The sequence below is a fragment of the Stenotrophomonas sp. 89682_Sma genome (genome assembly GCF_056481405.1).
Window position 1 is genome coordinate 113,523 of sequence record NZ_CM151147.1, and the last position, 228,186, is coordinate 341,708.

Here is a 228,186-nt window from a genome sequence, read left to right on the forward strand (position 1 = left end):
GACGCGGCCGTCGTTCCTGGGCAGCAAAGCGGTCAACAAGCCGTTGCCGGTCACCCGCAAGGGCGCGCGCATGGGCCTGCATGCCAAGTCGCTGGTGGTCGACCGCCGCATCGGCGTGGTCGGCACCCACAACTTCGATCCGCGCAGCGAGAACTACAACACCGAAGGCGCGGTGATCATCGACGACCCGGTTTTTGCCGAGGAGCTGGCGCAGAGCATCCTGCGTGACACCCACCCGCAGAACTCCTGGACGGTGGCGCCGCGGGCCAAGCCACCGGTGCTGTCGGGGCTGAACTACAGCGTCGGCAAGGCTTCCGAAGCGCTGCCCATTCTCGATTTCTGGCCGTGGCGCTATGCCACCGACTACGAGTTCCAGCCCGGCCCCGAGTGCCCGCAGCCGCTGCCGCGGCAGGATCCTGATTTCCATCGCTGCTACGTCGCCGTCGGCGACTTCCCCGAAGTCAATGTCGGCCCGAAGTGGCTGCTGGTGCGCATGCTGACCGCATTCGGCGCCGGTCTCGTTCCCATCCTCTGAAGGTACCCGCATGGCCCAGGTCTTCCGCGAAGCCGTTTCCATCGAGCAGCTCAACGCGCTCAGCCGCAACACGGCGATTGAATCCCTGGGCATCGTCTTCAGCGCCGCCGGCGAGGACTGGCTGCAGGCCACCATGCCGGTGGATGAGCGCACCCGCCAGCCCTACGGCATCCTGCACGGCGGTGCCTCGGTGGTGCTGGCCGAGACCCTGGGCAGCAGCGCCGGCAACCTGTGCGTGGATACTGGCAAGCAGGTCTGCGTGGGCCTGGAGATCAACGCCAACCACGTGCGCGCCGTGCGCTCGGGCACGGTCACCGGCACCGCCCGCGCGCTGCACGTCGGCCGCAGCACCCAGCTGTGGGAGATCCGCATCGAGGACGAGCAGGGCCGCCTGGTATGCGTCTCGCGGCTGACCCTGGCGGTGGTGGCTGCCGGTCACGGCTGAGCCTCCCGGGGCTCGTTGACGGCGGCGGAACCCAGCGTTCCCCGCCGATTGCCCCGGTCGATGGCTGTTATGGCCTAAATCGGCTGGCAGCGATGACGGCCCTCCGGTATCGTGCGCGGATGACTTCCCCCACTCCGGCCCCCCGTGGCGGCGTGGCGCGTGTGTGCCGTTACCTGTACCGCGTACCGCTGCTGTTGGTCCACATCATCGTGTTCCTGCCGCTCATCCTGATCGGCATGCTTCCGCCGTGGGGCGAGCTGCGCGTGGGCGAGGCGACCTTCGGCGCCAAGGTGGTCAACTGGTGGCAGGGTGGGCTGATGTGGATCTTCGGCTTCCGCCTGGTGCAGATCGGCAGGCCGTTGCCCGGCGCCGTGCTGTTCGTCGCCAACCACGTCAGCTGGGTCGACATCTGCATCCTGCACAGCCAGCGCATGATGGGCTTCGTCGCCAAGCGCGAGATCGCCAGCTGGCCGCTGGTGGGTTGGCTCGCCGCGCGAGGCCAGACCATCTTCCACCAGCGGGGCAACACCGAATCGCTCGGCGGCGTGATGCAGGTGATGGCCGACCGCCTGCGCGAAGGCAAGGCCGTGGGCGTGTTCCCGGAAGGGCGGACCCGCGGCGGTCACGAAGTGGGCCCGTTCCACGCCCGCATCTTCCAGGCCGCGGTCGAGACCGGCGTGCCGGTGCAACCGGTGGCACTGGTGTACGGGGTGAAGGGCGACGCGCAGACCATCGTCGCGTTCGGCCCGAACGAAAGCTTCTTCGCCAATTTCCTGCGCCTGCTCGGCGAGCCGGCGCGGCGTGCGGAAGTGCACTTCCTGGCACCGATCGGTGCACAGGACCTGGAAGGCCGTCGGCGCATCGCGGAAACCTCGCGGGCGCGCATCGTGGCGGCCATGAGCGCCGGGTGAGGCTGCGGTGGCCCTGATCCCGCCACCTGTCCTGGACGCCGGCACGCCGACGCTGCATGCGGCTGACTACCAGCCACCGCGCTGGCTGCGCAATCCCCACCTGCAGTCGATGCTCAGCTCCAGCCGCATGCGCCTGCAGCGTGGCCTGCTGCTGCTGGCCGCTACCGGTGCGGTCAGCGAGGAGCTGATCCTGGATGGCGGCGATGGCGTTCGCCTGCAGGGCTGGCACAGCCATGTCGAAGGCCGCGAGCCGCAGGGCATGGCCCTGCTGCTGCATGGCTGGGAAGGCAGTGCCGAGTCCAGCTACATGCGCATGGCGGCCGCGCGCATGCTGGAGCAGGGCTTCGACGTGGTGCGGCTGAACTTCCGCGACCACGGCAACACCCATCACCTCAACCCCGGCATCTTCCACTCCAACCTGATCGACGAAGTGGTGCATGCCGCGGGCGACATAGCCCGGCGCTGGCCGCAGCTGCCGCTGGTGGCCGCCGGCTACTCGCTGGGCGGCAACTTCGTGCTGCGCCTGGCCCTGCGCGCGCCGGCCGCCGGCGTGCCGCTGCAGCGCGTGGCCTCGGTGTGCCCGGTGCTGGACCCGGCGCTGACCATGGAAAGCATCGAGAACGGCCCGGCGATGTACGACTGGTACTTCCGCCGCAAGTGGGCAGGTTCGCTGCGCCGCAAGCGCGATCTGTTCCCCGAGCTGAGCGACTGCGACGACCGCGTGCTGAAGCTGGACATCCGTGCGCTGACCGCCTGGCTGGTCGAGCGCCACACCAGCTTCGGTTCGCTGCAGGCCTATTTCGACGGCTACTCGATTGCCGGCGACCGCCTGTCCACCCTGCAGGTGCCGGCCGACATCCTGATGGCGCAGGATGACCCGGTGATCCCGTATGCCACCTTCAACAACTGGCAGCTGCCGCGCCAGGCGCACCTGGAAACCGCCTGTTGGGGTGGCCACTGCGGTTTCATCGAGAACTGGCGTGGCGACGGCTTCTCCGAGCGCTGGGTTGCGCAGCGCCTGCAGCGGGTCCTGCGGGCCTGAACCGGAGGCAGCGCGCAGCCCGCTACAATGCGGGTTTGCACTTGAACCGGACTGCCATGCAAGACCAGATCATCCAAGCGTTGCGCCAGAACCAGGCCGACCAGGCCGTGCAGCTGGCCCAGGCGTGGACCCATGACGAACCCGGCCAGGCCAACGCTCACCGCTGGCTGGCGCTTGCGCTGCAGCAGCAGGGCAACGCCGAGGAGGCGATGGAGGCCCTGCAGAAGGCGCTGCGGCTGGCCCCGGACGACGCCCAGCTGCACCTGCAGCATGCCGGCCTGCTGCTGGCACTGCGCCAGTTCGAGGGTGCCGACGAAGCACTGGTGCGCACCACCGGCCTCGATCCGAACTCGTTCTCCGCCTATCTGATGCAGGCGCACCTGGCGATCGGCCGCAATGACTTCGACGAAGCGCAGCGCATCTCGACCCTGGCCGCGCGCGTGGAGCCGGACCATCCGGAGCTGCTGACCATCGACGGCATGGTTGCACTGCGCCGCGGTGACGCCGACCGTGCACTGGCGCTGCTGTCGGCTGCCAGCAAGGCGCTGCCGGACGATACCCGCGTGCTGTACGCGCTGGGCTTTGCCTACCTGGGCAAGGACATGCTGGCGTTCGCCGAGCAGTCGTTCCGCCGTGTGCTGGAACTCAATCCGTCGCTGTCCTCGCTGCATGGCCTGGTGGTGCAGCTGGCACTGCGCCAGGGCAACGTGCCGGCCGCCGCCGAGGCCATGCAGGTGGCCCTGCAGCAGCCGGAGATGGACGTACCGTCGATGCGCCGCCTGGCGGGTGAGCTGTCGCTGCGCAATGGCCAGCCGCTGCAGGCCCTGGACTACCTGCTGCCGCTGCTGGAGACGCAGCCGGAAGACCGCCAGGTGCTGCAGCTGCTGCTGATGTCCTGGCAGCGCCTGGGCCGCGAGGACGAAGCGCGCGCACGCCTGGATGCGGTGCTGGACAGCAACGACCAGCTGCACGACGTGTGGCTGGCGCGACTGGCCATCGAGCAGGTGGGCAGCGAAAGCGCCGTGACCGCGGTCGAGCGCTGGATGGCGGCCATGCCCGCGCACCTGCCGGCCCTGGAGGCGCGCCTGCGCCTGCATGACATGGTCGGCGAACACGCTCAGGCCGAAGCAATCGCCGAACGCATCGTCAGCCTGGAACCGGGCCGCGTCAGTGGCGAGACCCGCCTGGTCGAAGGCCTGCTGCAGCGCGATCCGGCCGCCGCCGTGGCCCGCGTGCAGGCGCTGATCGAGCTGGCGCCGGAAGAGCATCGCGCCGACCTGCGGACGTGGATGGGCGAGATCCAGGACCGCGCCGGGCAGCCGCAGGACGCGCTGCGCACGTGGCTGTCGCTGCAGGCCGACCAGGCGCCGCACCGCTTGCCACTGCCGCCACAGGCCAAGTCCCCGCCGAGCTGGCCGGACAAGGGCACCATCGACGGCGATGCCAGCTCCGCGCCGATCTTCCTCTGGGGCGCACCGGGTTCGGGCGTTGAGCGCGTGGCAACCGGCCTGGCCGCTGCCAGCCCGGTGCTGCGCAGCGACCGCTACACCAACACGCCGCCCGATGATGCGTTCCAGAACTACAACACGCTGCAGGACCTGGCCTCGGGCGTGCTGACGCCGGAGCGGCTGGTGCAGCGCTGGCGTGAACAGCTGCCGGCACGTGGCCTGCAGAGCGACACCGTGATCGACTGGCTGCTGTGGTGGGACAACGCGCTGCTGTGGGCGCTGCGCCCGCAGCTGCCGCAGGGCCGCCTGGTGCTGGTGCTGCGCGACCCGCGCGACATGCTGCTGGACTGGGTGGCCTATGGTGCCGCCGCGCCGCTGGCGATGACGTCGTTGGCCGAAGCCAGTGAATGGCTGACCCGCGCGCTGAACCAGATCGCCACGCTGCATGAGGACGACCTGTACCCGCACGTGCTGCTGCGCATCGACCAGATCGGCAACGATCCGCAGGCGATGGCCGAACTGCTGGGTCGCCTGTTCGAGCGGCCGATGCCGCCGGCGGCACAGCTGGGCGCCCCGCGCCTGCCGGCCGGCCACTGGCGCAACTACCGCGACGTGATGAGCGCCGCCTTCGCCCAGCTCACCCCGGTTGCGGTGCGCCTGGGTTACCCGGAAGAGTGAGGAGAGTCCGATGCAGTTGACCAGCCACAGCCTGACCAACGGCGCACCGATCGATCGTGAGTTCGCCGCAGGCGACGCCAACGGTTTCGCCCCCGACCGCAACCCACACCTGGCCTGGACCGGGGCGCCGGCCGGCACCCGTTCGTTCCTGCTGGTATGCGTGGACCCGGACGTGCCGACCGTGCCGGAGACGGTCGGGCGCAATGACATGACGGTGCCGCGCGACCAGCCGCGCTGCGACTTCGTGCACTGGGTGATGGCCGATATCCCGGCCACGGTGCAGGAGATCGCCGCTGGCAGCTGCAGCGACGGCTTCGAGGTGAAGGGCAAGCCCGCACCCGCCGGCCCGGCCGGCAGCCGACAGGGCCTGAACGACTTCACCGGCTGGTTCGCGGGCAACCCGGACATGGCCGGTGACTACCTGGGCTACGACGGCCCGTACCCGCCGTTCAACGACGAGCGCGTGCACCGCTACTTCTTCCGCGTATTCGCGCTGGACGTGGCGTCGCTGCAGCTGCCGGCACGTTTCACCGCCGCCGACGCCTATCGCGCCATGCACGGCCACGTGCTGGCCGAAGCGGCATTGCATGGCACCTACACGTTGAATCCGGCGTTGGGTTGAGCTGCACACGGGTAGAGCCGGCCAGTGGCCGGCTCCGCCTGTAGCGTCGGGCCATGCTCGACGGTTTCCTTGATCATTTCACTGGCAACGGTGCCGGTTCGAACACTGCGGTGTCGCCCTGCGCGTTGCGCAGTACCAGCGCAACGCGCTCATCCAGCTCAAGCGTCGGTGCCGGTCTCCGGCTGCTCATCAGCGCTCCAGCACGTTCCTGCTGCACGACGATGTCGCCACGCATGCATCCGGCCACTGTCTGGATGCCGTTCTCCAGGATCAGCTGGTTGTCCTGCAGCCGGTACTGGCTGCTGACGTTGTTGCACAGGTTCAACTCGCTCATGTAACCGTGCCCGAAGCGCAGCGTATAGGGCGCGCGACCGCGGACGAACAACGCGTCGATGCGCCTGCCCTTTGCATCTGTGGCGCGGGTGAGCTGCCATGTGTGGGCTTCGAGCTGGGCGGTGGTGGGCGTGCTGGCAGCGGAGGCATCCGCGCACATGGCCAGCAGTGCAGCGGCCAAGAGGATGGGGACGTGCTTCATGCCGATCTCCCGATGCATCTGGGTAGCGCCGGCCGCTGGCCGGCAATATCCGCGTGTTGGCAGTGCTCCGCAGGGCAGCCGGCCAGCGGCCGGCTCTACCGACCATGAAGAAGGGCGGCCTTTCGGCCGCCCTTCAAGATGCAGCCGACTAACAGTCGGCTCTACATCACTTCTCGATGGCCGACTCGACCACCATGTCCAGCACGTACGCCTGCGACGGCGCATCGGCTGGCGGGTTCTTCACCTCGTAGCGCTTGACGCGCACCACGTTGCGCACGCCGTCTTCGTGGGTGTAGCCCTCGATGTTGCCGTAGAAGTTCTCGAACTTGCCCGGCTCACCCTGCTTCAGGCCCTTGTCGTCGAACTTCACTTCGCGCACCTGCAGGCACTGGTAGTCCGGGATCAGCGGGTGCGAGCACTTCGCGGTCTTCGCAGCCACTTCCAGGAACACGGTTTCGCCGGCGCCGCCATAGCGGGTTTCAGCAGTCGGTTCCGGGTTGAACACCAGCACGTCGCCCTTGGCAGTGGTCAGGGTCAGCTTGCCGTCGGCATCCTGCGTGGCCTTCAGCTCGCCCTGCAGGCGGCTCGACACGGCCTCGTCCAGCGCCATCAGCGCCTTGTCAGTGCAGGCCATCATGGTGGAAGCCATCGCGCCCACGGTCAGCTTGCCGTCGGCCAGGGTGTAGCTGCCGCCCATGTGGTTGCAGGCGTTGCTGACCGACAGGCGGCCGTCGGCGAAGTCCAGGGTGACCGGCTTGTCTTCACGGGCGAACAGCGCGTCGATGCGCTTGCCGTCGGCACCGGTGGCCTGCTGCAGCAGCCAGTGCTGGCTCTGCAGGCGCTGCGCATCCAGGTGCGCCAGCGTCTGCTGGTCTGCTGCCTTGGCCGCGGCCGGGGCCACGTCGTCGCCGCCGTTGCCGGCCGGGGCCGGGGTCTGGCTGCAGGCGGCCATCAGGGCCAGCGGGAGGAGCAGGGTGAGCTTGCGGTTCATGGTGATTCTCCTTGGGGAACCGTGGGGGAAACGGGGTGGGGCCGGCAACGGGGTTACCGTGCCCCGGTGCTGTTCAGCTGCCGGACGGCAACCACAGCAGCAGCGCTGCGCCCAGCGCGATGCGGTAAATGGCGAAGGCGGTGAACCTGTGCGACTTGATGTAGCCCATCAGCCACTTCACTACGACGAAGCCGGTGACGGCCGCGGCAAGGAAGGCCACGCCCACCTCGGTCCAGTTCTCGCTGTCCAGCTGCCCGGCCCTGGCCATCTCCAGGAAGGTGTAGGCGCTGGCGGCGAACATGGTCGGAATGCCGACCAGGAACACGAACTCTGCGGCGGCGGCGCGGCGGCTCAGGCCCAGCAGCATGGCCAGGAAGATGGCCGAGGCCGAGCGCGAGGTGCCGGGGAACACACCGGCCACCACCTGTGCCAAGCCCACACCGATCGCCACCGTCCAGGTCACTTGGTCGCGGTCGGGCAGGCGCGCGGTGTAGGCCTCCACCAGCAGCATCCAGACGCCACCGATGATCAGTGCCCAGGCCACCGGGCTGACCGTCTCCGGCAGTGACCAGCCGGCCTTGCGCACCACCAGACCGACCACTGCGGTGACCAGGAAGGCGGCGCCCAGCTTGAACACGTACTCACGGTTCTCGCGTTGGTTGAAACCGGTGGCCAGCTGCAGCAGGCGCTGGCGGAACACCAGCACCACGGCCACGATCGCGCCGGCCTGGATGACGATGTTGAAGAAGTCCGAGCGGGCCCCCAGCCAGTGCTGGGCGATGAGCAGATGGCCGGTGCTGGAGATCGGCAGGAATTCGGTCAAGCCTTCGAGGATGCCCAGCAGCAGGGCGGAGAGCAGGTCGGACATGGACGGTGCGTGCACGCGCGGCGGAAGGAAGAAGGTCGAGAGAATAGACGATCCCTGCTGCACCAAACGGGTGCGTCTGGTGAGCAGTGCACCCATTTGGTGCGCCCTGCTCTGCACCCGCACGGGGCGGTCTTTTTGAAATCAATGACTTGCGGCATCTGAAAAGTTGGCACGGTCATTGCTGTACCTCAGCAGGCATTCATCCCCATCCGAGGTCGTACCGATGTCCGTGGAAAACGTTGAGAAGCTGATCAAGGACAACCAGATCGAGTTCGTCGATCTGCGCTTTGTCGACATGCGTGGTGTCGAGCAGCACGTGACCTTCCCGGTCAGCATCATCGAGCCGTCGCTGTTCGAAGAAGGCAAGATGTTCGACGGCAGCTCGATCGCCGGCTGGAAGGGCATCAACGAGTCGGACATGGTGCTGCTGCCGGATACCGCCAGCGCCTACGTCGACCCGTTCTACGCCGATCCGACCATCGTGATCAGCTGCGACATCCTGGACCCGGCCACCATGCAGCCGTATGGCCGTTGCCCGCGCGGCATCGCCAAGCGCGCCGAGGCCTACCTCAAGTCCTCCGGCATCGCCGAAACCGCATTCTTCGGCCCGGAGCCGGAATTCTTCATCTTCGACTCGGTCCGTTTTGCCAATGAAATGGGCAACACCTTCTTCAAGGTCGATTCCGAAGAAGCCGCCTGGAACAGCGGCGCCAAGTACGACGGCGCCAACAGCGGCTACCGTCCGGGCGTGAAGGGCGGTTACTTCCCGGTTCCGCCGACCGACACCCTGCACGACCTGCGCGCCGAGATGTGCAAGACCCTGGAACAGGTCGGCATCGAAGTGGAAGTGCAGCACCACGAAGTGGCCACCGCCGGCCAGTGCGAGATCGGCACCAAGTTCAGCACCCTGGTGCAGAAGGCCGACGAACTGCTGCGCATGAAGTACGTCATCAAGAACGTCGCGCACCGCAACGGCAAGACCGTCACCTTCATGCCCAAGCCGATCGTCGGCGACAACGGCAGCGGCATGCACGTGCACCAGTCGCTGTCCAAGGGTGGCACCAACCTGTTCTCCGGTGACGGCTACGGCGGCCTGAGCCAGTTGGCGCTGTGGTACATCGGCGGCATCTTCAAGCACGCCAAGGCCATCAATGCCTTCGCCAACTCGGGCACCAACAGCTACAAGCGCCTGGTGCCGGGCTTCGAAGCGCCGGTGATGCTGGCCTACTCGGCCCGCAACCGTTCGGCGTCGTGCCGCATTCCGTGGGTGTCCAACCCGAAGGCACGCCGCATCGAAATGCGCTTCCCGGACCCGATCCAGTCCGGCTACCTGACCTTCACCGCGCTGATGATGGCTGGCCTGGACGGCATCAAGAACCAGATCGACCCGGGCGCACCGAGCGACAAGGACCTGTACGACCTGCCGCCGGAAGAAGAGAAGCTGATCCCGCAGGTCTGCTCCTCGCTGGACCAGGCGCTGGAAGCGCTGGACAAGGACCGCGAGTTCCTGAAGGCCGGTGGCGTGATGAGCGATGACTTCATCGACGGCTACATCGCGCTGAAGATGCAGGAAGTGACCAAGTTCCGCGCGGCCACCCACCCGCTGGAATACCAGCTGTACTACGCCAGCTGACCGGATGCGATGGCGGTGGGCTTCCCCCTCCCACCCGCCGCCATCGCTTCCGTTTTCGCGGCTGGGGAGCCGCAAGGCGGGCGCAGGCCCGCCGTTGTAGAGCGGACCGTTAGTCCGCTGCAATGGAACGCGGGCCATTGGCCCGCTTATCCAGGGGCAAGAGAAAGACCGGATACGCGACCAGGGCCGCCCTCCCTCCCGCGTCGGTCGTGCAAGGAGAGAGGCACGGCCGTCCCGGCCCTGTACGTGTCCGGTGCAACAGCCACGGCCATCACAGTGATGGCCGCTGGTTGCCTGATGCCAACGCGCGCTGGCGCGCTGGCCCCATCCACCATCGGGACATGCGCATGAAACTGATCTCCGCCATCATCCGGCCGTTCAAGCTCGACGAGGTCCGCGAGGCCCTGTCCGACGCAGGCGTGTCGGGCATCACCGTGACCGAAGTGAAAGGCTTCGGCCGCCAGAAGGGCCACACCGAGCTGTATCGCGGCGCCGAGTACGTCGTCGATTTTCTGCCCAAGATCAAGATCGAAACCGTGGTCACCGACGAACGTGCCGATGCGGTGATCGAAGCGATCCAATCGTCGGCAGGCACCGGCAAGATCGGTGACGGCAAGATCTTCGTCACCGCCGTCGAACAGGTCATCCGCATCCGCACCGGCGAAATCGGTGCCGACGCGCTGTAACCCCTTTCCGGAGACTCCCCCATGAAGATGCGCCTTCTCACCGGGTGGCAAGCCCGGTTCCATATCGTGTGCCTGTTGATGCTGCTGAGTGCGCTGGCCGCGGGTGCCTGGCCGGGCAATGCTCACGCCCAGGCGCAGGTGTCGCCGCTGCCGAGCGAAAGCGTGGCCGTTGAACCGCTGCAGGCACCGGTGGCGGCTGCACCGGCCAGCGCCGAGGCTGCGGCCCCCGCCTTCGACCACGGTGACGTGGCCTGGATGCTCACCTCCACCCTGCTGGTGCTGCTGATGGTGGTGCCCGGCCTGGCCCTGTTCTATGGTGGCCTGGTGCGTTCAAAGAACGTGCTGTCAGTGCTCAGCCAGATCCTGGTGGTGTTCTCGCTGGTGCTGCTGCTGTGGGTGGCCTACGGCTACAGCGCGGTGTTCAGCGCGGGCAATCCGTTCTTCGGCTCGTTCACCGAATTCGCCTTCCTCAAGGGCTTCACCCCCGAGTCGGTGGGCAACACGCCGATCAAGGGACTGCCGGACTATCTGTTCGTCGCCTTCCAGTCGACCTTCGCCGGCATCACCACCGCGCTGATCGTCGGTGCCTTCGCCGAACGCATCAAGTTCCGTGCCGTGCTGCTGTTCTCGGCGCTGTGGTTCACCCTCAGCTACATCCCGATGGCACATATCGTCTGGGGTGGCGGCTACCTGGGTGAGCTGGGCGCGATCGATTTCGCTGGCGGCACCGTTGTCCACATCAATGCGGGCGTCGCAGGCCTGGTCGCGGCGTGGTTCGTCGGCAAGCGCCTGGGCTATGGCCAGACCGCGCTGAAGCCGCACAACGTGCCGTTCACCTACATCGGAGCGATGCTGCTGTGGGTGGGCTGGTTCGGCTTCAATGCCGGCTCGGCGGCAGCGGCCGATACCGTGGCCTCGCTGGCCTTCCTCAACACCGTGCTGGCCACCGCCGCCGCCGTGCTCGGCTGGACGCTGGTGGAAGCAATCAGCAAGGGCAAGCCGTCGGCACTGGGCGCTGCTTCGGGTGCGGTGGCCGGTCTGGTCGGCATCACCCCGGCCTGCGGCACGGTCGGCCCGCTCGGCGCGATCGTGATTGGTTTCGTGGCCGGCGTGGTCTGCGTCTGGGGCGTGACCGGCCTCAAGCGCCTGCTGAAGGTGGACGACACCGCTGACGTGTTTGGTGTGCATGGTGTCGGCGGCATCGTCGGCGCGATTCTCACCGGTGTGTTCAGTGCACAGTCGCTGGGTGGTACCAAGGCGGATCTGGATATCGCCCATCAGGTCTGGGTGCAGGTGGTCAGCGTCGGCCTCACCGTGGTGTGGTCGGCGGTGGTGACCACGCTGATCCTGCTGGTGGTGCGCAGCGTGGTCGGTCTGCGCGTGACCGAGGAAGCCGAACGCACCGGTCTGGATGTGACCTCGCATGGTGAATCGGCCTACGAGGCCTGACCGGTTTCACGGTTTCAAGGGCGTCCCGCCACTGCTGCGCTGCACGCAGTGGCGGGCGTCAGGTACAGGTTTTCTTTGTGCCACCGGCATCAGTCGACGCAATGACGGAGCTCTGCTGGTTCCAGTGTAGATCCAGGGCTCTGCCCGCTGGCGGAATGCCCTCCGTCGGACATCACACTTTGCCTTGAAGGCTTGCGCCAGCGTGGTTCGCTGGCGCTTTTTCCTGCCACGTGATTCCCTTACAGTGCTGCCCCTTCCAGCCGCATCTTCGTCGGTCTGGCAGTCATCAGCAGGGAAAAGCATCGTGGAACAGGGACGTAAAGTACGCAGCCGGGTGTTGCAGTGGCGGTTGTCCGTGGGCGTGGCATTGGCCATCACTGGCCTCCAGGCGCCGGCATGGGCACAGACGGTGTCACCGGAGCAGGAACTGCTCCGGCAGCAGGAGCGCGAGCGCGTGCTGCGTGAACAGCAGGAATCCACACCGGATGTGCGCCTGCAGCCAGCCACCGAAGACCTCGGCCGCCTGCCGGTTGATGAGTCGCCCTGTTTCACCATCACCACCATCGCGCTGCAGGGCGAGCTTGCCGACCGCTTCCGCTGGGCGCTGGCGGCAGCCGATCCCCGCAGCAACCCCGCCACCGGGCGCTGCCTGGGTACGGCGGGCGTGGACATCGTGATGAAGCGCGTGCAGAACGCGATCATCGAGCGCGGCTACGTCACCACCCGCATCCTTGCCGCACCGCAGGACCTGAAGGCCGGCGTGCTGACGCTCACGGTCGTGCCAGGGCGCGTCAACGCCATCCGCTTCGCTGACGGAGAAGGCCGTACCCCCGCCCTCTGGAATGCGATGCCGGTGACGCGTGGCGAGGTGCTGAACCTGCGTGACATCGAGCAGGCGCTGGAGAACCTGCAGCGCGTGCCGACCGCCTCGGTGGACATACAGATCGCGCCACCGGCCGATGGCGCGGCCGCCAAACCCGGCGAAAGCGACTTGGTGATCAGCTGGAAGCAGGCGCGTCCGGTACGCGTCAACCTGACCCTGGACGATGCCGGCAGCCAGAGCACGGGCAAGATGCAGGCCGGTGCCACGGTGTCGGTGGACAACCCTGCGGGACTGAGCGATCTGTTCTACGTCAACGTGGGCAGATCGGTGTTCAACGGCAGCGAACGTGGCACCGACAGCTGGGCGGCGCACTACAGCGTACCGCTGGGCGGTTGGCTGCTGGGTGCCAACGCCAGCAAGTACGACTATGAGCAGACCGTTGCCGGTGCGTTCGAGAACTACGTCTACAGCGGCTCCAGCCGCAATGCGGAACTGCGGCTGACCCGCATGCTGTTCCGCAACGCGCATGCCAAGACCAGCATGTACGCGCGTGGCTGGTACCGCGAATCGGACAACTTCATCAACGATACCGAGATCGAAGTGCAGCGCCGGCGCATGGCCGGCTGGGAGCTGGGCCTGGGCCACCGTCACTTCATCGGCAAGGCGACACTGGATGTGAACCTGGCGTACCGCAAGGGTACCGGTGCCTTCAACGCGTTGCGTGCGCCGGAAGAGGCGTTTGGTGAAGGCACGGCGCATGGCCGCATCTATACCGCGGACGCGCAGCTGGTCCTGCCGCTGCAGTGGGGCAAGCAGAGCCTGCGCTACATCGGCAGCTGGCGTGCGCAGTGGAACCGCTCGCCATTGGTGCCGCAGGACCGGTTCTCCATTGGTGGCCGCTACACCGTGCGTGGCTTTGATGGCGAAATGTCGCTGACCGGTGAGCGTGGCTGGTTGCTGCGCAATGAAGTTGGCGTGCCCCTGGGCGGCGGCGTGGAGGCCTACGTTGCCGTTGATCACGGGCGTGTCGCCGGCCCGTCCTCGGCCCGATTGCTGGGCGACCGGCTCACTGGTACGGCCCTCGGGCTTCGCGGTGGCACCCGCCACATCAACTGGGATGCGTTCGTCGGCAGCCCGCTGTCCAAGCCGCGCGGCTTCCAGACCGCCTACACCACCTTCGGAATGAACCTGGGCGTCTCGTTCTGACGCCTGCACATGACCGGCCTGCGCAGTCCCCTGCGCGGCCAACACGATGCGGTACCGCGCAGCCTGCTGCGCATACAACCCAACAGCACCGAAAGGAATCAGCGCCGTGAACAAAGTCTACCGTCTGGTCTTCAACCGTACGCTCGGCGTCATGCAGGTCGCCTCCGAGCTGGTCAACGCTGCGCACGGCGGGGTAGACCACCGCGGCGGCAATACCGTCGGCACTCTGCGGCCGATCAGTTTCGCGCTCTGGCTGGTGCTGGGCTGGGTGGGATTGGTGCAGCCGCTGTCCGCGCAGCAGGCGCCGGCCGATCCCGGCCGTATTGCCGCCGACCCCGGCGCACCGGCAAACCAGCGCCCGACGGTGATCACCTCGGCCAACGGCACGCCGCAGGTGAACATCACCACGCCCAGCGCCGGCGGTGTGTCGCGCAACACCTACCAGCAGTTCGACGTCGGCCAGCAGGGTGTCATCCTCAACAACTCGCGCGGCGACGTGCAGACCCAGCTGGGTGGCTGGGTGCAGGGCAATCCGTGGCTGGCCACCGGTACCGCGCGTGTCATCCTCAACGAGGTCAACAGCAGCAACCCCAGCCACCTCAATGGCTACGTGGAGGTCGCGGGCGCGCGGGCGCAGGTGGTCATCGCCAACCCGGCCGGCATCCAGGTCAATGGCGCGGGCTTCCTCAACGCCAGCCGGGTGACCCTCACCACCGGCACGCCGATCGTCACCAATGGCGTGCTGGACGGGTATCGCGTGGAAGGCGGCAGCATCGGAGTCGGTGGTGCAGGCCTGGATACCAGTCGCGCCGACTACACCGACATCATCACCCGTTCGTTGCAGGTCAACGCCGGCATCTGGGCCAACCAGCTGCAGGCCAGCCTGGGAAGCAACGTGGTTAGTGCCGATCACAGCAGTGTCCAGGCGCAGAAGCCGGCTTCGGCGGCGCCCGTCTTCGCGCTGGACGTGGGCGCACTGGGCGGCATGTACGCGAATCGGATCTGGCTGGTCGGCAACGAACACGGCGTGGGCGTGCGCAACGCCGGCAAGATCGGCGCGCAGGCCGGTGAACTGGTAGTCACCGCCGATGGCCGGCTGGAGAATGTCGGCGCGATGCATGCGCAGCAGGACACCCGCATCGACGCCAGCGGCGGGATTGCCAATGCCGGCACGCTCAGTGCCGAGCGCGAGCTGCGCGTGCAGACCCCGGTAGACGTCGACAATAGTGGTGGCACGCTCAATGCGCGCCGCATCGAAGTGAACGCCGATGCGCTGCGCAATCGTGGCGGCAGCATTGAACAGCTCGGAACGCAGGCGCTGCAGCTGCAGGCGGCCGATGTCAGCAATCTGCAGGGCCGCATCGGCAACGTGGCCAGCGTCTCGCCGGGTACCGGCACCGGTACCCCGCCTGGCACCGGTACGCCCGGAACCGGGACGCCGGGTACGGGCAATCCGGGCACCGGCACGCCCGGCACGGGTACCCCGGGCACCGGCTCTCCGGGCACCGGCACCCCGCCGGTCACGCCGCTCCCGCCCCTGGCAACCGGCATGCTCAACATCGCCGGAACCCTGAGCAACGACGGTGGCCGCATTGAAGCCAGCGGTGACCTGCAGCTCAGCGCCCGCAACAGCCTCGACAACAGCGACGGTACGCTGGGCGCCAGTACCCTGCAGGTACAGGGACAGGCGCTGCGCAACATGCGCGGCACCCTGCAGGTCCAGGGTGCGGCCAGCGCGCAGGTGCAGCAGCTGGACAACAGCGCCGGCCGCATGACCTTCGCCCGTGGCTTCGAGTTGAAGGCGCAGTCGGTGATCAATCGTGGCGGCAGCCTTGCCCACGGTGGCAGCGCGGCGACGACCTGGACGATCGGTCAGCTCGACAACGGCGAGGGCAGCATCTCCAGCAATGCCACGCGCCTGGGTCTGGACATCGGCACCCTGGTCAACACGAAGGGCAACATCAACCACGCCGGCAGCGAAGGGCTACTGCTGCGAGCGGAGGTACTGGAGGGTGTACAGGGCAGCATCGCTACCGCAGGCGCGGCAGACCTGCTGCTGGGCCGTGCCGACCACCGCGGCGCGCAGCTGGTCGCCCGCCAGCTCGAGCTGACGGCACAGGACTTCGACAACCGTGGTGGCCGCGTGCTGTCCACCGGCCAGCAGGCCAGTACGCTCAGCGTGCGCAATCATCTGGACAACAGCGACGGTGGCCTGCTGGCCAGCAATGCCGACCTGCAGATCGACGCAGCATCCTTTGGCAATGCCGCAGGTACCGTGCAGCAGGCGGGTACCGGCAACCTGCGCATCACCACCGCCAACCTGCAGGGCCAGGGCGGCACCGTCCTCAGCAACGGTACCCTGCAGCTGCACGGCGATACCCTCAACCTGCGCAATGGCACCACCGCTGCACAGCGCATCGATGTGCGTGCCGGCGACCTGACCACCGCGGGCGGCACGCTGACCTCGACGGGCAGTGATGCATTGCGCCTGCAGGTCGCGCGCACCCTGGACAACAGCGGCGGCACCGTGGGTGCCAATGGTGCGCTGGACATCAACGGCGGCACCGTCATCAACGATGGCGGCAAGCTGATCGCCGCAGGCACCGGCACCAGCCGCATCCATGCCAGCCAGCGGCTGCAGAACCAACGCGGCCTGCTGTCCGGCAATGGCGACCTGGACATCACGGCCGATGGCCTGCTGAACGAGAGCGGCAGCATCGACCACGCCGGCACCGGCACGCTGAAGATCGACGCGACCTCCGTGCTGGGGACCGGTGGCAGCATTGCCAGCAACGGTCAGCTGCAGTTGAGCGGGCAGCAGCTGGACCTGCAGAAGGGCAGCACCCGCGCCCGTGACGTGAAGATCGACGCTGCCGGGCTGGACACCAGTGGCGGCAGCCTGCTGTCACTGGGCGAAAATGCGATGCAGCTACAGGTGCAGGGCCTGCTGCGCAACGACGGCGGCAGCATCAGTGCCAACGGCGCCCAGCAGATCCACGCGGGCGCGCTGTCCAACCGCAGTGGCGCGCTCAACTCGGCCGGTACCGCGGCGTCGCAGATCCGGGTCGACGGCACGCTCGACAACAGCGGCGGCAGCATTGCCAGCAATGCGGGCAACCTGCAGCTGCAGAGCGGCGCCCTGATGAACGCAGGTGGCACGCTCAGCCATGCAGGTACCGCCGGCCTGGTCATCGACACCGGGCGCCTGGACGGCGCGAAGGGACAGATCGCCACCGCCGGCGCACTGCAGCTCAACGCGGCCGAAGTCGATCACCAGGGCGCGTCGCTGACCGCCACGCAACTGGACATCACGGCAGCCGGGTGGAACAACCGGGGCGGACGCATCGTCGCCACTGGCACCGGCAGCAATACGCTGCGCGTGCAGGGCACGCTGGACAACGGCAATGGCGGCACCTTCGCCAGCAACGGCAACCTGGATATCCACGCGCGCACCTTCGGCAATGCCGGGGGAACCGTGCAGCAGGCCGGTTCCGGCAGCCTGGCCATCACCACGCAGGACCTGACCGGTGCCGGTGGCACCCTGCTCAGCAATGGTTCGCTGGACCTGCAGGGCGACAGCCTCGATCTGCGCGACGGCACCACGACGGCGCAACGCATCAGCATCGATGGTGACAGCGTGATCACGGCAGGTGGTCAGTTGAGCGCGCTGGGCGCCCAGCCCCTTCAGCTGCAGGCCCGCAGCCTGCTCGACAATACCGGCGGAACGCTGGGCAGCAATGGCGCCATCGACGTACGCGCAGGGCGCTTCGTCAACGACCATGGCAAGCTGATTGCGGCCGGTGAAGCGGCCTCTGCGATCCGGGCTGCACAGCTGGAGAACCGCAGCGGCTCGATCTCTGCCAACGGCAACCTGCACATCGAGGCGGAAACACTGTCGGGCCAGGGCGGCAGCATCGGTACTGCCCGCGCGCTGGATCTGCAGGGCGGGTCGCTGGACCTCCGCGGCGGTACCGTGGCGGCCGAGCAGCTCGACATCGTGGCCGGCAGCCTGGACAACAGTGCGGGTGCGCTGCGCGCTACGGGCATTGGAACGCTGGCGATGCAGATCAGCGGTCGCTTGGCCAACGACGCCGGCACCATTGCCAGCAACGGTGCCCAGCACATCGAAGCCAGTGAGCTCTCCAACCGTGGCGGCACGCTCAGTTCGGCCGGCAGCGCGTCCACTGAGCTCCGCATCGACGGCCTGTTCGACAACAGCAACGGCATGCTGGCCAGCAATGGTGCGGCGCTGAAGATCGACGCCGGCAGCATGGCCAACGTCAAGGGCACGCTCAGCCATGCCGGCAGCCAGGGCCTGCTGCTGCGCACCGGGCAACTGGATGGCCAGGGCGGCACCATCGCCAGTGCAGGGGGCATCACCCTGCAGGCGGGCAGCGTGGACCATCGCGGCGCCACCCTGCAGGCCGAGCGCATCGCGCTGGACGCACAGTCCTTCGACAACCGGGCCGGCAAGGTCATCGCGACCGGTGCAGAGGGCAGCCGGATCGACGTGGTCGGCAGCCTGGACAACGGCGGGGGTGGCCTGCTGGCCAGCAACGGCGACCTGGACATCCAGGCTGCGCAGTTCGGCAATGCCGGCGGCACCGTGCAGCTCGCCGGCGAAGGCGTGCTGTCGATCAACGCCGGAACGCTCAACGGTACGGGCGGCACGCTGGTCAGCAATGGCAGCCTGCTGCTCAAGGGCACCACCACCGACCTGCGCACGGGTGTGACCTCGGCCAAGCGGATCGAGGTGGATACCGGCACCCTGATCACCGCCGGCGGCACGCTCACCGCGACCGGCAGCGACATGCTGCGGCTGAGCGCGCGCGAACGCATCGACAACAGCGGTGGCACCGTATCCAGCAACGGTGGGCTGGACCTGCGCAGCGTCGCGCTGGTCAATGCTGGCGGTGCGCTGCAGTCCGCCGGTACGGCGGCCAGCCAGCTGAACATCGGCCAGAACCTCAACAACCGTGGCGGTCGCATCCTGGCCAACGGCGGGCTCGGCATCACCGCCGGCAGCATCGACAACCAGGGCGGCACGCTGCACAGCGCTGCACGCCTGGTGGCAAAGGCCGATGGCCTGCTCGACAACAGCAACAAGGGTGTCATCGCCAGCGGTGCGGGCATGCGCGTGTCAGCGGCTTCGCTGGACAACCGCACCGGCAGCATCGAGCAGGCGGGCGACAGCCTGTTGCAGATCGATGCCGACACGCTGCTGGGTCATGCCGGCCGCATCGTCAGCAATGGCGAGCTGCAACTGAAGGGCGAGACCATCGATCTCAGTGCGGGCACCACGGCCGCGCAGCAGGTCAGCGTCGAGGCCGGCCAGCTGGACAACACGGCGGGCACGCTGACCGCTACCGGCAACCAGGCGATGTCGCTGCAGGTACGCGGCGCGCTGGGCAATGACGGCGGCACCATCGCTGCCAACGGTGCGCAGCAGATCAGCGCCGGTTCGCTGTCGAATGCGGGCGGTACCTTAAGTTCGGCAGGTACGTCCGACAGCCGGATCACCGTCACCGGCCGTTTCAACAACGGCGGCGGCACCCTCGCCAGCAATGCCGGCAACCTGCGTGTCGATGCCGGGCAACTGGTCAATGCCGCGGGCAGCATCGTCCATGCAGGGAAGGGCGTATTGACCGTACAGGCCACCCAGCTGGACGGCGCCGGCGGCAGCATCGCCACGGCAGGCGGATTGCAGCTGGATGCGGTGACCGTGGACCATCGCGGCGCCACCCTCACTGCCGATCACTTCGCCCTCAACGCCGACCGCTTCGACAACCAGAACGGCAAGCTGCTGGCGACGGGCACGCAGGCCAGCACCGTGCAGGCCACCACGTCACTGGACAATGGCGGCAACGGCCTGATCGCCAGCAATGGTGACCTGACACTGACCAGTGCAGTGTTCGGCAATGCCGGCGGCACCGTGCAGCAGGCTGGCACCGGCATGCTGGCCATCAACACACACACCTTGAATGGCCAGGGCGGCAAGCTGCTCAGCAATGGCGCCCTGCAGTTGACCGGCGAAACCACCGACCTGCGTGACGGCACGCTGTCGGCTACCCGCATCGCCGTGGATACAGGCACGCTGCTCAACGCGGGCGGTTCGATCATCGCCTCTGGCAGCAATGCATTGAAGGTGTCCGCGCGCGACAGGCTGGACAACAGCGGTGGCACGCTTGCCGGCAATGGCACGCTGGATCTGCGCAGCGCTCAGCTGCTCAACAACCGGGGCACGATCCAGGCTGCCGGCGGCGGTATCAGCACCCTGGCGATCACCCACGCGCTGGAGAATCGCGGTGGCCGCATCCTGACCACAGGAGACGCCACCCTCACCGCAGGCGCGTTCGACAATCGCGGCGGCATCGTGCACAGCGATGGCAGCAGCGCATTGACCGTGCGCGTCGACGGCCTGCTCGACAACAGCGACAAGGGCACCCTGTCTGCCGGAGGCGCACTGCTGGCCGAGGCACAGTCCATCAACAACGATGGTGGCACCGTGGCTGCTGCTCAGGACATGCAGCTGACCAGCGCCGATGCGCTGCGCAACCAGGGCGGCCTGGTCCAGGCCGGCAAGCACCTGCAGGTCTCGGCCAGCGGCCTGAACAACAACAGTGGCCGGATCATCGCCAACGACCTGCAGCTGGATACCCGCGGCCAGGCGCTGGAAAACCGCAGCGGCATCATTGCCAGCCTTTCCGGAAACGCAGAGCTGCGCAGCGGTGCCCTGGACAACACAGGCGGCCTGCTGCAGTCGGCGGCAGCCCTCAGCATCAACACCGCCGGACAGCGGCTGATCAACGCCGGTTCCAACGGCAACGGCATTGTCAGCAGTGGCACGCTGCAGATCCGCAGCGGCGATCTGGACAACCGTGGTGGCGCGGTGTCCGCCAAGGCCGGTGCCGACGTGCAGGCCATCAACATCGACAACAGTGGCGGCGGCTCGCTGGTGAGTGCGGCCGACCTGCTGCTGCGCGCGCAGCAGCTGGCCAATACCGGTGGCAGTGTGACCGCCGGCGGCAATGCCGACATCGGCTTGCAGGGTGCGCTGCTCAACAGTGGCGGCCTGGTGGCCGCGACCGGCCGCCTCGACCTGCAGGCCGGCCATGTCGACAACCGCAATACGCTCAGCCCGGGCAATGGTCCTGCACTGGGGCTGCAGGGCAAGACCCTGCAGATGACCACCGGCAACCTGGACAACCAGAACGGCCAGGTGATTGCCGACAACCTCGTGCTGCAGGTGAACCAGCGCCTGGACAACAGCGGTGGCCTGGTGTCGGCGGCCCTGAGCTCCGACGTCCGCGCCGATACCCTGGTCAACAGCGGCGGCACCCTGGTGGCCGGCAGGCAGCAGACCCTCCGCACCCGCGAGATCATCGGTGACGGCCGGCTGATGTCGCAGGGTGACATGACCCTGGAGCTGGGACAGAGCCACACCAACCGTGGCGAGATGGTGGCCAACGGCACGCTGAGCCTGTCCATCCAGGGCAACCTGGACAACACCGGCAAGCTGGCCGGCGCCAACGTCAACATCAATGCGGGCAACATCACCAACGCCTCTACTGGCGAGATCAGCAGCATCGGCCTGACCCGCCTTGCAGCGGGCGGCGCACTGGTCAATTACGGCCTGCTGGACGGCAACGTCACCCATATTACCGCCGCGACCGTCGACAACATCGGCAGCGGCCGCATCTACGGTGACCGCGTCGCCATCCAGGCAAGTTCGCTCAACAACCTGGCAGCCAACATCGGCGGCGTGGACCGTGCAGGTACCATCGCCGCGCGCCAGCGCCTGGACCTCGGCGTCGGCACGCTGACCAACAGCGGCAAGAGCCTGATCTTCAGCGATGGCGACGCCGCCATCGGCGGTGCCCTGAACGGTCTGGGCGCGGTAGGCAGCGCGCAGAAGGTCGACAACATCGGCTCCACCATCGAGGTCAGCGGCAACCTGGACCTGTCCGCGCTGGCGGTGAACAACATCCGCGAGAACGTGGTCGTGGAGACGGTCACCACCGTGCATGCGCCGGTCCGGCTGGAGCAGCCCGGCTGGTTCAAGAACGCCAACAACAGCAACCGGGATTTCCGCGCCACCTCCAATTACCAGCCGTATGAGATCTACTATCTCAACCCGGCGGACATCCTCGAAGACACCCCCTATGTCACTCCGGATGGCCAGCAGATCCGCAAGGCGGTGATCCGGCTGTCCAGCAACACCAGCGCCTATGCGTTCGCCCGCGGTGGCGTGCATGGCGCACGCGCGTCACGTGAGCGCCTGAGCGTGCAGGACGGCACGGTCACGATCTACTACGTCAGCCGCGCCGACAACCGCAACAATCCCGATCAGCTCGGCGCAGGCGCGGAAGATCCCTTCCGCGATCTGTCCACCCGTGGTCCGGGGTCGCCGCCGATCGAGTACGTGACCGATACCCTTCGGTACAACAACGCCTATGGCACCTGCACCACGACCTGCGTGCAGATCATCACCTATCCGGACTATGACAATCCGGACGCGACGCTGATCAACATGCAGCGTCACCCGCAGGAGACTAGCGGCAACGAGAAGACCCGCATTGCCACCCGCACCACCGTGGAAGACGTTGTGGTTTCGGCAGGAAACAACGCCGTGATCAACGCGGGCGGCAACATGCGGATCAGCACCGATCGGCTGGAGAACCGTTTCGCCAACATCGCCGCGGGTCGCGACCTGGCCATCGTCGGCCTGAACCGCGATCAGTCCGAGGTGATCAATGCTGCCGAGCAGCTGACCCGTACCAGCACTTTCGACAACCAGTCCATCACCTACGGTGGCTCCTCCAGCCGCTGGAAGGCGGCACCGATCACCGAGAAGACCGGCGCGCTGGGTTCGTCGATAACCGCCGGTGGCAAGCTCACCATCGATGTCGGCAACCTGCGCAACGACAACAACGGGGGCAGCAACCCCAACGCCGGTGGTGGCAAGGGCACCGCGCAGCTGGATACCAACGGCCGCGGTGCAGGTGCGGTCGGCCCCGGCGCGGGCAGCGTGCAGGGGCCCGGCCAGAGCACAGGCCAGGGTGCCGGCAGCGTGGACGCACAGGGGCCGGGCACCGCTGGCGCGGCGCAGGGCGCCAACGGTGGCCATCAGCAGGCGGTCGCCCAGACCGACGGCGTGCGCGCGGACGCGGCGGGTGCCCAGGGCCCCGGCCAGGCCGGCAACGCCGGGGCGGGTGCTGGCACGGCGCAGGACATCAATGCCGCCCAGGCCGGGCAGGCCAATGCCAACGGCCCGGCGGCGGTGCGCGCCGGAGAGCATGCCGGCAGTGGTGGCAATGCCGCAGTGGATGGCAAGCAGGCCACGACGACAACCGGTGCTGATCCGCGCGTGGTGGTCACCACCAGCCCGAATGCCAGTGCACCCACCGCCAGCCTGTTCAATGTGGACGCCAACCGTGGCAACCACATCGTGGAAACCGACCCGCGCTTTGCCAGCTATCGCGATTGGCTCAGCTCGGATTACCTGCTGCAGCGGGCAGGCTTCGAGCCCTCGCAGACGCAGAAGCGCCTGGGCGACGGCTTCTACGAGCAGAAGCTGGTGCGCGAGCAGATCGGCGAACTCACCGGCCGTCGCTTCCTTACCGGGCACGCCAGCGACGAAGAGCAGTACCGCGCGCTGCTGGAGGCCGGCGCCACGGTCGCCAGCGAATGGGGCCTGCGTCCCGGCGTGGCGCTGACCGCCGAGCAGATGGCACGCCTGACCAGCGACATCGTCTGGCTGGTGGAAAAGGACGTCACCCTGGCCGATGGCTCGGTGGTGCGCGCGCTGGTGCCGCAGGTCTACCTGCGAGTGATGCCGGGCGACCTCGGCAACGACGGCGCCCTGCTGGCCGGCGCGGAGGTGGATGTCAAGCTGCGCGGCGACCTGGTCAACAGCGGCACGATTGCCGGCCGGCAGCTGGTCAGCATCGATGCCGGCAACATCCGCAACCTGTCCGGCGGCCAGATCAGCGGTGCGCAGGTGGGCCTGTCGGCGCGCCAGGACATCGACATCATCGGCAGTACCGTCAAGGCCACCGATGCCATTGCATTGAAGGCCGGTGGCAACATCACCGTGGCCTCGACCACCACGGAATGGAAGGACCAGGGCGACCGCCTGTCGCAGCAGAAGACCACGCTGGATCGCGTGGCCGGCCTGTATGTCACCAACCCCGGTGGCGATGGCGTGCTGTCGGTGGTGGCCGGCGGTGATATCGGCCTCAAGGCAGCGGAGATCCGCAATGCTGGTACCCACGGCATCACCCAGCTGGTTGCCGGTGGCAACCTGGAACTGGGTGCGCAGACGCTGGGCCAGAGCAGTGCGCTGAACCACGACAGCCGCAACCACACCAGCAACAGCCAGACCACGCATGCGGTGACGTCGATTGAGGGCGCTGGCGATGTGGTGCTGGCGGCGGGCAAGGACATCAACCTGGCCGCAACCCGCATCAAGACCGATGGCGGCATGGCCCTGCAGGCCGGTGGTGACATCAACAGCCAGGTGCTGATAGACAGCCGCAGCAGTGATTTCAGTGCCGGTGGCAAGCGCAGTTCGCTGCAGATCAGCCAGAGTGACGAGACCGCGCGTGGCAGCCAGTTGCAGGCTGGCGACAATGTAGTGCTGAGAGCGAACCGCGATATCAACCTGACTGCCACCCAGGTTGCCAGCTCGGATGGCACGCTGAGCGTGGCGGCCGGTCGCGACGTCAACCTGCTTTCGGCCAACGAAACGCATGACTTCAGCCTGGACAGCTACGACAAGAAAAAGAAAACCCTGTCGAGCACCACCACCACCCGCCATGCCGAGAGCAGCGACAGCTATGCCATCGGCACCGCGCTGCAGGGCAAGGCGGTCAACGTCAACGCGGGCCATGATCTGACCGCGGTCGGTGCGGTCATCGATGCCACCGGCAATGTGACTCTGGCTGCCGGCAACAATGTGCTGATCGCTTCCGCAGAGGATCAGCACAGCAGCGAGTCCAGCCAGAGCAGGAAGAAGTCCGGCTTCACTGGCGGCTTCTCCAACGGCACCGCGTCCATTGGCTACGGCAGCTCGAAGAACAGCAACAGCATGGCCGAGCAGTCGACCACCCCGGTCGGCTCTGCGATTGCTTCGCGCGACGGCAACGTGCTGATCAATGCCGGCAACCAGCTGACGATCGCCGCGTCCGACGTGGCCGCAGGCAAGGACCTGACCCTGGTCGGCAAGGACATCAACCTGCTCGCCCGCCAGGATACGGTGGATACCCAGGCCAGCCAGTCGAGCAAGTCCAGCGGGTTCTCGGTCGGCTTCACCTACGACCCGGCCAAGGCGTATCGCACCGCACGCGACAACGCCACCGACGGCATGGCCGACAGTGGCACGATGATGGGCCGGATCACGCGTACCGCTGAAGGCGTGGCGGCCGGCGTGTCGGCGGCGGTGCTGCCGGCGATCACGGCCGGCAGCCAGCGCTCGAACAGCAACCAGAGCCACTCCACCAGTGAGGCCCGGGTCAGCAACCTCAATGCGGGAGGCAATCTCACGTTGATCGCCAATGGCGGCTCGATCACCAGCCAGGGTGCGCAGATGTCGGCCGAGGGTGACGCCGCGCTGTTGGCCACCAAGGACATCGTGTTCGACGTGGCGCACAACACCGAGCGCAGCGGCAGCGACAGTCGTGGCAAGGGCTGGGGTATCGCCACCAACTCGGCCGGGTTGCCGTTCGGAACCAACAACTCACGCAGCGAAGGCGCCGGCCAGAGCGATACCATCACCGGTACCCAGCTGTCGGTGGGTGGCGGCGTGCGCATGGCCACCACGGAAGGCAATATCAGCCTGACCGCCGCCAACATCGCGGCCGAGAAGGACGTCAACATCCGTGCGGCAGGCGACCTGACGATCCGCAGTGGCCAGGACACGGTCAGCAATGCCAACCGTTCTGACAGCAAGGCCATCGGTACCGTGCAGATCTCCGATACCGAGAAGTTCTCGGGCTGGCATCGCGAGCAGCACCGTGACGACAGCGCGCAGGTCTCGCAGGTGGCCAGTACCGTTGGCAGCCTGGGAGGCAGCGTCAACCTCACCGCAGGTGGAAAGTACACGCAGACTGCCAGCAACGTGATCGCGGCCAAGGATGTGAACATCACTGCCGCCGAGATCGAACTGCTGACCGCCGACGAGAGTGGTCACTACTCGCAGAGCGACAAGGACCTGAAGATCGGTGCCTTCGCGCGGGTCAAATCGCCGTTGATCGATCTGCTCAACAACGTCGATGCCGCGCGCAAGTCCGACGGTCGCCTGCAGCAGATGCAGGGCCTGGCCGCCGGCGCCAATGCCTACCAGTCGGCCAGTGCGATCGCAGGCATGGCCAAGGGCGCTGGTGGTGGCACGCTGCTCAGTGCGGAAGCGGGAGTGGGCTTCAAGACTTCCAGCAGCAGTGCCGACGGCAGCAGCCAGGTCTCGCGTGGTTCCACCATCCAGGGCGGCGGCAACGTCAACCTGACCAGTACCGGTGGCGACATCCACGTGGTGCAGGGCAATCTTAGTGCAGGCCACACGCTCAGTCTGGATTCGGCCGGCGATATCCTGCTGGAAGCGGGCAAGGCGCATGTGGCCGACCGCAGCAAGAGCAGCAATGCCGGCGCCGAAGTCGGCGTGGGTGTTGCGGTGGGTGCGCAGACCGGCGTGTACGTCTATGCCGAAGCGAGTGTGGGCACCAGCAAGTCCAATGCCGAGAGCAGCACCTGGCAGAACACCACGCTGACCGGCAAGAACATCTCGATGAAGGCCGAGGGCGATACCACCCTTCGCGGCGCGACCGCCACCGCCGACCGCATCGACGTCAAGACCGGTGGCACGCTGACCATCGAATCGCTGCAGGACGTCGCCGAGAGCATGTCCAAGAACAGCCAGGTAGGTGGCCGCGTGCAGGTGTCGTTCGGCACCGCGTGGAATGCCGACGGCAACGTCAGTTCCGGCAAGGCCAGCGGCAGCTATCAGGGCGTCGGCCAGCAGAGCGGCCTGTTTGCCGGCAATGGCGGCTACCACGTCGATGCCGGCCACGTGAACCTGGTGGGTGGCGCGATCGCCAGCACCAGCGCGGCCAACAGTCAGTTGACCGCACAGACCCTGACCTTCACCGATTTGAAGAACGAAATGGACTACAAGGCCAGTTCGGGAAGCATCAGTGGCGGCGCTGGCGGGGCGGTTAACAACTGGACCCCGATACCGGGTACCACGACACCGCACGGCTCACCGGGCGTACCGATGAGCGAAAAGGGTAGTGACAGCAGCACCACCCATGCCACGTTGACCGAGGGCAACATCACGATCGGTGGTTCCCGGACCACGGCAGCTGAGCTGGGTATCAATATCGACGCCAGTGCGGCGCACCGCGCGCTGGATGCCCTGCCTGACACCAACAAGCTGCTAGCGGACCAGCAGGCGATGGCATCTGCGATGGGGACGGTGGCCAGTGTAGGTCAGCAGATTCGCGCCGACATCAACCGATCGATCGACGAAGCGAAATCCCGTAAGGAGACCGCGAAAGCCATTCTGTCCGACCCCGTCCGCAGTTCGGCGCTCAGTGCGGATGAAAAGACGGCGCTGGTGGCAATGGCACTTGAGTCGGACAGAGATATCGAACGCCTGCAGAAGGCAGGAATCCTGGTTTCCTCGATTGCCGGCGGCCTGGTTGCATCGACGGGAAGTGCCGGGGAAATTCTGGGGGCCACGTTGGCGCCCGCGATCTCATACCAGATCGGTCAGTATTTCAAGGAAAATCCGGCCAGGAATACTGTGGATGCTGGTAGTCGAGGAGAAGAAGGCAGCGCTGCTCACATCCTTGCGCACGCCCTGCTTGGCGCCGCAGTTGCGTCCAGTAGTGGTAGCAATGCCCTCGTGGGAGCAATCGCCGCGGGAGGTGCAGAGGCCGCAGCGCCGGCTGTCGCCAGACTTCTTTACGGCAAGGACAGTAAGGATCTGACCGCAAGCGAGCGGGAAGCCGTCAGTGCGGTTGTAGGCGCGGGCGGATCAATCATCGGGTCATTCAAGGGTGGATTGATTGGTGCCGCTGCCGGAAGCAGTGCAGCGAAGAATGCCGTGGACAACAACTGGAGTGAGGTCGGACACTACTCCACCATGGCCACGATTCTCTATCTGGCCAACTTCAACGAAGACGATGCTAAGGCTTTGGCTTTGGCAGCGTGGTCGCCGGATACCGACAAGCGCAATGCAATCACAACGGGCAATGTTCAGGCCGGAAACGATCCTTCCGGCTATCAGCAGAGTCATCATCTGCTGGATGGTGAGACTGATCCTGTAAAGGTCCTGGCCAAGCAGAAGGAACTGGGTGAGAAGGTCAGGGGCATACTGGTCGATCTCAAGTACTACCATGACAATCCAACAGCGAAAGCCAACATTCTTTCTGATCCGGAGAATCAGCGTATCCTGCATGCGTTCGGCGACTCTTTCGCGCACGTGAAACCAGACGGAACGCATTACACGGGTGTGGACGGCCATTTCTGGGACGGAACCAAACCTGACGAACCAAACAATCATCCCAAGGCGTACGCCGCGTTTGTTTCCAGTCTCTTTGAAATAGCATCATCGGTGAGTGGTTCGGGCGTTGGTGACAAGGCGCTCAATGATCTGACCTCCTCTGTTATTGCTGGAACATCCGAGAGCGCGCAGAAGAAGGCTCTTGCGGCGGCTGCCAACACGAAGGGAAGCAGTGACGCTGGCCTGGTGAATTCGCCCATTGCGGGGTGCGATATTTGGAATCGATGTGGAGGAAATACGGCGAATTCCGAGATTGATCGGATATACAAGGTCACCCGCCCGGGGCCCCCTGTCATTGATTGGTCAAGGCTGAATTTCCCTGCTGGGTGGAGGTGAGTTCGGATGCTGGTTCAAGTGCGTTTCGAGGTGTTCACATGTTGAAGAACGTGTATCTATCCATATGGTCGATATGCTTGATCGCATGGGCGCTTGTACTTCTGAATTTCACATTCAGCATCACCTTCACCGGCTGCGGCCAGATGCAGGGGGTGGCGCTCTATGCATGTGATCTGCTGCAGAACTCGATTCGCTACATCCTCATGTTTGGACTGGCTAGCCTGCCGGTCCTCACTCTCGCGGCGATTCTGCGTTTCATGCTGTACCGCGTTTGCGGGCGCCTTGAACTTTGTCTGATGGTTTCTTCATTGATTCTTTTTGGGCTTTCGGCGAGGCACTTCACTTCCTACTGAGCGTACGTCTTCCAGGAAGTGGTCACCCTCGGCGGCCGCAGGGGCCATTTGCACCCGTCATTGATTGGACCAGGTTCAATCAGTTCGGTAGGTAATGAACATGAGCGGCGCAATCAAGGTAACGAAGTGGTGGGTCAAGCTTCTGTCGAGCGTCAGTGCATTGACCTGGCTTTTCCTGCTCGTCCTTTGGGGAGCGGTCACCTTCAATCGGAACACTGACAATTCCCTCGGAATCTACGAGCTATCCGCTTTGCCGGGCGTAGAAGTGCTCTTCTGGGTCTGCTTCTTCGGGCAGCCCCTGTTGACCGTGGTGATGTTCATCCGGATGGCGTTGCGGCACCGTTTCGCGCTTTTCGAGCTCCCACTCGCGATCGTGGTCTGGGGCCTGTTCCTGTACAACCTGTCGTTCTTCCGAGGTTGAGCGGCACGCCGGCTGGCCGGGCGCTGGCCTGATCCGTCCCCGCTGTTCCCATGCGGACAGCGGGGCCATCGGTGGTGTCGTTCGGCGCGTGGGGTCGAACGACGGCCGCAGTCCATGGTTACAATCCGTCCATGATCAGCCCCCGCCTTCTGGTTTCCGCACTGCTGGCGCTGGCCTTGACGGCCTGCACCACCACCGCGCCCGTGCAGCACAACCCGCTCGCCACCTGGGTGCCGTCACCCAACCAGAACGCGCGCACGCCGGTCATCATCGTCATCCACCACACCGAGCAGAAGTCGGTGCAGCAGAGCCTGCATACGTTGCGCACGGCCAATAGCGGTGGGCCGGTCAGTGCGCACTATCTGGTCGGCGCTGATGGCCATCGTTACCAGCTGGTCGCCGATGAGCGCCGTGCCTGGCACGCCGGCGCCGGGCGCTGGGGCACCATCACCGATCTCAATTCGGCCTCGATCGGCATCGAGCTCGACAACGATGGCCGCAGCCCGTTCACCCCGGTGCAGATCGAGTCGCTGGTCGTGCTGCTGCGCGATCTCACCACCCGCCTGAACATCCCGCCGCGCCAGGTCATCGCCCACGCCGACCTGGCGCCGACGCGCAAGCAGGATCCGAGCCGCTTCTTCCCTTGGCAGCAGCTGGCCGAGGCCGGCTTCGGGGTGTGGCCGCGCGCCGCCGACGGCGCGGCACCGGAAGGCTTCGACGCGTGGAATGCGCTGGCCCGCTTCGGCTATCCACTGGACAACCGCGAAGCCACCGTCGCCGCCTTCCACCGCCGTTTCCGTGGCCGCGACGACCTGCCGAAGACGCTGGATGCCGAGGACGCCCGCATCCTGCATTCGCTGCTGCTGCAGACGCCGTGATCCGCCGCATGAACGCTTGACCCCGCGCTGGGTTGCCGCCCAGCGGCTGGCCCGCCACCATGACGGCATGATCGATTCCGCCACCTTCTTCAAGCGCAAGCACTGGACTCTGTTGGCAGCGGCCGTGCTCGCCGGCTGCTCCACCACCGCCCCCCGCACCGGATCCGAAGGGTCGACGGCCGTCACACCGCCTGCGGCCACCTACGCCAAGGCCACATGGAGCGCATTGCCCCCGGTCTCCGATACCGATCTGCAGGCCGGTTTCGTTGCCTGGCGCAGCAGCTGCACCCGCCTGAAGAACGATGCCGTCTGGGCCAAACCCTGCGCCACGGCCGCTGCAGTTTCAGACAAGGATCCGGCCGCGATCCGCCAGTTCCTGCAGCGCGACCTCGATGCCTACGCGCTGCGTGCCGGTGGCCATCAGGCCGACGGATTGATCACCGGCTACTACGAGCCGATCTACCCCGGCAGCCTCACCCGCACCGACAAGGCGACGGTGCCGGTCTACGGCACGCCCGATGATCTGGTGGTGGTGCAGCTGGACAGCCTCTACCCGGAACTGAAGGGCAAGCGCCTGCGTGGTCGTGTTGAGGGCAAGGTGCTCAAGCCCTACGACGATGCCGGCACCATCGCGGCCAGGGGCGCCAAAGCGCCGGTGCTGGCCTGGTTGACCGATCCGATGGACCTGCAGCTGCTGCAGATCCAGGGCTCCGGCCGCGTGCGCCTGGCCGATGGCAAGCAGGTGCGGCTGGCCTACGCCGAGCAGAACGGCCACCCCTATCGCGCCATCGGCCGTTGGCTGGTGGACCAGGGCCAGCTGAAGAAGGAAGACGTCACCATGGACGCGATCCGCGCCTGGGCCCGGGCCAATCCCGCGCGCGTGCCTGAACTGCTGCGCAGCAACCCCAGTTACGTGTTCTTCGTTCGCAATCCGGACAGCCCGGAAGGCCCGCGTGGTTCGCTGAATGTGCCGCTCACCGCCGGTTACAGCGTGGCAGTGGACCGCACCGTGGTGCCGCTGGGCAGCCTGCTGTGGCTGTCCACCACGCGCCCGGACGGCAGCCCGGTGGTGCGCCCGGTGGCCGCGCAGGACACCGGCGGCGCCATCGCCGGTGAAGTGCGCGCCGACCTGTACTGGGGCAGCGGCGATGCCGCCGGCAAGCTGGCTGGCGACATGAAGCAGAAGGGCAACATCTGGATGCTGTGGCCGAAGGGCGTGCCTCTGCCGAACTGATCCAGCAGGGGGCGGATCCCTTTCCAAAGGAAAGGGCTCTGACCCCCGGATGCCTGATAATGGCGCCATTCCGAACTTTCCGGCCGCGCCTGCGGCCAGGACCCCTGCAATGACCTACGCAAAGCACAACGCAAGATCCGGCGCGAAATCGGCCGCAAAGAAGTACTACAAGCACTGGGCCGAATCGGGCCTGGGCAAGGGCAACGTGCTGATGGAAGCCCGCGGCGAGAAGATCGTGCGGCAGGTGGAAATCTACGGTGCCAAGATGGTCTGGGCCGACGAGCATGCCCACAGCGACGACCGCTTCCTGCTGGCCGATCAGCCAGTGTCGTTCCTGGATTTCGACGAGGACGACGAAATCTCCGCGCGTGAATTCGAAGCCGCCTGGAAGAAGGCACGGGAAGCCACCGGTTACCCGGTGTAATCCCAGCCCCCGGCACCCGCCCTTGTAGCGCCGAGCCTTGCTCGACGCTACAAAAGCGGACATGTGAAATGTTATATGATTACATTTCGCCGTAGCCGCCCCTTCCCATGAAGACTCCCACCCTTGTGGCCGCCCTCGCGGTCGCACCGTTTGCCCCTGAAGCCTTCGCGCAGTCGGCCGACGCCGCGCTCACCCTCGGCAAGGTGCAGGTACACCAGCACGGCGAAGGCCAGCTCAGTGCGCACCAGGTGCTGACCTCGGTGGACGTCCTGGGTGCAGACCAGATCGAAAACCGCAACGTCTCGCACAGCTGGGAACTGCTCGGGCAGATGCCCGGCATCCAGCTCACCGAAACCCGGCAGGGCGCCGAATCGGGCAAGGTCAGCTTCCGCGCCTTCAACGGCGAGGGTTATCTCAATGCCATCAAGACGCTGATCGATGGCATCCCCAGCAACGTCAACAGCGGCAACCAGCGCTTCATCGACATGCTGTTCCCGCTGGACATCAGCTACATCGAAGTGGTGCGCGGTACCAACGATCCGCGCTATGGCCTGCACAGCATCGGCGGCAACGTGAACTTCGGCACGCGCCAGGGTGGCAGCTACACCGATGCGCGCCTGGCCTACGGCAGCTACAACACCCGTGATGCGCAGCTGGCGGTTGGCCGCGAAGCCAATGGCTTCGCGCAGAACTATTTTGTCGGCACCCAGGCCAGCGATGGCTATCGCGACCACGACACCTCGAAGAAGTACTCGCTGGGCGGCAAGTGGTTCTTCGGCACGCTGGACGAAGGGCTGCGCGTGGGCCTGACCGCGCGCGCCTACCACCATGAGGCCGACGAACCGGGCTTCATGACCGCCGAGGAACTGCGCACGCACCGCCGTGGCAGCGAGCTGCGCAACGGCAACGACGGTGATGACCGCGACATGCGCCAGCTTGCCGCGCACCTGGACATGAAGCTGTCCGACGCACTCACCTTCGGCACGCGGCTGTACTACAACCGCTACGAAGACGACCGCCGCGTGACCTTCAGCAACCTGCCCACCGGCAACCTGCCGCGCCAGCGCCGCGTGTGGGACGAGCGGCAGCATGGCCTGCTCAGCACGCTGACCTGGCAGGCAAGCCCCGCGCTTACTGTCGAGGGCGGCCTGAACTACGAGCAGCAGGACAACGGCTACCTCCGCGAGCGCTACGCCTACGCCGAACCCACCGATTTCAGCCAGCCGCCGGCGCGGGTGCAGAACAACGATCGGCACAGCTTCGACAACTGGGGTGCCTACGTGCAGGCCGTCTACCAGCCGGTCGAGGCCTGGAAGATCGTGCCGGCCTACCGCGTCGACCGTTTCAGTGGCCGCACGCACCTGATGAACGGCATCACCGCTCGGCTCCAGGACTACGGCAGCATCGGTCAGCCCAAGCTGAGCATCATCCACAGCCTGGGCCAGACCACCCACGTCTACGCGAACTGGGGCCGCACCTTCCAGGTACTGACCGGGTCCACCGCGCCGGCCTACCTCACCCCGGGGCAGGCACCGATGCAGCCGTCCACCAACACCGGCATGGAGCTGGGCCTGAAATTCCAGCCGTTTGCCGGCAGCCAGGCACGCCTGGCGGTGTGGCAGCAGGACGCGGAAAACGAGGTATCCAACATGCCGGCCACCGGCACCACGGTCACCCTGGGCAAGACCCGCCGGCGCGGCGTGGATGCGCAGCTGAGCCTGCAGCTGGGCGACGACTGGACGGTATGGGCGTCGCACGCCTACCAGGAAGCGAAGATCACCCGCGACGACCGCGATGCCAGCATTTCCCTGCAGGGCCGGGAAGTGGCCGCCACCCCGCGCCACATCAGCAATCTGGGCGTGGACTACCGTGCCACTGATGCGCTGCGGCTGGGGCTGCAGGCGCGTGCACAGGGCGATTACTACCTGGAAGAGCGCAACGTGGCCGGCAAGTTCGGAGGCTTCGCCGTGCTCGACCTCAGCGCGGCCTACCAGCTCACCCCGCGTTTCAGCGTGGACCTGCAGCTGAAGAACGTTACCGGCCGCGGGTACGCCTACGCCTGGTACGACAGCTTCTTCTGGGACAGCGCCCGCCCCATGTTCTCGCCGGCGCCGGGCCGCAGTGTATTCGTCGGCCTCAACATGAAGCTGTAACCGGCCACGCATCTGGTAGTGGTCGAGCTTGCTCGACCTGCGGCAGGGGTCAGAGCCCTTTCCTGACGGAAAGGGATCCGGCCCCGAACCCCGCGTTTTGCACTACATTGGTGCAATGTCCGACCCCGCACCCCCGCCGTCCCTCGATGCCCTCGGCACGCCGCTGGCCTGGGCCGGGGCCGACGGCCGCATCATCGGCTGCAACCCGGCCTTCGGCCGCTGGCTGGGCGTCAGTGGCCGCCGCCTGCTGGGCCAGCCATTGGCCGCGCTGGAGGTGCAGGGCGAGGCCCTGGCCCATTTCCTGGCCCGCGACGAGCGCGACAGCCTGCGCCTGAACCGGCTGGCGCTGGCGGTGCCCGGCGAGGCGCCGCGCTTCGCCGAGGGCTGGATGAGCCGCCGCGACGACGGAGGCTGGCTGCTGGAGGCACACCCGGTCGATGAATTCCCCGGGCTCGACCCGACCCAGGCCCTGCCCAGCGCGCTCAGCGCGGCACTGAAGGGCCTGGCCCACGAGCTGCGCAATCCGCTGGCCGGGCTGAAGGGCGCAGCCCAGCTGCTCGCCCGGCGTGCTGCCCAGCGCGATGCCAGCGAACGCGAGCTGATCGAGCTCATCGGCTCGGAAATCGAACGCCTCAACGGCCTGCTCGACCAGCTGTTGTCGCCGGCCCCGGCGGCCCCGCACGCTGAACTGAACATCCATGCCGCGCTGGAACGCGTGCTGCGCCTGGCCGAGAGCGAAGCCGGCTGGGCGGTACGCCTGCAGCGCGACTACGACCCCAGCATTCCCGAATTCTACGGCGACGCCGACCGCCTCACCCAGGCGGTGTGGAATCTGGTGCGTAATGCGATCCAGGCCGGTGCGGGCAACATCACCCTGCGCACCCGCGTGGAGCATGGCGTGCGCATCGCCGAACAGCTGCATACGCTGGCGCTGCGCCTGGAGATCGCTGACGATGGCCGCGGCGTGCCGGAGGAACTGGCCGAACACCTTTTCCTGCCGCTGGTCAGTGGCCGCGCCGAAGGCACCGGTCTGGGACTGGCGCTGGCCCAGCAGGTGGCGCGCGAGCACCGCGGCACGCTCACCTACCGCTCGCGCCCGGGCCATACCGTGTTCACCCTGCTGCTGCCGATCGCCAACGGCACCGCCCCTGCCGAAGAGGCCCCGCGCGATGCCTGATGCTTCCACCCCCGTACAGCGTATCTGGGTGGTCGACGACGACCGCGCTGTTCGCTTCGTGCTGTGTACCGCGCTGCGTGAGGCGGGTTACCAGGTCGTCGATTTTGATAGCGCCGCGCCCGCGTTGAAGGCGTTGAACGACGGCCCGCCGCCGGCGTTGCTGTTCACCGACGTGCGCATGCCCGGCGACGACGGCCTGGTGCTGCTGGACAAGCTCAAGGCCGCATTGCCGCAGCTGCCGGTGGTGGTGATGTCGGCCTATACCGATGTGGCCAGCACCGCCGGTGCGTTCCGTGGCGGCGCGCATGAGTTCCTGTCCAAGCCATTCGATCTGGACGATGCGGTGGCGCTGGCTCAGCGCGTGCTGCCGGCAGTGGCACCGGCGCTGGCCGCGCCCACGCCTGCGGCGGAAACGCACAGCGACCAGCCGCCGCAGCTGGTCGGCGATACGCCGCCGATGCGCGCGCTGTTCCGCGCCATCGGTCGCCTCGCACAGGCGCCGCTGGCGGTGCTGATCACCGGCGAGACCGGCACCGGCAAGGAGCTGGTGGCCAATGCGCTGCATCGCGAATCGCCGCGCGCGCACGGTCCGTTCGTTGCACTCAACACTGCCGCGATCCCGTCCGAGTTGCTGGAAAGCGAGCTGTTCGGCCACGAGGCCGGTGCGTTCACCGGGGCGCAGCGTCGTCATATCGGCCGTTTCGAGCAGGCCGACGGCGGCACGCTGTTCCTCGACGAGATCGGAGACATGCCGCTGCCGCTGCAGACCCGCCTGTTGCGCGTGCTGGCGCAGGGCGAGTTCTTCCGCGTCGGTGGCCGCGAGCTGATCCGCGTCGACGTGCGCGTGGTGGCCGCCACCCACCAGGATCTGGAGGGACTGGTCGCGCAGGGGAAGTTCCGCGCCGATCTGCTGCACCGCCTGGACGTGGTGCGCCTGCAGCTGCCGCCGCTGCGCGAGCGCCGCGAGGATATCGCGCAACTGGCCAGCACCTTCCTGGCCGCGGCCGCACGCAAGCTGGACACGCCACCGAAGCGCTTGACCGCCGCCGCCCTGCAGGCGCTGCGCGAACACGACTGGCCGGGTAATGTGCGCGAACTGGAGAATGTGTGCTGGCGGATGGCTGCGCTGGCCGCCGCCGACACCATCGGCGTGGCCGACGTCGATACCGCGCTCAATCGCGCGCGTGGCCGCCGCAGCCCCGCGCACGGTGCCGATCCGGGGCAGTGGGAAGCGCTGCTGGCCGAGTGGGCACGCCGGCAGCTGGCCGAAGGCGTGGAGGGCCTGCATGCGCAGGTGCGCGAGCGGGTCGACCATGCGCTGCTGGAGGCCGCGCTGCAGATCACCCATGGGCGCCGCGCAGAAGCCGCTGCCCGCCTCGGCCTTGGCCGCAATACCCTTACCCGCAAGCTGGGCGCCGGGCGCCGTCGCGGGGGCCATTGAACGGTCCCTGCACGCGATCCTCGCACCGGCTTGCCGAACCGTTGATCGTTCATGGACGATGCCGTCCGTAGTGTCACCTGCAAGGAGTCTTCGATGCGTCTGTCCTTTGCCATCCTGCCGTTGTCCGCCGCCGTGCTGCTGTCTGCCTGTGGCAGCGCACCGAAGAAGGCCGAGCCCACCCCGCCGCCGCCGACCGTGGTCAGTGCCGCCAAGCAGGCTGAGGCCAACCTGTCGCCGGCCTCGGCCAGCATTGTCAGTGGCCGCATCGCACTGATGGTGGAGCCCGGCGGTATCCACATCACCGGCCTGATCGGTGGCCTGCAGCCGCTGCAGCAGGCGGGCTTCCACATCCACGAGCGCGGCGACTGCAGTGCGGTGGATGCCAGCAGTGCCGGTAATCACTTCAACCCTGGTGGCGCTGCGCATGGCCGCGCCGGCACCGGCAAGCACCACCTGGGCGACATGGACAATCTGCGTGCCGACGCCCAGGGCCGCGCCAACGTCGATATCCACCTCAAGGGCGTTACCCTTGGCGGAGGCGCCGCCACCGATATCGCCGGACGTGCACTGGTCGTGCATGCCAACGCCGACGACTATCGCAGCCAGCCCGCCGGCAATGCCGGCGTCCGCATCGCCTGTGGCGTGATCCGGGTTGTCCGCTGATCACTGCAGGCATCATCCAGGGAGAGATTCCATGCGTCTGATCCACACTTCGCTGTTTGCCACCATTGCCACGCTGGGCCTGGCGGCCTGCGGCCAGCAGCCCGCCGCACCGCAGGCGGAAACCGCACCGGCGGCGCCGGCTGCCACCACTGAACCGGCGGCCGCACCGGCAGCGGCGGCCGCACCGGCCGTCGATGCTTCGGCCACCGCCGAGCTGGCACCGACCCAGGGCAACGAGGCCAAGGGCAGCGTCACCTTCAAGGTGGTCGACGGCAAGGTCCACGTGACCGGCCAGATCAGCGGCCTGAAGCCGGGCAGCGAGCACGGCTTCCACATCCACGAGAAGGGTGACTGCAGCGCGCCGGATGGCATGAGCGCCGGCGGCCACTTCAACCCGGGCCACCAGGATCACGGCAACGTCGCCACCGATCCGCACCACGGCGGCGACATGCCCAACATCAAGGCTGATGACAAGGGCGTGGCCACCATCGACGGCCCGGTGTCGAGCAACGTCAACATCGGCAAGGGTGATGACTTCGACATCATCGGCCGCGGCCTGATCGTCCACGCCGATGCGGATGACTACAAGACCCAGCCGACCGGCAATGCCGGCGCGCGCCTGGCGTGTGCAGTGATACAGAAGGCCCCGTAAGGCGCACGTGCCGCCTGTAGAGCCGAGCCCACGCTCGGCTGCTCTGCAGGCGGCCTGAGCCGAGCATGGGATCGGCTCTACAACAAAGCGTACAGGTAGCGCTGGGCCATGCCCGGCGGAATACGTCCGTCGATCAGCGCGCCAGCAGCTCGCGCGCGTCCTGCCCAGCCTCGCAATGCACGAACAGCACCGGCACGCCATGTGCTTCCAGCACGGCAGCCATCTGCCGCTGGCGCATCAGGAACTGCTCGTACATGCCCTTCAGGCGATCGCAGTCGTTGTTGCCGTGGTTGTAGTGCGCGCACCAGCCGGCCGGGTCGAACAGCGCCATGCGTGCCTCGCCATGGGTGTAACGCAGCAGCGGCTCGGGCGCGGCGTTGAGCCACTCGTCCTCGCCCGGCGCCATGATCGCGGTCTCGATCAGCGGCCACAGCGCGGCCAGGCCCTGGTTGTCGTACTGCATCGACATCATCGCGGCCAGGTCGTTCACGGTGAAATAGCGCGCGTGCTCGATGCGGGCACCGAAGGTGTTCTGCGCCATCAGCGCGGTATCGGCATGCGCCATGCCGTTGGCCAGCAGCGTTTCTTCCAGCGCGTTGGCCACTGCGTTGGTGGTGGCCACGTCGCTGCCGGTCAGCAGGAACGGCACCACGCGCAGGCCACCGCCCACCAGGCTGGCATCGGCCTGGAACGGCAGCGGTACGTCACCGTTGGCATCGGTACCGAACGCCAGCAGGCGCGGGCCCTGGTTGCGGCCCGGGGCACGCATCTGCAGTTCTTCCAGCCGGCGATGGATCGGCCAGCCCGGGCGCAGTACTTCGGCCGGGTCGAAATGGGCGGCGGCGAACACCAGGTCCAGCTCGGCCACCTGCGGCACCAGCTTGGAAAGGTCACGGCCGACGCGTTCGGCCAGTTCACCGGCCTGTTCGGCGCTGAGTACCGCCTGGCGGGGAATTTCGCCGCCAGCCAGTTCCAGGGCCAGCACGCCAAGGGCATTCATCGCGGGGTCGGGTTTGCTCATGGTTCCACGGTTGGCCCATCACAGGGCGGCAGCTACACTTGGCTCCATTATGCCTGCTCCGTCGTGCAGGCCATGTTGCAGACACCCTCATCCATGCCAGGTATCTCCATGCCCAACGCTCGTCCCGTCGCCATCCTCGGTGGCGTCCGCATTCCGTTCTGCCGCCAGAACACCGCGTATTCGGATGTCGGCAACCTCGGCATGTCGGTCCGTACGCTGGGCGCGCTGGTTGAACGGTTCGGCCTGCACGGCCAGCAGCTCGGTGAAGTGGCGATGGGTGCGGTGATCAAGCACTCCAGCGACTGGAACCTGGGCCGCGAAGCCACGCTGTCCTCCGGCCTGTCGCCGCTGACCCCGGGCATCACCCTGCAGCGCGCCTGCGGTACCTCGCTGGACAGCATCATCACCGTCGCCAACAAGATCGCGCTGGGCCAGATCGAATCGGGCATCGGCGGCGGTTCCGATACCACGTCCGACGTGCCGATCGTCTACGGCAAGAAGCTGCGTGCGCGCCTGCTGGCTGCCAACCGTGCCAAGAGCACCGGCGACAAGATCCGTGCGCTCACCGCCGGCTTCAAGTTCTCCGAACTGAAGCCCGAGTTCCCGGGCGTGGCCGAGCCGCGCACCGGCAAGAGCATGGGCGACCATTGCGAGGACATGGCCAAGGAATGGAACATCTCGCGCGACTCGCAGGACGAGTGGGCGGTGTCCTCGCACAAGAAGCTGGCTGCCGCTTATGAGCGCGGCTTCTTCAACGACCTGATCGCACCGTTCCGTGGCGTCGAGCGCGACAACATCCTGCGCCCGGATACCTCGCTGGAAAAGCTCGCCACGCTGAAGCCGGCCTTCGACAAGGTCTCCGGCCGTGGCACGCTCACCGCCGCCAACTCCACCCCGCTGACCGACGGCGCCGCCGCGGTGCTGCTGGCCAGTGAAGAGTGGGCGCGTGCACACGGCCATGAGCCGCAGGCCTATCTGCGCGACGCGCATGTCTCTGCGGTGGACTTCGTGCATGGCGAAGGCCTGCTGATGGCGCCGACCGTGGCCGTGCCGGAAATGCTCAAGCGCAACGGCCTGACCCTGCAGGACTTCGACATCTACGAGATCCACGAAGCCTTCGCTGCGCAGGTGCTGTGCACCCTGCGTGCGTGGGAGAGCGAGGATTACTGCCGCAACCGCCTGGGCCTGGACGCACCGTTGGGCCGCATCGACCCGGACAAGATCAACCTGCTGGGTTCGTCGCTGGCCACCGGCCACCCGTTCGCTGCCACCGGCGCCCGCGTGATCGCCACCGCGGCCAAGCAGCTGGCCGAACGCGGCGGTGGCCGCGCGCTGGTGTCGATCTGCACCGCTGGCGGCATGGGCGTGGTGGCGATCGTCGAACGCTGATCGCATCCACGCATGGCGTGGATCTACCTAAAAAAACGCCGCCCGATGGGCGGCGTTTTCGTTGTTGCTCGGATTGTTGCTCTGGTGGGTGCCAAGCTTGCTTGGCACGGTGCCAAGTTCACCGGTGGAAGCCGGCCAGCGGCCGGCACTACCAATCACGGCAACCGCGGATTACCGAATTCGTCGCGCTCTTCGTTGGCGTCATACACCGGCGGCTGCACCGCGATCGGCTGCTCTTCCACCGTGGCCCGCGACGGCACTTCAATGCCACGCACCAGCTCCACGCTGTCCTCGCCGCGCTGCAGGCGCAGCGCATTGGCCAGGCACTGCGCGGCCAGTGCGTGCTCGCCACGCTGCGCGAACAGTTCACCCAGTGCTTCCCATGCCGGTGCACCGGCGCCCGCGGCGATGGCTTCGTGCAGGAACGCATCGGCGGCATCCCACTGCTGCTGGCCCAGTGCCACGCGGCCCTGTGCCAGGCGCAGCGCGGCCGAGCTGTCGTGCACGTTGCGCCAGCGCGCCAGGTTGGCTTGTCGCGTGGCCAGGCGCTCGGCCGGCAGGCGGCCATACAGCGCCACCAGTTCGTCGTCCCAGCGATGGTCCAGGGCCTGCTCCAGCGCCAGCAGCGCCGGCTCGTCCCAGTTCAGTGCCACCGCGCGGCTGGCATAGGCACCCACCACGTCCGGGGTGGGGCGCAGTGCCTTCGGCGTGGCTTCCCACTGCGCGGCCAGCGCATTGACGTCAACCGCTTCCAGCAGCGCCTGTGCCGCCAGGCGTGCTTCCAGTTCGCTGTTCGATTCGGCCGGCAGCACCTTGCTCTGCCGCAGCGCACCCAGCTGGCCATAGGCCTCGTGTGCGCGGCCGGCCCGCGCCAGCGCTTCCGTGCGCAGCCACAGGCCACGCGGCGGCAGCGGCTGGATCGCGGCTACGTCCAATGCGTTGATCGCATCCACCGGCAGGTCGCGCGCCAACAGCTGTTCGGCGCGCAGCAGCGCCTGCAGCGTGGCATCGCTTTCGCCCAGGCGCTGCAGCAGTGCTTCACCGGCGGGGCCGTCGGCACGCGCCTGTGCGCTGCGCACGGCATTGGCCAGCGCCACCGCGCTCACTTCCGGATCCTTGGCAGCGCCATCCAGCAGTTTTTCGGCACGCTGCCACTGGCCATGTTCGTAGGCCTGCAGGCCGTCGATCAGGCGCACCCGGCCCTGCTTGCGGCGGTAGCGGCCCCAGGCCCGGAACGGTGCGGCAATCAGGCTCCACAGCAGCCACAGCACCAGCACCGCGATCACCGTCAGCAGGGCCACCTTCGGCAGGTTGCTGTGGTAATCGTAGCCGCCGTAGCGCAGGGTCACTTCGCCGAAGCGGTTGAGGTCATCGGCGCCGAGCCATTGCGCGGCAACCACGCCGATGGCCACGGCCAGCAACAGCACGACCAGGGATTGCAGGGGTTTCATGCGGGATTACCTCCGGTCGGTCTGGGTGCGCAGTTGCTGCAGGGTGCTGCCAAGAACGGCGTTGCTGGCCTGCAGCGGAAGCTCGCGCAAGGCCTTCAGTTCAGCACGTTGCGCGCGCAGGGCCGGTGAATCCGGCCAGCGTCGCTGTGCCCAGTGCTCCACGCGTGCCAACGCGGTATCGCGGCCGGCGCGGTCGCCGCGTTCGATCGCGGCGCGCGCCAGGGTCAGTTCCAGCTGCAGTGCATCGTCGGCGTTGCGGCGTTCGGCAGCGGTCAGCGGGCCGTTCTGGCGGCTCGGTGTGATGTCCACGAACGGGGCCAGCGTCGATTGCCACCACGGTTTTGCGGTGTCGGTCGCAGCGTTGCCGGGTACCTGCGAGGGCAGCCCCTGCAGTGCCCTGGCCAAGGCATCCAGGCGCTGCAGCGACTGCACGCGCGGGCCGGCGCCCAGCGCATCGAGCGCATCGCGCTCCTGCACCAGCGCCTGGCGCAGGTTCAGGCCCTCGCTGTCGGGCAGATCGGCCAGCGCGGTGGCCGCCTGCGCGTACAGACGGCGCGCGCCGTCCACGTCGTCGGCGTAGTTGAGGCGCTGCGCGGCCTGGGTCAGCAGCAGCTCGGCCTCATCGCGCTGTACCGCCTGCCGGCCCTGGTTGGCGCTGTCGGCCAGCTTGGCCAGGTTCTCTTCCAGCAGCGCACTGCGCTGCGAGAGGCCCAGCATCTCGTCGCGCAGCACGCGGTTGGTGGCTGCCGCATCCTGCAGGCGCTGGCTGGTCGCGCGCTGGTCACGGCGCAGCGCGTCCAGCGTGGCTTCCAGGCCTTGCAGCTGCACGGCGGTGGTCTGTGCCTGCGCGTGCTGTTCTTCCTGTTGCTGCTGCCAGAAGTACCAGCCGGCATAGCCGCCCGCACCCAGCACGACCACCCCGGCCAGCGGCAGCAGCCAGCGCACGGGTCGATGGGGTGGAGCAGCGGGCGGAGTGTCGTTCATCGGGCTTCCTTGTCGGCTGTGTTGCCAGTCGGTTCCGGCAGGCCGCGTTGTGCACAGCATCACTGTTGCCGACGGCAGCGGCAAGCGTGACCCACGTCCCTGTTCAGGTCGCTGCCGGGCCGGTGAGCGTGGCGTGTGCAGCGGCGACCAATTGTTCAGTCGTCGGCCCGGCACTGCGCACGACCCGGTGCAGGCCCAGGCCGCGAGCCTGTTCACCGAGCCGGTCGCTGGCGACCACGATGCTGGCGTGTGCCCGCAGACGCTGCTGCAGGGTGGCCGGAATCTGCCGCCAGAAATGCTGGAGCGCTTCGCCACTGCTGACCGCAAGCACCCAGGGGGACGCTGAACGCGCCAGCCGGGCCAGCGCACGGGGCGGCAGGCGCAGCAGGCGACGCTGATAGACGTCGGCGCGTTCGAGGATGGCGCCCGCCGCCTGCAGCTGCGCAGCAATCAGGCCGCGTCCACCGGGGGCGGTGACCAGGCCGATGCGCAGGCCCTGCACCTGCGCCAGGACCGGCAGGGCGAGCAGGCCTTCGCTGTCCATCCGCTGCGGCGCATGCACCTGGTCAATGCCCTGTGCCCGCAACGCGCGCGCGGTGCCTTCGCCCACCGTCAGCCAGGGGCTGCGCTGCGCCTTGGCCAGCGGCAGCAGCGCGGCGGCTGCGGCCACCGCAGCCGGGCTGGTGAACACCACCCGATCGCAGTTCAGCGCGCGTTGCAGCTGGCGCACCACTGGCGTGCCCTGCAGGCGTTGCAAGCGCCAGGGCGGCAGGGCCACGACATGCCCGCCCAGCCCAGCGACGGCGCGGCGCAGCGCCGCATTCTGGCCTCGTGGGCGCAGCGAAATGAAGGTCCAGCCCACCTCGGAACCGGCAGCGCCAGTGGGTATCGTATGGTCGGCCATTGCCTGCATTATGCGGGCCCTTCGTTGTCGTGGTCGCTGCTCCGATGTCCGTTGATGCCCTGACTTCCTCGTTGGCCGCCCTGCAGGACGTGCTGGACTGCATGCCGGCGGTCCGCGCCATGCAGATCCAGCTCGACGGCTATGCCGACGGCGTGCTGCGCATCACCGCGCCGCTGGCCGCCAACGTCAACGACAAGGGCAACGCCTTCGGTGGCAGCCTGGCCTCGGTGCTGACCCTGTCGGGCTGGGCACTGGTCAGCCTGCGCCTGCGCCTGGCCGGCCACGATGCCGAGGTCTACGTGGCCGACAGCAACCTGCGCTACCTGGCCCCGGTCTACGAAGACCTGCATGCCCATGCCGAAGCGGCCGAAGCCAGCGGCTGGGATGCCTTCCTGAATACCTTCCGCCAGCGCCGCAAGGCCCGCATCAGCATCATCGCCACCCAGCCCGGCGCCGATGGCAAGCCGGCCGCCGAGTTCAGCGGTCGCTTTGTTGCCTTCGCCAAAGGGTAGGATGGCAGGCTGACGTTCTGGGGAAACCACCGATGCGCCGCCTCATCCAGTTCCTGATCTGCTCCGTGCTGCTGGCCAGCGCCGCAGCCTCGGCCGACGACCTCAGCCGCAAGCAGCGAAAGCTGCTGGAAGAAACCCAGATCGCTTACGGGGCGACCATCCGCTGGGGCAGCATGGACGATGCCATCGGCTACCTCGACCCCAAGCAGCGCAAGGAAAAGCCGCCCACCGAGTTCGAGCTCAACCGCTACGCGCAGCTGCGCGTGTCGTCCTACCGCGAGCGCAGCAGCGCGGCGCTGGAAGGCGGCCTGGTCGAGCGCCGGGTCGAAATCGGGGTGATCAACCAGAACACCCAGGCCGAACGCACCGTGATGGTGGTCGAGCGCTGGCGCTGGGATCCGGAGGCCAAGCGCTGGTGGCAGACCGCCGGCCTGCCGGACCTGTGGAAGGGGCAGTGACGGGCCGCGTCCGGCTTGTGCGACAATCGGCGCCCGCTTAATCGACCCGTGACCTGAGTGAATTACGAAGAGTTGCTGGCCTTTGCAGGCCGAAACCCGATGCTGTCCGCGGCCCTGGTCGGCCTGACCGTGGCCATCATCGTCACCGAGATCCGCCGCCTGTTCCGGGGCTTCAAGGGCATCAAGCCCGCCGAACTGACCCAGCTGATGAACGCGGGCGGCACGGTGGTGGTCGACCTGTCGGCCAGCGGTGATTTCGAGAAGGGCCACATTGCCGGCAGCCGCAACGCCCAGGCCAGCGCCTTCGGCCCGGACAACAAGCTGGTGGCCAACGCCAAGCAGTCGCCGGTGGTGCTGGTGTGCCGCAGCGGCAACGCCTCGGAAACCGCCGCCAAGGCACTGAAGAAGGCAGGCTTCGAGAAGGTCTACGTGCTCGACGGCGGTATTCCCGCCTGGCAGCAGGCCGAGCTGCCGCTGGTCAAGGGCCGCAACTGATTGCCGCAGGTGGCGGATCCGGCCTTGTATGGGCCTGATGCCGCCCCCATCGCAGTAATTCGACCATCGTTTTCATTGCATTCATTGGAGTTACTGGAAATGTCCGAAGAGATCACCAACGGCGCCGCTGCGCCGGTCGATGCCGCCACCGGCCCCGCTTTCACCGTCGAGAAGATCTACGTCAAGGACGTCTCCTTCGAGTCGCCGAACGCTCCGACCATCTTCAATGACCAGGTGCAGCCGGAGCTGCAGCTGAACCTGAACCAGCAGGTGCAGCGCCTGGGTGAGAACGCCTTCGAAGTCGTGCTGGCCGTGACCCTGACCTGCCAGGCCGGTGAGCGCACCGCCTACGTGGCCGAAGTGAAGCAGGCCGGCGTGTTCGGCCTGGTCGGCCTGGACCCGCAGTCGATCGACGTGCTGCTTGGCACCCAGTGCCCGAACATCCTGTTCCCGTACGTGCGCCAGCTGGTCAGCGACCTGATCCAGGCCGGCGGCTTCCCGCCGTTCTTCCTGCAGCCGATCAACTTCGAAGGCCTGTACGCAGAAACCCTGCGCCAGCGCCAGGAGCAGGGCGACGCACCGTCGCTGGCTGACTCCGAGCCGGCCGGCAACGCCTGATTCCGGCCGCGACGTCACGGATGAGCACTCCCGCTGACAAGATCGCCGTGCTGGGCGCCGGTTCCTGGGGAACCGCGCTGGCCAGCCTGCTCGCACGGCACGGTCACCCGACCGTGCTGTGGGGGCGCGACGCTGCCGTGGTGGAAGCCATCGACCAGCGCCACGAGAACCCGCGTTACCTGCCGGGCATCCCGCTGCCGGACAGCCTGCGTGCCACCACCGACCTGGCGTCGGCGGTGGAGGGCGCGGCCTGGATCCTGGTGGTGACCCCCTCGCATGCCTTCGGCGAAACCGTGCGTGCGCTGGCGCCGCTGCGTCCGGCCGGTGCCGGCGTGGCCTGGGCCACCAAGGGCTTCGAACCCGGTTCGGGCCGCTTCCTGCATGAAGTGGCGCGCGAAGTGCTGGGCGAGGACGTGCCGCTGGCCGTCGTCACCGGACCGTCGTTCGCCAAGGAAGTGACCCAGGGCCTGCCGACCGCGATCACCGTGCACGGCGACGTGCCCGAGTTCGCGCAGACGGTGGCCGAGGCGATGCATGGCCCGGCGTTCCGCGCCTATACCGGCGACGACATGGTCGGTGCCGAGCTGGGTGGTGCGATGAAGAACGTGCTGGCCGTGGCCACTGGCGTGGCCGATGGCATGCAGCTGGGCCTCAACGCCCGTGCCGGCCTGATTACCCGTGGCCTCAACGAGATGCTGCGCCTGGCCGCTGCGATCGGCGCCAAGCCGGAAACGCTGATGGGCCTGGCGGGCTTGGGCGATCTGGTGCTGACCTGCACTGGCGACCTGTCGCGCAACCGCCGCCTGGGCCTGGCCCTGGGCCGTGGCCAGACGCTGCAGGACGCCGTGCGCGAAATCGGCCAGGTGGTCGAGTCGGTGCAGACCGCCGACGAAGTGATGCGACAGGCACGCCGCCATGGCATCGACCTGCCGATTTCCGACCGCGTGCGTGCCGTGCTGCACGGCGAGCAGACACCGGAAGAAGGCCTGCGCGCATTGCTGGCGCGGGAACAGAAACCGGAATACCCGGACACGCTGTTCAAGTGAATCGAAAACCCCGGCCACGCGCCGGGGTTTTTTTTCGGTAGCGCCGGGCCATGCCCGGCGGAAACCATCATCGCGCGCGCGGTGGCGTGTTGCCGTTGTCCATGTCCGAGAAAATCATCCACGGCCCATTCCCCTCACGCTTCAGCGTCAGTGTGAACTTGCCGGTATCGCCCACGTTGTTGCCGTAGCGGTACGCACCAATGATGTAGCCCGTGTTCCCATCCACCGAGTACGCCAGCGCACGCAGCCGCAACGGGCTGCCGCCCTGGCCGGCATACGCGGCTTCGATTGCACTGCGTCCGCGCACGGGGGGCTGATTGCTCTGCAGCACAAAGCCGTCCTCGGCGAACAGCGCAGCCAATGCCTTGGTATCACCGGTGCGCCATGCCTGCTCGTAGTCGCGCAGTACGCGATCCAGCGGTGCGGGCAGGGTGGTATCGGGCAGGCGCGCAGACGTCGTGCCTTCTCCGAACGCCATTGCCGGCGTTGCCAGCAGCAGGGCACTGCAGAAGATCATGGCGAGTCGTGTACGGCGCATGCGTCCGGCTCCAGGCGATGGCGGGAAGCTACGAGCGCATCCTAGCGCGGTGCTGGTTAGAATCACGCGGCCGCCGATTCGGCGGACGCAGCGCAGATCAGACAAGGACACGTGATGAAGATGCGAATCACAGGGATGGCGATGATGGCCGCGCTGCTGGCAGCCTGCGGGCAAGGACCGGAGAGGACTAGCGAGACTGCACCTGCTGCAGCGCCAGTGCCGACCACCGAAGCACCGGCCGCCACGGCCACCGTGGTCGAGAAGGAACCGTTCGTCGAAGACGGCGTGGATCCCTCGGTGTGGGACAACGAAGGCGAACCGGAGGACCCGAGCACTGGCGGCGAACTCACCTGCGCGGACAATCCGCTGGCGACCCACTTCTTTACTCTGGTGGGCGGCAACACCGTGGACGACTGCGGCCGCAAGGACCCGAAGGTACTGGCCGCGTTCGATGCGCTGATGAAGGGCACGCAGGATGCCGAATCCACCGACAAGGACATTCCGCCGCTGCGCAAGCGCCTGTTGAGCGGACCCAGCGGCCCTGGCGAGCTGATAGTGCTGCAGGGCGAGCCGTGGTGGTTCTACACCGCCTGCCAGGCCCACGACTGCCCCGGCACCGCGTTGGCGATGCTGTACTCGCCCGATCAGTCGAAGCTGGTCGGCCGTCTTACCGCGCGCTGCCGTGTGCGGTGGCTGGGCGAGCCGACGGCGGAACAACGTGCGCAGATCGAACAGCGCCAGCCACTGCAGGATGCCGCGTTGAAGGAAGACAGCGCGCTCTGCGAGTGATGTGGCGCGCTCCGCAGCGCCGGGCCGCGCACGGCGCTGCAGTGTGCGTTGTTCCCCGTATTACCCTTCCGGCCGCATGCGTGCGCTGACCTGTGCGGCCAGCGACAGGCTGGCCATCATCAGGCCCTCCATCACGCGGTCGCCCACGTACTCCTCGTCGGGTCCGTTCTGGCGCACGCGCTCGGCAGCCAGCAGCATTTCCAACGCCACGCGCAGGCCGGTCAATGCGCAATCCGCGTCGGCCAAGGCCATGCGGCGGCCGGGCATCTGATGACGTTCGGGCCAGGGCTGCCCGTCGGCGGCAGCGCCCTTGCCGATGCGGCCGAGCGTGGCGATGAAACCGTGCGAATCGTGCGGGTGCAGTGCTTCCGAGGGCGCGTCCGCGTTGGCGGGCACGTACTGCGCGCGCAGGCGGGAGGATTCGGGTGTGCTCATGGCAAGGGCTCCGTGCAGGACAGACGGTAACCGCCACATAGAGGTGGCGGGCGGAGACGTGGCTCGAAAACCGGGAGATCACGAACAAGACCGGCAGGCGCAAGGCCTCCACGCTCCGCCCGCCATAGCCGGCAGACGGAATGCCAGCCGGCGCCACGCGGGGTGACGCCGGCTGGCAAGCGCAAACAACGTTCGTGATCTAACGGGTTTTCGAGGCCCGGCCACCCATTTTCCGGCGGCCCACCATCTGTACCGCCGTCGCTGCGCAACGCCAATCAGAAGAGTTGCATTCAACGCTGGATCAAAGACGCTTTTGGCATTCTTGCATGCTGTTAAGCCGTCGCAGACGCAGGCGCCGCAACGTCCGTAGCGGCATGGGGAATATGCGACATGGGTCGAAGTTGATGACGTGGCGTACGGGTACCCCACCAGGCCGATGACGACAGTGCGGGGCGAAGGACGTAAATAGACTTCGACGCACTCCGGTCTGTCAGTGCTCTTCGCGTCTCTCGTACCAGGCTTGAGTACGGTTCACGATCCGCACCACAGACAACATGACCGGCACCTCGATCAGCACACCAACTACCGTCGCCAGCGCAGCCCCCGAATGCACGCCGAACAGCCCCACCGCGGTGGCAACCGCCAATTCGAAGAAGTTGCTGGCACCAATCAGTGCTGAAGGGCCGGCCACGCAATGCGCCACGCCCAAGCGACGATTGAGCAGGTAAGCCAGGCCGGAAGTGAAATAGACCTGGATCAGGATCGGCACCGCAATCAGTGCGATCACCAGCGGCTGCTTCACGATCTGCTGGCCCTGGAAGCCGAACAGCAGCACCAGTGTGAGCAGCAGCGCGCACAGCGAGACGGGCCCCAGCTTGCGAAGCACCCACTGCAACGCCGCGTCGCCACTACGCATCAGGATCCAGCGCCGCAGCAACGCAGCCAGCAGCACCGGCACCACGATGTAGAGGCCCACCGACAGCAGCAACGTATCCCACGGCACGGTGATCGCCGACAGGCCCAGCAGCAGTGCAACCACCGGCGCGTAGGCCACCACCATGATCGCGTCGTTCAACGCCACCTGGCTCAGGGTGAAGTTGGCATCACCGCGGCACAGGTTGCTCCACACGAACACCATCGCGGTGCAGGGTGCGGCCGCCAGCAGGATCAGCCCGGCGATGTAGCTGTCGATCTGCCCCGGCGGCAACCAGGCGGCGAAGGCATGGCGCAGGAACAGCCAGCCCAGCAGCGCCATCGAGAATGGCTTCACCGCCCAGTTGATGAACAGCGTTACGCCGATGCCCTTCCAGTGCTGCTGCAACTGGCGCATCGCGCGGAAGTCGACCTTCAGCAACATCGGGATGATCATCAGCCAGATCAGCGCGGCAACCGGCAGGTTGACCTTGGCGACTTCGGCGGACGCCAGCACCGCGAAAGCACCGGGTAGGAAGTGGCCCAGCAGCGTGCCGACCGCAATGCAAAGCGCGACCCAAAGCGTCAGGTGGCGTTCGAACAGATTCATGCGGGAAGTCACGGCATGCTGTCGGTCGGCTGCAACTGTCCAATTTGATCCAGCGCGTGCTGCAGCGCTTCGCGGTCGGACCACAATGAGTCAGGCAAGGCGAGCAATGCACGCAGTCGCGCCTTCACGATGGTATGAGCCAGCACGAAGGCTGCGGTCTTGTCGGCATCGCTGCCTGCCACGGCGGCCGGATCGGGCAGGCCCCAGTGGCTGCGGATGAAGTCACCGAACACCACAGGGCAGGCTTCCGCTGCGGCTGCATCACACACGGTGATCACCAGATCCATCGGTGCTGCATCCACGAACTCATCCCACGACTTGCTGCGCAGCCCTTCAGTGGGCATGCTTTCGGCGTGCAACTGGGCCAGCGCGAACGGATTGACCTGGCCGGTGGGCTGGCTGCCGGCACTGAAGGCGGCGAAGCGATCGCCGCCCCAGGCGCGCAGGGTGGCTTCGGCAAGCACGCTGCGGGCGCTGTTGCCGGTACAGAGGAAGAGGACATTGCGGGTCATGTGGCTTCCATGGTCAGTGAGTGGCTTGGACATGCAAAGCGCGCTGGCCGGGCAGAGACGAGTGAACTCGGCAGAGCTGCGGATCGCCTCCGCTATCTGCGCGCGATCGCATCCGGCATAGCCGTGCCGCGCGAACCACGTGCCTGCCGATGTTGTCAGCAGCACCAGTTCTCTGACCTGCATACGGCAGGCCACCTCTTCGGCCGCTGCCAGCAATGCGCGTCCAAGGCCGGTGCCGCGTCGGTCATCAGACACCACCAGGGAGCGGAGCAGCGCCGAGGCGCCGAATACCTGCAATCCAACGGCCCCCACGGGGACGCCGTCGAGGTCTGCGACGAGAAACACTACCTTGCTGCTTTCCAGATCGGCTACGGGCAACTGCGACTGCTGCAGAAGGTCCCGGATGGAGGGCAGGTCGTCGCGTGTGCCGGCACGAATCACGGGGTCTGGTTTCATCTCAGCACCTGCATGGCAGTTCGCTCACCGCGCACCGCTCGTCCGGCGAGCCCGCGCAGCAGTTGTGCGTCAGGTACTCGATCAAGCCGTTCATGGCATCGAAGTTGGCCCGATAGCAGACATGGCGGCCCTGGCTTTCGCTCTCCACCAGCCCGGCCTGCACCAGCTCCTTCAGGTGGAAGCTGAGCGTGGCTGGGGGCACCTGCAGGGCCGTGGCGATGTCGCCCGCCATGCGCCCTGCCGGGCCAGCCTCCACCAGCAGGCGGAAGGCGGCCAGGCGGGTGGCATGGCCGAGGGCGGTGAGGGCGGCGATTGCATTCAACGTTTCCATATTTCTAGAATAGTCGAATGAATAAACCAATCACAAGTGCCCATCTGCCGAACCTGGTGGACGGCTCGCTGCCCCAGCCCGATCACCACCAGCTCGCCGCGGCAGATCTGGGGCCGCCACGCATCCTCCTGCTCTACGGCTCGCTTCGGCCGCAGTCGTTCAGCCGCAAGCTGGCGCTTGAAGCCGAGCGATTGCTGCGCCATCTGGGGTGCGAAACCCGCCTGTTCGATCCGCATGCGCTGCCCATGCTGGACAGCGTGGACACGAGCCATCCCGAAGTGCAGCGCTTGCGTGCGTGGTCGCAGTGGTCGGAAGGCCAGGTCTGGGTCAGCCCCGAGCGGCATGGCACGGTCACCGGCGTGTTCAAGAACCAGATCGACTGGTTGCCGCTGGAAGATGGCAGCGTGCGGCCCACGCAGGGCAGGACGCTGGCGGTGATGCAGGTGAGCGGCGGTTCGCAGTCGTTCAACACGGTCAACACGCTGCGCGTACTTGGCCGTTGGATGCGCATGCTGACCATCCCCAACCAGTCATCGGTGGCCAAGGCCTGGCAGGAATTCGATGACGACGGGCGCATGAAACCCTCGCCGTACTACGACCGCGTGGTGGATGTGATGGAGGAGCTGGTGAAGTTCACGCTGCTGACGCGAGGGCGGTCGGACTACCTGGTGGACCGATACAGCGAGAGGAAGGGCGACGCGCATGCCGCGGTATTGGCGCGGGCCGCAGGGGCTGCGGCTTCCTGAATTCCAATCTGCCGACGAGCGTACTACTTGCTTGCGCGCCGCGCGCCCTTCTCGTCTTCGTCCTTCGCATCCCCGCGGCTCTGCGCGAATTCCGGGAACGTCTTCGCGATCGAATCCTTGTCCGGCAGGATGTAGAACACGCCGCCCTTCTCGAACATGGGTTGCACGATCTGCCCATAGAACGCGGGCGAGACGTTGATGCAGCCGTGGGTGACGCGGTTGTCGTCCGGTGTGGGCGATGCCAAGCGCTCGGCGCGCTTTTCCTTCGGGCTGCCCGGCGGCAGCGGATGCATTGAAACGGCGGAATCGTAGTCCACCCACAGCACGCGCCCGGCATCGTCGGAGGGGCCGTAGCCACCAATGAAGCGGCCGGCCGGCGTGGTGCGGTCGTGGCCGGGAATCGCGCTCAGTGCGAGCTTGGCGACGCCGGGTGCGGAATGATCGCCGATGGCCGAACCGAACAGCGCCGGTGCCGCGCCACGCAGCTTGCCGTCGCCGCTGAAGATCAGAACCTGCGCCGCCGCTTTGTCCATGACCGCAAACGGATAGCCCTGGTTGTCCTTGCTGGCGACCACCCAGCCGGCCAGTTCGATCACCGTTTCGGACACGCTCTGGTCAGGCGGAAGTTCATCAACGGCGGCCACCGGTGGTGCAGGTGCGTCCTTGTCCCTGGCGTTGGCTACGCCGCTGCACGCAACGACCAATGCCATGGCCAGTGCGGCATGCAGGGCGCGGCGTGCAGGGGAGGAGTAGGTACGAATGGGACGGCTCCTTGCAATGCAATCTTGGGTGGAAGGACGCCAGTGGCCGGCGAAGGCCACTGGTTCCCGATACAGAGGTACGAAATCAGATGCGATTCAAACAGTGAGGGAGCGATTACCCGCGCGGCTTGCGGCCCGCAGGTGCCCTTTCAAGCTGCTGCACGCGACCTTCGATCTGGTCCAGACGCTGGTTGGCCTGCTGTGCGGACTGGTTGGCGGACTCCGCACTCTGCGCAGCACCCTGCACCTTGACGTCGAGCTGATCGAGACGCGAGTTGATGGTTGCAAACTCGTTCTTGTAAGAGGCGCAGGCGCCAAGGCTGACGGTGGCGATAAGCGCTACAGCAAGTGCGCGGGCCGTCTTCATGTGTTGCGGGTTCAGGTTCATTGCATTCCCTCCTTCGTCTGGGGAAGCTGGAATATAGCGGCGTTTGTTCCCGTCGCTGACAAGCGCTTTCAGCTGGAATTTGAATACGTGGATGAGCTGTGAAGCCTGCCTGTGACCCAACATTAACAAGCGGGATCAGGCGAGCTGATCTACGTCGGCGCATCGCCTTGCGCCTGTTCACAATAGCCAATTCATCTGTATGAAGTCGATGTCACCATGCGTGACTTCTGCACGCTTGCACGCGGCGAAAACGCGGGCTGCGCCGACGGTGCCACGGGGTCGAACCGATACGGCGCGAGAGGAAGCGAATCTACGGGCATTGGCTTCGCTTCCGGCCAGATCAGCCTTTGGTCCGTCCTGGCCACGAGCGTTCCACGGGACGGGACGTTGGACTCTGGCTGTCGTGGACTTCCGCTGCGGTCAGTTCGAAGTGCCTGCGCACGTCCGCATATCGTTGCCAATGGACAGATCCGCGTGGACGCTTCCAGAGTGCGAAGCCGGCACCACGGAGAGCGTCAAGGTACGGCCGACCTGCGTTGCCAGGTCGTACATCACCAACGCCTCGTCTTCCGCACCGGCGCTGCATCCCAGCACGCCCCGGCTGTCCCAGGCTGCAGAGCGCCCAGCCATCTCAAATCCATCGGCGTGTCCAACGCCGTTGGATACCATCACGATCATCCCCAGTTCCCGCGCGACGGCTGCGTAGTGACGGTGGGCACGCTCCATTCCAGCCAGGTGTTTTGCAACACTCGCCACGTAGACCGTTGCTCCGGCTTCCTTCGCCTGCAGGGCGCTCTCCATCTGCAGCGACTCGAAGCAGATCGCGGGGACCAGGGTTTCTGCTCCGATGATGATGGGAAGCGGCGTGGATCCGGATCTGAAGTAGGCCAGTTCGTCGGCGTGGAGGATCTGCTTGGTGTAGACAGCGGGTACCTGGCTGCAGCGGAAGATGAACATGCCGATCTCCGGCCCCTCGTTGCCGCGATATGGCCCGCCGACTGCAACCAGCAGCTGGTGACGATCACTCAGTGACTGGAACACTCCCAGACGAGCATCATCTGCTGCCAGTGCCAGCTGCTCTGCCCTCAGTGGCTCATAGCCGGTGAGTGACATCTCCGGGAAGAAGATCGCCGCAGCACCACACGAGGCGGCCAGATCGATGAACTGGACATGCCGTTCGATGTTGCCCTCGATGTCGCCAGGGGCTGACCGCATCTGCGCAGCAACAATCTTCATTCCTGTCCTCTCAGTCCAGCTGCAGGCCGACGCGGGAGCGGCCTTGTGGATTGAATGAATCAAGTAGACGGGCAACCAAAGGTTTGTCGCCATCCGCAACCATAGGTTGAGCCAATTTCCTGCTTCCATTGGCGCAACTATGGTTGTCAAGCACTCATAGTCTCCCCCGCTGACCGGCAGGAACCCAGTTCCATCGAGGGAAGCGTATTCAGGTCCGATCTAGCGGAAAACCTATGCTTGCTCCCATTCAGCTTCATTCCCTGCGTTGACGTTGATTCCAGTGCCGCGTTGGGTTCCTGTCCAATACGCCCATTCAGAGGGAACCGTTGTCATGTCCGGCCGTTGGGGTTGCAGCCGTAGCGGTTGCGTCCTTGAAGCCCTTTGCTTGGAGATCGGCACGAAGGCTCTTCAAAGCTGTTGCAGGGACAGCCAACCACAGCAGATCCCTTGCCCGGGTCACAGCCACGTACCCGATTCGCCCGTCCTCGGTGGAACCTCCGCCTAGCAGTGCAGATACATGCGGTTTCGTTGCCATGTAGAGGACGGCATCCAGGCTTTCGCCTTTGACCTGGTGCACGGTACTGATTTTGACCCGCAAGGGCTGATCGGCACCTAGGTCAGGCGGGCTCATTAGCGGTGAGCCGGGCAAACTCCTCTTCGAGAGCCGAGCACCGAGCGTGGACGATGTGTGGTTGAGACCGTGGGCTGTGCTCAGATTGGTCATCAGGACCCTTATACGTTGCAACAGTGCCGGCTGCCAATCGCTAACAGCGGGCAGCGCCGCGCTGGGCAGGCCCGAGACCGGATCTCGCGTAAAAGCCCAAATGACACGACGAAGTGCTCGTTCCTCTGGGTACCTGGCAGGCTGAGTCAGGCGAGCAACGATGCCCTTGGGCGCGTTGTCGGTCAAACCCATGATGGCAGTTGCCACGAGTCTGAATGCTGTTGAGTAGTCGGAGTGGATATCGCGCGCCATCGCTGCCTGGGCAAGGATCTTGGTCGTTCCCACGCCAGGCGCACCCTCATGCCCAGCCAGCTCGTTGGCCCACTTGCGTGCGCGGCAGAGCACGGCGGAGCGTGCTGGGTCCAACCCAGCGGAGACCAGTGTTGCCTGGAAGGCCGCCATGACCTTCTTCGTATCGGCAGTCGTGTACGGAACGAAGTAGGCCCCGTGGAGCGTAGGTGGCGCTGTCCTATCCGGATCGTCCGTACGCGCCGAGATTGCGTTGGCGAGATCGAGTACGGCCGGCACGGACCGATAGTTCCGCGTCAGGGCGGCCGCAGAAACACCGGGTTTGCTGTGGTAGCTGGACAGGAACGAGCCGGTCGCGCCCATGAACTCGTAGATGCCTTGATTGGGATCCCCAATAAGGGAAATCTGAGAGCCTGCTTGGCTGAGCCTCTCAATGATCACCTGGTGCAGAATGCCGATATCCTGGGCTTCATCAATGAGGATGTGGGGATAGCGACGCGCAAGGACTCGGAGGATCTCGGGTTGTTCGCGGAGGGTAAGGTCGACCCAGTAGCGCGCCAGCTCGTGGGTGTAAGCCCCCAGTTTTCCCAATGCTGCGGCAACCTTTGGGCCATTGTTGATCCTCGCCAGCATGCCGGAGTTCTGATAGAAGAAGCCCGTTGCAGCTCCAGAAGGGCCTATGACAACGCGATGGATATGCCCTTGGGGCACTGGGTAGCTATCGGTTCTCGGCGATTCCACCCAGAAGCGATAGTCCTTACCTAAAAGGAATGACTCGCTCCCTGATAGCAAGAACGGGGTCGTGGTACACCCCATCGTCCGATGGGCGTGGGGTCGCAGAATATTTGTCGTAATGAACCCGTCCAATGTGTCGATCTCGACACGCTGGTGGGACGGGATCTTGAGCGATCCCATTGCGAGTGCCTGGTACTCGCGCCTGAAGGTCTCCACGGCGATGTTCGAGAAGGACAGGAGCGCAACCCGGCCCCGGTGATCACCGAGGCATTGACGTATGTGGGCCAGCCTACGTACAGCCGTGAAGGTCTTCCCACTTCCCGCGCAAGCAATGACCGACATCGGATGCAATGGTGCCGTGATGATCTCACCCTGTTCAACTGAAGGAGTAGTATCCGTGCTCATTCGTCTTCAGCCTTCTTCGGGCCAGGCTGACAAGCGTGCTCGACTGCAGCCTGGATATACTCCGGAACAGTGAATTCTTCCTTTTTCGCCTTGGCGATCAGGTACGCCAAAGCTTGTGCAAAGCGCCCCTTCTGGACGTTTCCGTTCTTCCTCTCGAACATCCCGCTGAACAGTACGCGAGCCTTCTCTGCATCTCCCGTAGCGGCGTCTACCTTCTTCTCCAGGTTCGCAGAAATCTTCGGGTGTAGCTCCTTAAGCGCCGCAAGCATGATCTTGCGATTGCTGGCGTACAAGGCCAAGTCATACTCAAGCGTCTTCAGCCCATGGAAGATCTTGAGATATGAATCCGCGAACCTGAGCATATTCAAGGTGTTGGCGGACGCCTGCACCTTGTCGCCGATCGAAGGGTAGACAGGGGCCGCCTTCTTCTTTCCACTTGAGGTCCCATCTTCCGGCGCATGGTCGTCTGCTTCTGCGCTGCCATCGCCCTTTTCCTCTTCCTCTTCATCCTCTTCACTCGGACCTGTTGGGTCCGCATCCGTAAGTACGGAGACAGGAATCTTCAGCGCCTTCTCGCCGAACAGTGGAATGAATGAGTCGAAGTTGAGACCTTCAACGCTGATGAGGCTTACCCCATGCTTACGTAGATCGTGACCGCACTTCTCGGCGAGCACACTGACAAGGACCAATTCCGCAGCACCCTCGACCAGGATTGCGCGGCGCGCAAAGAAAAGCTCAGCCCGAGTGACGTCCAAATAGCGCTCAAGCTTCTCACGCTTTCCGACAGAAAACTTGATGTCTCGGGGAAAGAAAGTCTCCACCTTGATTCCGGTGTCAACAAGACAGGTGAGACTGTCGAGGTTGGCGATGCTGGCAAAGTTGGGTGAGTGGCTGGTAACGAACAGCTGGACAGGCTTCTCTTTGTCCACTGCCTTGATGGTCTCAAAGTATCCCAGGAGCACAGCCTGCAATTGGGGATGCAGATGTGCCTCGGGCTCCTCAATGATCAGGCCTCGATAGCTAGCTTGCGGGTTCTTGGTCAGCTCGCTGAGAACGACCGCCATGAAGATCAGATTGTTGAATCCGAGCCCATTTTGCTCAAGCTCGAACAGATCTACGGTAAGAGAGAGACGCGAAGCCAGGCGTTGGAAATCGCTGACGCTAACCCCCAGCTCGAGCAGCTGGGACAGCTGTGGCCCCAACATCTCGGAGTGGCGAGTCGTTATCGCCTTATGGGTGCTCACAATCGGCGCTTTCGTCTTGAGCTCATCATCCAGCAGCTTCAGTGCCTTATTGATCTCGATCTTGCCATCGTCATCAACGAGCAGCTGAAACAGTCGGGACAGCTGGCTTGTGCGGCCGGGCCTAAGAGCCTGAGAAGCATCGCGCAGGGGCTGTAGATAGACGCCACGAAGGTTTTCCATCATGTCCGCTGTCAAGCCGACATCATCATGGTCTCCGCACCAGCGCTTCGCTCTAAGTCGCCCCGTCTTATCCGCCTCGGAGAAGCTGATGGTGATATGCGCCTCCATCTGCCCGTCCTTGGCAGGCTTCAGGGCAGTCATGAAGTCAGCTTCATCATCGGGGCTCAACCCTCGGAAGATGTACTTGAACACGATGTTGCCGCTAGGCGATCCTGTCTTCGGCCGATGAATATCGTCTGAGTCCAACCGCGGGTAAGGTTCATCGTGCCCGGCAAGGAGAGACCTCAGCGCATCGACAATGGCGGTCTTGCCCGCGTTATTCGCACCAACCAGGACGTTCAGTCCACTTTGGAAGTGCAGTACAGCGTTGTTGATCTTGCGAAAGTTCGAGATAGACAGCTCTGCCAAATACACCCTGATGTCTCCTTGTGCTCATGGCGGCGTAGCCGCCTCCTGTCCCAAACTGCAGCACGACGATGGCCGGCTGACAGCCCCTATCTACCTGGGCAGATTCTACTCAATTCAGGGAAATTGGACGTTCCGGCAACCCTCGTACGCCCATCGCCTTTTGGTTCCCCGGTCCCTCAGGCAAGTAAGGGGCGACGTCGGATCCATCCCCCAGCGAAGGCAGGGGGTACCACTGGTAGCAGTGCCTTTCAGCGCACCGACGCGCGATGAAGTGGCAGGCCCTATTCGGTCAATGCGGTGATTGCGCTTGTACATGGTGGCGGAGTTTGATTGGCGAAGGCCCTCATGAAGGACAACAGTTTGTTATCGCAATTCGTAACACTGATGTCCCCGGATCGCCAATTCTTTCGGGAACGACCTGGCGTAGCCTTCTCTTCCAGCAGCGCTGTCCATCTGCTGCCTTGAGTCAATCAACTTCTCATATCTGGAAACTGGGCTGTAGCCACCAATCCGAATTTGCAGTGTTCTCGGAATTTCAAAGCCTGTCATTCAGGGCCCGCTCTCATGGCTGACGGATGCGCGCCTTGTCGCCGCCGTCAGCAACGCTGGCCGGGTAGCGCGCCGGATGGCCGCCGACGGCCTGCAGGGCTGGCCACACCGCAAGCGTCGCGGGCGGCACGCAACTCCGGCCAGGACACCGCCGGGGGTGGTCAATCTGCTTGAACGCGATTTTCTCGCGCTGGAGCCGGAAACCAAGTGGGGGACAGATATTACCGAGATCGAGACCCAGCAGGGCAAGCTGTATCTGGGGATCGTGCTGGATCTGTACGACCAGCGCATCATGGGCTCGTCAATACACGATCGACAGGATCGCCAGATGGTGACCCGGGCTGTGCAGATAGCGGTGCGGCAGCGTCAAGGAAGCGATGAGGTAATCCTGCATTCGGATCGAGGCAGCCAGTTCCGCAGCCGCGACTACCAGGGGCATCTAGCGGCTAACGGGCTGATCTGCTCGATGAGCGCTGTGGGTCATTGTGGCGACAACGCGACCTGCGAAGCCCTCTTTGGGCCACTCAAGCGTGAGCGGATCTATCGAACGAACTGCGCCACAAAGTATGCAGCACGAGCGGATGCGTTTGACTACATAGAGCGACGCCATAACCCAAGGATGCGACGAAGGGTCGCCAGGCAGGACCAGAAGGTTGCAGCTCTTTTAGAACCGTCCGTGATATCGGGGTAGAACCCCGCGGTTGAACAACCCGCTCGGCTGCGCAGGGAAGTGATGTCTTCTTCTGGCCTTCTTCAGCGGCACGGGAAGGGATCACCGGAAGCTCGGAAGGCCGGAGAGCGCATGGCCTTTGTAATAACAACTGCGGTCCGGGCGCACTCTCTAGCGATCTCTGCCGAAATGGCGAATCTCTTCAGAACTTCACTTGCTACGCCCCGCTCGCGCATGCCGCTTTTAAGCAGGGTCATGGACAGGGCCATAATTCTGCTCGCCATGTTCCGACCCGCAAGAAGGTCCTGGCCAGGTTGCCTCTGAAGATCTAGGTAGACGCTGAATGACGGCGCACGGTGGATAGAACTTTTTCGTTTAGAAACCAACAATAGGCTAAGGAACTGCTGGCTAGGGAACACACGCGTATTGGCCTTGCAGAGCGCGTGGAGCACGACTTCGAATTTCCTCGCCTGAGCCCCCCAGTCCTCTAGATCAAACGCGATCTCACCGTCCACCTCATGGCCTGGAAACAATGAAGTCGATGAGGCCGGAACTGGTTCGGTCAAAATTCCGATAATGTCAACAGATTTGATGGCGGATAGGTTGAGTAGCGTTCTGAAAGTGGTGGTAGTTCGTCTGAAGCGAATTGCATCCCTCCAGAACCTGTTATGAACGATCTTCAGCCTATCCAATGTCCCATCTTGAAGGAGCCCATCAAAGAAACGTTGATAGTTCTCCGCAGGAATAACCACATCAGGGTTGGTTGCGGTCCAGCGTACGACGTCCTCGATCGAGGCGTTGGCCCAGGACTGAAGTGCGCTCGGCCTCTCGTGCGTGGTTGCGCGCGCTAGGCTGCAACCGCAATAGGCGCACGAGGCCGCGTTGCCCCTTCGCAACTGTTGACTGTTGCCACATTCTTGGCAGCGATCAATGATTCTGACTGAGTGCAAGGAGCAATGCGAGTAGTGAAGGAAGTTCCAGATGAGCCTCTCACTTAGACCGTTACTCTCGCCAGCCTCCAGCAGGCACTCAGGACACCAGCGGCGATTGATGCCAGCAAGGCCGCCATCCCGCATCTGCAGGACATTAATGAAAGGCGAGAGCGTGCAGCCGACCAGGCGTTGGTTAGTCAGCTGCTCTAGCGCGCGCGCGCGGTTAAGGCTCACCTGCCCTGGTCCCACGAAGCTATTTCGCTCACTCAGTCCATTTCTTGGCTGACCCGCAACTTTGTCAAGCACTCCTGCGAGGTGTGTCTTTGTAAACCCGGTCGTTTCGCACATCCTCTGGAAGTACCCTCCAAGTGACTCAGTCTGGGCGGTGGCTCCGTCGATCGGTGCAATTGGCGGCAGTGCTGTCCACCGATACCGCATGTGTGCCGTAGTCATTTTCGCTCTACTCCCCCGTACCCATGCGCTTCAGGAAGTCAGCAATTCTTTTCTCACCATTCAAGGGCCTCTGATCCGCAAGCTTGTTGAAGGCCAGCACGCTGCTCCACACGGTTCCAAGCTCCTTCTCGCTTGAGGAGCTGGCGTGCAAGTGCGCTTCAGTGATGCTGTTCGCTCCCTCATTCTTTCGGCGGAGCTCAGCCCTATGGACGACGTCGATAGTGGGACCGAACACGCCAGCACCATTGGCGTACATCAAATCAGTATTCTTAACGAGGAGCTTGGGATCGGACAGGTTGAAGCTCTGCCCGATACCCTTCAGCACTGCAACGAAATCCCGCTCGTCTTGGGAATTCTTCAGGTTATACGGCCGGATGTAGACGAACCGGGATCGATTCCAGACGTCGGGGTGTCCCGCCCACAAACTCTCCGCAGTGTGGGTAGCCAGCATCACTATGACGCAGCCGATTTCTTCAATCAGTCGCACAAGGTTCGACATGTACCCATAGCTGGTTTGATGAAGATGCACCATCGTCAAGGTTGCCGCTTCTTCCAGGAAGATGTACTTAAGTTGACGTTGTTTCGCCACAGATTCGAAGCTGTGCTGCAATCTCGGCTGCGACTGCGTTGCCCTCACTCTCTTCCACAGCTGATTGTTTACCTCTGCCTCCGCCTGGACATGGTGCGCATCAGTACTGACCGATCGGTCCTTGTTCTCCAGCCAGCCGAAGTCGGGTTCCACCACGGCGTGATGGAGGCGCAGCGTGAGATCCTTGGAGTTGAACTTTCCCCGATCATTGGCCATTGCACGCACCGATATCAAAGGAAGCGTGCCAGCTGGCCAGAGGCTCTGCTTCCCGGCAAGGACGGGAAGAATAGCTTTTCTGATCTCACTCTTGCCCGAGCCAGAAGGAGCCAATGCCCAGACGAACGTACCTGGGCGCGCACCTTGGATGGCATTCAAGAGTTCGGAGTAAGCCGTCCTCATGCGGCTATGATTCACAAAAGGAATTCCAGAGTTGCTGTCCACTATCGGTTCCTGTGAATTTGAATGACTGGCGCGGGCTTGCCCCCGATTACACAAGCTACGGCGACTCAATGTCGTCAAAGTCATCCATGGCTCGCTTCTTGATTCCGCGCAGAGCGATCTCGTCAAGAGCGTCATTTGATTGCGAAGGGAGGCTACTGGAGTCCGCCTCCCCCGGTTTGGGATGAGCCGCGGTGTTGGGCTTCGCGTTCGCGGCTGCCGTACGCATCGCCTGAGCGTGCCTTGCGGTCTGCTTTGCTTCGCGGAGCGATGGCGCGTAGAGCTGGTCATACATACCCCTGAACGACCGCTCAATCAGGGTGGAATTGGCTAGAGGCCCGATCAAGTTGCAGAACGCCTTGAACAGTCCACGATTCGTCCTAACCCAGATGAAGCTCGGGTCCTCCGGATCTGTTCGAAGCTGCTCAACATCGAATGACGCGTCGAGCTCCCTCAGTTCATTGGAGTGAAAATACCGACCATTCACCTCGAACCCTCGTCCGGGTACATACTTGTTATTGCTGTGCGGGATCGCGGTTCTGAAGAGGAATTCTTCGTCAACCAACGCGTGCAGGCCGGCACTAGGAAAGAGAAGATCTGCGTGGGCTGCACGTTCAGCCGGACTTGCGAAGCCTTGTACAGGAACGCTCGGGAAGTGCTCATAGAGCGTTTCCTTGGCCACCGTATGAACGGTTTCAAAGCAGTGCCTGGCAGTGTTGTAGCTCTTGAACTTCCCGTCCACGCCCCGACCCGCCTTGTCGGGATCGGTGCTGCCGACAAGCTCATGGCTGACTTGGGAATTGAACCTTTTAAAGTATCGCTCTACGTTCGAGTTGAACCTCGAACCTGCCGTTGGGCAGATATGGATTGAGAACTGATATCGCAAAGCCAGAGCTATGAGAAAGTGCGACTGATTCTCCGTTCCCCGATCGACAAAGATGCTGTTGAACAGTCGTCCATGTCTGCGGACGTAGTTCCGTATCAGGATGGCCAAACCATCGCGCCGTGCTGGCCCGAAGACAACGGAATGCGCCATTGGCAAATCAGTCGCCTCATCTGTTCCTAGATAAATCAGAGGGGACTCTGCGCTTGCACTCATTCCATCGTCGCGCACCACCCTGACGTCAACTTTGGTACTGTCGACGTGCAGGACTGCATGTTTAGCTAAGGCTGTACCCGACCGGTCGCGCGCGTCCGAGCGCGGCCGTTGCTTTTGGTAGCCACGCATTCCCTGCGTTGCAAGGACCTTACGCAGCTCCAGGCGCGGATCAGCGAGCCTGCGTTCGAAGGCCTGGCGGCTCTGTGGCGACTCGCCGTCAGATTCACAGGCCTCCTTGAGCGCAGCGTATGCGTCCTTCTTCTGTGAATACTTGCCTGCGGCGTATGCGCGAATTGCCTCAGCCGTCCGCTTCTCCTGAACGGGGGTAAGCCGGCTCATTCGGTTGCCGCTTGCATGAAATCTGGTAAGGCACTGCTCAAGTTCGTTTTCACCTCTGCTTCGCGCCTCGGCTACATTCCGCGCTACCCCACGCAGGTGTTTGGGGACGGCTGTACCCTTCGCATGCGCGGATTGAATCAATGCCAGCCGCTTTTCGGCGTGGGTGGCGTCGACTAGCGTCGCCGTTGCGAACGCAGAGTTCAGTTGATTGCGAGAGTGCCTGGCAACCTCAAAGAAGTTGCTTCCTATCTCAATAGCCTGAGCCTGACTCAAGGTTAAAAAGAAGTTGCTCGTGTCCGTGAGCGGAACATGCTCAACTGGACCGAAGGCCCAGCGGGTTCCAAGCAAAAGCGCCGCCTGGCTCAGGTTGAATCCCTCGATAGTCTCGATCATCCAATCGAGGCTCTTGGGGCCGTCGGCGAGATGCGCATGGATGCGCCTGCCCAAGACTTGAGCCGCGTCGGCAGGTACCATGCGCACTTCGTTATAGATGACCTGCAGGTTCCGAAGTGGCGTGTCGACGCGGGACGGACTGAGCCACAGGACGTGCTCCATGCCGCGCTGCCTTGCCCAAGGACCATAGGCAAGGTTCTGAAGATTTCCATCGACATCAATCCATTCACCGGACTTTGCCGTAAGCAAGCTGTCACGAGCGGAGGCGGCCTTGCATTCGACCAGCTCAACGCGACGGGTGCGGACGACCAGAAAATCCAAGGTGCCGCTCCTTACATGACTGCCAAGTCTCACTCCCTTACAGGCGACCTGCGGGAAGTAGCCAAGCACATCCGGATCCAGCTCCAGAGTCAGCGCGAACAGATGTTCAACGGTATGACTCTCCAGCGTGATCAGCTGGCCACATTTCACTGAGTTGAAGTGGGTCACAACGTTGTTCAGCGCACCCTTTCCTGGCTTCCGCGCTGGACTCGAGCTAGCCATCTCAAGGATGTGCTCTCGCTGTTCGACAGTTAGGCCCTCATGCTCCCGCAGACGCTCGGCCAGTTCTTCTTGATTCATGGAGCCCTGCCTATCTACTGGGAGGCGGGCAGCCGCCTCCCTCCCGGAATGCCTAGGGGTTGATTCTTATCGGGGTAAGGGGGTAGATTCGGCATAGCGGTACTCATCGCTGCGCCTCAAACAGACCCCGGCCTGCCAGCCGGGGTTTGTCTTTTCTACCCCAGAGAGTGTTCTTAGCTCACCTGGAGGTCCTCCATGGGAAGATTGGGATCATTGAGTGGCCTGCGGATTGCTGACGGTCTCCGCGCTGCGCGCTGCGGTGAACAGCCATTGCGCGAGATCTCTGGAGCGGATCATGCGGCCCTTCCTCCCAGGGATGGTTGAGGTCGCTACACCCAGTCGGTTGTCATATGCCGCACGCCTGGCCGCGCCGATGCTGTTGTAGCCAAGCAGCATCCAGACTTCTGAGAGCCGGACATAGAGCCCGTACTCCTCCGCCACCTGCTCGGCGAGCTGGTCAGGAGTCGTTGCGCGAAGTGCGAGCGTTTGTATCGACAAGGGCACCATGTAGGCGAGCATCACTCACTCTCCTTCATATTGCAAACAGAGAGCACATTCTCATATTTGTGGTGTACAAATTATCTGATTACGTATCAGATAATCTGATATGCATACCGCTACAGCGGTTGCCATGTCAGAAAACGCAGCACGAGATGCAGTTCGTGGATTGCGATAGGATGGGCATGCTGCTGGCCGTTGAATGGGATGACGGCGCGTTGGTAGGTGTGGGGTTTTGGCACACGACGATGTGCTTCTAAGAGAAGTCGATTGGTAGATGAGCACATGATGAGCATCCCTACAGATCAGCTCAGTCGCGAAGAGCTTTCAGGCTCGGCATTAAGAGCCTTCTTCAAACTCGCTGCGAGGTGGGATCTGTCGGGACTCCAGCAGAGAACGTTGCTTGGAGGTCCCCCTGATGCTTCTTACGAGGCATGGGTGCGAGGCGATTACGAGCATATCGATGACGACGTATTGATACGGATTAGCTATCTACTTGGCATCTACAAAGCTCTTCATATCCTTCTGCCGGACTCCATTCAGGCGGATGGCTGGATAAGGCGGCCGAACATGGCACCCATGTTTGCTGGGAACACCGTACTGGAGTTTCTTTGCCGCGGAGGCTTGAGCGAACTTAGGGATGTGCGATCTTACTTGGACGGGCAGGACGCCATCAGCTAGACAAGGGGTGCCATTCACCTTGGGCCGCGTAACAAGTCGATGAGGTTGACCGGGTTTATGCAGACCTGGACCCATCAGTCTCCGTCGTATGAGATCACGGGGGATGAATAAGAGTCGCTGTTCTTGCAATGGACCTGGATTCAACTAAGGGGAAGCTTAGACATTCACCCTACGATTGTCCTCGATGTACGCGTCGCAGAAACTTGGCTGAGCCTCTGTCCCGGCGGTTGGCGGCTGCTGCATCGTCATCAGGTGAGCATAGCCATGGATTGCTGGAGGCCTGCAAGCCGCCAGACTGTAGGCTTCCGCGTATTCGCTCTCAACTAGTTCCGCACTGCCAGACTCAGTTTCAATTGAAGGATGTCGGGTAGACGCTAGCGTTGAGTCATCTCGGTAAGGCCACTCTCAGACATCCTCTTCGAACTCGCAGTGCACTGCATACAACACGCGGGCTGGGTCTACACTCAGCATCGCGGCCGGTGCCGCGCCCAAAAGCAACGCGTGCGGCGACAAGAACCACTCGGCCTCGCCCCAACCGGTACTGCGACGCAGACCATCCGGCTCACGCTGGAAAGGACCAAAGTCCCGCAACACTGCTAGGATCTCGACTAATCGCTCAAAGGGCTGGCCATCTGGGCGGAACTGCCAGGTCGGGTAGCGGTAGCTGCCGACGGGTTGCGTGACATACACGCCCAGCAGCTTCCCCTGACGTCGCAACTCGCTTGCACTGTGGCAGCCGCTGCCGAGCTTCAAGTCTAGCCCGGCATTGACCTGTGCTGCACTGAACCACTGTGAGGCGAGACTTTCGCGCCTTGCTGCGGCGGAATCTAGGATCTCTCGTGGGGGCGCGAAGCGAGTCATGCGAGCCTGAGCTGAACCAAAGATGGATTGCGCATGGCTACGCGTCTCCGCTCCGGGCTAGGGGGCGCAAGTCAGCGTCTGCATTACGGGTGCGATCAAGCAAACGGTGGAGTACCAGGTTGAGGCCATCATCGTCTGATGAATAGGGAGAACCGAACAACGGGACCTGGACCCAAAGGTGCTCCTGCCCAGGATGGACATAAGGGCCGTGATCATCGAGTAGTATTGCCTCGCCCAGATTTGGCGAGGCGAGACGTAGGTCTTTCGTCTTTCCCGACCACCTGATGTAGGGCAGCTCCACGAACCAGGCCGGGGTACTGCCTTCGCGAGCCAACAGCGCGGCGATGCTGCGAAAGCGATCTTCGGGAACTGTTGTGAACATCGTCAGCTGATCAAACAGCGCCTGGACTTCCTCAAGGAACCGGTAGAGTCCGGGCCTGGGAATCTGGCTGATTGCGTTTGAGATGAGCGTTCCCTCAAGGTCAAGTGCCAAGATCGTCGGCTTCATATGCTGCCTCTATTGTTGGTGCGAGCGCCCAACCTTGCTCTCCTGGCTGATCGCTGTCTATCGTGTGAGCCTACTCGTAGGCACGGGAGTGCGTCTCCCGGCGCGAGCTTGGCGCGCACAGCGAACAGGTGTATCGCAGGAGCCACAAGTTTGCGGGCATCGTTGCTATTCTCATCCAGTCGTCGACATTGCTAAGTTCTGCCTGCGGCCGTGGCGCAGTTCCGAGCGGTTCGCGCAAGGTAGCTGCAGCTGACTGACGACGATCAGTTGCTCCAGAATGCCAACGACGAACATCTTTGTTGGTCCGGCCGCGGCAATGATATATCCCAGCAATTGAGCGCAGTCTGGTGCCAGTTGTGCGCATGATACCTGCAGGTATGTAGGATCTGTTTATATAGGCTTCTATTCTGCGGGAGATTTCGCGTCATTACGATGAGTTATGGAAGTGCCAGAGTTGCGCGCTTTTCCGCGCACAACGGGAGAAGACACCCCTAATGAGCACATTTGCGCGCAAATGAGTCACATGCCAATCCAGTCCCCTGAGGAAATTGCCGAGGCCCTAGGAAAGCGGATCAGGGCGCGCCGCCTTCTGGCCAATGTGTCGCAAGCAGCGTTGTCCGACAAAGCAGGGATCTCTCGCAGGGCATTGGTGCAACTGGAGAGCGGGCAAGGATCAACTGTCCACACGCTGATCTCAACCCTTAAAGCGTTGGGCTTGGAGCAACAGCTGAGTTTTCTCGTCCCTGTCCCAACCGTTAGCCCAATGGCCATGCTGAAGGCTAAACGGCTACGCAGGCGAGCGTCCTAGAGTCAGGAGAGGCACCTGGTAGCCTCCCATGACGCGAGCGTAGCCGTCTCTTGCCCACGTCCAATTCGGCAGAGGCTCAAACTTCTCGCGAAGGTGTTTTGGGCTTTAGTGCATAGCTATTCGATAGCCTACAGTAGTTGGGGGTACAGAGGGCCTGCATGTGGTGGCGGGTGTCTCCTCCCGGTATCGTTGTTAGCAACGTCACATCCGCAAGGTACGGCCTATGCCGCGTCAGCCAACCATTTCGTACAACACTAGCCTCGGAGCTGATGGAAAACCAAAGGCAATTACAGCTGATTACTACTTGGCCACGACTCAGGATGTGATGCAGTTCTATTGCTTCGATGAGCCGGCAGAACAAGGCAGCGAGGGCAAGTGGCAGCTCATCGATCAGTTGGATCGAACGCGTCTACTCGGCGCCGGCGACAAGGCGACGGCCAAGACTTGGGCTAAGCGCCTGGGCCTCAAGTCCTGGACCTATGTCCGCGTCTGACCTCATAGGCGGGCCCCCTGAGTAGTCATCTCGCCATGGCGGCATCCGACCAAAGCGGACATCCGGCGGCGGGGGGGGGGGGGCTGCATCCTGCTGGATCCGGTTATACATCGGCTTGTTAGCCGGACCGAGCCGGCCTAAGATCGAGTCGTACCAAGGGGATAGCCCACCCTAAGGTGCGCTGTGTGGATAAGTCGTATAACCGGACCCAGGGATCCGGCTATTAGGTAGTTAGGTTGCACATGAGGCATTTAGCAGCATGACGTACCCAAGGAGCGCTCTTGACTATTGATATTCCTCGGCACACCTCGCCCGACTCTCTGTTCGAGTCGTTATGGCTTGATTCGCCTGGCCGCATCGGGCGCGGCACCGGCCGTGATGTGTACGAAATTGCAGGCCATCCAGACAAAGTTCTTAAAGTATCTAGCGGCCAATCTAACTTTTCTAACTGGATGGAAATACTGGTGTATAGCCAGTTCAAAGACACCGGCGAGTTGGCTAAGCTATTTTCCTGGAGCTGGTCGGGCAAGTTCTTGATCATGGAGCGCCTTGCGCCGCTCGATCCGGGCGATCTCAGCTCGCATCGCATCCCTAGCTATCTCACAGATCGCAAGCCCGAGAACTACGGCAAAGACGCTTCAGGAAAAATCAAGGCCCTCGACTATGCTGCGTTGGCCATCGCCAACCCGAGCAGCGATTTCCTTTAGGTTGCGTGTGGTGCAACCTAACAATTCATTCAAGCCGAACCCGCTTCGCGGGCCGGCTTAATTCAGGCGTTTGACCCCGCAGGAGAAATCTATGCGCAGTCGAGGAAAGGTGGCTGCTATCAATCCACGCCGTGGGATGGTGGCAATAGCTACAGAGGATGGCGGGTTTACCATCATTGAACTCTTGTCCGATTGGTCTCTAGAAGTGGGGGATGAGATCACTTGGACAGACCGCTACGGACTCGGTCACGAGATGTACCGGAACGTCACGCAACAAACCGAAGAAGAAGTGTTTGTGCAGAACCACGACGTTAGTCGGTCAAATCTACAGGCTCAGCTTCTTCTCTGAGGCGTGGGGTCTAACAATTAATTCAAACCGAACTTGCCCGCTCGCGCTGTCAAGTCGGCTTTATTCAGCCGTTGAGTGTCCGCTCCTGGCCGGAAGCGGACACTGCGCCAGTGGTCGATTTCCTGCCACCAGAAAGGTGACGTTGCGGATGAATTCTCACGGGTCTAGATCCGCATATTTAGTCCCATCGGATACAACGTGGAAGTCTTGATCAGTTGCCTTTCGATCATTTTGGCTGAGGCCTCAGGGATCCCATAAGCCGAGATGTCGTGCACACAGATCACGTTCTGGCCCTGCATCCCCCGCATAGCCTCGTGAAAGCGGCGGCTCGAGTTCTTTTCCAGCGCTTCTTCAACGTGCTCCATGTATCTTTGCTGCCACGAGCGCCGAGATCGGCCGACATAGCTCATGCCTTTGATCGTCTCGTAGCCGATACGGCTTTTGGTGAAAACAAACGCCTTAACTTGCTCTTCTGCAGTTCCACTCTTTTTGATTCTCTCAAGCTCTTCTTGAGTGAACAGTGGCCGTTTGTAGGTATGCCGATAGACGATGTGATCACCGGTAGGTGTGTACTCCGTCGAGCAGTAAAGCAGGGGCACGCACACCAGTATGCTGCCTCCGAACAAGCGATGTTTGCTTTCAGCGAAAAAACTGACCCCGCTCATATGACCGGGCTCCAGCATCAAAGTGAAAATCGAAGACCCGGTGTCCACGTCGTGATGGCCGACAAGCCGGATACCCGTGTGCGGGACACCTGTGGTCGCTGAATCACGAAGTTCGCCTTTGAGGACATTCACGCCTTGGTACCGCATGACCGCGTCCATGGCGACATCCACGTCGAAATGGGGGCCGAAGAAGAGCCGCAAAACGTCAGGGTTGAGAAAGCTCGACATGTGCGAGTGAGAAGGTTACTGAGGTGAATCAAGTATGCCTGTTGCCAAATAGTATCTGTAGTATGCCTTGTCGAAAATACGTGCCTCCGAACCGAAACACTCCGAAGTGCTCAATTAACGTCCAATCATGTGACGTCACATGAATCGGAATGGGTACGAAGCGGATCCCGCCTCAGCGAACCATGGAAGCAAGGTTCTACTCGGAGTGCGGCGGATGACTCCTTGTCGTATGCACGCCAGAAGCCTTTTGTGTCGATTCCGCAACTTCCGGTAGCGCGGGCAACCAGTCTCTGTACTGATCGAACGCTTCCTTGAAATTTGCCCTGTTCTCTTCTGCCTCGATTCGGTAGATGCTGAAGAGTGCAATGGTTCCTACTGGAACACCCTTGGGAGCTCGGCCGGCTTTACGCATGTTCTCTTCGTGGAGCACGGCACGCAGCGACTCTTTGTGATCAGTCCGCAGGTAGTTCGCCAAGTTCGAGATCTCTTGGTAGACCTTGCCTGCGTAATCGAATGCTTCGCCTGTCGTTGGAATCTCGCCTTTGTGGAGCGCCGCGTTCCGGGCAGTAGCCAGTTTCTTGTCGAACTCGTAGGGCTTTCCGGTCGCAGCAAGATAGAGAAACAAGAAAGCACCGAACTGCCGCTCAGACTGCGAGGCCACCTCCTTCCACGAAGCCTCGAAGTTGCCCGGATCAACACCGCTGGACCGGGCGAAGACACGGATCGCAAGCTCGAAAAGTCGCTCGCGCGACGCAGCCAGGCATGCGACAGCTTGAAGCGTCTGATCATGGATCAATGCGTCTGCGGCAGCGGTCAGCAGCGTTTCGAACTTTGGGTTCTGGACGATGGAGAATGCTGCGTGGCCGAGCGGACATGTGGCCTCGACCGTGTGTCCATCGTAGTAGTCGCCTACAAACAGGTACGGTTGGACGCTGCCCGACTTGGTGCACTCAACGCACTGCAACAACGATTTCATCCAGGAACCTACCTCGTAGCAGAACTGATCGACACTAATTTGGGTGATCGAATCGCGTGAGCGTGCTTAGTCCAGTACACCGTCCCGGCCGATCTCGATCAGCTCGTCCGCGTCAGCTCAGTCGGCATGATGATGCCATACGATTGCTTGGAGTTCCCCCTAGAGTCTGCTTCTGGCCGGAAGCGGACACTTGGTCGGACGCGGCGTGCCTGCAGTGCTAAAGTTCCCTTTCGGCCAGTAGGAGCCGCAATAGCAAGCTGATAGTGGGTCTTCGATGTTCGGGAAGCTCAGGAGGCCTCAGAAATCGTGTGAGATTAGCAACTCAATCCCGCTTCGGCCACTCTTTGTACTTGCTCGCAAACAGATTCACGTTCTCCTCCTTGAGCAGGGAGAGCACGGCTTGATGCCGGGGATTCGTCGACCCTCGATTCCTAACACGGAACTGCTGGAGCCAAACGTATACATCAGCAAGCTGAAGGAATCGACTGAGATGTGAATGCGTAAAGTGAACGGAATCGACAAGGTTCCGAATCTCACGACCGAAAGCAAAGCCGGTGCCTTTCGCTTTGTAATGAGAGAGAGATCCAGCATGTCTGGCTGCGCCTTTGTCACTCTCACGATCTCCGATGAGCATACCGAGATCCTTATGCTTTCGCATGAAGTCATTTGAGCGCTCGCAGAGGAACATGAACGCGATGTCCTCAGCGCTTTGGTTCTCCGTCAACAGATCGCAATTGATCTGTATGTCAATTAGATGTACGCAATCGAGACTGAGAATGCCAACAAGCCTTCGCAGCACATCAATTCGAAGATCGAAGCTGCCCCAATCCTTAAAGTTCTTCTTGCGATGATAGATCTCCGCCGCATGGAACTCGGTGTCTTGAGACAGATGCGCATTGCCAAATACGTCCGTTGCGAGAGCATTGACGATGCCCTCAACCTCTAGAAGATGTGTGTCCTCGATCACTACTGCGCCGATGTGATACGAGGGGTACTGCTGATCGTTTTTTGTCTCATCGAAGAACACAAGGCGCATAGAATTCCCCCAATTGATCAATGCGGCCAGCTCGAGATGCGTCGAATCCTCAGGATAGTTACTCTGTCAGGCAGCATCTTCTCTCATGCCACATCTTCTTTCACTTCGTCCTTTAGGCATCAGCACATGCCGCTCTCATACAACAGGCATACTAAGTCTGTGGAAAGGCCGCAGCACGTATAGTTCAGGCTGCAGTGTCAGGACGAATCGCGTGTACAGCCTAGAATACGCTCGAAGGCTCCGCACAGGGCTAATGCCAGTCAATCTGCTTACCCCTTCTGGCCGTGGGGCGTGATGCGACCGAGAGCGGTCATCGAAGACGTATCCGCATATTGTGATCAGGGCTTGTTAGCCGGGCCTACCTACCCTAAGATCAAGCTGGATCAAGGGCTAGTCGATCATTCGGTGCACTACAGATTGGTCGCACGGAGCCAGGGACCAGGTTGTTGGATAATTAAGGCGGAATAGCAAACAACACGGAGGTATTGCCAATGAGCTATTTAGCTTTCTGCACTTTCGACCTCAAGAACGCGAGCAGCCAGGACTACAAGAATGCATATGCTGACCTCGAAGAGATGGGACTAAGAAGAGTGCAAACGTCAGATAATGGTGGGGACGTAGTCATTCCAACTACCTCTGCGATGGGGGCATTCAAGGGCAGCAGTTCTGGCGAAGTGCGCGACTATGTTCGTAATAAGGTTAAGGCTGCTTTCGCAGCCCGCAGATTCAATTCTGAGATCTTTGTCGCAGTCGGTGAGAATTGGGCATGGGGTGCCGCAACGACATGAGGCGGCTTACCGTTAATTGATGCCGACGTCGCTTCGCGCGCCGGCTTAGCTCAGGCATTAGAAGGCAGAACACACATGACTCCTCTTGAAGTCTTAGATGCAGAGTTTGCCGGTGCCAGTGACCGAGCCGCGGCAATTGTCGCGGCCGCGGTCATCGATGACGCACTCCGCACGCTTCTTGCGGCTGTCATGGTCGAGGACCACCCTCCCGGACTTGACGTTTTTGCACCTGGACAGGAGCTTGGGTCTTACATGGGCCGGGTCAAGATTGCCTTCATGCTTGGACTGATTGACGACTCAGAGAGAATGCGTCTCTCACTTGTAGCTAAGGTCAGAAACGAGTTCGCGCACCTAGCTGAGGACATTAGCTTTAACACCCCACGAATCGCCGATCGCTGCCGACAGTTGGCGGCGCCAGAAGAGCTGGTGCCTCCCCGCCAGGTTCCTGACGCACTGGAGCTTGAAATGCTTCACGAGTTCAAAACTCCATTGGCAAATAGAAATAATCCCAGGGCGATCTTCGAGGAGGCCACGCTGTTCCTCCTCTACATACTAAAGGGTCGATTTGCCCAGGCAATGGTGAGGCGGCCTAGCCGCCCTAGCAAGTTCAAGAACGCGGCAGAGCCCGCCGGCGAGTTCTTGGTGCGTGCAATGGTCACAAAAAGACATGCCATCGAAGCGGGTGACCCGCCGGACAAGATTGCTCAGCTGCGAGATGAAGTTAACCGGCTTGCAAATATTGTTGTCTTCACTGCTGCGGGTGCAAACAAGAAGTATCAGTCCGGGAACGACTAGAGCGCGGGACAACAATTCACTCGAACCGGCGCGTACGCCGCGCGACTTGATTGCATTGGTCCACGTCCGCTTCTGGCCTTGGATTCAACCGGTCGACGCAACACACTGAAGACTGCTTACCGGCAGCAGGAGTGTTGCAGATGGAGCGCAGGCCAAGGATCTACTACAGCGACGCCCAGAAGGCTCTGATGTGGGAGCGATGGCGACGAGGCGAATCGCTGCACAAGATTGCAACTCTATTTGACCGTCACCATAGCTCGGTTCGCTCGGTTCTGTCCGAGTCCGGAGGTATCCAGCCAGTCCCACGCCGCCGATCAGAGCGCGTATTAAGCTTGGCGGAGCGTGAAGAAATCTCCCGGGGTGTGGCTGTTGGGAAGTCCATGCGTGCCATTGCGAGCTCGCTCGGACGGGCCCCGTCGACCATAAGTCGCGAGCTACACCGCAACGATGGGGTCAATGGCTATCGAGCGAATCTGGCTGATCAGCGTGCCTGGCAGCGTGCGCGACGCCCCAAGCTCTGTAAGCTCGGCTTGCATCGAGCGCTTGCGATGAGAGTGGCAGCAAAGCTGAAGCAGCAATGGTCACCACAGCAGGTGTCCGGTTGGTTGAAACGCACCAATCCTGAAGATACGAGCCGCCAGGTGTCTCACGAGACAATCTACCGAACGCTCTACATCCAGTCCCGAGGAGCCCTGAAGCAGGAGCTGTTGGCGCACCTACGGCGGACTCGTGCCATGCGCCGCTCACGGCATCACACACATAAAACAGCTGATCACGGCAGGATCAAAGACACGATCTCCATCAGTGAGCGTCCGCCTTCGGTTGAGGACCGGGCAGTACCTGGCCACTGGGAGGGCGACCTGCTATTTGGTGACCGCGATAGCCAGATTGCGACGCTCGTGGAGCGCAAAACCCGTTACGTCATGCTGGTCAAAGTTGACGGAAAGGACTCTGAGACCGTGGTGAATGCGCTGATCAAAAGTGCCCGCCGCCTGCCTCGGGAACTGTACCGATCTCTGACTTGGGATCGCGGCAAAGAGATGGCGGCGCATCGCCGCTTTACGCTCGCCACCGACATCCAAGTCTACTTCTGCGACCCACACCATCCCTGGCAACGCGGCACCAATGAGAACACCAACGGACTACTGCGACAGTACTTCCCTAAGGGCGTCAGCCTTGCCAATATCTCTCAAGCTCAGCTTGATGCAGTTGCCCGCCAACTGAACGAGCGGCCCCGCAAGACGTTAGGCTACGAAACACCCGTCGAGCGATACCGACGAACCGTTGCGTCGATCGGTTGAATCCAAGGCCGATAGCGGACATAGGCCCCGCGGCGAATGTCCACCTCTTCTTTGGCGATTCGGTCAGAGCTCAATTCAATCTGATCAACTGCCTACCAGCTTGTCGACTTCGCCTGCGAAATGATCTTGGGATCTGGGAAGCTACCCTTGAGAGTGCACCGAGGCGACCGCGATGGCGGGTTTCCCCTCAGGCGCCATGCCGGTCTACAATAGACCGTCAAATACCTAACGGATCGGCTAGCGATGACTCCACCCTGACGCTTGATTGAAGAAGCGATCCAGACACATAGGTCTGGAAGGGTGCCTGTTTCTTTCGTTTGGCGCGCACGGCTGTGCGCGGAGATCATTTTCTATGTCTGCAATTTATCCCCTGCGCCAGCAATGGCTCGGTAACATCCGTGGTGACCTGCTGTCGGGCATTGTCGTTGCGCTAGCCCTGATTCCTGAGGCAATCGCGTTTTCCATCATCGCCGGCGTCGACCCAAAGGTAGGTTTGTATGCCTCGTTCTGCATCGCCGTCATCACCGCCATCGCCGGTGGCCGCCCTGGCATGATCTCGGCTGCGACCGGCGCCATGGCGTTGGTGATGGTCACGCTGGTGCGCGAGCACGGCATTCAGTATCTGTTTGCCGCCACCATCCTGGCCGGCGTCCTGCAGATGCTGGCCGGCGCCCTGCGGTTGGGCTCGCTGATGCGCTTTGTGTCGCGCTCGGTGGTGACCGGATTTGTGAATGCACTGGCGATTCTCATTTTCATGGCGCAGCTTCCCGAGCTCATCGGCATGCCGTGGATGGTGTATGCGATCTGTGCTGTGGGTCTGGCAATCATCTACCTGCTGCCGCTGCTGACCAAAGCCGTTCCTTCGGCATTGGTGGCGATCGTGGTTCTCACGGCCGCTTCCATGTATTTCGGCTTCCAGGTACGCACCGTAGGCGACATGGGGGCGCTGCCTGACAGCCTGCCGTCGTTCCTGATTCCGGATGTGCCATTCACCTGGGAAACACTCCAGATCCTGCTGCCGGTTTCGGCGACTTTGGCGGTCGTTGGCTTGTTGGAATCGCTGATGACCGCGCAGATCGTCGAAGACATGACCGATACCCCGAGCCAGAAGAATCGCGAATGTGCGGGCCAAGGCTTGGCTAACACCGTAACGGGCTTCTTTGGGGGCATGGCAGGCTGTGCAATGATCGGCCAGTCGGTGATCAACATCACTTCCGGTGGCCGGGGCCGTCTCTCGTGCCTTGTGGCCGGCGTGGTTTTGCTCCTTCTGGTTGTTTATGGGTCAAACCTGGTGAGTCAGATTCCAATGGCCGCACTGGTCGCAGTGATGATCATGGTCAGCATCGGCACCTTCAGCTGGCGCTCGCTGCGCGAGCTGGCCATTCATCCCAAGAGCTCTTCGGTCGTGATGATTGGCACGGTCATCGTGACCGTGGCTACCCACGACCTCGCCAAAGGCGTGTTGACAGGCGTGATCCTGTCGGCGGTGTTCTTCACCCGCAAGGTCGGCAAGATGCTGATCATCGACGACACCCAGGTCGAGACCGACTCGCGCGTCTACGTTGTGAAGGGGCAGGTGTTCTTTGCGTCTTCTGGACAGTTCGTGAGTAGCTTCAGCTATCTGGATGTCCCCAAGGAGGTCATCATCGATCTGAAGGACGCCCACTTCTGGGACGTGACCGCCGTTGATGCGCTCGACCGGGTAGTGATGAAGCTGCGCGAGCACGGCGCGACCGTTGAGGTGTTCGGTCTCAACGATGCAAGTGAGACCTTGGTAGACCGCTTGGGAAAGCATCGTACGCCAGGCGCCACACGGTCGTCGGGCCATTGAACAGATGAGCGAAGCGGGCACCGAGGGGTGCCCGCTTCCTTTTCGGCAGTCATCGAGTTGACATATGGCAAGGCAATACTTCGATTATTCTAGATAAATGGTTGCGATGACATGCGTCCCCTGAATGTTCTGTTCCTTTGCACAGGCAACTCGGCGCGCAGCATTCTTGCCGAGGCACTGGCCAGCCATTTAGGGCGCGAACGTATCCGCGCTTACAGTGCGGGCAGTCATCCCAAGGGCGTAGTTCATCCGGTGGCCCTGCAGGTGCTCTCGGAGATTGGCTTCGACGTTGCCGGGCTGTCGAGCAAGCCGTGGGATGCATTCGCAGGTCCGGAAGCACCGCAGATGGATCTCATCGTAACGGTGTGCGATCGTGCCGCGGGTGAAGCGTGTCCCGTGTGGCCAGGCCACCCGGCTACCGCCCACTGGGGCATCCCCGACCCGGCCGCAGTGCAGGGCAGTGCTGATCAGGTCCATAAGGCGTTCCTGAGCACGCTTCACCAGCTCCAGCACCGTCTCGGATTGCTGTTGGCGCTTAAGCCTGAAGCGCTGGACCGCATGGCCCTGCAATCGCAGGTGCGGGCGCTGGGCAATGGCGCCGAGGCTCACGCGCCAGATAACACCGGAGAAGCCTCCCCGATGTAGTCGCTGATCTGCCTTACTGCCTCGCGCGCGTATCGGGTCACCCCGATCAGCGTGGCCGATGCTGCGCCATTCCAGTCGCCATAGCCAAGCAGCCAAACCGATGGCGCTGCGACCGACCGAACCTGGGTGTCATCCACGTCGATCCGACCACGAGCGTTGACAATGCCCAGTCCTTCCAGGTGCGACAATACCGGCCGGAAGCCGGTGCACCAGATCATCGCGTCGAAGTTGCGTTCGCTGCCATCTGCCCACTGCATGCCGGTGGCGGTGAAACGGACGGGTGGCGGCATGGAGACCAGTACACCGCGGCGCCGTGCGTCCACCACCGGCGGCACCATCACGATGTCGCCAAAACCATCCCGCTGAATATCCGGCTCGCGTCCTTCCTGCTGAGCCCTCCACTTCTCGGTTGCGCGTGCGAACAGAACGCGCCCGTCGACATCGTCGGCCAGGAAGGCTGGCTCCCGCTGGGTGATCCACGTGGTCTTGGCCACCTTGGAGACCTCGGCCAGAATCTGTGCGCCTGAGTTGCCGCTGCCGATGATGGCCACGCGCATTCCGGCGAAGGGTTCGGGATGGCTGTAGTGGGCCGAGTGCAGCTGCACGCCGCCGAAAGCGTCCAGACCTTCATATCCGGGCGTGCAGGGATGCCGCCACGTACCCGTGGCGCTGATCACTGCACGTGTCTGCCACTGCCGGCCGTCATCTGCTTCCACCCGCAGCCGGCTCCCCGAGCGGCTGATGCGTTTCACCTGCACGGGACGGATGACAGGCAGCGCATACTTATGCTCGTAGCGCGCGAGGTAGTCGAGCACTTCCGCCTGCGACGGGTACGGTTCCCGGGTAGCAGGCATCGGCCAACCGGGAATCGAGCTCCAGCCCGCCGGCGAGAACAGATGCAGGGATTTCCACGCATGCTGCCACGCCCCGCCAGGTGACGTTTCGGCATCAAGAATCACATAGGACAGCCCGCTGCGACGCAGAAAGTAGCCAGCCGAAAGACCCGCCTGGCCACCTCCGATCACCACGACATCGACGCTTTCCATCGGGACTTCCTCATGCTGCAGCACCTAGGCGGTTCAGCGGCTCCGTGCATCGGCAGGAAAGTAGCTTTTGCCCAGGCGCAGGGCGACGTGGACCAGCAGAATCAGCACGGGCACTTCCACCAGCGGGCCGATAACAGCCGCGAAGGCTACCGGGGAAGCCAGCCCGAACGCCGCGATCGCCACGGCGATGGCCAGTTCGAAGTTGTTGCCTGCTGCGGTGAACGCGATCGCGGTGGTGCGGGGGTAGTCTTTGGCGATCAGCTTGCCCATGAAGAAACTGATGACGAACTGGATGATGAAGTACAACGTCAGCGGGATCGCGATGCGTACCGCGTCCATCGGAATCCTCAGCACATCGCCGCCCTTCAGGCTGAACATCGCCACGATGGTAAACAGCAGTGCGGCGAGGGTTACCGGGCTGATGGCGGGCAGGAACGTCTCTTCATACCATTGCACGCCCTTGCGCGCCTTCAACCATCGGCGGGTGAGGAAGCCCGCCAGGAACGGGATACCAAGGTAGATCAGAACAGCCTCGGCGATGGTCCAGAAACTGACATCGATGACGCTGCCCTGCAGACCGAACACCGGCGGCAACCAAGACAGGAAGAACCACGCGTAGACGCTGAACAGCGCAATCTGGAAGATCGAGTTGAATGCCACCAGCCCAGCGACGTACTGGCCGTCACCACGGGCAAGCTGATTCCAGACCAGCACCATGGCGATGCAGCGTGCCAGCCCGATCAGGATCAGGCCGGTCATGTACTCGGGGTAATCGCGCAGGAACAGCACGGCCAGGCCGAACATCAGGAACGGACCGACGATCCAGTTCTGCAGCAGCGAGAGCATCAGTACCCGTTTGTCGGCGAAGACCCGCGGCAGTTCCTCGTACTTCACCTTGGCCAGCGGCGGATACATCATCAGGATCAGACCAATCGCGATCGGGATGTTGGTCGACCCTATGGAGAGGCTGTTCAACGCGCTGGGCACACCCTCGAACAACGCCCCCATACCAACGCCGAGCGCCATGGCGGCGAAGATCCAGAGCGTGAGATACCGGTCCAGGAAGGACAGGCGGGAGGTATCAGTGGTCATGGGGATTTCCGGAAGGACGGTCAGTTGATCTGTGCGATCGGGTCGAGCCGGGCCTTGAGGGCCTCGCAGTCATCCCAGGCGCTGTCGGAGATCTCCAGGAAGGCCCTCAGGCGCGCCTTGATGATCTGGTGCGCGCGATCAAAGGCTTCGGCTTTCTCTCCGTCCGAGCCTTCAACGCCGGCCGGATCGAACAGGCCCCAGTGCACCCGTACAAAGTCGCCGAACACTACCGGGCATGCCTCGACCGCCGCGCTGTCGCAGACGGTGACGATCAGATCCATCGGCGCGGCATCCGCTTCGGCGAACTCGTTCCACGACTTGCTGCGAAGGCCGTCCACCGGGAAACCCTCGCGCTGCAACTGAGCAATGGCAAACGGGTTGACACGGCCGGCCGGCTGGCTGCCGGCGCTGAAGGACTCGTAGCGGTCTTGGCCCCACTTTTTCAGGGTCGATTCGGCCAACACACTGCGAGCGGAATTACCGGTACACAAGAACAGGACGCGACGGGTCATCTGAGCGATCTCTAAGGTGGGTTGGTCAGCAGCCTGCGGGGCGTTCACAGGCCTGTTCGTCGGCACAGCAGTTTTCAGTGAGGTAGGCCACCAGCTCGTTCATTGCCACGAACTCGGCCCGGTAGCAGATGGTCCGGCCACGTTGCTCGGCGCTGATCAGTCCCGCAGCCAGCAGTTCCTTCAGGTGGAAGGAGAGCGTGGCGCCAGGCAAGCAGAGCGTCTGGGCAATGTCACCGGCCAGCTTGCCGCCGCTGCCGGCCTGTACCAGCAGGCGGAAGATCGACAGGCGGGTGGCGTGGCCCAGGGCAGCAAGAGCGTGGGTTGCAGTGTTATGTTCCATAATTCTAGAATAATGGAATCGATATCGCAGGACAACCCCGTGCAGCAGATCCCCAACGTGGTCCCAGGTGCCTTAGACATCCCGACGGCCACCAAGCTCAACGACCCGGCCGCGCGGCCGCACCGCCCGCGCATCCTGATCCTGTACGGCTCGCTGCGGCCTCAGTCGTTCAGCCGCAAGCTGGCGCTGGAGGCGCAGCGGCTGCTGGAAAAGCTCGGGGCGGAAACCCGCCTGTTCGATCCACACGAGCTGCCGATGCTTGACTCGGTGCCAGCCACCCACCCAAAGGTGCAGGAGCTGCGCCAGGCCTCGCTGTGGTCGGAGGGCCACGTGTGGGTCAGCCCGGAACGCCATGGCACCCTTACCGCGGTATTCAAGAACCAGATCGACTGGCTGCCACTGGAAGAGGGCAGCGTGCGCCCCACCCAAGGCCGCACGCTGGCCGTGATGCAGGTCTGCGGCGGTTCGCAGTCGTTCAACGTCGTCAACGCGCTGCGTGTGCTCGGCCGGTGGATGCGGATGGTGACGATCCCCAACCAGTCCTCGGTCGCCAAGGCCTGGCAGGAGTTCGACGACGAAGGTCGAATGAAGCCTTCGGCGTACTACGATCGCGTGGTGGACGTCATGGAGGAACTGGTCAAGTTCACCCTGCTGGTGCGTGGGCGCAGCGACTACCTGGTGGACCGTTACAGCGAGCGCAAGGGGGCCATCGAGGCGGCGGCGCTGGCGGCCGCTGCAGGGGTGGTGGAAACTGTTTTTAACGAGGAGGAAAGTGCGTGAACGCGGTCATCTACCACAACCCCAAGTGCGGCACCTCGCGCAACACTCTGGCGATGATCCGCTTCGCCGGGATCGAGCCGGAAGTGATCGACTACCTGGCCCACCCGCCCAGCCGCGCGCGCCTGGTCGACCTCATCAGGGCCGCGGGCTTGAGCGTGCGCGACGCCATCCGGCAGAAGGGCACTCCTTATGACGAGCTAGCATTGGGCGATGCGGCACTGAGCGACGACGCGTTGCTTGATGCCATGCTGGCGCACCCAATACTCATCAATCGTCCTTTCGTGCAAACCGATAATGGCACGCGCCTGTGCCGGCCTTCCGAACTGGTGCTGGATATCCTGCCGAAGCTTCCCGGACCATTCCGGAAGGAAGATGGAGAGTTGGTGGCCGAGCACAGGGGAAGCCCGGCGACCTAGTCTGGGTGCTGGGCCGGGCTGGCCGCCTTTGAGAACAACAGGAGATCCTGCCTCATGCCGACGCTCCATCCCGCAAAAAGCGAAAGTGCGTGGCGTGTCTTCATGGTGTTCCTACGACTGGGACTGACCTCGTTCGGCGGCCCGATCGCCCATCTGAGCTACTTCCGCCTCGAGTTTGTCGAGCGCCGCCGGTGGCTGACGGACCGTAGCTACTCGGATCTGGTGGCCTTGTGCCAGTTCCTGCCAGGCCCAGCCAGCAGCCAGGTTGGGATGGCGCTGGGCTTGGCTCGCGCCGGCTGGCTTGGCCTGCTAGCCGCCTGGGCAGGTTTTACCCTGCCATCGGCCGTACTGATGATCCTGTTCGCATTTGGCGTTGCTCGATACCAAGGCATCCTCGAATCCGGTTGGCTGCATGGCCTGAAGATCGTTGCAGTTGCCGTGGTGGCTCAGGCGGTATGGGGAATGGCCCGGACCCTATGCCCGGACCGTCTGAGGGCAGGGATGGCGCTCGTCGCCGCCGTATTGACGCTGGCACTACCCTCGGTCTTCGGCCAGATGGTGGTGATCATCTGCAGCGGCCTGCTCGGTCGCTGGGCGCTGAAAATCGAGCCTGCCCAGGGCCATTTAGCTTGCAGCTATCCCGTCTCGCGAAGAACGGGCACGGTAGCGCTGATGCTGTTGGTGCTGCCGCTTGTTCTGCTGCCTGTGTGGGTGGTAGCTAGTGGCTCCCCGTTGGCTGTGCTGTTGGAGGGTACGTACCGTGCTGGTGCTTTGGTCTTTGGCGGCGGCCATGTCGTACTGCCGTTGCTGCAGACTGGGGTTGTCCAAAGTGGCACGGTGACCACCGCGGATCTGCTCGCTGGGTACGGTGCGGCGCAGGCGGTGCCAGGCCCTCTCTTCACTTTTGCGGCGTACTTGGGAGCCCTGGCCGAGGGACCGCTGGGTGGCTGGCTTGGAGGCCTTGTGCTATTGGCAGTCATTTTCCTGCCAGCCTTTCTTGTGCTCGTGGGGGCGCTGCCGTTCTGGGAGGCCCTGCGCCACCGAAAGGCTTTGCAAGCTTCGATTGCTGGCGTCAACACCGGGGTGGTTGGGATCCTGCTGGCTGCGTTGTACGACCCGGTGTGGACGAGTGCGATCCATGACCGATGGGATGCAGCGATGGCGCTGGTTGCGTTCGGGCTACTGGCCCTCGCGCGTACACCGCCGATCCTGGTTGTGTTGCTGGCTGCCATGACGACCTGGGCCCTGCCACGGTAACGCCGCCAGGTCAATCAGGCGCGCCTCTGCAGCACAACATAACGTCTGCTTCTGGCCAGCAGCGGTCATTCACAATCCCTCGGTCAAGTCGATTCGCAGGACGCGACCGTGACAGGCCCTAGCTAGAGATATTTTCTCGCGCGGCGATTCTCTCGACCAGTGTATTGATCGCCGCCTCCATGGCGTGGGCAGTCTTGTCGCCGCTCTGGTTGGTGATGACGAAAATGCCAAGGTCATACTTCGGCATGATGTAGATATAGCACTGCGAGCGGGGCACACCACCATGATGGGCATAGTAGGTGCCCTTCAAGCGGTCGCCGCCGACGATGTTCCAGAAATAGCCGATGCTGAACTCGGAATCGAATTCGACGAGAGTACGGTGCGATTCCGTCACGACGGGCCCGCCGGCCAGCTGGAACTTGAGGTACTTCACCATTTCCGGAACGGTCGCCTTTACGTTCCCCGATGCTCCCCAAGGCAACTCCGGCATGGGCGAGGTCGGTACCGCGTTGTCACCGTGGTAGCCGACCGCAAGCCGGGGCGCCTCAGCATCGCCCAGCCTGATTCTGAGGTCCGCCATTGCCGCGGAATCGCGAAAGAATTCGCGTAACAGCGACTCATAGTCGCTCTTGTAAACCGTCTCCAGAATATGCGCCGCCAGTTGGGTTCCAGCACTGGAGTAGGCATAATCCTTTCCGGGCACTTGGTGAATCTCGACGGCATGCAGGTCCCTGAAGAAATCCGCCTTGCCATAGCCGGCGTAAATAGCATTGAGTTCACGAGGCGTACGCTGATCGGTGAAGTCCGCGAGCACCGTGTTCGCGCGTTCCGGCAACATGTTCGGAAGACCGCTCGTATGCGACAGCAGGTGACGGATGCGGATGGGGTCGCCCTTGTACTGCAGGTTCGGATAATCGCCGTGCAGATACTTCCGGACATCGTCGTCCAGCCCCAGCCTGCGCTCCAGGACGGCGTTGGCCATCAGGGTCCCTGCCATGGTCTTGCTCAACGAACCGATTTCGTAGAGGGTCGCGTCGGTCGGAGGGCTCAGCCTGCCGGCTTCCATGTTGCCGCGATGACGGATGAATTCCTGGCCCCGATATACGACTGCGATCGAGGTTGAGTGGAGCAACGGCTGCTGTATCAGTGTTGCGGCCACCTCATCGAGGTCCGCCCCAAGATCCTTTGCCGGCACATGCTCGCCCTTGCAGCCGGCAGCCAAGAGCACGACGGACAATACGAAGTAGTTGAGCCACCGCCCGTTCTGAACAATCCTCGAAATCGCTTGCATGCGTCTGTGCTTGAAGGGTTGTGGCAAGAACTCTCAAGATAGCCGAACACCGAGGGCCGCACACCTGTCCCTGTTCTCGCGGCGGCCGCCGCTGGCGCCAGCCAGAAGGCGTGCGTGTGGACGTCCGCTTCGGGTCGAAAGCACACGTCGTCCCGGGGCTTCGTCGGCATCAATGGGTGGAGTCGTTCGCCCGCGACTGGTAGAACTCGCCGATGCGTCGAACAAACCGCTGCGGGTTCGCACCGGCAAGATTGGTCAGCACGATCACGGCCAAGTCTTCGTCCGGGTAGACGACGAATGCCGCGCGGGCGCCGCCAATGCCTGCGACCTGGCGCGGGCGATCAGCCTTCAACACCGGCCAGCCTAAGGCCCAATCGCTTTTCGCCCCGCTGTTCAGTGGCTCTGGCTGCCACATGCGCTGGACATGTGCATCATCGATCAACTGGTCCTGCGACAGCGCAATGATCCAGCGCGACAGCTCTTCGGCCGTCGTCTGGATTCCGCCACCCGCCCACAGGCTGTAGGGCATTTCATAAATCCAATGCGACAGGCGCTCACCGTCGTCCGGTGCCAGCGAGCCCCGCGGCGACACGCTGTAGATCGTGGCGGCTCCGGCAACCAGGTCATAGCTGTCACCGAACGTGGTGGAGGGCATCCCCGCCACATCGAACTGTCGCTGCGTCACGAATCGCTCGTACGGTTGCCCGCTCAACTTGACGATGATCCGCGACAGCAGGCCGTAGTTGGTCTGGTTGTACGAAAACTGTTCGCCTGGCGATACCTCCAGAGGCCGAGCCTCGACCGCGCTCCATGCCTCCGGCTCCGTCGCACCGCCAAAGGCCCCCTGCGAGTCGATGATCTCCGGAAGGCCTGATGTATGCCCCAGCAGCTGCCGGATCCGCACCCCACGCCAGGTCGCGGGCACATCGTCCAAATAGCGTGACAAGGGGGCGTCCAGGTCCACCCGTCCGTCCTGGACCAGTTGCATCATGGCTACGCCGGTGAACGACTTGGTGGCCGAGTTGATCGGAAACAGCGTCTTGCCGGTAACAGGCACCCGGTTCTCGACATTGGCGAACCCGTAGTTCTCCAGCAGCACTACTTTCCCATATTGCACCACTGCCAACTGGAGGCCCGGAATCCGGTGCTCCTGCATGGCCTGCTGGATGAAGGCCCTGGCCTTGCTGTTGGCTGCCTTAAGAGAACCGGCCGCAAGCGCCTGGGCTGGAAGCCATGCCGACAGGGCAACGGTCAGCAAGGCGGTGCGCAAGAGTGCAGGCAGCATAGATTTCCCTGGGCCAGGTCGTCTGGAAAATGGATTGGCGAGTGCCGACGGAACCGATGCCGGCCGGCAACCTTAGGCCCAGGCACCCGGGCACGACAGTGCAAAGAGTCATGCTCACAATAAGGTGGAGCGCCTGCTGTTCGCCCGCTGTCACATCAACTGCGACTAGCTGAAATCTTTGATCGCCTACCTGGCAGGGTATTCCGCGCACCAGCATCCTGTTCGATCTGATGACTAATGATTCTCAGGACCTGCTGCGGTAACGGTGTACGGCTGCCCCGCTATCACTACTTGATCAGGAAGTCATTCAGTGATTTTCCGCTTGCTACCAGCTCGGCTATCCATCGCGGTTGCCGCCCTCGACCGGACCACGTCTGGCCGCGCACTGCAGGATTACGGTACTTGGGAGCGATCTTGGGCACTGTCGATTTGGCAGACCTCCGATCACCTCGCTTCTTGGCGGTTTCGGAGGGCACGATCACTGAAGCGCCGTACAGTTCCTCTATCGTGTAGCCATGATCCTTGACGTACTTATTGATCTTGGCGCGCATCGCTGTGGCCTTAGGGCGTGACAGCACTTTGGACTGCTGCTTCTCCGCCTGAGCAATCAGTGAGCGAAGTTCCTTGGCCGTAAGGCCGCTGATATCAATAGTCATGAATTCTTCCCCGGTGTCGAGGCCCTAGCCTATGCTCAAATGACATTGCGTGTCACTCCATGTCCACTATGAGTCGCTCAATCTCAGGATCGACTACTAAAAAGTGGATCGTGTTAGCTACTCTCTCACTGCACATGATTTTCACGTGGCATATGGACCTGAGGACTAAAGACGCGCCGTGAGTGATTGCTATGGCGTCGCCAAGAGTTCTTTGAGATCGCCAGTTTGAGGCATTGGATGAATCGACGTTAGACTCAAGCGCTTTCCGTAGCAGATCAGGGAGGCAAGGCGCATAACCGTGAGATCAATTCCCTTCATTGTCGCTGCCGCGTTGGCGGGAACTTCGCTGGCTGCAGATGCTTCTGAGGATAACCTCCATAGAGATCCTTACTTTGATCCAGGAGGCGCCGCCAGGTTCAACTATGGCTGGCTCGACTACGGGCCGTCCAGCCGCCTGCAGCTTGAACTGCTGCGTGCAGACCTTGACGCTGGAACCGGACCGTTCTCCTTTTCTGCCCAGTACCGCTGGTATGATGGCTTCGACGCCGTGCATCACGCGTACGCGGGCTGGCAGTTCTCCGATGCTACCCAGCTGAAGGCAGGTATCCAGCAGATCCCGTTCGGGCTGCTCCCTACCGTATCGCAGAGCTTCTGGTTCGGCTCCGGCTACTACTTGGGCATTGAGGATGATTACGATCCGGGCCTTGTAGTGATTCACCGCACCGGCAGCACGACCTGGCATCTCGGCTGGTTCTCCGGAGACGAATACGGGTCCGGGGCTCGCTATGATCGCTACTCCTTTGATGTCGCGCAGACCGAGGCGTTGCCGTATCGCGAGCGGCAACGACTGCATGCACGCGTGGAGAGTGCGCGCGCCTGGGGCGGCGGCGAGCTGTTGCTGGGCGCATCAGCGTTTGCTGGCAAGGTGCAGAACACTCAGACACGGCGTCACTACGGTCATCAGGGCGCGGCCCTCCATGCACAGTGGCAGCGCGATGGTTGGACCGCGCAGTTGCAGTGGGCGCGGTACCGGTATGACGTGCCCGGAGATCGCATCGCAATGTCGGCGTTCCAATTCCCCTTCCAGGTTGCAGCGCAGGCGGATGTGCCAAGCGCCAACATCGCCTATTCGTTCGGCCAGAAGGGCTGGCTGGATGACATCACCTGCTATAACAACCTCAGCATGACCCGCCCGGTCGGGCACCGCGCGGGCCTTCGTGATTCGTGGCAGAACGTGACCGGTTGCAGCCTGCAGAAAGGCATCATGCTCACCTATGTCGACTGGATCGCTGGCCGCAACATGTGGTTTGCCGGTGGTGATGGTATCGGCATCGACGAGGGAGGACCTTCCCGCTGGCATTCACGGCTGAACTTCAACATCGGCTTCTACTTCTGATCGGCCTCGCGCAAGCCGGAGGCTTCTTCACCCAACAACACGGAGGTATCCATGCAGAGCACGGCTCCGCAACATCCCCCCGTTCGCCAGCGGATTCTTCCGCAGGTGTTCATTCCCACGGCAGCCATCGTCATCGCGCTGCTGGCGCTTGCTGCCATCGTGCCCGATAGAGCCACGCGGTGGTTCACCGCGGCCAAGTCATGGGCTGCCAATGATGCAGGCTGGTTCACCATCCTTGCGGTGGCCGGCTTCCTGGTCTTCGTCGTCGGCGTCGCCATCAGCAGTTACGGCCGCATCAAACTCGGCCCTGACCACAGTACGCCGGACTACAGCTACGGCTCCTGGTTCGCCATGTTGTTCGCTGCCGGCATGGGCATCGGTCTGATGTTCTTCGGCGTTGCTGAGCCCATCATGCACTACGCCACGCCGCCGGTCGGCTCGCCCGAGTCGGCCGCAGCTGCCCGCCAGGCCATGCGCATCACCTTCTTCCACTGGGGCATCCACGCATGGGCGATCTACGCAGTGGTGGCGCTGTCGCTGGCGTACTTTGCCTACCGGCACAATCTCCCGCTGCGTGTCCGATCCGCACTGTATCCGCTCATCGGCGATCGTATCCACGGCCCGTTGGGGCATGCTGTAGACACGTTCGCCGCGCTGGGTACCATCTTCGGCCTGGCCACCTCGCTGGGGCTGGGCGTCATGCAGATCAACGCCGGCCTGAACTACCTGTTCGGCCTGGAGGTCAGTACGCTCGTCCAGGTTGGCTTGATCACCGTCATCACACTGGTGGCGACCGGCTCGGTCGTGGCTGGCCTGGACAGCGGCGTACGCAGGCTGTCCGAGCTCAACATGATCCTGGCGGCAGCGTTGCTGGCCTTCGTGCTGGTCTGTGGACCCACCGTGCACCTGATGCAGGCACTGGTGCAGAACACCGGCATGTACGTTTCCCAGCTGTTCTCGATGACCTTCAACCTTTATGCCTACGAACCCACGGGTTGGCTGGGTGGCTGGACGCTGTTCTACTGGGGCTGGTGGATTGCCTGGTCGCCCTTCGTTGGCATGTTCATCGCGCGCATCTCACGTGGACGCACCGTCCGTGAGTTCGTGGTGGGGGTGTTGCTTGTGCCGCTTGGCTTCACATTCCTCTGGATGACCATCTACGGCAACACCGCGTTGCACATGGTGCGGGCGGAGGGCATCCAGCAGTTGGTGCAGGCGGTCTCAACCGACAGCTCGATGGCGCTCTTCGAGTTCCTGGAGCACCTGCCGCTGACCATGCTGACCTCTTCGCTGGCGGTCATCCTGGTTGCGCTGTTCTTCGTAACCTCAGCGGACTCCGGTGCCCTGGTAATCGACATGCTTACCTCGAAGGGTGAGGAGGAATCGCCGGTCTGGCAGCGGATCTTCTGGGCGCTGCTGGTCGGCGGCCTTGCGATTGCCCTGCTGGTGGCCGGCGGCTTGGAATCATTGCAGGCGGCCACCATTGCCAGTGCGTTGCCATTTACGATCGTCATGATCCTGATGTGCTGGGGACTGCTGAAGGCCATGCATCTGGATGCAACCAAGCGCTCGATCCTGCGCGAGGCACGTATCTTGCCGGGTACCAGCGAGGATTGGCGGGCGCGCCTGCGCCTGCTGGCGCACAATCCGTTGAAGATCGAGGTGACCGGCTTCATCGAGCAGCGTGTCATCCCAGCATTGGAAGAGGTTGCGGCTGAGCTGCGCAAGCAGGATCTGCCGGTCCAAGTCTCCAAGGGGGAGGATGGTCGTGCGTGGCTGCAGGTTGGCCATGGCGAGGAGATGGACTTCTTCTACTCGGTACGGCCCCAGCCCTATGAGCCGCCGACGTTCGCCCTGCAGGATCCCCGTCGGCCGGTCAGCGAGGGTACCCGTCATTACCGTGCGGAGGTCTATCTGCGGGAGGGCGGGCAGGACTACGACGTCATGGGATGGACCAAGGTTCAACTCATCCACGATGTGCTCGATCAATACGAGCGCCACCGTCAGTTCCTGGACAAGGTGCGCTCGTAGAATCTGCACACAGATGCCGCCCGGAGTAGCGGCATCTGCCTTGGGTCGGGCATGACCCTGCGTTGACGTGGCCTCGGCGCCCGGCCGTGCTATTGATGGTCGAACTTCCCAGGAAGTAGCCCATGCTCACCAGATTGAGGCTTGCAGCCAGCAAAGTTACAAAGCGGATGTGGTTCCGCTCGACCCTGTATGGCGCCCTAGGCATCATCACGGCGTTGGCGGGCGCGTTCCTGAAGTTCCTCATTCCCGTCGGCCTTGCCGCACGGATCGGCGCAGATTCCGTCGGCAATATTCTTGGCATTCTTGCCGCGTCGATGCTGACGGTAACCACCTTCTCGCTGTCCACCATGGTCTCGGCATACGGGTCCGCGTCCAACAGCGCCACCCCGCGCGCGGCCCGCCTGCTGATCGAAGACACCCGGGCCCAAGGTGCGCTGGCCACCTTCATTGGTGCCTTCCTGTTCTCGATCGTGGGCCTCATCGCGCTCAGCACCGGCATCTACGGAGATAGCGGCCGGCTTGTACTGTTCGGGGCAACCATCGCGGTCATCATCGTCATCACAGTGACGTTGCTCCGGGCTATCGAGCAGTTCTCACGCTTTGGCCGCGTCGGCGAAACCATCGATCTGGTGGAGCGGGCGACCCAAGTGGCAATGAAGCGCCGCGCCGAGGAGCCTTCGCTCGGCGGAGCCAGTGCGGTTCGGGTAGGAGAGGGGGCGGTGCAGCTGGTCGGCGATCAGGTGGCCTACGTTGAACACGTGGATGTCGGGCGGATCAACGCCATTGCGCAGGAACATGATCTACGCGTTCATCTGCTCTGCCAGCCGGGTACGTTCGCAACCCCAACCCGTCCGTTGATAGCCATCGAGGGAAATCTACTTCCTGAAGTACAGAGTGAAGTGATCTCAGCCATTTCCTTTAGCGACGCGCGCTCCATCGAAAATGACCCACGGTTCGGGCTGGTCGTGCTTGCGGAAATTGCCCAGCGAGCCATGTCACCTGCGGTGAACGACCCTGGGACCTGCATCGACGTCATCGGGACATGTGTCAGGCTGCTCTGTGCATGGTCCAGCCACGCAGGGGACGCTGCGACAGGCGAGGTGCTGTATCCGCGCGTGCACGTGCAGTGTCTCGACGTACGCGACATGTTTGAGGACGCGTTCACTCCGATTGCCAGGGATGCCGCCGCGTCCCTGGAGGTCAGTATCCGGCTGCAGAAGGCCTTCGCAGCGTTGGCAGGGTCCTCGAATGAAGCGACAAGAGTCGCATCACAGGCGCATGCCCGCATCGCGTTGGAGCGCGGCCTATTGGCCATGGATTTCGAAGCTGATCGCGAGGCGCTTCGAGCCGTCGCATCTTATTTGACTCTGGAAGATGTGGACCACCGTTCGTAGTGTCTTCCTATCAAAGCCTTTGAAGCGCTGCGCTGGCTATCAGTGCTCGGCTGTGGTCTGGAGCACATCCGGTCAGCTCACCTTCCACAGCATGTATGCGGCGGTAATGAAGATCAGTACTGCAAATACCGTGTTCAGAGCTCCACGATAGTTGGCAAGCTTCGTCGAAATTGCTGCTCCTGCAGTACCGCCAGCCATCCCGGCAACGACGAACACTGCCGCGAGCTTCCAGTTGATCAGGCCTGCATGCGCGTAGTTCAGTGCGGTGGTCATGCCGAATGCGGCGACGGCGAGGAGCGAGCTTCCGACTGCGGCAATGATCGGCATTCCCGTCGCGGCCACAAGTGCGGGCACGATGAGGAAACCTCCGCCAATGCCAAAGAAGCCAGAAAGCCCACCGGCAGTGGCGCCCAGCCCAATCAGTGCGGGTGCATTGCGCCTGCCGAGCCGAGCGTCCGCGAAGCCAAGCGTGTTGCGCCTGCGAAGCATGGCGATGCCGACAATGACCATGACCACAGCAAACAGAGCCAGCAGTCTCTTGCCGTCGAACGCCTTGCCCAAGCTGGAACCCAGGTAGGCGCCCGCGATCCCCGCCAAGGCGAAGACCGAGGCACAGGGCCAGCGAACATTCCCTTTACGGGCATGCATCACCAGATTCGACACCGCATTGACCGCCACTGCCAGGGCGCTGGTGCCGATAGCCACATGCGGATCTTCCACCCCGACCACGTAGAGCATCAGTGGTACCGCAAGGATGGATCCGCCCCCACCAACCACGCCAAGGACGAAGCCGACCAGGACGCCAGACAGGCCGCCCAGCACCCACTGCAGCATAGATAGCGTTTCCATATGTCAGTCGGCGGACGCCGGACCTTGCTGCAGCCGTGTTGCGATGGAGGAAAGGTCGTAGCCTGCGTCCGAAGCAACAGACAGGACGTCAGCAAATGCCGCTCCATTGTGAACGACTTCCGACAGCGCCCACAGCATCGCAGCACGGGTGCCGGTTCTGCAGTACGCGACAACAGGGCGTGGCAGCGCGTCGATCAACTTGGCAAAGGTATGCACCTGATCATCGGTAATAACACCAGGCACTACCGGAAGATAGGCAAACTGCATGCCCGCCTGGTCGCAGGCAGCCTGCAGCGCATGGTGACTGGGCTGCTCCGGCTGTTCGTCGTCGGGCCGGTTGCAGATCACGCTCGCAAAGGCCTGCTCCTTCAGGGCTTCAATGTCCTTTGGCAGGAGCTGACCGGACACCTTGAGGCTGGCAGAGAGTGGCTTGAGGTTCATGGTTGTCCCGTAGTTGCGGTGGGGCGATGAATGAGGCCATGCAGGAGCACGCCAGCGATCATTGCCGTGGCAAAGATGATCGCGAAGGGCTGGCCGGTTCCCAGCAACGCGATGGCCGGGCCGGGACACACTCCGGCCAGTCCCCAACCCAGGCCGAATATCGCCGCACCGATGACCAGGCGCCGATCGATGATGCGAAGGGTGGGAATGTGCAGCGATGCGGCAAGCAGTGGTGTTCCTCGGGCGCGTATCCACAGGTAGGCTGCGCCGGAAGGAATCAGTGCGCCCAGCATGACCAGCGCCAGGGAGGGGTCCCAGGCGTCGCTCACATCCAGGAAAGCAAGCACGCGGGCTGGGTTGGCCATATCGGATACGACCAGGCCCAATCCGAAGAGTGCGCCGCACAGGAACGCGGCAAGACGGATCATGCCGGGCCTCCGGTCGCAATCTGTACCAGGGTTGCCGTGGCCATGCCCACGAGCATGAACACGCAGGTCGCCACCACCGAACGCGGCGATGCCCGGCCTAGTCCGCAGACACCGTGCCCACTGGTACAGCCAGCGCCAAGGCGAGTTCCGTAACCCACCAGCAGTCCGGCAATCACCAATACCACTGCTCCGTTTGCGGAGAGCGCCGGCAGGGGTATGGGCCTGGCCACCATTGCCAAGCCTGACGCCAGGGCAAGTCCCGCCAGGAACAGGGCAGCACTGCTGCGTCCGCCGTCACCCGGCATGCCCAGTGTCCTGGCAAGCAGACCCGAGATGCCAGCAACGCGCCCGAGAAGGAGTAGATAGGCTCCGGCCGCTGTTCCGATCATCGCACCGCCAGCGAGCGGCCAATACCAGGCCAGATGAGAGAGCGTCATAGCAGGTCCACCGGCAGCTTGAGGTAGCGCACGCCGTTTTCTTCGGGTTCGGGCAGATGGCCGGCGCACATGTTGACCTGCACTGACGGCAGGATCAGCCGTGGCATCGGAAGCGTGGCATCACGAGCCTCCCGCAGTTCCACGAACATGGCTTCACTCACGCCCTCGTGCACATGCATGTTTGTTGTCCTTTCGGCACCGATGGTTGTTTCCCATGCGAAATGGTCCCGGCCGGTGGCTTTGTAGTCATGGCACAGGAATACGCGGGCGGCGTCGGGCAGGGACAGCAGGCGCTGGATCGAGCGATACAACTGGCGCGCCGAGCCACCTGGAAAGTCGCATCGGGCGGTGCCGTAGTCCGGCATGAACAGCGTGTCTCCAGGAAATACGGCGTCGCCGATCACGTACGCCAGACAAGCCGGGGTATGGCCTGGCACGTGCAGCGACATCGCGTGCAGATTACCGATGCGGAAGGAGGCACCGTCGGCGAACAGGCGATCGAACTGGCTGCCATCCCGCTTGAATGCAGTGCCGGCGTTGAAGACCTTGCCGAAGGTTTCCTGGACTGCGGTGATGTGTTCGCCAATAGCCAGCGCGCCTCCCACCTGCTCCTGCAGCCATGGAGCCGCGGACAGGTGGTCGGCATGCGCGTGGGTTTCCAGCAACCATTGCACCTGTAGGCGCTCGGCCCGCACGTAGTCCACCAACGCCGATGCGGAGGCAGTGGAGGTGCGGGCTGCGGCCATGTCGAAGTCAAGGACGCTGTCGATGATGGCGCACGCTGAAGAAGATGGATCGCGTACGACGTGACTGGCAGTGAAAGTGGCAGGATCGAAGAAGGTCTTTACATGAGGCGAGGGGAGCAGGCCGGCACGGGCATCGTTGACGACGCGGACAGCCTGCTCCAAGGGGGCGTCTACCGCTACGGATTGGTTCACGACTGGCTCCGGGGGGATTGGTTGCTTAATCATTACATAGTTACATAAGGTGTGAAACTATAGAAGCATGCTAGACTGGGCGCCTTCCCCATGGTGTTTGCATCACATCACCCGGCCAAGTTGCCCTTACCCGTGACCAGCCCCCCATTCAGCCCGTCAGACCTAGCCACGATGAAGGAGCGCGTGCCCGAAGTGGCCGAGTTGCTGCGCTTCATGGCCACTCCCTCCCGCCTGTTGCTGCTGTGCCAGCTCGCGCAAGGTGAAATGACGGTGAGCGGACTGGAGGACGCCACCGGCATCCGACAGCCGGCGCTCTCCCAGCAACTGGCCGAACTCCGCCAACGAAAGCTTGTAGCGACCCGACGGGAATCGCGGTCGATCGTCTACCGCATGGCAGACCCGCGCGTTGCAGCACTGCTGGGCGCGATGCATGGGATCTTCTGTGCGGACGATACATCAACTTGAAGTGGCCTAAGGCGTCTAGAAGGGACGGGCTAGACTCACTGACCTAGGGGAATTTAGGCCATCGGCGTAGTCTGCCCCAAAACCAATTGACCGCAGCAGGCTCGAGGTCTGCTGCGGCCTAGGGATGTTTATCAGGGATGGGGTGGATGTCTGCTTATGGCCGCTCCTCGACCTTCGATGGGCAAGGAGCGACCCTTATGGACTCAGACATCAGTCTGCTCGGCAATCTCTAAGGCATCATCGACCTCGATGCCTAGGTAACGCACGGTGCTCTCGAGCTTCGTGTGCCCAAGCAATACTGGACAGCCCTGAGGTTTCGCGTCCTGCGGTAGATCAACGAAGCTTTTGTCCTGCGCATCGTGTGCGTGCCATAGGAACCCGACTCGAGACCAGCTTCCTCAACCCAGCGGTGGACAATCCTGGCGTACTGTCTCGTCGAAAGCTGGGGCGAGTCCGACCCGTGGGTCGCGAACAGGAAGTCCGAGGCCTTCAGGTCAGCATGAGTGATCCAGGCCTGTACAGCCTCGCGAGTCGATTGGGTAATTTCGAACTGGACAGGGCGACCGGTCTTCTGTTGCATCACCATAGCTCGCGAAGCCATCTGCCTGCCGTGAGATACATCGGACACCCGGAGTTTCACCAAGTCGCAGGCGCGGAGCTTGGAGTCAATTGCCAGATTGAATAGGGCTAGATCTCGAACCTTGTGGCCAAGCTGAAGTCTGATCCGGATGGCCCAGATATCTTTCAGCTTGAGCGGCGCCTTCTGACCGATCAGCTTTCCCTTGTTCCAGGGCTCGTGGGGCTGGTGTGTGTGAATAATTGCCATGACCTACTCCTGTTGAAGGGGGGTGGTCAGGCTTCGCCCGAGCCTAGAAGCAAGGCGTGATGCGACCGGAAGCGGACGCCTTGCCCGGCGGCTTCCGGGAGGCATCTGTCTTAGAGAAACGCTGTCTCTAGCAGTCCACCGGAGAGATAGATGCTCGACACTGCCTCGAAATCTCTGGACGCCACGGCTAGCGATGCCAGCTTCTGGCATGAAGCAGCCGTGAGATTCAACAGGGGCGAGGGCGACAGCGTACGGCCCGTGGCGGACGAAACATCTGGCGATGTCGAGCACTACTGGTCCTGAGTCGCTAACGCCAACGGCATGCTTCGTTCGACTTCCAAGGCCGCGAACCTTCGTAGGGCACCTAAAGGGTCTCCTTACTTGTTAAGGACCGACAAGTTTGGACCGACGTCAGGGCGGTGCTTGCCTCCTTGGCCGTTGGCTAGGGCCAAGGAGCCGCGGACGTCAGCTCTGCCCCTGAACCACTGCAACCATAGGTTTCCAGCTCTTGCGCAACCATAGGTTCAGCAAAAGCGCAAACCTATGGTTGCCCGTCTACAAGGTGGCGCTTACCGAGTTCCCTGAACGGGAGCCTTATTTATACACCAGTCAGTTCAATATTCAGGGTCGATTAGACCCCCTAACGGATAATTCACACCTGTCGACTGCCTCTTCTCTCTCCCCCTCCCGGGAGGCGGTCGACGAAACCAAAATAATTAAAGGTGTGTCCCGATGAACAAGAATTCGCTGCTCGCCCTGGGTCTTCTGGCTGCTCTGCCGTTCGCTGCATCGGCAACCGATGGCCTGTCGTACAACTACGTTGAAGGCGGCTACGTGAACACCGATGCCAAGGGCGGCGACGCCGATGGCTGGAAGGTGAAGGGTTCCGTGGCGGTGCACCCGAACTTCCACATCTTCGGCGACTACAGCGCGCAGGAGACAGACAAGTTCAAGAATGACGTCGACCAGTGGCGCATCGGCGCCGGCTACAACTATGGCATCGCACCGAACACCGACCTGGTGGCCCGTGTCGCGTACCAGAAGTTCGACATGAAGCATGGCCTGGACTTCAACGGCTACTCCACCGAGGTTGGCGTGCGTACCGCGTTCAACCCGTACGTGGAAGGCTACGTGATGGCCGGCTACGAGGACTACACCAAGAAGCACGGTATCAACCCGGACGGCGAGTTCTACGGCCGCGTCGGCGCCACCGCCAAGTTCAACCAGAACTGGGGCCTGAGTGGCGAAGTGAAGCTGGCCAAGGCTGGCGACCGCGAGTGGTTCGTGGGCCCGCGCTTCACCTGGTAACAAACGCCTGTCGTTAGTGCGTGTTGTGCTGGCGTGTGACTCTCTCTCTCTCTCTCCCACACGCCAACCGAAGCCCGGCCTCGCGCCGGGCTTCACTTTTATGGGCCCTGTAGCGCGACAATGCGGCATGGGCGACTCTTCCCACCTCGCAGGTACTGGCACGGCCTACCAGGAGCATCCGGCGCCTGCGCCGCTGCGCGGCCACTTTGGTCAGCTGTGGCAGAGCCAGCTTCCTGCCGATGCCGATGGGCACATCACCGTACTGCCCGATGGTTGCGTGGATATCCTCTGGCGCGACGGTGCGTTGTTCGTGGTCGGCCCGGACCGTGTGGCCGCGCACCCGGCGCTGGCACCCGGTGCGCAGGTGCTGGGGGCACGCTTCCGTCCCGGCCAGGCATTGGCCGCGCTGGGCCTACCCTTGGCCGAGATCATCGGCCAGGCCGTGCCACTGGCCGATCTGAAGGGCGCGTGGGCGATCAGGGCTGCAGCCTCCATTGGTGACACCGCGCCTGCACAGCGCCTGCAGCGAATGGCGCACTGCCTGCACCAGCATATGAGTGCGGCCGCGCTCGATACTCCGGCGCAGCGCGCCCATGTCCTGTTCCAGGCGCTCGCAGCTGGTCACGCCACGCTGGATACGCTGGCGGCGCACTTGAGCCTGAGCCCGCGCAGCCTACGGCGTTTCAGCCAGTCGCAGTTCGGCTACGGCGCCAAGACGCTGGAGCGGATCCTGCGCCTGCAACGTTTTCTTCGCCACAGCCGCGCGCAACCGCAGCACTCGCTGGCGATGCTGGCCGCCGAGGCCGGCTATGCCGACCAGGCACATCTCAGCCGCGAGGCACGCGAGCTTGCCAGCATGACAGCACGCGAGCTGCGCCTGGAATGGGGCCGATGATGGCCGTTTCGTTCAAGACCGCGGTGCCGCGCTGATTGAAGCTGGGGCTCCCACCCAGGAGCCACGTCATGAGCCATGCCGCTACTCACGATGCCGAACGCCGCATCGACAACATTGAATTCAACGTCGCCGACATCGCCCGCAGCAAACGCTTCTACGGCGAGGTGTTCGGTTGGCACTTCACCGACTACGGACCGGCCTACACCGAGTTCGACGATGGCCGCCTGAAAGGCGGCTTCGTGGCCGACGCGCCGGTGCGTGCCAACGGCGGGCCGCTGGTGATCCTCTACTGCGCGGACCTGGCCGATGCACAGCAGCGTGTGGCTGCCGCTGGGGGCGAGGTAGTGCAGGCGGTGTTCGCCTTCCCCGGTGGCCGCCGCTTCCAGTTCCGCGATCTGGATGGCTACGAGTTGGCGGTCTGGAGTGATGTGGATTGAGGTCTTCGTACCTTCGCTGGTGGACGGAACGAGAACCGCTCCGTCCCCGGTCAGTCGGTTCCGCTATGATCGCCCGCACATCGCCACAGGCGATGCACCCGTCTCAAGCCAGCAGGAACTGCCGTGAACTCCCAGCCCGCACCGATCACCGCCCTCAACCACACGCTCGACAACGAGCCGCAGCAGATCACCGCGCCACTGACCCATTCGGCGGCATTCCTGGTGCTGAAGGTGAAGGATGACGAGGCGTCGATCGCCAAGGCGCGCGAGGTACTGGCCAGCACCGATGACCTGATCAAGAACACCGCCATCCGCGAGATCGAGCGCACCTTCACCTGCAACGTGGCCATCGGCCACCGCGTGTGGCAGCCGCTGGTCGGCACCACGCCGCCGCGTGAGCTGCAGCCGTTCCGCGAGATCAAGGGCGCGACCCACACCGCCGTATCCACGCCCGGCGACCTGCTGTATCACATCCGCGCACGCACGATGGACCTGATCGTGGCGTTCGAGCGCAACCTGCTGATGGCCTTTGGCGATGCGGTGGAGACGGTCGATGACGTGGCCGGCTTCCGCTACTTCGATGGCCGCGACCTGCTCGATTTCGTCGACGGCACCGCCAATCCGGAAGGGCTGTCGCTGCCCGAAGCCACCATCGTGGGCGAGGAAGACCCGGAGCATGCCGGCGGCAGCTACGTGGTGGTGCAGAAGTACCTGCACAATCTTGATGCCTGGCGCGCACAGAAGACCGAAGCGCAGGAAGCGATCATCGGCCGCACCAAGCACGACAACATCGAGCTGGATGACGCACCGGCGGATGCGCAGAAGTCGCACAAGACGCTGTGCACCATCGAGGATGCCGACGGCGAGCACGAGATCCTGCGCGACAACATGCCGTTCGCCAATCCGGGCCGTGGCGAGTACGGCACCTACTTCATTGGTTACACCCGCCGCCTGTGGGTGATCGAGAAGATGCTGGAGCGCATGTTCATCGGCAATCCCGCGCCGCTGCACGACCGCATCCTCGATTTCTCCACCGCAACCACCGGCGTGACCTTCTTCGCGCCCTCGCGCAAAGTGCTGGCCGACCTGGGCGATTGATCGCGCTGGGCAGCGGCGACCGCCATCTGCCTGTCATCTACCGCCCCGACCATCTGCTGTTGGATGCGAGTGCAGGAGGCAGGCGATGACGATGGCAAGGAACACAACCGGCGCACGCCGCTGGTGGCGGCCGCTGGCCGCGTTGTTCGGTGCGCTGGCACTGGGGAGCGCCGCTGTGTCCGCACAGGAAGCCCCTGCGCACTGGATGGCCTACGCCACCGCCGTGGGTGGCCAACTGCAGCAGCGCCTGCAGCAGGAGCAGGACCCGCAGGCGCAGCGCGTGCTGGAATGGCTGCAGGCACACCCGGACACGCCCACGCCGCTGCAGGTGAGCGTGTGGATCGCGGCGGATGGCCGTATCTCGAAACTGGAATTCGACAGCCTGGGTGACGCCCGGGTCGACGCCGACCTGCGCGCGACGCTGCAGGCGGCGCCGCTGCAGGCCGCACCGCCTGCCGACATGCGCCAGCCGCTGCGGTTGGGTCTGGTGCTTGACCGGTAGATCCACGCCATGCGTGGATGGGCCTACCGGTGATCCTTCAGCCACGCATGGCGTGGCTCTACTGTGCATGGCCAGCGCACAGCCCGGCCATCCGCATCAACGCACCGGCGCCACCTGCGGTTCACGCGCGGCCGCACTCCATGCGCGCAGGCCGAACACGGCCAGGCCGAGGAAGAACACGTACAGCGCGGCGGTCACGTGCAGCGACTTGAACAGGTACGCACCCACGTAGACCACGTCCACCGCGATCCACACCCACCAGCAGGCCACGTGGCGGCGCGCCTGCCACCACTGGCCGACCAGGCTCAGCGAGGTCAGCATCGCGTCCAGCCAGGGCAGTGCGGCATCGGTGAAGGTGTGCATGGCCGCACCCAGCGCCACGCCACCACACAGGCCGATGGCCAGGTCGCGCAGCAGCTTGCCGCGCGCCAGCGGCACGATGCGGATGCTGCCCTCATCGACGGCATGCTGCCGCCAGTTGAGCCAGCCGTAGACCAGGAAGCCACCGAAGGCGACCTGCAGCAGGGTATCCGAGTACAGCTTGGCCTCGGCGAACACCAGCCCGTACAGCGTCACCGACAGCAGGCCCACCGGCCACGCCGCCAGCCGGCGCCGGGCCATCAGCCAGACGCCGAGCACACTGAACAGTGCGGCGGTCCACTCCAGCATCACGCCGCTCACAGCGCGAACGTCACCGACAGGCGGGCCTGTCGCGGTGCGCCGGGGAACAGGTAGTAGTCACCGCCGCTGCTGCCGGTATCGCGCCAGTAGAAGCGGTTGAACACGTTGTCCACCGACAGGTTCCAGGTCACCGCACGCTCGTGCAGGCGATGCTGGAAGCGCAGGCCAGCATCGAACACCGAGTAGTCCGGTGCGCGCACGCCGCCGTCGGCACGTGCGACGTTGGCACCGGCATAGCGCCAGCCGCCGGTGACATCCAGGCCCTGCACGAACGGCAGCGCGTAGGCCACGTGCACGCTGGCCCGTACCTTCGGCACGTTCACCAGCTGATGGCCTTCATAGGCCGGCGTGCCGGTATCGCGCGCGCGCGCCTGCAGCACGCTGGCGCTGGCGACGATCTGCAGCGCGTCGGTCAGCTGCCCATTGGCGGTCAGCTCCAGGCCGGTGTGGGTCTGCGTGCCTTCCTCGACGAAGGTGTAGCCGAGGTCGCTGCTGTCGGGCTTGGCGTACTGGTACGGCTGCGAGATGCGGAACACGGCTGCGCCCAGGGTCAGCGCCTCGACCGGCACGTACTTCACGCCCACCTCCAGCTGGCGCGACTGCACCGACGGCAGGAAGGTGTCGGCATTGCTGGTCCAGAACGGCGCTTCCTGGCCCAGTGAAATACCGCGCACGTAGCTGGCATAGGCGTTGAGCTGGTCGGTGGCCTTCCATACCACGGCGGTCTGCGGCAGGAACCGCGACAGGCGGCTGTGCCGCTGCGGGGTGCCACGCTTGTCATAGGCACGCTCATCGAGGCGCACGAAGCGGCCACCGGCCAGCCACTGCCAGTCATCGCCGAAGCTGATCCGGTCCAGCGCGAAGAACGCGGTCTGGCGGCTGTCCAGGCGACGTGCGGACGGTCCCGGCATCTTCGGCGACGGCTCAAACACCGGCACAGGTGTTTCGTGGATGTTGCTGGTGCCGACGTACTCGTTGACGCTCGGGCGCTTGTCCACGGTGCGGCGGAAGTAGTCGGCACCGAGGGTCAGCTCGTGGCCGATGCTGGCGGTCTCGAAGCGGCCACGCAGTTCGGCGCGCGCCTGCTGGTTGCGGCGGGTATCGTCCGGGCTGCGGTAGTCGTAGACGTCGTAGTCGCCGTTGGGAGCGAAGTAATTGCCCGGCACGCTGCCATCGGCGCACTGCGTGGCGTAGTAGCAACCGTAGGCGAAGGCGACGTTGTCATCGATCACCGAGCGGCTGTGGCCAACCGACACGCGGGACTGCCAGGCGTCGTTGAAATCGTAGGTGTGCAGGGCGGTGATGTTGGTGCTGGCGATATCCACCGGACGCTGCCACGGCTGGTAACCCAGCAGGTGTTCGCGGTCGACACCGCGCGGCAGGTCGCGCGCGCCCAGCAGCTGGTAGCCGGACACCGAGCGCTGCGAGCTGGTCTGGTAATTGGCATCCACTTCCAGCTTGCCGCGTTCGCCGATCAGCCAGTCGGCCGCGAGCGAGTAGAAGTTGCGGCGGCCATCGGCGTGCTCGACATAGGAATCGCTGGAATCCCACGCGGCATTCAGGCGCAGGCCGAAACGCGGGCTGATCCAGTGGCCGACATCGACGGCGACGTAGCGCGAGCCTTCCGAATCGGTACCGAGCGTGGCGGTGCGCACTTCGGCCGGGCGCTTGCCGATGTAGTTGATGATGCCGCCGGGCGCCATCACGCCTGCGGCCAGGCCGGCTTCACCCTTGAGGATCTCCACCGACTGCACGTTCTCCAGCGCCAGGCGCTGTTCGCCGGCGATGGACAGGCCGTTGAAGCGGTAGCCGGTGGCGGCGTCCAGTGCAAAGCCACGGATGGCGATGTTCTGGTAGTAGCCCACCGGCGCATACGCATCACCCAGCGAGGCATCGTTGCTGGCCAGCTCGGACAGCGAACGCACCTGGCGGCGGTCGAGGTAATCGCGCTCGAGCACGTTCACCGACGCCGGCGTGTCCTTCCAGCTTCCACCACCGAAGGCATTCACGCGCGAGGTATCGGCTTTCGGTTTGCCGGCCTCCACGCGCACCGCCGCCAGTTCGGTCGGCGAGCGTTCGGCACCGGTGGCAGTCGCGTCGGTGGCAGCGTCGGCCTCGCGGGCATGCAGCGGCAGCGCGGCGCAGAGGGCGAGGGAGAGCAGGGTGGGGCGCAGGCAGCGGTTCATTCGGTTCGTCTTCGGACAACAAGGGAGACGAAGCGACGGCGCGCAGGTGCACCGGCCCATGACGGGGGTGTGGCTGCGGCTCAAAGCTCCCTACGCCGGTGCAAACCGGATCAGGTTCCAAGGGACTCTCTCAGCCTGGCAGATCCAGGCACCCCCGCTTCAGGTGACCATTTCACTACAAATGGTACGGATTTGCGAGCCGGCGTCCTTCAGGCTGCCGCGTGCAGCGCCTGCAGCAGTGCCTGTCCCGGCGCGCTGTGGAACCACGCCGGATGCCCCAGCATGAAGGGCTGCCACGCCACGTCGGCATTCGCGGTCGAGCCGGTGACGCCTTCGAAGTACTCCACTTCGGACAGTGCGAAGTCGAAATGGACCATCGGCAGCAGGTCGGCCAGCAGGTGCACGCGTGCCGCCGACAGCGGCAGTACCTGGCGGTAGCCGTCGAGCAGGGCCAGCGCGATATCGATGCGCACCGCCTCCATGCCGCGCTCCAGCTCCAGCCACGCCACGGCGTTGCGCTCGATCGCGGTGGCGAGGTCGAACAGGGCGCTGGTGGGCGAAGCCAGGCCGAAATCCAGCACGGTGCTGACCCGCCCGTCGCGCCACAGCAGGTTGGAGACATGCCAGTCGTTGTGCGCCCACAGCCGTGGCTCGTCGCGCAGGCGCTCGGCCAGGCCGGTGTGCCACGGCAGTACCTCGCGCTGCAGCTGCGCTTCCCATGGAATGCGCGCGAGATAGCGGGCCAGGCCAGGGCGCTCGTGCAGCCCTGCCTTGATTGCGGCGATCGGATCGTCGGCGCGGATCAGGTCGTCGCGCGCGACCAGCAGGTGGGTGCTGCGCTGGGGCGCGTGGTAGCTGGCGGCGACGCGGTGCAGCTGGGCCAGCATGCGCCCGGCTTCGCGGGCCTGCGCGGCATCGGTCAACAGTGACCACGACACAGCATCGCGGTACAGGTCCTCGCCGACGCCAATCGCATGCAGCTCGAAGGTCCATTCGCCATGCTCGACGGCGCTGTGGCCATCGGCCGCGGCCAGCACCTGCACCACCGGCACGCCCGCTGCGGCGAGATGGGCGATGAAGCGATGCTCTTCTTCCAGGCAGGCCGCGCTGCGCACGCTGTGGTGATGGCGCTTGACGAACACCGCGCCGTCCTCGCCGCCGACGATGGCAGCGGCCGACAGCGGCCGTGGGCTGTGCCAGCGGGGCTGGCTGTGTTCGTCCAGCTGAGGGTAGCGCTGGCGCAGCCACGCAATGTCCGCCGCGCTGATCGGTGGCCAGTCGGCAGCAACCTCGTCGTTGTTGAGGCCCTGCACGCGGTGGGAGGAAGACGTCATGCCGAAGCCCCAGTGGGGAAAGTCACATCCAAGGCTGCGCATTCAACGCCATGCACGCGGCCAACGCAAACGGGCGGGTCATCGACCCGCCCGTCCGTGCATCGGCATGGGAGATGCCGCGCTGCTTACCAGCCGCGATGGCGACCGCGATCGTGGTAGTAGCGGTTGTCGTAGTAGCGCTCGCGCTGCCAGCGACGGTCGTCACCGCGGTCGTAGTAGCCGCTGCGGTAGTAGCCACGGTCGTAACGGCGATCATAGCGGTCGTCGTAACGACGATTGTCGTAGTAACGACGGTCGCGGCGGTCGGAGGTGGTCAGGTTGCCGATCGCGCCGCCGGCCACGGCACCACCGACGGTGGCCGCAGGATCGCCGTTGGAGAGCAGGTTGCCGGCCACGCCACCGACCACGGCGCCGACCAGGGTGCGCTTGTCCTTCCTCGACATCGCGCTGGCATCGCTGACCACGGCGACACCGGCAACCAGTGCCAGGGCCATCGCCAGACCACGGAAGCTGAGTGTGGAAGTACTGAGCATGTTCGTTCTCCTGAGAGGTGCATGCCACGCTGGGCAGGGAGGGCGCGGGCGCCCCGGCTGCCGTGGAGACCACGCTGGCGTTCCAACATTGCCGGAACATTGCCTGGCCCACCGTGCGGCTTGCGCATTCATCTAGCGGCAGGCGGCATGAAGCAAGGCTGAAAGCGGCCTCGGCCGCTCAGCTGGCAGAAAGGGAAAAGGCCACGCGGACGTGGCCCTCCCTTCTCTGCCAAGGCGCTGCGGGCTTAGACGCCCATCGCCTTCTGCGTCTGGCGGGCCTGTTCCTGCTGCGCGTCCTGCTGCTGGTGCAGCACGTTCGGCGCGCCCTGCACGGCACCGCTGCTGAGCGCGATGCTCTGCTCGCTGGCGGCGCGGGTCTCCACCGCGACACGGCTGGCCGCCGGGTCACCGATCGTGCCCTGCACGGCAAACAGGCGTTCACCGTTCGGGCTGGGCACCACCGAGTCGATGCGCTGCAGGCCGGCGGCGTGGGCTTCCCTGGTCAGGGCCGCTGCGGTGCTTTCCAGCGCGTGGCGATCCTTGAAGGTGCCCGCCGGCATCAGCTCCAGCCCCTTGCTGGCCTGGATGAACAGCGGATTGCGCGGGTGCCGCTCGTCGTTCAGCAGCGGGCGCTCGCGAGCCTCCCTGATCGCCTCCAGGGTCTTCGCGCCGACGACGCCGTCAGCGACCAGCCCGTTGTCCTTCTGCAGCTGGCGCACCGCCGCGTCGGTGTTGCGGCCGAAGCGGCCATCCTCGACCAGCGGCTTGCCATCGGCCCCGACGTAGCCCAGGTGGCCCAGCTGCTCCTGCACCGTGCGCACGCCCTCGCTGTGTGCGCCCTGCTTGTACAGTTCGGCGTGCGGGGTGGCAGCGGCCTTGTGCTCGGCGGCAGGCTTGCCCTGGGTCTGCTCATGCGACTGGGTGCGGCTTTCCAGCAGGTCGCGCGCCTTGGACAGCGGATCGGAGGCGTACAGCTTCCAGTTCGGGTGGTCCTTCACCTGCTTGAGGTAGTCCTCGACGGGCATGGTGTGCACGCCTTTGCTGCCGGTGGACTGGCTGATCAGCAGCTTGTCGGTGTTGGGGTCGCGCACCACCATCACGATGTGGTCGATGCCGTTCCAGTGCTCATGGCGGGTCCTGGCCGTATCCAGGCCGATGATCATGCCTTCCTTCAGCGCATCCGGCTTCAGGATCGCGTCCCGGTCCAGCAGCACGCCGGACTGGTCGAACGCCTTGCGCACGATGCCGCCGGAACCCAGGTTGCCCAGGTCGATGCGATCGGCCTTGCTGAACACCGCATGCCCGGCCTTCTGGTTGATCTCGTCCATGGTCCGGTTCTGCAGCGTGCCGACCCAGCCGGAACAGTCGATGTAACCCTGCTCAACGTTCTTGCCGGTCTTGCCCGGTACGTACAGCGCGTGACCCGGAATGTTGATGGCGTACTTCACGTGGTCGTACTTCACGCCGGCCTCGTAGGCGGCCTGCAGTTCGATGCCCGGCTTCGGTGCGGCAGCCGCCGCTGCGGTTGCCGCCAGCGTGGCTGCACCCGCCGCCACGGCTGCGCTGGCCTGTGCAGGCGCTGCCGGGGTCTGGCCCTGGCCCTGCGCCACGGCCTGCGGTTCGATGTTCTTTTCCGGAATGCTGATCGCCGCGTACTTGTGGATGTAGTAGCTGGAGAACGTCCGCGCCAGGTCGCCATCGTTCATGCCGCGCATCTCGGCCAAGGTGTGGCCGGTCAGCGCTTTCACGTCGGAACCGATCTGGTTCAGCACGTTGCGGCGCATGTTGATCTCTTCGCCGTGGCTGTTGCGGACCACGCCGAAGGTGCCGGTGGCAATGGCGGTCTGTACCGAGCCATAGCCGGCGCTGCCCTGCTGGTGGGCCAGGTACAGGTCCAGGCCGGTCGGTGTGTCGCCTCCGGACAGGTACGAGTGGCCGGTGCGCTCATTGCGGCGCGCCATCGATGCCAGGTTGTCCTGGTACATCTGCGCGGCGGCCTCGGTGTTGCGGGTCGGGTCGAATTCGTGGCCGGTCAGGTGGTACTGGCGGGCCGAGCCGGGCACGAACTGGAACAGGCCCTTGGCGCCGGTCGAGGTGTTGTGGGCGCGCTCGTTGAAGGTGCCGCCAGTCTCGATGTGCGCGAAGCGCATGAAGTCATCGACCGGAATGCCTTTCTGCCGGGCGACCTGCTCGACGATGTCCAGGACTTCCTTTCTGCTGTAGTCATGCTGTGCCATGACGTTTTCCTCGGGGTTGATGGAGCGGCGCATGCCGCGAATCGCCAACCGGACTCATCCGTGAGTCAAGAACATGTCGGTCAACAGGAAACCCGCGCGTGGCGGGTGCTATCAGGGCGCGACGTACTGCTGGGTCGCGCTGTCGAAGGTGTAGTGCACGGCGTCGCCGGCGCCCAGCGCACGGGTCTTGCCGGGGCCTTCGATGGTGGTGCCCTTGAAGGTCACGGTCAGTCGCGGCAGGCCGTTGCCGTCGGCAGCGAAGGCCAGTTCGCCATCGCTGTCGGTGCAGGGCATCACGTTGCCTTCGTCGCAGGCGGCGCTGTTGTCCTCGCCCGTACGCACCGAGCCGACATAGCGCCAGACCTTGCTGTCCACGTCGTCTTCGCTGCGCTTGGGGTTGAACAGCAGCAGTGCATAGCCGGTGCTGCTGATGCCGCGGTCGAAGCTGCTGGTCGGCACCGCCAGCAGCAGGCGACCGTCGGCGGTGCGATGTTCAAGCGGCTTGCGCCGGGTATCGACATCGTCGGCCTTGTCGTACGCGCCCAGCGCGCCGATGGTCCATTCCTGGCCACGGAACTTCCATGGCTTCTTGGCGTCCGCGCCGGCCAGCACGAAGGTGGCCTCGGCGAGGTTGGCGCGGTCATCCGGACCGGCCGGCGTCTGCTCGCCCGGCTTGCCGTAGTGCTCGCGGGTATCCCAGGAGAAACCCGTGTAATACGTGGTGCCATCGAGGGTGAAGGTGTGGCCGAACCAGAAGGTCGCCACGCTGCCGTTCTGGACCTCGTAGGAGGTCGCGCCATCACCGTCCACCTGGTAGGTGAAATACATCACGGTCGGCGCGTCGGGCGGGGTGACGGCGGTGTCGGGAGAGGTGTTCTGCATCGGGGCAACATCCTGTCGGGGCGCATCGGCAGCCTGCACGGGAGCGCCAGGCTGGGAGGACGAGGGGGCCGGATCGGCGGCGCTGCAGGCCGCAGCGGAAAGAGAGACGAGCAGGCACGCCGCGAATGCGCGCAGGGGCCGCAACGGCAGGGTCCAACATGGCTCGGGGGGGTGATGCATGCGCCTCTCCATGGTCAGCGTTGCCGGGCCAGACGGCCGGCAGGAAACCGCACCCCATCCACCTGGGACGGGAGCGAGGACATGAGCCGGTCGATTCCTTCGACCTCGCATTGAGAACCCATGCCGCATCATCTTGGCACAGAACGGCGGCCGGTCAAAGAGGGCGGGGACAGATGCCCTCGCAGTGTGATCTGGTCCTCAGATCTTGCCGTCGCGCAGGTAGTCGAACAGTTCGGCGTCGCCCTTCAGGCCCAGCTTGAGCATGGCGTCGCCCTTCTGTCGGCTGATGGTGCTGACGCTCTTGTGCAGCTGCAGCGAGATCTCCTTCACCGTCATGCCGGTGCCGAGCAGCCGCAGCACTTCCACCTCGCGTGGCGACAACGGCTTGCCGTCGCCCTCGCGCATGCGCCAGCTGCCCGCAGCCTCGACCCGCTCACGCAGGCTCCGGCTGATGTAGTGCTGGCCCCGATAGACCGTCTGGATGGCCTGCGGCAGTTCGTCCATCGACGAGCTCTTGTCGACCAGGCCGAGCACACCGCTGTCGAGCACCATGCGCAGGATCGCCAGGTTGTTGGAGACGCTGAGCATCAGCACCGGCAGGTCGGGGAAGCGGCGGCGGATCATGCCGATCATGGCGAAGCCATCGGCCTGTGGGCTGCCCGGCATGGAATAGTCGGTCACCAGCAGGTCGCAGGGCTGGGTGCCGAGCAGGGCCATCAGCGCCTGCGCGCTGTCGGCCTCGCCGACCACGCGGCCGGCCCCGCTCGATTCGATGACGGCGCGGGTACCGATACGGACCACGGGGTGGTCGTCTGCGATGATGATGCGCAAGCTCATGCTCTAGTATGGCCACCGGGCAAGCCGGACCGCGACCATCGCGGCCCTGTCAGGATTCTAGGAGATCGACGCCGATGCGTAGCTGGGCTGTTCGCGGGCTGGTCCTGCTGCTGGCCGTGCTGGTGCTGCCCGTGGCGCTGGCACAGGCGGTGCCTGGGCTGTTGCCGCTCAGCCCCCTGCAGCGCGAGTACCTCGCCGCCCATCCAAGCATCGTCGTGGGCCAGTATGACAGCGGCTGGCCGCCGTTCGAGTCCCTCCGTGATGGCCAGCAGGTTGGCCTGGGGCCGGATTATCTGTCGCTTCTTGCCCGTCAGTTGGGCGTGAAGGTTGAGGCCCGGCGTTATACCGACTGGACTTCCGTGCTGGATGCGGCCTGTCGTGGCGAGATCGACGTGGTAATGAATGTCGGTCTCAGCGCCGACCGCACCCGGTGCATGGTCTACACCGCTGCCTATGGCGAGGCGCCGTTGGCGCTGGTGGGGAGGCCAGGCGATCTGCGAGCTTCGAACATGCCCGACCTGGACGGATTGCGGGTGGTCATCGAGCAGGATTTCCTGACCGGCCCGCAGGTGCGGGCACGTTTCCCACGTGCGGTGCAGCTTGTCGCAAACAGCTCGTTGGCTGCGCTGCAGATGGTCAGAGACGACAAAGCTGATGTCTACATAGGCAATGCCTACGTTGCCACCGAACTGATCGCACGCGAGCGCCTGCAGGGTGTCGTCCTGCTGCGTCCGAGCGACCTGCCCCCCGAACGTCTGCACTTCGGCGTTCCCAACAGCAAGCAACCGCTGGCCGAAGCGCTGGACCTGGCGCTGGCCGCGACCAGCCAAGCCCAGCGCGATGCACTGGCACAACGCTGGCTGCCCCCGCCGCAGTGGTCGGCATCGGCGCAGCTGGCGCTGAGCCAGGCCGAGAAGCGGGTTCTGCAACAGCCGTTGAAGATCGGCTTCGCGCCGAACGCCGCCCCACTGTCGTTCGCCGACGAGGATGGCAGGCCCAGCGGCCTGGCCAGCGAGTACCTGGCGCGGCTGATGCAGGCCGGTGCCAACCTGCAGGCGCAGAACAGCCATGACTGGTACGAGGTGCGCGAGAAGGCGCGCCGCGGCGAGTTGCAGGCGGTGATGGGCATTCCGGTCGATTCGCACTATCTGGGCCCGGACTGGGTGTTCAGCCAACCCTTCATCAGCGTGCCGAACGTGATCGTCAGCCGCCACGACAGCCCGGCCCTGCTGGGCCTGTCCGACCTCCAGGACAAGCGCGTACTGCTGTCGGATCCGGAGCGCGTACGCGGTTACGTGCTGCAGCAGGCGCCGCAGGCCAGGATCGTCGCCGCGCGCAGTGCCGAACAGGCCATGCAACGCCTGATCGATGGCGAGGCCGACGCCTACGTGGGCAATCTGGCCCTGGTCGACCACCTGCTGCGCACGCGTTTCCCGGGGCGCCTGCAGGTTGCCGCGCCCGCGGGCTTCAACGACCAGCTGGCACTGGCCGTGGAGCGCCGGCATGCGGCGCTCGCCACGACCTTCGATCGCTTGCTGCTGCAGATGACGCCACGCGAGCGCGAAGCGCTGCGCGGCGACTGGCTGGCGGTGGAGTACCGCAACGGCATCGACTGGCGAAGCACGCTCCGCTGGGGTGTACCGCTGCTGCTGGTGCTGCTGACCGCGCTGCTGGTGCATGGCATCGGCTACTGGCGCCTGCGCCGTGAGGTGGCCGGGCGCCGCCAGCTGGAGCAGCGCCTGGCCGAAGTGACAGACAACCTGCCTGCCGTGGTCTACCAGGCCCGTCGCGAGGTTGATGGCACGCTCAGCTTCCCGTTCATTGCCGGCGACCTGCAGGCGCTGTTCGGGATCACCCGGCAGCAGGCTGAGCAGGACGCCAGGACGTTGCTGGAACGCGTCGAAGAGGAGGATCGCGCGCGCATCCTGCAAGCGGTCGAACAGGCCGCGCACCAGTTCGCACCGCTCATGCTGGAGTTCCGCCTGCGTGGCAATGGAGCAGGCCCGCGCTGGGTGCGCACCCAGGCGCAACCCTATGCCGCCGAAGCCGGTGTGGTGACCTGGAGTGGCTACTGGGTGGATGCCAGCGAGGCCCGTGCACAGGCGGATGCCCTGACCGCTGCCAAGGCCGAGGCCGAGCAGGCGGCCGAGGCGAAATCCCGCTTCCTGGCCACCATGAGCCATGAGATCCGCACGCCGATGAGTGGCGTGCTGGGCATGCTGGAAGTGCTGGCGCACTCACCGCTGGATGCAGAGCAGAAACGCATCCTTGGCGTGATCGAGGATTCGGCGCAGATGCTCAGGCAGATCCTTGACGACATCCTTGACTACTCGCGGCTGGAGGCCAACGCATTGCGGCTGGAGCCGGTACCGCAGCCGCTGCGGACGTTGCTGGAAAGCGTGTGCCGCCTGCTCTCCGCGCAGGCCAGCGCGCGCGGCCTGGCGCTGCAGGTACAGATCGATCCGCAGCTGGCACCGGCCCATGAAGTGGATGGTGTCCGTCTGCGCCAGATCGTGTTCAATCTTCTCAGCAACGCCATCAAGTTCACCCCGCGCGGCGAAGTGCGGCTGCAGGTGGAAGTGATGGGCCCGACCTCCGAAGATGGCCGCCAACCGCTTCGACTGAGCGTCACCGACACCGGCATGGGCATCGCGCCCGAACAGCTGCAGCACCTGTTCGCGCCGTTCACCCAGGCCGGCGCCTACATCCACCGTGACCACGGTGGTACCGGCCTCGGCCTGAGCATCTGCCATCGGCTGGTGCAGATGATGGAGGGCGAGCTGGAGCTGCACAGTACGCTCGGCGAGGGTACCTGCGCCGAGGTACGGCTATCGCTGGTGGAAGCGGGCATTGCCGATGCTGAAGCGCTGGCTGCCGAACAGGAACAGGCTGCCCTGCTGCCGCCGGCACTGCGCCAGGCACGCGTTCTGGTGATCGAGGATCATCCCACCAACCAGGCGATGATGGCCTGGCGGCTGCAGCAGCTGGGCGTGCCACACGTGCTGGTCGGTGATGGCCAGCAAGGGCTGGATCGCCTGGCATCGGAGCACTTCGATCTGGTCATTACCGATTGCCGGATGCCGGTGCTGGATGGGTTCGCCTTCACCCGGCTTCTACGTGAGCGCGAGGGACGCACCGGGCAACCCCGGCTGGCCGTGCTGGCGCTGACCGCCAGCGTGCTGGACGACGATGCGCGTCGTTGCCGTGAAGCCGGGATGGATGAGGTGCTGGCCAAGCCATTGTCATTGGCAACATTGCGTGCGGCACTGTTGCGCTGGTTGCCGCAGGCGCAGGGGCAACGGTTCGAGGAGCCGGTGCTGGAGTCCGCCACCGACGGCGTGATGCTGCCTGACCTGGCCACGCTGCGACAGCGTTTCGGTTCACAGGCCGTGGCCGAGCAGTTGCGCGACAGCCTGCTGCAGGCCAGTGAAGGTGACCTGGCCGCTGTGCAGCGCGCGCTGGAGGCCGGCGACCGTGAGGCTGCCGCGCTGCACCTGCATCGTCAGGCGGGCGGATTGGGTGCGGTGGGGGCGACGGCACTGGCCGGGCAGGCCAATGCACTGGTCGAGCGCCTGCAGGATGCGGCCGAGACCGATCCGGTGCCGTTGTTCGCCGCGGTGGCGGCATTCGTGGCGCGGCTGCAACAGCAGCTGCAGCGCCTGGCTCATTGAGCCGACTGCTGCTGCAGGTAGGCGATCACCAGCGCACGGCGTTCGGCGCTGGGGAAGGCGTTGTACATGCGTGTGCCCGGTACAACATGGGTGGGTGACTGCAGGAACGCATCCAGGGTCTGTGCGGACCAGGTGATGTCGGCGCGGCGCATGCCGTCGGAATAGCCGTAGTCGGGCAGGCTGCCGGCGCGACGGCCGATCACGCCGTGCAGGTTCGGGCCGAAGCGGTGGATGCCGCCAGGCTGCACGGTGTGGCAGCCGGCACACAACTCGAACGCGCGTTGCATGGCCTGCTGGTGCGCCTGTTCCGGCGTGGCGGGCGCTGCAGGCGGGCGCTGGCAGGCCGTGGCGACCAGGGCCACGGCAACAGCGATGAGCGGGAGTGACGCACGCATGGGCGGGCAGGATAGCGGTGCGCGGCAAGCGATGGGCTGCGACGCTCGGTCGCAGCCCGTGGCGATCACATGCCCGAGTAGTTCGGGCCGCCGCCGCCCTGCGGGGTCACCCACACGATGTTCTGGGTGGGGTCCTTGATGTCGCAGGTCTTGCAGTGCACGCAGTTCTGCGCGTTGATCTGCAATCGCGCGTTGTCCGCCTCGCCGACGAACTCGTATACACCGGCCGGGCAGTAGCGGGCTTCCGGGCCGGCGTACTCGGCCAGGTTCACCTTCACCGGAATGCTCGGATCCTTCAGCGTCAGGTGGCTGGGCTGGTTTTCGTCGTGGTTGGTGCTGCTCAGGAACACCGAACTGAGGCGATCGAAGGTCAGCACGCCATCGGGCTTGGGGTAGGCGATGCGGGTGTGCTTGGACGCCGGTTCCAGGCAGACGTGGTCCGGCTGGGTGCGGTGCAGGGTCCACGGCGGGTTGCGCACGCCCAGCTTGGGCAGCAGCCACTGCTCCACGCCGGTCATCAGGGTGGCCACGGTCTGGCCCTTCTTGAACCACTGCTTGAAGTTCTTGGCCTGCTGCAGTTCGGTGAACAGCCAGCTGGCTTCGAAGGCCTTCGGGTAGGCGCTCAGTTCATCGTGCTGGCGGTCAGCAGCCAGCGCGTCGAACGCGGCGTCGGCGCACAGCATGCCGGTCTTGATCGCCGCATGGCTGCCCTTGATGCGGCTGGCGTTGAGGTAGCCGGCCTCGCAGCCGACCAGTGCGCCACCCGGGAACACGGTTTTTGGCAGCGACAGCAGGCCACCGGCGGTGATCGCGCGTGCGCCGTAGCCGATGCGGGTGCCGCCTTCCAGGTGCTTGCGGATGTCCGGATGCGTCTTGAAGCGCTGGAATTCCTCGAACGGGCTCAGCCACGGATTCTTGTAGTCCAGGCCGACCACGTAGCCGATGGCGACCTTGCCGCCGTCGGCGTGGTACAGGAACGCGCCGCCGTAGGTGTCGCTGTCCAACGGCCAGCCGGCGGCGTGCACCACCAGGCCCGGCTCATGCTTGGCCGGGTCGATCTGCCACAGTTCCTTGATGCCGATGCCGTAGGCCTGCGGGTCCTTGCCTTCGTCCAGCTTGTAGCGGGCGATCAGCTGGCGGCCCAGGTGGCCGCGCGCGCCTTCGGCGAAGATCGTGTACTTGGCCTGCAGCGCCATGCCGCGCTCGAAGGCCGGGCCGATGCTGCCGTCCTTCTCGATGCCCATGTCGCCGGTGGCCACGCCGATCACTTCGCCGTTGTCGCCGTACAGCACCTCGGCGGCGGCGAAGCCTGGGAAGATCGCAACCTCCAGCGCCTCGGCCTGCTGCGCCAGCCAGCGCGTCACTTCGCCCAGGCTGATGATGTAGTTGCCTTCGTTGTGGAAGCACTCCGGCAGCAGCGCGTTGGGCGTGCTGCGTGCGCCGGTTTCGCTGAGGAACAGGAATTCGTCGCGGGTGACCTTCTGCTTCAGCGGTGCGCCGCGCTCGGCCCAGTCCGGGAACAGTTCGGTCAGCGCGCGCGGGTCCATCACCGCACCGGACAGCACGTGAGCGCCCGGCTCGGACCCCTTCTCCAGCACGCACACCGACAATTCGCGGCCGGCTTCGATCGCGCGCTGGCGCAGGCGGATCGCGGTGGCCAGGCCGGCGGGGCCGGCGCCGACGATCACCACGTCGAATTCCATTACTTCACGCGGGGGCAGGGCGTTGGCTTCAGCGCTCATCGATTGCATGACTCGTGGGTAGGGCCGGCATCGGGGCCACCGGCGGTGCCTGGGAATCGCGCGTGCGGCCACGGGCGAAACGGTTGTTTGAATGTGTCAGGGTACCGGGACGCGCGTGATCGAGCTAGATCAGCGATGTTCACACCACGATTGCTGCAATGCAGCGTAGGGCCGCAGCTCTGGTGGGTGCCGACCTTGGTCGGCACGCTCTGCCCGGATGACCGACAATGGCCGGGTCCTGACTGCGTGTGAGTGCCATGGCTTTGCATCCGTACGATCTGTTCGATGTCCGTTCCCTGCTCAACGAGGAAGAGCGCGCCGTACAGGAGAGCGTGGCCCGCTTCACCAACGAACGCGTGCTGCCGATCATCGGCGATGCGTTCGACCAGGCCCGTTTCCCCGACGAACTGGTGCCGGAGATCGCGTCACTGGGCCTGCTCGGTGCGACCCTGCCGGCCGAGTACGGCGGCGGTGGCCTCGGCGCGGTCAGCTACGGCCTGATCTGCCAGGAGCTTGAGCGCGGCGATTCCGGCCTGCGCAGTTTCGTCTCGGTGCAGAGCTCGCTGTGCATGTACCCGATCTACGCCTATGGCAGCGAGGAACAGCGCCAGCAGTGGCTGCCGGCGATGGCGCGCGGCGAGCTGATCGGCTGCTTCGGCCTGACCGAGGCGCATGGCGGTTCCGATCCGGCCAGCATGAAGACCCGCGCGGTGCGCGATGGCAGTGACTGGCGCATCAGCGGCAGCAAGATGTGGATCACCAGCGGCCCGGTGGCCGACCTGGCCATCGTCTGGGCGCAGACCGAGGACGGCATCCAGGGCTTCGTGCTGGAAAAGGGCATGGCCGGTTTCACCACGCAGGAGATCAAGCACAAGATGAGCCTGCGCGCGTCGCTGACTGGCGCCCTGTTCTTCGACGACGTGCGGGTGCCCGACAGCCACCGCCTGCCCAACGTAAAGGGCCTGAAGGGTCCGCTGGGCTGCCTGACCCAGGCCCGCTACGGCATCAGCTGGGGGCCGATCGGTGCGGCCATTGCCTGCCTGGATGAAGCGCTGGGCTATGCCAAGGAGCGCGTGCTGTTCGGTCGCCCGCTGGCGGCCACGCAGAGCGCGCAGATCAAGCTGGCCGAGATGGCCCGCCGCATCACCACCGCGCAGCTGCTGGCCCTGCAGCTGGGCCGCCTGAAGGAAGCCGGCCAGCTGCAACCGCAGCAGGTCAGCCTGGCCAAGTGGAACAACTGCCGCATGGCCATCGACATCGCCCGCGAGTGCCGCGACCTGCTGGGCGGCGCCGGCATCACCACCGAACACGTGGCGATCCGGCATGCGCTGAACCTGGAATCGGTGATCACCTATGAAGGTACCGAAACCGTGCACCAGCTGGTGATCGGGCGCGAACTGACCGGCATCAACGCGTTCTGAGTGCACCGGTAGTGCCGGCCGCTGGCCGGCATTGCCGAGTAGGGTGCACGCGCCCAGGGCAACGCAATGGCGCCCGCTCCTGATTGATCCAGGCGGAAGATATCCACGCATGGCGTGGATCTACTGTGCGGCTGTTGGGACCGCCTTGAAGCGAGCCGAGCACCGCAGGTCCGGCGGGGGCGAAGAGGCGCGGGTGTCTGAGCGCAGCGAGTTCCGCGCCGTCCCCCGGTGGACCGAGGAGCGCAGGTACCGGTGCGCAGCACCGGCTCGCGGGCGGCGGCGCGTTTCTTTGGTTACTTTCTTTGCGCGAGCAAAGAAAGTGACACACGCAAATTACGCCCCGCCGGCAAACCCATGCTGCCGCCAAGCCTCGTACATCACCACGGCAACGGTATTGGACAGGTTGAGGCTGCGGTTGTCCGGTCGCATCGGCAGGCGCAGGCGGCGGCCATCGGGCAATGCATCGAGCACGTCCTGCGGCAGGCCGCGGCTTTCCGGGCCAAACAGGAATGCATCACCGTCTTCAAAGGCCACGCTGTCATAGCGGACGCTGGCACGCGTACTCAGGGCGAACAACCGCTTCGGTGCGATCCGCGCCAGCGCGGTGTCCAGGTCGGGGTGCACCTGCAGGCGCGAATACTCGTGGTAGTCCAGGCCGGCGCGCTTGAGCTGCTTGTCTTCCAGTGCGAAGCCGAGCGGCTCGACCAGGTGCAGCTGCGCGCCGGTGTTGGCGCAGAGCCGGATCACATTGCCCGTGTTGGGCGGGATTTCCGGTTGGAACAGGATCACGTGGAACTGGGGCGCGGCATTCATCGGCGCAGTGTACCTGCGACGGCCGCCGCCTTTACGGCGCACGCCCTGCGCAGGGCAGGGCGGCACCGCTTACGGGCGCAGCAGGACCTGGGCGGTTTCGGTGGCCAGGGCCTGCAGGTCGGCAGCGCTCGGACGCACCTGCAGGGCCGGCAGGTTGACGATCACCTGGTTGGCGACGCTGGTGGCGGCTGCAGCCAGGGTGGCGGCGTAGCGCTGGGCTTCCAGTTCGGCGGCCAGGGCGACGCGCTGTTCCAGGCTCGGGCGCACTTCCACCGAGGCCAGGGTGGTGACCGGCATCGCGGCGGCGACCGGGGCGGCGACGTAGCCGCTGCGCTCGGCCAGCTGGTCGGCGCTCGGGCGCACTTCCACGGTGGCCAGGGTCGGGATGCCGCTGGCCTGTTCCCAGGCCTGCTGGGCCAGCTGGTCGGCGGCCGGGCGGACCTGCACGGTGGACAGGGTCTTGATGGATTCGGAGGCCTGCACCGACGAAACAACCGCGGTGCCGGCGATCAGGGCGATGGCGATGGCAATGGTCTTGGCGTTCATGACGGGGCCTGTTTAGTGTTGGTGATCAGTGGTGTGGTAGTAAGGTAGTACACCGATTCTGGGCTTGCAAGGAAAATTTTCGATTTCCTGCATTTGTTCAGTCTTCAGTCAGCTTTCGTCTGAAGCCCTTCCCGGCGCAGGAAGTACCAAGCAATCCCCGTGCCAACTTTTAGTTGTTGATTTGCAAGGGTTTTGTTTGGATCGAAAAGTGTCCGGTGGGCGGACACCTGTCCATTCGATGCGCCGCGGACACTGTCCGGACGCCTGCTGCGGGCGCATGTGACTTCCCACGCCGGCGTGGGAGGGCCGGGCGGATGGCGCACAGGGGCAAACACCCCCAGTGACTGGCGACCGATTCCTGCCATTGCGCGCGCACGCTAGGATCGGGGTTCACCTATGTGACCAAGGATCCGGATATGTCTCTCGCCCTTCGCCCGCGCGCTGCGCTGCTGGCCGTCGCCCTCAGCACCGCCCTGGGCACGCTTGTGCCTTCCCATGCGTTGGCGGCAAAGCCGGCCGCACCGGCCAGGGTCGATATCCCGTATGAGCAGTTCACCCTGCCCAACGGCCTGCGCGTGATCGTGCATACCGATCGCAAGGCGCCGATCGTCGCGGTCAACGTCTGGTACCACGTCGGCAGCAAGGACGAACCGGCCGGCCGCACCGGCTTCGCGCACCTGTTCGAGCACCTGATGTTCCAGGGCAGCGAAAACCACAGCGGCGAATTCTTCGAGCCGTTCAAGCAGGTGGGTGCCACCAACCAGAACGGCACCACCAATACCGACCGCACCAACTACTTCGAGAACGTGCCGACCACCGCGCTGGACATGGCGCTGTGGATGGAATCGGACCGCATGGGCCATCTGGTCGGCGCGATCGACCAGGCGGCGCTGGACGAGCAGCGCGGCGTGGTGCAGAACGAGAAGCGCCAGGGCGAAAACCAGCCCTACGGACAGGCCTGGGACCAGCTCAACAAGGCGATGTACCCGGTGGGCCACCCGTACCACCACAGCGTGATCGGTTCGATGAACGATCTGAACGCCGCGTCGCTGGATGATGTGAAAACCTGGTTCCGCACCTGGTACGGCCCGAACAACGCGGTGCTGGTGCTGGCCGGTGACATTGATCTGGCCACCGCCAAGGAAAAGGTCGGCAAGTACTTCGGCAGCATCCCGGCCGGCCCGACCATGGCGCAGCCGGCGGTGAACGTGGCCAAGCGCACTGCCGATACCCGCGAGACGATGACCGACAAGGTGCCGCAGGCGCGCATCTACCGCGCCTGGAACGTGCCGCAGGTCGGCACCACCGAGGTCGATCAGCTGCAGCTGTTCGCGCAGGTACTGGGCGGCGCCAAGTCCTCGCGGCTGAGCCAGCGCCTGCAGCACCAGGACAAGCTGGTGGACAGCATCGCGGCAGGCCTGTCGACGTCGCAGCTGGGTTCGAACTTCGTGATCATGGCGACGGTCAAGCAGGGCCAGGACCCGGCCAAGGTCGAGAAGATCATCGACGAGGAACTGGACCGGCTGATCAAGCAGGGCCCGACCGCGGCCGAGCTGGAACGCGCCAAGACCGGTGCCCGCGCCGGTTTCATCCGCGGCATCGAACGCATCGGCGGCTTCGGCGGCAAGGCCGACGCACTGGCCGAGTGCGCGGTGTTCACCGGCGACCCGGGCTGCTTCCGCACCTCGCTGGCCAACATCGAGAAGGCCAGTGCTGCTGATCTGAGCCGTCTGGGCGCGCAGTGGCTGGACAAGGGCAGCCACACCCTGGTGATTGCACCGGGTGAGCGCGTGGCGCTGAAGGAAGACCCGAGCCAGGCGCCGAAGCCGTTCAGCGTGCCGGCGGTGGATCCCAAGTACAGCACGCTGCCCGAGCAGGTCGACCGCAAGGCCGGCGTACCGCAGACCCGCGAGTTCCCGCAGCTGAAGTTCCCGGCGCTGCAGCGCGCCACGCTGAAGAACGGCACCCAGGTGATCCTGGCCGAGCGCCACGAGATTCCGGTGGTGCAGTTCAGCTACCAGTTCCCGGGTGGCTTCAGCGCCGACCAGGGCCGCAAGCCGGGCACCGCCAACTTCACCATGAGCCTGATGACCGAAGGCGCCGGCAAGCTCGGCTCGCTGGCCTTCGCCGATGCTGCTGACGCACTGGGCGCCAGCCTGGATGCCTCGGCCGGCCTGGACTCCATGAGCGTGGACCTGTCGGCGCTGAAGGAAAACCTGGCACCGTCGCTGGCGCTGTATCGGGACCTGCTGCGCGAACCGCGCTTCGAGCAGGGTGAGATCGACCGGGTCAAGGCGAGCTGGATTGCCGGCATCCAGCAGGAGAAGGTCAACCCGGGTGCGGTGGCGATGCGCGTGCTGCCGCCGCTGCTGTACGGCAAGGGCCACCCGTATGCCATTCCGTTCACCGGCAGCGGTGACGAAGCAGCGATCAACGGCCTGACCCGCGAAGACCTGGTCGACTTCCACCGCGACTGGCTGCGCCCGCAGAACGGAACCCTGATCGTGGTCGGTGACACCACCCTGGCCGAGATCGTGCCGCTGCTGGACAAGCAGCTGGGCGACTGGAAGGCTGCGGGCGACGCCCCGCAGGTGAAGGCCGCCACCGACGTGGCATTGCCGAAGGGCCCGCGCGTGTTCCTGATCGACCAGCCGGGTGCGGTGCAGGCCAACCTGTTCGCCGGCCAGGTGGTGGCGCCGTCCAGCGCCGCCAGTTCGACCCGCTTCGATATCGCCAACGGCGTGATCGGCGGCGACTTCACCTCGCGCCTGAACATGAACCTGCGTGAGGACAAGCACTGGTCGTACGGTGCGCGCAGCAGCGCGATCAACTCGGTGGGCCAGCGCCCGTGGATGGCCAGCGCGCCGGTGCAGATCGACAAGACCGGCCCGGCGATGGCGGAAATGCGCAAGGAAATCGCCGCGTTCGCCGATGGCAGCAAGCCGGCCACCGCCGCCGAGGTCAACCGCATCCGCAACATCCAGACCCTCAGCCTGCCCGGTGCCTACGAGACCGCCAGCGCGGTCGCCTCGACCATCGGTTCGATCGTGCAGTTCAAGCGTCCGGACGACTACGTGCTGCGCCGCAAGGCCGAGATCGAGGCGATGACCCCGGCGCAGGTGCAGCAGGCCGCCGCCGAGATCAAGCCACAGGCGCTGACCTGGGTGGTGGTGGGTGACCTCAAGCAGACCGAAGCGGCCGTGCGCGCGCTGAACCTGGGCGAGGTGACCGTGATCGATGCCGAAGGCAACCCGGTCAAGAAATAAGGGATGTGCCTGCCCGCCACGGCGGGCAGGCCTACCGTGGTAGCGCCGGGCCATGCCCGGCGGCTTTCCGGCGGCCAGCCATGCCGCGTTCTGCGCTCGTCGGGCATGGCCCGGCGCTACCGGGACCCCATCCCGGCTACCCCCGATTCAGGCTGTTCAGGCAGAATCCCCCCATACCCTTCCAGGATCTGCCCATGCGCGTTCTGCTGCTTTCCTCCCTGCTGCTCACCGTCACCGCCTGTACCTGGGTGCCGATCGAACCGGCCGGCAAGGCGACCCGCGTGCTGCCGGCAGGTCCGGTTCCGGCCGGCTGCATCGCCAAGGGCGAGGTGGTGGTGACCGTGAAGAGCAAGGTCGGCTTCTACAACCGCAACCCGCTGCGCGTGCAGGAAGAGCTGGAAACCCTGGCCCGCAACGAGGCTCCGAGTGCCGGCGCCAATGCCGTGCAGGCCGCCGCGGCCCCCGCCGATGGCAGCCAGCGCTTCGCCGCGTTCCAGTGCCCGCCGCGCTGAACGCTTCACCATACGGCCAAGGCTGAATTCGTAAAGATGCGGTGAAGGCCCCGGGGGTTATAGAATAGCGCCCCCTTTTGCCTGAGCCTTGGCGCTAACCTCGATGCTCTTCAAGAATGTCTCGATCGCCGGCCTGGCACACGTCGACGCGCCGCACACGCTGACGACCAAGGAAATCAACGAGCGGCTGCAGCCGACGTTGGACCGTCTCGGCATCCGCACCGACGTGCTCGGCGACATCGCCGGCATCCACGCGCGCCGCCTGTGGGACAACGGCGTGCTGGCGTCCGACGCTGCCACCATGGCGGGCCGCAAGGCGCTGGAAGACGCAGGCATCAATGCGACGCAGGTCGGCCTGCTGGTCAATACCTCGGTCAGCCGCGACTACCTGGAGCCCTCCACGGCCTCCATCGTCTCGGGCAACCTCGGTGTCAGCGACGAGTGCATGACCTTCGACGTTGCCAATGCCTGCCTGGCCTTCATCAACGGCATGGATATCGCCGCGCGCATGATCGAGCGCGGAGACATCGACTACGCGCTGGTGGTGGACGGTGAGACTGCCAACCTGGTGTACGAGAAGACCCTGGAGCGCATGACCGCGCCGGACGTCACCGCCGACGATTTCCGCAACGAGCTGGCGGCGCTGACCACCGGTTCGGGTGCTGCGGCGATGGTGATGGCGCGCTCGGAGCTGGTGCCGGACGCGCCGCGCTACAAGGGCGGCGTGACCCGCTCGGCCACCGAGTGGAACCAGCTGTGCCTGGGCAACCTGGACCGCATGGTCACCGACACCCGCCTGCTGCTGATCGAAGGCATCAAGCTGGCCCAGAAGACCTTCACCGCCGCCAAGATCGCCCTGGGCTGGGCCGTGGAAGAGCTGGACCAGTTCGTGATCCACCAGGTCAGCCAGCCGCACACCGCCGCGTTCATCAAGAACTTCGGCATCGACCCGAAGAAGGTCATGACCATCTTCGGCGAGCACGGCAACATCGGCCCGGCCTCGGTGCCGATCGTGCTGAGCAAGCTCAAGCAGCTGGGCAAGCTGAAGAAGGGCGATCGCATCGCGCTTCTGGGCATCGGTTCGGGCCTGAACTGCTCGATGGCTGAAGTGGTCTGGTAAGAGCTTCCTGCCAGACTCCCTGTAGAGCCGAGCCCATGCTCGGCTCACGCGCACAGCGCGGTCCTTCTGCGGCCTGACCGGAGAGCCGCCGAGCATCGGCTCGGCGCTACACCGCGCCGCGATTCTCCCTAGGTGCTCCGCATGCGCGATCTTCCCGGTTACCCCGCCCACCCGCAGCGCTTCGAGGTACGCCCCGGCCTGTCGATGAACTATCTCGACGAAGGCCCGCGCGACGGCGAAGTGGTGGTGATGGTGCACGGCAACCCGTCGTGGAGCTATTACTGGCGCACGCTGGTGGCCGGACTGTCGGACACGTACCGCTGCATCGTGCCGGACCACATCGGCATGGGCCTGTCGGACAAGCCCGATGACAGTCGCTACGAATACACGCTGCAGTCGCGCGTGGACGATCTGGATGCGTTGCTCAAGCACCTGGGCATCACCGGCCCGGTGACCCTGGCCGTGCACGACTGGGGCGGCATGATCGGTTTCGGCTGGGCGCTGTCGCACCACGACCAGGTGAAGCGCCTGGTGGTGCTCAACACCGCCGCCTTCCCGATGCCGGCGGCGAAGAAGATGCCGTGGCAGATCGCGCTGGGACGCCACTGGAAGATCGGCGAGTGGATCATCCGCACCTTCAATGCGTTCTCGTCCGGTGCCTCGTGGCTGGGCGTGGAGCGGAAGATGCCGGCCGACGTGCGCCGCGCCTATGTATCGCCCTACAACAGCTACGCCAACCGCATCAGCACCATCCGCTTCATGCAGGACATCCCGCTGTCGCCGGCCGACAAGGCGTGGTCGCTGCTGGAGCGTGCCGGCAAGGCGCTGCCGTCGTTCGCTGACCGGCCGGCCTTCCTCGGCTGGGGCCTGCGCGACTTCGTGTTCGATCATCATTTCCTGAAGGGCTTCCAGGCCGCGCTGCCGCAGGCCCAGGTGCATGCCTTCGAGGACGCCGGCCACTACGTGCTGGAAGACAAGCATGAGGTGCTGGTGCCGGAGATCCGCGCGTTCCTGGACAAGAACCCGATCTGAGAGGTGTGCCGACCAACGGTCGGCACCCACAAGTGGAAGCAATGGGTGGGTGCCGACCGTTGGTCGGCACACCGGATTACGCGGCGACCGGCGCCTGCGGCGGCGAAGACGGGCTGTTGCCGTTGTCGTCCGGATGGTCGTCGTCGTTGTCGGCGTCATCGCGCCAGCGCCAGTCGGCCAGCGTCAACGGATCCAGGCCATAGGCGATGCGCGCCTTGTCGCACTGCGGGCTGGCCTTGCCGTACTCCCACGATGCATCCACCTCGCGGCACACGCTGGGCCGGTTGGGGTGGATGGTGCAGCGCGAATACACGCCGATCTGCGCATCCAGCGCCACGCAGCGCACCGGCTTGGAGTGGGTGCCGCGCATGCACAGGCGATGCGGGTCGAGCACCTCGGTGAGCTGGTGCGGTACGCCGCCGGGGGTGACCTCGTCCGATTCCATCCAGTGGAAGGCCACGCGGTACTGGGTGCAGCAGGCGCCGCAGGTCATGCAGGGATGTTGCATGGGCAAGCCGCCTCGGGCGGCAGTCGGAATCAGGAACGAGGGTGCGGATTTTCCACGAAGTGGGCCGCCGCGCAAGAAATTCCGTAAGCGGCGACAATGAACGGATGAACCGACCCTGCAATATTGCCGCCCGCCTGCCTGAACTGGCGCGTGAACGGCCTGATCAGATCGCCATCCGCTGCCCTGGCCGCCGTGGCGCCGGCAACGGCATGGCCGCCTACGACGTGACCCTGGATTACCGCCAGCTGGACGCCCGCAGCGACGCCATGGCGGCCGGCCTGGCCGGCTACGGGATCGGCCGTGGGGTGCGCACGGTGGTGATGGTGCGGCCGTCGCCGGAGTTCTTCCTGCTGATGTTTGCCCTGTTCAAGCTGGGTGCGGTGCCGGTGCTGGTCGATCCGGGCATCGACAGGCGCGCGCTGAAGCAGTGCCTGGACGAGGCGCAGCCGGAGGCCTTCATCGGCATTCCGCTGGCGCACGTGGCGCGGCTGGTGCTGCGCTGGGCACCGTCGGCGACCCGCCTGGTGACCGTCGGCCGCCGCCTCGGCTGGGGCGGGACCACGCTGGCCGCGCTGGAGCGCGCCGGTGCCAACGGTGGGCCGATGCTGGCCGCCACTGACGGCGAGGACATGGCCGCGATCCTGTTCACCAGCGGCTCCACCGGCGTGCCCAAGGGCGTGGTCTACCGCCATCGCCACTTCGTGGGCCAGATCCAGCTGCTGGGCAGCGCCTTCGGCATGGAAGCGGGCGGGGTGGACCTGCCGACCTTCCCGCCATTCGCGCTGTTCGATCCGGCGCTGGGCCTGACCTCGGTGATCCCGGACATGGACCCGACCCGGCCGGCGCAGGCCGACCCGGCGCGCCTGCACGACGCCATCCAGCGTTTCGGTGTGACCCAGCTGTTCGGCTCGCCGGCGCTGATGCGGGTGCTGGCGAAGCATGGCCGGCCGCTACCGACGGTGACCCGGGTGACCTCGGCCGGTGCGCCGGTGCCGCCGGACGTGGTCGCCACCATCCGCAGCCTGCTGCCGGCCGACGCGCAGTTCTGGACGCCCTATGGCGCCACCGAGTGCCTGCCGGTGGCCGTGGTCGAGGGCCGTGAGCTGGAGCGTACGCGCGCCGCCACCGAGGCCGGTGCCGGTACCTGCGTGGGCAGCGTGGTGGCGCCCAACGAAGTGCGCATCATCGCCATCGATGACGCGCCGTTGCCGGACTGGTCGCAGGCACGCGTGTTGGCCACCGGTGAAGTAGGAGAAATCACGGTGGCCGGTCCGACCGCTACCGACACCTACTTCAATCGCCCGCAGGCCACGGCGGCAGCGAAGATCCGTGAGACGCTGGCCGATGGCAGCACCCGCATCGTCCATCGCATGGGCGACGTCGGCTACTTCGATGCACAGGGCCGCCTGTGGTTCTGCGGACGCAAGACGCAGCGCGTGGAAACCGCGCGCGGACCGCTGTACACCGAACAGGTCGAGCCGGTGTTCAACACCGTCGCAGGCGTGGCGCGCACCGCGCTGGTGGGCGTCGGCGTGGCCGGTGCGCAGGTACCGGTGCTGTGCGTGGAGCTGCAGCGTGGCCAGTCCGACAGCCCGGCACTGCAGGAAGCGCTGCGCGCACAGGCCGCTGCACGGGTGCCCGAGGCCGGCTTGCAGCACTTCCTGGTGCATCCATCATTCCCCGTCGATATCCGTCACAACGCCAAGATCGGCCGCGAGAAGCTCGCCGTCTGGGCCAGCGCCGAACTGGAGAAGCGCACATGAAGATCCTGGTCACCGGTGGTGGTGGTTTCCTCGGCCAGGCGCTGTGCCGCGGGCTGGTCGAGCGGGGCCACCAGGTGCTGGCATTCAACCGCAGCCACTACCCGGAACTGCAGGCGTTGGGCGTGGGCCAGATCCGCGGCGACCTGGCCGATCCGCAGGCAGTGCTGCACGCGGTGGCCGGCGTCGACGCGGTATTCCACAACGGTGCCAAGGCCGGCGCCTGGGGCAGCTATGACAGCTACCACCAGGCCAACGTGGTCGGCACCGACAACGTGATCGCCGCCTGCCGTGCGCACGGCATCCGCCGGCTGGTCTATACCTCCACGCCCAGCGTGACCCACCGCGCCACCCATCCGGTGGAAGGCCTGGGTGCCGATGAAGTGCCTTATGGCGAGGATTTCCAGGCACCGTATGCGGCGACCAAGGCGATTGCCGAACAGCGTGTGTTGACCGCCAACGATGCAACGCTGGCGACGGTAGCGCTGCGCCCGCGCCTGATCTGGGGCCCGGGCGACCAGCAGCTGGTGCCGCGCCTGGCCGAGCGCGCGCGGCAGGGCCGCCTGCGCCTGGTTGGCGATGGCAACAACAAGGTCGATACCACCTACATCGACAACGCCGCGCTCGCGCACTTCCTCGCCTTCGAGGCATTGGCTCCGGGCGCTGCATGTGCAGGCAAGGCCTACTTCATTTCCAACGGCGAACCACTGCCGATGCGCGAGCTGGTCAACAAGCTGCTGGCCGCTGTGGGTGCACCGACGGTGGACAAGGCGATCAGCTTCAAGACCGCCTACCGCATCGGTGCGATCTGCGAGCGCCTGTGGCCGCTGCTGCGCCTGCGCGGCGAACCGCCGTTGACCCGCTTCCTGGCCGAGCAGCTGTGCACGCCGCACTGGTACAGCATGGAACCGGCACGCCGCGACTTCGGCTACGTGCCGCAGGTCAGCATCGAGGAAGGCCTGCGCAGGCTGAAGGCTTCATCTGCCGCATAGGTCGCCATCACTGGTTGCACACCGCCAGATCGGGAGGATGGACCCACGCCATCCAACGGCCCGGACATCTGCGAGGAGCGCCATGCTGCATTACGCCGTCATCTTTTTCGTCATCGCCATCATCGCCGCCGTGCTCGGCTTCTCCGGCATCGCCGGTGCCGCCAGCAACATCGCCTGGATCCTGTTTGTTGTGTTCCTGGTACTGGCAGTGATCTCGATGTTCCGCAAGCGCGGATAGAAGACCGCAGGGTAGTGCCGGCCGCTGGCCAGCACCCACCAATGTAGAGTCGAGCCATGCTCGACTCTACACGGCGCTGTGCAATCCGCGATCGGCCGCATGGCGCTCCAGCGCCAGCTCGATCAACCGCGTGATCAGCGTGGTGTAGTCCACGCCGCTGGCGCCCCAGAGCTTCGGATACATGCTGATGCGGGTGAAGCCGGGCAGCGTGTTGATCTCGTTGATGATGATCTCGCCCTCCGCGGTGAGGAACACATCGACCCGCGCCATGCCCGCGCATTCCAGCGCCTGGTAGGCCTGCAGCGCGATCTGCTGGATGCGCGCCTGGGTGGCGGCGTCGATGTCGGCCGGCACCACCACGTCAGCGCCGTTGGCATTGATGTACTTGGTGTCGTAGGCGTAGAACTCGTCGTGCACCACCACCTCGCCGCACACGCTGGCCTGCGGCTGCTCGTTGCCCAGCACCGCGCATTCGATCTCACGGCCGATCACCGCCGATTCCACCAGCACCTTGTGGTCGTAGCGCAGTGCCAGTTCCAGCGCATCGGCGAAACCCGCGGCATCCTTGACCTTGCTCACGCCCACCGACGAACCCTGGTTGGCGGGCTTAACGAACAACGGCAGGCCGAGCTGGGCGATCACCGCATCGACATCGACCGCTGCGGCCTGATGACGACGGATGCACAGCCACGGCGCCACCTGCAGGCCGGCATCGCGCAGCAGACGCTTGGTCACGTCCTTGTCCATCGCTGCGGCCGAGCCCAGCACCGGCGAACCGACGAAGGGCAGGTTGACCATGCGCAGCAGGCCCTGCAGCGCACCGTCTTCGCCAAGTGGCCCATGCACGATCGGCAGCACAACATCGATCTGGCCCAGCGCGCTGGCCGCATCGCACGGCTGCAGCTGCGCCTGCTCGGCGCCCGGGCGCACCGCCAGCGACCTGCCGGACCGATGCAGGGCGATGCGCGACGGATCATCGGCATTGATCAGGAAGGTGTCCGGCTGGCTCAGATGCCACTGGCCCTGCTTGTCGATACCGACCAGCACCGGCTCGAAGCGCTCGCGATCAAGCGCATCGAGGATGTTCTTCGCCGACTGCAGCGAAACTTCGTGCTCGGAAGACTTGCCACCGAAGATGATGCCGACCCGGGTCCGTGCCATGGGGAATGCGATGTCCTGTGCGTTGCGTGGCCGTACAGCATGAACCTTCCGTTGCCGCACAGGTGAGGCGCGGATGAACCGGCCATCCATCCACGCATGGCGTGGATCTACCGTCCTCATGGTCCATCAAGATTGGGGTCAGAGCCCGTTGCGCAGCAACGGGATCCGACCCCTGTCGCCCCACAGATCGCGGGAACCTGTCGAAGGCGGGGTGGGTCCGGTTGCGGGGGTGTCCGCGGCATGGATGCCGCGGCCAAGCCCCCACGGACGGGTTTACGGCGTCCCCCGCAACCGGACCCATCCCGCCAACCCACGGAATGCCCGCTGTTGCTGTTGCTGTTGCTTCGGCTATTGCAGTTGCCGTTGCGTCTGCGGGTGCCGGGCGGCAGCCCGGCCCAAGCCCCCCACCCACGCAGGTAGAATGCGCACATGGCTCTCTCCCTGCTCAAGTCCCTCAAGCCGGTCGCTGGCCGCGCCCTGCAGATCGCCCTGAACCGCGCGCTGGCGCTGGATCCGGATACCCGCCATGCACTGGCCAGCCTCGACGGCCGGCACATCGACCTGACCCTGGAAGCGCCGTCGCTGGCGATGCGCATCAGCGTCGACGGCGATGCACTGCGGGTCGGCCCGGTGGACGCGCAGGAGGCCGACCTGGCCGTGCGCAGCAGCCTGGCCGGCGTGCTCGCTCAACTGCCGCTGCTGGCCAACGCGCGGCGCGGCGACAACGACGGCAAGGGCCGTGTGCGCGTGGCCGGCGATGCCGAGCTGGCGCGCCGCCTGCAGCAGCTGGCCAAGGGCTTCGACCCGGACTGGCAGCAGCCCTTCGTCAGCGTGTTCGGCGAAGTACTGGGCGTGCAGGTCGCCAACACCCTGCGCAGCGCCCTGCAGCATGCACGCCAGGGTGCGATCGACCTGGCCCACAGCGCTGCCGAGTTCATTACCGAGGAATCGCGCGACGTGGTGCCACGTGCCGAGCTGGATGCCTTCCACGACGATGTGGATGTGCTGCGCGATGACGTGGAGCGTCTGGGTGCACGCGTGCAGCGCCTGCGGGGTGCCGCATGAAGGCCGTGCTGCGGGCAAGCCGCATCGGCCGGGTGATCCTGCGTTACCGTCTCGACGACCTGCTGCAGGGCACGCCGGCCGAGCGCTGGCTGCGCTTGGCCAAGCCGTTCGTGCCGCGCGCGTCGGCCAGCATCGCTTCGCAGTCGCGCGGCGCCCGCCTGCGCCTGGCGCTGCAGGACCTCGGCCCGATCTTCGTCAAGTTCGGCCAGATCCTGTCCACCCGCCGCGACCTGGTGCCCCCGGACGTGGCCAACGAACTGACCCTGCTGCAGGACCGGGTCAAGCCGTTCGATGGCGAGACCGCGCGCCGCATCGTCGAGGACGCGCTCGGCCTGCCGGTCAGCGAGGCCTTCGCCAGCTTCGACACCGAACCGCTGGCGTCGGCCTCGATCGCGCAGGTGCACGCGGCCACCCTGGCTGATGGCCGCCAGGTGGTGGTCAAGGTGCTGCGCCCGGGCATCGAGAAGCAGATCGACGCTGACATCGCCCTGCTCAACTCGCTGGCCGCGCTGGTCGAGCGCACCCACCCGCGCGCCGACAAGATCCGCCCGCGCGAAGTGGTGGCCGAGGTCGAGAACACCCTGGCCGCCGAGCTGGACCTGCAGCGCGAAGGCGCCAATGCCAGCGTGCTGCGCCGCTTCTGGGAGAACTCCGACGACCTGTACGTGCCGGAAGTGATCTGGAGCCACACTGCCGAGCGCGCGCTGACCCTGGAGCGCGTGTGGGGTATTCCGTCGGACGACATCGAGGCGCTGGACAAGGCCGGCATCGACCGCAAGGCGCTGGCCGCCAAGGGCGTGCGGGTGTTCTACACCCAGGTGTTCCGCGACAACTTCTTCCACGCCGATGCGCACGCCGGCAACATCTGGGTCGATACCGATCCGGCGCGCCGAGCCAATCCGCGCTTCATCGCGCTGGACTTCGGCATCATGGGCCAGCTCTCGCAGGAAGATCAGTACTACCTGGCCGAGAACTTCATGGCCATCTTCAACCGCGATTACCGCCGCATCGCCGAACTGCACGTGCAGGCACGCTGGATGCCCGACCACGTACGCATCGACGATCTGGAAGCGGCCGTGCGTTCGGTGTGCGAGCCGTACTTCACCCGTCCGCTGTCGCAGATCTCGCTGGCGGAAGTGCTGATGAAGCTGTTCCGCGTGGCGCAGCGTTACCAGCTGACGTTGCAGCCGCAGCTGATCCTGCTGCAGAAGACCCTGCTGAACATCGAGGGCGTCGGCCGCCAGCTGGACCCGCAGATCGACATCTGGGCGGTGGCCAAGCCGGTACTGGCAAAGATCCTCCGCGAGCGCTACAGCCCGCGCCGGGTGGTGCGCGAGCTCGGCAAGCGCCTGCCGGAGATCATGACCCACGCGCCGGACATGCCACGCCTGGTACACGCCTGGCTGACCCAGCAGGTGGAAGGCCGCCATGAACTGGCGATGCGTTCGCGCGATCTGGTCGCGCTCGACGCCAGCCTGCAGCGCCTGCAGAAGCGCGCCGTGGGCGCGATCACCGGTGTGGGCCTGCTCGCCATCGCCGCACTGATGTACGTGGTGCAGCCGCCGGGCTGGTACTGGGGCGACGTGCCGGCGTGGAGCTGGCTGTCCGGTGCGGTCGGCGTGGTGGCGCTGGCGCGCGCGTGGTGGCGCTGACTCCTGCGGGCTGAAGATCGGCGGCACTGCATGCCGCCGACCAACCACGGGCTTACCAGTGGTAGCCCAGGCCCAGGTGCGACTGCACGCTCTGGAAGCTGTCCAGGCGCGTCTTGTGCCAGGTCTTGCCGATACCCACGTCCAGCACCAGATGCTCACCCAATGGCTGGCTGCGGCGCAGGAAGGCACGCCGTGCGTCGTGCTCGCGCAGCAGCAGCGGATCGGACTCGGCGGTGTAGCCGGACGTGCCGCTGCCCAGCCACAGCTGGGTCGAGCCACGGCCTTGCCCATCCTTCAGCCGCAGCGACAGTGTGGTGCCATGCCCATCCGGTCCATTGGACTGGCGGTGCCGCTCGTGGCGTAGTGAGGTGGTCACGCGCGGGAAGTAATGCGAGGCACCCACCGACCAGCCGCTTACATGGGCGCCGGAATGGTACCGGGCGTATTTGCCGCCCACGCTCAGTACGGTCTGCGGTGTCACTTTCCACTGGATGTCCTGGTTCACCTGGCGGTTGACGAACACTGGATCATCGTTGGATGCCGTGACGGCGGTGCGGGTGGACAGGCGCGGGCTCCAGCGATGGTGCAGCGAGCCCTGCACGCGGTTGCCGTTGAATCGCCTGCTGCCGTAGTCGCGCTCGCCATGGGCCAGCCCCAGGTGCCATCGGCTGCCGCCACTGCGGCCGGCCACGTCCACGGTCTGTACATCGCGCTTGCCGAAGCCATCGCTGTAGTCGGCATGGTCCAGCTGCACCGTGACACGGTCGACGCCGGCGTGGGCGCTGCAAACAGCCAGCAGCAGGGCGCACGGTAGTGCGCCACGGATGATCAATCGCATGGGGTTACTCCAGGGGTTGGGAATGCAGTGACTGCAGCAGGCGGTAGCGACCGGGCGGCAGGTTTCGTTCCACGGTGATACGTGGGCCGAACTGGCTCCCCGCCGCGACGATGCGGCCGGGCAGGATGATCACGCCGACGCCCAGCGCGGCACCTTCACCGATCCAGGCACCGAGCTTGTCGCGTTGGCTGTCGATGGCGGTGCCTTCGATGTGCACGCTGACCGTGGCGCCATCGAGGCGGTGGTTGCTGGTGCGCACCAGGGCGCCGAGATAGACCTGGTCATCGATACGGCTGTCGGCGATGAAGCATTGCGGACCGATGCTGACCTGGTTGCCCAACCGTGCGTTCTTCAGTTCGCTGGCAAAGCCGATACGCGTGCCGTCACCGATGCACAGCGGGCCGCGCAGCAGTGCGTTGTTGCCGATCAGGCAGTCGCGGCCGATCGACACCGGACCCTGGACATGGGCGCCGTCGCAGATGCGACTGCCGGCACCGATCCTTACGGCGCCCTGCAGGGTGGCCCGTGGCGAGACCCTTGCGTCGGGATCAGTGTGGGACGCCAGTGTCGACAGTGCCTCGGCCATCGCGGCGAGGTCATTCCACCACATGCGGATACCTCGTCGGTTTGTCGCGCACGGGCTCACGGCCGGTGAACAGTCCCGCCAGGCCATGCATCAGCCAGATCGCGTAGGCCAGCAGCACGTACAGCATCGAGAAGGCAGCGGCGGGTACCAGCCACACGCGGCGGTGGTGGATCGCACTGATCACTGCCAGCAGCATGACGATGCCAATCCAGAACAATGGCATCACCGACAGGGCGAGGCCGCCGGGCCCGTGCAGCCGGGCCGTACCGAACCAGACCTGCAGGGTCAGCGCGATGCCGGCCAGGGCGAGCAGCATCATCGGCAGGATGCTGAAAAGGCCGAAGCGGGTCAGCAGCAGGCGGCGATGCAGGCGCATGCATACCGCATAGCCGACGATCCAGCGTCGCCAGCGCCGCCACTCCTCCACCAGCGTGTTGCATTCCTGCGGGTAGACCACGCAGCGGACGCTCTGGCGAACCCGATAGCCCTGCGCAACCAGCGACCAGGACATGTCCAGGTCTTCCACGCGGGTGCGATCGGAAAACCCGACCTTGCGCAGCACCGAAGTGCGGAACAGGCCACACGAACCGGAGACGATGAACGGTGCGCCGCCCAGCCATTGCTGGAAGCTGCGCTTGATCACGATCATCGGCAGTTTCAGGCTGGCGCGCACATGGGGGAGGAAACCGGCGCCCTGCAGGCTGGAAGAGGGGACGCCGCCAACTGCATCGGCACCGCGTTCGATCTCGTCCAGCAGATGGCCCAGGCCATGGCTGCGCGGATCGATATGGGTATCTGCATCGGTCAGGAACACCTGCTCGGCGGTCGCGTGCTGCAGCCCGTGCATCAGTGCACCGCCCTTGCCGGTGTTGGCCTGGTGCACGGCCACCAGCCGCCCGGGCCAGCGTGCCTGCAGCGCATCAAGCACTTGAGCGGTGTTGTCGGTGGAACCATCGTTGACGCAGATCACCCGCGCCACGTATGGGTTTTCCAGGAGGCTGGCCAGCGAGCGCTCCAGGCACGGGGCTTCGTTGTAGGCCGGCACGATCGCGTCGATGCTGTACAGGCGGGTGCTGGGCCGGCGCGAGGCCTGCACGCAGATACGCACCAGGATGAAGGCGCACATGGCCAGGAACAGCAGTGTCTTCATCACAGCACCAACCGGTATGGCAGGAAACCCTCGCTGGGACCGATGCCGATCTGCTGGCCACGGAACTGCGCATGGCAGCGGAGGTGGCTTTCCTGCATGTAGTGGCGATCGCCCTGGCTGGCGTGCTCGCGCAGCGCGTGGATCTTCAGCTCCAGTTGCGCGCTGATGTCCTCGAACACCTGCGGCGCGAACTGCGGCAGGGTACTGGGGCTCTCATAACAGAGGATCTGCGGAATGTGGCGGCAGGCGATGATCGACGCTTCGTGGACGGTGCGATGGTCCTGGTGATGATCCTCGCCACACATCGTGTAGACGCGGCCTGGTTCGATCACGGCGCAGACCTGTTCGATCGACGCGATGATGTCGTTGCGACAGGCGGGGAATCGCGTGTCCGGGAAATCCTGCTGGATCACCTCGACCACCCCGAGTCGGCGCAGGGCGCGATGCGATTCATCGCTGCGATCGATGCCGGCGTGGCAGCCGCGGCCGCCGCGGCTGAGTACCAGTGCATGGATGCGTGAGCCGGCGCGGGCGAGCTTTGCCAGGCTGCCACCGCAACCGAGTTCGATGTCATCTGGATGGGCACCGATTGCCAGAATGTTCAATGTCATGGCCGTGTCCTAGCGGAAGCCGGGTGCGCGGCGGCCAGGCATGCTGTCCCCGCGTGAAGGAGGCGGGAACTATCGCAACGTGGGAAATGCTGCGGAGCTAGGAATTATCGGAAATGTTCCAACACGGGCCACAATGGAGGCTGCTTCGTGGCGAACTCACTGGGATATGGCCCTGGAACTGTCGGAACTGAAGAATGAACTGGCCCGGCTTGGTGCCGAAAACGACGCCCGTGAAGTCGAACGCGGCCGCCGCATGCTCAACATCACACCGGATACGGGCGAATTCCTGGCGGTGCTGGTGCGTTTCGGCGCAGCGCGGCGGGTGCTGGAGGTCGGCACCTCCAACGGCTATTCCACGCTGTGGCTGGCTGAGGCCGCCGCCGCCATCGACGGCCACGTGACCACGCTGGAGTTCGCCGGGGACAAGGTGGCGATGGCACGTGCGAACTTTGCACGCAGCGGTCTGGGCGAGCACATCACGCTGGTGCACGACGATGCCGGGCAGTGGTTGGCTCAGGCCGGTGAGGACAGCATCGATCTGCTGTTCCTCGATTCGGACCGCGGGCAGTACGCCGGCTGGTGGCCGCAGCTGCGTCGCGTGCTGCGCCCGGGCGGCCTGCTGGTGGTGGACAACGCCACCTCGCACGCGGAAGAGATGGAACCGCTGCGGACGCTACTGGAGTCTGACGCGGACTTCAGCACCAGCCTGGTGCCGGTGGGCAACGGTGAACTGCTGGCCGTGCGCAACGCCTGATTGCCGTGCCGCCCCGCATCGGGGTCAGAACCCTTTTCCGAAGGAAAAGGGTTCTGACCCCGATCTGCGATAATCCCGCGGTGAGCACCGAACCCGAGACCCTCGCCGCGGTCGAGACCGACACCGCGCCCCTGCAGCTGCTGCACCTGGATGAACGCCTGGCCGTGGTCAACAAGCCTGCCGGGCTGATGGTCCACGACAGCAAGCTGGCCCGTGGCGAAGACGATTTCCTGGCCGACCGCCTGCGCGAGCAGCTGGGCCGCCCGATCTTCCTGGTCCACCGGCTGGACCGGGCCACCAGTGGCTGCCTGCTGCTGGCCTTCGACCGCGATACCGCCAGTGCGTTGGGCAAGGCCCTGATGGGCGGCGAGGTGTTGAAGGACTACCTGACCGTCTGCCGCGGCTGGCCGGCCGAACTGTCCTGGCGGGTCGACCACGACCTCGACGGTGGCCCGGGCAAGCCGGTGAAGAAGCCGGCGATCACCGATTTCCAGCGCCTGGCCACCGGCGAGCTGCCGGTGCCGGTCGGCGAGTTCACCAGCTCACGGTACGCGCTGCTGCGCTGCCAGCCACAGACCGGGCGCTTCCGGCAGATCCGCCGGCACCTCAAGCACCTGTCACATCACATGATCGGCGACACCAGCCACGGTGATGGCCGCCACAACCGCATCTTCCGCATGCAGGGCGTGCACCGCATGCTGCTGCACGCCGAGCGCCTGCGTTTCCCGCATCCTGATGGTGGCGTGGTCGATGTACGTGCGCCGCTGGACCATGGGTTCCAGAAGGCGCTGGACCTGTTCGGCTGGCACCAGGACCTGTAGAGCCGAGCCCACGCTCGGCTGCGCTTCACGGCACTGCGCGCCGCCGCCCGAGCATGGGCTCGGGCGCTACGGAAATCCCGGTCACTTCTTTTCCGGCTCGTTGACGATCGCTTCCAGGTCCTTCTGCAGGTCTGCGAACAGCGGCTGCATGCACGCCTGGATCGCTACCATCACGTTCTGCATCAGCGCCGGGGTCTTGTCCAGCAGGCTCTGGCCCGCCGCGCTCTCATAGAACTCGGCCATCGCCAGCACGTCTTCCTTGCTGAAGGTTTTCTTGTACAGGTCCACGTACATCGGCCGCAGCTGCTGCCACGACAGGGCCTGGCGCAGGGTCTGGCTGGTCCGTGCCTGGATCCGCTTGAGCTGTTCCTGCTGCTGGGCGTTGAGCTGGCGCTGCGCGGCCACCTGCTGGAACTGCTGCTGCTGCATCGCCTCGATCTGCGGCAGCATGGTGTCGATCATGCTCTGCGCGCGCGAGGCCGAGAGCAGGCGGTTGATGTCGCCGTCGGTCGGCGGTGCGGCCAGGGCCGGGACACTGGCCACGGCCAGCGCCAGCAACAGGGCAGCGCGGCGCAGCAGGGATGGCAGGGCGGGTGCGGAGCGGGTCATGCGAAGCTTCCTGCGGTACATGGGATGGTCAGCATACCCGCAGCCAAGGCGAAGGCGGCGTGTTCGGTACCTGATCGGCGGCATACGGCGCGCGATGCGCACTCCGACACGTGGCTGCCGCTACAATGCGCGGATGGGCAGTGGACCGGTCACCATCAGCGCGCAGCTTGAAATCCCCGACGGCGAGATCGTCGAGCGGTTCGTGCGCGCCAGCGGTGCCGGTGGCCAGAACGTCAACAAGGTCTCCACCGCGGTGGAACTGCGTTTCGATGTGGCCAACTCGCCCTCGTTGCCCGACCCGTTGCGCGAGCGCCTGCTGGCGCGGCGTGACCGGCGCATGACCGGCGAAGGCGTGCTGGTCATCGACGCGCAACGTTTCCGCACCCAGGATCGCAATCGCGAGGATGCGCGCGAGCGGCTGGCGGCCTTCATCCAGGCCGGGCTGAGCGTGCCCAAACCGCGCAAGGCCACCAAGCCGACCCTCGGGTCGAAACTGCGTCGTCTGGACGCCAAACGCGGGCGCGCGCAGATCAAGCGCGGGCGCTCATCACGTGACTGGGAGTGATTGCTTGAACAAGCCGACTTCGTTGCTGCCGGCCGTGCCGCCGCAGATGCCACAGGTCAAACCCAACGCCTTCCTGCGCTGGCTGGCGCGCTGCACCCTGCGCATGGGCGGCTGGAAGGTGACCGGCACCCTGCCTGACATCCCGCGGCTGGTCTTCATCATCGCCCCGCACTCCTCCAACTGGGACGGCCTGTGGGGCATGGCGGCCAAGATCGCGCTGGGCATGAAGGTGAAGGTGCTGGGCAAGGCCTCGTTGTTCTGGTGGCCGCTGGGGCCGCTGCTGCACAAGCTGGGCGTGATCCCGCTGGATCGCAGCTCGCCGCAGGGCACGGTCGGGCAGGCGGTGGATCTGCTGCGCAACAACGAGAAGATGTGGTTCGCCATCACGCCCGAGGGCACCCGCAAGGCGGTGAAGGACTGGAAGGCCGGCTTCCTGAAGATCGCCCGGATGGCCGACGTACCGATCCTGGCCGCGTATTTCCACTATCCGGAAAAGACCATCGGCATCGGCCCGCTGTTCACGCCCAGCGGCGATGACGCCGCCGACATGGCCGCCATCCGCGAGTTCTACCGGCCGTGGATCGGCAAGACCCGCGGCACGGTCTGAGCCGGCCACAGGCCGCCGCATAGACGCCACGTCCGGCACATGCCGGGCGAGCGCGACAGGAGTAGGGTGGAGGGCTGGTATTCCATACCGTCTGCCCAAGGAGCGTTTTACATGTCGCGTACCGTAGTCCTGGCCGCCGCCATCAGCCTGGCGCTGGCGGCCTGTTCCGGCAAGGAGTCCACCCCCGTGTCCGATGCCCAGAAAGCCCCGGCCCAGCAGCCGGCCGAAGCCTCCACCAATCCGCTGCTGAGCGCCAGCACGCTGCCGTTCCAGGCGCCGCAGTTCGACAAGATCAAGGACAGCGACTACCTGCCGGCCTTCGAGGAAGGCATGCGCCAGCACCTGGCCGACGTGCGCAAGATCGCCGACAGCAGTGAGCCGGCCACCTTCGACAACACCATCGTGGCGATGGAGCGCAGCGGCGAGACGCTGACCCGCGTGTCGCGCATCTTCTTCGGCCTGGTCCAGGCCGATACCAACGACGCGCGCCAGAAGATCCAGGAAGAAGTGGCGCCGAAGCTGGCTGCGCACCAGGACGAGATCAATCTCGACCCGAAGCTGTTCGCTCGCGTGAAGTCGATCTATGACCAGCGCGACACGCTGGAACTGGATCCGGTGCAGAAGCGCCTGGTCGAGCATTACTACGACGGCCTGGTGCGTGCGGGTGCGCAGCTGTCCGACGCCGACAAGGCCTCGCTGCGCAAGCTCAACGTGGAAGAGACCACCCTCTCCACCCAGTTCCACACCCGTCTGGTGGCGGCCACCGCCGCTGCGGCCGTGGTTGTCGACGACAAGGCAAAGCTGGCCGGCCTGGACGAGGACGCGATCAACAATGCTGCGGCCGCCGCCAAGGACCGCAAGCTGGATGGCAAGTTCCTGCTGCCGCTGCAGAACACCACCCAGCAGCCGGTGCTCGGCTCGCTGAGCGATCGCGACCAGCGCGCCGCTGTGCTGAAGGCCTCGGAAACCCGCGCCGAGCGCGGCGATGCCAACGACACCCGGCAGACCGTGCAGCGCCTGGCCCAGCTGCGTGCGCAGAAGGCCAAGCTGCTTGGCTTCGACACCTTCGCCGACTACCAGCTGGGCGACCAGATGGCCAAGACCCCGGCCGCCGCGCTGAAGCTGCTGACTGACACCGTGCCGGCCGCCACTGCCAAGGCCCGTGCCGAAGCCGGCGAGATCCAGAAGGTGATCGACGCGCAGAAGGGCGGCTTCCAGGTCGCCGCCTCGGACTGGGACTTCTACGCCGAGCAGGTGCGCAAGGCCAAGTACGATCTGGACGAGTCGCAGGTCAAGCCGTACTTCGAACTGGACAACGTGCTGCAGAACGGCGTCTTCTACGCCGCCACCCAGCTGTACGGCATCACCTTCAAGCCGCGCACCGACATTCCGACCTACAACCCGGACATGAAGGTGTACGAAGTGTTCGACAAGGACGGCACCTCGCTGGCCCTGTTCTACACCGACTACTTCAAGCGTGACAGCAAGTCCGGTGGCGCCTGGATGGACGTGTTCGTCGAGCAGGACGGCCTGACCGGTGCCAAGCCGGTGGTCTACAACGTCTGCAACTTCACCAAGCCGGCCGCCGGCCAGCCTGCGCTGATCAGCTTCGATGACGTCACCACCATGTTCCATGAGTTCGGCCACGCACTGCATGGCATGTTCTCGAACGTGAAGTACCCGTCGATCGCCGGCACCGCCACCTCGCGCGACTTCGTCGAGTTCCCGTCGCAGTTCAACGAGCACTGGGCACTGGACCCGAAGGTGTTCGCCAACTACGCCAAGCACTACAAGACCGGCGAGGCGATGCCGCAGGAACTGGTCGACAAGATCCTCAAGGCACGCAGCTTCAACCAGGGCTATGCGACCACCGAGTACCTGTCGGCCGCACTGCTGGACCTGGCCTGGCACACGCAGAAGGCCGACGCGCCGCTGCAGGATGTCGGTGCCTTTGAAGCCAGCGCGCTGAAGAAGTTCAAGGTCGATCTGCCGCAGGTGCCGCCGCGTTACCGCACCACCTACTTCGACCACATCTGGGGTGGCGGTTACTCGGCCGGCTACTACGCCTACTTCTGGGCCGAAGTGCTGGATCATGACGCCTACCAGTGGTTCACCGAACACGGTGGCCTGACGGCGGCCAACGGCCAGGAATTCCGCGACAAGATCCTCTCGCGCGGCAACAGCGTGGAGCTGTCGACCCTGTACCGCGATTTCCGCGGCAAGGACCCGTCGGTGGAACCGCTGCTGAAGTTCCGCGGGCTGAAGTAAGAAACAAAAAACGGCGGGGGAAACCCCGCCGTTTTTCTTTCTGTAGAGCCGAGCCCGTGCTCGGCTGATGTTTCCTGGAAAGGCAGCCGAGCATGGGCTCGGCTCTACAAAGGCGGAAAAGCCAGTCGAGCATGGCTCGACGCTACACCAGCGGTTTACGTCCCCACGTGCACCCGATTGGCCTGCTCGGCCAGCCCCAGGTGATCCAGCGCGATGTCCAGCGCCAGCACATAGCTCTGCGCGCCATACCCTGCAGCAATGCCCAGTCGATGGCCGACACCAGCCGGCAGGCACGGCTCGGCCACCGCGCCGTCGTCATGCACTTCCACGTACGCGTTGTGCAGATAGGGCAGCAGACGCTGCAGGCGCAGGCTGTTGGCGCACGCGCCCGGATCGAGCAGCGTCACCTCGCCGCGGCTGTGGTCGGCCACGCGCAGTGCATCCAGCAGTTCCTGTTCCGAACCACAGGCACGGATCGCCACGCTGGTGCCGGCGTCGATCGCACGATGCACCAGCGACTTCAGCACCGGCGCCGGCAGCGGCATGGCGGTACGGATCAACGCACCGGCGGCTTCCGGGCCACGGATGATGAAGATCGACATGGCTCAGCCCTCCTGCGCCAGGCGGCGACCGACAATGGCCAGCGACAGCGGATAGCCGGCCTGCTGGCTGCGCTGGTCGATCACCACTGCGGCGGGGCCATGCTGCAGGCGCAGGCGCGCATCCAGGCCAAGCTCGCTGGGCGACTGCAGCTCGATGTACTGCGCCGGCAGACGTTCCAGCGCCGCCTGCAACGCACCGCCCTCGGCCTGCCATTGCGCTTCGTCGGCCACGCCGACATCCAGCAGCACCCAGTCGGCCGAACGCGCCTGCGGCTGGCACAGGCACTGGCGTACTTCGGACAGGCTGGCGCAATCGCTGCACAGCACGCGATGGCCGGCCAGCTGCGCCGGCAGCTGCGGACGCGGCGCCGACGAAGACGCGTGGCGGATCACCAGGAGGGTCATACAACACCTTGCGGAATGCGCCCTGCGGCGCGGTGGGCACACGATGCGCGCGGCGGCCGTAAAGGTGCGATGCCCTTGGCCGGCCCCGCGCGTAAAACCTGCGTAACCCTTCCTGTAGAGCCGAGCCCACGCTCGGCTGACGCAAACCGACGCTCGACAAGCAGCCGAGCGTAGGCTCGGCTCTACAGGATCGTGGCGCGGGAACCTCTCCCGCCCGCCTGTGGTCTGATGCAGCTACCACCCACCCGGAGCCTGCCATGGATGCTGTTGCCCGCCCTCCCTTTTCCGAACGCGCGCTGGCCTGGCTGAAGAAGGAGGCGTTGCCGCTGCTGGTGATGCTCGGCCTGCTCGCCGCTGCCCGCGATACCCTGGCCAACCACTACGTGGTGCCCAGCGGCTCGATGCAGCCGACCCTGCAACCGGGCGACCGGGTGGTGGTGGACATGCGCGCCTACGGCCTGCGCCTGCCGTTCACCAACAAGGAACTGCTGGCGACCGGTACCCCGCAGCGCGGCGAAGTGGCGGTGTTTGATTCGCCGGCCGATGGCACCCGGTTGATCAAGCGCGTGGCGGCGGTGGCGGGGGACCACGTGCACATGCGCGAGGGACACCTGAGCATCAACGGCCAGCCGCTGCAGATCGCTGACCTGCAGGACGTGGAAGCCTTCGGTGAACGTCGTGCCCGCCTGGACCTGGACATGGGCGGTGGTCCGGACATCGCCGATCTGGTGGTGCCAGCCGGCAAGGTGCTGGTGCTGGGAGACCACCGTGGCAACAGTTTCGATGGCCGCTTCTTCGGTTTCGTCGATGCGGACAAGGTCTACGGCCGGGCGGTGGCGGTGTACTACCGCCGGGGCGACGGCTTCGAGTGGCAGCGCCTGTAAGCTGAATTGATACTTCCTGTGTATCAATCATGACCTATCAGGTTATGGATCGACTGGATGGACGGGCCTAGTCTGAGGCCCGTTCCCTCCCATACCCGGCCGTCCCCACCGGCCCACCGATCCCATGACTGGCGAAACCGCCGCGACCGTCGAACGCTGCCCCCACGCTGTTGACCCCGCTTCCGACACCCGCATCCAGCAGGGCACGCCGGCCTTCCGCCGCACTGCGCTGGCGCTGTTCCTGGCCGGCTTTTCCACCTTCGGCCTGCTGTACACGGTGCAGCCGCTGCTGCCCGAGTTCAGCCGCCACTTCGGCGTTTCTGCTGCCGGCAGCGCGATGTCGCTGTCGCTGACCACCGGCACGCTGGCGGTGGCCATGCTGCTGGCCGGCCTGCTGTCCGACGCGGTCGGCCGTCGCCCGTTGATGATCGCTGCGCTGCTGGCCTCGGCCATGCTGTCGCTGAGCACCGCGCTGGTGGACGACTGGACCACGTTGCTGGTGCTGCGCACCCTGCTCGGCCTGGCGCTGAGCGGCGTACCGGCGGTGGCGATGACCTACCTGGTCGAGGAAATGGACAGCCGCGCGCTGGGCCTGGCGATGGGCCTGTACATCGGCGGCAACGCCATCGGTGGCATGAGCGGGCGCCTGCTGGCCGGCATCATCGCCGACCACTGGGGCTGGCGCTGGGGTATCGGCGTGGTCTCGATCATCGCCATCGCCAGCACCGCGCTGCTGTGGCTGCAGCTGCCCCCGTCGCGCCATTTCCACGCGCGTCGCGATGGCCTGCGCCAGTTGCCGTCGCGCTGGCGCATGCTGTTCGCCGACCCGGGCCTGCCGTGGCTGTTCGCCACCTCGTTCGTGCTGATGGGCGTGTTCGTCACCCTCTACAACTACCTGGGCTACCACCTGCTGGCGCCGCCGTACCACCTCAGCCAGACCGTGGTCGGCCTGATCTTCAGCGTGTACCTGGTGGGCACCTTCAGTTCGGCGTGGATGGGCCAGCAGGCCACGCGGTACGGGCGCGGCCGCATCCTGTCGATCTCGTTCGCGCTGATCGGCGCCGGCATCGCGCTGCTGGCATTGCCATGGCTGAGCACGATGGCACTGGGCATCGCGCTGGTGACGTTCGGCTTCTTCGGTGGTCACTCGGTGGCCAGCAGCTGGGTTGGCAGCCGTGCCGGTGCGATGCGCGCGGAAGCCTCGGCGCTGTATCTGTTCGCCTACTACCTGGGGTCCAGTGTGCTGGGCGGGGTCGGTGGCCTGGCCTATGCGGCCTGGGATTGGCTGGGTGTGTGCGCGTTCGCTGCGGTGCTGACCCTGATTGGTGGTGGCATCGTCTGGGCGCTGCAGCAGCGCGCGCCGCAGCCGGTCACTGCCTGATCCTGTGGAGTTGCGCTTGCCTTGGTAGAGTCGACTGTTAGTCGACTGCTCTTCCATCAGACCGCAAAAGCCCCGCGCTGCGCGCGATAGTCGACTAACAGTCGACTCTACCGGCGAACGCCCCGCGCAGCAGCGTGGCGAAGTTGCGGATCAACGGCGTCACCCCTTCGCGACGCCACGCCAGCTGCACTTCCGAATGTGCGCCGGCGTCGGCCAGCGCCACGAAGCGCGCGCCTTCCACGCGGATGTGATCGCACGACGACGGCAGGATCGCCGCGCCCAGGCCCGCGGCGGCCAGACTGATCAGCGTCGAGGCTTCACCCGCCTCCTGCACGATGCGCGGTGTGAATCCGGCAGCCGCGCACAACGCGATCATATGGTCGTGGATACCCGCACCGGCACTGCGGCGGAACGCCACGAACGGCTCCTGCGCGAAGTCGCGCAGCGACAGCGTGCCCTGCTTCGACAGTCTGCGCAGGGCAGGATGGTCGGCATGCACGATCAGCGCCAGCGGATCGACGAACAGGCTGTGTGCCACCAGTTCCGCCGGCAGCGCGCGCTTGCGGATGATGCCGACGTCCAGTGAACCGTCGAGCAGCGCGTCGATCTGCTGCAGCGTGTTCATCTCGCTCAGCTGCAAGCGCACCTGCGGATACTGCTGGCGGTAATGCAGGATCGAACGCGGAATCTGTGGCGACAGCGGCGTGGCGCGGGTCAGGCCAATGTGCAGTTCGCCCTGCTCACCGCGCTGCGCACGCTGCACCTCGTCCACCGCGGTTTCCACCTGCTGCACGATGGCGCGTGCACGTTCCTGCAGCAGCTCGCCCGCAGGCGTCAGCTGCACGCGGCGATGGCTTCGTACGAACAGGCGCGCACCTATCAGGTCTTCCAGCTGGCGGATCTGCTGGCTGAGCGGCGGTTGCGACATCCCCAGCCGCTCGGCCGCCTGGCCGAAGTGCAGCGTATCGGCGACGGCAAGGAAGTAACGCAGGTGGCGGAGTTCGATCGGCATGGGGCCAGTCTATGCATCGCCAGCCACAAATGGAGCCAGATCATTCGTACGTCATCCACGCATGGCATGGATCTACCGTGTCGACCAAGGTCGACACCCACCAACAGCAGTCCATGGCGTTCCGACAGACCACGGAGATTTGTCGAAGGCGGGGTGGGTCCGGTTGCGGGGGCGTGAGCGCCATGGATGGCGCGACCGAGCCTCCATGGACGGATTCACGGCGTCCCCCGCCACCGGACCCACCCCGCCATCCCACGGGATGCCCGCTTTTGACGTTGCCGTTGATTCGGCAGGTGCAGGGCGCAGCCCTGCCGAACACCCTTTACCGCTCGGAATGCCCGCTCTGGTCGTAATCGCGCGGACTGAACAACTCCGGCTGGATCAGCTCGATGAATGCCCGCGCCTGCGCCGACAACGCCTTGCCGCGCCGCACGATCACCCCGTAACTGCGTTCCGGGAACCAGCGCTTCATCGATCGCGCGGCCAACCGCTCGCGGTCGGCCTCGTTCAGGCACAGCGCCGGCACGATGGAAATGCCCATGCCCATCGCCACGTACTGCTTGATCACCTCCCAGCCGCCGACCTCCAGCGCCACGGTGTAGGCGATGCGGTGGCGCTGGAAGACCTGGTCGACCAGGCGGTAGGTGATCTGCCGCTTCGGCGGCAGCACCAGCGGGTAGCGCGCGATGTCGGCCAGCTCCAGCTCGCCGCCACTGGCCAGCGGATGATCGTGCGGCGCGATCAGCACCTGCTCGAAGCGGTAGGCCGGGGCGTAGCTGAGATCGGCTGGCACGTCGGTCATCGAGCCGATCGCCAGGTCGGCGGCATCCTCGCGCAGCAGGTCGGTGCCGTCGGCGCTGATCGCGTTGTGCAGGGTCAGGCGCACGTCCGGGTGGTGCAGGCGGAAGCGTTCGACGATCTTCGGCAGCAGGTACAGGATGGTGGAACTGTTGGCGGCGATGTTCAGTTCGCCCGCGTCCAGGCCGCGCACCTTGTCGCGGAAACGCGCCTCCAGCCCATCCAGGTTCTCCACCAGTGGCTGCGCCATTTCATACAACAGCTGGCCCTCACGGCTGGGCACCAGGCGTCGCCCACTGCGCTCGAACAGGGGCACCCCCAACTCACGCTCCAACGCCTGCAACTGCAGGCTGATGGCCGGCTGGCTGACGAACAGCGCCTCAGCAGCCCGTGAGACCGAACCCAGGCGCACCGTCTGGCAGAACGCGCGCAGCGGCTTCAACCGGTCGGATTTGTAGGAAAAACGCGGACTTGGCGAGGGGCGCGTGGTCATGGCGTCACAAGTATTAGCACAATTTATGTAGAGCATTGCAAAAACTGTTTTGCCAAATACTCAGTCCCAGCGGCACCGTGGAGACGTTCCCCCATCGCTGGAGTCGCCCCATGTCCGCCGTCGCTTCCGCTGTTCCCACCCCTGCCAGCAAGGCTACCCCCGGCATCGCCCTGGCGACCCGTGTGGCCGGCCAGGACACCGTGCTGCCGGCGCCGCTGCTGGCCCTGCTGGTGTCGCTGCACCGTGCGGTGGAACCGGGCCGGCAGGCACGGCTGCAGGCCCGCCGCGAGCGCCAGGCGTTCTTCGACCAGGGCGGCCTGCCGGATTTCCGCGAAGACACTGCCGCCATCCGCAGCGGCGACTGGACCGTCGCGCCGCTGCCGGCCGCGCTGCAGGACCGCCGCGTCGAGATCACCGGCCCGACCGACCCGAAGATGGTCATCAACGCGCTGAACTCGGGCGCCAAGGTGTTCATGGCCGACTTCGAGGATTCGACCTCGCCGACCTGGCGCAACCTGCTGGCGGGTCAGCAGTCGCTGGCGGCGGCGGTGCGTGGTGACCTGGAGTTCACCGCCGCCAATGGCAAGCACTACCGCCTGCGCCCGTATGACGAACAGGCGGTGCTGATCGTGCGCCCGCGCGGCTGGCACCTGGACGAAAAGCACGTGGCGATTGACGGCCAGCCGCTGGCCGGTGGCCTGTTCGACGCGGCGGTGTTCGCCTTCCACAACGCCCGCGCCCTGCAGGGCAAGGACCGCGGCCCGTACTTCTACCTGCCCAAGCTGCAGAGCATGGAGGAGGCGGCGCTGTGGGAGACCGCGCTGTCGCACATCGAAGGCATGCTCGGCCTGCCGCACGGCCAGATCAAGGTGACCGTGCTGATCGAAACACTGCCGGCGGTGTTCGAGATGGACGAGATCCTGCACGCGCTGCGTGACCGCATCGTCGGCCTGAACTGCGGGCGCTGGGATTACATCTTCTCGTACCTGAAGACCTTCCGCCGCCACGCCGACCGCGTGCTGCCCGAGCGCGGCCAGGTGACCATGACCCAGCCGTTCCTGAAGGCGTACTCGGAGCTGCTGATCCAGACCTGCCATCGCCGCGGTGCGCATGCGATGGGTGGCATGGCCGCGCAGATCCCGATCAACAACGATGCCGCCGCCAACGAGCAGGCGATGGCCCGCGTGCGCGCCGACAAGCTGCGCGAAGTCACCGCCGGCCATGACGGCACTTGGGTCGCGCACCCGGCGCTGATTCCGGTAGCGATGGCGATCTTCGACGAACACATGCCCACCGCGAACCAGCACAACGTGCTGCGCCAGGATGTGCGCGTCGGCCGCGATGAGCTGATCGCACGGCCGCCGGGCACCATCACCCGCGCCGGTTTCGAAGGCAACGTGGAAGTCTGCGTGCGCTATCTGGCGGCGTGGCTGGATGGCAACGGCTGCGTGCCGATCCATCACCTGATGGAGGACGCGGCCACCGCCGAGATCAGCCGCAGCCAGCTGTGGCAGTGGCTGCATACGCCGGGCCAGCAACTGGACGATGGCACCGCGATCGACCTGGCCCTGCTGGATTCCACGCTGGCGCAGCTGCCGGCGCGGCTGGGCGATACCGCCGCGCTGCCCGGTGGCGCCCGCATCGGCGAAGCCATCGCCCTGCTGGCCGAACTGAGCCGCAGCAACGAATTGACCGATTTCCTGACCCTGCCGGCCTACGCGCGCATCGATTGACCGACTGCCCGCAATCCCGCCGTTTCCCTCCCCGCTGCACGCACGAACCGAACTGGAGAAAGACATGAGCAAGCTGCCCACTGCCGAACAGATCCAGCACGACTGGGACACCAACCCGCGCTGGGAAGGCATCAAGCGCAACTACAGCGCCGCTGACGTGGTGCGCCTGCGCGGCACCGTCCACATCGAGCATTCGCTGGCCCGCCTGGGCGCGGAGAAGCTGTGGGCATCGCTGCATGAGCGCGAGTTTGTCAACGCGCTGGGTGCCCTGACCGGCAACCAGGCCATGCAGCAGGTCAAGGCCGGCTTGAAGGCGATCTACCTGTCCGGCTGGCAGGTGGCGGCTGATGCCAACCTGGCCGGCCAGATGTATCCGGACCAGTCGCTGTACCCGGCCGATTCGGTGCCGGCGGTGGTCAAGCGCATCAACAACACGCTGCTGCGCGCCGACCAGCTGCACCACGCCGAAGGCAAGGATGACATCGACTTCCTGCAGCCGATCGTGGCCGACGCCGAAGCCGGTTTCGGCGGCGTGCTCAACGCGTTCGAGCTGATGAAGGCGATGATCGAGGCTGGCGCCGCCGGCGTGCACTTCGAGGACCAGCTGGCCTCGGTGAAGAAGTGCGGCCACATGGGCGGCAAGGTGCTGGTGCCGACCCGAGAGGCGATCGAGAAGCTCAACGCCGCGCGCCTGGCTGCCGACGTGCTGGGCGTGCCGACCCTGCTGGTGGCGCGTACCGACGCCGAAGCCGCCGACCTGCTGACCAGCGACATCGACGGCAACGACAAGCCGTTCGCCACCGGCGAACGCACCGTGGAAGGCTTCTACAAGACCCGCAATGGCCTGGACCAGGCGATCAGCCGCGGCCTGGCCTACGCGCCCTATGCCGACCTGGTGTGGTGCGAGACCGGCAAGCCGGACCTGGAGTTCGCCCGCAAGTTCGCCGAGGCGATCCATGCGAAGTTCCCCGGCAAGCTGCTGGCCTACAACTGCTCGCCCAGCTTCAACTGGAAGAAGAACCTGGACGACGCAACGATCGCGAAGTTCCAGCGCGAGCTGGGCAGCTACGGCTACAAGTTCCAGTTCATCACCCTGGCCGGCTTCCACGCGCTGAACTACGGCATGTTCAACCTGGCCCACGGCTATGCACGCCGCCAGATGAGCGCCTTCGTGGAACTGCAGGAAGCCGAGTTCGAAGCGGCCGAGCGTGGCTTCACCGCGGTCAAGCACCAGCGCGAGGTCGGCACCGGCTACTTCGATGCCGTGACCCAGGCGATCCAGCAGGGCCAGTCCTCGACCACCGCACTGACCGGCTCCACCGAGGAAGAGCAGTTCCACGGCGGCCGCAGCGAACGCGCTGCCTGAGCGGGTAGTGCCGGCCACTGGCCGGCAACCCGTAGATGTTCCCGAGGTCCAGGTGGTTGCCGGCCAGCGGCCGGCACTACCGGGCCTCAGAGCGATCAGGGTGGCCAGGGAAGGGCCAGACAACGCCGGCCGGTCGGGGGACCTGCCGGCGTTGTTGTATCGATGGAAACGCGATGAACGCATGCAGCGTCAATCCGGCGCACCCCACAGCCCGGCAACTTGGCCGAAACCCTGTGAAGGTGGCCATCAGATTGATCCGGAACGACTTTTCCCTGGACCGTGGCGGGCAGAACGGCCACCGCGCGCCTTCACATCGGGAAAGCGGACCACAAGGCTCAAAATGAGATAGGGCGCACATTTTAAAGCGGTGCTATGCTCCGCGGCTCACCAGGGGACGCTGGCGGCGGGTGCAGGGAATGACCGGCAGGGGTGCGGCCGAGAACAGTGATGTGACGTCAGGTATCGCCCGGGTGGCGATGGCCGAGATCGTGCATGCGCTGCTGTCCGATGCCGAGGTCGCATTGTTCGCCAGATTTGCCCGTCCATGCAAGCTTCATGCCGGACAGTGGCTGTTCCAGCGCGGGCATCGTGGCGAGCGCATGTACGTGATCCTGGAAGGCCAGATCGAACTGGACTTCGGCGAGGACCTGGTGATCAAGACCCTCGGGCAGCAGGAGTTCTTCGGTGAGCTGGGCCTGCTGGTGGGTGATCACCCGCGCAGCGCCAGTGCGCGCGCCCTGGTGGACTGCGAGGTGCTTGAGCTGGGGCCCGCCGACTTCCATCGCCTGGTCGAATCCGATCCGGGCCTGGTCGCCTACTTCCTGCGCCGCACGATCATGCGCGTGCTGACCAACGAACAGGCCCTGATCAGCCAGCTGCGCCGGCGCAACCATGACCTGGAAACCGCGCTGGACAACCTGTACATCACCACCCACCAGCTGACCCACACCCGTGAGCTGGTGCGTACCGATGAACTGACCGGACTGCACAACCGCCGTGGCCTCACCCTGTACCTGCAGGAATGCCGCGCAGATGGCAGTGGGCTGCCGCAGGCGCTGCTGCTGATCGACTGCGACCGCTTCAAGCAGATCAATGACCGCCATGGCCACCAGGCCGGCGATCGCGTGCTGCAGAGCATGGGCAACATCCTGCGCTCGATGGCCGGCGAGCAGGACCTGACCTGCCGGCTCGGCGGTGACGAGTTCTGCCTGATCCTGCGTCGTGGCAACCACGAGATCGTGCAGCACGCGGCCGAGTTCATTCTCAGCGCGGTACACGGCCTGCTCGAACGCAGCCACGGCACGCCGCACGTCAGCCTGGTCAGCATCGGCGCCAGCCTGCTGGACCCGGATGCGGGCTGGAGCGAGTGGTACGCCAGCGCGGACCGTGCGCTGTACCAGGCCAAGCGTGATGGTGGCAACTGCCTGCGTTGGGCAGACGCAGTGGACTCACCCTAGATCGGGAGACAGAGGCGATGAATGGCGACAACGGAACGTCGGCGCCGCACAACCAGCAACTGCGCGCCCTGCTGTTCACTGACCTGTGTGACTCGCTGCTGCTGGTCGAACGCATCGGCGATGTCGCTGCCGCCGAACTGTTCCAGGAACACGACCGGCTGGTGCTGGCGCTGCAGCAGCGCTGGAACGGCCAGCTGATCGATCGCTCCGACGGGTTGTTCATGCTGTTCGAGCGCCCGATCGACGCGCTTGGCTTCGCATTGGATTACCAGCGCGGGCTGCAGCCGCTGGGGCAGAGACACGAGATCCATCTGCAGGCGCGGGCCGGTCTGCATGTGGGCGATGTGCTCACCTGGGAGAACAGCGCCGAGGCAGTGCGGGCTGGCGCCAAGGCGATTGAAGTCGAAGGCCTGGCCAAGCCGACGGCGGCGCGCTTGATGCAGTTGGCACGGCCGGGCCAGATCCTGCTTTCGGCGGTGGCCGAATCCATCGTGCGTCGCTCCAGTGGGTCGCTGGGCGCGATGGCTGAAGGCCTGCAATGGCGATCATTCGGGCGCTGGCGCTTCAAGGGCGTGAGCCAGCCTGCCGAAGTCTACGGCGTGCAGGCGGCGGGCATGCCCACGCCGGGGCGGCTGCGGCACACGGCCAAGGCCCGGCGTGATCTTCCGTTGTGGCGCCGTCCACTGGCGATGGCGGCGCAGGCTGCTGTGCTGCTGGCCGCAGTGCTTGGCGTCTGGTTGCTGACCCGGCCACAGCCGGCAATCGCGTTCGCTGAACGCGATTGGGTGGTGCTCGGTGGGCTGCATAACCTCACCGGCAATCGCCTGCTTGATGACGCCCTGGACCAGGCGTTCCGGATCAGTCTCGAGCAGTCCCGCTACGTCAACGTCGTCAGTGACGATCGCGTCGGCCGCACCCTTGAGATGATGCGGAAACCGCTGGATGGCGGCGTCCGCGAACGCGGCGATGCCGCCGCTGTTGCGGTACGCACGGGCGCCCGCCTGGTGTTCGTGCCATCGGCTACCGATATCGGCGGCCGCACCCGCTTCAGCGTGGAGGTGGTCGAGCCGTCGACGCTGCGCACTCTGGCCGTGGTATCCGCCGATGCGAAGGCGGGTGCGGTATTGGCGGCGGTGGACGATGTTTCGCGCCAGCTGCGCGATCGCCTGGGCGAAGAGCCCGCATTGATCCAGCGCGACAGCCAATCCCTGCCGGAGGTGACCACGGGCAGCATGGATGCGCTGCGTGCGTTTGCCTTGGGCCAGAAGCGCTACAGCCGCGGAGATTTCAACGGCGCGATGGCGTTCTTCGGGCAGGCGATCCAGGTCGATCCTGAGTTCGCCCTGGCATGGCTGGGCCAAGCCCGCTGTCGTTTCGCCATGATGAACTACCACGATGCCAAGCGTCTGCTGGAAGAGGCCGACCGTCGATCAGGACACCTTACGCCACGCGAGCGCCTGTATGTGCAGAACTGGGCGCTGCAGATCGGTGATCCGGATCGTGCCACCGATGGCTGGGCGCGCATGGCAGAGCTGTATCCGGATTACATGCCTGCAAGCTACAACGCTGGTCTGAATCTTTTCCACGAGAACCGCCTTGCCGAGGCCCTGGCGCTTTCCAAGCGCGTTGCACAAAGCAGGGTCGAGCTGCCTGAGATCGCACAGGACCAGTACGGCCGCGCCTTGCTGGCCAGCGAGCGCTACGCAGAGGCTGACATCGCGTTCAGCCGTGCCGCCAGCAATGGTTGGGAAGGTGCATTGATGCGCCAGGCGACGGTGGCGGCAGCGCGTGCCGAGTTCGAGAAGGCCAATGCGCTGCTTGGGCGGATCGACCCAAACAACTTCCATGCTGGTAATTTCGCCACCACGATTGCGCTTGACCAAGGCGACGTCGAGGGCGCCATCAAGCTCGCCGAACAGGGGAGGATGCTTGCCGCACGGCGCCAGGGCATGGATCGGTACAACTTCGACATGCCCCTGGCTGTCGCCTACATGATGGCCGGCAGAAAGTCGAAAGCCTTGATGGTGGCGCGCGCGTCCGCGACGGCGCCGTTCGCAGAGCTGAGTGGCGAACCGGCGGTGGAAATAGTGGATCGTCTGGTTGCAGCACATGCGGCAGCCTTGCTGGCACTGAGACTGGGTGATGACGCACCGGCCAGGGCGGTCCAGGCCCGGATGAAGGCGCTTCAGGATCTTCCTGACAGCAGTGTGTTGCGCCAGTACGTCACCCTGTTGGCCGGGCGGATGATGCAGCATGAGGGCCAGCCCCAAGCCGGGCTGGACCTGCTCGTACCGCTGCTGAAGAAGCAGCCACGCCTGCAGGTACGGCTGGCAGTGCGTGACCTGGCGCTGGAGGCAGGGCTGAAGGATGTTGCCCAGGAGCAGACGCGCTGGCTGCGTGATCGCCCCGGATTTGCATACGCGGAAGCGCAATGCAGCTTCTGCCTGCAGGCACTGAATGTAGTGGATGTGAGGAGGCTCATGGCGGCGCCGGCAAGTGAGGCTGCCGACACCATGGCCTCGGTGCCTCAACGCAGCGTTCGCGGCGAGCCGTAACCGTCCTCAAGCATCGGCACGGAGTAGCCGGTACCACTGGTCAGCATGGCGATGATCTGGTCTTCGGCCTGTGCGATGACGTCCTTCTCCGCCAGGCAGATGTTCTTGCAGCAATCCTGGACGAACTGCTGAAGATCAGCCGGGTCGGATGGAACGTGTCCAGCCAGCAGTATCGCGGCGGCCGTGTCGGTGGCGAAGAGCTGGCGGAAGGTGTCATCGGTGGCGAGGCGCTGAACCAGCGTCCTGGCGACCGGCAGCGAGAGCGTCAACGTGGGCATTGTGTCCTGCATCCATGGAGTGTCGAGGGGCAGTGGTGATGTCGGCCTGGCAAACCGGTTCTTGAGAGAGTAGAGCGGAAGATGTAAAGGAATCGGGTCGCGGTTCGATAACGTGGATTCACGATGAAGGAAGGCTGATCCGATGGATGTCAGGCGCTGCGCGATCGTAGTGGTACAGCCCACCGAGCAGATCCGGTTTGAGCTTGAAGGCCTGCTGCGCGGTGGTGATGGCCTGGTGCGCACGCTTGCCTGGGAGGCACTCGCCCCTCACCTGGATGCGCCGGTGGTGCTGGACGCCACGGCACAGGCACTGCTGGGAAGCCTGAGCCCAAGTGCATGGACCACGCTTGAGGCAGAGAAAGCCTGTTCACCTGCGATGGACCTGCTGATTGCCAGTGGCCTGGTGTTGACCCGCGGACAGGATGACGATGTTGCCGCTCGTGATGAGCGGCTGCGTGCAACGCATTGGCACCCGCTGGCTGCGGTCATGCATGCCTTCTCACGCTGGGAGGATGTTGACGCCGTTCGCAACATGCGTGAATCACAGATCGAAACAGCCTCGCAGATGCGCAGGACGTTGGGAGCGCCCCCACCGCACGCTGCCGCTGCCGAAGCAGGGTTGGTACCACTGCCGCCTCAGCAGTCCAACGATTTCGACGCACTGCTGGCACGGCGCGTCACCTGCCGGAACTTCGATGTCACCCGACCACTGCCACTGCCCCTGCTGAGCCAGATGCTGCAGCGGGCATTCGGCAGCAGCAGCTGCCAGCGAGAAGGCGATGATCTGGTGTTCCTGAAGAAGAACGTACCCTCAGGCGGCGGACTGCATCCTGTCGAAGCCTACGTGCTGGTGCGCAATGTCAATGGACTTGCTGCCGGCATGTATCTCTATCGAGCGCAGGGCCACGGACTGATGCCGATTGATTGCCCCGTGGCCATCGATCGCGACTTCGTGATGTCCATGGTCGGGCAGCAGCACTGGTTTGCGGATGCGCATGTGCTGGTGATCCTGGCCCCGCGTTTCAACAGGACGTACTGGAAGTATCGTCAGCATGGGAAAAGCTATCGGGTTGTCGCGATGGAGGCGGGACATCTATCGCAGACGCTGTATCTGGCGGCCACGGATGCCGGCCTGGGAGCATTCATTACTGCGGCGATCAACGAAAAGCCGATCGAACGAGCCCTGGGCCTGGACACGATCAATGAGGGGGTGCTCGCGGTCTGCGGTTTCGGATGGCGTGCATCACGGATGACGACCAGCGAGCTGGACCCGGCAGGCGTGATCTGGAACCTTGAAGACCGCGCGGGCTGACCCCGCGCGGCCTCTGCCACATCACGCCGCTTCGAAGTCCACCAGCACCGCGCCATCACCCACCTGGTCGCCGGCCTTGGCGCGGTAGCCCTTCACCGTACCGTCGGCCGGTGCCTGCAGGGTGTGCTCCATCTTCATCGCTTCCAGCACCACCAGGGGTGTGCCGCGCTTGACCTCGGTACCGGCGGCGACCAGCGTGGCAACGATCTTGCCCGGCATCGGCGCCAGCAGGCTGCCGGCATCGGCCACGGCGTGGTCCGACTCGCCCACCGGATCATGCAGGGTGAAGCGGTGCTGGCCGTCGGCGCCGAACAGGTACAGCTGGTCGCCTTCGCGCAGCAGCTGCAGAGTCCAGCGGCGCTGGCCCAGCTGTGCCGCCAGGCTCTGTGCATCGGCCCTGCCGATCACCTGCACCGGTGCTGCGTCGTCGCACTGCACGCGCCAGCCATCGGCCTGCGGCCACACCTTCAGCGTGTGCCGGCGCTCGCCCTGCTGCAGCGGCAGCACGCGCGGGGCGGATGCGCCGAGGCGCCAGCCGTCCTGTGCCTGCCATGGCGAATGCGGGTCGCGGGCATCGGTGATGGCTCCTGCGGTGCTGGTCACGGCAGCCACCGCCGCCAGCAGCCACAGTGCATCGTCGCTGTCGCCCACGCGACTCAACGCCGCCTGTTCGCGTTCGATCAGCGCGGTGTCCAGCTTCGCATTGGCGAACGAATCGGTGTTCACCAGGCGACGCAGGAAACCGGCATTGGTGGTCACGCCCACCACCTGGCAGTCGGCCAGGGCCTGGCTCATGCGGCGCAGCGCGGCCTCGCGGTCCACGTCCCAGACGATCAGCTTGGCGATCATCGGGTCGTAGTACGGGGTGATGCTGTCGCCTTCCTCCACGCCGGTATCCACGCGCACGTTCGCCGAGGGCGTCGGCAGGCGCAGGCGGCGCAGGGTGCCGGTGGAGGGCAGGAAGCCGCGGTCGGCATCTTCGGCATACAGGCGTGCTTCGATGGCATGGCCGTGGATGGCCAGCTGTTCCTGGCGCAGCGGCATCGGCTGGCCACCGGCCACGCGCAGCTGCCATTCCACCAGGTCGGTGCCCGTGATGAACTCGGTGACCGGATGTTCCACCTGCAGGCGGGTATTCATTTCCATGAAGTAGAAATCGCCGTCCGGGCCGGCAATGAACTCCACCGTGCCTGCCCCGACGTAGCCCACCGCGCGCGCGGCATCGACCGCGGCCTTGCCCATCGCTGCACGGCGCTCGGCGCTCATGCCCGGTGCCGGGGCTTCTTCCAGCACCTTCTGGTGGCGGCGCTGCACCGAGCAGTCGCGCTCGAACAGGTAGACCGCATCACCGTGGGAATCGCCGAACACCTGGATCTCGATGTGGCGCGGGCGCTCGACGTACTTTTCCACCAGCACGTGGTCGTTGCCGAAGGCCGAGGCCGCCTCGCGCTGGCAGCTGGCCAGTGCATCGACGAAGTCCTCGCTGCGCTCGACCTTGCGCATGCCCTTGCCGCCGCCGCCAGCGCTGGCCTTGATCAGCACCGGGTAACCGATGGCATCGGCCTGCGCGCGCAGGAAGTCCGGTGACTGCTGGTCGCCGTGGTAGCCCGGGGTCAGCGGCACGCCGGCCTTGGCCATCAGCGCCTTGGCCGCGCTCTTGTCACCCATCGCGCGGATGGCGCTGGCCGGCGGGCCGATGAAGGTGATGCCGGCGGCGGCGCAGGCGTAGGCGAAGTCGGCATTCTCGGACAGGAAGCCGTAGCCGGGGTGGATGGCCTGCGCGCCGGTCGCGCGTGCGGCATCGAGCAGGGCATCGCCGCGCAGGTAACTCTCGCGCGCGGCGGCCGGACCGATGTGGATGGCTTCGTCGGCCAGCCGGACGTGACGCGCGTTGCGGTCGGCATCGGAGTACACCGCCACGGTGGCGATGCCGAGGCGGCGGCAGGTGGCGATGACGCGACAGGCGATTTCGCCGCGGTTGGCGATCAGGACTTTGGTGAACATGGCAACGGGCTTCATGGGAGCGTGCTCGGTCATGGCATGGGTTACATGCGGAACACGCCGAAGCGCGTCTGCTGTGGGGCGGCGTTGAGGGCGGCCGACAGCGCCAGGGCCAGTACGCGGCGGGTGTCGGCCGGATCGATCACGCCGTCGTCCCACAGGCGCGCGCTGGCGTAATACGGGTGGCCCTGCTGTTCGAACTGGTCGCGGATCGGCGCCTTGAACGCGTCTTCCTCCGCTGCCGGCCACTGCCCGCCCTTGGCTTCGATGCCATCGCGCTTGACCGTGGCCAGCACGCTGGCCGCCTGCTCGCCGCCCATCACGCCGATGCGCGCGTTCGGCCACATCCACAGGAAGTTCGGCGAGTACGCACGGCCGCACATGCCGTAGTTGCCGGCACCGAACGAACCACCGATCACCACGGTGAACTTGGGCACCCTGGCGCAGGCCACCGCCATCACCAGCTTGGCGCCGTCCTTGGCGATGCCGCCCTGTTCGTACTTGCGGCCGACCATGAAGCCGGTGATGTTCTGCAGGAACACCAGCGGGATGTTGCGCTGGGTGCACAGTTCGATGAAGTGCGCGCCCTTCAGTGCCGACTCGGAGAACAGGATGCCGTTGTTGGCGATGATGCCGATCGGGTAGCCGTTCAGATGTGCGAAGCCGGTGACCAGCGTTGCACCGTAGCGCGGCTTGAACTCGTCGAAGCGCGAGCCATCGACCAGCCGCGCGATCACTTCGCGCACGTCGTAGGGCTTGCGCGTATCGGCGGGAATCACGCCATACAGTTCATGCGCCGGCAGCAGCGGTTCCTCGGGCGGCTGCACTGCCATCGCCGGTTCCGGCTTGCGCCAGTTCAGCTGGGCGATGATCGCGCGCACCCGCGCCAGCGCCTGCAGGTCGTTGTCGGCCATGTGGTCGGCCACGCCGGAAATGCGCGTATGCACGTCGGCACCGCCCAGTTCCTCGGCGGTAACCACTTCACCGGTGGCCGCCTTCACGAGCGGCGGGCCGCCCAGGAAGATGGTGCCCTGTTCGCGCACGATTACCGTCTCGTCGCTCATCGCCGGCACGTAGGCGCCACCGGCGGTGCAGCTGCCCATCACGCAGGCGATCTGCGGAATGCCCTGCGCCGACAGGTTGGCCTGGTTGTAGAAAATGCGGCCGAAATGGTCGCGGTCGGGGAAGACTTCATCCTGCAGCGGCAGGAACGCGCCGCCGGAGTCGACCAGGTAGATGCAGGGCAGGTGGTTCTGCTCGGCGATCTCCTGCGCGCGCAGGTGCTTCTTCACCGTCATCGGGTAGTAGGTGCCGCCCTTGACCGTGGCGTCGTTGGCCACGATCACGCATTCCACGCCGCTCACGCGGCCGATGCCGGCCACCACGCCAGCGGCAGGCACGGCGTCTTCATACATGCCGTGCGCGGCCAGCGGCGCGATTTCCAGGAAGGCGCTGCCGGGGTCGAGCAGGGCGTCGATGCGGTCGCGCACCAGCAGCTTGCCGCGTGCGGTGTGCTTGGCGCGTGCCGCCTCGTTGCCGCCCAGCGCAGTGCGGGCAAGCGTGGCGTGCAGGTCATCAACCACGGCCTGCATGGCCGCGCGGTTGGCTTCAAAGGTATCGCTGCCCGGTTGCAGCTGGCTGTTCAGGACGGTCATCGCGGTGGCCTTACAGGGTGCGCTGGAACAGTTCGCGGCCGATCAGCATGCGGCGGATCTCCGAGGTGCCGGCGCCGATTTCATACAGCTTGGCGTCGCGCCACAAACGGCCGGTCGGGTATTCGTTGATGTAGCCGTTGCCGCCCAGGATCTGGATCGCCTGGCCGGTCAGCCAGGTGGCCTTCTCGGCGGCGTACAGGATGGCACCGGCTGCGTCCTGGCGGGTGGTGCGGCCCTGGTCGCAGGCGCGCGCCACGGCATACACATAGGCGCGGCAGGCGCCGAGGCCCACGTACATGTCGGCGATCTTGGCCTGGATCAGCTGGAAGCTGCCGATCGCCTCGCCGAACTGGTGGCGCTCGTGCACGTACGGCATCACCACGTCCATCGCCGCAGCCATCAGGCCCAGCGGGCCGCCGGACAGCACCACGCGCTCGTAGTCCAGGCCGGACATCAGCACCCGCACGCCACCACCGACCTGGCCCAGTACGTTTTCTTCCGGCACTTCGCAGTCCTGGAACACCAGCTCGCAGGTGGGCGAGGAACGCATGCCCAGCTTGTCCAGCTTCTGCGCGGTGGAGAAGCCCTTCATGCCCTTCTCGACCAGAAAGGCGGTGATGCCCTTGGCGCCGGCCTCCATGTCGGTCTTGGCATAGACCACCAGCACGTCGGCATCCGGGCCGTTGGTGATCCACATCTTGTTGCCGTTGAGCACGTAGCGATCGCCACGCTTGTCGGCGCGCAGCTTCATCGACACCACATCCGAACCGGCGCCCGGCTCGCTCATCGCCAGCGCACCGACCTTGGCGCCGCTGCACAGGTCGGGCAGGAAGCGCTGCTTCTGTTCCTCGTTGCCGTTCTTGCGCAGCTGGTTCACGCACAGGTTGGAGTGCGCGCCATAGGACAGGCCGATGCCGCCGGAGGCGCGCGAGATTTCTTCCATCGCCACCACGTGGGCCAGGTAACCCATGCCGGTGCCGCCGTATGCTTCTTCCACGGTGAGGCCGAGCAGGCCCTGTTCGCCCAGCTTGGGCCACAGGGCCAGCGGGAACTGGTTGGTGGCATCGGCCTCGGCGGCCAGCGGTGCGACCTCGGCGGCGGCAAAATGGGCCACGCTCTGGCGCAGCAGGTCGATGTCTTCGCCAAGATCGAAGTTCAGGGATGGCACGTGCATTGTGGTGGCTCCACGGCGGGATGGCAGGAAATGGACGCACCCGGCGGGGGAGCGGGCGGCGGTCTGCAGGACCGCTGCCCGCACGGGCGATTGGACCCCAGCGTAGCGGGGTTCGGGTAAGAAGTGAATACGAATTCAAAAATTGAAACTAGAATCAGAACATGGCCTATAAACGCTCTGCATTGATGGAAGAACGCCTGGCCGGGGCCCGTGAAAGGATCCTGCTGGCCACCCGCGAGCTGGTCGCCACCGGTGGCTGGCGCAACGCCCCGGTGACCGCCGTAGCGACCCAGGCCGGGGTGTCCACCGGCCTGATCTACCGCCACTTCCCGTCCAAGGCCGAACTGTTCGTGGAGGTGCTCAACGCCGCCGTGGCCCATGAAGTGGCGATCATGGAGCGCATCGCCAGCGGTCCGGAGGCGGCCAGTGAGCGCCTGCGGCTGGCGATCACCGCCTTCGTCCGCCGCGCTCTGGCCGGGCCGGGGCTGGCCCATGCCTTCATCGTCGAGCCGGTCGACCCGGACGTGGAAGCCGAACGCATGCGCGGTCGTCGTGCCTTTGGGGATGTCTTCCTGCGCCTGGTGGAAGAGGGCGTGGCCGCCGGTGAGTTGCCGGCGCAGGACGCGCACGCCACGGCCGCGTGCCTGGTCGGTGCCTTCACCGAAGCGATGGTCGGCCCGACCGCGCCCAGCCGCGAAGCGCACCGCGACGAAGGCGCACTGGTGGATGCGATCTGCAGCTTCTGCCTGCGCGCGATCGGCGCCCCGGCAAAACGGTAGCGCCGGGCCATGCCCGGCGGCTGTTGCCGCGCTTGCGTTGCCGGGGTCAGATCCCTTCTGCGTGGCAAAAGGGATCTGACCCCAGCCCCCCGGCATGTTGCGCCGCATCAGCAGTGACGCCTGTTGTCGCACGCAAAGTGCGTTCTATACTCGGCCCATCACGCAGTCGCTCAGCCGTGGTCCAACGACTATCAGCCAGGGGTAACGAAGAGTGCGGAATTACGATCTGGAGTTCCTGAAACGCTTCTCCATGGTGATCGCGCTGCTGGCGACCATCACCCTCGGCCTCATTCTCCTTGCCGCCTATATCCACACCCGGATTCCGCCCGAGGTGTCGCCGACCGCGGCCAAACGCACCGAACAGCGCATCTCGCCCACCGGCGCGGTCTATGCCGGCAGCACCGGTGCCGCCGCACAGGCCGCGGCCAAGGCCGCCGCGCTGGCCAAGGCGGCGTCGCAGGTGGCCTATGGCGGTACCAAGGACGGCAAGGTCATCTTCGATAACCTGTGCACTGCCTGCCACACCACTGGCGTGGGCATGGCGCCAACGCTGGACCACTCGCATTGGGACAAGCGCATCGCGCAGGGCAAGGACACGCTCTACAAGCACGCCATCGAGGGCTATACCGGCCCGGACGGCGGCATCATGCCCCCCAAGGGCGGCAACCCGGCGCTGACCGAGGAGCAGATCCACGCCACCGTGGACTGGATGCTGGGCAACCTGAAGTAGCCGCCGAACGGCGGAACGGCCAAACCGCTGGATGGCTGAACTGCTGAACCGCCGAATCGCCTAACCGCCTAACCGCCGGTAGAGTCGACTGTTAGTCGACTGCTCTTCCCAACGCCGCCGGAAAGCCCGCGCTGCGCGCGACAGTCGACTAACAGTCGACTCTACCGCCGGTCACGCCGGTCACGCCGGTCACGCCGGTCACGCCGGTCGCCCCGGTCACGCCGGTCACCGCAACGGCTTTGCCCACCGAGGCCTGATCGCCCATATTCCCCCGCCCGCAAGCGGGGTTTCGCATTTCAGGGTTAGTCTGTGCGCCCTCTTCCCTGGAATCGCCCGTCGATGCGCCGCCGTTCCCTCGCCCTTGCCCTGTCCCTGCTGCTGCCGGCCGGTGCCTTTGCCCAGGCCCAGCCGCAGGCCGCACCGGCCGCGTCGCCCTCCGCTGCGCGCAGCAGCGCCACCGTGGTGCTGACCGCCGCGCCGGCCGACTGGCGTGCACTGGATGGCCAGCGCGTGCGCATCGCCGCACCGGTGACCCTGGCCGGTACCGACGGCCTGGAGCGCTTCGGCCAGCTCACCGTGGCCTTCGATGGCCGCCTCTGGCAGCCGACCGAAGTGGCCACGCCGGGCACTGCCGGCTATGAGCAGGTGATGGCCGACAACCAGCGCCGCCGCCTGGTGCTGGAAGATGGCAGCGAAGCCCGCGACCCGGCCAGCGTGGCTTACCTGCCGGGCAACCCGGTGCTGCGCACCGGCATGCAGCTGCGCGATGTGCAGGGCATCGTGCGCATGGACGCGCAGGGCCATCCGCGCCTGCAGGTCGAAGGCGCGCTGAAGCTGCCGGAGCTGAAGCGCCCGGCGGTGCCGACCGTGCGGGGCAGCCTGCATGTGGCGGCCTTCAACCTGGAGAACTTCTTCAACGGCGACGGCCAGGGCGGTGGCTTCCCGACCCTGCGCGGTGCACGCACGCTGGACGAGCACAAGGCGCAGGTGGCCAAGCTGGTCACCACGGTCAACGCGCTGGGCGCCGACGTCGCCGCGCTGATGGAGCTGGAAAACGACGGCTACGGCCCGCAGTCGGCCATCACCGAACTGGTCGATGCGCTCAACCGCGACCGTGGCGCACAGGGCGACTGGCGCTTCGTCGACGCGGGCAACGGCCCCGGCGACAACCCGATACGGGTCGGCATCATCTACCGCAGCGCGCGCCTGCAGCCGGTCGGCAAGCCGGCCACGCTGACCGGTGGCCCGTTCGTCGAGCACAGCCGCGTGCCGCTGGCGCAGGCCTTCCAGGGCAAGCAGGGCGCGCCGTTCGTGGTGGTGGCCAATCACTTCAAGTCGAAGGGCTGCCGCGATGCGAGCGGCGCCGATGCAGACCGTAACGACAACCAGGGCTGCTGGAACGCGACCCGCGTGACCTCCGCGCAGCAGCTGCATGCCTGGCTGCAGACGGATCCAACCGGTACCGGCACCAAGGACGCCGTGCTGCTGGGTGATTTCAATGCCTACGCGATGGAAGACCCGATCCGCACCCTGCATGACCTGGGCTGGCAGGACGCGTTCAAGGTCGCCAAGGTCGAGCATCCCTACAGTTACGTCTACAACGGCTACACCGGCCGCCTCGACCATGCACTGCTGAGCCCGGGCATGGCCAAGCGCCTGCGCGGTGCCGCCGAATGGCACAGCAACGCCGACGAGCAGGACGCCAGCGGCTACCAGGGCCGCAATGTGCAGGGCCCGTGGCGCAGCTCCGACCACGACCCGCTGCTGCTGGGCTTCGACAGATAAGGTTCGGCGGGGATCTGCTCTGGGAGGGACCTTGATCGGCACCGATCCTGCCGTTGCTTTTGATCTTCCAGTCCGTCTTCAAGCGAGCCGAGCATCGCAGGTGAATCAGGGGCGAAGAGGCGCCGATGTTTGAGCGCAGCGAGTTCGGCGCCGTCCCCTGGTTCATCGAGAAGCGCAGGGTACCGGTGCACAGCACCGGCTCGCGGCTGGCGGCGCGTTTCTTTTGGTTACTTTTCTTTTCGCGCGAAAAGAAAAGTGACATCCCACCGCGGGCGCGGAAATGGCCCGCCGCAACCAACGCTCATCCCCAGGCGATCAACCCGATCGCCAGCACCGCCAGCGCCAGGCCGGCCCGGTTCCACTTCGTGGTCGCCTCGCCGAAGGCGAACACGCCCACCAGCGCACCCAGCACCACCACGCCGATGTTCATGCCGGCGAACACGGTGGCCGGGTTGTCCGGCATCGACTGGTGGGCGTGCACATAGAAGAGGATGTTGCCGCCATTGAGCAGGCCCAGCAGCGCACCTGCGCCGAGGTTGCGCCAGGCCAACCGGCTGCGGCCACTGGCGTGCCGCCACAGCTGCAGCACCAGCATCAGCACGAAGGCCACGCTGAAGCTGGCCAGCACCGCCGCCATCGACGGCGTGCCGGACAGCGCCACCTGCTTGAGCAGCACGTCCACCACCGCGAAGCCGCCCCATACGCCCAGCAGCCAGCCCCAGCCACCGGGCGAGGACACCACCGCCGGTCCGCGCGGACGCAGGCTGATGGCTACCATCGCCAGCAGGCCCAGGCCAAGCCCGGCCAGCTTCCACGGCGTGGCGGTCTGGCCGAAGAACAGGAAGGCGGCGGCCAATGACAGCAGCAGCGACAGCCGCTGCGCCACGTCGCTGCGGACGATGCCGGCCACCGCCACCGCGCGGCCCAGCACCAGGAAAATCGAGGGCAGCACCACCGCCAGCGCCAGCAATGACAGCCACGGCGCGTGCGGCGCGCGCAGCGCATCCAGTGGCGGCCGCAGCACCACGGCGGTGAACGTTGCCGCCACCAGATAGTTCCAGGTGACCATCTGCGAAACATCCAGCTGGCGGCGTCCGGCCACCTTCAACAACACCGAAACCAGCACGCTGCAGATCACGGCCAAAGACAGGTAGAGCATGGGACGGGCACAGGGCAGGGGCGGGGGACGGTATCATGGTGCCATGCACAAGCACTCGTTCCCCGTCGCCCCCGGCGAAACCGCCTGCCTCGAACTGGACGGCCCGGCCGGCCCGCTGGAAGTGGTCGTCGACCTGCCCAAGGCCGATGCGCCGGTGCAGCCGATCGTGGCCATCATCTGCCACCCGTTGTCCACCGAAGGCGGCACCCTGCACAACAAGGTGGTCACCATGACCGCCACCACCCTGCGCGAGCTGGGCATCGCCACGGTGCGCTTCAACTTCCGCAGCGTGGGTGGTTCGGCCGGTGAGTTCGACCATGGCGTGGGCGAGCAGGACGACCTGAAGGCCGTCGCCGCCTGGGTGCGCAGCCAGCGTCCGGACGACCGCCTGTGGCTGGCCGGTTTCAGCTTCGGCGCGTTCGTTTCACTGAAGGCCGCGGCCGGGCTGCAGCCGGAAGCGCTGATCTCGATCGCGCCGCCGGCCGGCCGCTGGGACTTCGACGGCATCGCACCGCCGGCCCGTTGGCTGGTGATCCAGGGCGAGCAGGACGAGATCGTCGACCCGCAGGCTGTCTACCAGTGGCTGGACTCGCTGGATGTCCCGCATGAGCTGGTGCGCATGCCCGAGACCAGCCACTTCTTCCACCGCAAGCTGATCGACCTGCGCGGCGCGCTGACCCACGGCGTGAAGCACTGGCTGGGCGCGGCGGCATGAGTGCAACCGAGCTGACCCCGTCGCAGCGGTACGCGGAAGGGGTTGCCCGTGGCGACTGGCAGAACGACCCGGCCCAGCACGCGGCGCTGGCCGAGCTGGACCGCATCCACCTGGGCCTGCTGGACAGCGCCGAGGACGGTTGGCTGGACCGCCTGTCCTCGTTCTGGAAGAAGCCGGAGCCGGTGAAGGGCCTGTATTTCTGGGGCGGCGTCGGCCGCGGCAAGACCTTCCTGGTCGACCTGTTCTACGACGGCCTGCCGATCAAGCAGAAGTACCGCACCCACTTCCATCGCTTCATGCGCAGCGTCCACGAGCGCCTGCGCGAGCACCAGGGCCAGAGCGACCCGCTGGCGAAGATCGCCCAGGAATGGCGCAGCAACCTGCGCGTGCTGGTGCTGGACGAGTTCTTCGTCACCGACATCGGCGATGCGATGCTGCTGGCGCGGCTGCTGGAGCGCCTGTTCGCCGAGGGCGTGACCCTGGTCACCACCTCCAACACCGCAGTGGAGAACCTGTACCTCAACGGCCTGCAGCGCGAGAGCTTCCTGCCGGCCATTGGCCTGCTGCAGCGCTTCTGCGTCGAGCTGTACGCCGAAGGTACCGAGGATTACCGCATGCGCGCGCTGACCCGCTCGCCGGTGTACCGCGCACCGCTGGCGGCCGACAGCGATGAGTGGCTGGCCACGCGCTGGAACGAGCTGAGCGGCGGCCAGCCGGCCAAGCCCGGCAACATCGAGATCGAGGGCCGCAAGATCCCGGTGCGTGGCCGCGGCAAGAGCATTGCCTGGTTCGATTTCGCCGCGCTGTGCGAAGGCCCGCGCGGGCCCTCGGATTACATCGAGATCGCGCACGAGTTCAACACGGTGCTGCTGGGCGGCATTCCCGCCTTCGACCGCCTGAACGAAGATGCCGCGCGCCGCTTCGTCAACCTGATCGACGAACTGTACGACCGCCACGTCAATCTGGTGTGCACCGCCAGCACCTCGCCGGTCGAGCTGTATACCGGCCAGCGTCTGCAGGGAGCCTTCGAGCGCACCGCCTCGCGCCTGATCGAGATGCAGAGCGCCGAATACCTGGGTACCCCGCACCGGGCGTGAGGGCGGTTCACTGTAGAGCCGAGCCCATGCTCGGCTGCTTCTGGGTGATGTGCCGAAAAGCAGCCGAGCGTGGGCTCGGCTCTACAGCAGTGCCGCGCGGTTATCGGGAGGGGGCAACCGCGGTCCCCAACGGCCGCTCATCCGGCCCGGCCGACACATGCAGGCCCGCACCATCACCATGCTTTACCCGCACGCTGTCGCCGCGCTCCAGCAGGCGCAGGGGCTGTCCCTGGTAGCGCACTTCCAGCGCGTCGTGGGCCGCCGCGAGTGACTGCACCAGCGGGCACAGCGCCATCGCCCTGGCCTCCAGCTGCTGGCTGCGCGCTTCCATGCGGCGGTCGACCTCGGCATCGAGGCGGTCGGCGCGGCGCTCCATGGCCCCGGCGCGGCCGGTGAACACCTGCCACAGCACGCTGCGGGTCATCGACGTGGCCATCGTCTCGGCCATCTGCTCGATGTGCGCGTCGAAGCCGTCGCCGAAGCTCGCCTGTTCCCAGTAGCCGCGGCCCAGGCTGGCGTCGATCCAGTCCTGCATCTCGCTGCGCATCGCCCGCATCTGGCGGTTGCGCGACTTACCGGTGATGGCTTCGAAGGCGGCGTCCAGTGCATCGAAGGTGACCCCGGAGACCTCATGGGCCAGCGCGGTGGCGGCGGGCATCAGCTGGCGGGCGCCGGCCTCCATCTGCCGCAGGCGGGCGGCGTCGGCGGCGCTGACCGGCACCATCGTGCCGTCCAGGCTCAGCTCGCCGTCGTGGAACACCACTTCATGCGGCGCCTGCGGGCCATGCCGCAGCCAGATGCCGCCGCCGTCCACCAGCACGTCGTAGTCGGTGTGGATGCCGCACCGGTCCGAACGCAGGTCCGGCCCTTCGGCGGCCAGCGCGGGAGCGGCGAACAGGGCAGGCAGCAGGGCCAGAGCGTGCAGGCGCAGGCGCATCGGAACATCCTTCTCCGGAACCGGAGGACCAGCATCCGCTGCCCGCGCGCGGGCGTCACCGGCCGGAAGTCACCCGTCCACCGCATTCCCACCGGCTGCCCACCACCTATCCACAGGGTTGTCCCTAGCCAGCTTCATCACTGTCATGTGAAGCTGTCATTGTTCCGTTTCCGCGGTGCGTTGTGCCACCGCAGTGACGCCTTTCGGGCTTGACTGCGCAGCCCGTTCCGGCAGGTCTGAAGCGTCTGATCCGGGCGCCGATGGCACGATCCTTGCGGCGCAAGGGATTGCCGAATTTCACTACATTTGGCGTTGACGGACCCCATTACCCCCACTATCTTGTGGCCGTCGGTCGCAGCAACCCCAATTCCAGGGGGTGGCAGCAGCACCCATCCGCGATCGTCAACGGCAGTGGCAGGCGCAGGGTCTCATCCCCTGCGACGCCGTCCTGCCATCCTGGGCTGTCATGTCCCGGGCTGCGTCACCCGATGCATCGAGCACCCACCAATCACGCCAAGAGGACACACGCCGTGACCACCGAATCCAGCGCCACCATCGAGAAGGAAAGCGAATTCCTGTTGACGTCGCCGCCGACGGCCAACGCGATGAGTGTGACCAAGCGCAATGGCACGACCGAGCTGGTGGACCTGAACAAGATCGTGCGCGCGGTGCAGCGTTCCTCCGAAGGCCTGCACGCCGTCGATCCGATGCGCGTGGCCACCCGCACCATTTCCGGCCTGTACAACGGCGCCACCACCCGCGAACTGGACGAACTGTCCATCCGCACCGCCGCCCTGCTGATCGGTGAAGAGCCCGAGTACGGCCGCCTTGCTGCGCGCCTGTTGGCCAACTACATCGCCAAGGAAGTCTCGGGCCAGGAAATCTACGCTTTCTCGCAGTCGGTCAGCCGTGGCCATGAAGTCGGCCTGATCAACGACCGCCTGCTGAACTTCGTGCAGACCAACGCGCGCAAGCTCAACGACGCCATCGACATCTCGCTGGACCTGAACTTCGATTACTTCGGCCTGCGTACCCTCTACGACCGCTACCTGCTGCGCCACCCGCACACCCGCAAGGTGATCGAGACCCCGCAGCAGTTCTTCCTGCGCATCGCCAGCGCGCTGAGCGAGGACGTGTCCGAGACCCTGGCGCTGTACAAGCGCATGGGCAACCTGGACTACCTGCCGTCCAGCCCGACCCTGTTCAACTCCGGTACCACCCACGAGCAGCTGTCCTCGTGCTTCCTGCTGGATTCGCCGCAGGACTCGCTGGAGTCGATCTATGCCAAGTACGGCGACATCGCCCAGCTGTCGAAGTTCTCCGGCGGCATCGGCGTCAGCTACACCCGCGTGCGTTCGCGTGGTTCGCTGATCAAGTCGACCAACGGCCACTCCAACGGCATCGTGCCGTGGCTGAAGACCATGGATTCGTCCGTGGCCGCGGTGAACCAGGGCGGCAAGCGCAAGGGCGCGGCCTGCGTGTACCTGGAAACCTGGCATGCCGACATCGAGGACTTCCTCGAGCTGCGTGACAACACCGGTGACGAAGCCCGCCGTGCGCACAACCTGAACCTGGCCAACTGGGTGCCGGACCTGTTCATGAAACGCGTCGAAGCCGACCAGGAATGGTCGCTGTTCGATCCGCGCGTGGTGCCGGAGTTCACCGACCTGTTCGGCGAAGCCTTCGAGGCCGCCTACCTGCAGGCCGAAGCCCAGGGCAAGGCCAACCGCACCATCTCCGCGCGCAAGCTGTACGCCCGCATGATGCGCACGCTGGCCGAGACCGGCAACGGCTGGATGACCTTCAAGGACAAGTGCAACCGCGCCAGCAACCAGACCCTGCGTCCGGGCAACGTGATCCACCTGTCCAACCTGTGCACCGAAATCCTGGAAGTCACTTCCAACGATGAAACCGCGGTGTGCAACCTGGGTTCGATCAACCTGGGCAACCACTTCGACGAGCACAACGAGTTCGACTTCGAGAAGCTGGCCGAGACCGTGCGCCTGGCCGTGCGCCAGCTCGACCGCGTCATCGACCTGAACTTCTACCCGATCGAAACCGCCCGCCGCGCCAACCTGCGCTGGCGTCCGGTCGGCCTGGGCTGCATGGGCCTGCAGGACGTGTTCTTCCGCAAGCGCCTGCCGTTCGACAGCGCCGAAGCCCGCGCCCTGTCGAAGAAGATCGCTGAAACGATCTACTTCCACGCCCTGGAAACCTCGGCCGAACTGGCCCAGGAACGCGGCAAGCACCCGTCGTTCAACGATACCCGTGCCGCCAGCGGCGAACTGCAGTTCGATGCCTGGAACGTGGTGCCGGAAGACACCGCACGCTGGGATGCCCTGCGTGAGCGCATCAAGGAACACGGCCTGCGCAACTCGCTGATGATCGCGATCGCCCCGACCGCGACCATCGCCTCGATCGCCGGCTGCTACGAGTGCGTCGAGCCGCAGGTGTCCAACCTGTTCAAGCGCGAGACCCTGTCCGGTGACTTCCTGCAGGTCAACCGTTACCTGGTGAACGAGCTGAAGAAGCTGGGCCTGTGGACCGCCGACATGCGCGATGCCATCAAGCTGGCCGAAGGTTCCATCGCCGGCGTGGCGCAGATTCCGGAAACGCTGCGCGAGGTCTACCGCACCGCGTGGGAACTGCCGATGCGTTCGCTGATCGACATGGCCGCCGAGCGTGGTGCCTTCATCGACCAGTCGGCCTCGCTCAACCTGTTCATGGAAAGCCCGAACATCGGCGCGATGTCCTCCATGTACATGTACGCCTGGAAGCAGGGCATCAAGACCACCTACTACCTGCGTTCGCGCCCGGCCACCAAGATCGCCAAGACCACGGTGAGCACCGCAGCCCCGGCCAAGGTGTTCAGCCCGGACGAAGCCATCGCCTGCTCGCTGGAAAACCCGGAAGCCTGCGAGGCCTGCCAGTAACACACCGCGCGGTGGGTGCCGACCGTTGGTCGGCACTCGAACACCTCGCACCTGTAGAGCCGAGCCATGCTCGGCTGCGGAAAAACACCCACGGTAGCGCCGGGCCATGCCCGGCGTCTCACCCAGGAATTCAAGGAAACACCCATGGCCGACAAGCCCAAGCAGATGCTGCTCGATCCCGGTTTTGAACTGACCCTGCGCCCGATGCGGTACCCGCAGTTCTATGACATGTACCGGAACGCGATCAAGAACACCTGGACGGTGGAAGAGATCAACTTCCAGATCGACATCACCGACCTGCACAGCAAGATGTCGCCGGGTGAGCGTCACCTGATCCATCGCCTGGTCGCGTTCTTCGCCACTGGTGATTCGATCGTGTCCAACAACCTGGTGCTGAACCTGTACCAGCACCTGAATGCGCCGGAAGCGCGCATGTACCTGTCGCGCCAGCTGTATGAAGAAGCGCTGCACGTGCAGTTCTACCTGACCCTGCTCGACAACTACCTGCCGGACCCGGAGGAGCGCGCCAAGGCGTTCTCGGCGGTGGAGAACATCGACTCGATCAAGAAGAAGGCCGATTTCTGCTTCAAGTGGATCGACTCGATCCAGGACCTGAAGCGCATCGAGACCCGTGCCGAGCGTCGCCAGTTCCTGCTCAACCAGATCTGCTTCGCTGCCTGCATCGAAGGCCTGTTCTTCTTCGCCGCGTTCGCCTACGTGTACTACTTCCGTTCGCGCGGCCTGCTGCCGGGCCTGGCCTCGGGCACCAACTGGGTGTTCCGCGACGAGAGCGCGCACATGGAGTTCGCGTTCGAGTCGGTGCGCGTGGTGCGTGAGGAAGAACCGGACCTGTTCGACGAAGAGATGAAGCAGCAGGTCTACGACATGCTGGCCGAAGCCATCGAATGCGAAGTGCAGTTCGCCGAGGACGTGCTGTCCGGCGGCGTGGCGGGCATCTCCACCCGCGACATGCGCCAGTACCTGCAGCACTGCGCCGACCAGCATTTCGCCAAGCTGGGCATGGAAAAGAAGTACAACGTGCGCAACCCGCTGCCGTTCATGGAACTGCAGGACGTGCAGGAGCTGACCAACTTCTTCGAACGCCGCGTCTCGGCCTACCAGGTCGGCGTGCAGGGCGAAGTCGCCTTCGACATGAACTTCTGATCGAACCGGTCAGGCCTGTCACAACGAAGAACCCCGGCCAGTGCCGGGGTTTTTTTTGTTGCGCATCAGCAGGATGGGCTATTCTCGCTGGACTCCAGCGGCGGCGGTGCGTCGTATCCATGCCGGGCCTGGAGAGGAAGAGGGGATGCCACTGCAGGAATGACGCGCGGACAATCCCTGCGCCGCGTTCCCGTATGCGTGTCCCTGCCATGGTGGTGGAATTGAATGGACCCTGGAGGTCGCAATGGAGACTGCAGTGCCTGGAACAGCCACCCGCAAGACCGTGCTTCGTGGATGGATGGGAGGACTGTTCGCCGTCCTGGTCGCCTGTCCGTCCCTCGCCCATGGCACGAACTGCGATTCCAAGGTGGCCAACGTTTCCATCGATGCCAGCGGCAAGGTGTTCGTGGCAACCACCGTCTCGCCCATCCACGCGGTCTGCAACATCGTCAGCAAAGGCGACTTCAGCATGCCGCCGGAGGTCTGCAAGGCAACCTACGCCATGCTGATGAGCGCGAAGGTCTCCGCCGTTCCCATCCGCCTGTACTACACCAGCGTGCCGCAATGTGGCGACATCAAGGCCTGGTCGGCACAACCGAGCTTCTACCACGCCGAACTGTTCTGATCACGGGGCCGGGCATATCGCCTGGAGGGCACGCCGCGATCAGCGCCGCCCTTCCACCGCCATGCGTACCGCCAGTCCGGCCAGCACCGTGCCCATCAGCCAGCGCTGCACCATCTGCCAGGTCGGGCGTGCAGCCAGGAAGCCGGCGATGCTGCCCGCAGTCAGCGCGATCATGCCGTTCACGCTGACGCTGACCAGAATCTGGGTGGAGCCCAGCACGATCGACTGCATCAGCACACTGCCTTCGCCGTCGGGATGCAGGAACTGCGGCAGCAGCGACAGGTACATCACGGCCACCTTCGGGTTCAGCAGATTGGTCAGAAAGCCCATCGTGAACAGCTTGCGCGGGCTGTCCTGCGGCAGGTCGCGCACCGCGAACGGCGAACGGCCCCCCGGCTTGAGCGCCTGCCAGGCCAGGTACAGCAGGTACAGCGCGCCGCCGATGCGCAGCGCGTCGTAGGCGAACGGTACCGTCATCAGCAGGGCGGTAATGCCCAGCGCCGCGCACAGCATGTAGAACACGAAGCCCAGCGCCACCCCGCCCAGCGAGATCAGTCCCGCCATCGGTCCCTGGCAGATCGAGCGCGAGATGACGTAGATCATGTTCGGCCCGGGCGTGATCACCATGGCCAGCGAGACCAGTGCAAAGGCCAGAAGGTCGGAAGTGGCGGGCATGGGCGGTCCTGGCGGTGGGCGTGGCGCAGTGTAGCGCCTGCCACGGGCGCGGCCTGCGCAGGCACCGCTGCCAAGTGGCCATTGCACATGCGTTCCGATGGCCGTCACGCCGGTCGCATAAAATTACCGGACCCCACACACCGAAGCGCCCCCATGACCCCGATCCCCGAGACCGTGCCACCCACCGAAGTGCGCATGGCCGAAATCGTCTTCCCCAACCACACCAACCACCTCGGGACCTTGTTCGGTGGCCAGGCGCTGGCGTGGATGGACAAGGCCGCCTTCCTGGCCGCCGCGCGCTACTCGCGCCGCACCGTAGTGACCGCGCGCAGCGACCAGGTCGACTTCAAGCTGCCGATCCGCATCGGCCAGATGGTGGAAACCATCGGCCGCATCGTCGAAGTCGGCCGCAGTTCGATGAAGGTGGAGGTGGAACTGGTCGCCGAAGACCTGCACAGCGGCGAGCGCAAGCTGTGTACCCGTGGCCACTTCGTGATGATCGCGCTGGACGAGGAAGGCCATCCGATCGCGGTGCCGCCGCTGCCGGTGGCCTGACCCGGCCGACCGGACCGGCGCTTGCGGGGGCGCGCACGCGCCCCCATCTGGCAGCCATGACCCCGCCGCTGACCGACTTCATCGACCGCGCCCAGCGCCTGTTCGTGCTGACCGGCGCCGGTTGCAGCACCGCCTCGGGCATTCCCGATTACCGCGATACCGACGGCCAGTGGAAACGTACGCCACCGGTGACCTACCAGGCGTTCATGGGCGAAGCGGCCACCCGCCAGCGCTACTGGGCGCGCAGCCTGCTGGGCTGGCCGCGCTTCGGCCTGGCCCGGCCCAATGGTACCCACCAGGCCCTGGCCGCACTGGAAGTCAGCGGCAAGCTGCAGGTGCTGCTGACCCAGAACGTGGACGGCCTGCACCAGCGGGCCGGTAGCCGCAACGTGATCGACCTGCATGGCCGCCTGGATCGGGTGCGCTGCATGGGCTGCGAGCGCCGCAGTGGCCGCGAGGACTTCCAGCAGCGCCTGCTGGACGCCAATCCCGGCTGGGATGCCCTGGAGGCCGGCATCGCCCCCGACGGCGATGCCGATCTGGAGACCGATTTCTCCAGCTTCGTGGTGCCCGGTTGCCCGTACTGTGGCGGCCTGCTGAAGCCGGACGTGGTGTTCTTCGGCGAAAACGTGCCGCGCGAGCGCGTGGAGGCGGTGCATGAGCACCTGCAGCAGGCCGACGCCGTGCTGGTGGTGGGTTCCTCGCTGATGGTCTACTCCGGCTTCCGCTTCGTGCAGGCGGCGGCCAGGGCAGGACTGCCGGTGGCGGCGCTGAACCGAGGCCGCACCCGCGCCGACGACCTGCTGCAGTTCAAGGATGAGCGGGATTGCGCCGAGGCGCTGGCGACGGTTATCAAACAACCGGCTGGGTAGAGTCGACTGTCAGTCGACCATCGCGCGCAGCGCGGGCTTTTCGCCGGCCGTTGGAAAAGCAGTCGACTGACAGTCGACTCTACCGACAACCCGTCCCCGCGAAACAGCGATCCATCCAGGCGGTTGATTCGCAGGCCGTGCGGCGGTGCAATACGCACCCCCTTCGTCGTCCATCACCGTCTTGAGCCAGCTGTTTTCGCCGATCTCGTTCGGCCCCCTGACCCTGTCCAACCGCATCGTCATCGCGCCGATGTGCCAGTACTCCGCCGAAGACGGCCGTGCCAGCGACTGGCATGCCATGCACCTGGGCAACTTGGCGCAGTCCGGCGCCGGCCTGCTGATCCTGGAAGCCACGGCGGTCGAGCCGCGTGGCCGCATCAGCTGGGCCGACCTGGGCCTGTGGGACGACGGCACCGAGGCCGCGCTGGCGCAGGTGCTGGCCAGTGTCCGGCGCTGGTCGCCGATGCCGCTCGGCATCCAGCTCGGCCACGCCGGTCGCAAGGCCTCGGTGAAGCGCCCGTGGGACGGCGGCGGACAGCTGCCGGCTGACGATGCCCGTGGCTGGGCCACGGTGGCGCCGTCGCCGCTGCCGTTCCATGCCGCCGATCCGGCGCCGCAGGAACTGGATGAGGCCGGCATTGCCGAAGTCGTCGCTGCCTTCGCCGCCAGTGCGGTGCGCGCCGAGCGCCTGGGCTTCGAACTGATCGAGCTGCATGCCGCGCACGGTTACCTGCTGCACCAGTTCCTGTCGCCGCTGAGCAACCGCCGCACCGACGGCTACGGTGGCTCGCTGCCGAACCGCCTGCGCCTGCTGGTGGAAGTACTCGACGCCGTGCGTGCGGCGGTATCGGACAAGGTCGCTGTGGGCGTGCGCATCTCCGCCAGCGACTGGGTCGATGGCGGCTGGGATCTGGTGCAGAGCGAAGCGCTGGCCCAGGTGCTGGATGCGCGTGGCTGCAACTTCCTGCATGTCTCCAGCGGCGGCCTCGACGAGCGCCAGAAGATCAGCGTCGGCCCGGGCTATCAGGTGCCGTTCGCAGCGGCGATCAAGGCCAAGGTGCGCATGCCGGTCATCGCCGTGGGCATGATCACGGAACCGGAGCAGGCCGAATCGATCCTGCGCCATCGCCACGCCGATGCGGTAGCGCTGGCACGCGGCATCCTCTACGACCCGCGCTGGCCGTGGCACGCCGCTGCTGCATTGCGCGACAGCGTGGAACCGGCGCCGCAGTACCTGCGCTGCGAGCCGCGCGATGCGCGCGGCGTGTTCAAGGCGCGCTGAAGCTCACACCCGCCAGGCCGGCGCCATGCCGGCCTGCAGGTGCTCGAACAGCGCGCGGATCTTGGCGGTGAAGTCGCGGCGGTCGCTGACGCAGAAATAGACCTCCATCGGCTCCGGACGCCACGCAGTATCGGCGCCGAACACCGCCTGCAGGCGGCCATCGCGCAGGTAGGGTTCGGCCACGAATGCGGCCAGCCGGGTGATGCCGGCACCGGCCGCCGCCAGCGTCGCCAGCGCATCGATGTCATCGCAGACCATGCTCGGTGGCAGCGCGGCGTCCATGCGCTGGCCGTCCTTCAGCAGCGTCCAGCGCAGTGGTCGGCCATCGGTGGGAAAGCGGTGCAGCAGACCACGATGGCTGCCCAGGTCGGAGGGCTGCTGCGGGGTGCCGTGCGCCTTCAGGTAGGCCGGCGAGGCGCAGAACACGAACGGTACGCGTGCCAGTTGCCGCGCGACCACGCCATCTTCCAGCTGCGCACCGATGCGGATGCTGGCATCCACAGCTTCCGGGCCATGTTGCACGGCGCGGTCGGTCAGGCGCAGCTCCAGCTGCAGTTGCGGGTAGCGCTGCTGCAGTGGCGGCAGCAACGGTGCCAGCACGTGGCGACCGAACGCGCTGCTGCTGGCGATGCGCAGTGGCCCGGCCGGTTCGATGTCGCCGTCGGTGACCATGGCCTGCGCACGCGCCAGGTCGGCTTCGATGTGGCGCACCTGGGCCAGGTACAGCGCACCGGCCTCGCTGAGGGCCAGCTGGCGCGTGCTTCGGTTCAGCAGCCGTACGCCCAGATGGGCCTCCAGCCGGTTGATGTTCTGGCCGACTGCGGTGGCGCTGATGCCAAGGATGCGGGCCGCGGCGGCAATGCTGCCGGTCTCTGCGGTGCGGGTGAAGCTGCGGATCAGTTGCAACAGGTTCATGACCGACCAGCTTGCCATGGGGATGCCCAAGTATCGCTTGGGACTGAACCAAGCCGTTCGGTTGCATTGGTGACCATCGATCCGCCGGGCAGGGCGCTGCCCTACACTCGGGCAATGCGCCCCGATTCCATTCTTACCCTGTCCTGTCCCGACCGTACCGGCATCGTCTACCGCGTGTCCGGCCTGCTGTTCGACCATGGCTGCAACATCCTCGACGCCCAGCAGTTCGGTGACGAGGAAAGCGGCCGCTTCTTCCTGCGCGTGCACTTCGACCGCGATGCCGGCCTGCCGCTGGAGACCGTGCACGCGGCCATGGCCACCCTCGCCGAAGGCTTCGGCATGGACTGGCAGCTGCACGATGGCCGACGCCGCGCGCGCCTGCTGGTGCTGGTCAGCAAGCAGGGCCACTGCCTCAACGATCTGCTGTTCCGCGCCCACAGTGGCCAGCTGAAGGTGGATATCGCCGCGGTGGCCTCCAACCACGCCGACTTCGCGCCGCTGGCGGCGTCCTACCAGGTGCCGTTCCACCACCTGCCGGTGACTGCGGAAACGCGCGCGGTGCAGGAGCAGCAGATCATCGACCTGGTCGAGCGCGAACGCATCGATCTCGTGGTGCTGGCGCGCTACATGCAGATCCTGTCACCCACGCTGTGCCGCACGCTGGCCGGACGTGCGATCAACATCCACCACAGCTTCCTGCCCAGCTTCAAGGGCGCGCAGCCGTACCACCAGGCACACGCGCGTGGGGTCAAGATCATCGGCGCCACCGCGCACTACGTCACCGAGGATCTGGACGAAGGCCCGATCATCGAACAGGACGTGGCCCGCGTGGACCACGCGATGGCGCCGCGCGAACTGGTGCGGCTGGGCAGCGATACCGAATCGCTGGTGCTGGCACGCGCGGTTCGCCGCCATGTGGAGCACCGCATCCTGCTCAATGGGCACCGCACGGTGGTGTTCCGCTAACGCTCTATCTGATCCGTATCCGCCGGTCATGGCCCGGCGCTACCCAAGGGCGCGATCCGGTAGCGCCGGGCCATGCCCGGCGGTCGCCCGTCAGGCGATCGCGATCCCCGCCTTGCCCAGCGCCTCGCGCACCATCGCGTCATTGGCCTCGGTCACCGGTTTGGTCAGCTCCCACAGGAACTTCACCCGGAAGCCGGATTTCACCGCGTCCTGCGCGCTCCACAGCACGCAGTAGTCGCGGGCCAGGCCGCACACGTGCACTTCGCGGATGCGGCGCTCGTGCAGCCAACCGGCCAGGCCGGTGGCAGGGCGCTCGCCATCGGGGCCGTGGTTCTCGCGGAAGGCGCTGTACGAATCCACCTGTTGGCGCGTGCCCTTGCGCAGGATCAGGTCGGCCACGGCCCAGTCCACGCCCGGGTGCAGAGCGGCGCCATCGCTGCCCTGCACGCAATGGTCGGGCCACAGGGTCTGTGGCTGCGCGTGCAGCAGGATGGTCTCGAACGGACGCTTGCCGGGGTGCTGGCTGGCGAACGAGGCGTGATTGGCCGGGTGCCAGTCCTGGGTGGCCACTACCGTGCGGTAGCGGCGCTGCGCCAGCAGTCCAGCAATCGGTGCCACCAGCGCATCACCCTGGTCGCAGGCCAGCGCGCCACCGGGCATGAAGTCCGGCTGCAGGTCGATCACCAGCAGGGCGACGTCGGCGGGCAGGGCGGTCATGGCAGGTCCACTACAACGAAAAGGGGCGACCAGCGTGGCCGCCCCGGCGGCACAGGTCAATCGCCCTGCGGCGCCTCAGCGTCCTGCCCGTAGTACAGCAGGCCGATCTTGATCCGCTCGCGGCCGTTCTCGCGGCGATGGCGGTTGGCATCGCGCAGCGAGTACACGCAGCCGCAGTACTCCTGCTGGTAGAACTGCTCGCGCTTGCTGATCTCGATCATGCGGCTGGCACCGCCGCCCTTGCGCCAGTTGTAGTCCCAGTACTGCAGGCCCTCGTAGCGCGAGGCGGCCCGGATGCCGCAGTCATTGATCTGCGCCATGTTCTTCCAGCGCGAGATGCCCAGCGACGAGCTGATGGTGTCGTAGCCGTGTTCATGCGCGTACAGCGCAGTGCGCTCGAAACGCATGTCGAAGCACATCGTGCAGCGGATGCCGCGCTCGGGTTCGTTCTCCATGCCACGCGCACGGCTGAACCAGTTGTCGGTGTCGTAGTCGCAGTCGATGAACGGAATGCCGTGCTGTTCGGCGAAGCGGATGTTCTCCTGCTTGCGCAGCTCGTACTCCTTCACGGGGTGGATGTTGGGGTTGTAGAAGAAGATCGCGTAGTCGATCCCGGAGGCGGTGATCGCCTCCATCACTTCGCCCGAACAGGGCGCGCAGCACGAATGCAGCAGCAGGCGCTTGCCGTCGGCGGGCAGGGTCAGGGTGGGGCGTTGGAGCTCGGTCATCGTCAGGTACCGCATGGACCGCCGGCAACGGCGGTGGCCCATGCATCAGCGCGTGGGTGGAACAGGGCGGGCCGGATACCGTGAAAAGGACGCGCGCGGCCGCGCCGCCTGCACGCGCAGGACAACGGCGGCCCCGGCACCCTCCCCGCGGAGAGTCCAGGTCGAATCAGGGGACGGTCGTGTCCCCCGGCCGGGGCCGGTATTCGGGCTGATGGACACGGGCCGCAGCCCACCTACTCCCTGCCGCTTCCCAGGCATGCGCCCAGTGCTGTTGGCAGGATTCGTTTCCATTCACCGCTGCGGGGCAGCTCCGGAATGGGCGCGCGAGGCGCCTTCACCGGATTCCCGTTTAAATCCCTCCCCGCGCCGCAGCGATGGGAGGGATACCTTCGGCGTGTGCAAGGTGGACCTGTTGGTGGCGCCGGTCAAGAGCGCAGGGGGCAGAGCCCGATGCGCTGCAACGGGATCCGACCCCGGTCGGGATGCACCTTCAATGCCCCACGGCCGCCCGCGTGCGGATGTCGTCCAGCCGCTGGTCGTGCAGCAGGCGGCCGTTCTCCCACACGGTCACCATTGCGTCCTCGAAGCCGTCCGGCAGGGTGTCGTCGCCGTTGGCCGGCAGTGGCACCGTATGCAGGCTGCCATCGTCCAGATGGCGCAGCAGGCGCATGCGGCCGCGCTTGCTGGCCTTGCCGGCGTCGGTGACCGGATCCTTGTAGACGTCGATCCACTCACCCTCGACCCGCGCCGCCGAGCACTTCAGTGCGAACTTCTGCGTATCGCGGTCGAGCCGCTGCAGCAGCGCACCGCCCATGCCGAAGGCCACGTTGTCGGCGGCGTAGCCGTCGTCGGTGATGCGCTGCAGGATCGCGCGGATGGTGTCCGGATTGATGCCATCGCCCTGGATCACCCGCACGTGGTTGAGCACGCGATAGCCCTTGCCGTTGAGGCTGTGGCCGAAGGCTTCATCCAACCGGCGCAGGCTTTCGGCCACCACGTCCACCGGGTCGCCCGAGTCGGGGCGGATGACCAGGGTGGCGCCCGAGGCGATCACTTCATCACGCAGCGTCGTGCCCCAGTGCTCGCTGATCGCGCGGTAGATGTCATAGCTGTCCGACACCACCGCCACGATCGCACCGGGCTTGCCGAACTGGCGCAGCATGTTGCGATAGGCGTCCACCTCGCGCTCGCGGCCCCAGCTGGTGATGGTGCTGTGCTCGGCGGCGGGAATCGAATAGCCGGACATCGGCGCGTGATAGTGCGCGCGGGCCAGGCACAACGCCGACACGGTGTCGGTGCCGAGGAAGTTGACCAGATGTGCGGCACCGCCCAGCGCGGCCGATTCCAGGCTCGATACACCGCGCGCACCGAAGTCGTGCAGCTTGAACGGCAGCTGCCCCTGCGGGTCGTCGCTGGTCTGCTGCAGGAACGCGGCGATGGTCTGCCGTGCGTGCCAGCTGATGGTGGCCACGGTGACCGGATACCACACGCGCAGCAGCAGCGTTTCCAGATACGACGGCACCCAGAACGCAGCCGGATCGGTCGACTCGATGGTCATCAGTGCCTGGTGGGTGGGCACCACGCTGCCCTCGGGAACGGCGCGGATGCGCACCGGCAGGTGGCCGCCAAGCCGGTCGACGATATCGCGCCAGCCGGCCTCGTTGAACGGTTCGCCGTGCGCGGCGAATACCGCAGCAGCGTCGTCGATGTCGGCGTGGGTGACCGGTCGTGCCAGCGCGTCCTTGAGGATCGCCTGCAGGCCGAAGAACACCGTGCGATCGTGCAGGCCGCCACGTGATTCGACGTAGAAGAACGTGGCATCGGTACCCGGCGGGTACTGCAGCCAATGGCTGGCCTTGTAGCTGTCGGTGTTGAGGAGAAGATTATCGAGGTAGTGCATGACGGAAGCTCCTTCGCGTCGAGTGACACCAGCGGTCTATCCGCCAGTGGGGAGGCCGGGCCTGTCAGCCGCGGCCGAGGAAATACTCCAGGATGTGCAGGTGGTCTTCGAACAGCTGCGGGCCCATGTCCAGGGCTTCACTCACCGGTATCCAGCGCGCCTTGTCGGCGTCGTCGCCGCCGCGCACCGGCGGCAGGTCACCGGCCGGGAATTCGAAGTGGAAACCGTGGGTGATGGTGCGGCCGCGCTGGCTGCGGTCGGGGTGGTCGAAGACCTGCTGGCCCTTCAGCGAACCCTTCAGCACCGGCAGCGGAATCTTCAGCCGGGTTTCCTCGCGCAGTTCGCGCAGGCAGCTGTCGAGCAGGCTCTGTTCCTGGCCGACGAAGCCGCCGGGCAGCGCCCACAGGCCCTTGCCGGGTTCCGAACGGCGTCGCACCAGCAGCACGTGGCCCGAATGCACCACCACCGCATCGGTGGTGACGAAGGTGGGTGCGTAGGGCGCATCCTTCCAGGCCGCCTTGTACTGTTCGATGAAGCGGTACTCGGCCACCAGCTGGCCATACGCCGGCGCGCTCTTCCGGAACGCTTCAAGCATGTCGTACACCGGCGCCGGTACATTGCCACGCAGCATCAACAGCGCGCCGTGGAAGTCGACGTCGCCGGCTTCGAACAGGTAGCGCCGCAGCTCGGTGGCCGACAGGGTGGCGGTGTGCTGCACGTCCACCAGCGGCCATTGCGGGAACTCCCGCAAGTAGTAGCTGGAGGCATCCTTGTCCATGCCGATCAGGCCGACTTTGGCATCGGTGGCGGCGCCATCGTTGCGGAGGGCTTCGGCCACCTGGCGTTGCACGTTGGCAATCCACTGCGCTTCGTTGTACAGGTGGTCGCGCAACGGGCGGATCAGCAGGCGGTCGGTGTGGCCATCGAGGGCGGCCTGGATCATCACGGCGCGTTCGGCCACGGTCCAGGGATTGCGGAGGCTGCGGGGGGTATCGGCAGAACCGACCAGGAAGATCAGCTTGCGGGCCCGGCTCAGGGCCAGGCGGGCAACGGCGGCGTGGCCGTTGTGGAAGGGCTCGAATCGCCCGATGAAGACGAGATAGTCGAATTCCATGAGAATCCCTCATGTCGTTGTGGCAGCTGCGGGTCTGTCCCTTGGCTTGCTGCAGATGCTACGCCGATGGTGGGGCCGGTCAAGCCTGCAGGCCTGCCATCTGCTGAACGCCGCAGATTCCTGCCCGGACTGCGGTGGTGTTCTCAGGCCCTGAGAAGCCGCTGCGCCATACTGGCATCCACGCGGCGGACGGCATGCTCGGGGGCAAGACGGTGGCGGACAAGTACTGCGATCTGGTCATGAAAGGCGGCATCACCAGCGGCATCGTGTACCCCAATGCGGTACTGGCGCTGGCACGCGAGTATCGGTTCAAGAGCATCGGCGGCACCTCCGCTGGCGCCATCGCTGCGGCGGTAGCGGCTGCCGCGGCATGCGGTGATCGCCGCATGCAGGCCGGCGAGCACCTGCCCGGTGATGCCGGTTATGGCGGGCTGTCGGCGGTGTCGGCGCAGTTGTCGCGGCGCGGGTTCATCTACAGCCTGTTCCAACCGGCGCGGGGCGCGCGCGCGGCCTATCGGCTGCTGGTGGTGCTGACCGGCAATGCCGGCCTGCCGCACAAGCTGCTGTGCTTGGCGGTGGCGGTATTCGAGATCGCGCCGCTGGAAGTGCTGGTGTCGCTGGCGCTGCTGCTCGGCCTGGGCTGGTGGGGCGGTGGCTGGAGCGGCGTGGCCGCAACGCTGCTGCCGTCGCTGCTGTGCGCCTACGGTGCAGGCGTGGCCGGAGCCGCGTTGCGCGTTGCGCGTGTGGCCCGGCGCAACCTGCTGGGCCTGTGCAGTGGTCTCGGCCACGATGCGCGCAAGCCGGCATTGACTGAATGGCTGCATACGTGCCTGCAGCAATTGTCCGGCAAGCCGCTGGATGCACCGCTCACCTTCGCCGACCTGCACGACGCACCGCGCTATGCCGGCGAACCGGACAGCCCGCATGCGATCAGTCTGCAGATGATCACCACCTGCGTGTCGCACAACGAGCCGCGCACGCTGCCGCTGGGCGGCGCGCAGTTCTGGTTCCTGCGCGAGGAGTTCGAGCAGCTGTTCCCCGCCAGCGTGGTGCAGTGGCTGGTGACGCAGGCCGGACCGCCGTTGGAGGTGGAAGGACGCCGGTACTACCACCTGCCGCAGGGCCCGAAGCTGCCGGTGCTGGTGGCCACGCGCATGAGCCTGAGCTTCCCGCTGCTGATCAGCGCGGTGCCGTTGCATGAGCCCTCTCGTCGCGAGCGTCGCTGCGAACCGACCGCGCCTGCGGCCGACCAGGAGCACAACGTGGCCGACAGCATGGAAGGGCTGACCAGTGCCGGGCAGGCCTGCGGCCCGGTGATCACCGCGTTCCGCATCTGCTGGTTCTCCGATGGTGGCATCAGCAGCAATTTCCCGATCCATCTGTTCGATGCCGCGTTGCCGCGCTGGCCGACCTTCGCCATCAATCTGGTCTACCCGCAGCACGCCGAAGAGGTGAACCACGGCAGCGGTGGCCGCCAGTCGCTGGAGCACGCGGTGTTCCTGCCTACCGAGAACCGACACGGCTGGCAGCGCACCTACCAGTCGATCGCCACACCGCTGGCGGCCGCCGAGCTGGGCCGCTTCCTGTTCGCGGTGGTGGCGACCATGCAGAACTGGCGCGATCTGCTGCAGGCGCGCGCGCCGGGCTACCGCGACCGCATCGTGCACGTCAGCCTGCAGGGCGACGAGGGCGGCATGAACCTGGACATGCCGCAGGAGGTGCTGACCCGCATCGCCGACAAGGGCAGCCTCGCCGGCGCGCGCTTCTGTTCGTTCTCGTTCGAGAACCACTACTGGATCCGCTGGCGCAACCTGGCCTCGGCCTACCAGCGCTACACGCTGGAAGTGGCGCGCACCGATGACCCGGCGCAGCAGGTGCTGGCCTACCGCGCGGCGTACGCGATGGTTGCCACTGGCCAGCCGACGCCACCGTCATACAAGCTGGGTTCGGAAGACAAGCGGCTGGCCTCGCAGCAGCTGTGGGGGTTGATGGTCGAGCAGGGCCGCACCTGGGAGGACCTCGGCCCCGACCTCACCGACGGTGCACCGCGCCCGTTGCCGCAGATGAAGGTGACGCCGATCTACTGAGCCGGCAGTAGATCCACGCCATGCGTGGATGCATTTCGCGCAGGGCGAGAGCGTGCCGACCAACGGTCGGCACCCACCATCAGCATCAGCATCAGCATCAGGTTCCAGCAGCAGGAAACTGTCGAAGGTGGGGTGGTGCCGGATTGCGGGGTGTCCGCGGCATGGATGCCGCGGCCAAGCCCCCAGGGACGGGCTCACGGCGTCCCCGCAATCCGACACCGCCCCGCCATCCCACGGAAAGCCCGCTGTTGCTTTTGCTGTTGCCTTGGATTGAAGCAGGTGCAGGGCGCAGCCCTGCAAAACCCCCTACCGCCCCGGCAACTGCGCGAACGCGCGCTGCATGCAGTCCTCGCGCGGGCATACCCGGCAACCCGGCCCGATCGACACCGAATTGCCCGGGCTCTGCACGTCCAGCCCCAGCGAGTACACCAGCCGTTCGGCATGCTGAAGATCGCAGCCCAGTGCCACCGCAAACGTCTTGCGTGGCTGCCCATGCCCGACCGGCCCGCTGCTGACCTGCCGTGCCAGCCAGAAATGTCGGCGGCCATCGGGCATGCGCGCAGTCTGGGTGAGGATGCGCCCGGGCTGGTTGAAGGCCTCGTAGACGATCCACAGCGGGCACGAACCGCCCACCTGCGAGAAATGGAAATCGGTGGCCGAATGGCGCTTGGACACATTGCCGGCGCGGTCCACGCGGATGAAGAAGAACGGCAGCCCGGGCGCGCTGCGCCGCGCCAGCGTGCTCAGCCGGTGGCAGACCGCTTCGAAGCCGACACCGAACTGGTGCGCCAGCAGTTCGATGTCGTAGTTGCAGGCCTCGGCGGCGCGCAGGAAGCGCATGTACGGCATCACCAGCGCACCGGCGAAGTAGTTGGACAGACCGATACGCGCCTGCGCGATGCGCGCGTCATCGGTGAATCCAGCACGTGCCACCACCGCATCGATCTGCGGCAGGTAGCCGTGCAGGGCCAGCTCGGCGGCCATCTGGAACGCCTGCTGGCCTGGCTCCAGGTAGTCCGGCAGCCACAGCCGTCGTGCGCCGGCATCGAACTGGCGCTTCTCGCGCCCGGCCTGCAGTGCGGCCACTTCCACCAGCACGCCGTGGCGGTCGGCCAGCAGCTGGCGCAGGCGCGGCGCCACATGCCCGGGCGACAGCCCCCACTCGGCGAACAGGCGCTCGGCCAGTTCGTCCAGCTCGGGGATGTGGTTGTGCATGCGGTTGAAGAACTCGCGCACCTGGTCACCGGCGGGCAGGGTGCTGCCGGCATCCGGCTCGCCCAGCTGGAACTCCAGGGCGGCGGCATGTTCGCGCAGGGCCAGGTGGCGGCGGTGCAGGTCCAGCAGGGCGCGGCTGACCTGCGGCAGGTTGCCGGCCAGTGCGCGCAGTTCGGTCGCGCTCACTTCCGCCAGGCCCAGGTCGCGCAGGGTCTCGCCCAGCGCCTCCTGCAGTGCGGCGGGCTCATCTTCGTCGAACAACGAGGAAACGTCGCCCAGCACCTCGCCCAGCTTTTTCTGCACCGCCGGCGTCAGCGGGCGCTTGTTGCGCTCGATCTGGTTCAGGTAGCTGGCCGACAACCCCAGCGCTCGTGCCAGGTCGGCCTGGCTGTAGCCGCGCTGCTCGCGCAGCCGCAGCAGGCGCAGGCCAAGTTGTCGCTGGGTGGCTGAATAATTCACAGAATTAACATGAATCGTCTGGCGTGTTGGCCAGATTAAGCGGATTCAGCCCGGAAATCGAGGTGGGTGCTGTGAATAATGCCAAGCACCTTTCGAGCCCGTGGGATTGTCGTCATGACTGTTGCAGCGCCCCGTATCCGCATGCTGATCGATGGCCAGTTCATCGAATCGGCCACCTCCCACTGGCAGGACGTGATCAATCCGGCCACCCAGGACGTGCTGGCCAAGGTGCCGTTCGCCACCACCGGTGAAGTGGACGCCGCCGTCGCCGCCGCCAAGGAAGCCTTCAAGACCTGGCGCAAGACCCCGATCGGCACCCGCGCGCGCATCTTCCTGAAGTACCAGCAGCTGATCCGCGAGAACATGAGCGAGCTGGCCCACATCCTCACCGCCGAGCAGGGCAAGACCCTGCCGGACGCCGAAGGCGATGTGTTCCGCGGCCTGGAAGTGGTCGAGCATGCGGCTGCGATCGGCAACCTGCAGCTGGGCGAGCTGGCCAACAACGTGGCCAATGGCGTGGATACCTACACGATCATGCAGCCGCTGGGCGTGTGCGCCGGCATCACCCCGTTCAACTTCCCGGCGATGATCCCGCTGTGGATGTTCCCGATGGCGATCGCCACCGGCAACACCTTCATCCTCAAGCCGTCCGAGCAGGACCCGATGGTCACCATGCGCCTGGTTGAACTGGCGCTGGAAGCCGGCATTCCGAAGGGCGTGCTGAACGTGGTGCATGGCGGCGAAGAAGTGGTCAACGCGATCTGCGACCACCCGGACATCAAGGCCGTGTCGTTCGTCGGTTCCACCCGCGTCGGCACCCATGTCTACAACCGCGCCTCGCTGGCCGGCAAGCGCGTGCAGTGCATGATGGGCGCCAAGAACCACGCCGTGGTGCTGCCGGACGCCAACAAGGAACAGACCCTCAACGCGATGGTCGGCGCCGCCTTCGGTGCGGCCGGCCAGCGCTGCATGGCCGCCTCCACCCTGGTGCTGGTCGGTGAAGCACGCAACTGGGTGCAGGACCTGGTCAGCAAGGCCAAGACCCTGAAGGTCAGCGGCGGCACCGTGTCCGGTACCGACGTGGGTCCGGTCATTTCCTGCAGCGCCCGCGAGCGCGTGGAAGGCCTGATCGCCTCGGGCGTGGAGCAGGGCGCGCAGCTGGTGCTCGACGGCCGCAAGCCGCAGGTCGATGGCTTCGAGAAGGGCAACTTCGTCGGCCCGACCATCTTTGCCGGTGTCACCACCGACATGCGCATCTACCAGGAAGAAATCTTCGGGCCGGTGCTGGTCATCCTCGAAGCGGAAACGCTGGAAGACGCCATCGCGATGGTCAACAGCAACCCGAATGGCAACGGCACCGCACTGTTCACCCAGTCCGGCGCGGCCGCCCGCAAGTTCCAGGAAGACATCGACGTCGGCCAGGTCGGCATCAACGTGCCGATTCCGGTGCCGGTGCCGCTGTTCTCGTTCACCGGTTCGCGCGCCTCCAAGCTGGGCGACCTGGGCCCGTACGGCAAGCAGGTGGTGCTGTTCTACACCCAGACCAAGACGGTCACCGCGCGCTGGTTCGATGACGAAACGCTGAGCCACGGCGTCAACACCACGATCAGCCTGAAGTAACGGCAGGAGCAGCCATGAGCCACTCGATGACGACGGAACTGGAAGAAGCGCAGCAGGCGTACCGCGAGGCGGCGCGCGACTTCGCACAGGCCGAACTGGCGCCGCACGCCGCGCGATGGGATGCGGAGGGCATCTTTCCGCGCGAGGCGATTGCCAAGGCCGGTGAACTGGGCTTCTGCGGTCTGTACATGGACCCGGAAGTGGGCGGCAGCGGCCTGAGCCGACTGGACGCCGCCGTCGTCATCGAGGAGCTCGCCAACGTCGATCCGTCGACCGCGGCTTACATCAGCATCCACAACATGGCCTCGTGGATGGTGTCCAAGTGGGGCCAGCCGGCCCTGCGCGATGCGTGGGGCCAGGACCTGGCCGCCGGCCTCAAGCTGGCCTCGTACTGCCTGACCGAACCGGGTGCCGGTTCCGACGCGGCGTCGCTGAAGACCACCGCCGTGCGCGATGGCGACTTCTATGTGCTGAACGGCTCCAAGGCCTTCATCTCCGGCGCCGGTGCCACCGAACTGTTGGTGGTGATGGCACGTACCGGCGGTGCCGGTGCAGGTGGTGTCAGTGCCATTGCAGTGCCGTCGGACCTGCCGGGCATCAGCTTCGGACGCAAGGAAGAGAAGATGGGCTGGAACAGCCAGCCCACCCGTGGCATCACCTTCGAAAACGTCCGCGTGCCGGTCAGCCACCTTCTGGGAGAGGAAGGCGGCGGCTTCAAGCTGGCGATGAAGGGGTTGGACGGCGGCCGCATCAACATCGCCGCCTGTTCGCTGGGAGCCGCGCAGGGCGCACTGGATGCCGCGCGCCGCTACATGGGCGAGCGCCGCCAGTTCGGCAAGGCGCTGGCCGAATTCCAGGCGCTGCAGTTCAAGCTGGCCGACATGGCCATCGAACTGGTCGCCGCGCGGCAGATGGTGCACACCGCCGCGCGCAAGCTCGATGCCGGTGCCAGCGATGCCAATGTCTGGTGCGCGATGGCCAAGCGTTTTGCCACCGATGCGGGTTTCAACGTCTGCAATGAAGCACTGCAGATCCACGGTGGCTACGGCTACATCCGCGAATACCCGATCGAGCGCCTGCTGCGTGACTGCCGCGTGCACCAGATCCTGGAAGGCACCAACGAGATCATGCGGGTGATCGTTGCCCGTCACCTGCTCAACACCGAAGAGGAACTGCGATGAAGGATTGGCGTACCCAGGAGCACGTGGGCCTGAAGGTCGAGGTGGATGGCCACACCGCCGTGGTCACCCTGAACAACCCGCCGGCGCACACCTGGACCGTGCACAGCCTGTCGGCGCTGCGCGACCTGGTCGGCGCGCTCAACGCAGACCGTGACGTCTACGCACTGGTGATCACCGGTGACGGCGAGAAGTTCTTCTCCGCCGGTGCCGACCTCAACCAGTTCGCTTCAGGCGACAAGGCCGCCGCACGCGAGGCCGCGCGCCGCTTCGGCGAAGCCTTCGAAGCGCTGTCCGGGTTCCGTGGCGTGTCGATCGCCGCGATCAACGGCTACGCCATGGGCGGTGGCCTGGAATGTGCGCTGGCCTGCGACCTGCGCATCATCGAAGACCATGCCCAGGTCGCGCTGCCGGAGGCCACCGTCGGCCTGCTGCCGTGCGCCGGCGGCACCCAGAACCTGCCGCGCCTGGTCGGCGAGGGCTGGGCCAAGCGCATGATCCTGCTGGGTGAGCGCATCAATGCCGAGACCGCGCTGCGCATCGGCCTGGCCGAGGAAAAAGTCGGCAAGGGCGAAGCCAAGGCGTTGGCGCTGGAATGGGCGAAGAAGGCCGGCAAGCAGAGCCCGACGAGCATCGCCGCCTGCAAGACCCTGGTGCAGTCCACCCGCACCGGCACCCACGCCTCGGCGCTGGTGGCCGAGCGCGAGGCCTTCGTCGACCTGTTCGACACCGCTGACCAGGTCGAGGGCGTGACCGCCTTCCTGGAAAAGCGCGCCGCGCAGTGGAAGAACGCATGAGCACCGACACCGCTGCCGACGACGCACCGGTGCTGTTCGAGGAGCGCGTGGCCGGCAACGGCATGCGCATCGGCATCGCTACGCTCAACGCGCCGCGCACGCTCAATGGTTTCTCGCTGCCGATGGCGCACCTGCTGCTGAAGCAGCTGAATGCCTGGGCCGACGACGATGGCATCGCCCTGGTGGTGCTGCAGGGCGCCGGCGAGAAGGCGTTCTGCGCCGGCGGCGACCTGCACAGCCTGTACAAGAGCATGGTCGCCTTCCGCGAGGGCGGCCGCAGCGATATCCGCGAGAACGGCTACGCCGCCGAGTTCTTCGACGTTGAATACCGCGTCGATTACCTCATCCACACCTACGCCAAGCCGATCCTGTGCTGGGGCCACGGCATCGTGATGGGCGGTGGCATCGGCCTGATGTCCGGCGCCAGCCACCGCGTGGTCAGCGAACGTTCCAAGCTGGCCTTCCCGGAAATCACCGTCGGCCTGTTCCCCGATGTCGGTGGCAGCTGGCTGCTGTCGCGGGTGCCGGGCAAGGGCGGCCTGTTCCTGGCCCTGACCGGTGCGCTGCTCAATCCGGGTGATGCCATCTATGCCGGCTTGGCCGATGTGCATGTGGCGGAAGAGCGCCGCAGTGCAGTGTTCGATGCGCTGCTGCAGGTGGCCTGGTCGGGCGATGCCGCGCACAACCACGAACGCCTCAGCCATCTGCTGCAGTCGCACGCCAGCGATGCCGCCACCGGCCCGCTGCTGGCCAATGCCGCGCAGGTCGACGCGCTGTGCGAGGGCGATGACCTTGCCGCCATCATCGATCGCATCAGCGGCCTGCAGACCGACGATGCCTGGCTGCAGGCGGCACAGAAGACCCTCGCCGCCGGCGCGCCCGGCTCGGCACGCCTGGCGTTCGAGCTGCAGCGCCGCAGCGCCGGCCAGGATCTGGCCAGTGTCTATCGTCTGGAGTACATCACCGCGCTGCACTGCGCCGCCCACGGCGATTTCGCCGAAGGCATCCGCGCACTGCTGATCGACAAGGACCGCAACCCGCAGTGGAACCCGGCCACCCTGGCCGAGGCCACCGGCGCGTGGGCCGACACCTTCTTCGCTTCGCCCTGGGCCGATGCCGCGCATCCGCTGGCCGACCTGGGCACTCCCCTTGTTGAAAGGAGCCTGGCATGAGCCGCATTGCATTCATTCTTCGCTTCGCCCTGGGCCGATGCCGCGCATCCGCTGGCCGACCTGGGCACTCCCCTTGTTGAAAGGAGCCTGGCATGAGCCGCATTGCATTCATTGGGTTGGGCAACATGGGTGGCCCGATGGCCGCCAATCTGGTCAAGAACGGCCACACCGTGCGCGTGTTCGATCTGGTCCCGGCCGCGGTGCAGGCCGCCGTCGATGCTGGCGCCAGCGCGGCTGCGTCGGCGCGTGAAACCCTGGCCGACGCCGAAGTGGTGATCTCGATGCTGCCGGCCAGCCGCCATGTCGAAGGCGTGTACCTGGGCGATGACGGCATCCTCGCCGCGATTCCGGCCGGTGCACTGGTCATCGACTGCAGCACCATTGCCCCGGCGAGCGCGCGCAAGGTTTCCGAAGCCGCGGCCGCGCGTGGCCTGCAGATGATCGACGCACCGGTCTCCGGCGGTACCGCCGGTGCCCAGGCCGGCACCCTGACCTTCATCGTCGGTGGCGAAGAGGACGCGCTGGAACGCGCGCGCCCGGTGCTGCAGGCGATGGGCAAGAACATCTTCCACGTGGGCGCCAGTGGTGCCGGCCAGGTTGCCAAGCTGTGCAACAACATGGCGCTGGGCGTGATCATGGCGGTGACCGGCGAAGCCATCGCACTGGGCGTGGCACACGGCCTGGACCCGAAGGTGCTGTCGCAGATGATGGCGGTCAGCACCGGCCGCAGCTGGGCCACCGAAGTGTGCAACCCGTGGCCGGGCGTGCTGGAGAACGCGCCCGCGTCGCGCGGCTACAGCGGCGGTTTCGGCAGCGACCTGATGCTGAAGGACATGGGCCTGGCGGTGGAAGCGGCGATGAGTGTCGGCGCCTCGATTCCGCTGGGCGAAGTGGCCCGCAACCTGTACTCGATGAATCACCAGGCCGGCCGCGGCAAGCTGGATTTCTCCAGCGTCGTGCAGCTGATCACCAGCGAGAAGTAACCTGATAGTGCCGGTCGCTGGCCGGCAACCTCATGCCCCCCTGTGGGACAACGAAGGTGGGATGGGCGGATGCCCGGTTTCGACCGGCATCCGCCCATTTTTTTGTCTTTCACGTTGGTAGTGCCGGCCGCTGGCCGGCAGCACCGCATCAGGCAACGATCAGCGTCACGTCGATGTTGCCGCGGGTGGCATTCGAGTACGGGCAGACGATGTGCGCCTTCTGCACCAGCTCTTCCACCTGCTCGCGCGGCACGCCCGGCACGTTGATGGTCAGCTCGGCCTCGATGCCGAAGCCGGTCGGGATCTGGCCGATGCCGACCTTGCCGGTGACGGTGGTGTCGGCCGGCAGCGCGACCTTGGCCTGGCCGGCCACGAACTTCAGCGCACCCAGGAAGCAGGCGGAGTAACCGGCCGCGAACAGCTGCTCCGGGTTGGTACCCGGGCCACCCGCGCCGCCCAGCTCGCGCGGGGTCGACAGCTGGATGTCCAGCACGTTGTCGGAGGAGACGGAACGGCCTTCACGGCCGCCGGTGGAGGTGGCCTGGGCGGTGTACAGAACCTTTTCGATGGACATCGGGATGCTCCTGGTCAGTGGGTGGGTGTTGCGTTGGAGCCTACTTTGCCCGGTTTTCGCGTACGTTGGGTTGCAATGCGTACGAAAAACTTGATTGATCGTCCTGTTAGCCTAGATCGTCCATTCGCGATCGGTGGTGAACATGATGGTCAGCCAGCGGTCCGGCGAAGCCTCGCCCAGCGCATCGCCGATCTCATCACGCAGCTGGTCCCATTCCACCAGCGGCCGCGGCGGGTCGTCCTCGCGCACCACGAAGAACAGCTCGATCTGCTCGCCACGCCCCACCTGCGCCACGTAGCTGCGGTGTTCGACGAAGCCATGCTTGGCGACGATGTCGCGCGCCACCGCATCCACATGCGCCTGCAGCTCCGGCGGAGTCACCAGCAGGATGCCGGCCAGCGCCCGGCGTACGGTGCCGAGCGGGGCGATCATCACCAGCACGCAGACGAAGGCGAGGATGGCCGGGTCGATGTACGGCCCGACCCAGGCCCACGAGGTGCCCTGCACCAGCACACCGCCGAGGAAGGCCAGCAGGTAGCAGGCCGACATGCTGGCCGCGATCATCCAGTTCTTCGCATCCAGAGCAATGAATTCCGAGCCGATGCGGCGATTGGCGCGCAGGATGAACCACGCCAGTGCGCCTTCGCCCACGATCGACAGCCCGGCAAAGGCGATGGCCGGGCCCAGCGCAATGTGGCGGCCCCCGGACATCAGTGCATCCACCGCATTGACCAGGGCGTACAGTGCCGCACCGATCATCAGCGTGCCGCTGACCCCCAGCACGATCGGCTCCAGGTGCCAGAAGCCCATGGTGAAGCGCTGGTTGAGCCGCGACTGCAGGGCGTCGGTCTGGGTGGACAGCGCGATCAGCCGTGCCACCAGCAGCGACAGCCAGGTCATCACCACGTCGATCAGGCCGTAGATGCCGTCGAAGATAATCAACGACGAATTGGCGAGCAGGCCGAACACCACCGCCGCCGCCGCCAGCAGCAGCGAAGCGGCGATCGACAGGCGCAGCACGCCCTGTTCGGTGGCGGGGTCGAAGAACTTCGGGCGATCGGTAGGCATGCCCCGATTGTAGAGCGGAGCCATGCCCCGCGGCCTTTTGCGGCCGGCCGCGCTACCCTCGTGCGGCCGCTTCCCGTAGACTGCGCCCCTCCCACGTACCGGCTTCCGCCGGTAGAGTCGACTGTTAGTCGACTGCTCGTGATTGACCGCTCCCGATCGACAGCGCCATGCGGCCATGCCTGCGTGCGCGCGGAGTTTTCCCATGCAAACGTCCTACCCCCTGCGCCAGCAATGGCTCGGCAACCTCCGTGGCGACCTGCTGTCCGGCATCGTCGTCGCCCTGGCCCTGATTCCCGAGGCCATCGCCTTCTCGCTCATCGCCGGCGTCGACCCCAAGGTCGGCCTGTATGCCGCGTTCTCGATTGCCGTCATCACCGCGATCGCGGGTGGCCGCCCCGGCATGATCTCCGCCGCCACCGGTGCAATGGCACTGGTGATGGTCGACCTGGTCAAGGACCACGGCCTGCAGTACCTGTTCGCTGCCAGCATCCTGGCCGGGTTGCTGCAGGTGCTGGCCGGCGTGTTCAAGCTTGGCTCGCTGATGCGCTTCGTCTCGCGCTCGGTCATCACCGGCTTCGTCAACGCATTGGCGATCTTGATCTTCCTGGCACAGCTGCCCGAACTGGTGGGCCGCGGTCCGACGGTGTACCTGCTGTGCGCGGCGGCGCTGGCGATCATCTACCTGCTGCCACGCCTCACCCGCGCCGTGCCATCACCATTGGTGGCCATCGTGGTGCTTACCGCCGTGGTGATCGGCTTCGGCATCGACGTGCGCAGCGTCGGCGACATGGGCCAGCTGCCCGACAGCCTTCCGCACTTCCTTATTCCCGATGTGCCGCTTACATGGGAAACGCTGCGCATCCTGTTGCCGGTGTCGGCCACGCTGGCCGTGGTCGGCCTGCTCGAATCGATGATGACCCTGCAGATCGTCGAGGACATCACCGAGACGCCCAGCGAGCGCAACCGCGAATGCGTCGGCCAGGGCGTGGCCAATACGGTGACCGGCTTCCTCGGCGGCATGGCGGGCTGCGCGATGATCGGCCAGTCGATCATCAACGTGACCTCCGGTGGCCGTGGCCGCCTCTCGTGCCTGGTGGCGGGCGTGCTGCTGCTGGCATTGGTGGTGTACGGCAGTGACCTGGTGCGGCAGATCCCGATGGCCGCACTGGTAGCGGTGATGATCATGGTCAGCATCGGCACCTTCAGCTGGCGCTCGCTGCGCGACCTGCGCACGCACCCGCGCAGCTCGTCTGCGGTGATGCTGCTGACCGTCGTGGTGACGGTAGCGACCCACGATCTGGCCAAGGGCGTACTCAGCGGGGTGCTGCTGTCGGCGCTGTTCTTCGCGCGCAAGGTCGGCCGCATGCTGGACGTGCAGCGCGAGGATGCGGGTGATACACAGGTCTACCGCGTGCGAGGACAGGTGTTCTTTGCCTCGGCGGGACAACTGGGTGCGGCGTTCGACTACCAGCACGTGGCGCCGAAGGTACGGATCGATCTGCGCGATGCCCATCTGTGGGACCTGACCGCCGTGGCCGCGCTGGAGCGGGCGCAGGAAAAGCTGGCCGCGCATGGTGCAGAGGTGACGGTGGTGGGACTCAATGCGGCCAGCCAGACGTTGATCGAGCAGGTGGGTGGCGCGGGTAGCGCTCACTGATCCGGCCATGTGGCCCGGGTAGCGCCGGGCCACGCCCGGCGGACGCAGCGGGCCTTGCGAAAGTTGCAGCTTTTCTCATTGCCTCCGCGTCCGGGCTCCACCAGGGTGAAGATGCGCGATTCCCGCGCCTACCCGGGGAGGATGCATCCGTGAAGTCGACGTTCCCACTGTCCTTCAAATGCTTGCTGGCCTTTGCGCTGGCACTTGGTTCGACGTCATGGCCCGGGATGGCGGCACTGGATCGACTCTCGACCTCCGTGGAAAGGACACTGGTGCATCTCGCCGGGACCCCCGAGGCGACCGCCGTTGCGCAATGGTTGGAGGCACACAAGGATGTTCATCCAAGGACATTGGCCTTTGGAACCGTGACCATTCGTCATCGCTGCGAATCGCTGGGGCGAGGCGTCTCGCCAGTGGACGCCGCCTCCCTGCCATTCCCCGCCCGTGGCGCGCCGGGCGAGAAATTCACCATCACCAACGAACTTCCAGGAATCGGAAGCGAGACCTGGAGGTTCGTGTGGACCGGAGAGGGTCGGCACGCACGCTGGCGGCAGGTCGGTTATGGGTGGCACGTAGGGGTTACGTAACGAGCTGTTGCCGAAAGCCAGTGAGGGCGATGACAAAGCCCGGACCGGGTAGCGCCGGGCCGGGCCCGGCGAGCGAAGCGGTCGTGGTCAGGCGCGAATGACGACAGCAGGCCCGTGGGCCTGCATCCCTTACGCCATCATGGCCCGCGGGCCGTGCTGCTGGGTCTGCTGGTCGATCTTCTGCTGCTCGCGCTGCTGATCGCTCACCTGCAATGCCCGCTCGCTGTTTTCCTGCACGCTCTGGCGCATCGCGTCCGCCGTCGATACCGGCGCGGTATTGCGGTTCAACGCGCTTTCGTCGTGCAGTGCATTGGCCTGCACCGCGCGCGCCATCGAGCCATCCTGGTTCAGCTCAACGCGATCAACCCGGTACAGTCCGGCACGTGCAGCTTCCACGGTAAGCGCAGCGGCCAGCTTCTCGCTGTGCTCGCCGGAGGGCAGGCCACGCGCTTCCTCGGCGAACTTCACCTGCACCAGGGTCTCGGTGTACAGCCAGTTCTGCGGGCTGCGCGGGTCGGACATCGGGTACACCGTCTCGCGCGCTGGCTCGGCCGCTGCCCGCTGTTCCGGGGTGTTGCCCTGTCCCTGCGCACGCTGCTGCACTTCATTGGCCAGCGCCTGGCGGGTTTCCGCATCGGCGATGCCAGTCGCAGGCAGGCCATGCTGCTGCTGGAAGGTGTTGATCGCGTGGCGGCTGCCGCCGCCCAGATAGCCGTCGCTGCCGATGGCCTGGCCCTTGGCATCGGTCAGCCCCAGCGCGGCCAGGTTGCCCTGCAGTTCGCGCGCGTCGCGGTCGATCGCGGCCAGCGTGGCCGGGCCGGCCTTGCCGTCCACCGGGTCCAGATTGTGTGCGCGCTGGAAGTCTTCCACCGCCTTGCGGGTGGTGGCATCGAAGCGCCGGTCCGGATTCAGCGTCTGCTGGCCGTCAGCACTGGCATGGCCCAGCGTGACCAGGTTGCTTTCCAGCTTCAGCACGTCACGGCCGCTGGACCCTTCCTTCAACGTCTGCGAACCGGCCTGCTGGCGCGGTGCGCCGATCTGGCCCAGCGCCACCTGGATATCGGCGTCGTTGTGCTCGCCGGCAGGCGAGTAGTCGCGGCTGCTGACCTTGGCATGGGCGCGGTCCATTGCGTCCTTGTTGTTGGCATACGCGTCCTCGTAGCGCACGGCGATGTCGCCGGCCTTGGGCGCATCGAAGTACTGGTAGGTTTCGCGGATCTGCCCGGCCTTGGCGCGCAGCGCCTCGTAGTCACCGCCGTCTTCCAGCACTTTCTGCAGCTTGGGCAGCTGGCTGGGCAACTGGTTGGCGGTCTTGGCGATCAGGCTGATGGCTTCGAAGCGGTTTTCCTCGGCGATGCCGCTGCCGTGCGCGTCCACCATCGTCATGCCGATCCGCGTGGCGTTGCGCACCTGCGGGTAGTCGATGTTTGCGTGGATCCACTGCTTGCCCTCGGCCGAACCGGCCCAGGCGTTGATGCTGTCGCGCGTGTTGGTATCGATGAACTGGATCGAGCTGCGCCCGCTCAGGCCATTGCCGTGGCTGAGCAGGTCGCGGCGCAGGTCGGCGTGGTCCTGGGTGAAGGGCAGGTTGTGCGCCTTGGCATAGCTGCTGGCCTGATCGATCACGGCGTCGACATAGGTCGTCTCACCCGCCTTCAGTGCGTGGCCGTCGATGGCGCCCAGCGCCCATTCGCCACGCTGGCCGAAGTCGACCTGGATCGCGCCCAGGCTGTAACCGCTGTTCTGCGCGACTTTGTTCACCGTGCCCCAGTGCGGTTCGGTCACGCCCTGGGTGATGCCGGCGATGGCCAGATGGTAGGAGGCAGGGCCACCTTCGGTGCCACGGCCGACGGCGAAATACACGGCGCCGGAGGTGGCATCGAGATCGTGGGTATCGATGTTGGTTGGCATGTCTTACATCCTTGTGCAATCAGAGGGTCTGCCCCTCAAGGGGTCAGTCCAGCAGCTGGAGATACTTCTGCAGCTGGTCGGCACGCGCGCTCAGGCGCATCACATCGTTCAACTCGCCCTGCAGGTTGCCGGGCTGCGAATCGTCGTAGAGCGCGGTATCCAGTTCTCCATCGCGGCTGCGCGACTGCAGCCACGCGCGCTGGGCATTCACCAGCTTGGTCTTCTTCGCGCCACTCAGCTTTGCCTGCAGCTGGCGGTAGGCCTGGTTCAGGCGCTGGTCCTGGCGCGCGCTTTCCGAGGTCAGGCAGGCGGCCTGCTCGACCGCACCCTGCGCCTTGTCACGGCAGGTGGTGAAGGTCGGGCTCAGCCCGGTGGCAGCCGGTGCTGCGGTTGCCGTGCCGATGGCCAGGGCGGCGACCGCCAGCGCGGTGGCGAGGGTCCTGCTCAAGCGCTTGTGCTGCATCATCTGCTCCACACGTCCAATCCATTGCGAGCGCTGGACTATAACGGCGTCAATATTTCGTCGTCGTCAACGAATCGCGACAACTGTGACCGGTTGCCCGTCATTGCGGGTGGGCGCCGTCCGGCTTGCATACGGCCCTCGGGCCGGGGGCGCCGCAGCGGTATCCGGGCGCCACCCGCCGCCATTCAGCCGCCCGGTGTAAACTATTGATCTCACTGGCAATGCCAGTCTCCACGATCAACACCCCGATGACGTCCGCCACCGCCCGTTACGCCGATTCCCTGCGCCTGTCCGTCGCCCCGATGATGGACTGGACCGATCGCCATTGCCGCGTGTTCCATCGCGTGCTGGCGCCGGGCGCACGCCTGTACACGGAAATGGTGCACGCCAACGCGGTCATCCACGGCGATCGCGAGCGCCTGCTCGGCTTCGATGGCAGCGAACAGCCGCTGGCGCTGCAGCTGGGCGGCAGCGATCCGGCCTTGCTGGCGCAGGCTGCGCGCATCGCCGCCGAGTGGGGCTACGACGAGGTCAACCTCAATTGCGGCTGCCCATCCGACCGCGTGCAGGCCGGCCGTTTTGGCGCCTGCCTGATGCGTGAGCCGGTGCTGGTGGCCGAGTGCGTGGCGGCCATGGTCGATGCGGTCGACATCCCGGTGACGGTGAAGTGCCGCCTGGGCGTGGACGAGGACAACGACTACGACGTGTTCGCCGCCTTCGTCGACCGCCAGGTCGCCGCCGGCGCGGCGATGGTGGTGGTGCACGCGCGCAATGCGTGGCTGAAGGGCCTGTCGCCCAAGGAGAACCGCGAGGTTCCGCCGCTGAAGTACGACTGGGCCTACCGCCTTAAGCAGGAGCGCCCGGCGCTGCCGGTGGTGATCAACGGCGGCCTGGCCAGCATCGAGGCGGTGCAGGCGCAGGCCGCGCACGTCGATGGCGTGATGCTGGGCCGCGCGGCCTACCACGACCCTTACCTGCTGCATCAGCTGGAGGCGCTGCACACCGGCGCCCCGCTGCAGGCCCGCGGCGACCTGCTGCGCGCGCTGCGCCCCTATGTGGAAGCACGGCTGGGTGAAGGCCTGGCACTGAAGCACATCACCCGCCACCTGCTCGGCCTGTTCCACGGCCAACCCGGTGGCCGCGCGTTCCGCCAGGTGCTGAGCGAGGGCGCACACCGCCCGGGCGCCGATTGGACCCTGGTCGAGCAGGCGCTGGCCGTCACCGAACGCGACGCGGATCGTGCCGCAGCGTGACCGTGGTCACATTCCTGGCTTGACAAGGGGCGCCGATTCGTCCCGAATGTTCACTTAGCTGAACAACGTAGGGGCGGGGCCGGAAAAGTTCAGACCGGATTCACTGCCCCAAACCAAGAATTTGCAAAGGAATTGTAAAGCGCCGGGTCCCGAACCCGGCTCCCGGATTTACGACTTTTGAACGAATCGCCGAGCTCGGCTAGGATCGCATCGATGTCTTCCGCTCCCTTCCATCGCCGCATTGCCCTGGCCACCTGCGTGGCGCTGTCGGCTGTGCCGCTGTCGTCGGCGCTGGCGCAGCAGCCGCCGCGCGGCGACCAGGGGCGGGCGGAGATGATGGAGCGGGGCGAGCGTGGCAACCGTGGCGACGAGCGTTCGCTGTCCGATGCCGTGCGCCGCGTGCAGCGCACCACCGGCGGCCACATCCTCGGCGCCGAGCGTGTGCCGTTCGATGGTCGTGACATCAACCGGGTGAAGTACATGGACGACCGGGGCCGGGTCCGCTACATGGACGACCCTGCACCGTCGCGTTCACAGCCGCGCACGCCGCGGTCGGATATGTCATCACTACGCGGCGATAACCCCTGAACAGGGATAGTTGTCGCTATCAACCCGTACCCCACAGGCCTCCGGGCCACACCCAGGACACTAGGGAGAGTTCATGCGTATCCTTCTGGTCGAAGACGAAGCCCCGCTGCGTGAGACCCTGGCAGCCCGGCTCAAGCGCGAAGGCTTTGCCGTCGATGCTGCGCAGGACGGCGAGGAAGGCCTCTACATGGGGCGCGAAGTTCCGTTCGATGTCGGCATCATCGACCTCGGCCTGCCCAAGATGTCGGGCATGGAGCTGATCAAGGCCCTGCGTGACGAAGGCAAGAAGTTCCCGGTGCTGATCCTGACCGCGCGTTCGAGCTGGCAGGACAAGGTCGAGGGCCTGAAGCAGGGCGCCGACGACTACCTGGTCAAGCCGTTCCACGTCGAAGAGCTGCTGGCCCGCGTCAACGCGCTGCTGCGCCGCGCCGCCGGCTGGAGCAAGCCGACCCTGGAATGCGGCCCGGTCGCCCTGGACCTGGCTGCGCAGACGGTCAGCGTGGCCGGCAGCAATGTCGACCTCACCAGCTACGAGTACAAGGTGCTGGAGTACCTGATGATGCATGCCGGTGAACTGGTCTCCAAGGCCGACCTCACCGAGCACATCTACCAGCAGGACTTCGACCGCGACTCGAACGTGCTGGAAGTGTTCATCGGCCGCCTGCGCAAGAAGCTGGACCCGGATGGCGAACTGAAGCCGATCGAGACCGTGCGCGGTCGCGGCTACCGTTTCGCGATTCCGCGCAACGAGGGCTGAGCCGGCTCAGCCTGGCGAGACCATGATGTCCGGCCGTCTGTGGTTCTTCCGACGCTGGCGGCCGCGCTCACTGCAGGCGCGCCAGATGCTTGCCGCGTCCGTGGGTCTGGTCGCGTTCCTGGCCCTGGCCGGTTATGCGCTCGACGCCGCCTTCGCCGATACGGCGAAGGCGAACCTGCGTGAGCGCCTGAAGAACTACGCCACCGCCTACGCGGCCGGCATCGACTTCACCCGCGACCGCTCGCTGTACATCCGCGAGCAGCCGCCGGATTCGCGCTTCGACGTGCCGGGCAGTGGCCTGTACCTGCAGGTGGTGATGCCGCACGGCAAGGGCAATTCGATGTCCGCCGAGGGCCCGATGCTGCCCACCGTCGGCGGCGGCCTGCTGGCGCCGCGCCAGGAAGTGTTCGAAGGCCCGCTGCCGATGATCCAGATCGACGGCAGCCAGGGCTCGGTGTACCGCTATGGCCTGGGCCTGGTGTGGGACGCCGACGCCGACCCGGCCACCGAATTCCCGTACACCATCTATGTAATGGAAGACTCGCGCGCGCTGGGTGCGCAGCTGCGCGTGTTCCGCGGCCGTGTCTGGTTCTACCTGGGCGGCATCGGCCTGATCCTGCTGCTGCTGCAGACCGTCATCCTGCAGTGGAGCCTGCGTCCGCTGCGTCGGGTGATCACCGAGCTGACCAAGGTGCAGCGCGGCGAGACCGAGCGCATGAGCGAGCGCCACCCGCGCGAGCTGGAGCCGCTGACCGACAGCATCAACGCCTTCATTGAAAGCGAGCGCGAGAACCTCGAGCGTCAGCGCAATACCCTGGCCGACCTGGCGCACAGCCTGAAGACGCCCATTGCGGTGCTGCGCACGCAGATGGACAGCGGCGCGGGCGATGGCGCGCTGCGCGAGGAGCTGGACGTGCAGCTGCAGCGCATGAACAACCTGGTTTCGTACCAGCTGGCACGTGCTGCGTCGTCGGGCCACAAGCTGTTCTCCGCGCCGCTGCCGATCGAGTCCAACGCCGAGGAAATCGTACGTGGCCTGGAGAAGGTCTACGCCTCCAAGGGCGTGCTGTGCGAGTTCGACATCGATCCGGCCGCGCGCTTCCACGGCGAACCGGGCGACCTGCAGGAACTGCTCGGCAACCTGCTGGAAAACGCCTTCAAGTGGGCCAACCGCCGCGTGCTGCTGACCGCGCAGCCGCTGCCGGCACCGAACGCGCGCCGCGCTGGCCTGCTGCTGGCGGTGGACGACGATGGCCCGGGTATCGCCCCGGACGACATCGGCAAGGTGCTGCAGCGTGGCGTGCGTGGCGACGAGCGCGTGCAGGGCCACGGCATCGGCCTGTCGATCGTGCAGGACCTGATCAAGGATTACCGCGGCGAACTGGCCGTAGGCCGTTCCAGCGAACTGGGCGGCGCCCGTTTCGAAGTGCGTTTGCCGCCGGGGCCGTAATCGCGCGTTCCCGTCCGCCGGGCGTCGCCTGACGTAATAACGCGTGGTGTTCCGGTAGTGCCGGCCGCTGGCCGGCACCCTCATGATCTTCGGTGGCATTGCCAGGTTGCCGGCCAGCGGCCGGCACTACCGTGTTTCGATCTTCGGCGGCTCGCCATACAACCGCCGCAGCTGCTCCGCCACCTCCGGCAACGCCTGCTGCAACACATCCGGCGCCGAGAAGTGGTACTCGCTGGCCACCGCGAAGAACTCCTCCGGTGCCTCGGCCGCGTACGGGTCGATCAGCGTTTCCTCACCCGCGTCTACCTGCGCACAGAACGCATCGTAGGCGCGCTGGAAAATGCCCGCCCATTCGCGCTGCCATTCGCGCGGCAGTGGCGGCGTGCCGTCCATCGCGCCATCCAGCGCATCCAGCTTGTGCACCATCTCGTGCACCGCCACGCAGTAGCCCTCGTGCGGCGTCGCCAGGTCGGCCTGCACATCGGCCCACGACAGGATCAACGGACCGCTGTCCCACGACTCGCCAATCAGTTCGTCATCCCACTCATGCAGTACGCCGGCCGCATCCATGTGGCTGCGATGTACGCGGAATGCATCGGGGTAGACGATCAGCTGCGACCAGCCTTCCAGACCCACCTCGCCGAACTCCAGCAGCGGCAGGCAGCACAGTGCCGCCAGCAGCACGCCATCGCCGGCCTCCAGCTGCAGCTCGCCGATCGGGGTAATGGTCTTCTCGTGCAGGAAGCGCGTGGCCAGCAGGCGCAATCGCGCGCGGCGATCGTCGTCCAGACCGTGCAGCCAAGCCGCACGGCGGCAGGCCTCATCCCACAGTACATCGTCGATCGGCCGCGGCGCAGGCCGCAGCCACTGCAGCAACGACTTGATCAGCGGAACATTCCCGGCAGGTAGCTGTGCCACTTCGGTGCGCGGATGCGCTGCAGCACGTCGTCATCGCTGCCACCGCCGCCCGTGCTGGTGCTGGCTGCCGGGCGGACCGGTGCCGGCTTGGTGGTGGCGGCCGAAGCGGTCGCGGTCGGTGCACGCTGCGAAGCGGCATCGCCGTTGGAGGACACGCAGGCGCCGCGGCTGTCGTCCAGCGCTGCCGTCGCAGACGCCGCGAAGGGCATCATCAGCAGAATCAGGCAATGGGCATAACGGCGCATTGACGACATCCACGTTAAGGGAAGGTGAGTTCCCGATTCTAGCCCGAACCCGGCGCCCGGTTGGAAGCCCCCGCGGAACCCAGCGTGGCGGGCGCCGCTGGCGGCTTTGCCGCATAATTCCTTCCTGACTTCGTGGAAGCTGCCGTGGACGACCGCCAATTGCTGGCCAAACTCGCTGCCGGTCGCCTCTCCGGCGACGCCCTGGCCCGTGAGCTGGGCCAGACCCGGGCGGCTATTTGGAAGCGTATTCAAGGACTTAGAGCCGCCGGTGTAGACATCGAGGGGCGTGCAGGTGAGGGCTATGGCCTGACCCGCCCGGTCGACCTGCTGGACCCGGACGCGATCCGTGCCGGCCTGCCTGTCGGCGTCCAAGCCCTGCTGCACGACCTGCAGGTCGCCTGGACAGTGGACTCGACCAACGCCGAATTGCTGCGTTGCAGCGCGCCCCAGCGCGGGGTGAGCGTCCTGCTGGCCGAGCGCCAGACCGGCGGCCGCGGCCGTCGTGGCCGCACCTGGGCCTCGCCACTGGCGGCACACGTCTACCTGTCGGTACTGCGCCTGTACTCCGGTGGCCTCGGCCGCCTGGCCGGGCTGAGCCTGGTGGCCGGCATCGCCGTGGCCGAAGCGCTGCATGATCTGGGCTACACCCAGGCACAGCTGAAGTGGCCAAACGACCTGATCGTCGATGGCAAGCGCAAGCTGGTCGGCCTGCTCGCAGAAGGCGGTGGCGAATACGCCGGCCCGGCGCGCGCGGTGATCGGCATCGGCATCAACACGCACATGCCGCCGTCCTTCGCCGAGCAGATCACCCAGCCGTGGGTGGACCTGGACACGCTGGCCGGCAAGCCGGTGGACCGCAACGTGGTGGTTGCTGCCGTGCTGACGCGCCTGCTGCCGGCACTGGAGGAATTCGATCGCGAAGGCCTCGCTCCGTTCCTGCCGCGCTACGCCGCCTTCGACATGCTGGCCGGCCGCGAAGTACGCGTGGAACTGGACGGGCAGTGGCAGCACGGTACCGCGCTGGGCCTGGCCGATGACGGCGCATTGCGCGTGCGCATCGATGGCCAGGAACGCCTGCTGCACGCCGGCGAAGTCAGCGTGAGGGCGGCATGAGCGATTGGTTGTTCGACCTCGGCAACTCGCGCTTCAAGTTCGCGCCGTTGCAGGGTGACCGCGCCGGTGACGTGCAGGCCTGGGCGCATGGCGCCGAAGGCATGGCCGGGCAGCCGCCGCACAGCCTGCCCAGCGGCACCACTGCGTTCGTGGCCAGCGTGGCCGCACCGTCGCTGACCAGCGCCATGCTGGACCAGCTGCAGCGTCGCTTCGAGAACGTGCACGTGGTGCGTACCCGCGCCGAATGTGCCGGTGTGCGCATTGCCTATGCCAAGCCGGAAAAGTTCGGTGTCGATCGCTTCCTGGCCCTGCTGGCCGCGGCCAAGGCGCAGCGCCCGGTGCTGGTGGTGGGCGTGGGCACCGCACTGACGATTGACCTGCTCGACGCCGATGGCCAGCACCACGGTGGCCGCATTTCCGCATCGCCCACCACCATGCGCGAAGCACTGCACGCGCGTGCGGTGCAGCTGCCCGCTACCGGCGGCGACTACAGCGAATTCGCCAACGACACCGCCGACGCGCTGGCCTCCGGCTGCGATGGTGCGGCCGTGGCGCTGATCGAACGCAGCGCACAGCAGGCGCACGCGCTGCTGGGCGTGGCACCGTCGCTGCTGGTGCACGGTGGTGGCGCACCAGCGCTGATGCCGTTGCTGCCCGGTGCTGATTACCACCCGTCGCTGGTGCTGGACGGCCTCGCCCGCTGGGCGGTGCACCAGCCCGCAGGCTAGTATCCGCGCATGCTGACCCGTGCCCTGATCGTCGTACTGGCCATCCTCAATCTTGGCGTCGCCTGCTGGTGGCTGCTGCGCGATGCACCGCAGAGGCCGCCGCCGCCGCCGCAACCGGTCGGTGTGGCCGAGCTGCGTTGGGTGCCCGGTGGCGTTGATGTGGCTGCGGCCGCCGAAGCCACGGCTGCTGCCCCGACCGCGCCGCTGATGGAACGCGAACCGGCCGAGAAGACGGCCGTGGCTGTAACGCCGGCGCTCGCCGCCCCGGCCAAGCCGGAGATTGCCAAGCCGCAGGCGGCTGAGGCTACGCCGGTTGCTGCCGCTGCCAAGCCGGCAACACCGCCTGCACCGACCCCGACCCCGGCGCCGGAAAAGCCCGTAACCCCGCCCGTGGCTGCCGAACCGCCGCGCTGCGTCGCGCTGGGCCCGTTCGCCGACCGCGCCGCCGCTACCAGTGCGCAGGGCAAGGCCAGCACGCTGCTCAGCCAGGTGCGCCTGCGCGAACAGCCCGCTGCCAGCGGCAGTGCCCGTTACCGGGTGATGCTGCCGGCCGCCGCCAACCGTGACGAAGCGCAGGCCACCGTGAAACGCATTGTCGCCGCCGGCCTGAGCGACTACTACATCATCAGCCAGGGCGAGGACATCAACGCCGTGGCGCTGGGGCAGTACCGCAACCGCGAAGGCGCCGAGCGGCGCATGGCGGCGGTGCAGGCCGCCGGCTTCCAGCCGCGCCTGGTGGCCAGCGGTGACGCCGGCCAGTGGTGGCTGGAAGGGCAGCTGGCGGCGGGCACGCAGCCGGCCCAGGCCCAGCAGCGCAGCGGCGCGGCACAGAGCCGGTCGCTGGAATGCGCAAGGTTGCGCTAGAATCCCCGGACCGCGGCGCTGCCGCCGGTGCATCACCCATGCCGCTTTAGCTCAGTTGGTAGAGCAACTGTCTTGTAAACAGTAGGTCATCCGTTCGATTCGGATAAGCGGCACCATCGTACAGTCAGCGCCCCTTTGCTTTGCTCTTTCTGGACTTCGGCTGGAGTCTGGCAGCGCGCTGCTCGAGGTACTCGCCCAGCAGGCCGAGCGCCTCGGAGAACTTGATCCGCTCCCGGCCTCTATCCGACGTCCCCGCGCTCGCACTTCGACACGAGCGTCTGCGTGTTGCCCAGCCGTTCGGCCAGATCGACCTGCGACACGCCGGCCCGTTCACGGGCCCCCTTGGGACCCGGACGCCGTGCAGGTCCGGGACGTGTGCGCCAACTTCACTGAGGAGTTCGGCATCGTCGCCTGTGGCCGGGCCAACGCCAAGAATGAGTGTGGCGGGTACATCGGCCCCCTGGGCTTCATGTCGGGCGACAAGAGCGTCATCCTTTGGGGGATAACTTCGCCGTTGAAGAGTCGGGCGTCTGCCTGCAGGTCGAGGGTGGCAATTGGACAGTGGCCGTTGACAGCGCATAGGATCATCAGAGGGCAGGGGAAGGGAATGCCATGGGGAGACAGGCAAGCCGCCGATGGATCGAACGGGCTTGGGGCGCGTGTTTGTTTGCTCTGGCCCCGCTTGCCTTGGCCGCTGATGACCCTTCGCCCTTGCATGCCCAGTTTCAACTGCCTGACGATCGTGTCGACTATGTCGCCGCCAAGCTGGTAGTGGATAGCATCATTGATCCGTCCACTGACACTGTGGCAGTGCGTCGGCAAGTCGATCAGTGGGAGCACGCTGTACGCGGCAATGTGCCTGGCAACCCGACGGCGCGACAGGTCCTCGACGCTTTGCTCAAGACGCTTTACATGCCGGGCGAGTGGAACCAGGGGAAGCCTTTTACCTACGACCTGTCGGACCCACTGGGTAAGAATCCGAAGAACAAGCAGCTAGCTACCTACTTGGCCACGCGCAAGGGCAACTGCGTTTCAATGCCCATTCTCTTTGTCATCCTGGGCCAGCGGCTGGGGCTGACTGTCGCGCTTGCTACGGCGCCCAATCACCTGCTGGTGAAGTTCGCCGACGACGAGCAGCAGATGTGGTTGAACGTTGAAGCCACTGCGGGCGGCTTCAAATACGAAAGCAGTTACCAGCGTGAAACGGGGATCACCGAGGCGTCATTGGACAATGGACTTTACTTGCGCCCGCTGCTGCCGCACGAAGGGATAGGCGCCATCGCCAGCACACTGATGGAGCACTACGGGGCGAAGAAGGACGCCGATGCGCTCATGGCCGTGGCCGATCTGGCGCTGGCCGCGTATTCGAATGCGGAAGATCTGCCACCTGAGTTGCACGGGGAACTTCACCGTTTGACTCGCGAGAATCTCGCATGGCTTGCCAAGGCCGAATCAATTGGTTGGACGCAGAAAACGCCGGAGCAGGAAGCTCGATGAACAGGATTCTGGCAGGCACCTTGCTGTGCATGGCGATCGCTGCCTGCGCTAGTCCATTTCGGCGCGCAGAACCCCGGGATTTCAGTGTTTCGGTGGTTGATAACCCAACGAAGCGGCGATACGACGTAACCTTGGCGTCTGCCGTTGGCACGCCCTTATGCCTTTCGAAGGAAAGCTGGCCTGCCGAAGATGGCACATTTCCGATGGGGTACGAAGGTGCAGCCTTGACCACGGCCACTGGTCCTCTACATCCGAAGGCACTTATGACGACATACTGCCCTGGAGGATGTGGTGAGGTTCGCTTGGAGCCAGGCCAAACTTTACGGGCAAGCATTGCCTATGCTGCATTCGGTGATGCGGAGGTCATCGCAGCTGATCCCGTTCGCTCGCTATCGTTTCCCGTTTTTCCGTACTACTGTGCACGGTAGGTTCGACTTCCAATAGCGCTTTCGGCAACCTTTGATGGATGATCGGAAACGTTGGTATCGGCACGTGAGTCAGGCCAATACTATGTGAAATAACCGGTCTGACGATCTGGCCAGAGAATGGCCGGCAGTTGCCATGGCGGTCAAGGAGGCCTTCGGCGGCAAGAACAGCCGAGGCTCCCGGACACCGACTGATACGGGAGTAAGGGCCCATCTCTGCGACGAGCAGCCCGAACTACGCCCGTGTGGGTACTTGCCGCAGGCCTGTCACGGGAAAACTGGTATCGCGCACTCTCCGGCGAGCGCAGCCCTGATTTCGCGACCATCCTGAAGGTGACCCGTGCCTTGGATGTGAGGCTGCATGCCAGCGCCGTGTGAGGCATCAAGGCAGTGTGCTTCACCTCTTCCGCCTCGAGAACGCCGGAGCGATCAGCTTCAATCAAACCGAATGATGCGGATCAACCCTCTTCTTGCCGATCCATCTCCGAAGGCGGCCACGGTGCCATCGGGGAGGGCCTCCTTCGCACCGTCATGGTTGATGAATGAGATCGTGCAGTGTGCCCGCGTGCCAGGCGTGATCCGGGTGATGGTGCGGTCATTCAGTACGAAGCTGTACCACATGAGTTCAGGGCTTATCGAAAGCGCCATGGGCCGCGCGGTGGAGGCGATCATCTCGGCAACAGCGCCGCCGTGCGAATCCACTTCGTCCAATCGCAGCTCCACAAGTACAGGTTTCAGGTTTGGATAGGGTGTGCTCATGCCAGCAGCGGGCCTTCTTGATTCGATAACCGGGGCAGTGACGTTGTGAACCTGACAAACACGAGGGCCAAAATGCGCCACCCGCATTTTGATTCTCCTCACAGACCGCTTCCGACCCTAACCGCATACTGGGAGTACACATCCGTCAGGACTCGCCCATGCGTCGCCACGCCCTGCCGCTCACCGTCGCATTGTTGTCCGCCGCGTTCGCAGCCCCGGCCATGGCCGCCGTGCCGTTCTTCAACGCCAGCTGCCCGGGCGGTATCGATGTGCACGCTGATGAAGGCGGGCCGGTCTACGTGCAGGGCCGCGAGACGGCGTTGAAACGTTTCAACGACCGCTATTTCGAAGCACGCGATGCCAGCAGCGGCATCACCCTGTCGATCAGCCGCAACGATGACGGCGCGCCGCAGGTCAGCTACACCGGCCGAGGCGGCGCCAATGGCATCTGCCAGGTCAGTAGCAGCGGTGCGCCCGCGCCCGCCACAAACAGCGCCCGCCCTGGCGACGCTGCCGCCGGGGATGCCGCGCTGCCGCGCGAAGTCACTTGCGAATCCACCGGCCAGCAACAGGTGTCGTGCGATCTGAATACCCGTGGCAATGTGGAAATCGTGCGCCAGCTCAGCCGTACCCGCTGCGAGGAGGGCAAGAACTGGGGCCTGTCGCGGCACTCGGTGTGGGTCAATGGCGGCTGCCGCGCGGTGTTCCGCAATGTGTCCTCGGTGACTACCCCCGCGCCGGCAGGCGATACCGCGTTGGGCGCCTGCAACATGCGCAAGGGCGCGCAGGGCGCTCTGGTCACCCAGATGCCGGTGGGCAGCGATTACCAGGAACTGATCATCGATTACCCCGATGGCCGCTTCCTGTGCATGATGCGCAACAACGGCCAGGTGCAGAGCCTGACGCCGGTTCGCCGCCGCGGACGCTGAGCGCGCCGTGTAGACCCGGCGTCAGCCGCCGGACTTGTACAGCAGCACCCACGCCAGCATCAGGGTGAACATGCCAACGAAGGTCAGGCCGAACCATAGCGCCGCCAGCTTCACGTTGCCGATCAATGCCGTCGCCACACGGGGCAGCTCGCTTTTCAGAATCGGGTGTTCGGCGTGTGCTTTGCGCAGACGCTGCCAACCCAACCCGAGGAATACCAGGGTCGAGAACGGCACCAGCAGCAGCGTCGCCTGCATCAGCCAGGCGTTCGGCGACGCATCAATCGAGCTGCTGAAAAAAAAACCAAACGCAGCGATGGGCAGCGCGACCATGAAAAAGCGTGGCCAGGCGGTATTGATGAAAGGCGACATCGCAATCTTCCATGAAGGGCGGTTGGCTCCGCGCGGCATCATGCCATGCCAATGCCCTGCTGCACCGCCGCGAGTGGTGTCACACAGCTCTGGCTAGACTGTGCTTCTTTTTCCCCCGCAGGAGGCACCCATGGCCCATCCCATTTCCGTATCGTTGATTGGCGTTCCCACCGACGTGGGTGCCGGCCATCGCGGTGCACGGCTTGGCCCGGAAGCGCTGCGCGTGGCGGGCCTGCCGGAGGCGCTGGAAGCGCGCGGCGTGGACGTGCGCGACGTGGGCAACCTGGATGGCCCGCGCAACCCGTGGACCGCGCCGGTGGAAGGCTACCGCCATCTGGACGAAGTGGTGGCGTGGAACCACGCACTGATGGAAGCCAGCTATGCCGAGCTGCAGGCCGGGCGCATGCCGATAATGCTCGGTGGCGACCACTGCCTGGGCATCGGTTCGATCACCGCCGTCGCGCGCTGGTGCCGCGAGCAGGGCAAGACGCTGCGCGTGCTGTGGCTGGATGCACATTCGGACTTCAACACCAGCGACGTGACTCCGTCGGGCAACATCCACGGCATGCCGGTGGCCTGCCTGTGCGGCCTCGGCCCGGATGCGCTGACCCAGCTCGGTGGCAGCGCCCCGGCGATCACCCCGGCGCAGATGCACCAGATCGGCATCCGCTCGGTGGACCCGGAAGAGAAGCGCCTGATCAAGACCCACAAGGTGGATGTCTATGACATGCGCTACATCGATGAGAACGGCATGAAGCGCGCGGTGGAAGCGGCGCTGGCCGGCATCGACGAGAACACCCACCTGCATGTCAGCTTCGATGTGGATTTCCTCGACCCGAGCATCGCACCGGGCGTCGGCACCACCGTGCCGGGCGGGGTGAACTACCGCGAGGCGCAGCTGGTGATGGAGATGATTGCCGACACCGGGCGCATGGGTTCGCTGGACATCGTCGAGCTCAACCCCTTGCTGGACAAGCAGAATGCCACCGCCGAACTGGCCGTGGACCTGGTCGAAAGCCTGTTCGGCAAGTCCACCCTGATGCGCGACTGAGCTCTCCGCCTGAACGGATCGATGATCCGTTCACACGCGCTCCACGCCCCTGCCGCCAGATTGCACATCACGCGGCGGCAGTGGCATTGGCTCCTTCCGCCGAGCGACCGAACCCCATCCGCGAATGAAGCGGTATAGCGGCGAACCCAAGGAGAAGCCCATGAAGCGCGTAGTTGCCCTGATGCTGTTGTCGATGTTCTCGGTGGCCCTGCTGGCCGGTTGCAACACCGTTGCCGGTGCCGGCAAGGACGTGCAGAAGGCTGGCGAAAAGGTTGAGGATGCCGCCAAGGGCCGTTGAGCCTGAAGTGGACGGAAGGCAAAAAGGCCGGGGGGACCTCCCCGGCCTTTTCTCTTGCGCGTTTCTCTGCAGCGTACGTGTCGAAGCGTAGTGAACCATTCAAGCAGGTGAGCAGTGCTTTCATGGTCGGTTGACCGGCACTCAACAGCCGCTGCGCGAAGCTGTAGCCACGGTAAGAACGCCGTTGCAACCAAGGACTCCCAGCAATGAACAAAGACATCATTTCCGGCAAGTGGTCGCAGCTGAAGGGCAAGGCCCAGGCCAAGTGGGGCGATCTGACCAACGACGACTTCGATGTGGCTGAAGGCAATGCCGAGTATCTGGCCGGCCGCCTGCAGGAACGTTATGGCTGGGCCAAGGATCGCGCTGAGAAGGAAGTCCGTGAGTTCCAGGATGCCGTGAGCAAGGACTACCCGGACTACAAGTAAGCGCTACGGTTTTCCCCCACGGCACAACGCCCGCACCGAGAGGTTGCGGGCGTTGTGCTGTCTGGGCGGCCGATCAACGCGCCGGCGGGTCCGGCACATAGCGGTTGGGGAACGCCTGCGGTTCGCGCGGCAGGCGCGACGGCGGTGTATCGACCAGGATGCCGCGCGCGCGCAGATTGCGGGCGCTGTCATAGCGCAGCTGCAGAACCTGCGCCGGGCTGCGGCTGGCGCGTTCGAAGTCGGTATCGCGTACCGACGACTGCTCGCGTGCGCCGTGGCCGGTGCCCAGCGCAGGGGCCTGTGACTTGCTGGCATAGCCCTCGATGCGGCTGTTGCTGGCGCTGGCATCGGCCGCCGCTTCGGCCGTCGGGGCCGGTGCCGGCAGCGGCAGGCTGCGGCGCAGGATCGGATCCGGACGCCAGCGGCGCGCTTCCTCGAACACCGCCACGCCGACCACGCCGATGTTGTCCGGGCGACCGGTGCGGCTGGCATAGCTGCCGCCGGGGCTGCTGAACACGAACTGCGCCACTTCATCCTGGCTCTTGCGCCAGCCGGTGATGTCGGCGCGCTGGCCGGGGTTGAGCACGTAGCCGGTCTGCGACGGATCGGCATCCTCGCCGGAGATGGCGTTGACGCCGTCCACCGACAGCACCACCAGCACCCGGCGCGGGCTGTCGTTGTACAGGCGCACGGCGTAGCGGTGGCCGCGCTCGCCGGCCACCCAGCGCTGGCCCTCGGCAGGGTAGCTGCGCAATTCGGTGCCGCGGTCGCGGTCGACCAGAGACATGCGCACGGGGCCGCCCTCGTAGGCCGGCGGCGGCACCGGGGCGGGGCGGAAGCCGGCCAGGGGCAGGATCAACAGCAGGGGCAGCAGGCGTTTCATCGGGCGTCTCCAGCGGGGTTGCGTGAATGAACGCGCCGCAGGCCCTGACGGGGTTGGTGGCGTGCAAGGTAAACTGGCCCCGTTCATCGAAGGTTACCCCACGCAGTCATGACGACCCGAGTCCTTACCGGCATCACCCCCTCCGGCACGCCCCACCTGGGCAACTACGTTGGCGCCATCCGTCCGGCCATCGCGGCCAGCCGCGCCCCGGGGATCGAGAGCTTCTTCTTCCTGGCCGACCTGCACAGCCTGATCAAGTCGCAGGACCCGCAGCGCACCCAGCGCGCGACCCTGGAGATCGCGGCCAGCTGGCTGGCCTGCGGCTTGGACCCGGAACACGTGTGGTTCTACCGCCAGAGCGACATCCGCGAGACCACCGAGCTGATGTGGTTCCTCACCGCCATCGCCAGCAAGGGCATCCTCAACCGCGCCCACGCCTACAAGGCGGCGGTGGACAAGAACCGCGAGGAAGGCGTGGACGAGGACGCGGGCGTCAGCGCCGGCCTGTTCATGTACCCGGTGCTGATGGCTGCCGACATCCTGATCTTCAAGGCCAACCAGGTGCCGGTGGGCCGCGACCAGATCCAGCACATCGAGATGGCGCGCGACTTCGCCCAGCGCTTCAACCACGTGTACGGGAAGGAATACTTCCCGCTGCCGGACGTGGTGATCGACGAGCAGGTGGCGACGCTGGCGGGCCTGGATGGCCGCAAGATGAGCAAGAGCTACCACAACACCATTCCGCTGTTCGTGCCGCGCGAGGAGCTGAAGAAGCTGGTGTTCTCGATCCTGACCGACTCGCGCGCACCGGGTGAGCCGAAGGACACCGAGGGCTCGGCGCTGTTCCAGATGTACCAGGCCTTCGCCACCCCGGAACAGACCGCCGAGTTCGCCAAGGCGTTCGCCGCCGGCATCAGCTGGGGTGATGCCAAGCAGCAGTTGTTCGAGCGCATCGACAGCGAGCTGTCGCCGCTGCGCGAGCGCTACAACGCGCTGATGGCCGAACCGGAAAAGATCGAAGCGCTGCTCAAGCGTCGTGGCCAGCAGCTGCGCGAGCAGCTGGCGGCCCCGTTGCTGGATGAACTGCGCCATGCCGTGGGCCTGCGCGACCTGTCCACTGCCGGCGACATCGCCAGCGAGGACGCCGGCGTGGCCCGCGTGGCCCCGCCGCTGTTCAAGCAGTACCGCGAGAAGGATGGTCGCTTCTACTTCAAGCTGACCGCCGGTGACGGCACGCTGCTGATCCAGAGCGAAGGCTTCGATTCGCCGCGCGATGCCGGCCAGCTGATCGCGGTGATCAAGCAGGCCGAGCAGGGTGACCAGCTGCAGAGCGAGCTGTTCAAGCTGGAGGCCGAAGTGGACGCGGTGCTGGCTGCGCTGGCGGCGCTGCGCGAAGCGTAAGGGGTAGTGCCGGCCGCTGGCCGGCAACCGCACGTTCCCCAGGTTCCCGGAAATGCCGGCCAGCGGCCGGCACTACCCGCGAACGAAGGTCATGGCATGATGTCCGCGCGCCCCCGGCGCGATGACATGGAGTCTGCGATGGCCTGGTTGTCGCTGCTGCTGTTCCTGCCCTGGTTCCTGCTGCTGGGCAGCCTGTACTGGCTGTTCCCGCGCCAGCCGCGCACCCCGCGGCGGCGCCTGTTCGATGGCACCACCCTGCTGCTGGCCTTTGCCTTGAGCATCGTATCGATGCTGTGGGGGCACCACATCGGCGTGGTACAGCCCGGCGCTGGGCCGATCTGGCCGCAGGTGCTGGCGGTGTTGTACGCCTACGGTGCGTTTCTGGCGGTGCTGGTGCTGGCGTTGCTGCTGCGGCCGCGGCTCGCATTGCGCTGAACCTGGCCCTTGCGCACCCGATGGGCCTGCGGTTGGTGGGCCTGCGCTTGCCCTTGCCTGCGCTTGCCCTGGGTAGAGTCGACTGTTAGTCGACTGATCTTCTGGAAGCCCGCGCTGCGCGCGACAGTCGACCGACAGTCGACTCTACCCGGCCACAACCCGGCACTACCCGACCAAAGCCGCATCGAACCAGAGCCGCCCGCGCGCCTACCATGGGCGTCTGTTCCCGATCCTGCCAGGTGCGTGCCGATGACCGCCGACCCCAGCATCCACACCATCGATACCGGCTTCCAGCGCCCGGACTTCGATGCGGCCTACCTGATCACTGAAAACGGCCGCGCCGCCTTCGTCGACTGCGGCACCGGTCTGTCGGTACCGGCCATGCTGCAGGCGCTGGCCAACACGGGGCTGGGTGTGGATGCGGTGGACTGGCTGCTGCTGACCCATGTGCACCTGGACCACGCCGGTGGAGCCGGCCTGCTGATGCAGCAGCTGCCCAACGCGAAGGCGGTGCTGCATCCGCGTGGTGCACCGCACATGATCGATCCGACCCGGCTGATTGCCGGTGCCACGGCGGTGTACGGCGCCGTGGAGATCGCGCGCAGCTATGGTCGTATCGAGGCCATTCCCGAACACCGTGTGGTGGTGGCCGAAGACGGGCACCGCATCGATCTGGCCGGCCGTGAGCTGGTGCTGCTGCACACGCCGGGTCATGCGCTGCACCACTACTGCGTGTGGGATGCGCGCAGCCGCAGCTGGTTCACCGGCGATACCTTCGGCATCTCCTACCGCGAGCTGGACAGTGCGCAGGGCGCTTTCATCTTCCCCACCTCGTCGCCGGTGCAGTTCGACCCGGAGGCGATGAAGGCCTCGATCCAGCGCATGCTGGGCTACGGCCCGCAGGCGATGTACCTGACCCACTATGGGCGCGTGGAGCAGGTTGAAAAGCTGGCAGGGGACCTGTTCGAGCAGATCGATGCGATGGCCGCCATCGGCCGCCAGTGCGATGGCCGGCCGGACCGTCACCGCTGCCTGCTGGCCGCACTGCAGGCGCTGTACCTGGAACGTGCACAGCTGCATGGCTGTGCGCTGGACGATGCGGCGGTGACTGCGGTGCTGGCGATGGACATCGAACTCAACGCACAGGGCCTGGCCTGCTGGCTGGACCGCATCCGCCGGTAGATCCACGCAATGCATGGATGACGCAAGCCCACGCTGCACCGCGATGTCACGACCACGTTACACTCTGGTGACTTCCAAGCCTGCCGTGGTACTGCCGTGAATCCGATGCGCGTGTTGCTGCTGTCGTCCTGCCTGTTCGTCGGTGGCCTGGCCCATGCGGCCAACGACCTGCCGGGTGGTGGTATCGATCCGCAGGCACTGTCTCGGCATGTGCGTGTGCTGGCGTCGGATGAATTCGAGGGCCGCGCGCCGGCCACCGAGGGCGAAGAGCGCACGGTGCAGTACCTGATCGAGCAGTTCCGCAGCTACGGCCTGCAGCCGGGAGGCGTGGACGGCAGCTGGGTGCAGCCGGTGCCGCTGGTGCGTGCCCAGCTGGATGGCGCGGCCAAGGCCAGCCTGTCGCTGAAGCAGGGCAAGCGCGCGCTGGCCAACGGTGTGGACGTGACCCTGCAGAGCCTGCAGCCGCGCAAGCGCGTGCAGATCAAGGATGCGCCGCTGGTGTTCGTCGGCTACGGCATCGACGCGCCGGAACGCCACTGGAACGATTACAAGGACGTGGACCTGCACGGCAAGATCGCCGTGGTGCTGATCAACGACGCCGACTTCGAGGCCGATGCACCGGGTGCGTTCGACGGCAAGGCGGTGACCTACTACGGCCGCTGGACCTACAAGTTCGAGGAAGCCGCACGCCGTGGCGCCGAGGGCGTGCTGATCGTGCACGAGACCGCTCCTGCGGCCTATGGCTGGGCCACGGTGAAGAGCTCGGGCACCTCGCCGCTGTTCGACATCGAGCGCGGCCAGGCTGAAGCGATGGCGCAGCACACGGCGCTGCGTGGCTGGATGCAGCGTGAGCTGGCCGAGGCGATCTTCGCCGACGCCGGCCTCGACTTCGATGCCGAGAAGCGCAAGGCGATGCGCGCCGACTTCCGCCCGGTGGCGCTGGACAACGCCAGGCTGAGCGTGGACTTCGCGTTGAAGCGCGAACAGGTGGTGACCCGCAACGTGGTGGCCAAGCTGCCCGGTGGCGCGCATGGCGACGAGGCGGTGATCTTCTCCGCACACTGGGATGCCTTCGGCATCGGCCAACCCGATGCCAAGGGCGACCGCATCCGTCGTGGCGCGATCGACAACGCCACCGGCGTGGCCACGGTGCTGGAACTGGGCCGGGTGTTCGCCGCGGGCCCGCAGCCGCAGCGCACGCTGTACTTCGTGGCGCTGACCGCCGAAGAGAAGGGCCTGCTGGGCGCCAGCTACTACGCCGCGCATCCTCTGGCGCCGCTGGACAAGACGGCGGCGGTGCTGAACATCGAGATGTTCAGCCCGGATGGCCCGACCCGTGACATCGCGTCGTGGGGCAAGGGCCGGGTGTCGCTGGAAGGCGACCTGGAGCGCGTGGCCAAGACCCGTGGCCGCAGCTACAGCCCGGATCCGAACCTGGAGGCCGGCTTCTTCTACCGCGCCGACCACTTCGCCTTCGCCCGCCTGGGCGTACCGGCGATCACCATCGGCCCGGGCCTGGACAAGCTGGACGGCGGCGTTGAAGCCGGCCGTGCGCTGCGCGAGAAGTACTTCGCCGACTGCTACCACCAGGCCTGCGATGCCTGGACCCCGAGCTGGGACCCGAGCGGCCACGCCGCCGACACCCTGCTGGTCTATGACCTGGGCGCCGAGCTGGCCAACAGCCGCCGCTGGCCGACGTGGGAAAAGGAATCGGAGTTCCGCGGCGCGCGCGACAAGAGCGAATCCGCCCGCCGCTGATGGGCCGGTGAATGACGGTGTGTAGAGTCGACTATCGCGCGCAGCGCGGGGTTTTTCGCTATCTGATCGAAGAGCAGTCGACTGACAGTCGACTCTGCCGTGCAGGTTCCATCCGGCCGGTATTCCACAGCGGCCACCGGCATTGCACCGGTGGCCGCGATCACTGCAGCGCCCTTACTTGCGGGTGCCGTCGAGCCAGTTCGGGCCCTTGTTGGTCAGGAAGAAGATATAGACCACCAGCGAGACCGCGATCGTTGCGGTGACGTAGATGGCGAACCAGTCGACATGGCCGGTCTTCAGTGCGCCCTGGTACAGCAGCGGGGCGGTGCCGCCGAACAGCGAGTTGGCCAGCGCATAGCCCAGGCCCACGCCCAGTGCACGCACGTGGGTGGGGAACAGCTCGGCCTTCACCACCGCGTTGATCGAGGTGTAGCCGGTGAGGATGACGAAGGCCAGTGCCAGGGTCAGGAACGCCAGCGTGGCGTCGTGCTGGTGCGGCAGCTGGGTGATCAGGTACCAGCTGTACAGCACGCCGCCGACACCGAAGAACACCAGCAGGGTCTTGCGGCCGATGATGTCCGACAGCCAGCCGCCGACCGGCTGCAGCACCATCAGGAACGCCAGCACGCCCAGGTTGATCAGGGTGCCGGTCATCGGGTCGTTGCCCGCGAAGGCGCTCTGGATCATCTTCGGGCCGTTCACCGAGTAGGTGTAGAAGGCCACGGTGCCACCGGCGGTGATCAGGAAGCACAGCAGCAGCGGCCGCCACTGGTGCACGAACAACTCGTACATCGAACCGGACTTCTTTGCCTTGCCCTCGCGCGCGGCCTCGATCGACGACTCCGACAGCGATTCGTCCATGCCGCGGCGCAGCCAGAACACCACCACTGCAGCGATGCCACCGATGCCGAAGGCGATGCGCCAGCCCCATTCGGAGATTTCCGGCTTGCCCCAGAAGGTCAGCATCAGCAGCAGGGTCAGCTGGGCCAGCACATGGCCACCGACCAGGGTGACGTAGTGGAACGAGGACAGGAAGCCGCGACGGCCGGGAATGGCGGCCTCGGACATGTAGGTGGCGCTGGCGCCGTACTCGCCGCCGGTGGCGAAGCCCTGCAGCAGGCGTGCGAACAGCAGGATGACTGCGGCCCAGATGCCGATGCTGGCGGCGGTGGGGGTGATGGCGATCAGGAACGAGCACAGCGCCATCAGCGTGACCGAGACAGTCAGCGCCAACCGACGGCCGTGGCGGTCGGCGAAGCGGCCGAAGAACCAGGCACCGATCGGGCGCATCAGGAACGTGGCGGCGAAGATCGCCCACACGTACATCGTGGAGTTCTTGTCGTCCGGCGAGAAGAACTGTGATTCGAAGTACACGGCGAACACCGAGTACACGTAGACGTCATACCACTCCACCAGGTTGCCGGCGGAGCCTTTGAGGGTGTTGGAGATCGACCGCCGCAGGGCGGCGCGGTCGTTCGCGGGTACGGCGGGTTGGGACGTGGTGCTCATCTGGGTGGGAATCCTCGATGCGGCGCGTCCGTGCGCAGGGAAAACGGCGCCCGGCCTTGGGGCGGCGCGGCCGGGCAGCCCTCTTGGTACTGCATCGGCCGTCAACACGGGGTAGCAGACCAGAGCAGGGTGCATGGATGGATGACAGCGTGCCACCGTACGGGGTGCCGGACCATACTCAAAACGTCCTAGAATCCGCCTTCCCCCGGCTCCCTGGTGTGTCATGTCGGCTCCCCCCTCTTCGTCTGCGGCTGCCCCCCGGGGTGGCCTTGTCGCGCTGGCATTGCTGCTGGTCTACGTGGTCTGGGGCTCGACCTACCTGGGCATCGCCAAGGCCCTGCATGGCGGTGCGCTGCCGCTGACGATGGTCTCCGGCAGCCGGTTCATCATTGCTGGCGGCCTGATGTTCCTGGCCTTGCGCCTGTTCTGGAAGATGCCGAACCCGACGTTGCGGCAGTGGCGCAACCTGGTGGTGATGGGCGTGACCATGCTGGTGCTGGGCAACGGCATGGTGGTGCTGGCCGAGCGTGAGGTGTCCTCGGGCCTGGCCGCGACCGCGGTGGCCTCGGTGCCGCTGTGGATGGCGTTGTTCTCGGCGCTGCGCGGGCAGCATGCCAGCCGCGGTGAGTGGCTGGGCATCGCCATCGGCTTCCTCGGCGTAGTCTGGCTCAACGCCGGCAGCAGCCTGACGGCCTCGCCGACCGGGCTGGTGCTGCTGCTGATCGCGCCGGTCGGCTGGGCCTTCGGTTCGGTGTGGGCACGCGGCCTGGACCTGCCGGGCCCGTTCATGACCGCCGCCGGGCAGATGATCTGCGGTGGCGTGCTGCTGGTGCTGATCGGCCTGGCGGTCGGCGAGCGCCCCACCACGCTGCCCGATACCGGTGGCCTGCTGGCCATGGCCTACCTGTGCGTGTTCGGTTCGATCGTGGCGTTCACCGCCTATGTGTGGCTGCTGCAGAACGTGCGCCCGGCGCTGGCGGGCAGCTATGCGTACGTCAATCCGGTGATTGCCGTGCTGCTGGGCGCAGTGTTGAACGGTGAACGATTCGGCTGGCGCGACCTGCTGGCGATGGTGGTGATTCTCCTGGGTGTGGTGGTGCTGACAATGGCAAGGACGAGAAAGAAGTGAGCATGGACGAGCAAGAACAACGCCGGGGCCTGCTGGTCACCGCCTCCACCTTCGTGATCTGGGGGTTGGTGCCGGTGTACTGGCACCTGCTCAACGAGGTGCCTTCGTTCCAGATCATCGCCCACCGCATCATCTGGAGCACCGTGCTGGTGCTGGGCTGGCTGTTGCTCAGCGCACGCCTGGGCTGGTGGCAGAAGATCGCCGCGCAGCCGCGCGCGCTGCCGATCCTGCTGGTGTCCAGCCTGACCATCGCCTTCAACTGGGGCCTGTACATCTGGGCGGTCAACGCCGGCCATGTGATCGAGACCAGCCTGGGCTACTTCATCAACCCGCTGGTGAACGTGCTGCTGGGCGTGCTGGTGCTGAAGGAGCGGCTGCGGCGCCTGCAGTGGGTGGCGGTGGCGATGGCAGCGGTGGGCGTGGCCTGGCTGACCATCGACGCGGGCACACCGCCGTGGATCGCGCTGGGCCTGGCCTGTTCGTTCGGCCTGTATGGCCTGCTGCGCAAGCTGGTCTCGGTCGATCCGGTCGCCGGCCTGGGCGTGGAGAGCATGTACCTGTTCCTGCCGGCGCTGGCCTTCGCGATCTGGGCGGAAAACGGCCATGGCGGCGCGTTCTTCCATGGCTGGGGCTGGCGCAATGACCTGCTGCTGATCTTCGGTGGCGCGGTCACTGCGGTACCGCTGATCGGTTTCGCCTACGGCGTGAAGCGCATCCCGCTGTCGCTGGTCGGCATCCTGCAGTACATCGCGCCGAGCCTGCAGCTGCTGCTGGGCGTGTTCTTCTTCCACGAAGCGTTCGATACCGCCAAGGCGATCGGCTTCGCCGCGATCTGGGCCGGCCTGATCCTGTTCGTCGGTGACAACATCCGCACGATGCGCAAGCGGTAACTGCGAAGGGATCCGACCCCGCTTCCCGAAAAAAGAACGGCGCCCCGAAGGGCGCCGTTCTGCTTCCATCCACCGCCAGGAGAGAGAGATGGCGGTGGCGGGAACGCGGTTGCAGGCTTAGAAGCGCTGCTGGTACTTCATGTACATGAAACGACCGATGTCGAAGCCACCGTAGTAGGTGAAGCTGCTGTTCGGCTGGCTGTACATGATCGGACCCTGGTGGTCGAAGACGTTGTTCACGCCCAGCGACACGGTGCCGTCCCACGGCAGGCTGTAGCGCACCTGCAGGTCGTGGAAGGTGTTGGAGCCCACCTTGCGGCTCGGCTGCGCATCGGTGTACGGCGAGACGAAGCCGGCCATGTTGCAGTCCGGGCCACCGCCCAGGTCATACGAGCAGGCTTCCTTCATGCCCGAGTAGTAGCGGGCGGTCCAGCCGATGCCCAGGTCGCCGTACTGCCAATCCAGGTTGAAGGTCGAACGCACGCGGAAGTTGCCCTGCCAGCCGGTCTTCTGCTCCACCGGCGTGGTGGCGGCGTTGTCGTTGCGCTGCTCCAGGTAGTCGGTGTAGGTGGTGTTCCAGGTGGCGGCAAAGCGGCCGAACGAGGTTTCCGGCAGGCGGTAACGCAGGCTGAAGTCGTAGCCGGCGGTTTCGCGGTAGCCCGCATTGACCAGCGAGCGGTCCAGCGACGTCACCTGGCCCAGCGTCTTGGCGCTGGTGGAACGGGTGAAGCGGCCGCACGCCGAATCCACGCCCTGCACGTAGCACTGGTTGAGGATGTCGGTGGCCGACTCACCCACGATCGCGTTGTCGATGCGGATCTTCCACCAGTCCAGGCTGACGTCCAGGCCCGGCACGAACTCGGGGCTGTACACCAGGCCCACGGTCCAGGTCTTGGCGGTTTCCGGCTTAAGGTTCGCATTGGAACCGGAGTCGAAATCGGCGATGCCCTGCTGGCCCGGACGGTTGGCGACGTTGCCCTCCGACGCGGTCTGCTGGCGGAAGTTCGCCGGCACCTTCAGCGCCTGGCAGCGTGCGGCCACGGTCGAGCTGCTGGCAGCGATGCCGAACGAGGTATCGCACGGATCGGTGAACGAATCACGGCTCTTCACCGCACCGCCGTACAGGTCGTCCACGGTCGGCGCACGGAAGCCGGTGCCATAGGTCGCGCGCACCAGCAGGCTGTCGATCGGCTTCCACTTCAGGCCGAACTTGCTGTTGGTGGTCGAACCGAAGGTGTTGTAGTCGGTGTAGCGGCCGGCCAGGTCCAGCGACAGTTCACGCGCGAACGGCATGTCGGCCAGCAGCGGTACCTGCAGCTCCAGGTAGACCTCGTTGAGCGAGTAGTCGCCACGGGTCGGCTGGCCGGTGGTGCCGGCAATCTGGCCCTTCTGCACCATCAGGTCCGGGGTGTAGCTGGCTTCTTCGCTGCGGTGCTCGAAGCCCATCGCGGCCATCACGTCGCCGGCCGGCAGGGTGAACACCGAACCGGAGATGTTGGCGCTGGCGACCTTGGTGGTGCTCTTCATCTTGTCGACGAAGCGGGTGAACAGGTAGTCCTGCACGTCCTGGTTGCCCAGCGAGCCCGGGCCTGCATAACCCATCGGCGCGGCCGGGTTCCACGGCACGCAGCCGGCGATCACCGCGCCCGGGGTGCCGCAGCGTGCCACGGTGCCATCCATGAAGGACGGGCCGACCGCCAGGTCGACGTGCGGCTGGTACATGCTGCCGGTACCGATGCGCTCGCCTTCATTGCGGTTGTACATGTAGCTGACGTTCCAGTCCCAGTAACGCGAACCGGTTTCGAAGCTGCCTTCCAGGCCGATGCTGGCGCGCTTGGTGTCCAGGTTGTTCTCGGTCGCACGCGGCATTTCTTCGGTGCGGTGCGAGAACAGCACGTCCTGGCCCCAGTGGTTGAACGCGCTGTCCTTGGACAGGGCGGCACGGGAGCCGTTGCGGGCCTGTGCGGTGGACACCGAGTAGGGGTAGCCGGCCAGGTGCTTGGTCGACTCGCGCTTGCTGTACAGCGCGTCGGCCACGATGCGCAGGTCATCGGTGATCGAGAAGCCACCGTTGGCGAACACCGAGGTGCGCTCCAGGCCGCTCAGCAGGCTCATGTTGGTCTTGGTGTTGGCACCATCGGCCGGATTGGGCGTGTGGAAATTGCCCTTCTGGCTCGGGTCGCCGCCCGGGCCCACGGTCAGCGACTTGCCGTCGACGGTGACGCTGCCCCACTGCGTGGTCTGGTTCAGTGCCTGGATATCGTCGGGATGGCGCGGGCCACCCGGGTAACGGCTGAACTCGCGCTCGCTGCCGAGGATCTCGTCTTCCTTGGTGCGCTCTGCGCCGACGCTGAACCAGCCGCGGTCGAAGGTCTTGCCGAAGGTGGCGCTGTAGGAGCGCTTCTGGCCGTCGCCTTGACCGTACTGGCCGACGTAGACGCTGGCTTCGCCACCGTCGAAGTTCTTGCGGGTGATGATGTTGACCACACCGGCGATGGCGTCCGAGCCATACAGCGCCGAAGCGCCGTCGGTCAGCACTTCAACGCGCTCGACGATGGCGGACGGAATCGAAGCCAGGTCGGAGTAGCCACCGGCGCTGACGCCCATGCGACGGCCGTCGATCAGCACCAGGCTGCGTTCCGGGCCGAGGTTGCGCAGGCTGACGTACGTGCCGCCGAAGTCGCGCGAAGAACTCAGCGACGACGAGCGGCTCAGGCTCGGTGCACCGGCGGCGGTGACGTCCTGCAGGATGTCGGCGACGTTGATGTAACCCTTCTTCTCGATCTCGGCACGGCTGAGCGCGACGACCGGCTGTGCGGTCTCGACACTGGCCTGGCGGATGCGCGAGCCGGTGATTTCGATGCGGTCGAGGTTGGTCGGGGTATCGCCGGCGCTCTGTGCGAAGGCGGGGGTGGTGCAGCTGGCGGCCAGCGCGATGACGATCGCGTTGCGCAGCGGATTGGTTTTCAGGGACATCCGTGACATCTCGTGTTTCAGGAAGAACAAGCGCCCGTTCTATGGACGCGTGGGGTGCTGCAAACCAACGTGGGGGGGCGATTCTAGAATGTTTCCATTCGTAACTGTTTGCCTCTGCGCCGCGGATGTGCGCGAAAATGAATCGCAACCAACAATCCACAGATGGGATGTGCGCAACGTCACGCGCGTTGCGTTTGCGATGGGCAGAGGCATCGGTAGCGGCTGCGTTGCCGCGATCTGTAGTGGCGTGTGTGCGCACGCCTTCATCCACGCATGGCGTGGATCTACTGCATCCAGATTGGGGTCAGATCCCTTCGCGCAGCGAAGGGATCTGACCCCGCCAACGAAAAAGGGACGAAGCCTTCGCTCCGTCCCCCTGCAGAACGTCCATTCAATCCGTGCGTGATGCTCAGGTTTCGCGCAACGCCGTGGTGATCGGCAAACGTGCCGCGCGCAACGCCGGGAACAGGCCGCCGACCAGGCCGATGCCCAGTGCCCATTTCAGGCCGGTCCACAGCAGTTCCGGCGAAACATGGAACTTGAACACCACCGCGCTGAAGTTGCTGCCGATGGTGGACACGCTGTAGCCGTTGAAAAGCAGCCACGCCACCGCGCACCCCAGCAGGCCGCCGAGCAGCGCCAGCAGCATCGTCTCCAGCATCACTGCGGTGACCACCGGCAGGCCTCGGAAGCCGATCGCGCGCATGGTGGCGATCTCGCGCGCACGCGTGGCCACTGCCGCATACATGGTGTTGAGCGCGCCGAACACCGCACCCACCGCCATGATCGTGCCGATCACCTTGCCGAGGATGTCGATCAGCTTGGTCAGCCCGCCGCCCTGCTTGCTGTAGTAGACACGGGTGGTTTCCACGTCCAGCTTCAGGCGCGGGTCGGCGGCGACGGCGGCCTTGAACTGCTCGAAGCCGGCCTTGCCATCGGTGCGCACGCTGATCGATTGCCAGGCGCTGCGCTGGTAGGTGGTGGCCAGCGTATCGGCGTCGGTCCACAGTTCCGAATCATGTGCATCGCCGGTGGCGAACACGCCGACCACGGTCCAGGTCTGGTTGCCCAGGGTCAGCGTCCTGCCCACGTCCATGTCGCGGAACTGGCCCCTGGCGCCCTGGCCGACCACGATCTCGCGCAGGCCGGTGGCGAACTTGCGGCCCTCGATGATCTTGACCTTGTCATGCACGGCCCACGCCTGCGGGCCGACGCCGCGGAACTGCGCGTTGACGTCGGTGCCGTCGGACTTGGAAACCAGGTTGACCACCTGTGACAGCTCCGGCGAAAGCAGCGGCCGGCCTTCGCCATCGCGGCTGATGCCGGGCAGAGTGGACAGCGTGGGAACCTGTTCGCGGGTGATCACCGAGTTGGTCTCGGCCTGCGAGCCACCGCGCAGCACGATGGCGGTGGTGTCATCGCCGGTATTGTTGAGCGTGGCCTGGAAACCTTCGCCCATCGCCAGCATCGCCACCAGCACGCCGACCACGCCGGCGATGCCGACCACGATCACCGAGGACGCGCCCCAGCGCTGCGGCAGGCTGGCCACGCCGATGCGGGTGGCCGCCAGTGCCAGCCGTCCGCCACGGGTCAGCAGCAGCCACAGCGCCACCAGCACGGCCACGGCCAGCACGCCGATCCACGGCAGGCCGATCCACAGCACCAGGCCGATCGCCAGCAGCAGCACAGTCACCGCGTTACCCAGCCACTTCTTGAGTTTGCTCTTGAACATGTCAGTGTCCTCCTCAGCGGCCGGCCAGTGCGTCGACGATCTTCAGGCGCTTGGCACGCAGCGCCGGCAACAGGCCGACGATGATGCCGATCACCACGATCAGGCCCAGCCCCATCAGCCAGGTCGGCGTCGGCACGTGCGGTGGCAGCATGCCCATGCTCTTCGGGCCGATCGCCGGCAGGATCAGCGCGGCCAGGCCCATGCCGATCAGGCCGCCGAGGCCGATCAGCAGCACCGACTCCACCATCACCAGGGTCAGCACGGTGCTGTCCTTGAAGCCCAGCGTCTTCAGCGTAGCCAGTTCCGGCACGCGCTCGCGCACGGCCTGGGCCATGGTGTTGCCGGTCAACAGCAGCAGGGTGAAGAACACCGCGCCCATGATCGAAGTGACGATCATGCCGATGTCCGCGAACTGCTTGACGAAGGCCTGCTGGAACGCCGATTCGGTCTGGGTCTTGGTCTCGTGGTCGGAGTTGGCCGAGATTGCATCGATGGCCTGCGCCACCCGCGAGGAATGATCCGGATTGTCCAGCGTCACCGTGTACCAGCTCACCTGGTTCTTGATGTAGTCGTTGGATTCATCGAAGTACTTCCAGTTCATCATCAACTGGCGTTCTTCATTGGCGGCCAGCGCACGGTCCTTGGAGCGGTAGATGCCCTTCAGTTCCAGCGGCCAGTCGTTGCTGCCGCCACGCGGGAAGATCGTGGCCTGCAACGGGATGGTGTCGCCGATCTTCCAGCCGAACTGCTTGGCCAGCGATTCGCCGACGATGGCGCCGGTGCGGGTCTGCTTCCAGTCCTCCAGCTGTGCCGGCTCGATCTGCAGTTCGCGGTAGACATCGAAGTAGTTGGGCGACACCGAGAAGTTGGGGAAGAAGTTCTTCGGGTCCTGGTAGATGCCGCCGAACCACATGCCATAGGCCACGTCGCGCACTCCGGCGACCTGGCGGATCTGGGTTTCCAGGCGGATCGGCAGCGACTGGGTGATCGACAGCCGCGAGGCCACCACCAGGCGGTTGGCGCCTTCCACGCTGCCACCGGACGAGAACGCCACGCGCACCGAGTCGAGCATGCCGAACAGCAGGAACGCGGCCACCACCGACAGCAGGGTCAGCAGCGTGCGGGTGCGGCTGCGGAACAGCTGCGCCCACACCAACGAGAAGTATTTCATCGCCGTGGCCTCCGTCAGTGGGCCAGCGGCGCGTCGGCCAGCTCGCCCTTGTCCAGGTGCACCGTGTGCGTGGCGTACTCGGCGGCCTTCGGGTCATGGGTGACCATGATGATGGTCTTGCCGTGTTCGCGGTTGAGCTGCTGCAACAGGCCCAGGATCTCCTCGGCGGACTGGCGGTCGAGGTCGCCGGTGGGTTCGTCGCAGATCAGGAAGGTTGGGTCGGAGACGATCGCGCGGGCGATCGCCACGCGCTGCTGCTGGCCGCCGGACAGTTCATTGGGACGATGGCTGCGGCGGTCGGCCAGGCCGACCAGGGTCAGCGCGATTTCGGCATTGCGCTTGCGCTGGGAGGCACTCAGGTGGGTCAGCAGCAGCGGCAGCTCCACGTTCTTCTGCGCGGTCAGCATTGGCATCAGGTTGTAGAACTGGAACACGAAGCCGACGTGATGGCTGCGCCAGGTCGACAGCTGGCCGCCGCTCATCTGGTCGATGCGCTCGCCTTCGATGCTGATTTCGCCGCCACTGGGGTTGTCCAGGCCGCCGATCAGGTTGAGCAGGGTGGTCTTGCCCGAGCCCGACGGGCCCATCAGCGCCACGAAGTCGCCGCTGGCGATGTCCAGGTCGATGCCGTGCAGCACCTGCACTTTCTCTGGGCCACGCTGGTAGGTCTTGGTGATGTTGCGCAGTGAAACCAGGGTCGACATGGGTGGTTCTCCACGGAAGGCGGGAAACGGGAAATCACGCCGGCGATGGCCGGGGGCGTGCGTCGAGCAGTGCTGCCGGCGGCGCCCGCGGGCGCCAGGCCGTTACTGCGCTTGTTTCTGTTGCACCTTGGCGCCATCGCGCAGGGTGTCCGGCGGGTTCACCACCACCGATTCACCTGCGCTCACGCCCTTGAGGATCTGGCGGTCCTTGCCCATCGCCTGGCCGGCATCGACCGTGCGCTGCTGCACGCGGCTCTCGTCGCCCAGCACGAAGGCCACCGAGGCGCCGTCGCGCTGGACCACGGCACCGCCCGGCACGCGCACGCCCTGCGGCTTGGCGGCGGCCTGCGGCTGGGCCTGTTCCAGGAAGCTGACCCGCACGCCCATCTCCGGCACGATGCGCGGGTCCTTCACCTTCAGCGCCACGCGCACCTTCACCGTGGCCTTGCCGCGGTCGGCGGTGGGGATGATGGCGATCACCTCGCCCGGGATCTTCCATTCCGGGTAGGCATTGAGCGTGGCTTCCACCGGCATCTTCGGCTGCACGCGGCCGATGAAGGCCTCGCCAACCTCGACTTCGATTTCCAGCGAGTCCATGTCGACGATGGTGCCGATGCCGGTACGGGTGAAGCCACCACCGGCCGACAGCGGCGAGACGATTTCGCCCGGCTGCGCAGCCTTGGCGGTGACCACGCCGGAGAATGGCGCGCGCACCACGTTGTTGTCCACGCCCAGGTCGGCGATGGCCAGCTGGTCGTGGGCGACCTTGACGTTGCGCTGTGCGGTGTCCAGCTGTGCGCGCAGGCTGTCGCGCTGGGCCACGGCCTGGTCGTACTGCGAGCGCGACACCAGCTGCTGGCCGACCAGCGCCTGCAGGCGGCTGGCCTCGGCGGCGGCCTGCTTCTGCTGCGCCTCCAGCCCGGCCACCTGGCTGCGTGCGGCCTGCAGCTGCGAGGCATACAGGCTGCGCTGCGCATCGGCATCGATCGGGTCCAGGGTGGCCATCACCTGGCCGGCTTCGACCCGCATGCCTTCCTCGATCATCACCTCGCGCACCTTGCCGGTGATCTTGGCCGACACCGTAGCCATGCGCCGGGCGACCACGTAGCCGCTGGCATCAAGCACCGAACTGCTGGCGCTGCCCTGCTGGATGGCCACCGCGGGTGCGGTTTCCACCTCCACGGCCGGGGTGCGGCCGAACAGCGCGAAGGCGCCGGCGGCCAGCAGCACGGCAATCACGACAATCGTGATCCACAGCCAGCGGCGGCCACCGCCATTGCCACCGGAGGCGGGCGGCGGCGACTTGCGGTCGATACGGAGTTCCTTCAACAGCTCGGCAGAAGCGTTCATTCGTTCCATCACAGACGTTCGGGCGGGTGTGGCCGGAAGAGCGGACGGCGGCGGTTCCGGCGGTGGAGCGTGCGGCACAGCATGAAGGCAGGCACAGCGATGACGGCAGTGACAGCTGTCATCCGATGACACTGACGGCGGCAACTGCGAAACGTGACCACGGCGGCACAGGATGGCAACGTCCCCGCTACCGGTACCGCCCATGGATCCGATCGCCCCGTCGCTGGCCCGCCTGCAGCAGGTGCAGGTGCGCTATCGCGACCATACCGCCCTGCATGGCATCGACCTGCAGGTCCGCGCTGGCCAGGTGCTGGCATTGCTGGGCCGCAACGGTGCCGGCAAGAGTACCGCGATCAGCGTGCTGTTGGGCCTGCGCCGCGCCGACGCCGGGCAGGTCGAGCTGCTCGGTGGCGACCCGCAGCAGCGCGCCAGCCGCCTCGGCCTGGGCGTGATGCTGCAGAGCACGAACCTGCCGCCGATGCTGCAGGTGGATGAGCTGGTGGCCCAGGCCAGTGCCTGCTACCCCGACCCGATGCCGTTGCAGGAGGTACTGCAGCGTGCCGGGCTGCAGGCACTGGCGCGCCGCCGCTACGGCCAGCTGTCCGGCGGCCAGCAGCGTGCCGTGCAGTTCGCCATCGCTCTGTGTGGCCGGCCGCGCGTGCTGTTCCTGGACGAGCCCACCACCGGGCTGGACATCCAGGCGCGGCAGACCATGTGGCAGGCCATCCGGCAGCTGGTGGCCGAAGGCTGCGGTGTACTGCTGACCACCCACTACCTGGAGGAAGCCGAAGCGCTGGCGCAGCAGGTGGTGGTGCTGGAACAGGGCCGGGTGCTGGCCGATGCGCCGCTGGCCGAACTGCGCCTCGCCGACCGGCCGCGCCGCATCCGCTGCCGCAGCGTGCTGCTGGCCGACGACGTGCAGCACTGGCCGGGGGTTCAGCAGGTGCAGCGCGACGGTGAGCACCTGCAGCTGCTGGCGAGCCCGGCCGAGCCGGTGGTGGCCCGTCTGCTGGCCGCCGATGCGCAGCTGCGCGAACTGGAAGTACAGGGCGCGGCGCTGGCCGATGCCTTCCTCGACCTGACCCGGGAGGCCGCATGAATACCCTGAATCCGACCGTCGCCGCTGCGCGTCCGGTATCGACCTGGCGGCGCGCGCTGCGCCCGTACCGTGCCGAACTGCAGGCCGAGCTGCGCCGCGCCTGGCGTACACCCGCCTTCGCCG

204 protein-coding genes, 1 tRNA gene, 2 pseudogenes and 2 riboswitches (2 of these 209 running past the window's edge) are annotated in these 228,186 nt (G+C 65.5%); of the genes and pseudogenes, 116 read left to right on the forward strand and 91 right to left on the reverse strand.

The features are described 5' to 3' along the window. The 6 genes from ACZK29_RS00485 to ACZK29_RS00510 form a co-directional block, all read left to right on the forward strand. A protein-coding gene (locus tag ACZK29_RS00485) for a phospholipase D family protein (protein WP_111203134.1) crosses the window boundary here: on the forward strand, positions 1–535 show its 3' end. 1,517 nt of this gene lie to the left of the window's left edge; the window shows 535 of its 2,052 coding nt (coding positions 1,518–2,052); its start codon lies beyond the left edge, outside the window; it ends in the stop codon at positions 533–535. 10 nt (positions 536–545) lie between these two features. Continuing rightward, positions 546–980 carry a hotdog fold thioesterase gene (locus tag ACZK29_RS00490; protein ID WP_111203132.1) on the forward strand — a complete coding sequence of 145 codons (435 nt, stop codon included), beginning with the start codon at positions 546–548 and terminating at the stop codon, positions 978–980. A 119-nt stretch (positions 981–1,099) separates the two neighbouring features. Beyond that, positions 1,100–1,891: a lysophospholipid acyltransferase family protein gene (locus ACZK29_RS00495; RefSeq protein ID WP_111203130.1), complete on the forward strand. Its 792-nt coding sequence runs from the start codon at positions 1,100–1,102 to the stop codon at positions 1,889–1,891. Positions 1,892–1,943: 52 nt separating this feature from the next. Beyond that, on the forward strand, positions 1,944–2,933 hold the full coding sequence (locus tag ACZK29_RS00500) for a YheT family hydrolase (protein ID WP_181358184.1): 990 nt from the start codon (positions 1,944–1,946) through the stop codon (positions 2,931–2,933). A gap of 56 nt (positions 2,934–2,989) precedes the next feature. Further along, positions 2,990–5,059 carry a tetratricopeptide repeat protein gene (locus ACZK29_RS00505; protein WP_111203129.1) on the forward strand — a complete coding sequence of 690 codons (2,070 nt, stop codon included), beginning with the start codon at positions 2,990–2,992 and terminating at the stop codon, positions 5,057–5,059. Positions 5,060–5,069: 10 nt separating this feature from the next. Then, positions 5,070–5,681, forward strand: a complete 612-nt coding sequence (locus ACZK29_RS00510) for a YbhB/YbcL family Raf kinase inhibitor-like protein (protein WP_164146510.1) — start codon at positions 5,070–5,072, stop codon at positions 5,679–5,681. A gap of 73 nt (positions 5,682–5,754) precedes the next feature. On the opposite strand, the gene ACZK29_RS00515 is transcribed toward ACZK29_RS00510, so the two are convergent. The 3 genes from ACZK29_RS00515 to ACZK29_RS00525 all read right to left on the reverse strand — a co-directional run bounded on the left by ACZK29_RS00515 (position 5,755) and on the right by ACZK29_RS00525 (position 8,075). After that, positions 5,755–6,216, reverse strand: a complete 462-nt coding sequence (locus ACZK29_RS00515) for an META domain-containing protein (RefSeq protein ID WP_478446526.1) — start codon at positions 6,214–6,216, stop codon at positions 5,755–5,757. 166 nt (positions 6,217–6,382) lie between these two features. Beyond that, positions 6,383–7,207: an META domain-containing protein gene (locus tag ACZK29_RS00520; RefSeq protein WP_459048261.1), complete on the reverse strand. Its 825-nt coding sequence runs from the start codon at positions 7,205–7,207 to the stop codon at positions 6,383–6,385. Positions 7,208–7,280: 73 nt separating this feature from the next. Then, positions 7,281–8,075 (reverse strand): undecaprenyl-diphosphate phosphatase, encoded by a 795-nt coding sequence (locus ACZK29_RS00525; RefSeq protein WP_478446527.1) that lies wholly within the window; start codon positions 8,073–8,075, stop codon positions 7,281–7,283. Between the two features lie 223 nt (positions 8,076–8,298). Between ACZK29_RS00525 and glnA the strand changes: the two genes are divergently transcribed. From glnA to ACZK29_RS00600, 15 genes are all read left to right on the forward strand, one after another. After that, on the forward strand, positions 8,299–9,708 hold the full coding sequence (gene glnA / locus ACZK29_RS00530) for a type I glutamate--ammonia ligase (RefSeq protein ID WP_010487206.1): 1,410 nt from the start codon (positions 8,299–8,301) through the stop codon (positions 9,706–9,708). A 347-nt stretch (positions 9,709–10,055) separates the two neighbouring features. Next, a complete protein-coding gene (locus tag ACZK29_RS00535) occupies positions 10,056–10,394 on the forward strand; it encodes a P-II family nitrogen regulator (RefSeq protein ID WP_004134334.1) in 339 nt (112 codons plus the stop codon). Positions 10,395–10,415: 21 nt separating this feature from the next. Further along, a complete protein-coding gene (locus ACZK29_RS00540; RefSeq protein ID WP_111203122.1) occupies positions 10,416–11,843 on the forward strand; it encodes an ammonium transporter in 1,428 nt (475 codons plus the stop codon). 304 nt (positions 11,844–12,147) lie between these two features. Further along, positions 12,148–13,872: a ShlB/FhaC/HecB family hemolysin secretion/activation protein gene (locus ACZK29_RS00545; RefSeq protein WP_111203121.1), complete on the forward strand. Its 1,725-nt coding sequence runs from the start codon at positions 12,148–12,150 to the stop codon at positions 13,870–13,872. Between the two features lie 106 nt (positions 13,873–13,978). After that, positions 13,979–28,768: a hemagglutinin repeat-containing protein gene (locus ACZK29_RS00550; RefSeq protein ID WP_181502555.1), complete on the forward strand. Its 14,790-nt coding sequence runs from the start codon at positions 13,979–13,981 to the stop codon at positions 28,766–28,768. A 38-nt stretch (positions 28,769–28,806) separates the two neighbouring features. After that, on the forward strand, positions 28,807–29,121 hold the full coding sequence (locus tag ACZK29_RS00555) for a hypothetical protein (protein WP_111203117.1): 315 nt from the start codon (positions 28,807–28,809) through the stop codon (positions 29,119–29,121). A gap of 100 nt (positions 29,122–29,221) precedes the next feature. After that, positions 29,222–29,542: a hypothetical protein gene (locus ACZK29_RS00560; RefSeq protein WP_146268003.1), complete on the forward strand. Its 321-nt coding sequence runs from the start codon at positions 29,222–29,224 to the stop codon at positions 29,540–29,542. 131 nt (positions 29,543–29,673) lie between these two features. After that, positions 29,674–30,420 carry an N-acetylmuramoyl-L-alanine amidase gene (locus ACZK29_RS00565; protein ID WP_478446528.1) on the forward strand — a complete coding sequence of 249 codons (747 nt, stop codon included), beginning with the start codon at positions 29,674–29,676 and terminating at the stop codon, positions 30,418–30,420. A gap of 67 nt (positions 30,421–30,487) precedes the next feature. Further along, on the forward strand, positions 30,488–31,654 hold the full coding sequence (gene mltA / locus ACZK29_RS00570) for a murein transglycosylase A (protein WP_459048267.1): 1,167 nt from the start codon (positions 30,488–30,490) through the stop codon (positions 31,652–31,654). A gap of 109 nt (positions 31,655–31,763) precedes the next feature. Beyond that, the gene (locus ACZK29_RS00575) at positions 31,764–32,078 is read left to right on the forward strand and encodes a hypothetical protein (protein ID WP_111203109.1); all 315 of its coding nucleotides are present in this window, start codon (positions 31,764–31,766) and stop codon (positions 32,076–32,078) included. Between the two features lie 107 nt (positions 32,079–32,185). Continuing rightward, positions 32,186–34,231 carry a TonB-dependent receptor gene (locus tag ACZK29_RS00580; protein ID WP_111203107.1) on the forward strand — a complete coding sequence of 682 codons (2,046 nt, stop codon included), beginning with the start codon at positions 32,186–32,188 and terminating at the stop codon, positions 34,229–34,231. Between the two features lie 115 nt (positions 34,232–34,346). Continuing rightward, complete coding sequence (locus tag ACZK29_RS00585; RefSeq protein WP_164146513.1) at positions 34,347–35,408, forward strand: two-component system sensor histidine kinase NtrB; 1,062 nt, start codon at positions 34,347–34,349, stop codon at positions 35,406–35,408. Then, positions 35,401–36,849 (forward strand): nitrogen regulation protein NR(I), encoded by a 1,449-nt coding sequence (ntrC, locus tag ACZK29_RS00590; RefSeq protein ID WP_111203106.1) that lies wholly within the window; start codon positions 35,401–35,403, stop codon positions 36,847–36,849. Before ACZK29_RS00585 ends, ntrC begins: the two co-directional genes overlap by 8 nt. Positions 36,850–36,942: 93 nt before the next feature. After that, entirely contained in the window at positions 36,943–37,512 is a 570-nt protein-coding gene (locus tag ACZK29_RS00595; protein ID WP_111203104.1) for a superoxide dismutase family protein, read from the forward strand. A gap of 31 nt (positions 37,513–37,543) precedes the next feature. Continuing rightward, the gene (locus ACZK29_RS00600; RefSeq protein ID WP_478446529.1) at positions 37,544–38,164 is read left to right on the forward strand and encodes a superoxide dismutase family protein; all 621 of its coding nucleotides are present in this window, start codon (positions 37,544–37,546) and stop codon (positions 38,162–38,164) included. Positions 38,165–38,297: 133 nt separating this feature from the next. Here the strand turns inward: ACZK29_RS00600 and ACZK29_RS00605 are convergent, their stop codons facing one another. Continuing rightward, the gene (locus ACZK29_RS00605; protein WP_478446530.1) at positions 38,298–39,185 is read right to left on the reverse strand and encodes a hypothetical protein; all 888 of its coding nucleotides are present in this window, start codon (positions 39,183–39,185) and stop codon (positions 38,298–38,300) included. A gap of 93 nt (positions 39,186–39,278) precedes the next feature. Here ACZK29_RS00605 and ACZK29_RS00610 point away from each other — a divergent pair, with 93 nt between their 5' ends. Then, the gene (locus ACZK29_RS00610; RefSeq protein ID WP_099551602.1) at positions 39,279–40,574 is read left to right on the forward strand and encodes an acetyl-CoA C-acetyltransferase; all 1,296 of its coding nucleotides are present in this window, start codon (positions 39,279–39,281) and stop codon (positions 40,572–40,574) included. A 155-nt stretch (positions 40,575–40,729) separates the two neighbouring features. On the opposite strand, the gene ACZK29_RS00615 is transcribed toward ACZK29_RS00610, so the two are convergent. The 3 genes from ACZK29_RS00615 to ACZK29_RS00625 all read right to left on the reverse strand — a co-directional run bounded on the left by ACZK29_RS00615 (position 40,730) and on the right by ACZK29_RS00625 (position 43,922). Next, positions 40,730–42,025 carry a heme biosynthesis HemY N-terminal domain-containing protein gene (locus ACZK29_RS00615; protein ID WP_111203098.1) on the reverse strand — a complete coding sequence of 432 codons (1,296 nt, stop codon included), beginning with the start codon at positions 42,023–42,025 and terminating at the stop codon, positions 40,730–40,732. Positions 42,026–42,031: 6 nt separating this feature from the next. Further along, on the reverse strand, positions 42,032–43,009 hold the full coding sequence (locus ACZK29_RS00620) for a uroporphyrinogen-III C-methyltransferase (protein WP_106548725.1): 978 nt from the start codon (positions 43,007–43,009) through the stop codon (positions 42,032–42,034). Positions 43,010–43,112: 103 nt separating this feature from the next. Further along, positions 43,113–43,922, reverse strand: coding sequence for a uroporphyrinogen-III synthase (locus ACZK29_RS00625; protein ID WP_478446531.1), 810 nt, complete (start codon positions 43,920–43,922; stop codon positions 43,113–43,115). 35 nt (positions 43,923–43,957) lie between these two features. Between ACZK29_RS00625 and ACZK29_RS00630 the strand changes: the two genes are divergently transcribed. The 5 genes from ACZK29_RS00630 to ACZK29_RS00650 all read left to right on the forward strand — a co-directional run bounded on the left by ACZK29_RS00630 (position 43,958) and on the right by ACZK29_RS00650 (position 47,042). Continuing rightward, positions 43,958–44,425, forward strand: a complete 468-nt coding sequence (locus ACZK29_RS00630) for a YiiD C-terminal domain-containing protein (protein ID WP_008266702.1) — start codon at positions 43,958–43,960, stop codon at positions 44,423–44,425. Positions 44,426–44,457: 32 nt separating this feature from the next. Further along, entirely contained in the window at positions 44,458–44,883 is a 426-nt protein-coding gene (locus ACZK29_RS00635) for a hypothetical protein (protein WP_459048250.1), read from the forward strand. A 57-nt stretch (positions 44,884–44,940) separates the two neighbouring features. Continuing rightward, a complete protein-coding gene (locus ACZK29_RS00640; RefSeq protein WP_004153552.1) occupies positions 44,941–45,378 on the forward strand; it encodes a rhodanese-like domain-containing protein in 438 nt (145 codons plus the stop codon). A gap of 99 nt (positions 45,379–45,477) precedes the next feature. Beyond that, complete coding sequence (secB, locus tag ACZK29_RS00645; protein WP_004153553.1) at positions 45,478–45,996, forward strand: protein-export chaperone SecB; 519 nt, start codon at positions 45,478–45,480, stop codon at positions 45,994–45,996. Positions 45,997–46,016: 20 nt separating this feature from the next. Next, a complete protein-coding gene (locus tag ACZK29_RS00650; RefSeq protein ID WP_010487166.1) occupies positions 46,017–47,042 on the forward strand; it encodes an NAD(P)H-dependent glycerol-3-phosphate dehydrogenase in 1,026 nt (341 codons plus the stop codon). Between the two features lie 67 nt (positions 47,043–47,109). Here ACZK29_RS00650 and ACZK29_RS00655 read toward each other — a convergent pair whose 3' ends face one another. Next, positions 47,110–47,559 (reverse strand): YybH family protein, encoded by a 450-nt coding sequence (locus tag ACZK29_RS00655; protein ID WP_478447102.1) that lies wholly within the window; start codon positions 47,557–47,559, stop codon positions 47,110–47,112. Between the two features lie 135 nt (positions 47,560–47,694). On the opposite strand from ACZK29_RS00655, the gene ACZK29_RS00660 reads away from it, so the two are divergent. Beyond that, positions 47,695–48,369, forward strand: a complete 675-nt coding sequence (locus ACZK29_RS00660) for an Ivy family c-type lysozyme inhibitor (protein WP_478446532.1) — start codon at positions 47,695–47,697, stop codon at positions 48,367–48,369. 60 nt (positions 48,370–48,429) lie between these two features. On the opposite strand, the gene ACZK29_RS00665 is transcribed toward ACZK29_RS00660, so the two are convergent. From ACZK29_RS00665 to ACZK29_RS00685, 5 genes and pseudogenes are all read right to left on the reverse strand, one after another. Next, positions 48,430–48,804 (reverse strand): hypothetical protein, encoded by a 375-nt coding sequence (locus ACZK29_RS00665; RefSeq protein ID WP_478446533.1) that lies wholly within the window; start codon positions 48,802–48,804, stop codon positions 48,430–48,432. Between the two features lie 490 nt (positions 48,805–49,294). Then, complete coding sequence (arsB, locus tag ACZK29_RS00670; RefSeq protein WP_478446534.1) at positions 49,295–50,326, reverse strand: ACR3 family arsenite efflux transporter; 1,032 nt, start codon at positions 50,324–50,326, stop codon at positions 49,295–49,297. Positions 50,327–50,334: 8 nt separating this feature from the next. Further along, positions 50,335–50,838 carry an arsenate reductase ArsC gene (locus ACZK29_RS00675; protein ID WP_478447103.1) on the reverse strand — a complete coding sequence of 168 codons (504 nt, stop codon included), beginning with the start codon at positions 50,836–50,838 and terminating at the stop codon, positions 50,335–50,337. An 84-nt stretch (positions 50,839–50,922) separates the two neighbouring features. Then, positions 50,923–51,294, reverse strand: a pseudogene (locus ACZK29_RS00680) (GNAT family N-acetyltransferase); the annotation flags it as partial. A gap of 1 nt (position 51,295) precedes the next feature. After that, positions 51,296–51,625, reverse strand: a complete 330-nt coding sequence (locus tag ACZK29_RS00685) for an ArsR/SmtB family transcription factor (protein ID WP_106548736.1) — start codon at positions 51,623–51,625, stop codon at positions 51,296–51,298. 17 nt (positions 51,626–51,642) lie between these two features. Between ACZK29_RS00685 and arsH (ACZK29_RS00690) the strand changes: the two genes are divergently transcribed. Further along, a complete protein-coding gene (gene arsH, locus ACZK29_RS00690) occupies positions 51,643–52,371 on the forward strand; it encodes an arsenical resistance protein ArsH (RefSeq protein WP_164146520.1) in 729 nt (242 codons plus the stop codon). A gap of 23 nt (positions 52,372–52,394) precedes the next feature. On the opposite strand, the gene ACZK29_RS00695 is transcribed toward arsH (ACZK29_RS00690), so the two are convergent. The 5 genes from ACZK29_RS00695 to ACZK29_RS00715 all read right to left on the reverse strand — a co-directional run bounded on the left by ACZK29_RS00695 (position 52,395) and on the right by ACZK29_RS00715 (position 58,707). Next, positions 52,395–53,081 carry a L,D-transpeptidase family protein gene (locus tag ACZK29_RS00695; RefSeq protein ID WP_111113309.1) on the reverse strand — a complete coding sequence of 229 codons (687 nt, stop codon included), beginning with the start codon at positions 53,079–53,081 and terminating at the stop codon, positions 52,395–52,397. 166 nt (positions 53,082–53,247) lie between these two features. Then, the gene (locus ACZK29_RS00700; protein ID WP_010487149.1) at positions 53,248–53,520 is read right to left on the reverse strand and encodes a hypothetical protein; all 273 of its coding nucleotides are present in this window, start codon (positions 53,518–53,520) and stop codon (positions 53,248–53,250) included. A gap of 420 nt (positions 53,521–53,940) precedes the next feature. Continuing rightward, positions 53,941–54,756, reverse strand: coding sequence for a carbon-nitrogen hydrolase family protein (locus ACZK29_RS00705; RefSeq protein ID WP_106548738.1), 816 nt, complete (start codon positions 54,754–54,756; stop codon positions 53,941–53,943). Positions 54,757–55,069: 313 nt separating this feature from the next. Continuing rightward, on the reverse strand, positions 55,070–56,869 hold the full coding sequence (locus ACZK29_RS00710; protein ID WP_031270585.1) for a UvrD-helicase domain-containing protein: 1,800 nt from the start codon (positions 56,867–56,869) through the stop codon (positions 55,070–55,072). Next, the gene (locus tag ACZK29_RS00715) at positions 56,866–58,707 is read right to left on the reverse strand and encodes an ATP-dependent nuclease (protein ID WP_021204017.1); all 1,842 of its coding nucleotides are present in this window, start codon (positions 58,705–58,707) and stop codon (positions 56,866–56,868) included. The genes ACZK29_RS00710 and ACZK29_RS00715 overlap by 4 nt, the downstream gene beginning before the upstream one ends. Before the next feature lie 592 nt (positions 58,708–59,299). Here ACZK29_RS00715 and ACZK29_RS00720 point away from each other — a divergent pair. Next, positions 59,300–59,941: pseudogene (locus ACZK29_RS00720) on the forward strand (IS3 family transposase); the annotation flags it as partial. Between the two features lie 62 nt (positions 59,942–60,003). Here the strand turns inward: ACZK29_RS00720 and ACZK29_RS00725 are convergent. The 4 genes from ACZK29_RS00725 to ACZK29_RS00740 all read right to left on the reverse strand — a co-directional run bounded on the left by ACZK29_RS00725 (position 60,004) and on the right by ACZK29_RS00740 (position 65,303). Continuing rightward, the gene (locus ACZK29_RS00725; RefSeq protein ID WP_080104368.1) at positions 60,004–61,305 is read right to left on the reverse strand and encodes a TniQ family protein; all 1,302 of its coding nucleotides are present in this window, start codon (positions 61,303–61,305) and stop codon (positions 60,004–60,006) included. A gap of 7 nt (positions 61,306–61,312) precedes the next feature. Then, positions 61,313–62,335, reverse strand: a complete 1,023-nt coding sequence (locus tag ACZK29_RS00730; RefSeq protein ID WP_227832894.1) for a P-loop NTPase family protein — start codon at positions 62,333–62,335, stop codon at positions 61,313–61,315. 55 nt (positions 62,336–62,390) lie between these two features. Beyond that, entirely contained in the window at positions 62,391–64,784 is a 2,394-nt protein-coding gene (locus ACZK29_RS00735) for a transposase (protein WP_032954698.1), read from the reverse strand. 210 nt (positions 64,785–64,994) lie between these two features. Then, positions 64,995–65,303, reverse strand: a complete 309-nt coding sequence (locus ACZK29_RS00740) for a hypothetical protein (protein ID WP_005420891.1) — start codon at positions 65,301–65,303, stop codon at positions 64,995–64,997. Between the two features lie 267 nt (positions 65,304–65,570). On the opposite strand from ACZK29_RS00740, the gene ACZK29_RS00745 reads away from it, so the two are divergent. Beyond that, positions 65,571–65,963 carry a hypothetical protein gene (locus ACZK29_RS00745; protein ID WP_021204010.1) on the forward strand — a complete coding sequence of 131 codons (393 nt, stop codon included), beginning with the start codon at positions 65,571–65,573 and terminating at the stop codon, positions 65,961–65,963. 405 nt (positions 65,964–66,368) lie between these two features. On the opposite strand, the gene ACZK29_RS00750 is transcribed toward ACZK29_RS00745, so the two are convergent. After that, positions 66,369–66,824, reverse strand: a complete 456-nt coding sequence (locus ACZK29_RS00750) for a hypothetical protein (protein WP_005420886.1) — start codon at positions 66,822–66,824, stop codon at positions 66,369–66,371. A gap of 37 nt (positions 66,825–66,861) precedes the next feature. Beyond that, positions 66,862–67,332, reverse strand: a complete 471-nt coding sequence (locus ACZK29_RS00755) for an NIF family HAD-type phosphatase (RefSeq protein ID WP_005420884.1) — start codon at positions 67,330–67,332, stop codon at positions 66,862–66,864. Positions 67,333–67,855: 523 nt separating this feature from the next. Between ACZK29_RS00755 and ACZK29_RS00760 the strand changes: the two genes are divergently transcribed. The 4 genes from ACZK29_RS00760 (at position 67,856) to ACZK29_RS00775 (ending at position 69,689) form a co-directional block, all read left to right on the forward strand. Continuing rightward, complete coding sequence (locus tag ACZK29_RS00760) at positions 67,856–68,140, forward strand: helix-turn-helix domain-containing protein (RefSeq protein WP_005420881.1); 285 nt, start codon at positions 67,856–67,858, stop codon at positions 68,138–68,140. Between the two features lie 223 nt (positions 68,141–68,363). Then, on the forward strand, positions 68,364–68,633 hold the full coding sequence (locus ACZK29_RS00765) for a hypothetical protein (RefSeq protein ID WP_134970386.1): 270 nt from the start codon (positions 68,364–68,366) through the stop codon (positions 68,631–68,633). 281 nt (positions 68,634–68,914) lie between these two features. After that, positions 68,915–69,340, forward strand: a complete 426-nt coding sequence (locus ACZK29_RS00770; RefSeq protein WP_152525780.1) for a hypothetical protein — start codon at positions 68,915–68,917, stop codon at positions 69,338–69,340. Positions 69,341–69,431: 91 nt separating this feature from the next. Beyond that, entirely contained in the window at positions 69,432–69,689 is a 258-nt protein-coding gene (locus tag ACZK29_RS00775) for a hypothetical protein (protein WP_031269352.1), read from the forward strand. A gap of 164 nt (positions 69,690–69,853) precedes the next feature. Here ACZK29_RS00775 and ACZK29_RS00780 read toward each other — a convergent pair whose 3' ends face one another. The 3 genes from ACZK29_RS00780 to ACZK29_RS00790 form a co-directional block, all read right to left on the reverse strand. After that, positions 69,854–70,582, reverse strand: a complete 729-nt coding sequence (locus ACZK29_RS00780; RefSeq protein WP_021202120.1) for a hypothetical protein — start codon at positions 70,580–70,582, stop codon at positions 69,854–69,856. 196 nt (positions 70,583–70,778) lie between these two features. Then, entirely contained in the window at positions 70,779–71,558 is a 780-nt protein-coding gene (locus ACZK29_RS00785; protein WP_134970394.1) for a hypothetical protein, read from the reverse strand. 322 nt (positions 71,559–71,880) lie between these two features. Further along, the gene (locus tag ACZK29_RS00790) at positions 71,881–72,594 is read right to left on the reverse strand and encodes a DUF3800 domain-containing protein (protein WP_021202118.1); all 714 of its coding nucleotides are present in this window, start codon (positions 72,592–72,594) and stop codon (positions 71,881–71,883) included. Positions 72,595–73,085: 491 nt separating this feature from the next. Between ACZK29_RS00790 and ACZK29_RS00795 the strand changes: the two genes are divergently transcribed. From ACZK29_RS00795 to ACZK29_RS00815, 5 genes are all read left to right on the forward strand, one after another. Then, positions 73,086–73,382: a hypothetical protein gene (locus tag ACZK29_RS00795; protein WP_072167339.1), complete on the forward strand. Its 297-nt coding sequence runs from the start codon at positions 73,086–73,088 to the stop codon at positions 73,380–73,382. Positions 73,383–73,457: 75 nt separating this feature from the next. Then, the gene (locus ACZK29_RS00800) at positions 73,458–74,177 is read left to right on the forward strand and encodes a hypothetical protein (protein ID WP_478446535.1); all 720 of its coding nucleotides are present in this window, start codon (positions 73,458–73,460) and stop codon (positions 74,175–74,177) included. A 140-nt stretch (positions 74,178–74,317) separates the two neighbouring features. Next, complete coding sequence (locus ACZK29_RS00805; RefSeq protein ID WP_279747852.1) at positions 74,318–75,478, forward strand: IS30 family transposase; 1,161 nt, start codon at positions 74,318–74,320, stop codon at positions 75,476–75,478. 352 nt (positions 75,479–75,830) lie between these two features. After that, positions 75,831–77,309: a SulP family inorganic anion transporter gene (locus ACZK29_RS00810; RefSeq protein WP_005420874.1), complete on the forward strand. Its 1,479-nt coding sequence runs from the start codon at positions 75,831–75,833 to the stop codon at positions 77,307–77,309. Between the two features lie 111 nt (positions 77,310–77,420). After that, positions 77,421–77,954 carry an arsenate reductase ArsC gene (locus tag ACZK29_RS00815; RefSeq protein ID WP_072167338.1) on the forward strand — a complete coding sequence of 178 codons (534 nt, stop codon included), beginning with the start codon at positions 77,421–77,423 and terminating at the stop codon, positions 77,952–77,954. On the opposite strand, the gene ACZK29_RS00820 is transcribed toward ACZK29_RS00815, so the two are convergent. From ACZK29_RS00820 to ACZK29_RS00835, 4 genes are read right to left on the reverse strand one after another with little or no spacing between them, the layout of a single operon-like run. Continuing rightward, positions 77,915–79,000: an ArsO family NAD(P)H-dependent flavin-containing monooxygenase gene (locus ACZK29_RS00820; protein ID WP_021202115.1), complete on the reverse strand. Its 1,086-nt coding sequence runs from the start codon at positions 78,998–79,000 to the stop codon at positions 77,915–77,917. The genes ACZK29_RS00815 and ACZK29_RS00820 overlap by 40 nt on opposite strands. Before the next feature lie 33 nt (positions 79,001–79,033). Further along, positions 79,034–80,092: an ACR3 family arsenite efflux transporter gene (gene arsB, locus ACZK29_RS00825; RefSeq protein WP_005420869.1), complete on the reverse strand. Its 1,059-nt coding sequence runs from the start codon at positions 80,090–80,092 to the stop codon at positions 79,034–79,036. A gap of 20 nt (positions 80,093–80,112) precedes the next feature. After that, positions 80,113–80,604 (reverse strand): arsenate reductase ArsC, encoded by a 492-nt coding sequence (locus tag ACZK29_RS00830; protein WP_021202114.1) that lies wholly within the window; start codon positions 80,602–80,604, stop codon positions 80,113–80,115. A 25-nt stretch (positions 80,605–80,629) separates the two neighbouring features. Beyond that, positions 80,630–80,944, reverse strand: a complete 315-nt coding sequence (locus ACZK29_RS00835; RefSeq protein ID WP_005420865.1) for an ArsR/SmtB family transcription factor — start codon at positions 80,942–80,944, stop codon at positions 80,630–80,632. Between the two features lie 39 nt (positions 80,945–80,983). On the opposite strand from ACZK29_RS00835, the gene arsH (ACZK29_RS00840) reads away from it, so the two are divergent. From arsH (ACZK29_RS00840) to chrA, 3 genes are read left to right on the forward strand one after another with little or no spacing between them, the layout of a single operon-like run. After that, on the forward strand, positions 80,984–81,724 hold the full coding sequence (gene arsH / locus ACZK29_RS00840) for an arsenical resistance protein ArsH (protein WP_031269347.1): 741 nt from the start codon (positions 80,984–80,986) through the stop codon (positions 81,722–81,724). Next, entirely contained in the window at positions 81,721–82,140 is a 420-nt protein-coding gene (gene arsC, locus ACZK29_RS00845) for an arsenate reductase (glutaredoxin) (RefSeq protein ID WP_005420861.1), read from the forward strand. Before arsH (ACZK29_RS00840) ends, arsC begins: the two co-directional genes overlap by 4 nt. A 54-nt stretch (positions 82,141–82,194) precedes the next feature. Beyond that, entirely contained in the window at positions 82,195–83,397 is a 1,203-nt protein-coding gene (chrA, locus tag ACZK29_RS00850; RefSeq protein ID WP_072167335.1) for a chromate efflux transporter, read from the forward strand. Between the two features lie 118 nt (positions 83,398–83,515). Here chrA and ACZK29_RS00855 read toward each other — a convergent pair whose 3' ends face one another. The 3 genes from ACZK29_RS00855 to ACZK29_RS00865 all read right to left on the reverse strand — a co-directional run bounded on the left by ACZK29_RS00855 (position 83,516) and on the right by ACZK29_RS00865 (position 86,629). Then, the gene (locus tag ACZK29_RS00855; RefSeq protein ID WP_005420857.1) at positions 83,516–84,688 is read right to left on the reverse strand and encodes a serine hydrolase domain-containing protein; all 1,173 of its coding nucleotides are present in this window, start codon (positions 84,686–84,688) and stop codon (positions 83,516–83,518) included. A 169-nt stretch (positions 84,689–84,857) separates the two neighbouring features. Next, positions 84,858–85,973, reverse strand: a complete 1,116-nt coding sequence (locus tag ACZK29_RS00860) for a serine hydrolase domain-containing protein (RefSeq protein ID WP_021202112.1) — start codon at positions 85,971–85,973, stop codon at positions 84,858–84,860. A 287-nt stretch (positions 85,974–86,260) separates the two neighbouring features. Further along, a complete protein-coding gene (locus ACZK29_RS00865; protein WP_005420854.1) occupies positions 86,261–86,629 on the reverse strand; it encodes an H-NS histone family protein in 369 nt (122 codons plus the stop codon). 298 nt (positions 86,630–86,927) lie between these two features. Here ACZK29_RS00865 and ACZK29_RS00870 point away from each other — a divergent pair, with 298 nt between their 5' ends. From ACZK29_RS00870 to ACZK29_RS00880, 3 genes are all read left to right on the forward strand, one after another. Next, positions 86,928–88,025, forward strand: coding sequence for a hypothetical protein (locus ACZK29_RS00870; protein ID WP_072167334.1), 1,098 nt, complete (start codon positions 86,928–86,930; stop codon positions 88,023–88,025). A 51-nt stretch (positions 88,026–88,076) separates the two neighbouring features. Continuing rightward, entirely contained in the window at positions 88,077–90,056 is a 1,980-nt protein-coding gene (locus tag ACZK29_RS00875; protein WP_021202110.1) for a BCCT family transporter, read from the forward strand. 122 nt (positions 90,057–90,178) lie between these two features. Continuing rightward, the gene (locus ACZK29_RS00880; RefSeq protein WP_005420848.1) at positions 90,179–91,450 is read left to right on the forward strand and encodes a DUF2254 domain-containing protein; all 1,272 of its coding nucleotides are present in this window, start codon (positions 90,179–90,181) and stop codon (positions 91,448–91,450) included. A gap of 72 nt (positions 91,451–91,522) precedes the next feature. Here ACZK29_RS00880 and ACZK29_RS00885 read toward each other — a convergent pair whose 3' ends face one another. Genes ACZK29_RS00885 through ACZK29_RS00905 form a run of 5 tightly spaced genes read right to left on the reverse strand, consistent with a single transcriptional unit; the run spans position 91,523 to position 94,471 of the window. Continuing rightward, positions 91,523–92,284, reverse strand: coding sequence for a sulfite exporter TauE/SafE family protein (locus ACZK29_RS00885; protein WP_005420845.1), 762 nt, complete (start codon positions 92,282–92,284; stop codon positions 91,523–91,525). An 18-nt stretch (positions 92,285–92,302) separates the two neighbouring features. Continuing rightward, positions 92,303–92,740 (reverse strand): protein tyrosine phosphatase family protein, encoded by a 438-nt coding sequence (locus ACZK29_RS00890; protein WP_005420843.1) that lies wholly within the window; start codon positions 92,738–92,740, stop codon positions 92,303–92,305. Next, positions 92,737–93,168 (reverse strand): DUF6691 family protein, encoded by a 432-nt coding sequence (locus tag ACZK29_RS00895; protein ID WP_005420840.1) that lies wholly within the window; start codon positions 93,166–93,168, stop codon positions 92,737–92,739. Before ACZK29_RS00895 ends, ACZK29_RS00890 begins: the two co-directional genes overlap by 4 nt. Further along, complete coding sequence (locus ACZK29_RS00900; RefSeq protein ID WP_005420838.1) at positions 93,165–93,605, reverse strand: YeeE/YedE family protein; 441 nt, start codon at positions 93,603–93,605, stop codon at positions 93,165–93,167. Before ACZK29_RS00900 ends, ACZK29_RS00895 begins: the two co-directional genes overlap by 4 nt. Continuing rightward, on the reverse strand, positions 93,602–94,471 hold the full coding sequence (locus ACZK29_RS00905; RefSeq protein WP_031269345.1) for an MBL fold metallo-hydrolase: 870 nt from the start codon (positions 94,469–94,471) through the stop codon (positions 93,602–93,604). Before ACZK29_RS00905 ends, ACZK29_RS00900 begins: the two co-directional genes overlap by 4 nt. Positions 94,472–94,714: 243 nt before the next feature. Here ACZK29_RS00905 and ACZK29_RS00910 point away from each other — a divergent pair, with 243 nt between their 5' ends. After that, positions 94,715–95,008, forward strand: a complete 294-nt coding sequence (locus tag ACZK29_RS00910; protein WP_021202108.1) for an ArsR/SmtB family transcription factor — start codon at positions 94,715–94,717, stop codon at positions 95,006–95,008. Positions 95,009–95,261: 253 nt separating this feature from the next. Here ACZK29_RS00910 and ACZK29_RS00915 read toward each other — a convergent pair whose 3' ends face one another. Beyond that, complete coding sequence (locus ACZK29_RS00915; protein WP_227832889.1) at positions 95,262–95,834, reverse strand: tyrosine-type recombinase/integrase; 573 nt, start codon at positions 95,832–95,834, stop codon at positions 95,262–95,264. A 732-nt stretch (positions 95,835–96,566) separates the two neighbouring features. On the opposite strand from ACZK29_RS00915, the gene ACZK29_RS00920 reads away from it, so the two are divergent. From ACZK29_RS00920 to ACZK29_RS00940, 5 genes are all read left to right on the forward strand, one after another. Continuing rightward, positions 96,567–97,142 carry an OmpO family porin gene (locus ACZK29_RS00920; RefSeq protein ID WP_005411880.1) on the forward strand — a complete coding sequence of 192 codons (576 nt, stop codon included), beginning with the start codon at positions 96,567–96,569 and terminating at the stop codon, positions 97,140–97,142. A 127-nt stretch (positions 97,143–97,269) separates the two neighbouring features. After that, on the forward strand, positions 97,270–98,037 hold the full coding sequence (locus tag ACZK29_RS00925; RefSeq protein WP_111203077.1) for a helix-turn-helix transcriptional regulator: 768 nt from the start codon (positions 97,270–97,272) through the stop codon (positions 98,035–98,037). A 68-nt stretch (positions 98,038–98,105) separates the two neighbouring features. Then, a complete protein-coding gene (locus ACZK29_RS00930) occupies positions 98,106–98,474 on the forward strand; it encodes a VOC family protein (RefSeq protein WP_164146521.1) in 369 nt (122 codons plus the stop codon). 123 nt (positions 98,475–98,597) lie between these two features. Beyond that, a complete protein-coding gene (locus ACZK29_RS00935; protein WP_049435434.1) occupies positions 98,598–99,572 on the forward strand; it encodes a Dyp-type peroxidase in 975 nt (324 codons plus the stop codon). A gap of 85 nt (positions 99,573–99,657) precedes the next feature. Beyond that, positions 99,658–100,074 (forward strand): hypothetical protein, encoded by a 417-nt coding sequence (locus ACZK29_RS00940; protein ID WP_111203074.1) that lies wholly within the window; start codon positions 99,658–99,660, stop codon positions 100,072–100,074. Positions 100,075–100,170: 96 nt separating this feature from the next. On the opposite strand, the gene pnuC is transcribed toward ACZK29_RS00940, so the two are convergent. The 7 genes from pnuC to ACZK29_RS00975 all read right to left on the reverse strand — a co-directional run bounded on the left by pnuC (position 100,171) and on the right by ACZK29_RS00975 (position 108,944). Continuing rightward, positions 100,171–100,743: a nicotinamide riboside transporter PnuC gene (pnuC, locus tag ACZK29_RS00945; RefSeq protein WP_459048247.1), complete on the reverse strand. Its 573-nt coding sequence runs from the start codon at positions 100,741–100,743 to the stop codon at positions 100,171–100,173. Positions 100,744–100,751: 8 nt separating this feature from the next. Continuing rightward, positions 100,752–102,941 (reverse strand): TonB-dependent receptor, encoded by a 2,190-nt coding sequence (locus tag ACZK29_RS00950; protein WP_478446536.1) that lies wholly within the window; start codon positions 102,939–102,941, stop codon positions 100,752–100,754. Between the two features lie 70 nt (positions 102,942–103,011). After that, a riboswitch (TPP riboswitch) is annotated at positions 103,012–103,107 on the reverse strand. 43 nt (positions 103,108–103,150) lie between these two features. Beyond that, the gene (locus tag ACZK29_RS00955) at positions 103,151–104,275 is read right to left on the reverse strand and encodes a phosphotransferase enzyme family protein (protein ID WP_111203071.1); all 1,125 of its coding nucleotides are present in this window, start codon (positions 104,273–104,275) and stop codon (positions 103,151–103,153) included. 125 nt (positions 104,276–104,400) lie between these two features. Beyond that, positions 104,401–104,808, reverse strand: coding sequence for a glycine zipper 2TM domain-containing protein (locus ACZK29_RS00960; protein WP_014645533.1), 408 nt, complete (start codon positions 104,806–104,808; stop codon positions 104,401–104,403). A gap of 245 nt (positions 104,809–105,053) precedes the next feature. Further along, entirely contained in the window at positions 105,054–107,045 is a 1,992-nt protein-coding gene (locus tag ACZK29_RS00965; protein ID WP_459048265.1) for an XVIPCD domain-containing protein, read from the reverse strand. A gap of 111 nt (positions 107,046–107,156) precedes the next feature. Further along, positions 107,157–107,927 (reverse strand): hypothetical protein, encoded by a 771-nt coding sequence (locus ACZK29_RS00970; RefSeq protein WP_099474620.1) that lies wholly within the window; start codon positions 107,925–107,927, stop codon positions 107,157–107,159. Positions 107,928–108,305: 378 nt separating this feature from the next. Further along, complete coding sequence (locus ACZK29_RS00975) at positions 108,306–108,944, reverse strand: response regulator (protein ID WP_478446537.1); 639 nt, start codon at positions 108,942–108,944, stop codon at positions 108,306–108,308. A gap of 74 nt (positions 108,945–109,018) precedes the next feature. On the opposite strand from ACZK29_RS00975, the gene ACZK29_RS00980 reads away from it, so the two are divergent. Further along, positions 109,019–112,615 carry an ATP-binding protein gene (locus tag ACZK29_RS00980; protein ID WP_478446538.1) on the forward strand — a complete coding sequence of 1,199 codons (3,597 nt, stop codon included), beginning with the start codon at positions 109,019–109,021 and terminating at the stop codon, positions 112,613–112,615. Here ACZK29_RS00980 and ACZK29_RS00985 read toward each other — a convergent pair. Further along, positions 112,609–113,010 (reverse strand): c-type cytochrome, encoded by a 402-nt coding sequence (locus ACZK29_RS00985; protein ID WP_106548745.1) that lies wholly within the window; start codon positions 113,008–113,010, stop codon positions 112,609–112,611. The two genes, ACZK29_RS00980 and ACZK29_RS00985, sit on opposite strands and share 7 nt — an antisense overlap. A 65-nt stretch (positions 113,011–113,075) precedes the next feature. Next, positions 113,076–114,752, reverse strand: a complete 1,677-nt coding sequence (locus ACZK29_RS00990) for an electron transfer flavoprotein-ubiquinone oxidoreductase (protein WP_111113299.1) — start codon at positions 114,750–114,752, stop codon at positions 113,076–113,078. 257 nt (positions 114,753–115,009) lie between these two features. On the opposite strand from ACZK29_RS00990, the gene ACZK29_RS00995 reads away from it, so the two are divergent. Next, complete coding sequence (locus tag ACZK29_RS00995; RefSeq protein ID WP_005420799.1) at positions 115,010–116,173, forward strand: acyl-CoA dehydrogenase family protein; 1,164 nt, start codon at positions 115,010–115,012, stop codon at positions 116,171–116,173. 333 nt (positions 116,174–116,506) lie between these two features. Here the strand turns inward: ACZK29_RS00995 and ACZK29_RS01000 are convergent, their stop codons facing one another. Together ACZK29_RS01000 and ACZK29_RS01005 are read right to left on the reverse strand one after the other, a co-directional pair. Continuing rightward, positions 116,507–116,986 (reverse strand): tRNA (cytidine(34)-2'-O)-methyltransferase, encoded by a 480-nt coding sequence (locus ACZK29_RS01000; protein ID WP_005407625.1) that lies wholly within the window; start codon positions 116,984–116,986, stop codon positions 116,507–116,509. A gap of 69 nt (positions 116,987–117,055) precedes the next feature. Then, positions 117,056–117,532 (reverse strand): XAC0231 family protein, encoded by a 477-nt coding sequence (locus tag ACZK29_RS01005; protein WP_106548748.1) that lies wholly within the window; start codon positions 117,530–117,532, stop codon positions 117,056–117,058. Between the two features lie 416 nt (positions 117,533–117,948). Between ACZK29_RS01005 and ACZK29_RS01010 the strand changes: the two genes are divergently transcribed. From ACZK29_RS01010 to ACZK29_RS01025, 4 genes are all read left to right on the forward strand, one after another. Then, entirely contained in the window at positions 117,949–120,798 is a 2,850-nt protein-coding gene (locus ACZK29_RS01010) for a M16 family metallopeptidase (RefSeq protein ID WP_478446539.1), read from the forward strand. A 194-nt stretch (positions 120,799–120,992) separates the two neighbouring features. Next, positions 120,993–121,310: a DUF4156 domain-containing protein gene (locus ACZK29_RS01015; protein WP_005407628.1), complete on the forward strand. Its 318-nt coding sequence runs from the start codon at positions 120,993–120,995 to the stop codon at positions 121,308–121,310. 103 nt (positions 121,311–121,413) lie between these two features. After that, on the forward strand, positions 121,414–122,430 hold the full coding sequence (locus ACZK29_RS01020) for a 3-oxoacyl-ACP synthase III (RefSeq protein WP_004135358.1): 1,017 nt from the start codon (positions 121,414–121,416) through the stop codon (positions 122,428–122,430). A gap of 141 nt (positions 122,431–122,571) precedes the next feature. Further along, entirely contained in the window at positions 122,572–123,462 is an 891-nt protein-coding gene (locus ACZK29_RS01025; RefSeq protein WP_478446540.1) for an alpha/beta fold hydrolase, read from the forward strand. 76 nt (positions 123,463–123,538) lie between these two features. On the opposite strand, the gene ACZK29_RS01030 is transcribed toward ACZK29_RS01025, so the two are convergent. Next, positions 123,539–123,970, reverse strand: a complete 432-nt coding sequence (locus ACZK29_RS01030) for a YkgJ family cysteine cluster protein (RefSeq protein WP_029380125.1) — start codon at positions 123,968–123,970, stop codon at positions 123,539–123,541. A gap of 104 nt (positions 123,971–124,074) precedes the next feature. Between ACZK29_RS01030 and oleC the strand changes: the two genes are divergently transcribed. The 3 genes from oleC (at position 124,075) to ACZK29_RS01045 (ending at position 126,960) form a co-directional block, all read left to right on the forward strand. Beyond that, on the forward strand, positions 124,075–125,733 hold the full coding sequence (gene oleC, locus ACZK29_RS01035; RefSeq protein WP_478446541.1) for an olefin beta-lactone synthetase: 1,659 nt from the start codon (positions 124,075–124,077) through the stop codon (positions 125,731–125,733). Then, positions 125,730–126,722, forward strand: coding sequence for a 2-alkyl-3-oxoalkanoate reductase (oleD, locus tag ACZK29_RS01040; protein WP_164146531.1), 993 nt, complete (start codon positions 125,730–125,732; stop codon positions 126,720–126,722). Before oleC ends, oleD begins: the two co-directional genes overlap by 4 nt. Positions 126,723–126,804: 82 nt before the next feature. Beyond that, positions 126,805–126,960, forward strand: a complete 156-nt coding sequence (locus tag ACZK29_RS01045; protein WP_004153593.1) for a DUF1328 domain-containing protein — start codon at positions 126,805–126,807, stop codon at positions 126,958–126,960. Positions 126,961–127,026: 66 nt separating this feature from the next. On the opposite strand, the gene ddlA is transcribed toward ACZK29_RS01045, so the two are convergent. Then, positions 127,027–128,121 carry a D-alanine--D-alanine ligase gene (gene ddlA / locus ACZK29_RS01050; protein WP_478446542.1) on the reverse strand — a complete coding sequence of 365 codons (1,095 nt, stop codon included), beginning with the start codon at positions 128,119–128,121 and terminating at the stop codon, positions 127,027–127,029. 429 nt (positions 128,122–128,550) lie between these two features. Between ddlA and ACZK29_RS01055 the strand changes: the two genes are divergently transcribed. Together ACZK29_RS01055 and ubiB are read left to right on the forward strand one after the other, a co-directional pair. Continuing rightward, positions 128,551–129,186: a ubiquinone biosynthesis accessory factor UbiJ gene (locus tag ACZK29_RS01055; protein WP_111204852.1), complete on the forward strand. Its 636-nt coding sequence runs from the start codon at positions 128,551–128,553 to the stop codon at positions 129,184–129,186. Next, entirely contained in the window at positions 129,183–130,838 is a 1,656-nt protein-coding gene (gene ubiB, locus ACZK29_RS01060; protein WP_111204850.1) for a ubiquinone biosynthesis regulatory protein kinase UbiB, read from the forward strand. The genes ACZK29_RS01055 and ubiB overlap by 4 nt, the downstream gene beginning before the upstream one ends. Positions 130,839–130,890: 52 nt before the next feature. Here ubiB and ACZK29_RS01065 read toward each other — a convergent pair whose 3' ends face one another. From ACZK29_RS01065 to ACZK29_RS01080, 4 genes are read right to left on the reverse strand one after another with little or no spacing between them, the layout of a single operon-like run. Beyond that, positions 130,891–131,676 (reverse strand): YaiO family outer membrane beta-barrel protein, encoded by a 786-nt coding sequence (locus ACZK29_RS01065; RefSeq protein WP_111204848.1) that lies wholly within the window; start codon positions 131,674–131,676, stop codon positions 130,891–130,893. Between the two features lie 4 nt (positions 131,677–131,680). Next, complete coding sequence (locus ACZK29_RS01070; RefSeq protein ID WP_111204846.1) at positions 131,681–132,286, reverse strand: LbetaH domain-containing protein; 606 nt, start codon at positions 132,284–132,286, stop codon at positions 131,681–131,683. Further along, positions 132,273–133,412 carry a glycosyltransferase family 2 protein gene (locus tag ACZK29_RS01075; RefSeq protein WP_111204844.1) on the reverse strand — a complete coding sequence of 380 codons (1,140 nt, stop codon included), beginning with the start codon at positions 133,410–133,412 and terminating at the stop codon, positions 132,273–132,275. Before ACZK29_RS01075 ends, ACZK29_RS01070 begins: the two co-directional genes overlap by 14 nt. After that, a complete protein-coding gene (locus ACZK29_RS01080; protein WP_111204842.1) occupies positions 133,412–134,023 on the reverse strand; it encodes a PIG-L deacetylase family protein in 612 nt (203 codons plus the stop codon). The genes ACZK29_RS01075 and ACZK29_RS01080 overlap by 1 nt, the downstream gene beginning before the upstream one ends. Positions 134,024–134,189: 166 nt before the next feature. On the opposite strand from ACZK29_RS01080, the gene ACZK29_RS01085 reads away from it, so the two are divergent. Both ACZK29_RS01085 and ACZK29_RS01090 read left to right on the forward strand, forming a co-directional pair. Continuing rightward, positions 134,190–134,777 carry an O-methyltransferase gene (locus tag ACZK29_RS01085; protein ID WP_111204840.1) on the forward strand — a complete coding sequence of 196 codons (588 nt, stop codon included), beginning with the start codon at positions 134,190–134,192 and terminating at the stop codon, positions 134,775–134,777. Between the two features lie 80 nt (positions 134,778–134,857). Next, positions 134,858–135,598, forward strand: coding sequence for a pseudouridine synthase (locus tag ACZK29_RS01090; protein ID WP_111204838.1), 741 nt, complete (start codon positions 134,858–134,860; stop codon positions 135,596–135,598). Between the two features lie 81 nt (positions 135,599–135,679). On the opposite strand, the gene ACZK29_RS01095 is transcribed toward ACZK29_RS01090, so the two are convergent. Beyond that, the gene (locus tag ACZK29_RS01095) at positions 135,680–136,207 is read right to left on the reverse strand and encodes a DUF2059 domain-containing protein (protein WP_478446543.1); all 528 of its coding nucleotides are present in this window, start codon (positions 136,205–136,207) and stop codon (positions 135,680–135,682) included. A gap of 133 nt (positions 136,208–136,340) precedes the next feature. On the opposite strand from ACZK29_RS01095, the gene arfB reads away from it, so the two are divergent. The 3 genes from arfB (at position 136,341) to dcp (ending at position 139,647) form a co-directional block, all read left to right on the forward strand. Next, a complete protein-coding gene (arfB, locus tag ACZK29_RS01100; RefSeq protein ID WP_049429794.1) occupies positions 136,341–136,772 on the forward strand; it encodes an alternative ribosome rescue aminoacyl-tRNA hydrolase ArfB in 432 nt (143 codons plus the stop codon). A 46-nt stretch (positions 136,773–136,818) separates the two neighbouring features. Further along, the gene (locus ACZK29_RS01105; RefSeq protein ID WP_226053502.1) at positions 136,819–137,379 is read left to right on the forward strand and encodes a lysophospholipid acyltransferase family protein; all 561 of its coding nucleotides are present in this window, start codon (positions 136,819–136,821) and stop codon (positions 137,377–137,379) included. 111 nt (positions 137,380–137,490) lie between these two features. Beyond that, the gene (gene dcp, locus ACZK29_RS01110; protein WP_111117645.1) at positions 137,491–139,647 is read left to right on the forward strand and encodes a peptidyl-dipeptidase Dcp; all 2,157 of its coding nucleotides are present in this window, start codon (positions 137,491–137,493) and stop codon (positions 139,645–139,647) included. Positions 139,648–139,802: 155 nt separating this feature from the next. Here the strand turns inward: dcp and ACZK29_RS01115 are convergent, their stop codons facing one another. Beyond that, positions 139,803–140,249 (reverse strand): hypothetical protein, encoded by a 447-nt coding sequence (locus ACZK29_RS01115; protein WP_049429791.1) that lies wholly within the window; start codon positions 140,247–140,249, stop codon positions 139,803–139,805. A gap of 3 nt (positions 140,250–140,252) precedes the next feature. Continuing rightward, complete coding sequence (locus ACZK29_RS01120) at positions 140,253–140,654, reverse strand: hypothetical protein (protein WP_049429790.1); 402 nt, start codon at positions 140,652–140,654, stop codon at positions 140,253–140,255. A gap of 257 nt (positions 140,655–140,911) precedes the next feature. Between ACZK29_RS01120 and lepB the strand changes: the two genes are divergently transcribed. Then, complete coding sequence (lepB, locus tag ACZK29_RS01125; RefSeq protein ID WP_049429789.1) at positions 140,912–141,538, forward strand: signal peptidase I; 627 nt, start codon at positions 140,912–140,914, stop codon at positions 141,536–141,538. 124 nt (positions 141,539–141,662) lie between these two features. Beyond that, a complete protein-coding gene (locus ACZK29_RS01130; RefSeq protein ID WP_164146537.1) occupies positions 141,663–142,919 on the forward strand; it encodes an MFS transporter in 1,257 nt (418 codons plus the stop codon). 94 nt (positions 142,920–143,013) lie between these two features. Here ACZK29_RS01130 and ACZK29_RS01135 read toward each other — a convergent pair whose 3' ends face one another. Together ACZK29_RS01135 and ACZK29_RS01140 are read right to left on the reverse strand one after the other, a co-directional pair. Then, complete coding sequence (locus tag ACZK29_RS01135) at positions 143,014–143,931, reverse strand: LysR family transcriptional regulator (protein ID WP_164146538.1); 918 nt, start codon at positions 143,929–143,931, stop codon at positions 143,014–143,016. Between the two features lie 322 nt (positions 143,932–144,253). Beyond that, a complete protein-coding gene (locus tag ACZK29_RS01140) occupies positions 144,254–145,222 on the reverse strand; it encodes a LysR family transcriptional regulator (protein WP_024956234.1) in 969 nt (322 codons plus the stop codon). Between the two features lie 110 nt (positions 145,223–145,332). On the opposite strand from ACZK29_RS01140, the gene aceB reads away from it, so the two are divergent. From aceB to ACZK29_RS01160, 4 genes are all read left to right on the forward strand, one after another. Then, complete coding sequence (gene aceB, locus ACZK29_RS01145; RefSeq protein ID WP_111205101.1) at positions 145,333–146,955, forward strand: malate synthase A; 1,623 nt, start codon at positions 145,333–145,335, stop codon at positions 146,953–146,955. A gap of 64 nt (positions 146,956–147,019) precedes the next feature. Continuing rightward, on the forward strand, positions 147,020–148,321 hold the full coding sequence (gene aceA / locus ACZK29_RS01150) for an isocitrate lyase (RefSeq protein WP_111112488.1): 1,302 nt from the start codon (positions 147,020–147,022) through the stop codon (positions 148,319–148,321). A gap of 416 nt (positions 148,322–148,737) precedes the next feature. Beyond that, a complete protein-coding gene (locus tag ACZK29_RS01155; protein WP_099551553.1) occupies positions 148,738–149,778 on the forward strand; it encodes a GGDEF domain-containing protein in 1,041 nt (346 codons plus the stop codon). Positions 149,779–149,795: 17 nt separating this feature from the next. Further along, positions 149,796–152,333 carry a putative peptide modification system cyclase gene (locus tag ACZK29_RS01160; protein ID WP_111205102.1) on the forward strand — a complete coding sequence of 846 codons (2,538 nt, stop codon included), beginning with the start codon at positions 149,796–149,798 and terminating at the stop codon, positions 152,331–152,333. On the opposite strand, the gene ACZK29_RS01165 is transcribed toward ACZK29_RS01160, so the two are convergent. After that, on the reverse strand, positions 152,306–152,611 hold the full coding sequence (locus ACZK29_RS01165) for an NHLP-related RiPP peptide (RefSeq protein ID WP_106548770.1): 306 nt from the start codon (positions 152,609–152,611) through the stop codon (positions 152,306–152,308). The two genes, ACZK29_RS01160 and ACZK29_RS01165, sit on opposite strands and share 28 nt — an antisense overlap. Before the next feature lie 142 nt (positions 152,612–152,753). Between ACZK29_RS01165 and ACZK29_RS01170 the strand changes: the two genes are divergently transcribed. Beyond that, positions 152,754–153,923: a putative peptide maturation dehydrogenase gene (locus ACZK29_RS01170; RefSeq protein ID WP_106548771.1), complete on the forward strand. Its 1,170-nt coding sequence runs from the start codon at positions 152,754–152,756 to the stop codon at positions 153,921–153,923. A gap of 21 nt (positions 153,924–153,944) precedes the next feature. On the opposite strand, the gene ACZK29_RS01175 is transcribed toward ACZK29_RS01170, so the two are convergent. Genes ACZK29_RS01175 through ACZK29_RS01185 form a run of 3 tightly spaced genes read right to left on the reverse strand, consistent with a single transcriptional unit; the run spans position 153,945 to position 158,753 of the window. Then, entirely contained in the window at positions 153,945–155,960 is a 2,016-nt protein-coding gene (locus tag ACZK29_RS01175) for an acetyl/propionyl/methylcrotonyl-CoA carboxylase subunit alpha (protein WP_478446544.1), read from the reverse strand. 8 nt (positions 155,961–155,968) lie between these two features. Beyond that, positions 155,969–157,579 carry a carboxyl transferase domain-containing protein gene (locus ACZK29_RS01180; protein ID WP_111205104.1) on the reverse strand — a complete coding sequence of 537 codons (1,611 nt, stop codon included), beginning with the start codon at positions 157,577–157,579 and terminating at the stop codon, positions 155,969–155,971. A gap of 10 nt (positions 157,580–157,589) precedes the next feature. Next, positions 157,590–158,753, reverse strand: a complete 1,164-nt coding sequence (locus tag ACZK29_RS01185; RefSeq protein ID WP_008268237.1) for an isovaleryl-CoA dehydrogenase — start codon at positions 158,751–158,753, stop codon at positions 157,590–157,592. Positions 158,754–158,914: 161 nt separating this feature from the next. Here ACZK29_RS01185 and ACZK29_RS01190 point away from each other — a divergent pair, with 161 nt between their 5' ends. The 3 genes from ACZK29_RS01190 (at position 158,915) to ACZK29_RS01200 (ending at position 162,047) form a co-directional block, all read left to right on the forward strand. Then, a complete protein-coding gene (locus ACZK29_RS01190; RefSeq protein ID WP_106548774.1) occupies positions 158,915–159,532 on the forward strand; it encodes a TetR/AcrR family transcriptional regulator in 618 nt (205 codons plus the stop codon). Positions 159,533–159,743: 211 nt separating this feature from the next. After that, positions 159,744–160,262: a c-type cytochrome gene (locus ACZK29_RS01195; RefSeq protein WP_005407662.1), complete on the forward strand. Its 519-nt coding sequence runs from the start codon at positions 159,744–159,746 to the stop codon at positions 160,260–160,262. 339 nt (positions 160,263–160,601) lie between these two features. Further along, a complete protein-coding gene (locus ACZK29_RS01200; RefSeq protein ID WP_478446545.1) occupies positions 160,602–162,047 on the forward strand; it encodes an ExeM/NucH family extracellular endonuclease in 1,446 nt (481 codons plus the stop codon). 301 nt (positions 162,048–162,348) lie between these two features. Here ACZK29_RS01200 and ACZK29_RS01205 read toward each other — a convergent pair whose 3' ends face one another. After that, positions 162,349–163,206, reverse strand: a complete 858-nt coding sequence (locus ACZK29_RS01205; protein ID WP_111204972.1) for an EamA family transporter — start codon at positions 163,204–163,206, stop codon at positions 162,349–162,351. A 43-nt stretch (positions 163,207–163,249) separates the two neighbouring features. Here ACZK29_RS01205 and ACZK29_RS01210 point away from each other — a divergent pair, with 43 nt between their 5' ends. Together ACZK29_RS01210 and zapE are read left to right on the forward strand one after the other, a co-directional pair. Then, positions 163,250–163,921, forward strand: a complete 672-nt coding sequence (locus ACZK29_RS01210; protein ID WP_478446546.1) for an alpha/beta hydrolase — start codon at positions 163,250–163,252, stop codon at positions 163,919–163,921. Continuing rightward, the gene (zapE, locus tag ACZK29_RS01215) at positions 163,918–165,018 is read left to right on the forward strand and encodes a cell division protein ZapE (protein WP_033836032.1); all 1,101 of its coding nucleotides are present in this window, start codon (positions 163,918–163,920) and stop codon (positions 165,016–165,018) included. The genes ACZK29_RS01210 and zapE overlap by 4 nt, the downstream gene beginning before the upstream one ends. A 100-nt stretch (positions 165,019–165,118) precedes the next feature. Here zapE and ACZK29_RS01220 read toward each other — a convergent pair whose 3' ends face one another. Continuing rightward, positions 165,119–165,955, reverse strand: a complete 837-nt coding sequence (locus ACZK29_RS01220; protein ID WP_164146541.1) for a DUF2884 family protein — start codon at positions 165,953–165,955, stop codon at positions 165,119–165,121. A gap of 530 nt (positions 165,956–166,485) precedes the next feature. On the opposite strand from ACZK29_RS01220, the gene ACZK29_RS01225 reads away from it, so the two are divergent. The 3 genes from ACZK29_RS01225 (at position 166,486) to ACZK29_RS01235 (ending at position 170,677) form a co-directional block, all read left to right on the forward strand. Beyond that, positions 166,486–168,888: a ribonucleoside-diphosphate reductase subunit alpha gene (locus ACZK29_RS01225; protein ID WP_478446547.1), complete on the forward strand. Its 2,403-nt coding sequence runs from the start codon at positions 166,486–166,488 to the stop codon at positions 168,886–168,888. Positions 168,889–169,032: 144 nt separating this feature from the next. After that, on the forward strand, positions 169,033–170,052 hold the full coding sequence (locus ACZK29_RS01230; RefSeq protein ID WP_106548780.1) for a ribonucleotide-diphosphate reductase subunit beta: 1,020 nt from the start codon (positions 169,033–169,035) through the stop codon (positions 170,050–170,052). A gap of 256 nt (positions 170,053–170,308) precedes the next feature. Beyond that, complete coding sequence (locus ACZK29_RS01235; RefSeq protein ID WP_239503939.1) at positions 170,309–170,677, forward strand: hypothetical protein; 369 nt, start codon at positions 170,309–170,311, stop codon at positions 170,675–170,677. Positions 170,678–170,716: 39 nt separating this feature from the next. Here ACZK29_RS01235 and ACZK29_RS01240 read toward each other — a convergent pair whose 3' ends face one another. Beyond that, positions 170,717–171,352: a LysE family translocator gene (locus ACZK29_RS01240; RefSeq protein ID WP_054170721.1), complete on the reverse strand. Its 636-nt coding sequence runs from the start codon at positions 171,350–171,352 to the stop codon at positions 170,717–170,719. Between the two features lie 153 nt (positions 171,353–171,505). Here ACZK29_RS01240 and ACZK29_RS01245 point away from each other — a divergent pair, with 153 nt between their 5' ends. From ACZK29_RS01245 to ACZK29_RS01255, 3 genes are all read left to right on the forward strand, one after another. Next, positions 171,506–171,907 carry an acyl-CoA thioesterase gene (locus ACZK29_RS01245; RefSeq protein WP_049435481.1) on the forward strand — a complete coding sequence of 134 codons (402 nt, stop codon included), beginning with the start codon at positions 171,506–171,508 and terminating at the stop codon, positions 171,905–171,907. Positions 171,908–171,963: 56 nt separating this feature from the next. Beyond that, on the forward strand, positions 171,964–172,779 hold the full coding sequence (locus ACZK29_RS01250; protein WP_164146544.1) for an NAD-dependent protein deacetylase: 816 nt from the start codon (positions 171,964–171,966) through the stop codon (positions 172,777–172,779). A gap of 181 nt (positions 172,780–172,960) precedes the next feature. Beyond that, a complete protein-coding gene (locus tag ACZK29_RS01255) occupies positions 172,961–174,061 on the forward strand; it encodes an NADH:flavin oxidoreductase/NADH oxidase (protein WP_164146545.1) in 1,101 nt (366 codons plus the stop codon). Between the two features lie 3 nt (positions 174,062–174,064). Here ACZK29_RS01255 and ACZK29_RS01260 read toward each other — a convergent pair whose 3' ends face one another. Next, a complete protein-coding gene (locus ACZK29_RS01260) occupies positions 174,065–174,976 on the reverse strand; it encodes a LysR family transcriptional regulator (RefSeq protein ID WP_478446548.1) in 912 nt (303 codons plus the stop codon). A gap of 114 nt (positions 174,977–175,090) precedes the next feature. On the opposite strand from ACZK29_RS01260, the gene purU reads away from it, so the two are divergent. After that, positions 175,091–175,942, forward strand: a complete 852-nt coding sequence (purU, locus tag ACZK29_RS01265; RefSeq protein ID WP_111204958.1) for a formyltetrahydrofolate deformylase — start codon at positions 175,091–175,093, stop codon at positions 175,940–175,942. A 90-nt stretch (positions 175,943–176,032) separates the two neighbouring features. Here purU and pncA read toward each other — a convergent pair whose 3' ends face one another. The 4 genes from pncA to ACZK29_RS01285 all read right to left on the reverse strand — a co-directional run bounded on the left by pncA (position 176,033) and on the right by ACZK29_RS01285 (position 180,401). Continuing rightward, positions 176,033–176,659, reverse strand: coding sequence for a bifunctional nicotinamidase/pyrazinamidase (gene pncA / locus ACZK29_RS01270; protein WP_164146547.1), 627 nt, complete (start codon positions 176,657–176,659; stop codon positions 176,033–176,035). 56 nt (positions 176,660–176,715) lie between these two features. Then, positions 176,716–177,402, reverse strand: coding sequence for an epoxyqueuosine reductase QueH (locus ACZK29_RS01275; protein WP_462982875.1), 687 nt, complete (start codon positions 177,400–177,402; stop codon positions 176,716–176,718). Positions 177,403–177,564: 162 nt separating this feature from the next. Then, positions 177,565–177,794, reverse strand: a riboswitch (cobalamin riboswitch). A gap of 83 nt (positions 177,795–177,877) precedes the next feature. Next, positions 177,878–179,287 carry a nicotinate phosphoribosyltransferase gene (locus tag ACZK29_RS01280; protein WP_478446549.1) on the reverse strand — a complete coding sequence of 470 codons (1,410 nt, stop codon included), beginning with the start codon at positions 179,285–179,287 and terminating at the stop codon, positions 177,878–177,880. A gap of 64 nt (positions 179,288–179,351) precedes the next feature. Then, complete coding sequence (locus tag ACZK29_RS01285; protein ID WP_478446550.1) at positions 179,352–180,401, reverse strand: bifunctional nicotinamide-nucleotide adenylyltransferase/Nudix hydroxylase; 1,050 nt, start codon at positions 180,399–180,401, stop codon at positions 179,352–179,354. Between the two features lie 194 nt (positions 180,402–180,595). On the opposite strand from ACZK29_RS01285, the gene ACZK29_RS01290 reads away from it, so the two are divergent. Beyond that, positions 180,596–182,488: a patatin-like phospholipase family protein gene (locus ACZK29_RS01290; protein WP_111204975.1), complete on the forward strand. Its 1,893-nt coding sequence runs from the start codon at positions 180,596–180,598 to the stop codon at positions 182,486–182,488. A 306-nt stretch (positions 182,489–182,794) separates the two neighbouring features. Here the strand turns inward: ACZK29_RS01290 and ACZK29_RS01295 are convergent, their stop codons facing one another. Next, the gene (locus ACZK29_RS01295; RefSeq protein ID WP_164146548.1) at positions 182,795–184,162 is read right to left on the reverse strand and encodes a helix-turn-helix domain-containing protein; all 1,368 of its coding nucleotides are present in this window, start codon (positions 184,160–184,162) and stop codon (positions 182,795–182,797) included. A 114-nt stretch (positions 184,163–184,276) separates the two neighbouring features. Here ACZK29_RS01295 and ACZK29_RS01300 point away from each other — a divergent pair, with 114 nt between their 5' ends. The 5 genes from ACZK29_RS01300 (at position 184,277) to mmsB (ending at position 189,912) form a co-directional block, all read left to right on the forward strand. Further along, a complete protein-coding gene (locus ACZK29_RS01300; protein WP_106549917.1) occupies positions 184,277–185,782 on the forward strand; it encodes a CoA-acylating methylmalonate-semialdehyde dehydrogenase in 1,506 nt (501 codons plus the stop codon). 26 nt (positions 185,783–185,808) lie between these two features. After that, a complete protein-coding gene (locus ACZK29_RS01305; RefSeq protein WP_478447061.1) occupies positions 185,809–186,963 on the forward strand; it encodes an acyl-CoA dehydrogenase family protein in 1,155 nt (384 codons plus the stop codon). Further along, the gene (locus tag ACZK29_RS01310; protein ID WP_478446551.1) at positions 186,960–187,757 is read left to right on the forward strand and encodes an enoyl-CoA hydratase; all 798 of its coding nucleotides are present in this window, start codon (positions 186,960–186,962) and stop codon (positions 187,755–187,757) included. The genes ACZK29_RS01305 and ACZK29_RS01310 overlap by 4 nt, the downstream gene beginning before the upstream one ends. Further along, positions 187,754–188,929, forward strand: coding sequence for an enoyl-CoA hydratase/isomerase family protein (locus ACZK29_RS01315; protein WP_164146550.1), 1,176 nt, complete (start codon positions 187,754–187,756; stop codon positions 188,927–188,929). Before ACZK29_RS01310 ends, ACZK29_RS01315 begins: the two co-directional genes overlap by 4 nt. 92 nt (positions 188,930–189,021) lie before the next feature. Beyond that, positions 189,022–189,912 (forward strand): 3-hydroxyisobutyrate dehydrogenase, encoded by an 891-nt coding sequence (mmsB, locus tag ACZK29_RS01320; RefSeq protein WP_004136647.1) that lies wholly within the window; start codon positions 189,022–189,024, stop codon positions 189,910–189,912. 148 nt (positions 189,913–190,060) lie between these two features. Here the strand turns inward: mmsB and ACZK29_RS01325 are convergent, their stop codons facing one another. After that, positions 190,061–190,486, reverse strand: a complete 426-nt coding sequence (locus tag ACZK29_RS01325; protein ID WP_004153735.1) for an organic hydroperoxide resistance protein — start codon at positions 190,484–190,486, stop codon at positions 190,061–190,063. 111 nt (positions 190,487–190,597) lie between these two features. Further along, positions 190,598–191,578, reverse strand: a complete 981-nt coding sequence (locus tag ACZK29_RS01330) for a cation diffusion facilitator family transporter (RefSeq protein ID WP_164146551.1) — start codon at positions 191,576–191,578, stop codon at positions 190,598–190,600. Positions 191,579–191,756: 178 nt separating this feature from the next. Between ACZK29_RS01330 and ACZK29_RS01335 the strand changes: the two genes are divergently transcribed. After that, positions 191,757–193,211 (forward strand): SulP family inorganic anion transporter, encoded by a 1,455-nt coding sequence (locus ACZK29_RS01335; protein WP_478446552.1) that lies wholly within the window; start codon positions 191,757–191,759, stop codon positions 193,209–193,211. A 716-nt stretch (positions 193,212–193,927) separates the two neighbouring features. On the opposite strand, the gene ACZK29_RS01340 is transcribed toward ACZK29_RS01335, so the two are convergent. Both ACZK29_RS01340 and ACZK29_RS01345 read right to left on the reverse strand, forming a co-directional pair. Continuing rightward, entirely contained in the window at positions 193,928–195,709 is a 1,782-nt protein-coding gene (locus ACZK29_RS01340; RefSeq protein WP_111204944.1) for a peptidoglycan-binding domain-containing protein, read from the reverse strand. A gap of 43 nt (positions 195,710–195,752) precedes the next feature. Continuing rightward, complete coding sequence (locus ACZK29_RS01345) at positions 195,753–196,157, reverse strand: lysozyme inhibitor LprI family protein (protein WP_239504047.1); 405 nt, start codon at positions 196,155–196,157, stop codon at positions 195,753–195,755. Positions 196,158–196,393: 236 nt separating this feature from the next. On the opposite strand from ACZK29_RS01345, the gene dusA reads away from it, so the two are divergent. From dusA to ACZK29_RS01365, 4 genes are all read left to right on the forward strand, one after another. Then, positions 196,394–197,425, forward strand: coding sequence for a tRNA dihydrouridine(20/20a) synthase DusA (dusA, locus tag ACZK29_RS01350; RefSeq protein WP_111204942.1), 1,032 nt, complete (start codon positions 196,394–196,396; stop codon positions 197,423–197,425). A 213-nt stretch (positions 197,426–197,638) separates the two neighbouring features. Further along, on the forward strand, positions 197,639–198,013 hold the full coding sequence (locus ACZK29_RS01355) for a hypothetical protein (RefSeq protein WP_111204940.1): 375 nt from the start codon (positions 197,639–197,641) through the stop codon (positions 198,011–198,013). Between the two features lie 73 nt (positions 198,014–198,086). Next, the gene (locus ACZK29_RS01360; protein WP_004136763.1) at positions 198,087–198,770 is read left to right on the forward strand and encodes a response regulator transcription factor; all 684 of its coding nucleotides are present in this window, start codon (positions 198,087–198,089) and stop codon (positions 198,768–198,770) included. A gap of 25 nt (positions 198,771–198,795) precedes the next feature. Beyond that, positions 198,796–200,220 carry an ATP-binding protein gene (locus tag ACZK29_RS01365; protein WP_032953760.1) on the forward strand — a complete coding sequence of 475 codons (1,425 nt, stop codon included), beginning with the start codon at positions 198,796–198,798 and terminating at the stop codon, positions 200,218–200,220. Between the two features lie 126 nt (positions 200,221–200,346). Here the strand turns inward: ACZK29_RS01365 and ACZK29_RS01370 are convergent, their stop codons facing one another. After that, entirely contained in the window at positions 200,347–201,138 is a 792-nt protein-coding gene (locus ACZK29_RS01370; RefSeq protein WP_181502624.1) for a M90 family metallopeptidase, read from the reverse strand. Continuing rightward, positions 201,105–201,383 carry a hypothetical protein gene (locus ACZK29_RS01375; RefSeq protein WP_111204935.1) on the reverse strand — a complete coding sequence of 93 codons (279 nt, stop codon included), beginning with the start codon at positions 201,381–201,383 and terminating at the stop codon, positions 201,105–201,107. The genes ACZK29_RS01370 and ACZK29_RS01375 overlap by 34 nt, the downstream gene beginning before the upstream one ends. A 144-nt stretch (positions 201,384–201,527) precedes the next feature. On the opposite strand from ACZK29_RS01375, the gene birA reads away from it, so the two are divergent. From birA to ACZK29_RS01395, 4 genes are all read left to right on the forward strand, one after another. Continuing rightward, the gene (birA, locus tag ACZK29_RS01380) at positions 201,528–202,496 is read left to right on the forward strand and encodes a bifunctional biotin--[acetyl-CoA-carboxylase] ligase/biotin operon repressor BirA (protein ID WP_111204934.1); all 969 of its coding nucleotides are present in this window, start codon (positions 201,528–201,530) and stop codon (positions 202,494–202,496) included. Next, the gene (locus ACZK29_RS01385; RefSeq protein WP_111204933.1) at positions 202,493–203,224 is read left to right on the forward strand and encodes a type III pantothenate kinase; all 732 of its coding nucleotides are present in this window, start codon (positions 202,493–202,495) and stop codon (positions 203,222–203,224) included. The genes birA and ACZK29_RS01385 overlap by 4 nt, the downstream gene beginning before the upstream one ends. A gap of 9 nt (positions 203,225–203,233) precedes the next feature. Next, positions 203,234–204,088 (forward strand): SPOR domain-containing protein, encoded by an 855-nt coding sequence (locus ACZK29_RS01390; protein WP_478446553.1) that lies wholly within the window; start codon positions 203,234–203,236, stop codon positions 204,086–204,088. Positions 204,089–204,128: 40 nt separating this feature from the next. Continuing rightward, positions 204,129–204,204 (forward strand) — tRNA-Thr (locus tag ACZK29_RS01395). 123 nt (positions 204,205–204,327) lie between these two features. Here the strand turns inward: ACZK29_RS01395 and ACZK29_RS01400 are convergent. Then, on the reverse strand, positions 204,328–204,408 hold the full coding sequence (locus ACZK29_RS01400; RefSeq protein ID WP_197592592.1) for a helix-turn-helix domain-containing protein: 81 nt from the start codon (positions 204,406–204,408) through the stop codon (positions 204,328–204,330). A gap of 367 nt (positions 204,409–204,775) precedes the next feature. Here ACZK29_RS01400 and ACZK29_RS01405 point away from each other — a divergent pair, with 367 nt between their 5' ends. Then, positions 204,776–205,585, forward strand: coding sequence for a transglutaminase family protein (locus ACZK29_RS01405; protein ID WP_181502568.1), 810 nt, complete (start codon positions 204,776–204,778; stop codon positions 205,583–205,585). Positions 205,586–206,253: 668 nt separating this feature from the next. Further along, entirely contained in the window at positions 206,254–206,388 is a 135-nt protein-coding gene (locus tag ACZK29_RS01410) for a helix-turn-helix domain-containing transcriptional regulator (protein WP_258011623.1), read from the forward strand. 57 nt (positions 206,389–206,445) lie between these two features. Here ACZK29_RS01410 and ACZK29_RS01415 read toward each other — a convergent pair whose 3' ends face one another. Continuing rightward, complete coding sequence (locus ACZK29_RS01415; protein ID WP_164162506.1) at positions 206,446–206,769, reverse strand: hypothetical protein; 324 nt, start codon at positions 206,767–206,769, stop codon at positions 206,446–206,448. A 158-nt stretch (positions 206,770–206,927) separates the two neighbouring features. Here ACZK29_RS01415 and ACZK29_RS01420 point away from each other — a divergent pair, with 158 nt between their 5' ends. Continuing rightward, positions 206,928–207,698: a DUF3011 domain-containing protein gene (locus ACZK29_RS01420; RefSeq protein ID WP_459048170.1), complete on the forward strand. Its 771-nt coding sequence runs from the start codon at positions 206,928–206,930 to the stop codon at positions 207,696–207,698. 21 nt (positions 207,699–207,719) lie between these two features. Here the strand turns inward: ACZK29_RS01420 and ACZK29_RS01425 are convergent, their stop codons facing one another. Then, the gene (locus tag ACZK29_RS01425) at positions 207,720–208,109 is read right to left on the reverse strand and encodes a hypothetical protein (protein WP_459048169.1); all 390 of its coding nucleotides are present in this window, start codon (positions 208,107–208,109) and stop codon (positions 207,720–207,722) included. Between the two features lie 88 nt (positions 208,110–208,197). Between ACZK29_RS01425 and rocF the strand changes: the two genes are divergently transcribed. From rocF to ACZK29_RS01440, 3 genes are all read left to right on the forward strand, one after another. After that, entirely contained in the window at positions 208,198–209,118 is a 921-nt protein-coding gene (rocF, locus tag ACZK29_RS01430) for an arginase (protein ID WP_099484561.1), read from the forward strand. A 160-nt stretch (positions 209,119–209,278) separates the two neighbouring features. Then, on the forward strand, positions 209,279–209,416 hold the full coding sequence (locus tag ACZK29_RS01435) for an entericidin A/B family lipoprotein (protein WP_005407710.1): 138 nt from the start codon (positions 209,279–209,281) through the stop codon (positions 209,414–209,416). 206 nt (positions 209,417–209,622) lie between these two features. Further along, positions 209,623–209,844, forward strand: a complete 222-nt coding sequence (locus tag ACZK29_RS01440; protein WP_004153772.1) for a CsbD family protein — start codon at positions 209,623–209,625, stop codon at positions 209,842–209,844. Positions 209,845–209,917: 73 nt separating this feature from the next. Here the strand turns inward: ACZK29_RS01440 and ACZK29_RS01445 are convergent, their stop codons facing one another. After that, complete coding sequence (locus ACZK29_RS01445; protein WP_478446554.1) at positions 209,918–210,727, reverse strand: hypothetical protein; 810 nt, start codon at positions 210,725–210,727, stop codon at positions 209,918–209,920. A 108-nt stretch (positions 210,728–210,835) separates the two neighbouring features. Here ACZK29_RS01445 and ACZK29_RS01450 point away from each other — a divergent pair, with 108 nt between their 5' ends. From ACZK29_RS01450 to ACZK29_RS01465, 4 genes are all read left to right on the forward strand, one after another. Next, positions 210,836–212,128 (forward strand): tryptophan--tRNA ligase, encoded by a 1,293-nt coding sequence (locus tag ACZK29_RS01450; RefSeq protein ID WP_111203315.1) that lies wholly within the window; start codon positions 210,836–210,838, stop codon positions 212,126–212,128. 138 nt (positions 212,129–212,266) lie between these two features. Beyond that, positions 212,267–212,563 (forward strand): hypothetical protein, encoded by a 297-nt coding sequence (locus ACZK29_RS01455; protein ID WP_111203316.1) that lies wholly within the window; start codon positions 212,267–212,269, stop codon positions 212,561–212,563. Positions 212,564–212,812: 249 nt separating this feature from the next. After that, positions 212,813–213,745, forward strand: coding sequence for an MBL fold metallo-hydrolase (locus ACZK29_RS01460; RefSeq protein WP_478446555.1), 933 nt, complete (start codon positions 212,813–212,815; stop codon positions 213,743–213,745). A 105-nt stretch (positions 213,746–213,850) separates the two neighbouring features. After that, positions 213,851–215,503 (forward strand): M28 family metallopeptidase, encoded by a 1,653-nt coding sequence (locus tag ACZK29_RS01465; protein ID WP_478447062.1) that lies wholly within the window; start codon positions 213,851–213,853, stop codon positions 215,501–215,503. 174 nt (positions 215,504–215,677) lie between these two features. On the opposite strand, the gene ACZK29_RS01470 is transcribed toward ACZK29_RS01465, so the two are convergent. Continuing rightward, positions 215,678–217,012: an MFS transporter gene (locus ACZK29_RS01470; protein ID WP_111203319.1), complete on the reverse strand. Its 1,335-nt coding sequence runs from the start codon at positions 217,010–217,012 to the stop codon at positions 215,678–215,680. Between the two features lie 223 nt (positions 217,013–217,235). Between ACZK29_RS01470 and yedA the strand changes: the two genes are divergently transcribed. Both yedA and rarD read left to right on the forward strand, forming a co-directional pair. After that, positions 217,236–218,141, forward strand: coding sequence for a drug/metabolite exporter YedA (gene yedA / locus ACZK29_RS01475; protein WP_111118133.1), 906 nt, complete (start codon positions 217,236–217,238; stop codon positions 218,139–218,141). Further along, positions 218,138–219,031: an EamA family transporter RarD gene (gene rarD, locus ACZK29_RS01480; RefSeq protein ID WP_111203320.1), complete on the forward strand. Its 894-nt coding sequence runs from the start codon at positions 218,138–218,140 to the stop codon at positions 219,029–219,031. The genes yedA and rarD overlap by 4 nt, the downstream gene beginning before the upstream one ends. A 117-nt stretch (positions 219,032–219,148) precedes the next feature. On the opposite strand, the gene ACZK29_RS01485 is transcribed toward rarD, so the two are convergent. The 5 genes from ACZK29_RS01485 to ACZK29_RS01505 form a co-directional block, all read right to left on the reverse strand. Then, a complete protein-coding gene (locus ACZK29_RS01485; protein ID WP_164147149.1) occupies positions 219,149–222,007 on the reverse strand; it encodes a TonB-dependent receptor plug domain-containing protein in 2,859 nt (952 codons plus the stop codon). Positions 222,008–222,416: 409 nt separating this feature from the next. Further along, the gene (locus ACZK29_RS01490; protein WP_478446556.1) at positions 222,417–223,739 is read right to left on the reverse strand and encodes an ABC transporter permease; all 1,323 of its coding nucleotides are present in this window, start codon (positions 223,737–223,739) and stop codon (positions 222,417–222,419) included. 13 nt (positions 223,740–223,752) lie between these two features. Further along, positions 223,753–224,910, reverse strand: a complete 1,158-nt coding sequence (locus ACZK29_RS01495; protein WP_106549886.1) for an ABC transporter permease — start codon at positions 224,908–224,910, stop codon at positions 223,753–223,755. 14 nt (positions 224,911–224,924) lie between these two features. After that, entirely contained in the window at positions 224,925–225,614 is a 690-nt protein-coding gene (locus ACZK29_RS01500) for an ABC transporter ATP-binding protein (RefSeq protein WP_106549885.1), read from the reverse strand. A 102-nt stretch (positions 225,615–225,716) separates the two neighbouring features. Continuing rightward, complete coding sequence (locus tag ACZK29_RS01505) at positions 225,717–226,964, reverse strand: efflux RND transporter periplasmic adaptor subunit (protein WP_164147151.1); 1,248 nt, start codon at positions 226,962–226,964, stop codon at positions 225,717–225,719. Between the two features lie 202 nt (positions 226,965–227,166). Between ACZK29_RS01505 and ACZK29_RS01510 the strand changes: the two genes are divergently transcribed. Then, a complete protein-coding gene (locus ACZK29_RS01510) occupies positions 227,167–228,063 on the forward strand; it encodes an ABC transporter ATP-binding protein (protein WP_111203324.1) in 897 nt (298 codons plus the stop codon). Then, on the forward strand, positions 228,060–228,186 hold the 5' portion of the coding sequence (locus ACZK29_RS01515) for an ABC transporter permease (RefSeq protein WP_478446557.1). 656 nt of this gene lie beyond the right edge of the window; the window shows 127 of its 783 coding nt (coding positions 1–127); the start codon lies at positions 228,060–228,062; its stop codon lies beyond the right edge, outside the window. The genes ACZK29_RS01510 and ACZK29_RS01515 overlap by 4 nt, the downstream gene beginning before the upstream one ends.

Coding starts and splice junctions, on each gene's coding strand:
- ACZK29_RS00490 (WP_111203132.1), top strand. CDS start 546: ATGGCCCAGGTCTTCCGCGAAGCCGTTTCCATCGAGCAGCTCAACGCG.
- ACZK29_RS00495 (WP_111203130.1), top strand. CDS start 1,100: ATGACTTCCCCCACTCCGGCCCCCCGTGGCGGCGTGGCGCGTGTGTGC.
- ACZK29_RS00505 (WP_111203129.1), top strand. CDS start 2,990: ATGCAAGACCAGATCATCCAAGCGTTGCGCCAGAACCAGGCCGACCAG.
- ACZK29_RS00510 (WP_164146510.1), top strand. CDS start 5,070: ATGCAGTTGACCAGCCACAGCCTGACCAACGGCGCACCGATCGATCGT.
- ACZK29_RS00515 (WP_478446526.1), bottom strand. CDS start 6,216: ATGAAGCACGTCCCCATCCTCTTGGCCGCTGCACTGCTGGCCATGTGC.
- ACZK29_RS00520 (WP_459048261.1), bottom strand. CDS start 7,207: ATGAACCGCAAGCTCACCCTGCTCCTCCCGCTGGCCCTGATGGCCGCC.
- ACZK29_RS00525 (WP_478446527.1), bottom strand. CDS start 8,075: ATGTCCGACCTGCTCTCCGCCCTGCTGCTGGGCATCCTCGAAGGCTTG.
- glnA (WP_010487206.1), top strand. CDS start 8,299: ATGTCCGTGGAAAACGTTGAGAAGCTGATCAAGGACAACCAGATCGAG.
- ACZK29_RS00535 (WP_004134334.1), top strand. CDS start 10,056: ATGAAACTGATCTCCGCCATCATCCGGCCGTTCAAGCTCGACGAGGTC.
- ACZK29_RS00540 (WP_111203122.1), top strand. CDS start 10,416: ATGAAGATGCGCCTTCTCACCGGGTGGCAAGCCCGGTTCCATATCGTG.
- ACZK29_RS00555 (WP_111203117.1), top strand. CDS start 28,807: ATGTTGAAGAACGTGTATCTATCCATATGGTCGATATGCTTGATCGCA.
- ACZK29_RS00560 (WP_146268003.1), top strand. CDS start 29,222: ATGAGCGGCGCAATCAAGGTAACGAAGTGGTGGGTCAAGCTTCTGTCG.
- ACZK29_RS00565 (WP_478446528.1), top strand. CDS start 29,674: ATGATCAGCCCCCGCCTTCTGGTTTCCGCACTGCTGGCGCTGGCCTTG.
- mltA (WP_459048267.1), top strand. CDS start 30,488: ATGATCGATTCCGCCACCTTCTTCAAGCGCAAGCACTGGACTCTGTTG.
- ACZK29_RS00575 (WP_111203109.1), top strand. CDS start 31,764: ATGACCTACGCAAAGCACAACGCAAGATCCGGCGCGAAATCGGCCGCA.
- ACZK29_RS00580 (WP_111203107.1), top strand. CDS start 32,186: ATGAAGACTCCCACCCTTGTGGCCGCCCTCGCGGTCGCACCGTTTGCC.
- ACZK29_RS00585 (WP_164146513.1), top strand. CDS start 34,347: ATGTCCGACCCCGCACCCCCGCCGTCCCTCGATGCCCTCGGCACGCCG.
- ntrC (WP_111203106.1), top strand. CDS start 35,401: ATGCCTGATGCTTCCACCCCCGTACAGCGTATCTGGGTGGTCGACGAC.
- ACZK29_RS00595 (WP_111203104.1), top strand. CDS start 36,943: ATGCGTCTGTCCTTTGCCATCCTGCCGTTGTCCGCCGCCGTGCTGCTG.
- ACZK29_RS00600 (WP_478446529.1), top strand. CDS start 37,544: ATGCGTCTGATCCACACTTCGCTGTTTGCCACCATTGCCACGCTGGGC.
- ACZK29_RS00605 (WP_478446530.1), bottom strand. CDS start 39,185: ATGAGCAAACCCGACCCCGCGATGAATGCCCTTGGCGTGCTGGCCCTG.
- ACZK29_RS00610 (WP_099551602.1), top strand. CDS start 39,279: ATGCCAGGTATCTCCATGCCCAACGCTCGTCCCGTCGCCATCCTCGGT.
- ACZK29_RS00615 (WP_111203098.1), bottom strand. CDS start 42,025: ATGAAACCCCTGCAATCCCTGGTCGTGCTGTTGCTGGCCGTGGCCATC.
- ACZK29_RS00620 (WP_106548725.1), bottom strand. CDS start 43,009: ATGAACGACACTCCGCCCGCTGCTCCACCCCATCGACCCGTGCGCTGG.
- ACZK29_RS00625 (WP_478446531.1), bottom strand. CDS start 43,922: ATGCAGGCAATGGCCGACCATACGATACCCACTGGCGCTGCCGGTTCC.
- ACZK29_RS00630 (WP_008266702.1), top strand. CDS start 43,958: ATGTCCGTTGATGCCCTGACTTCCTCGTTGGCCGCCCTGCAGGACGTG.
- ACZK29_RS00635 (WP_459048250.1), top strand. CDS start 44,458: ATGCGCCGCCTCATCCAGTTCCTGATCTGCTCCGTGCTGCTGGCCAGC.
- secB (WP_004153553.1), top strand. CDS start 45,478: ATGTCCGAAGAGATCACCAACGGCGCCGCTGCGCCGGTCGATGCCGCC.
- ACZK29_RS00650 (WP_010487166.1), top strand. CDS start 46,017: ATGAGCACTCCCGCTGACAAGATCGCCGTGCTGGGCGCCGGTTCCTGG.
- ACZK29_RS00655 (WP_478447102.1), bottom strand. CDS start 47,559: ATGATCTTCTGCAGTGCCCTGCTGCTGGCAACGCCGGCAATGGCGTTC.
- ACZK29_RS00660 (WP_478446532.1), top strand. CDS start 47,695: ATGAAGATGCGAATCACAGGGATGGCGATGATGGCCGCGCTGCTGGCA.
- ACZK29_RS00665 (WP_478446533.1), bottom strand. CDS start 48,804: ATGAGCACACCCGAATCCTCCCGCCTGCGCGCGCAGTACGTGCCCGCC.
- arsB (WP_478446534.1), bottom strand. CDS start 50,326: ATGAATCTGTTCGAACGCCACCTGACGCTTTGGGTCGCGCTTTGCATT.
- ACZK29_RS00675 (WP_478447103.1), bottom strand. CDS start 50,838: ATGACCCGCAATGTCCTCTTCCTCTGTACCGGCAACAGCGCCCGCAGC.
- ACZK29_RS00685 (WP_106548736.1), bottom strand. CDS start 51,625: ATGGAAACGTTGAATGCAATCGCCGCCCTCACCGCCCTCGGCCATGCC.
- arsH (WP_164146520.1), top strand. CDS start 51,643: ATGAATAAACCAATCACAAGTGCCCATCTGCCGAACCTGGTGGACGGC.
- ACZK29_RS00695 (WP_111113309.1), bottom strand. CDS start 53,081: ATGGCATTGGTCGTTGCGTGCAGCGGCGTAGCCAACGCCAGGGACAAG.
- ACZK29_RS00700 (WP_010487149.1), bottom strand. CDS start 53,520: ATGAACCTGAACCCGCAACACATGAAGACGGCCCGCGCACTTGCTGTA.
- ACZK29_RS00705 (WP_106548738.1), bottom strand. CDS start 54,756: ATGAAGATTGTTGCTGCGCAGATGCGGTCAGCCCCTGGCGACATCGAG.
- ACZK29_RS00710 (WP_031270585.1), bottom strand. CDS start 56,869: ATGAGCACGGATACTACTCCTTCAGTTGAACAGGGTGAGATCATCACG.
- ACZK29_RS00725 (WP_080104368.1), bottom strand. CDS start 61,305: ATGACTACGGCACACATGCGGTATCGGTGGACAGCACTGCCGCCAATT.
- ACZK29_RS00735 (WP_032954698.1), bottom strand. CDS start 64,784: ATGAATCAAGAAGAACTGGCCGAGCGTCTGCGGGAGCATGAGGGCCTA.
- ACZK29_RS00740 (WP_005420891.1), bottom strand. CDS start 65,303: ATGCTCGCCTACATGGTGCCCTTGTCGATACAAACGCTCGCACTTCGC.
- ACZK29_RS00745 (WP_021204010.1), top strand. CDS start 65,571: ATGAGCATCCCTACAGATCAGCTCAGTCGCGAAGAGCTTTCAGGCTCG.
- ACZK29_RS00750 (WP_005420886.1), bottom strand. CDS start 66,824: ATGACTCGCTTCGCGCCCCCACGAGAGATCCTAGATTCCGCCGCAGCA.
- ACZK29_RS00755 (WP_005420884.1), bottom strand. CDS start 67,332: ATGAAGCCGACGATCTTGGCACTTGACCTTGAGGGAACGCTCATCTCA.
- ACZK29_RS00760 (WP_005420881.1), top strand. CDS start 67,856: ATGCCAATCCAGTCCCCTGAGGAAATTGCCGAGGCCCTAGGAAAGCGG.
- ACZK29_RS00765 (WP_134970386.1), top strand. CDS start 68,364: ATGCCGCGTCAGCCAACCATTTCGTACAACACTAGCCTCGGAGCTGAT.
- ACZK29_RS00775 (WP_031269352.1), top strand. CDS start 69,432: ATGCGCAGTCGAGGAAAGGTGGCTGCTATCAATCCACGCCGTGGGATG.
- ACZK29_RS00780 (WP_021202120.1), bottom strand. CDS start 70,582: ATGTCGAGCTTTCTCAACCCTGACGTTTTGCGGCTCTTCTTCGGCCCC.
- ACZK29_RS00785 (WP_134970394.1), bottom strand. CDS start 71,558: ATGAAATCGTTGTTGCAGTGCGTTGAGTGCACCAAGTCGGGCAGCGTC.
- ACZK29_RS00790 (WP_021202118.1), bottom strand. CDS start 72,594: ATGCGCCTTGTGTTCTTCGATGAGACAAAAAACGATCAGCAGTACCCC.
- ACZK29_RS00795 (WP_072167339.1), top strand. CDS start 73,086: ATGAGCTATTTAGCTTTCTGCACTTTCGACCTCAAGAACGCGAGCAGC.
- ACZK29_RS00800 (WP_478446535.1), top strand. CDS start 73,458: ATGACTCCTCTTGAAGTCTTAGATGCAGAGTTTGCCGGTGCCAGTGAC.
- ACZK29_RS00805 (WP_279747852.1), top strand. CDS start 74,318: ATGGAGCGCAGGCCAAGGATCTACTACAGCGACGCCCAGAAGGCTCTG.
- ACZK29_RS00810 (WP_005420874.1), top strand. CDS start 75,831: ATGTCTGCAATTTATCCCCTGCGCCAGCAATGGCTCGGTAACATCCGT.
- ACZK29_RS00815 (WP_072167338.1), top strand. CDS start 77,421: ATGCGTCCCCTGAATGTTCTGTTCCTTTGCACAGGCAACTCGGCGCGC.
- ACZK29_RS00820 (WP_021202115.1), bottom strand. CDS start 79,000: ATGGAAAGCGTCGATGTCGTGGTGATCGGAGGTGGCCAGGCGGGTCTT.
- arsB (WP_005420869.1), bottom strand. CDS start 80,092: ATGACCACTGATACCTCCCGCCTGTCCTTCCTGGACCGGTATCTCACG.
- ACZK29_RS00830 (WP_021202114.1), bottom strand. CDS start 80,604: ATGACCCGTCGCGTCCTGTTCTTGTGTACCGGTAATTCCGCTCGCAGT.
- ACZK29_RS00835 (WP_005420865.1), bottom strand. CDS start 80,944: ATGGAACATAACACTGCAACCCACGCTCTTGCTGCCCTGGGCCACGCC.
- chrA (WP_072167335.1), top strand. CDS start 82,195: ATGCCGACGCTCCATCCCGCAAAAAGCGAAAGTGCGTGGCGTGTCTTC.
- ACZK29_RS00855 (WP_005420857.1), bottom strand. CDS start 84,688: ATGCAAGCGATTTCGAGGATTGTTCAGAACGGGCGGTGGCTCAACTAC.
- ACZK29_RS00860 (WP_021202112.1), bottom strand. CDS start 85,973: ATGCTGCCTGCACTCTTGCGCACCGCCTTGCTGACCGTTGCCCTGTCG.
- ACZK29_RS00865 (WP_005420854.1), bottom strand. CDS start 86,629: ATGACTATTGATATCAGCGGCCTTACGGCCAAGGAACTTCGCTCACTG.
- ACZK29_RS00875 (WP_021202110.1), top strand. CDS start 88,077: ATGCAGAGCACGGCTCCGCAACATCCCCCCGTTCGCCAGCGGATTCTT.
- ACZK29_RS00880 (WP_005420848.1), top strand. CDS start 90,179: ATGCTCACCAGATTGAGGCTTGCAGCCAGCAAAGTTACAAAGCGGATG.
- ACZK29_RS00885 (WP_005420845.1), bottom strand. CDS start 92,284: ATGCTGCAGTGGGTGCTGGGCGGCCTGTCTGGCGTCCTGGTCGGCTTC.
- ACZK29_RS00890 (WP_005420843.1), bottom strand. CDS start 92,740: ATGAACCTCAAGCCACTCTCTGCCAGCCTCAAGGTGTCCGGTCAGCTC.
- ACZK29_RS00895 (WP_005420840.1), bottom strand. CDS start 93,168: ATGATCCGTCTTGCCGCGTTCCTGTGCGGCGCACTCTTCGGATTGGGC.
- ACZK29_RS00900 (WP_005420838.1), bottom strand. CDS start 93,605: ATGACGCTCTCTCATCTGGCCTGGTATTGGCCGCTCGCTGGCGGTGCG.
- ACZK29_RS00910 (WP_021202108.1), top strand. CDS start 94,715: ATGAAGGAGCGCGTGCCCGAAGTGGCCGAGTTGCTGCGCTTCATGGCC.
- ACZK29_RS00915 (WP_227832889.1), bottom strand. CDS start 95,834: ATGGCAATTATTCACACACACCAGCCCCACGAGCCCTGGAACAAGGGA.
- ACZK29_RS00920 (WP_005411880.1), top strand. CDS start 96,567: ATGAACAAGAATTCGCTGCTCGCCCTGGGTCTTCTGGCTGCTCTGCCG.
- ACZK29_RS00925 (WP_111203077.1), top strand. CDS start 97,270: ATGGGCGACTCTTCCCACCTCGCAGGTACTGGCACGGCCTACCAGGAG.
- ACZK29_RS00930 (WP_164146521.1), top strand. CDS start 98,106: ATGAGCCATGCCGCTACTCACGATGCCGAACGCCGCATCGACAACATT.
- ACZK29_RS00940 (WP_111203074.1), top strand. CDS start 99,658: ATGACGATGGCAAGGAACACAACCGGCGCACGCCGCTGGTGGCGGCCG.
- pnuC (WP_459048247.1), bottom strand. CDS start 100,743: ATGCTGGAGTGGACCGCCGCACTGTTCAGTGTGCTCGGCGTCTGGCTG.
- ACZK29_RS00950 (WP_478446536.1), bottom strand. CDS start 102,941: ATGAACCGCTGCCTGCGCCCCACCCTGCTCTCCCTCGCCCTCTGCGCC.
- ACZK29_RS00955 (WP_111203071.1), bottom strand. CDS start 104,275: ATGACGTCTTCCTCCCACCGCGTGCAGGGCCTCAACAACGACGAGGTT.
- ACZK29_RS00960 (WP_014645533.1), bottom strand. CDS start 104,808: ATGCTCAGTACTTCCACACTCAGCTTCCGTGGTCTGGCGATGGCCCTG.
- ACZK29_RS00965 (WP_459048265.1), bottom strand. CDS start 107,045: ATGGCACAGCATGACTACAGCAGAAAGGAAGTCCTGGACATCGTCGAG.
- ACZK29_RS00970 (WP_099474620.1), bottom strand. CDS start 107,927: ATGCAGAACACCTCTCCCGACACCGCCGTCACCCCGCCCGACGCGCCG.
- ACZK29_RS00975 (WP_478446537.1), bottom strand. CDS start 108,944: ATGAGCTTGCGCATCATCATCGCAGACGACCACCCCGTGGTCCGTATC.
- ACZK29_RS00980 (WP_478446538.1), top strand. CDS start 109,019: ATGCGTAGCTGGGCTGTTCGCGGGCTGGTCCTGCTGCTGGCCGTGCTG.
- ACZK29_RS00985 (WP_106548745.1), bottom strand. CDS start 113,010: ATGCGTGCGTCACTCCCGCTCATCGCTGTTGCCGTGGCCCTGGTCGCC.
- ACZK29_RS00990 (WP_111113299.1), bottom strand. CDS start 114,752: ATGAGCGCTGAAGCCAACGCCCTGCCCCCGCGTGAAGTAATGGAATTC.
- ACZK29_RS00995 (WP_005420799.1), top strand. CDS start 115,010: ATGGCTTTGCATCCGTACGATCTGTTCGATGTCCGTTCCCTGCTCAAC.
- ACZK29_RS01000 (WP_005407625.1), bottom strand. CDS start 116,986: ATGAATGCCGCGCCCCAGTTCCACGTGATCCTGTTCCAACCGGAAATC.
- ACZK29_RS01005 (WP_106548748.1), bottom strand. CDS start 117,532: ATGAACGCCAAGACCATTGCCATCGCCATCGCCCTGATCGCCGGCACC.
- ACZK29_RS01010 (WP_478446539.1), top strand. CDS start 117,949: ATGTCTCTCGCCCTTCGCCCGCGCGCTGCGCTGCTGGCCGTCGCCCTC.
- ACZK29_RS01015 (WP_005407628.1), top strand. CDS start 120,993: ATGCGCGTTCTGCTGCTTTCCTCCCTGCTGCTCACCGTCACCGCCTGT.
- ACZK29_RS01020 (WP_004135358.1), top strand. CDS start 121,414: ATGCTCTTCAAGAATGTCTCGATCGCCGGCCTGGCACACGTCGACGCG.
- ACZK29_RS01025 (WP_478446540.1), top strand. CDS start 122,572: ATGCGCGATCTTCCCGGTTACCCCGCCCACCCGCAGCGCTTCGAGGTA.
- ACZK29_RS01030 (WP_029380125.1), bottom strand. CDS start 123,970: ATGCAACATCCCTGCATGACCTGCGGCGCCTGCTGCACCCAGTACCGC.
- oleC (WP_478446541.1), top strand. CDS start 124,075: ATGAACCGACCCTGCAATATTGCCGCCCGCCTGCCTGAACTGGCGCGT.
- oleD (WP_164146531.1), top strand. CDS start 125,730: ATGAAGATCCTGGTCACCGGTGGTGGTGGTTTCCTCGGCCAGGCGCTG.
- ACZK29_RS01045 (WP_004153593.1), top strand. CDS start 126,805: ATGCTGCATTACGCCGTCATCTTTTTCGTCATCGCCATCATCGCCGCC.
- ddlA (WP_478446542.1), bottom strand. CDS start 128,121: ATGGCACGGACCCGGGTCGGCATCATCTTCGGTGGCAAGTCTTCCGAG.
- ACZK29_RS01055 (WP_111204852.1), top strand. CDS start 128,551: ATGGCTCTCTCCCTGCTCAAGTCCCTCAAGCCGGTCGCTGGCCGCGCC.
- ubiB (WP_111204850.1), top strand. CDS start 129,183: ATGAAGGCCGTGCTGCGGGCAAGCCGCATCGGCCGGGTGATCCTGCGT.
- ACZK29_RS01065 (WP_111204848.1), bottom strand. CDS start 131,676: ATGCGATTGATCATCCGTGGCGCACTACCGTGCGCCCTGCTGCTGGCT.
- ACZK29_RS01070 (WP_111204846.1), bottom strand. CDS start 132,286: ATGTGGTGGAATGACCTCGCCGCGATGGCCGAGGCACTGTCGACACTG.
- ACZK29_RS01075 (WP_111204844.1), bottom strand. CDS start 133,412: ATGAAGACACTGCTGTTCCTGGCCATGTGCGCCTTCATCCTGGTGCGT.
- ACZK29_RS01080 (WP_111204842.1), bottom strand. CDS start 134,023: ATGACATTGAACATTCTGGCAATCGGTGCCCATCCAGATGACATCGAA.
- ACZK29_RS01085 (WP_111204840.1), top strand. CDS start 134,190: ATGGCCCTGGAACTGTCGGAACTGAAGAATGAACTGGCCCGGCTTGGT.
- ACZK29_RS01095 (WP_478446543.1), bottom strand. CDS start 136,207: ATGACCCGCTCCGCACCCGCCCTGCCATCCCTGCTGCGCCGCGCTGCC.
- arfB (WP_049429794.1), top strand. CDS start 136,341: ATGGGCAGTGGACCGGTCACCATCAGCGCGCAGCTTGAAATCCCCGAC.
- ACZK29_RS01105 (WP_226053502.1), top strand. CDS start 136,819: ATGCCACAGGTCAAACCCAACGCCTTCCTGCGCTGGCTGGCGCGCTGC.
- dcp (WP_111117645.1), top strand. CDS start 137,491: ATGTCGCGTACCGTAGTCCTGGCCGCCGCCATCAGCCTGGCGCTGGCG.
- ACZK29_RS01115 (WP_049429791.1), bottom strand. CDS start 140,249: ATGTCGATCTTCATCATCCGTGGCCCGGAAGCCGCCGGTGCGTTGATC.
- ACZK29_RS01120 (WP_049429790.1), bottom strand. CDS start 140,654: ATGACCCTCCTGGTGATCCGCCACGCGTCTTCGTCGGCGCCGCGTCCG.
- lepB (WP_049429789.1), top strand. CDS start 140,912: ATGGATGCTGTTGCCCGCCCTCCCTTTTCCGAACGCGCGCTGGCCTGG.
- ACZK29_RS01130 (WP_164146537.1), top strand. CDS start 141,663: ATGACTGGCGAAACCGCCGCGACCGTCGAACGCTGCCCCCACGCTGTT.
- ACZK29_RS01135 (WP_164146538.1), bottom strand. CDS start 143,931: ATGCCGATCGAACTCCGCCACCTGCGTTACTTCCTTGCCGTCGCCGAT.
- ACZK29_RS01140 (WP_024956234.1), bottom strand. CDS start 145,222: ATGACCACGCGCCCCTCGCCAAGTCCGCGTTTTTCCTACAAATCCGAC.
- aceB (WP_111205101.1), top strand. CDS start 145,333: ATGTCCGCCGTCGCTTCCGCTGTTCCCACCCCTGCCAGCAAGGCTACC.
- aceA (WP_111112488.1), top strand. CDS start 147,020: ATGAGCAAGCTGCCCACTGCCGAACAGATCCAGCACGACTGGGACACC.
- ACZK29_RS01155 (WP_099551553.1), top strand. CDS start 148,738: ATGACCGGCAGGGGTGCGGCCGAGAACAGTGATGTGACGTCAGGTATC.
- ACZK29_RS01160 (WP_111205102.1), top strand. CDS start 149,796: ATGAATGGCGACAACGGAACGTCGGCGCCGCACAACCAGCAACTGCGC.
- ACZK29_RS01165 (WP_106548770.1), bottom strand. CDS start 152,611: ATGCCCACGTTGACGCTCTCGCTGCCGGTCGCCAGGACGCTGGTTCAG.
- ACZK29_RS01170 (WP_106548771.1), top strand. CDS start 152,754: ATGGATGTCAGGCGCTGCGCGATCGTAGTGGTACAGCCCACCGAGCAG.
- ACZK29_RS01175 (WP_478446544.1), bottom strand. CDS start 155,960: ATGACCGAGCACGCTCCCATGAAGCCCGTTGCCATGTTCACCAAAGTC.
- ACZK29_RS01180 (WP_111205104.1), bottom strand. CDS start 157,579: ATGACCGTCCTGAACAGCCAGCTGCAACCGGGCAGCGATACCTTTGAA.
- ACZK29_RS01185 (WP_008268237.1), bottom strand. CDS start 158,753: ATGCACGTGCCATCCCTGAACTTCGATCTTGGCGAAGACATCGACCTG.
- ACZK29_RS01190 (WP_106548774.1), top strand. CDS start 158,915: ATGGCCTATAAACGCTCTGCATTGATGGAAGAACGCCTGGCCGGGGCC.
- ACZK29_RS01200 (WP_478446545.1), top strand. CDS start 160,602: ATGCGCCGCCGTTCCCTCGCCCTTGCCCTGTCCCTGCTGCTGCCGGCC.
- ACZK29_RS01205 (WP_111204972.1), bottom strand. CDS start 163,206: ATGCTCTACCTGTCTTTGGCCGTGATCTGCAGCGTGCTGGTTTCGGTG.
- ACZK29_RS01210 (WP_478446546.1), top strand. CDS start 163,250: ATGCACAAGCACTCGTTCCCCGTCGCCCCCGGCGAAACCGCCTGCCTC.
- zapE (WP_033836032.1), top strand. CDS start 163,918: ATGAGTGCAACCGAGCTGACCCCGTCGCAGCGGTACGCGGAAGGGGTT.
- ACZK29_RS01220 (WP_164146541.1), bottom strand. CDS start 165,955: ATGCGCCTGCGCCTGCACGCTCTGGCCCTGCTGCCTGCCCTGTTCGCC.
- ACZK29_RS01230 (WP_106548780.1), top strand. CDS start 169,033: ATGGCCGACAAGCCCAAGCAGATGCTGCTCGATCCCGGTTTTGAACTG.
- ACZK29_RS01240 (WP_054170721.1), bottom strand. CDS start 171,352: ATGCCCGCCACTTCCGACCTTCTGGCCTTTGCACTGGTCTCGCTGGCC.
- ACZK29_RS01245 (WP_049435481.1), top strand. CDS start 171,506: ATGACCCCGATCCCCGAGACCGTGCCACCCACCGAAGTGCGCATGGCC.
- ACZK29_RS01250 (WP_164146544.1), top strand. CDS start 171,964: ATGACCCCGCCGCTGACCGACTTCATCGACCGCGCCCAGCGCCTGTTC.
- ACZK29_RS01260 (WP_478446548.1), bottom strand. CDS start 174,976: ATGAACCTGTTGCAACTGATCCGCAGCTTCACCCGCACCGCAGAGACC.
- purU (WP_111204958.1), top strand. CDS start 175,091: ATGCGCCCCGATTCCATTCTTACCCTGTCCTGTCCCGACCGTACCGGC.
- pncA (WP_164146547.1), bottom strand. CDS start 176,659: ATGACCGCCCTGCCCGCCGACGTCGCCCTGCTGGTGATCGACCTGCAG.
- ACZK29_RS01275 (WP_462982875.1), bottom strand. CDS start 177,402: ATGCGGTACCTGACGATGACCGAGCTCCAACGCCCCACCCTGACCCTG.
- ACZK29_RS01280 (WP_478446549.1), bottom strand. CDS start 179,287: ATGCACTACCTCGATAATCTTCTCCTCAACACCGACAGCTACAAGGCC.
- ACZK29_RS01285 (WP_478446550.1), bottom strand. CDS start 180,401: ATGGAATTCGACTATCTCGTCTTCATCGGGCGATTCGAGCCCTTCCAC.
- ACZK29_RS01290 (WP_111204975.1), top strand. CDS start 180,596: ATGCTCGGGGGCAAGACGGTGGCGGACAAGTACTGCGATCTGGTCATG.
- ACZK29_RS01300 (WP_106549917.1), top strand. CDS start 184,277: ATGACTGTTGCAGCGCCCCGTATCCGCATGCTGATCGATGGCCAGTTC.
- ACZK29_RS01305 (WP_478447061.1), top strand. CDS start 185,809: ATGACGACGGAACTGGAAGAAGCGCAGCAGGCGTACCGCGAGGCGGCG.
- ACZK29_RS01310 (WP_478446551.1), top strand. CDS start 186,960: ATGAAGGATTGGCGTACCCAGGAGCACGTGGGCCTGAAGGTCGAGGTG.
- ACZK29_RS01315 (WP_164146550.1), top strand. CDS start 187,754: ATGAGCACCGACACCGCTGCCGACGACGCACCGGTGCTGTTCGAGGAG.
- mmsB (WP_004136647.1), top strand. CDS start 189,022: ATGAGCCGCATTGCATTCATTGGGTTGGGCAACATGGGTGGCCCGATG.
- ACZK29_RS01325 (WP_004153735.1), bottom strand. CDS start 190,486: ATGTCCATCGAAAAGGTTCTGTACACCGCCCAGGCCACCTCCACCGGC.
- ACZK29_RS01330 (WP_164146551.1), bottom strand. CDS start 191,578: ATGGCTCCGCTCTACAATCGGGGCATGCCTACCGATCGCCCGAAGTTC.
- ACZK29_RS01335 (WP_478446552.1), top strand. CDS start 191,757: ATGCAAACGTCCTACCCCCTGCGCCAGCAATGGCTCGGCAACCTCCGT.
- ACZK29_RS01340 (WP_111204944.1), bottom strand. CDS start 195,709: ATGCCAACCAACATCGATACCCACGATCTCGATGCCACCTCCGGCGCC.
- dusA (WP_111204942.1), top strand. CDS start 196,394: ATGCCAGTCTCCACGATCAACACCCCGATGACGTCCGCCACCGCCCGT.
- ACZK29_RS01355 (WP_111204940.1), top strand. CDS start 197,639: ATGTCTTCCGCTCCCTTCCATCGCCGCATTGCCCTGGCCACCTGCGTG.
- ACZK29_RS01360 (WP_004136763.1), top strand. CDS start 198,087: ATGCGTATCCTTCTGGTCGAAGACGAAGCCCCGCTGCGTGAGACCCTG.
- ACZK29_RS01365 (WP_032953760.1), top strand. CDS start 198,796: ATGTCCGGCCGTCTGTGGTTCTTCCGACGCTGGCGGCCGCGCTCACTG.
- ACZK29_RS01375 (WP_111204935.1), bottom strand. CDS start 201,383: ATGCGCCGTTATGCCCATTGCCTGATTCTGCTGATGATGCCCTTCGCG.
- ACZK29_RS01385 (WP_111204933.1), top strand. CDS start 202,493: ATGAGCGATTGGTTGTTCGACCTCGGCAACTCGCGCTTCAAGTTCGCG.
- ACZK29_RS01390 (WP_478446553.1), top strand. CDS start 203,234: ATGCTGACCCGTGCCCTGATCGTCGTACTGGCCATCCTCAATCTTGGC.
- ACZK29_RS01415 (WP_164162506.1), bottom strand. CDS start 206,769: ATGAGCACACCCTATCCAAACCTGAAACCTGTACTTGTGGAGCTGCGA.
- ACZK29_RS01420 (WP_459048170.1), top strand. CDS start 206,928: ATGCGTCGCCACGCCCTGCCGCTCACCGTCGCATTGTTGTCCGCCGCG.
- ACZK29_RS01425 (WP_459048169.1), bottom strand. CDS start 208,109: ATGATGCCGCGCGGAGCCAACCGCCCTTCATGGAAGATTGCGATGTCG.
- rocF (WP_099484561.1), top strand. CDS start 208,198: ATGGCCCATCCCATTTCCGTATCGTTGATTGGCGTTCCCACCGACGTG.
- ACZK29_RS01435 (WP_005407710.1), top strand. CDS start 209,279: ATGAAGCGCGTAGTTGCCCTGATGCTGTTGTCGATGTTCTCGGTGGCC.
- ACZK29_RS01440 (WP_004153772.1), top strand. CDS start 209,623: ATGAACAAAGACATCATTTCCGGCAAGTGGTCGCAGCTGAAGGGCAAG.
- ACZK29_RS01445 (WP_478446554.1), bottom strand. CDS start 210,727: ATGAAACGCCTGCTGCCCCTGCTGTTGATCCTGCCCCTGGCCGGCTTC.
- ACZK29_RS01450 (WP_111203315.1), top strand. CDS start 210,836: ATGACGACCCGAGTCCTTACCGGCATCACCCCCTCCGGCACGCCCCAC.
- ACZK29_RS01455 (WP_111203316.1), top strand. CDS start 212,267: ATGGCCTGGTTGTCGCTGCTGCTGTTCCTGCCCTGGTTCCTGCTGCTG.
- ACZK29_RS01460 (WP_478446555.1), top strand. CDS start 212,813: ATGACCGCCGACCCCAGCATCCACACCATCGATACCGGCTTCCAGCGC.
- ACZK29_RS01465 (WP_478447062.1), top strand. CDS start 213,851: ATGCGCGTGTTGCTGCTGTCGTCCTGCCTGTTCGTCGGTGGCCTGGCC.
- ACZK29_RS01470 (WP_111203319.1), bottom strand. CDS start 217,012: ATGAGCACCACGTCCCAACCCGCCGTACCCGCGAACGACCGCGCCGCC.
- yedA (WP_111118133.1), top strand. CDS start 217,236: ATGTCGGCTCCCCCCTCTTCGTCTGCGGCTGCCCCCCGGGGTGGCCTT.
- ACZK29_RS01485 (WP_164147149.1), bottom strand. CDS start 222,007: ATGTCCCTGAAAACCAATCCGCTGCGCAACGCGATCGTCATCGCGCTG.
- ACZK29_RS01490 (WP_478446556.1), bottom strand. CDS start 223,739: ATGTTCAAGAGCAAACTCAAGAAGTGGCTGGGTAACGCGGTGACTGTG.
- ACZK29_RS01495 (WP_106549886.1), bottom strand. CDS start 224,910: ATGAAATACTTCTCGTTGGTGTGGGCGCAGCTGTTCCGCAGCCGCACC.
- ACZK29_RS01500 (WP_106549885.1), bottom strand. CDS start 225,614: ATGTCGACCCTGGTTTCACTGCGCAACATCACCAAGACCTACCAGCGT.
- ACZK29_RS01505 (WP_164147151.1), bottom strand. CDS start 226,964: ATGAACGCTTCTGCCGAGCTGTTGAAGGAACTCCGTATCGACCGCAAG.
- ACZK29_RS01510 (WP_111203324.1), top strand. CDS start 227,167: ATGGATCCGATCGCCCCGTCGCTGGCCCGCCTGCAGCAGGTGCAGGTG.